The sequence below is a fragment of the Pandoraea apista genome (assembly GCF_001465595.2).
Taxonomy (GTDB): domain Bacteria; phylum Pseudomonadota; class Gammaproteobacteria; order Burkholderiales; family Burkholderiaceae; genus Pandoraea; species Pandoraea apista.
The window spans coordinates 115,343-346,028 of record NZ_CP013481.2; the positions used below are offsets into that span (position 1 = coordinate 115,343).

The 230,686-nt window shown below is 62.7% G+C and carries 196 protein-coding genes, 8 tRNA genes, 3 rRNA genes, 2 pseudogenes and 2 riboswitches (2 of these 211 cut by a window edge); of the genes and pseudogenes, 124 read left to right on the top strand and 85 right to left on the bottom strand.

The window, feature by feature from the left end; all coding sequences use genetic code 11:
• The 3 genes in view from flhF to AT395_RS00485 are tightly spaced (at most 37 nt apart) and all read left to right on the top strand, a layout consistent with a single transcriptional unit that may run on beyond the window.
• Window positions 1–460, top strand: partial view of a flagellar biosynthesis protein FlhF gene (flhF, locus tag AT395_RS00475; RefSeq protein ID WP_048628373.1) — the 3' portion only. The gene continues 803 nt to the left of window position 1, outside the view; only the last 460 of its 1,263 coding nucleotides appear in the window; the start codon falls outside the window, past its left edge; it ends in the stop codon at window positions 458–460.
• Window positions 453–1,307 (top strand): MinD/ParA family ATP-binding protein, encoded by an 855-nt coding sequence (locus AT395_RS00480; protein WP_048628372.1) that lies wholly within the window; start codon window positions 453–455, stop codon window positions 1,305–1,307. The genes flhF and AT395_RS00480 overlap by 8 nt, the downstream gene beginning before the upstream one ends.
• Before the next feature lie 37 nt (window positions 1,308–1,344).
• Window positions 1,345–2,073 (top strand): RNA polymerase sigma factor FliA, encoded by a 729-nt coding sequence (locus AT395_RS00485; RefSeq protein WP_042113599.1) that lies wholly within the window; start codon window positions 1,345–1,347, stop codon window positions 2,071–2,073.
• A gap of 120 nt (window positions 2,074–2,193) precedes the next feature.
• Here the strand turns inward: AT395_RS00485 and AT395_RS00490 are convergent, their stop codons facing one another.
• The 3 genes from AT395_RS00490 to flgA all read right to left on the bottom strand — a co-directional run bounded on the left by AT395_RS00490 (window position 2,194) and on the right by flgA (window position 4,148).
• Window positions 2,194–2,652 (bottom strand): flagella synthesis protein FlgN, encoded by a 459-nt coding sequence (locus AT395_RS00490; RefSeq protein ID WP_042113598.1) that lies wholly within the window; start codon window positions 2,650–2,652, stop codon window positions 2,194–2,196.
• A complete protein-coding gene (flgM, locus tag AT395_RS00495; RefSeq protein ID WP_053086337.1) occupies window positions 2,649–2,987 on the bottom strand; it encodes a flagellar biosynthesis anti-sigma factor FlgM in 339 nt (112 codons plus the stop codon). Before flgM ends, AT395_RS00490 begins: the two co-directional genes overlap by 4 nt.
• 126 nt (window positions 2,988–3,113) lie before the next feature.
• Window positions 3,114–4,148 carry a flagellar basal body P-ring formation chaperone FlgA gene (gene flgA / locus AT395_RS00500; RefSeq protein ID WP_072632731.1) on the bottom strand — a complete coding sequence of 345 codons (1,035 nt, stop codon included), beginning with the start codon at window positions 4,146–4,148 and terminating at the stop codon, window positions 3,114–3,116.
• A 408-nt stretch (window positions 4,149–4,556) separates the two neighbouring features.
• Between flgA and flgB the strand changes: the two genes are divergently transcribed.
• The 11 genes from flgB to flgL all read left to right on the top strand — a co-directional run bounded on the left by flgB (window position 4,557) and on the right by flgL (window position 15,378).
• Window positions 4,557–4,997 carry a flagellar basal body rod protein FlgB gene (flgB, locus tag AT395_RS00505; protein ID WP_042117565.1) on the top strand — a complete coding sequence of 147 codons (441 nt, stop codon included), beginning with the start codon at window positions 4,557–4,559 and terminating at the stop codon, window positions 4,995–4,997.
• Window positions 4,998–5,002: 5 nt separating this feature from the next.
• Window positions 5,003–5,407, top strand: coding sequence for a flagellar basal body rod protein FlgC (flgC, locus tag AT395_RS00510; protein WP_042113595.1), 405 nt, complete (start codon window positions 5,003–5,005; stop codon window positions 5,405–5,407).
• Between the two features lie 23 nt (window positions 5,408–5,430).
• Window positions 5,431–6,162 carry a flagellar hook assembly protein FlgD gene (gene flgD / locus AT395_RS00515; protein WP_048628371.1) on the top strand — a complete coding sequence of 244 codons (732 nt, stop codon included), beginning with the start codon at window positions 5,431–5,433 and terminating at the stop codon, window positions 6,160–6,162.
• A 74-nt stretch (window positions 6,163–6,236) separates the two neighbouring features.
• Window positions 6,237–7,493 carry a flagellar hook protein FlgE gene (gene flgE / locus AT395_RS00520; RefSeq protein ID WP_048628370.1) on the top strand — a complete coding sequence of 419 codons (1,257 nt, stop codon included), beginning with the start codon at window positions 6,237–6,239 and terminating at the stop codon, window positions 7,491–7,493.
• Between the two features lie 40 nt (window positions 7,494–7,533).
• A complete protein-coding gene (locus AT395_RS00525; protein ID WP_042113592.1) occupies window positions 7,534–8,277 on the top strand; it encodes a flagellar basal body rod protein FlgF in 744 nt (247 codons plus the stop codon).
• A 67-nt stretch (window positions 8,278–8,344) separates the two neighbouring features.
• Window positions 8,345–9,127 carry a flagellar basal-body rod protein FlgG gene (flgG, locus tag AT395_RS00530; RefSeq protein WP_042113591.1) on the top strand — a complete coding sequence of 261 codons (783 nt, stop codon included), beginning with the start codon at window positions 8,345–8,347 and terminating at the stop codon, window positions 9,125–9,127.
• Between the two features lie 42 nt (window positions 9,128–9,169).
• Entirely contained in the window at window positions 9,170–9,892 is a 723-nt protein-coding gene (locus AT395_RS00535; protein ID WP_042117563.1) for a flagellar basal body L-ring protein FlgH, read from the top strand.
• A gap of 8 nt (window positions 9,893–9,900) precedes the next feature.
• On the top strand, window positions 9,901–11,070 hold the full coding sequence (locus AT395_RS00540; RefSeq protein ID WP_042117561.1) for a flagellar basal body P-ring protein FlgI: 1,170 nt from the start codon (window positions 9,901–9,903) through the stop codon (window positions 11,068–11,070).
• A 1-nt stretch (window position 11,071) separates the two neighbouring features.
• Complete coding sequence (flgJ, locus tag AT395_RS00545) at window positions 11,072–11,959, top strand: flagellar assembly peptidoglycan hydrolase FlgJ (RefSeq protein ID WP_042113589.1); 888 nt, start codon at window positions 11,072–11,074, stop codon at window positions 11,957–11,959.
• 178 nt (window positions 11,960–12,137) lie between these two features.
• Entirely contained in the window at window positions 12,138–14,126 is a 1,989-nt protein-coding gene (gene flgK / locus AT395_RS00550) for a flagellar hook-associated protein FlgK (protein ID WP_058375266.1), read from the top strand.
• Window positions 14,127–14,139: 13 nt separating this feature from the next.
• Window positions 14,140–15,378, top strand: a complete 1,239-nt coding sequence (gene flgL, locus AT395_RS00555; RefSeq protein ID WP_048628368.1) for a flagellar hook-associated protein FlgL — start codon at window positions 14,140–14,142, stop codon at window positions 15,376–15,378.
• Window positions 15,379–15,501: 123 nt separating this feature from the next.
• Here flgL and fliR read toward each other — a convergent pair whose 3' ends face one another.
• The 13 genes from fliR to fliF form a co-directional block, all read right to left on the bottom strand.
• Window positions 15,502–16,293 (bottom strand): flagellar biosynthetic protein FliR, encoded by a 792-nt coding sequence (gene fliR, locus AT395_RS00560; RefSeq protein ID WP_042113586.1) that lies wholly within the window; start codon window positions 16,291–16,293, stop codon window positions 15,502–15,504.
• Between the two features lie 12 nt (window positions 16,294–16,305).
• The gene (gene fliQ, locus AT395_RS00565) at window positions 16,306–16,575 is read right to left on the bottom strand and encodes a flagellar biosynthesis protein FliQ (protein WP_010807718.1); all 270 of its coding nucleotides are present in this window, start codon (window positions 16,573–16,575) and stop codon (window positions 16,306–16,308) included.
• 16 nt (window positions 16,576–16,591) lie between these two features.
• Window positions 16,592–17,386, bottom strand: a complete 795-nt coding sequence (gene fliP, locus AT395_RS00570) for a flagellar type III secretion system pore protein FliP (RefSeq protein WP_094068034.1) — start codon at window positions 17,384–17,386, stop codon at window positions 16,592–16,594.
• Window positions 17,386–17,874: a flagellar biosynthetic protein FliO gene (gene fliO / locus AT395_RS00575; RefSeq protein ID WP_231606090.1), complete on the bottom strand. Its 489-nt coding sequence runs from the start codon at window positions 17,872–17,874 to the stop codon at window positions 17,386–17,388. Before fliO ends, fliP begins: the two co-directional genes overlap by 1 nt.
• Before the next feature lie 134 nt (window positions 17,875–18,008).
• The gene (gene fliN / locus AT395_RS00580) at window positions 18,009–18,449 is read right to left on the bottom strand and encodes a flagellar motor switch protein FliN (RefSeq protein WP_082164707.1); all 441 of its coding nucleotides are present in this window, start codon (window positions 18,447–18,449) and stop codon (window positions 18,009–18,011) included.
• Entirely contained in the window at window positions 18,449–19,447 is a 999-nt protein-coding gene (gene fliM / locus AT395_RS00585; protein ID WP_042113585.1) for a flagellar motor switch protein FliM, read from the bottom strand. The genes fliN and fliM overlap by 1 nt, the downstream gene beginning before the upstream one ends.
• 7 nt (window positions 19,448–19,454) lie before the next feature.
• The gene (gene fliL / locus AT395_RS00590; protein ID WP_048628367.1) at window positions 19,455–19,937 is read right to left on the bottom strand and encodes a flagellar basal body-associated protein FliL; all 483 of its coding nucleotides are present in this window, start codon (window positions 19,935–19,937) and stop codon (window positions 19,455–19,457) included.
• 211 nt (window positions 19,938–20,148) lie between these two features.
• Entirely contained in the window at window positions 20,149–21,600 is a 1,452-nt protein-coding gene (locus AT395_RS00595; protein ID WP_058375268.1) for a flagellar hook-length control protein FliK, read from the bottom strand.
• A gap of 17 nt (window positions 21,601–21,617) precedes the next feature.
• Entirely contained in the window at window positions 21,618–22,070 is a 453-nt protein-coding gene (gene fliJ, locus AT395_RS00600) for a flagellar export protein FliJ (RefSeq protein WP_042113581.1), read from the bottom strand.
• A gap of 12 nt (window positions 22,071–22,082) precedes the next feature.
• Window positions 22,083–23,741, bottom strand: coding sequence for a flagellar protein export ATPase FliI (gene fliI / locus AT395_RS00605; protein ID WP_058375327.1), 1,659 nt, complete (start codon window positions 23,739–23,741; stop codon window positions 22,083–22,085).
• Window positions 23,742–23,857: 116 nt separating this feature from the next.
• A complete protein-coding gene (fliH, locus tag AT395_RS00610) occupies window positions 23,858–24,517 on the bottom strand; it encodes a flagellar assembly protein FliH (RefSeq protein WP_042113580.1) in 660 nt (219 codons plus the stop codon).
• A 19-nt stretch (window positions 24,518–24,536) separates the two neighbouring features.
• Window positions 24,537–25,535, bottom strand: a complete 999-nt coding sequence (gene fliG, locus AT395_RS00615) for a flagellar motor switch protein FliG (protein ID WP_039366481.1) — start codon at window positions 25,533–25,535, stop codon at window positions 24,537–24,539.
• Entirely contained in the window at window positions 25,522–27,210 is a 1,689-nt protein-coding gene (fliF, locus tag AT395_RS00620) for a flagellar basal-body MS-ring/collar protein FliF (protein ID WP_042113578.1), read from the bottom strand. The genes fliG and fliF overlap by 14 nt, the downstream gene beginning before the upstream one ends.
• A 338-nt stretch (window positions 27,211–27,548) precedes the next feature.
• Here fliF and fliE point away from each other — a divergent pair, with 338 nt between their 5' ends.
• Window positions 27,549–27,884 carry a flagellar hook-basal body complex protein FliE gene (fliE, locus tag AT395_RS00625; RefSeq protein WP_048628365.1) on the top strand — a complete coding sequence of 112 codons (336 nt, stop codon included), beginning with the start codon at window positions 27,549–27,551 and terminating at the stop codon, window positions 27,882–27,884.
• Between the two features lie 189 nt (window positions 27,885–28,073).
• On the opposite strand, the gene AT395_RS00630 is transcribed toward fliE, so the two are convergent.
• The 10 genes from AT395_RS00630 to AT395_RS00675 form a co-directional block, all read right to left on the bottom strand.
• Complete coding sequence (locus AT395_RS00630; RefSeq protein ID WP_083577652.1) at window positions 28,074–28,439, bottom strand: EscU/YscU/HrcU family type III secretion system export apparatus switch protein; 366 nt, start codon at window positions 28,437–28,439, stop codon at window positions 28,074–28,076.
• Window positions 28,436–29,872, bottom strand: coding sequence for a flagellar hook-length control protein FliK (gene fliK / locus AT395_RS00635; protein WP_048628364.1), 1,437 nt, complete (start codon window positions 29,870–29,872; stop codon window positions 28,436–28,438). Before fliK ends, AT395_RS00630 begins: the two co-directional genes overlap by 4 nt.
• A gap of 24 nt (window positions 29,873–29,896) precedes the next feature.
• The gene (locus AT395_RS00640) at window positions 29,897–30,235 is read right to left on the bottom strand and encodes a flagellar protein FliT (protein WP_048628363.1); all 339 of its coding nucleotides are present in this window, start codon (window positions 30,233–30,235) and stop codon (window positions 29,897–29,899) included.
• Complete coding sequence (gene fliS / locus AT395_RS00645) at window positions 30,228–30,662, bottom strand: flagellar export chaperone FliS (protein ID WP_048628362.1); 435 nt, start codon at window positions 30,660–30,662, stop codon at window positions 30,228–30,230. Before fliS ends, AT395_RS00640 begins: the two co-directional genes overlap by 8 nt.
• A gap of 22 nt (window positions 30,663–30,684) precedes the next feature.
• Complete coding sequence (gene fliD / locus AT395_RS00650) at window positions 30,685–32,790, bottom strand: flagellar filament capping protein FliD (RefSeq protein WP_048628361.1); 2,106 nt, start codon at window positions 32,788–32,790, stop codon at window positions 30,685–30,687.
• Between the two features lie 155 nt (window positions 32,791–32,945).
• On the bottom strand, window positions 32,946–34,358 hold the full coding sequence (locus AT395_RS00655) for a flagellin N-terminal helical domain-containing protein (RefSeq protein WP_048628360.1): 1,413 nt from the start codon (window positions 34,356–34,358) through the stop codon (window positions 32,946–32,948).
• A gap of 474 nt (window positions 34,359–34,832) precedes the next feature.
• Complete coding sequence (locus tag AT395_RS00660) at window positions 34,833–35,492, bottom strand: response regulator (protein ID WP_039366508.1); 660 nt, start codon at window positions 35,490–35,492, stop codon at window positions 34,833–34,835.
• Window positions 35,489–36,376, bottom strand: a complete 888-nt coding sequence (locus tag AT395_RS00665; protein WP_048628359.1) for a sensor histidine kinase — start codon at window positions 36,374–36,376, stop codon at window positions 35,489–35,491. Before AT395_RS00665 ends, AT395_RS00660 begins: the two co-directional genes overlap by 4 nt.
• Window positions 36,377–36,746: 370 nt before the next feature.
• Entirely contained in the window at window positions 36,747–38,141 is a 1,395-nt protein-coding gene (locus AT395_RS00670) for a sensor histidine kinase (protein ID WP_048628358.1), read from the bottom strand.
• Entirely contained in the window at window positions 38,134–38,805 is a 672-nt protein-coding gene (locus tag AT395_RS00675; RefSeq protein ID WP_048628357.1) for a response regulator, read from the bottom strand. The genes AT395_RS00670 and AT395_RS00675 overlap by 8 nt, the downstream gene beginning before the upstream one ends.
• 300 nt (window positions 38,806–39,105) lie before the next feature.
• Between AT395_RS00675 and AT395_RS00680 the strand changes: the two genes are divergently transcribed.
• The 3 genes from AT395_RS00680 (at window position 39,106) to AT395_RS00690 (ending at window position 42,102) form a co-directional block, all read left to right on the top strand.
• Window positions 39,106–40,107, top strand: coding sequence for an ABC transporter substrate-binding protein (locus AT395_RS00680; RefSeq protein ID WP_048628434.1), 1,002 nt, complete (start codon window positions 39,106–39,108; stop codon window positions 40,105–40,107).
• Window positions 40,108–40,291: 184 nt separating this feature from the next.
• A complete protein-coding gene (locus tag AT395_RS00685; RefSeq protein ID WP_042113570.1) occupies window positions 40,292–41,125 on the top strand; it encodes an ABC transporter ATP-binding protein in 834 nt (277 codons plus the stop codon).
• A 107-nt stretch (window positions 41,126–41,232) separates the two neighbouring features.
• Complete coding sequence (locus AT395_RS00690) at window positions 41,233–42,102, top strand: ABC transporter permease (protein WP_042113569.1); 870 nt, start codon at window positions 41,233–41,235, stop codon at window positions 42,100–42,102.
• Window positions 42,103–42,215: 113 nt separating this feature from the next.
• Here AT395_RS00690 and AT395_RS00695 read toward each other — a convergent pair whose 3' ends face one another.
• The 4 genes from AT395_RS00695 to AT395_RS00710 form a co-directional block, all read right to left on the bottom strand.
• On the bottom strand, window positions 42,216–42,818 hold the full coding sequence (locus AT395_RS00695; RefSeq protein ID WP_042113567.1) for a BPSL1445 family SYLF domain-containing lipoprotein: 603 nt from the start codon (window positions 42,816–42,818) through the stop codon (window positions 42,216–42,218).
• A 322-nt stretch (window positions 42,819–43,140) separates the two neighbouring features.
• Window positions 43,141–43,602: a hypothetical protein gene (locus AT395_RS00700; protein WP_048628356.1), complete on the bottom strand. Its 462-nt coding sequence runs from the start codon at window positions 43,600–43,602 to the stop codon at window positions 43,141–43,143.
• Between the two features lie 41 nt (window positions 43,603–43,643).
• Window positions 43,644–44,426: a response regulator gene (locus AT395_RS00705; protein ID WP_042117545.1), complete on the bottom strand. Its 783-nt coding sequence runs from the start codon at window positions 44,424–44,426 to the stop codon at window positions 43,644–43,646.
• Window positions 44,427–44,497: 71 nt separating this feature from the next.
• On the bottom strand, window positions 44,498–45,607 hold the full coding sequence (locus tag AT395_RS00710) for an ATP-binding protein (RefSeq protein WP_053086335.1): 1,110 nt from the start codon (window positions 45,605–45,607) through the stop codon (window positions 44,498–44,500).
• A gap of 287 nt (window positions 45,608–45,894) precedes the next feature.
• Here AT395_RS00710 and AT395_RS00715 point away from each other — a divergent pair, with 287 nt between their 5' ends.
• Window positions 45,895–46,593 (top strand): flagellar basal body L-ring protein FlgH, encoded by a 699-nt coding sequence (locus AT395_RS00715; RefSeq protein WP_042113565.1) that lies wholly within the window; start codon window positions 45,895–45,897, stop codon window positions 46,591–46,593.
• Complete coding sequence (locus AT395_RS00720) at window positions 46,593–47,126, top strand: hypothetical protein (RefSeq protein WP_042113564.1); 534 nt, start codon at window positions 46,593–46,595, stop codon at window positions 47,124–47,126. Before AT395_RS00715 ends, AT395_RS00720 begins: the two co-directional genes overlap by 1 nt.
• 80 nt (window positions 47,127–47,206) lie before the next feature.
• On the opposite strand, the gene AT395_RS00725 is transcribed toward AT395_RS00720, so the two are convergent.
• Window positions 47,207–47,282: transfer RNA gene (locus AT395_RS00725), tRNA-Arg, on the bottom strand.
• 378 nt (window positions 47,283–47,660) lie between these two features.
• Here AT395_RS00725 and AT395_RS00730 point away from each other — a divergent pair.
• Window positions 47,661–48,557, top strand: coding sequence for a c-type cytochrome (locus tag AT395_RS00730; protein WP_042113563.1), 897 nt, complete (start codon window positions 47,661–47,663; stop codon window positions 48,555–48,557).
• 139 nt (window positions 48,558–48,696) lie between these two features.
• Here AT395_RS00730 and AT395_RS00735 read toward each other — a convergent pair whose 3' ends face one another.
• Window positions 48,697–49,473 (bottom strand): metallophosphoesterase, encoded by a 777-nt coding sequence (locus tag AT395_RS00735; protein ID WP_048628354.1) that lies wholly within the window; start codon window positions 49,471–49,473, stop codon window positions 48,697–48,699.
• Between the two features lie 486 nt (window positions 49,474–49,959).
• Window positions 49,960–52,065 carry a UvrD-helicase domain-containing protein gene (locus AT395_RS00740; RefSeq protein ID WP_042113561.1) on the bottom strand — a complete coding sequence of 702 codons (2,106 nt, stop codon included), beginning with the start codon at window positions 52,063–52,065 and terminating at the stop codon, window positions 49,960–49,962.
• A 455-nt stretch (window positions 52,066–52,520) separates the two neighbouring features.
• Between AT395_RS00740 and AT395_RS00745 the strand changes: the two genes are divergently transcribed.
• The 8 genes from AT395_RS00745 to AT395_RS00780 all read left to right on the top strand — a co-directional run bounded on the left by AT395_RS00745 (window position 52,521) and on the right by AT395_RS00780 (window position 65,847).
• Window positions 52,521–53,303, top strand: a complete 783-nt coding sequence (locus AT395_RS00745; protein ID WP_058375269.1) for a hypothetical protein — start codon at window positions 52,521–52,523, stop codon at window positions 53,301–53,303.
• Window positions 53,304–53,452: 149 nt separating this feature from the next.
• Window positions 53,453–53,549, top strand: a riboswitch (glycine riboswitch).
• Window positions 53,550–53,557: 8 nt separating this feature from the next.
• A riboswitch (glycine riboswitch) is annotated at window positions 53,558–53,693 on the top strand.
• A gap of 144 nt (window positions 53,694–53,837) precedes the next feature.
• A complete protein-coding gene (gene gcvT / locus AT395_RS00750) occupies window positions 53,838–54,944 on the top strand; it encodes a glycine cleavage system aminomethyltransferase GcvT (protein WP_048628352.1) in 1,107 nt (368 codons plus the stop codon).
• 69 nt (window positions 54,945–55,013) lie between these two features.
• On the top strand, window positions 55,014–55,397 hold the full coding sequence (gene gcvH / locus AT395_RS00755; protein WP_042113558.1) for a glycine cleavage system protein GcvH: 384 nt from the start codon (window positions 55,014–55,016) through the stop codon (window positions 55,395–55,397).
• Window positions 55,398–55,515: 118 nt separating this feature from the next.
• Window positions 55,516–58,443, top strand: coding sequence for an aminomethyl-transferring glycine dehydrogenase (gene gcvP / locus AT395_RS00760; protein WP_048628351.1), 2,928 nt, complete (start codon window positions 55,516–55,518; stop codon window positions 58,441–58,443).
• Between the two features lie 139 nt (window positions 58,444–58,582).
• Window positions 58,583–59,986, top strand: a complete 1,404-nt coding sequence (locus tag AT395_RS00765; RefSeq protein WP_048628350.1) for an L-serine ammonia-lyase — start codon at window positions 58,583–58,585, stop codon at window positions 59,984–59,986.
• Window positions 59,987–60,448: 462 nt separating this feature from the next.
• Entirely contained in the window at window positions 60,449–62,275 is a 1,827-nt protein-coding gene (locus AT395_RS00770) for a hypothetical protein (RefSeq protein ID WP_042113555.1), read from the top strand.
• Window positions 62,276–62,544: 269 nt separating this feature from the next.
• On the top strand, window positions 62,545–63,984 hold the full coding sequence (locus AT395_RS00775; RefSeq protein WP_042113554.1) for an alanine/glycine:cation symporter family protein: 1,440 nt from the start codon (window positions 62,545–62,547) through the stop codon (window positions 63,982–63,984).
• 285 nt (window positions 63,985–64,269) lie between these two features.
• Entirely contained in the window at window positions 64,270–65,847 is a 1,578-nt protein-coding gene (locus tag AT395_RS00780) for a hypothetical protein (RefSeq protein WP_048628349.1), read from the top strand.
• A 144-nt stretch (window positions 65,848–65,991) separates the two neighbouring features.
• Here the strand turns inward: AT395_RS00780 and AT395_RS00785 are convergent, their stop codons facing one another.
• The 7 genes from AT395_RS00785 to hemE all read right to left on the bottom strand — a co-directional run bounded on the left by AT395_RS00785 (window position 65,992) and on the right by hemE (window position 79,185).
• Window positions 65,992–67,134: a branched-chain amino acid ABC transporter substrate-binding protein gene (locus AT395_RS00785; RefSeq protein WP_042113552.1), complete on the bottom strand. Its 1,143-nt coding sequence runs from the start codon at window positions 67,132–67,134 to the stop codon at window positions 65,992–65,994.
• 209 nt (window positions 67,135–67,343) lie between these two features.
• Window positions 67,344–68,888, bottom strand: a complete 1,545-nt coding sequence (gene putP, locus AT395_RS00790) for a sodium/proline symporter PutP (RefSeq protein WP_042117543.1) — start codon at window positions 68,886–68,888, stop codon at window positions 67,344–67,346.
• A gap of 503 nt (window positions 68,889–69,391) precedes the next feature.
• Entirely contained in the window at window positions 69,392–73,315 is a 3,924-nt protein-coding gene (putA, locus tag AT395_RS00795) for a trifunctional transcriptional regulator/proline dehydrogenase/L-glutamate gamma-semialdehyde dehydrogenase (protein ID WP_048628348.1), read from the bottom strand.
• Between the two features lie 139 nt (window positions 73,316–73,454).
• Window positions 73,455–73,787, bottom strand: a complete 333-nt coding sequence (gene sorB / locus AT395_RS00800; protein ID WP_042113550.1) for a SorB family sulfite dehydrogenase c-type cytochrome subunit — start codon at window positions 73,785–73,787, stop codon at window positions 73,455–73,457.
• A 14-nt stretch (window positions 73,788–73,801) separates the two neighbouring features.
• A complete protein-coding gene (gene sorA, locus AT395_RS00805) occupies window positions 73,802–75,115 on the bottom strand; it encodes a SorA family sulfite dehydrogenase catalytic subunit (RefSeq protein ID WP_231606089.1) in 1,314 nt (437 codons plus the stop codon).
• A gap of 129 nt (window positions 75,116–75,244) precedes the next feature.
• Window positions 75,245–77,719, bottom strand: coding sequence for a primosomal protein N' (locus tag AT395_RS00810; protein WP_082164705.1), 2,475 nt, complete (start codon window positions 77,717–77,719; stop codon window positions 75,245–75,247).
• A gap of 395 nt (window positions 77,720–78,114) precedes the next feature.
• A complete protein-coding gene (hemE, locus tag AT395_RS00815; RefSeq protein WP_312024187.1) occupies window positions 78,115–79,185 on the bottom strand; it encodes a uroporphyrinogen decarboxylase in 1,071 nt (356 codons plus the stop codon).
• A 258-nt stretch (window positions 79,186–79,443) separates the two neighbouring features.
• Here hemE and AT395_RS00820 point away from each other — a divergent pair, with 258 nt between their 5' ends.
• Complete coding sequence (locus tag AT395_RS00820) at window positions 79,444–80,265, top strand: transporter substrate-binding domain-containing protein (RefSeq protein WP_094068017.1); 822 nt, start codon at window positions 79,444–79,446, stop codon at window positions 80,263–80,265.
• Window positions 80,266–80,276: 11 nt separating this feature from the next.
• On the opposite strand, the gene AT395_RS00825 is transcribed toward AT395_RS00820, so the two are convergent.
• From AT395_RS00825 to AT395_RS00845, 5 genes are all read right to left on the bottom strand, one after another.
• Window positions 80,277–81,224: an alpha/beta hydrolase gene (locus AT395_RS00825; protein ID WP_048628345.1), complete on the bottom strand. Its 948-nt coding sequence runs from the start codon at window positions 81,222–81,224 to the stop codon at window positions 80,277–80,279.
• An 84-nt stretch (window positions 81,225–81,308) separates the two neighbouring features.
• Complete coding sequence (locus tag AT395_RS00830) at window positions 81,309–81,782, bottom strand: CoA-binding protein (RefSeq protein ID WP_042117538.1); 474 nt, start codon at window positions 81,780–81,782, stop codon at window positions 81,309–81,311.
• Window positions 81,783–82,545: 763 nt separating this feature from the next.
• A complete protein-coding gene (gene otnI, locus AT395_RS00835; protein ID WP_048628344.1) occupies window positions 82,546–83,334 on the bottom strand; it encodes a 2-oxo-tetronate isomerase in 789 nt (262 codons plus the stop codon).
• Between the two features lie 56 nt (window positions 83,335–83,390).
• Window positions 83,391–83,897, bottom strand: coding sequence for an energy transducer TonB family protein (locus AT395_RS00840; protein WP_072632735.1), 507 nt, complete (start codon window positions 83,895–83,897; stop codon window positions 83,391–83,393).
• Between the two features lie 113 nt (window positions 83,898–84,010).
• Window positions 84,011–85,246 (bottom strand): dienelactone hydrolase family protein, encoded by a 1,236-nt coding sequence (locus tag AT395_RS00845; protein ID WP_042113545.1) that lies wholly within the window; start codon window positions 85,244–85,246, stop codon window positions 84,011–84,013.
• Between the two features lie 324 nt (window positions 85,247–85,570).
• On the opposite strand from AT395_RS00845, the gene arsC reads away from it, so the two are divergent.
• Window positions 85,571–85,927: an arsenate reductase (glutaredoxin) gene (arsC, locus tag AT395_RS00850; protein ID WP_042113544.1), complete on the top strand. Its 357-nt coding sequence runs from the start codon at window positions 85,571–85,573 to the stop codon at window positions 85,925–85,927.
• A gap of 114 nt (window positions 85,928–86,041) precedes the next feature.
• On the opposite strand, the gene AT395_RS00855 is transcribed toward arsC, so the two are convergent.
• Window positions 86,042–86,800 (bottom strand): 3'-5' exonuclease family protein, encoded by a 759-nt coding sequence (locus AT395_RS00855; RefSeq protein ID WP_048628342.1) that lies wholly within the window; start codon window positions 86,798–86,800, stop codon window positions 86,042–86,044.
• Window positions 86,797–87,453, bottom strand: a complete 657-nt coding sequence (locus AT395_RS00860) for an MBL fold metallo-hydrolase (protein WP_048628341.1) — start codon at window positions 87,451–87,453, stop codon at window positions 86,797–86,799. The genes AT395_RS00855 and AT395_RS00860 overlap by 4 nt, the downstream gene beginning before the upstream one ends.
• A gap of 249 nt (window positions 87,454–87,702) precedes the next feature.
• Between AT395_RS00860 and AT395_RS00865 the strand changes: the two genes are divergently transcribed.
• The 4 genes from AT395_RS00865 to AT395_RS00880 all read left to right on the top strand — a co-directional run bounded on the left by AT395_RS00865 (window position 87,703) and on the right by AT395_RS00880 (window position 91,669).
• Window positions 87,703–88,305 carry a septal ring lytic transglycosylase RlpA family protein gene (locus tag AT395_RS00865; RefSeq protein ID WP_058375270.1) on the top strand — a complete coding sequence of 201 codons (603 nt, stop codon included), beginning with the start codon at window positions 87,703–87,705 and terminating at the stop codon, window positions 88,303–88,305.
• Window positions 88,306–88,744: 439 nt separating this feature from the next.
• A complete protein-coding gene (locus AT395_RS00870) occupies window positions 88,745–89,731 on the top strand; it encodes an ABC transporter substrate-binding protein (RefSeq protein ID WP_039372934.1) in 987 nt (328 codons plus the stop codon).
• 232 nt (window positions 89,732–89,963) lie between these two features.
• On the top strand, window positions 89,964–90,872 hold the full coding sequence (locus AT395_RS00875) for an ABC transporter permease (protein ID WP_042113542.1): 909 nt from the start codon (window positions 89,964–89,966) through the stop codon (window positions 90,870–90,872).
• A 2-nt stretch (window positions 90,873–90,874) separates the two neighbouring features.
• On the top strand, window positions 90,875–91,669 hold the full coding sequence (locus AT395_RS00880; RefSeq protein WP_042113541.1) for an ABC transporter ATP-binding protein: 795 nt from the start codon (window positions 90,875–90,877) through the stop codon (window positions 91,667–91,669).
• 133 nt (window positions 91,670–91,802) lie between these two features.
• On the opposite strand, the gene rsmI is transcribed toward AT395_RS00880, so the two are convergent.
• Window positions 91,803–92,687, bottom strand: a complete 885-nt coding sequence (gene rsmI / locus AT395_RS00885; RefSeq protein WP_048628340.1) for a 16S rRNA (cytidine(1402)-2'-O)-methyltransferase — start codon at window positions 92,685–92,687, stop codon at window positions 91,803–91,805.
• A 95-nt stretch (window positions 92,688–92,782) separates the two neighbouring features.
• On the opposite strand from rsmI, the gene AT395_RS00890 reads away from it, so the two are divergent.
• The 25 genes from AT395_RS00890 to AT395_RS01010 all read left to right on the top strand — a co-directional run bounded on the left by AT395_RS00890 (window position 92,783) and on the right by AT395_RS01010 (window position 116,375).
• Window positions 92,783–93,136, top strand: coding sequence for a YraN family protein (locus AT395_RS00890; protein WP_042113539.1), 354 nt, complete (start codon window positions 92,783–92,785; stop codon window positions 93,134–93,136).
• 145 nt (window positions 93,137–93,281) lie between these two features.
• Window positions 93,282–93,869: a phosphoheptose isomerase gene (locus AT395_RS00895; protein ID WP_042113538.1), complete on the top strand. Its 588-nt coding sequence runs from the start codon at window positions 93,282–93,284 to the stop codon at window positions 93,867–93,869.
• A 118-nt stretch (window positions 93,870–93,987) separates the two neighbouring features.
• A complete protein-coding gene (locus tag AT395_RS00900) occupies window positions 93,988–94,761 on the top strand; it encodes a BON domain-containing protein (RefSeq protein WP_042113537.1) in 774 nt (257 codons plus the stop codon).
• A gap of 32 nt (window positions 94,762–94,793) precedes the next feature.
• Complete coding sequence (locus tag AT395_RS00905; protein WP_058375271.1) at window positions 94,794–95,282, top strand: c-type cytochrome; 489 nt, start codon at window positions 94,794–94,796, stop codon at window positions 95,280–95,282.
• 10 nt (window positions 95,283–95,292) lie between these two features.
• Entirely contained in the window at window positions 95,293–96,588 is a 1,296-nt protein-coding gene (locus AT395_RS00910; RefSeq protein WP_048628339.1) for an NAD(P)/FAD-dependent oxidoreductase, read from the top strand.
• A 198-nt stretch (window positions 96,589–96,786) separates the two neighbouring features.
• Entirely contained in the window at window positions 96,787–98,553 is a 1,767-nt protein-coding gene (locus tag AT395_RS00915; protein ID WP_048628338.1) for a ShlB/FhaC/HecB family hemolysin secretion/activation protein, read from the top strand.
• Window positions 98,554–98,945: 392 nt separating this feature from the next.
• Entirely contained in the window at window positions 98,946–99,293 is a 348-nt protein-coding gene (locus AT395_RS00920; protein ID WP_042113535.1) for an ArsR/SmtB family transcription factor, read from the top strand.
• A 157-nt stretch (window positions 99,294–99,450) separates the two neighbouring features.
• Entirely contained in the window at window positions 99,451–100,827 is a 1,377-nt protein-coding gene (soxC, locus tag AT395_RS00925) for a sulfite dehydrogenase (protein ID WP_042113534.1), read from the top strand.
• Window positions 100,811–102,076: a c-type cytochrome gene (locus AT395_RS00930; protein ID WP_048628337.1), complete on the top strand. Its 1,266-nt coding sequence runs from the start codon at window positions 100,811–100,813 to the stop codon at window positions 102,074–102,076. Before soxC ends, AT395_RS00930 begins: the two co-directional genes overlap by 17 nt.
• An 82-nt stretch (window positions 102,077–102,158) precedes the next feature.
• A complete protein-coding gene (locus AT395_RS00935) occupies window positions 102,159–102,488 on the top strand; it encodes a c-type cytochrome (protein ID WP_042113532.1) in 330 nt (109 codons plus the stop codon).
• Between the two features lie 136 nt (window positions 102,489–102,624).
• A complete protein-coding gene (gene soxY / locus AT395_RS00940) occupies window positions 102,625–103,092 on the top strand; it encodes a thiosulfate oxidation carrier protein SoxY (protein WP_039372958.1) in 468 nt (155 codons plus the stop codon).
• 34 nt (window positions 103,093–103,126) lie between these two features.
• Complete coding sequence (gene soxZ, locus AT395_RS00945) at window positions 103,127–103,438, top strand: thiosulfate oxidation carrier complex protein SoxZ (RefSeq protein ID WP_042113531.1); 312 nt, start codon at window positions 103,127–103,129, stop codon at window positions 103,436–103,438.
• 151 nt (window positions 103,439–103,589) lie between these two features.
• Complete coding sequence (gene soxA / locus AT395_RS00950) at window positions 103,590–104,396, top strand: sulfur oxidation c-type cytochrome SoxA (protein WP_156219691.1); 807 nt, start codon at window positions 103,590–103,592, stop codon at window positions 104,394–104,396.
• Window positions 104,397–104,415: 19 nt separating this feature from the next.
• A complete protein-coding gene (gene soxX, locus AT395_RS00955) occupies window positions 104,416–105,066 on the top strand; it encodes a sulfur oxidation c-type cytochrome SoxX (RefSeq protein ID WP_048628336.1) in 651 nt (216 codons plus the stop codon).
• Window positions 105,067–105,426: 360 nt separating this feature from the next.
• Window positions 105,427–105,882, top strand: a complete 456-nt coding sequence (locus AT395_RS00960; RefSeq protein WP_048628428.1) for a TlpA family protein disulfide reductase — start codon at window positions 105,427–105,429, stop codon at window positions 105,880–105,882.
• A gap of 198 nt (window positions 105,883–106,080) precedes the next feature.
• Window positions 106,081–107,790 (top strand): thiosulfohydrolase SoxB, encoded by a 1,710-nt coding sequence (gene soxB / locus AT395_RS00965; RefSeq protein ID WP_048628335.1) that lies wholly within the window; start codon window positions 106,081–106,083, stop codon window positions 107,788–107,790.
• A 129-nt stretch (window positions 107,791–107,919) separates the two neighbouring features.
• Window positions 107,920–107,995: transfer RNA gene (locus AT395_RS00970), tRNA-Ala, on the top strand.
• Between the two features lie 375 nt (window positions 107,996–108,370).
• Window positions 108,371–108,736, top strand: coding sequence for a MarR family EPS-associated transcriptional regulator (locus tag AT395_RS00975; protein ID WP_048628332.1), 366 nt, complete (start codon window positions 108,371–108,373; stop codon window positions 108,734–108,736).
• A gap of 145 nt (window positions 108,737–108,881) precedes the next feature.
• A complete protein-coding gene (locus tag AT395_RS00980) occupies window positions 108,882–109,880 on the top strand; it encodes an FAD-binding oxidoreductase (RefSeq protein WP_048628331.1) in 999 nt (332 codons plus the stop codon).
• A gap of 20 nt (window positions 109,881–109,900) precedes the next feature.
• The gene (gene rfbF, locus AT395_RS00985) at window positions 109,901–110,674 is read left to right on the top strand and encodes a glucose-1-phosphate cytidylyltransferase (RefSeq protein WP_048628330.1); all 774 of its coding nucleotides are present in this window, start codon (window positions 109,901–109,903) and stop codon (window positions 110,672–110,674) included.
• 1 nt (window position 110,675) lies between these two features.
• Window positions 110,676–111,737, top strand: a complete 1,062-nt coding sequence (rfbG, locus tag AT395_RS00990; RefSeq protein WP_048628329.1) for a CDP-glucose 4,6-dehydratase — start codon at window positions 110,676–110,678, stop codon at window positions 111,735–111,737.
• Between the two features lie 16 nt (window positions 111,738–111,753).
• A complete protein-coding gene (gene rfbH / locus AT395_RS00995) occupies window positions 111,754–113,100 on the top strand; it encodes a lipopolysaccharide biosynthesis protein RfbH (protein ID WP_048628328.1) in 1,347 nt (448 codons plus the stop codon).
• A 9-nt stretch (window positions 113,101–113,109) separates the two neighbouring features.
• A complete protein-coding gene (locus AT395_RS01000) occupies window positions 113,110–113,997 on the top strand; it encodes an NAD-dependent epimerase/dehydratase family protein (RefSeq protein WP_048628327.1) in 888 nt (295 codons plus the stop codon).
• A gap of 17 nt (window positions 113,998–114,014) precedes the next feature.
• Window positions 114,015–115,328, top strand: a complete 1,314-nt coding sequence (locus AT395_RS01005; RefSeq protein WP_156219686.1) for an MATE family efflux transporter — start codon at window positions 114,015–114,017, stop codon at window positions 115,326–115,328.
• A gap of 6 nt (window positions 115,329–115,334) precedes the next feature.
• Window positions 115,335–116,375, top strand: coding sequence for a glycosyltransferase family 2 protein (locus tag AT395_RS01010; RefSeq protein ID WP_072632736.1), 1,041 nt, complete (start codon window positions 115,335–115,337; stop codon window positions 116,373–116,375).
• On the opposite strand, the pseudogene AT395_RS26325 reads toward AT395_RS01010, so the two are convergent.
• From AT395_RS26325 to AT395_RS01055, 9 genes and pseudogenes are all read right to left on the bottom strand, one after another.
• A pseudogene (locus AT395_RS26325) lies at window positions 116,372–116,741 on the bottom strand (DUF1153 domain-containing protein). The gene AT395_RS01010 and the pseudogene AT395_RS26325 sit on opposite strands and share 4 nt — an antisense overlap.
• 60 nt (window positions 116,742–116,801) lie before the next feature.
• Window positions 116,802–117,362 carry a D-glycero-beta-D-manno-heptose 1,7-bisphosphate 7-phosphatase gene (gmhB, locus tag AT395_RS01020; protein WP_048628325.1) on the bottom strand — a complete coding sequence of 187 codons (561 nt, stop codon included), beginning with the start codon at window positions 117,360–117,362 and terminating at the stop codon, window positions 116,802–116,804.
• A 4-nt stretch (window positions 117,363–117,366) separates the two neighbouring features.
• Complete coding sequence (locus AT395_RS01025; protein WP_048628324.1) at window positions 117,367–118,002, bottom strand: sugar phosphate nucleotidyltransferase; 636 nt, start codon at window positions 118,000–118,002, stop codon at window positions 117,367–117,369.
• A gap of 59 nt (window positions 118,003–118,061) precedes the next feature.
• Entirely contained in the window at window positions 118,062–118,646 is a 585-nt protein-coding gene (locus tag AT395_RS01030) for a D-sedoheptulose-7-phosphate isomerase (RefSeq protein ID WP_414813077.1), read from the bottom strand.
• Entirely contained in the window at window positions 118,643–119,716 is a 1,074-nt protein-coding gene (locus tag AT395_RS01035; protein WP_048628322.1) for a GHMP family kinase ATP-binding protein, read from the bottom strand. Before AT395_RS01035 ends, AT395_RS01030 begins: the two co-directional genes overlap by 4 nt.
• Before the next feature lie 27 nt (window positions 119,717–119,743).
• On the bottom strand, window positions 119,744–120,496 hold the full coding sequence (locus AT395_RS01040) for a glycosyltransferase (protein WP_048628321.1): 753 nt from the start codon (window positions 120,494–120,496) through the stop codon (window positions 119,744–119,746).
• 13 nt (window positions 120,497–120,509) lie between these two features.
• Window positions 120,510–121,667, bottom strand: coding sequence for a glycosyltransferase (locus tag AT395_RS01045; RefSeq protein WP_048628320.1), 1,158 nt, complete (start codon window positions 121,665–121,667; stop codon window positions 120,510–120,512).
• Window positions 121,668–121,788: 121 nt separating this feature from the next.
• Complete coding sequence (locus AT395_RS01050; protein ID WP_156219684.1) at window positions 121,789–122,790, bottom strand: glycosyltransferase; 1,002 nt, start codon at window positions 122,788–122,790, stop codon at window positions 121,789–121,791.
• 129 nt (window positions 122,791–122,919) lie between these two features.
• Window positions 122,920–123,891, bottom strand: a complete 972-nt coding sequence (locus tag AT395_RS01055) for an EpsG family protein (protein WP_048628317.1) — start codon at window positions 123,889–123,891, stop codon at window positions 122,920–122,922.
• Window positions 123,892–124,262: 371 nt separating this feature from the next.
• Between AT395_RS01055 and AT395_RS01060 the strand changes: the two are divergent.
• From AT395_RS01060 to AT395_RS01080, 5 genes and pseudogenes are all read left to right on the top strand, one after another.
• A pseudogene (locus AT395_RS01060) lies at window positions 124,263–125,399 on the top strand (cytochrome c oxidase subunit II); the annotation flags it as partial.
• Window positions 125,400–126,008: 609 nt separating this feature from the next.
• A complete protein-coding gene (ctaD, locus tag AT395_RS01065; RefSeq protein WP_048628316.1) occupies window positions 126,009–127,868 on the top strand; it encodes a cytochrome c oxidase subunit I in 1,860 nt (619 codons plus the stop codon).
• A complete protein-coding gene (locus AT395_RS01070) occupies window positions 127,865–128,500 on the top strand; it encodes a cytochrome c oxidase subunit 3 (protein WP_082164702.1) in 636 nt (211 codons plus the stop codon). The genes ctaD and AT395_RS01070 overlap by 4 nt, the downstream gene beginning before the upstream one ends.
• A 35-nt stretch (window positions 128,501–128,535) precedes the next feature.
• On the top strand, window positions 128,536–129,255 hold the full coding sequence (locus AT395_RS01075) for a heme-copper oxidase subunit III family protein (RefSeq protein WP_048628314.1): 720 nt from the start codon (window positions 128,536–128,538) through the stop codon (window positions 129,253–129,255).
• 8 nt (window positions 129,256–129,263) lie between these two features.
• Entirely contained in the window at window positions 129,264–129,620 is a 357-nt protein-coding gene (locus tag AT395_RS01080) for a cytochrome C oxidase subunit IV family protein (protein WP_048628313.1), read from the top strand.
• Window positions 129,621–129,631: 11 nt separating this feature from the next.
• Here the strand turns inward: AT395_RS01080 and AT395_RS01085 are convergent, their stop codons facing one another.
• Complete coding sequence (locus AT395_RS01085) at window positions 129,632–130,564, bottom strand: LysR family transcriptional regulator (RefSeq protein ID WP_048628312.1); 933 nt, start codon at window positions 130,562–130,564, stop codon at window positions 129,632–129,634.
• A 288-nt stretch (window positions 130,565–130,852) separates the two neighbouring features.
• On the opposite strand from AT395_RS01085, the gene AT395_RS01090 reads away from it, so the two are divergent.
• The 11 genes from AT395_RS01090 to AT395_RS01140 all read left to right on the top strand — a co-directional run bounded on the left by AT395_RS01090 (window position 130,853) and on the right by AT395_RS01140 (window position 142,758).
• Entirely contained in the window at window positions 130,853–131,626 is a 774-nt protein-coding gene (locus AT395_RS01090; RefSeq protein WP_048628333.1) for a putative hydro-lyase, read from the top strand.
• A 206-nt stretch (window positions 131,627–131,832) separates the two neighbouring features.
• Window positions 131,833–133,155: an MFS transporter gene (locus AT395_RS01095; protein WP_048628311.1), complete on the top strand. Its 1,323-nt coding sequence runs from the start codon at window positions 131,833–131,835 to the stop codon at window positions 133,153–133,155.
• A gap of 243 nt (window positions 133,156–133,398) precedes the next feature.
• The gene (locus AT395_RS01100; RefSeq protein WP_048628310.1) at window positions 133,399–137,139 is read left to right on the top strand and encodes a hydantoinase B/oxoprolinase family protein; all 3,741 of its coding nucleotides are present in this window, start codon (window positions 133,399–133,401) and stop codon (window positions 137,137–137,139) included.
• Window positions 137,140–137,297: 158 nt separating this feature from the next.
• Entirely contained in the window at window positions 137,298–137,738 is a 441-nt protein-coding gene (locus AT395_RS01105) for a hypothetical protein (protein ID WP_072632739.1), read from the top strand.
• Between the two features lie 14 nt (window positions 137,739–137,752).
• A complete protein-coding gene (locus AT395_RS01110) occupies window positions 137,753–138,277 on the top strand; it encodes a hypothetical protein (protein ID WP_048628300.1) in 525 nt (174 codons plus the stop codon).
• Window positions 138,278–138,367: 90 nt separating this feature from the next.
• Entirely contained in the window at window positions 138,368–139,000 is a 633-nt protein-coding gene (locus AT395_RS01115; protein WP_082164699.1) for a hypothetical protein, read from the top strand.
• A gap of 2 nt (window positions 139,001–139,002) precedes the next feature.
• On the top strand, window positions 139,003–139,512 hold the full coding sequence (locus AT395_RS01120) for a tetratricopeptide repeat protein (RefSeq protein WP_048628298.1): 510 nt from the start codon (window positions 139,003–139,005) through the stop codon (window positions 139,510–139,512).
• Complete coding sequence (gene sctE, locus AT395_RS01125) at window positions 139,509–141,017, top strand: type III secretion system translocon subunit SseC family protein (RefSeq protein WP_048628297.1); 1,509 nt, start codon at window positions 139,509–139,511, stop codon at window positions 141,015–141,017. Before AT395_RS01120 ends, sctE begins: the two co-directional genes overlap by 4 nt.
• Before the next feature lie 59 nt (window positions 141,018–141,076).
• Window positions 141,077–141,751, top strand: a complete 675-nt coding sequence (locus tag AT395_RS01130) for a hypothetical protein (RefSeq protein ID WP_048628296.1) — start codon at window positions 141,077–141,079, stop codon at window positions 141,749–141,751.
• 4 nt (window positions 141,752–141,755) lie between these two features.
• Window positions 141,756–142,232, top strand: a complete 477-nt coding sequence (locus AT395_RS01135) for a hypothetical protein (protein WP_048628295.1) — start codon at window positions 141,756–141,758, stop codon at window positions 142,230–142,232.
• A 172-nt stretch (window positions 142,233–142,404) separates the two neighbouring features.
• Window positions 142,405–142,758: a GIY-YIG nuclease family protein gene (locus AT395_RS01140; protein WP_231606084.1), complete on the top strand. Its 354-nt coding sequence runs from the start codon at window positions 142,405–142,407 to the stop codon at window positions 142,756–142,758.
• On the opposite strand, the gene AT395_RS01145 is transcribed toward AT395_RS01140, so the two are convergent.
• Window positions 142,730–144,010 (bottom strand): serine hydrolase domain-containing protein, encoded by a 1,281-nt coding sequence (locus AT395_RS01145; protein WP_048628293.1) that lies wholly within the window; start codon window positions 144,008–144,010, stop codon window positions 142,730–142,732. The genes AT395_RS01140 and AT395_RS01145 overlap by 29 nt on opposite strands.
• 497 nt (window positions 144,011–144,507) lie before the next feature.
• Between AT395_RS01145 and mprF the strand changes: the two genes are divergently transcribed.
• From mprF to AT395_RS01160, 3 genes are all read left to right on the top strand, one after another.
• On the top strand, window positions 144,508–147,258 hold the full coding sequence (gene mprF, locus AT395_RS01150; RefSeq protein ID WP_072632740.1) for a bifunctional lysylphosphatidylglycerol flippase/synthetase MprF: 2,751 nt from the start codon (window positions 144,508–144,510) through the stop codon (window positions 147,256–147,258).
• The gene (locus AT395_RS01155; protein WP_053086331.1) at window positions 147,255–149,069 is read left to right on the top strand and encodes a virulence factor family protein; all 1,815 of its coding nucleotides are present in this window, start codon (window positions 147,255–147,257) and stop codon (window positions 149,067–149,069) included. Before mprF ends, AT395_RS01155 begins: the two co-directional genes overlap by 4 nt.
• 205 nt (window positions 149,070–149,274) lie before the next feature.
• On the top strand, window positions 149,275–150,582 hold the full coding sequence (locus AT395_RS01160) for a solute carrier family 23 protein (protein ID WP_048628292.1): 1,308 nt from the start codon (window positions 149,275–149,277) through the stop codon (window positions 150,580–150,582).
• Between the two features lie 53 nt (window positions 150,583–150,635).
• Here the strand turns inward: AT395_RS01160 and AT395_RS01165 are convergent, their stop codons facing one another.
• Window positions 150,636–151,547 (bottom strand): LysR substrate-binding domain-containing protein, encoded by a 912-nt coding sequence (locus AT395_RS01165; RefSeq protein ID WP_048628291.1) that lies wholly within the window; start codon window positions 151,545–151,547, stop codon window positions 150,636–150,638.
• A gap of 359 nt (window positions 151,548–151,906) precedes the next feature.
• Between AT395_RS01165 and AT395_RS01170 the strand changes: the two genes are divergently transcribed.
• The 4 genes from AT395_RS01170 (at window position 151,907) to AT395_RS01185 (ending at window position 156,044) form a co-directional block, all read left to right on the top strand.
• Window positions 151,907–153,619 (top strand): DEAD/DEAH box helicase, encoded by a 1,713-nt coding sequence (locus tag AT395_RS01170; protein ID WP_048628290.1) that lies wholly within the window; start codon window positions 151,907–151,909, stop codon window positions 153,617–153,619.
• 305 nt (window positions 153,620–153,924) lie between these two features.
• A complete protein-coding gene (gene panS, locus AT395_RS01175) occupies window positions 153,925–154,878 on the top strand; it encodes a ketopantoate/pantoate/pantothenate transporter PanS (RefSeq protein WP_048628289.1) in 954 nt (317 codons plus the stop codon).
• 158 nt (window positions 154,879–155,036) lie between these two features.
• Window positions 155,037–155,201 carry an LbetaH domain-containing protein gene (locus AT395_RS25425; protein WP_156219676.1) on the top strand — a complete coding sequence of 55 codons (165 nt, stop codon included), beginning with the start codon at window positions 155,037–155,039 and terminating at the stop codon, window positions 155,199–155,201.
• A gap of 81 nt (window positions 155,202–155,282) precedes the next feature.
• Window positions 155,283–156,044 (top strand): peptidylprolyl isomerase, encoded by a 762-nt coding sequence (locus AT395_RS01185; RefSeq protein ID WP_048628287.1) that lies wholly within the window; start codon window positions 155,283–155,285, stop codon window positions 156,042–156,044.
• Window positions 156,045–156,135: 91 nt separating this feature from the next.
• On the opposite strand, the gene AT395_RS01190 is transcribed toward AT395_RS01185, so the two are convergent.
• Entirely contained in the window at window positions 156,136–156,969 is an 834-nt protein-coding gene (locus AT395_RS01190) for a class I SAM-dependent methyltransferase (RefSeq protein ID WP_048628286.1), read from the bottom strand.
• Window positions 156,970–157,116: 147 nt separating this feature from the next.
• On the opposite strand from AT395_RS01190, the gene AT395_RS01195 reads away from it, so the two are divergent.
• Window positions 157,117–157,938 carry a helix-turn-helix transcriptional regulator gene (locus tag AT395_RS01195; RefSeq protein ID WP_048628285.1) on the top strand — a complete coding sequence of 274 codons (822 nt, stop codon included), beginning with the start codon at window positions 157,117–157,119 and terminating at the stop codon, window positions 157,936–157,938.
• A 28-nt stretch (window positions 157,939–157,966) separates the two neighbouring features.
• Here AT395_RS01195 and crcB read toward each other — a convergent pair whose 3' ends face one another.
• Together crcB and AT395_RS01205 are read right to left on the bottom strand one after the other, a co-directional pair.
• Window positions 157,967–158,365 carry a fluoride efflux transporter CrcB gene (gene crcB, locus AT395_RS01200; RefSeq protein WP_048628284.1) on the bottom strand — a complete coding sequence of 133 codons (399 nt, stop codon included), beginning with the start codon at window positions 158,363–158,365 and terminating at the stop codon, window positions 157,967–157,969.
• Window positions 158,366–158,464: 99 nt separating this feature from the next.
• Window positions 158,465–159,154: an orotate phosphoribosyltransferase gene (locus tag AT395_RS01205; protein ID WP_010806896.1), complete on the bottom strand. Its 690-nt coding sequence runs from the start codon at window positions 159,152–159,154 to the stop codon at window positions 158,465–158,467.
• 358 nt (window positions 159,155–159,512) lie between these two features.
• Between AT395_RS01205 and AT395_RS01210 the strand changes: the two genes are divergently transcribed.
• Window positions 159,513–160,751, top strand: a complete 1,239-nt coding sequence (locus tag AT395_RS01210) for an MFS transporter (protein WP_048628283.1) — start codon at window positions 159,513–159,515, stop codon at window positions 160,749–160,751.
• Window positions 160,752–161,072: 321 nt separating this feature from the next.
• Window positions 161,073–163,352, top strand: coding sequence for an NADP-dependent malic enzyme (locus AT395_RS01215; protein WP_048628282.1), 2,280 nt, complete (start codon window positions 161,073–161,075; stop codon window positions 163,350–163,352).
• Window positions 163,353–163,503: 151 nt separating this feature from the next.
• On the opposite strand, the gene AT395_RS01220 is transcribed toward AT395_RS01215, so the two are convergent.
• Window positions 163,504–167,079, bottom strand: a complete 3,576-nt coding sequence (locus AT395_RS01220) for an indolepyruvate ferredoxin oxidoreductase family protein (RefSeq protein WP_048628281.1) — start codon at window positions 167,077–167,079, stop codon at window positions 163,504–163,506.
• 594 nt (window positions 167,080–167,673) lie between these two features.
• Between AT395_RS01220 and AT395_RS01225 the strand changes: the two genes are divergently transcribed.
• Both AT395_RS01225 and AT395_RS01230 read left to right on the top strand, forming a co-directional pair.
• The gene (locus tag AT395_RS01225; protein WP_039373154.1) at window positions 167,674–167,889 is read left to right on the top strand and encodes a hypothetical protein; all 216 of its coding nucleotides are present in this window, start codon (window positions 167,674–167,676) and stop codon (window positions 167,887–167,889) included.
• 221 nt (window positions 167,890–168,110) lie between these two features.
• Window positions 168,111–168,599 (top strand): Lrp/AsnC family transcriptional regulator, encoded by a 489-nt coding sequence (locus AT395_RS01230; protein WP_039373152.1) that lies wholly within the window; start codon window positions 168,111–168,113, stop codon window positions 168,597–168,599.
• A gap of 86 nt (window positions 168,600–168,685) precedes the next feature.
• On the opposite strand, the gene AT395_RS01235 is transcribed toward AT395_RS01230, so the two are convergent.
• The 9 genes from AT395_RS01235 to AT395_RS01275 all read right to left on the bottom strand — a co-directional run bounded on the left by AT395_RS01235 (window position 168,686) and on the right by AT395_RS01275 (window position 176,468).
• Complete coding sequence (locus AT395_RS01235; protein ID WP_042113467.1) at window positions 168,686–169,342, bottom strand: GNAT family N-acetyltransferase; 657 nt, start codon at window positions 169,340–169,342, stop codon at window positions 168,686–168,688.
• A gap of 277 nt (window positions 169,343–169,619) precedes the next feature.
• Window positions 169,620–170,276, bottom strand: a complete 657-nt coding sequence (locus tag AT395_RS01240; protein WP_048628280.1) for a TetR/AcrR family transcriptional regulator — start codon at window positions 170,274–170,276, stop codon at window positions 169,620–169,622.
• A 9-nt stretch (window positions 170,277–170,285) separates the two neighbouring features.
• Window positions 170,286–171,074, bottom strand: a complete 789-nt coding sequence (locus AT395_RS01245) for a DUF1835 domain-containing protein (RefSeq protein WP_048628279.1) — start codon at window positions 171,072–171,074, stop codon at window positions 170,286–170,288.
• Between the two features lie 239 nt (window positions 171,075–171,313).
• Window positions 171,314–172,402, bottom strand: coding sequence for a 1,2-phenylacetyl-CoA epoxidase subunit PaaE (paaE, locus tag AT395_RS01250; RefSeq protein ID WP_048628278.1), 1,089 nt, complete (start codon window positions 172,400–172,402; stop codon window positions 171,314–171,316).
• Between the two features lie 85 nt (window positions 172,403–172,487).
• Window positions 172,488–173,099 (bottom strand): 1,2-phenylacetyl-CoA epoxidase subunit PaaD, encoded by a 612-nt coding sequence (gene paaD / locus AT395_RS01255; protein WP_156219674.1) that lies wholly within the window; start codon window positions 173,097–173,099, stop codon window positions 172,488–172,490.
• 8 nt (window positions 173,100–173,107) lie between these two features.
• Window positions 173,108–173,911 (bottom strand): 1,2-phenylacetyl-CoA epoxidase subunit PaaC, encoded by an 804-nt coding sequence (gene paaC / locus AT395_RS01260; protein ID WP_048628277.1) that lies wholly within the window; start codon window positions 173,909–173,911, stop codon window positions 173,108–173,110.
• Between the two features lie 80 nt (window positions 173,912–173,991).
• On the bottom strand, window positions 173,992–174,288 hold the full coding sequence (gene paaB / locus AT395_RS01265; RefSeq protein WP_048628276.1) for a 1,2-phenylacetyl-CoA epoxidase subunit PaaB: 297 nt from the start codon (window positions 174,286–174,288) through the stop codon (window positions 173,992–173,994).
• A 48-nt stretch (window positions 174,289–174,336) separates the two neighbouring features.
• Window positions 174,337–175,344 (bottom strand): 1,2-phenylacetyl-CoA epoxidase subunit PaaA, encoded by a 1,008-nt coding sequence (gene paaA / locus AT395_RS01270; protein ID WP_048628275.1) that lies wholly within the window; start codon window positions 175,342–175,344, stop codon window positions 174,337–174,339.
• A 158-nt stretch (window positions 175,345–175,502) separates the two neighbouring features.
• The gene (locus tag AT395_RS01275) at window positions 175,503–176,468 is read right to left on the bottom strand and encodes a GlxA family transcriptional regulator (protein WP_231606086.1); all 966 of its coding nucleotides are present in this window, start codon (window positions 176,466–176,468) and stop codon (window positions 175,503–175,505) included.
• 218 nt (window positions 176,469–176,686) lie between these two features.
• Here AT395_RS01275 and AT395_RS01280 point away from each other — a divergent pair, with 218 nt between their 5' ends.
• The 4 genes from AT395_RS01280 (at window position 176,687) to AT395_RS01295 (ending at window position 181,783) form a co-directional block, all read left to right on the top strand.
• Complete coding sequence (locus tag AT395_RS01280; RefSeq protein ID WP_048628273.1) at window positions 176,687–177,400, top strand: M24 family metallopeptidase; 714 nt, start codon at window positions 176,687–176,689, stop codon at window positions 177,398–177,400.
• A 182-nt stretch (window positions 177,401–177,582) separates the two neighbouring features.
• The gene (locus tag AT395_RS01285; RefSeq protein ID WP_048628272.1) at window positions 177,583–178,107 is read left to right on the top strand and encodes a sigma-70 family RNA polymerase sigma factor; all 525 of its coding nucleotides are present in this window, start codon (window positions 177,583–177,585) and stop codon (window positions 178,105–178,107) included.
• Window positions 178,104–179,144 (top strand): FecR domain-containing protein, encoded by a 1,041-nt coding sequence (locus AT395_RS01290; RefSeq protein ID WP_082164697.1) that lies wholly within the window; start codon window positions 178,104–178,106, stop codon window positions 179,142–179,144. The genes AT395_RS01285 and AT395_RS01290 overlap by 4 nt, the downstream gene beginning before the upstream one ends.
• Before the next feature lie 113 nt (window positions 179,145–179,257).
• Window positions 179,258–181,783: a TonB-dependent siderophore receptor gene (locus AT395_RS01295; protein WP_082164696.1), complete on the top strand. Its 2,526-nt coding sequence runs from the start codon at window positions 179,258–179,260 to the stop codon at window positions 181,781–181,783.
• A gap of 72 nt (window positions 181,784–181,855) precedes the next feature.
• Here AT395_RS01295 and argE read toward each other — a convergent pair whose 3' ends face one another.
• From argE to AT395_RS01325, 6 genes are all read right to left on the bottom strand, one after another.
• Window positions 181,856–183,103, bottom strand: a complete 1,248-nt coding sequence (gene argE / locus AT395_RS01300; RefSeq protein WP_053086330.1) for an acetylornithine deacetylase — start codon at window positions 183,101–183,103, stop codon at window positions 181,856–181,858.
• Window positions 183,104–183,128: 25 nt separating this feature from the next.
• A complete protein-coding gene (locus tag AT395_RS01305) occupies window positions 183,129–184,472 on the bottom strand; it encodes an MFS transporter (RefSeq protein ID WP_048628271.1) in 1,344 nt (447 codons plus the stop codon).
• A 129-nt stretch (window positions 184,473–184,601) separates the two neighbouring features.
• Window positions 184,602–185,792, bottom strand: coding sequence for a glycine C-acetyltransferase (locus tag AT395_RS01310; RefSeq protein WP_053086329.1), 1,191 nt, complete (start codon window positions 185,790–185,792; stop codon window positions 184,602–184,604).
• Window positions 185,782–186,729: an aminotransferase class IV gene (locus AT395_RS26005; RefSeq protein ID WP_231606083.1), complete on the bottom strand. Its 948-nt coding sequence runs from the start codon at window positions 186,727–186,729 to the stop codon at window positions 185,782–185,784. The genes AT395_RS01310 and AT395_RS26005 overlap by 11 nt, the downstream gene beginning before the upstream one ends.
• An 11-nt stretch (window positions 186,730–186,740) precedes the next feature.
• Window positions 186,741–187,283 (bottom strand): peptide deformylase, encoded by a 543-nt coding sequence (locus AT395_RS26010; RefSeq protein WP_048628269.1) that lies wholly within the window; start codon window positions 187,281–187,283, stop codon window positions 186,741–186,743.
• Window positions 187,280–188,407 (bottom strand): branched-chain amino acid ABC transporter substrate-binding protein, encoded by a 1,128-nt coding sequence (locus tag AT395_RS01325; RefSeq protein ID WP_082164694.1) that lies wholly within the window; start codon window positions 188,405–188,407, stop codon window positions 187,280–187,282. Before AT395_RS01325 ends, AT395_RS26010 begins: the two co-directional genes overlap by 4 nt.
• Before the next feature lie 177 nt (window positions 188,408–188,584).
• Here AT395_RS01325 and AT395_RS01330 point away from each other — a divergent pair, with 177 nt between their 5' ends.
• Both AT395_RS01330 and AT395_RS01335 read left to right on the top strand, forming a co-directional pair.
• Entirely contained in the window at window positions 188,585–189,013 is a 429-nt protein-coding gene (locus AT395_RS01330) for an Lrp/AsnC family transcriptional regulator (RefSeq protein WP_231606082.1), read from the top strand.
• 178 nt (window positions 189,014–189,191) lie between these two features.
• Window positions 189,192–189,962, top strand: coding sequence for a TonB-dependent receptor (locus AT395_RS01335; protein ID WP_231606081.1), 771 nt, complete (start codon window positions 189,192–189,194; stop codon window positions 189,960–189,962).
• A 105-nt stretch (window positions 189,963–190,067) separates the two neighbouring features.
• Here AT395_RS01335 and AT395_RS01340 read toward each other — a convergent pair whose 3' ends face one another.
• Complete coding sequence (locus AT395_RS01340; RefSeq protein ID WP_048628301.1) at window positions 190,068–191,705, bottom strand: phospholipase D family protein; 1,638 nt, start codon at window positions 191,703–191,705, stop codon at window positions 190,068–190,070.
• 691 nt (window positions 191,706–192,396) lie between these two features.
• On the opposite strand from AT395_RS01340, the gene AT395_RS01345 reads away from it, so the two are divergent.
• The 20 genes from AT395_RS01345 to AT395_RS01440 all read left to right on the top strand — a co-directional run bounded on the left by AT395_RS01345 (window position 192,397) and on the right by AT395_RS01440 (window position 214,739).
• Window positions 192,397–193,929: ribosomal RNA gene (locus AT395_RS01345) — 16S ribosomal RNA — on the top strand.
• A gap of 64 nt (window positions 193,930–193,993) precedes the next feature.
• Window positions 193,994–194,070: transfer RNA gene (locus tag AT395_RS01350), tRNA-Ile, on the top strand.
• A 45-nt stretch (window positions 194,071–194,115) separates the two neighbouring features.
• Window positions 194,116–194,191: transfer RNA gene (locus AT395_RS01355), tRNA-Ala, on the top strand.
• A gap of 296 nt (window positions 194,192–194,487) precedes the next feature.
• Window positions 194,488–197,365 (top strand): 23S ribosomal RNA (locus AT395_RS01360).
• 142 nt (window positions 197,366–197,507) lie between these two features.
• Window positions 197,508–197,620: ribosomal RNA gene (gene rrf / locus AT395_RS01365) — 5S ribosomal RNA — on the top strand.
• The 16S, 23S and 5S rRNA genes sit together here with 2 tRNA genes alongside, the layout of an rRNA operon.
• A gap of 439 nt (window positions 197,621–198,059) precedes the next feature.
• On the top strand, window positions 198,060–198,833 hold the full coding sequence (locus AT395_RS01370) for a glycosyltransferase family 25 protein (protein ID WP_048628234.1): 774 nt from the start codon (window positions 198,060–198,062) through the stop codon (window positions 198,831–198,833).
• A 154-nt stretch (window positions 198,834–198,987) separates the two neighbouring features.
• A tRNA-Tyr gene (locus AT395_RS01375) sits at window positions 198,988–199,073 on the top strand.
• Between the two features lie 74 nt (window positions 199,074–199,147).
• Window positions 199,148–199,221 (top strand) — tRNA-Gly (locus AT395_RS01380).
• 34 nt (window positions 199,222–199,255) lie between these two features.
• Window positions 199,256–199,330 (top strand) — tRNA-Thr (locus tag AT395_RS01385).
• A 72-nt stretch (window positions 199,331–199,402) separates the two neighbouring features.
• Window positions 199,403–200,593: an elongation factor Tu gene (gene tuf, locus AT395_RS01390; RefSeq protein WP_048628233.1), complete on the top strand. Its 1,191-nt coding sequence runs from the start codon at window positions 199,403–199,405 to the stop codon at window positions 200,591–200,593.
• Between the two features lie 64 nt (window positions 200,594–200,657).
• Window positions 200,658–200,733 (top strand) — tRNA-Trp (locus AT395_RS01395).
• 23 nt (window positions 200,734–200,756) lie between these two features.
• Window positions 200,757–201,137: a preprotein translocase subunit SecE gene (gene secE, locus AT395_RS01400; RefSeq protein ID WP_042113452.1), complete on the top strand. Its 381-nt coding sequence runs from the start codon at window positions 200,757–200,759 to the stop codon at window positions 201,135–201,137.
• A 1-nt stretch (window position 201,138) separates the two neighbouring features.
• Complete coding sequence (nusG, locus tag AT395_RS01405) at window positions 201,139–201,696, top strand: transcription termination/antitermination protein NusG (protein WP_039374983.1); 558 nt, start codon at window positions 201,139–201,141, stop codon at window positions 201,694–201,696.
• Between the two features lie 143 nt (window positions 201,697–201,839).
• The gene (gene rplK, locus AT395_RS01410; RefSeq protein ID WP_010804164.1) at window positions 201,840–202,271 is read left to right on the top strand and encodes a 50S ribosomal protein L11; all 432 of its coding nucleotides are present in this window, start codon (window positions 201,840–201,842) and stop codon (window positions 202,269–202,271) included.
• Window positions 202,271–202,966, top strand: coding sequence for a 50S ribosomal protein L1 (rplA, locus tag AT395_RS01415; protein ID WP_042113451.1), 696 nt, complete (start codon window positions 202,271–202,273; stop codon window positions 202,964–202,966). The genes rplK and rplA overlap by 1 nt, the downstream gene beginning before the upstream one ends.
• Before the next feature lie 331 nt (window positions 202,967–203,297).
• Window positions 203,298–203,795, top strand: a complete 498-nt coding sequence (gene rplJ / locus AT395_RS01420) for a 50S ribosomal protein L10 (RefSeq protein WP_010804162.1) — start codon at window positions 203,298–203,300, stop codon at window positions 203,793–203,795.
• 60 nt (window positions 203,796–203,855) lie between these two features.
• Window positions 203,856–204,233 (top strand): 50S ribosomal protein L7/L12, encoded by a 378-nt coding sequence (gene rplL / locus AT395_RS01425; RefSeq protein WP_042113450.1) that lies wholly within the window; start codon window positions 203,856–203,858, stop codon window positions 204,231–204,233.
• A gap of 495 nt (window positions 204,234–204,728) precedes the next feature.
• On the top strand, window positions 204,729–208,835 hold the full coding sequence (rpoB, locus tag AT395_RS01430; RefSeq protein ID WP_042113448.1) for a DNA-directed RNA polymerase subunit beta: 4,107 nt from the start codon (window positions 204,729–204,731) through the stop codon (window positions 208,833–208,835).
• Between the two features lie 26 nt (window positions 208,836–208,861).
• A complete protein-coding gene (gene rpoC, locus AT395_RS01435; protein ID WP_042113446.1) occupies window positions 208,862–213,073 on the top strand; it encodes a DNA-directed RNA polymerase subunit beta' in 4,212 nt (1,403 codons plus the stop codon).
• 241 nt (window positions 213,074–213,314) lie between these two features.
• Window positions 213,315–214,739 (top strand): mannose-1-phosphate guanylyltransferase/mannose-6-phosphate isomerase, encoded by a 1,425-nt coding sequence (locus tag AT395_RS01440; RefSeq protein ID WP_048628232.1) that lies wholly within the window; start codon window positions 213,315–213,317, stop codon window positions 214,737–214,739.
• A 156-nt stretch (window positions 214,740–214,895) separates the two neighbouring features.
• Here AT395_RS01440 and AT395_RS01445 read toward each other — a convergent pair whose 3' ends face one another.
• Entirely contained in the window at window positions 214,896–216,956 is a 2,061-nt protein-coding gene (locus AT395_RS01445; protein ID WP_048628265.1) for a TonB-dependent receptor family protein, read from the bottom strand.
• A gap of 721 nt (window positions 216,957–217,677) precedes the next feature.
• On the opposite strand from AT395_RS01445, the gene hpaH reads away from it, so the two are divergent.
• The 6 genes from hpaH to AT395_RS01475 all read left to right on the top strand — a co-directional run bounded on the left by hpaH (window position 217,678) and on the right by AT395_RS01475 (window position 223,763).
• Window positions 217,678–218,487 (top strand): 2-oxo-hept-4-ene-1,7-dioate hydratase, encoded by an 810-nt coding sequence (gene hpaH, locus AT395_RS01450; RefSeq protein WP_042113444.1) that lies wholly within the window; start codon window positions 217,678–217,680, stop codon window positions 218,485–218,487.
• A gap of 43 nt (window positions 218,488–218,530) precedes the next feature.
• Entirely contained in the window at window positions 218,531–219,316 is a 786-nt protein-coding gene (gene hpaI / locus AT395_RS01455; RefSeq protein WP_048628231.1) for a 4-hydroxy-2-oxoheptanedioate aldolase, read from the top strand.
• 103 nt (window positions 219,317–219,419) lie between these two features.
• Window positions 219,420–220,895: an aldehyde dehydrogenase family protein gene (locus AT395_RS01460; protein WP_042113442.1), complete on the top strand. Its 1,476-nt coding sequence runs from the start codon at window positions 219,420–219,422 to the stop codon at window positions 220,893–220,895.
• Between the two features lie 39 nt (window positions 220,896–220,934).
• Window positions 220,935–221,798 (top strand): DODA-type extradiol aromatic ring-opening family dioxygenase, encoded by an 864-nt coding sequence (locus tag AT395_RS01465; protein WP_048628230.1) that lies wholly within the window; start codon window positions 220,935–220,937, stop codon window positions 221,796–221,798.
• Between the two features lie 20 nt (window positions 221,799–221,818).
• Window positions 221,819–222,769: a fumarylacetoacetate hydrolase family protein gene (locus tag AT395_RS01470; protein WP_048628229.1), complete on the top strand. Its 951-nt coding sequence runs from the start codon at window positions 221,819–221,821 to the stop codon at window positions 222,767–222,769.
• A 4-nt stretch (window positions 222,770–222,773) separates the two neighbouring features.
• Entirely contained in the window at window positions 222,774–223,763 is a 990-nt protein-coding gene (locus AT395_RS01475; protein ID WP_042113439.1) for a 2-dehydropantoate 2-reductase, read from the top strand.
• Window positions 223,764–223,871: 108 nt separating this feature from the next.
• Here the strand turns inward: AT395_RS01475 and AT395_RS01480 are convergent, their stop codons facing one another.
• Together AT395_RS01480 and AT395_RS01485 are read right to left on the bottom strand one after the other, a co-directional pair.
• Window positions 223,872–225,158, bottom strand: coding sequence for an MFS transporter (locus AT395_RS01480; protein ID WP_042113438.1), 1,287 nt, complete (start codon window positions 225,156–225,158; stop codon window positions 223,872–223,874).
• Window positions 225,159–225,242: 84 nt separating this feature from the next.
• Window positions 225,243–226,442, bottom strand: coding sequence for an amino acid aminotransferase (locus AT395_RS01485; RefSeq protein WP_048628228.1), 1,200 nt, complete (start codon window positions 226,440–226,442; stop codon window positions 225,243–225,245).
• 134 nt (window positions 226,443–226,576) lie between these two features.
• On the opposite strand from AT395_RS01485, the gene AT395_RS01490 reads away from it, so the two are divergent.
• Window positions 226,577–227,509 (top strand): LysR family transcriptional regulator, encoded by a 933-nt coding sequence (locus tag AT395_RS01490; RefSeq protein WP_042113436.1) that lies wholly within the window; start codon window positions 226,577–226,579, stop codon window positions 227,507–227,509.
• A gap of 13 nt (window positions 227,510–227,522) precedes the next feature.
• On the opposite strand, the gene AT395_RS01495 is transcribed toward AT395_RS01490, so the two are convergent.
• A complete protein-coding gene (locus AT395_RS01495) occupies window positions 227,523–227,999 on the bottom strand; it encodes a hypothetical protein (RefSeq protein ID WP_048628227.1) in 477 nt (158 codons plus the stop codon).
• A gap of 192 nt (window positions 228,000–228,191) precedes the next feature.
• Here AT395_RS01495 and AT395_RS01500 point away from each other — a divergent pair, with 192 nt between their 5' ends.
• Window positions 228,192–228,611, top strand: a complete 420-nt coding sequence (locus AT395_RS01500) for a DUF302 domain-containing protein (protein WP_042113435.1) — start codon at window positions 228,192–228,194, stop codon at window positions 228,609–228,611.
• A 288-nt stretch (window positions 228,612–228,899) separates the two neighbouring features.
• Window positions 228,900–229,610 (top strand): dienelactone hydrolase family protein, encoded by a 711-nt coding sequence (locus AT395_RS01505; RefSeq protein ID WP_082117687.1) that lies wholly within the window; start codon window positions 228,900–228,902, stop codon window positions 229,608–229,610.
• 324 nt (window positions 229,611–229,934) lie between these two features.
• Here AT395_RS01505 and AT395_RS01510 read toward each other — a convergent pair whose 3' ends face one another.
• Window positions 229,935–230,243 (bottom strand): DUF4148 domain-containing protein, encoded by a 309-nt coding sequence (locus AT395_RS01510; protein WP_042113431.1) that lies wholly within the window; start codon window positions 230,241–230,243, stop codon window positions 229,935–229,937.
• 149 nt (window positions 230,244–230,392) lie between these two features.
• On the opposite strand from AT395_RS01510, the gene AT395_RS01515 reads away from it, so the two are divergent.
• On the top strand, window positions 230,393–230,686 hold the 5' portion of the coding sequence (locus AT395_RS01515) for a CopD family protein (protein WP_048628226.1). The gene runs 105 nt beyond the window's last position; only the first 294 of its 399 coding nucleotides appear in the window; the start codon lies at window positions 230,393–230,395; its stop codon lies beyond the right edge, outside the window.

Here is a 230,686-nt window from a genome sequence, read left to right on the forward strand (position 1 = left end):
CATGAGCCAGCGCGATCGTACGGTGCCCGAACAGGTGGCCATGCTGTGCGGTGCGCAAACGCCGGTGCAGCGTCTGCTGTTGCTTAATGCAACGAGTCACGGCGACACGCTCAACGAAGTGGTGCATGCCTATCGCAGCGCCAGCGAGGAGGGCGGCGGCGATCTCGCCGGGTGTATCCTGACGAAACTCGACGAGACGACCAATCTCGGCTCGGTGCTCGATACGGTGATACGTCACCGTTTGCCGGTGCATTACGTTTCCACGGGGCAGCGCGTGCCGGAGAATCTGCACGTTGCGGATCGGGAGTTCCTGATCGAAACGGCGCTCTCTGCGCCGGTGACGGGCTCGCCGTTCGTGCCGGCCGAGGAAGATTTGCTGGCGGTAGTGCGCGGGGTCGATCCCAACTACAGCGGGCTGTTCGCGCCTGCTCAACCTTCAGGCGAGGCCTGCTTTGGTTAAACTCGTAGTCGATCAGGCTGAGGGGCTGCGCCGGTTGGTGGCGCGCCATGCCACGCGTATCGTCGCGGTGGTGGGGAGTGCGCCTGAAGCGGGTCAGACGAGTGTTGCGCTGAATCTGGCCAGCGCCCTGGCCCATCACGGTCAGGATGTCGTGCTGGCCGACGAGAGCGGCCATGCCGCGCCGGCGCTGGGCTTGCCGCTGCGCGGCGACATTCACGACGTGCTCGCCGGGCGCGTGTCGCCCGAGGCGATCCGTGTTCACACGCGCGACAACGTGATCCTGGTGCCGGTGGCGCACCGTCATCCCGAACGTATCGATGCGTCGCGCGCGTTGCCGCTGCTCACGACGGGCGAGCCCGATATCGTGGTCATCGACTGCACGCATGCCGGCGCGGTGCTCAGCCCGTTGGCCGCGCACGCGCACGACGTCATGGTGGTGCTCGGCCGCGAGCCGGCATCGATTACGGGGGCGTATTCGTGGATCAAGCAGGCGCATTTCGAGTATGCGCTGGCGCAATTCCGGGTACTGGTGAACCGGGCAGAAGATGTGGAGGCACGTGTGGTGTGCCGCAATCTGGCAACGACGGCGAGCCGCTATCTGGCGGTGTCGCTGGAACTGGCCGGTCATGTGCCGACGGATCGGCAGGTCATGCGTGCGCGGCAACTGACGCGCACCGTGGTCGATGCGTTCCCGATGGCACCGGCGGCGGTCGCATATCGTCAGTTGGCGGCACAAGTGATGCATTGGCCGTTGGCGATGCGAGAGACGGGTCCGGCGGCGCTCGGCGCCGATCGTGGCAGCGAGCTGGCGCATGGTGTGGGTGCGCTCAGCGCCCACACGGTCTGAGCGTCACGGCACGCGTCGAGAGGAAGCGGAGGGAAACATGTATACCGCGCGCGGGAAGGTCGACACGAACGACACGCTGACCCAATACGCGCCATTGGTGCGCCGTCTGGCGCTGCAATTGATGGCGAAGCTGCCGGCGAGCGTGGAATTGGAAGACCTGATTCAGGCGGGCATGCTGGGGTTGCTCGATGCGTCGAACCGGTATCAGGAGACGCAGGGTGCACAGTTCGAAACGTACGCGAGCCAGCGCATTCGCGGGGCAATGCTCGACGAGTTGCGCGAGCTGGATTGGGCGTCGCGCGGCATTCGCAAGACGGCGCGTCAGATCGAACAGGCGGTGCAGCGGCTGGAGCAACGGCTGGGCCGGGGGCCGTCGGAGAGCGAGATTGCCGGCGAGATGTCGATCGGTCTGTCCGAGTATCAGCAGATGTTGCAGGACGTGCATGGCTGCCAGTTGATTTATTACGAAGATTTCGAAGCCGCGGACGAAGAGCCTTTCATCGACCGGATCTGTTCAGACCCGGGCGCCGATCCGTTGACGATGCTGCTCGACGAGGGGCTGCGCAGCGGCGTGGTCGATGCCATCGAGCACTTGCCCGAGCGCGAGAAGCTGCTGATGAGTTTGTACTATGAGCAGGGGCTGAACCTTCGCGAGATTGGTGCAGTGCTCGAAGTCAGCGAGTCTCGCGTTTGCCAGTTGCACAGCCAGGCAATCTCCCGCCTGCGCGCGACACTGCGTGAAAAGGCGTGGACGTCGGCGAACTGAGTGGCATCAGGTCACGGTTGCTCGACCGTTTGCGCATCTCGCCTCGGCGCCACTCAGGAATTTTTTAGGGATGAGCCTGAACCGGCTCGCGAGCACGAAGCTCTCGACGAACTAACCCTGTCAGGCCGTTACGCTGCCGCCGCTTGAGCGCGGCGTGGTGCGCCCGTCCGGGCCATACAACGGCGCGTTCTTCTCCGGGCCGTACAGCACGTTCAGGGCTTGCTGGGTGTAAGTCAGACGCGTGTGGATGAGCACGCCATTCGTATCGTTGGCGCGCTTGGCGTCCAACGCAGCGGCGAGCAGCGCCTGCCATGCGGATTCGATGCGGGCGTCGGCTGCGGCGGCGGCCGCGGCGCCAGCCTCGTCGGGCGAGTAGCCCAGGGCTTCCAGCTGTGCGTCGCGCTCGCGACCGAGTGTTGCGAGTTCCGCCACTGCGCGAGTCTTGCGTTCGGTCAGCTCTGGCAGCGCGTCGAGCGTGCCGCTGACCAATGCCTGCTGTTCTTCGCCAAGCAACGCCGAAAACGCGCCAATGGCGGTCGTCTCGGCAGACAGGGCGTTCAGCAGGGCATCAGTAGTCATGACTTCGATTGCGTCGAAAGCAGATCGCGCGCGGTCGCAATGAGACCGTCCGCAATCTTGGAAGGATCAATGGTGAGCTGGCCCTTGGCAATCGCGTCTTTGATCGCGGCTACCTTGGAAACGTCGATATCTGCCGAGCCCGTCTGAGCCAGCGCTGCCTGCAAGGCGCGCATTTCCGACGACAGCGCGCTCGTGCTCACGCTCGCGCCGCTGCCGGCGCTCGCCACAGGGGCGGCAGAGCCGTCGGCATTCACAGCGCCGGTGGCCGTCCGATCAGCCGTCGCCTTGTTCGCGCCGACGCCAGTCAACGGATTGGCGGGTGGTTCGATTTTCATGTGCTTTCCCCAGAAACCTGCCTGTGTAACGGCATTATCCGCCATAACTTTAGGCAAGTAACATACAGTTACCAGTCCAAGTGCCCGGGTATTTTCAGTGAATACTTAAGCGTAGTAAGCGCTTACTCAAAGTGCAACTTCGACCTCGATGTTGCCGCCTTTGCCTGTCTTGACCGTGCCGCTGACGACCTGTCCGGCGCGGGTTCGTACCTGAACCGGGTCGCCGGCGCTGGCGCGCGACAGCACCTGACCTTCGGTGCTGACTTCGAATCCCGAGCCGCGCGAGACCACGCGAACCGTCTGTCCCTGCTGGACCGCAATCGCACTGCGCAGCAGATCGGAGCGGATCGGCAGACCCGACGTAATGCGGTTCACCGCCACGGTGCCCACGATCTGACCGGCATCGGTGGCCACGGTGCGCGGCAGCAGCGTGAGATCGCCCTGGCGCGGCGAGAGATCGTTCGGGCCGATAGTCTCGCCCGGATTGATCTGGCGTGCGGCCACGAAGTACGTCGCATTGATGCTCACACGGGCTTGCAAATACAGCGTCCACGGGCGTTCGCCCGAGCAGCGCACACCCACTGTCGTCGATCCCCACAGGCGCGCGCCGGGCGGCAGGAACGGTTCGAGCACGGGGCAGGCGGGCATGCGATCCGAGACGGCGTCGCCGACCGTAATCGCGACGCGTCCCGGCAGCCCGGTCGTCTGTTCGCGCAGGAACCGTTCGGCGGTTTGACGAATGGCGTCGGTGTTCTGGAACTGAGAATTCTGAGGCGCAGCGGCCTGGGGTGCCTGCGCGTTCACGCTCGCAACGCCGGCGTTGCCGACGTTCGCACCATTCGGATTGGCGTTCGCGCTCGTGACAGGGCGAACCACGCTCGGTACGTTCGACGCGACACCGCCAGACACGGCATTGTTGCCGGGGATGACGATTGCGCCCGGGCCGAGCGTGCTGCCGAGGTTCTGTGCCGCGGGGTCGGTGGCGATGCCGGCGGCGGTGGGGGCGGCAGCTTGCGCGAAGCCCGGAACTGCCAAGCCGGCCAGACTCAGGCAGACCGTCAGCACACGCAGGCCGGAACCCACGGACGCGCACAGACCCTGCCGCTGCGCGTGGCGCGCGCGGGGGGCACTGGCAAGACCGCTGCCGAATTTGCCTGCCATCCTGACTCTCCTTGCTGCCGTCACCCGATGGTTGGGGTGCGCAACGCTCAACCTGCCCTGATACTCGTCGATTCGTGAAGCCGACGGCACCAGGCAGTGTCCCTGTGCCTGGGGGGCGAACCCCGCCCGGTGCCGTCAGGAAGCCATTCTAGAGATGTCCCCGTGCGGGGCATGGCCCGAAATGGCGGTCAATCTCCTTCCTATTCCTCCGATTGAATCCCGGGGGGTACGCATACGATGCGAAGCATGCCAAAAGGTCCGTACTTTTTCCGGACCCGGCAGGACACCCCGTCTGCGCATCGCGCGGCGTCCGCCAGATTCGTCTGCGCAGACCCGGCGCCGCTGGCGCACCACGGGCAGATTTCTTGTGCAGTACCCAGCATCAAGGCAAGCATCGGGCGAGACGAGATCATGGACAAACTGGACGCGGCATTGCGATTTTCCCAGCAGGCGCTGGCCATGCGCGCCTACCGTCAGGAGGTGATCTCGTCGAACATCGCCAACGCGGATACGCCGGGATACAAGGCTCGCGATGTCGACTTCAACAATGCATTGAGCCAGGCGGTCGAGCGCGGCGCACAGCAGCAGCTCGCCACCGAGTCGAGCGTGTCGCTCTCGCGCACGTCGTCGCGCCACATCGCCGCGCGCGGTGTGAGCACCGCGCCGCCGCTGGGTGGACCCGAGCTGCTGTATCGCGTGCCGTATCAGCAAAGCGTCGACGGCAACACCGTCGAACTCGATGCCGAGCGCGTGAACTTCGCCGATAACGCCGTGCATTACCAAACGGGCCTCACGGTCCTGTCCAGCCAGATCAAGACGATGCTGGCAGCCATCACGAGTCAAGGGTAAGCGCCATGCCACTCATGAGCATCTTCGACGTTGCCGGCTCGGCCATGACGGCCCAGTCGCAGCGCATGAACGTTACGGCCAGCAACCTGGCCAACGCCGAGTCGGTGACCGGCCCGGACGGTCAGCCTTATCGCGCCAAACAGGTGGTGTTTCAGGTCAACCCGGTGGCGGGCACCGATGTGGGTGGCGTGAAGGTGGCGGGCGTGGTCGACGATCCGTCGCCGCTCAAGACCGTGTACGACCCGAAGAATCCGGCAGCCAATGCCCAGGGCTACGTGACCATGCCCAACGTGAATCCGGTGGAGGAGATGGTCAACATGATCTCCGCTTCCCGTTCTTATCAGGCCAACGTCGAGGCGCTCAATACCGCCAAGACGCTGATGCTCAAAACCCTCACGGTCGGCCAGTAAGGGGCCGCGCGGAGACCAGAACAATGGCAAGTATCAATACGTCGAACGCTGCCAATTTCTCGCAGTCGTTCCTGGATTCGATCAACGGCACGGCGAGCAACAGCTCCAGTTCGAAGTCCTCGGCCGGTTCCGCAGACGATCTGCAGAACAGCTTCCTCAAGTTGCTCGTCGCGCAGATGAACAACCAGGACCCGCTCAACCCGATGGACAACTCGCAGGTGACCTCGCAGCTCGCGCAGATCAGCACGGTCTCGGGCATCACCCAGTTGAACACCACGCTCTCGTCGGTGACCTCGCAGCTCAACTCGACGCAGAGCCTGCAAGCCGCTGCGCTGGTCGGCAAGGGCGTGCTGATCCCGGGCACCAACATCGGTGTGGGCAGCACCACGGCCACCGACGGCACGGTCACCAAGACCGCCACGCCGTTCGGCTTCGAACTGCCGAGCGACGCCGACACCGTCACGATCCAGATCAAGGACAGCACCGGCAAGGTGGTGCGCACGGTCAACGCCGGCGCGCTCGATGCCGGTGTGCAGGCCCTTACGTGGGATGCGAAGGACGACGCCGGCACCGCAGTGGCGGACGGCAAGTACACGCTGACGGTGACTGCCACGGCCAACGGCAAGGCCGTGACGCCGACGCTGCTCTCCTATGCACAGGTGCAGAGCGTGGTGGCCAGCACAACGGGTTCGCCGCTGCTTAACGTCGGCACGGGCTCGAACATCAAGCTCTCCGACGTGCGCGAAATCCTGTAACCGATCTGACGTAAGCCCTCAACCGTTTTCATCGCGACAGACATCGTCGACAACCGAATTTCAGGAGTATCACCATGGCATTTTCGACCGGATTGAGCGGCCTGAACGCCGCCTCCAAGGACCTGGACGTCATCGGCAACAACGTGGCCAACGCGGCCACCGTCGGTTTCAAGCAGGGTCAGGCGCAGTTCGCCGACATCTACGCCAACTCGCTGTTCGGTGCCGGCAACAACACGGTCGGTATCGGTACGCGTGTGTCGACCGTCGCACAGCAGTTCACGCAAGGCGACATCACGGTCACGAACCGTCAGCTCGACCTCGCAATCTCGGGTAACGGCTTCTTCCGCGTGTCGAACAACGGCACGATCGCCTACACGCGTAACGGCCAGTTCTCGCTCGACAAGAACGGCTACATCGTCGACGCCAACGGGGATCACCTGACCGGCTACCTCGCCGGCCCGAACGGCATCATCAACAGCGTCTCGCCGGTCGATCTGCAGATTCCGACGGGCGACCTGGCGCCGACCGCGACCACGAAGATCACCGGCCAGTTCAATCTGGACTCGCGCAGCGCAGTCAACGCCACGCCGTTCTCGATCACCGATCCGAACTCCTACACTAACGCCACGTCGCTCAAGGTCTACGACTCGTTGGGGAATTCGCACGACGTCAATCTGTACTTCAAGAAGACGAGCATCGATCCGGTGACCAATAACGCCACGTGGACGGTGTACGCCTCGGTCGACGGCACGACGCAAGTCGGCGCCGGCCCGATCGGCACCATGACGTTCAACTCGGCCGGTAGTCTGGTTGCACAGACGGATTCGACCGGCGCGGCCGTGACCGGTCCGATCACGTTGCCGACGATCACCTACGGCAACGGCGCGTCGAACGCCAACCTGACACTGAACCTGTCGGGCACCACGCAGTACGGCAACACATACACGCCGAACACGCTCACGCAAGACGGTTACACGTCGGGTCGCCTGACGGGCTTCACGTTCAACGCCGACGGCACGATCGTGGGCACGTACTCGAACACGAAGTCGATCACGCTGGGTCAGGTCGCCCTCGCCAACTTCAACAACGTGCAGGGTCTGATTCCGCTGGGCAACAACCTCTGGGCGGAGTCGGCCGATTCGGGCATTCCGATCGTGGGCGTGCCGGGCGGCACCAACCTCGGCAAGCTGCAAGCCGGCGCCGTGGAAGCGTCGAACGTCGACCTGACGGCGGAACTGGTCCACATGATCACTGCGCAGCGTAACTATCAGGCCAACGCGCAGACGATCAAGACGGAAGACCAGTTGATGCAGACGATGGTGAACCTGTAAGGCGGACGGCGCGTATGCGTAACTTGGACGGAGGGTGTCGATGGATCGTCTGATCTATATCGCCATGACGGGCGCGAAGCAGGCGATGGAGCAGCAATCGACCACCGCCAACAATCTGGCGAACGTGTCGACGCCGGGCTTTCGCGCCCAGCTCGCAGCGTTTCGCCAGACCCCTGTGCGCGGCGCAGACGGCACGACGGGCACGCGTACGTTCGTGACCACGTCGACACCGGGCACCGACTTCACGCCGGGCGCCATGCAGCAGACCGGCCGCGCACTCGACGTCGCCATTCAGGGGCAGGGCTGGCTGGCCGTGCGCGATGCGCAAGGCCGCGAAGCCTACACCCGGGGCGGCAACCTCGAGATGACGGCCGACGGCCAGATCACGCTGCACGGATTGCCGGTGATGACCGACGCCGGGCCGGCCGCGGTGCCGCCGGGCGCGGCCGTGACCATCGGTTCCGACGGCACCCTCTCGGCACTGGGGCAGGGCGATCCGCCCAACTCCATCGCGGTCATGGGGCAGTTGAAGCTGGTGAATCCGCCGGAAGGCAATCTGGTGCGCGGCGACGACGGTCTGTTCCGCACGGCGAACAACGCACCGGCGCAGGTCGATCCGAATGTCGTGGTGGTCGGGGGCTCGATCGAGACCAGCAACGTCAATCCGGTCAGTGGTCTGGTGAACATGATTTCGCAGTCACGGGCTTTCGAGATGCAGATGAAGATGCTCTCGAGCGCCGATACCAACGAACAAACCGCCAACCAGTTGCTGAACTTCAGCTAACGCGAGGGCAGTGTGCCCAGGTCGCCCGCGACCTCGCACTGCCACCGCACACGGGGAGAATGACCCAATGATCCGTTCGCTCTACATCGCTGCTACCGGCATGAACGCCCAGCAGACGAACATGGACGTGATTTCGAACAACCTTGCCAACACCAGCACGAACGGCTTCAAGAAAGGCCGCGCGGTGTTCGAGGACCTGCTGTATCAGACGATCCGCCAGCCCGGCGCGCAGTCGTCGCAGCAGACGCTGCTGCCCTCGGGTCTGCAACTGGGCACCGGTGTGCGCCCGGCTGCGACCGAGCGCATCTTCACGCAGGGCAACCTGACCTCGACGAGCAATGCCAAGGACGTGGCCATCAACGGCGACGGTTTCTTCCAGGTGCTCATGCCGGACGGCACGACCTCTTATACGCGCGACGGCTCGTTTCAGGTCGACAACAACGGTCAGCTGGTGACGGCGTCGGGTTTCCCGATTCAGCCGGCAATCACGATTCCGGCGAACGCGCTGTCGCTGACCATTGCCCGCGACGGTACGGTCTCGGTTACGCAACCGGGCAGCACGGCCAACGTGCAGATCGGTACCTTCCAGCTCGCCACGTTCATCAACAACGCCGGCCTGCAAAGCCTGGGCGATAACCTGTACGCCGAGACGGCCGCCTCGGGCGCGCCGAACGTGGCGCAACCGGGTACCAACGGTGCGGGCGTGCTCAATCAGAACTACGTCGAAACGTCGAACGTGAACGTGGTGGAAGAACTGGTGAACATGATTTCCGCGCAGCGCGCCTATGAAATCAACTCGAAGGCGGTCACGGCATCCGACCAGATGCTGCAACGTCTGACCCAGATGTAAGCGGCGGTTCGCCGCTGAAAGTGCTTAGGAATGAACGTCGATATGTCCGCTCAAACGACTTCCCCGACTGCAACGCAACGCAGCGCCGGACACGCGCGGTATCTTGCGCTCGTGGCCGCCGCGGCGCTGAGCGGTCTGGCGGGCTGCGCCTACGTGCCGCAGGAACCGGTCGTAAACGGACCCACGACCACGCGCCCGCCGCCCCCGCCGATGGCGGCCGATCCGGAAGGCTCGATCTACCGTCCGCTGTACTCGAATCGCCCGCTGTTCGAAGACCGCCGCCCGCGTAACGTTGGCGACATTCTCACGATCGTCATCAACGAAAACACGGCGGCGAGCAAGAACTCGGCGGCCAACACGACCCGCGCGGGCAGTGGCACGCTGACGCTGAATCAGACGCCGGGCGTGATCGGTGGCGTGCTCAACAATCAGGGACTGGATGCGAGCGGCGCAAACAAGTTCGACGCCAAGGGCGCAGCCAACGCCAACAACGTGTTCTCCGGTCAGATCACCGTGACCGTGATGGAAGTGCTGTCCAACGGCAATCTGGCCGTGGCCGGCGAGAAACAGATCGCCATCAATCAGGGCACGGAGTACATCAAGTTTTCGGGCATTGTCGCCCCGCAGACCATTTCGGGCGCGAACACCGTGCCTTCGACGCAGGTGGCCGATGCGCGCATCGAATACCGTGGCAAGGGCTACATCAATGAAGCCGAAACCATGGGCTGGCTGCAACGCTTCTTCCTCAACGTTTCGCCCTTCTGATGTCGAACATGCCGTTCCTGCCGCGCCGCGCGCCCCAACACCGTCACCTTCGCCGGGCTGTCCGTCGCTTCGTTGCCACGCTTGCCGTGGCGGGCGCGGGCGCTGGCGTGCTGCTGGCGCCGGGGGCAGCCCACGCCGAGCGGCTCAAGGAGCTGGCGTCGATTCAGGGCGTGCGCGATAACCAGTTGATCGGCTACGGCCTCGTGGCCGGTCTCGACAACTCGGGCGACCAGACCACGCAAACGCCGTTCACCGTGCAGAGCATGACCAACATGCTCTCGCAGTTGGGCATTACCGTTGCGCCCGGCACCAACATGCAGTTGAAGAATGTGGCCGCCGTGATGGTGACGGCCACGCTGCCGGCATTCACGCGCCCCGGCCAGGCCATCGACGTGGTGGTGTCCTCGATGGGTAACGCCAAGAGTTTGCGCGGCGGCACGCTGCTCATGACCCCGCTCAAGGGGCCGGACGGTCAGGTCTACGCGCTCGCTCAGGGCAACCTGTTGATCGGCGGCGCCGGCGCGTCGGCGAACGGGTCGAGCGTGACCATCAACCAGTTGGCGTCGGGCCGGATTCCGAATGGCGCCATCGTCGAGCGCGCCGTACCGACGGCCATGGGCGGCCAGCCGGGCACCGTGCAGATGGAACTGAACGCCACGGACTTTTCGACCGCGCAGCGCGTGGTCGACGCCGTGAACCGGCGCTTCGGTTACAGCACCGCACAGGCGCTCGACGGCCGCGTGATTTTGCTGCGCACGCCGACAGACCCGGCCGCGCGCGTGCAGTTTCTGGCACAGCTCGAAAGTCTGGAAGTGAAGCCGGACAATACGGCCGCCCGCGTCATCATCAATGCGCGGACCGGTTCGGTCGTGATGAACCAGAACGTGACGATCCAGCAATGCGCGGTGGCCCACGGCAACCTGTCGGTGGTCATCGACACGCAGAACAACGTAAGTCAGCCGGCGCCGTTCTCGGGCGGGCAGACGGTGGTGGCCCCGAATTCGCAGATCTCCGTCCAACAGGAGAACAACGCGCTCAAGATGGTGAAAGCGGGCGCCAACCTCGCCGATGTCGTTAAGGCGCTGAACTCGCTGGGTGCGAGTCCGGCGGACCTGATGTCGATTCTGCAGGCCATGAAGGCCTCGGGCGCCCTGCGCGCCGATCTGGAGATCATCTGATATGGCCGACGGCAACCGACTTACTGGCGCAGCGGGCAAGAACCTGCCCGATCTGACGCAGCGCGCCACGTACGACATGCAGGGCCTCACCGCCTTGCGCGCCGCCGCGCACCAGCAAACGCCGCAAGCCACGCAACAGGCTGCCAAGCAGTTCGAGGCCGTCTTCACGCAGATGATGATGAAGAGCATGCGCGAGGCCACCATGTCCGGCGGCCTGCTCGGCAGCGATCAGGAGAAGATGTTCAACGGCATGCTCGACGATCAGCTTGCCCAGCAACTCGCGTCGCACAAGGGCATCGGTCTGGCGGATCTGATGCTCAAGCAGCTCGCCAACACCGGCACCACGTTGCCGCCTGCCGCTGTGGGGCGTCAGCAGTCGCTTCAGGGGCGTGCCTTCAATACGGCCGATGCCATCGGTGTAGCCGACGGGGCGCCGGCTGCTGCGGGCGAGTTCGTGGACCGCATGGCCACGGCCGCGCAGAACGCCAGCGCACAGAGCGGCATTCCGGCGCGGTTCATGCTGAGTCAGGCGGCGCTCGAATCCGGCTGGGGCAAGCGCGAAATCCGTCGTAGCGACGGTAGCACGAGTTTCAACGTGTTCGGCATCAAGGCGGGCAAGAACTGGACCGGCCCGACCGTCGAGGTCGCCACGACCGAGTACGTGAACGGCCAGCCGCGCAAGGTGATGGCCAAGTTCCGCGCCTATCGCTCGTATGACGAAGCGTTCAACGACTACGCGAATCTGATCTCGAACAACCCGCGTTACGCGTCGGTCGTGGCGAGCGCCAATGACGCGGCGAGCTTTGCCACCAACCTCCAGCGCGCGGGCTACGCGACCGATCCGCAATACGCCAGCAAGCTCATGAAGATCATGAAGCACTTCGCCTGAGCGCGAGGCGCACAGGGCGGCGGGCCGTTGCCCTGCCGGCGCGCAGTACGGAAAACGGGACGAAATCACCTGGCGCGGCGGCCTCAATATTGCCGCCGGACTGCCGTAAACACATCGGTAACGGTACGCGAGCGGGCCCTTGGCCGCGGGGCGTGCCTCCAACTCAAGCCGCGAGATCATGAGCCTAATCAATATTGGCATGAGCGGGCTGAACGCCGCCCAGTTCGCCCTGAATACCACCGGCAATAACATCTCCAATTCGGGGACTGCCGGTTATAACCGCCAGGTCGTCAATTACGCCCAGCAGAATAGCCAGTTCACCGGCATGGGTTACCTCGGGCAGGGCGTGCTTGTGACCGACGTGTCACGCGTGTACGACCAGTTCCTGTCGAACCAGGTCAATCAGGCGCAGACCCAGTACAGCCAGCTCAATACCTACTACCAGCAGATCTCGCAGATCAACAACGCGCTGGGCAGCTCGACGACCGGCCTGTCGGCCTCGATGTCGAACTTCTTCACGAACTTGCAGACCATCGTGACCGCGCCGAACAACTCGGCCACCCGCGCCACGGTGATCTCCTCGGCGCAAACGCTCACGAGCATGTTCCAGTCGCTCTCGGGCACGTTGTCGTCGCTGCGCGCCAGCGTGAACGGCACGCTGACCCAGTCGACGGATCAGATCAACACCTACGCCAAGCAGATCGCCTCGCTGAACGACGCGATTCAGCAGGCGCAGGCCAACGGTATCAACGCCACGCCGAACGATCTGCTTGACCAGCGCGATCTGGCGGTGGCGAACCTGAACGCCATTGTGCAGACGAACGTCGTCAAGGACAGCAGCGGCGCGTACAACGTCTTCATCGGCAACGGTCAGTCGCTGGTCACGGGCAACTCGGCATATCAGCTCACGACGGTGCCCTCGGCAAGCGATCCGTCGCAAATGACCATTGCGTACGTGAGTCCGAACGGAACGAAGGTCCCGATTCCGGAGTCGTCGATTACCGGCGGCTCGCTGGCAGGGCTGTTGTCATTCCGCAGCGGTGCACTCACGCAAGCGCAGAACTCGCTTGGCCAGATCGCACTGTCGCTTGCCGGCACGTTCAACGCTCAGAACCAGCTCGGTCTGGACCTGTACGGGAATTTGGGGGGTAACTTCTTCACGGTGCCCAACCCTACGGTCATCGCCAGCACCACCAACTCGAACGGCGCCACCCTCAACGCCACGATCACCGACGCCTCAAAGGTGACCGCGAGCGACTACAACGTGAGCTTCGACGGTACCACCTACACGCTGACGCGCCAGTCGGACGGCGCGAAGTGGACGGCCGGCGCGCCGGCGACGCCGGGGGCAGCGCTGAACTTCCAGGACAGCAGCGGCGCGGCCTTTGCCGATGGTTTCTCGGTCACCACCGGCGGCATGGTGGCGGGCGACAGCTTCACGATTCAGCCCACGCGCAACGCGGCACAGAACATTGGCGTCTCGATCACCGATCCGGGCAAGATCGCGCTGGCAGCACCGATCATCGCGTCGACCGGCAGTGGCAATGGCGGGTCGCTCAAGGTCGATCAGGGCAGCGTGGACAAGAGCTATCTGTCGAACGTGCTGACCGCCCCGGTGAGCTTCACTTTCAGCAAGAACGCCACGACCGGTGCGCTCACGCTGGTCGCGCCGTCGCCGATGACCGTCACGGTCAACGGGGTGACGACCTCGTACGCCGCCGGCGATACCGTGCCGTACGATGCCGCCAATGGTGCCAAGATCACCATGAACGGCATGACGGTCAATCTCAGTGGCACGCCGAACGATGGCGACAAGTTCACTATCGCACCGAACACGTCGGGTGCGGTGACCGACAACCGCAACGGCCTGGCGCTCTCGGCCCTGCAGAACGACAAGACCCAGGTGGGCGGCTCGCAAAGTTACGCGACGGCCTATGCCAATCTGGTGTCGTTTGTGGGTTCGACCACGAATACCTATAAGGCCACCAGCGCTGCTCAGGCCACCCTGCTGCAACAAGCGCAAACGGCACAGCAGTCCAATTCTGGGGTGAACCTCGATGAAGAGGCCGCCAACCTGATCAAGTATCAGCAGCTTTATCAGGCCAACTCGAAGGTGATTCAGACAGCTTCGTCGCTGTTCGACACCATTCTCCAGATGGTCAACTAAGCGCAGGGGCAAGATGATGCGTATCAGCACCAACATGATTTACGATCAGGGGCTGCGCTCGATGAGCCAGAACACCTCTGATTTGCTCAACACGCAAGCCCAGCTCTCGTCGGGCAAGCGCGTGACCACGCCGAGCGACGACCCGATCGCGGCTGCTCAGGCCGTTGCCGTCTCGCAAGACAACAGCATGAACACGCAGTACGCCGCGAACCGTGCTGCCGCGACGACCCAGCTTCAGCTCGAAGATTCGACTTTCGGCAGCATCATTAACTCGCTGCAACATGTGATGTCGCAAATCGCGTCGGCGGGCAACGCCACGCTCAACGACACCGACCGCGCGACCATTGCGACCGACCTGCAATCGAGCTTCCAGCAGTTGCTCTCGCTCGCGAACACGACCGATGCCAACGGGCAATACCTGTTTGCGGGCTACAAGGGCAACTCGGCCGCCTATGTAGCGTCGCCCACGGGCGCGTCGTATGCAGGCGATATGGGGGTGCGTTACGTGCAGGTGAGCCCCAATCGTCAGATCGCGATCAACGATCCTGGCGCGACCATCTTCGAAGGGATTCAGGCAAGTACCGCCAGCACGTTGATCAGCGGCAACTCGGCCAATCAGGGTACCGCGACATACTCTACCGTCTCGACGACCGACGTCACCAACGCGGGCGCGAACCATCAATACCAGATCAGCTTCGCGATCGACAACACCACCACGCCGCCCACGACCAATTACACGGTCAAGGACCAGACGGACACGACAGTGCCCGATGTGACGGGGACGTACACTGCCGGTCAGCCGATCAACTTCGGTGGCAAGTCGGTCACCTTCTCGGGCGCACCGGCGGCGGGCGACAACTACACAGTGCAGCCGGCGAACAAGGCCAGCACTAACTTGTTCGACAATTTGCAGGCGCTGATCAACACGCTCAAGACACCGATCAACGGCACGAACGGCACAGGGCAGGCAAACCTCAGCAACGCGTTGACGACGTTTACCCAGATGTTCAGCAACACTTACGATAACGTCACGACGGTCCGCACCACGACGGGCTCGCGAATGAACGAGCTGAGCGCGCTGAACAACATTGGCGATACGAACTCGCTCAACTACCAATCGCAACTCAGCGATCTGCTCGATGTGGACTGGAACTCGGCGGCGACCAAGTTCGCGCAGTTGCAGGCTGCCTTGCAGGCGTCGCAACAGAGTTTCCTGCAAACGCAGAAGCTCTCGCTGTTCGCGCTGCTCTGAGGCGTGACGCGCGGTTACTGAATCCGCGCGAGACGACGAAAAAGATAGCGGGCCACGCGGCATGACGCCGGGTGGCCCGCAGTCGTTTTGGCGGGGGCGCTATTGATGACCGCCAGGCCGGTCTCAGGTCTTCGGTACGAAGGCGGCGGTGGCCCGCACCATCATGTCGATGCCGATGGAGATGAAGTGATCCATGACCGGTGCAATACGCGGCATCATCATTTCCAACACCACCAGACCGACACCCAGCGTGAGCGGAAAGCCCACGGCGAAGATGTTGAGCTGCGGGGCGGCCCGGTTCAGGATACCCAGCGCGAGGTTACAGATCAGCAGCGCGGCCACGAGTGGCAGCGACAGCATGAGCGCGAGCGTGAAGAGCTGGCCGCCGAGCATGGCCAGGTAATGCCAGCCCGCCACCGAGATCGGCGCGCTCGATACCGGCAACACCGTGAAGCTTTGCACCAGCGTGGCGAACATCACCAAATGCCCGTTGGTGGCGAGGAACACTAGCATGGCCACGAGATTGAGCAGCATGCCGAGCACGGCTGTGCTGCCGTCGCTGTTGGGCGTGAGCAGGGTGGCGAACGAGAGGCCCATCTGCAACCCGACGAAGTCGCCCGCCATGCTGATGGCGGAGAACACGATCTGCATGCACCAGCCGAGCGCCGCGCCGATCATCACTTGTTGCACGAGAATCCAGAGGCCTTCCCACGAGAACGGCGAGACGGCGGGCATGGGGCCGAGGACCGGCGCCAGCGCCAGCGCGACAATGCCCGCCAGACCGATCTTGACCATGCCGGGTACCGAGGCGTCGCCGAACAACGGGGCGCTCATGGACAGCGCGAGCAGGCGCACGAACGGAAACAGGAACGTCGCAATGACGCCCAGGAGTTGTTCGTAAGTGAAGCTGATCAAAGCCGGCGCGGCTTACCCGACGAGGCCGGGAATGCCGGTGAGCAACTGACGCATGTAGTCGACCATCAGGTTGAGCATCCACGGGCCCGCGATCACCAGCGTGACGAACACCGCAAGCAGCTTGGGAATGAACGACAGCGTCATTTCGTTGATCTGCGTGGCCGCCTGAAACAGGCTCACGAGCAGACCGGAGACGAGGGCGACAAGCAGCAGCGGCGCGGCGAGCAGCAGGGTGACCTGCATTGCCTGATGGGCCAGCGCCATGACGGTTTCCGGAGTCATTTCGCGTTCCTCGCCGCTACATCGTGAAGCTCTGGGCGAGCGAGCCCAGCAGCAGTTGCCAGCCGTCGACCACCACGAACAGCATCAGCTTGAACGGCAGCGACACCGTGGAGGGCGAGACCATCATCATCCCCATCGACATCAGCACGCTCGCGACCACCAGATCGATGATCAGGAACGGAATGAAAATCGTGAAGCCGATCTGGAACGCCGTTTTCAACTCGCTCGTAGCGAAGGCCGGCACGAGAATGCGCATCGGTACGTCTTCCGGGCCGTTCATCGGCGGTGTCTTGGCCAGCTTGGCGAAGAGCGCCAGATCGGCTTCACGCGTTTGCTTGAGCATGAACGCGTGGAAGGGCTTGGCCCCGGTGTCGATCGCCTGCTCGAAGCTGATCTTGTTCGCGGCGAACGGCTGATAGGCGTTGGTGTACGCTTGATCGAAGACCGGCGACATGACGAAGAACGTCAGAAACAGCGCGAGGCCGATCAGGATCTGGTTCGGCGGCGAGGTCGTCACGCCAATGGCATGGCGCAGCAGCGAGAGCACGATGATGATGCGCGTGAAGGCGGTCATCATCAGCAACATCGCGGGCAGGAAGCCCAGCGACGTGAGCAGCAGCATTGTCTGCACGGACAGCGAATAGGTCTGTCCGCCACCGGGGGCCGGTGTCGTGGTCAGCGCGGGCAGCGTGGCCTGTGCGAGCGCCGTGCCCGGCAAGACGAGGCAGGCGAGTGCCAGCCCGAAGGCCAGCGCAAGCGTCGGACCCGCCGGACCCCGAGGCTTTCCGGCGCACAGCAAGCCACGCAACATCAGGAATCCTTTTTCATCGATTCGCGCAGTTTTTGCGCAAAAGCCTGCGCGGCGCGGTTGGCTTGTGCGCCCGGGTGGGCGACGCCGGGCGCGGCAGGCATGTCGGCGACGCGCTCGGCGTCGATCACATGCAGGCTGCGGACCTGCCCGGGTGCGACACCCAGCACGATCCAGTCGCCTGCGACTTCCACGACCACCACGCGTTCGCGCTGCCCCACAGCGGCACTGCCGACGATACGCACATTGCCGCCGCCCAGCGGGCGTTGCAGCCCGAAGCGCTTGGCGAGCCACGCGAGCCCGAACAGCAGGGCCAGCACGAGTACGAGGCCAAGGCCCGTTTGCACAATGCCCGCGCCGCCGAGACTGGGCACGGCGGCCGCCTGCGAGGCGCTGCCCTGCGCGTGCGCGCAGGAGATCGTCAGGAAGGTGAGGCCGAGAAAGCCGGAGATGCCACCGGAGACGGCGCGCGGGCGAGCCAGACCCGCCAAGGCCCGTGGGATGCGCCGCGCACCGGGGGACACACGAAGCGCGCGAAGGCCATGAAGGGCGCAAAGGGCGGTGCGAGAGGTCGTAGCGGTTGCCACGGCATGCCGCACGGGCTTGCCGTGGACTTGTATTGCCATCATCGATTGAGCTTACGGATGCGTTCGGATGGCGTGATGATATCAGTCAGGCGAATGCCGAACTTGTCGTTCACGACCACCACTTCGCCCTGAGCGATGAGGCACCCGTTGACCAGCACGTCCATCGGCTCGCCGGCCATGCCGTCGAGTTCCACCACCGAGCCCTGCGCCAGTTGCAGCAGGTTCTTGATGGCGATCTTCGTGCGGCCCAGCTCCACGGTCATCTGCACCGGGATATCGAGAATCAGATCGATATCGTTGTGCGTGGCCGTTGCGGGATTTCCGGCGGTGGCGGCCAGCGGCTGAAACACGGGGGCGGCGGCCGGCGGTGGCGCGCTCGCGGGCGCCGGCTCGGCAGCCGTCTGCTCCGCCATGGCACTGGCCCACTCGTCCGCCATGGCCTGGGCGTCGTCACCGGGCGTTTGAGGGGTATCGCTCATCACTCGTTGTCCTTCGTGTAATCGCTGTGCGAATGGTTGATCATCTGGTTCACGCGCAGCGCGTATTGACCATTGAAGACGCCGTAACTGCATTCCATCACGGGCACGCCGTCGACCTTGGCTTCCAGTACCTCGGGCACGTCGAGCGGAATCACGTCGCCTACGCGCATGTTGAGCAACTGCGAGAGCGTCATGTCGATCTGGGCGAGGTTGGTCACGATCTCGACATCGGCCGCCTGCACCTGCTGCGAGAGCAGGCGCACCCAGCGCTTGTCGACCTCGAGCGTTTCGCCTTGCAGCGGACTCGAGAGCTGATCGCGCATCGGCTCGATCATCGAGTACGGCATGCAGATGTGGAATTCGCCGCCGACCGACCCGAACTCGATGTCGAACGTGGTCGTGACCACTACCTCGTTCGGCGTGGCGACGTTGGCGAACTGCGTGTGCATTTCGGCGCGCACGTATTCGAATTCGACCGGATACACCGGCTTCCACGACGCACCGTAGTTCTCGAACACCAGATCGAGCAGGCGCCCGATGATGCGTTGCTCGGTCTGCGTGAAATCGCGTCCTTCGACACGGGTATGGAACCGGCCGTCGCCACCGAACAGGTTGTCCACCACCAGGAACACGAGGTTCGGATCGAACACGAACAGCGCGGTGCCGCGCAGCGGTTTGATGTGGACCAGGTTGAGGTTGGTCGGGACAGGCAGATTGCGAATGAACTCGCTGTACTTCTGCACACGCACCGGGCTCACCGAGATTTCGGCGCTGCGGCGCATGAAGTTGAACAACGCAATGCGGAACAGTCGCGAGAAGCGATCGTTGATGATCTCGAGCGTGGGCATGCGCCCGCGCACGATGCGCTCTTGCGTCGCGATGTTGTATGGTCTGATGCCGGAATGATCTTCCGACTCGGACCGGTCATCCTGTTCGCCGGTGACACCCTTCAGAAGGGCGTCGACTTCTTCCTGCGACAGGAACTCCTCATGCGCCATGAATCACTCACTGAATTACAAACGCGGTGAACAGCACTTCGCCCACGGCCTGCTGCGGCATGTTGGGCGCAAACGGTTGCGCGACCAGAGTGCGGATTTCGCTCGCCAGACGGCGCTTGCCGTCGATCGTGGCCAGATCCTGCGGCTGCTTTGACGACAGCAGCAGCAACACGCGGCTGCGCACTTCGGGCATGTGCTGCGTGATGCGGGCTTGCGTCTCGGCGTCTGCCACCTTGAGCGAGAGACCGATATGCAGGTAACGCTCACCGTCTTCGCCCGACAGGTTCACCGTGAACGGGTCCATGCCGACGAAAACGGGCGGCGGCGGGGGCGGCGGTGCTTTTGCCGCTTCGCTGCGTCCCGTCAGCAAATACACGGCCGTTGCCGCACCGGCGGCGGCCATGAGCGCAACCGCAACGATCAACAGAATCCATTTGCGCATGCTCCCTCCGGAGGGGGCCGCGGCTTGCGTCGGTGCGGGATTTGCCATGTGTTCGCCTGCTATTGGGTAATGATTGTCGGCTAACCCGCCAAGGGGTGATCGGCCGAAAAGAAGGGACAATCGCGTCTAACTCGCGTCTTTGTCTTAACGGCAGAAAAACCCGCTTGCTTTAGGGCGGTGCGGCGACCGGTCACGCCGGAGCGCGACGGATGGCGCCGCGTTTTACCGCCATCGATGCGTCGAAATCGGGGCCGGGAGATCAGGCAAACGTATCGACGAGACCGTTGCTCACGCGCACCGGAACGCTCACGGTTGTGGCAAGCGCTGCGTCGTCGGCCTGACCGAAGCCCGGCGTGCCGCGTCCGTTGCCCTGACCGTTCCCGCCTGCGCCGCCGTTCCCGTTCGCGCCTTGCTGCGCAAACGCCTGCTGCTGTGCGTTGTCGCTGCTCACGGTCGTGTTGCCCAGCGCAATGCCATTGTTGGCAAGGCTTTCGCGCAGTTGCGGCAGTGCGGCCTGTACGGCGTCGCGCACCGCCGCGTGCTGCGAGACGAACATCGCTTGCGCCGAGTCGTTCGTCACGTTCAGCACCACATGCAGCGGGCCGAGATCGGGTGGATTCAGGCTCAACTGCGCGGTCTGTGCGTGGGCGGACGAGAGCCACACCACTTGCTGCGAGAGCTGGTTGTTCCAGTCTTGCGTGCCGACACGGGCATTCAGGGCAAGGGCGGCCGGCAGATTGGCCTGTGCCTGCAATTGCGGCTGGGCGTCGACCGCAGGCGTAGCGGCTTGTGCCGCCTGAGCGGCCGCCTGTGTGGCGGCGGTGGTGGCTTGAGCAGCGGCGTCGCGATTGCCCTGTGCCTGCGCCATGGCGTCGGCCATGCGTTGCGCGGCCTGTGCATCGGCGCCCGTCGGCGGCGTGGCGGCCTTGGCATCGGTAGCGGCAGGCTGTGCAGCGGACGTTGCCGACGTTGTCGTGGCGTTCTTGGCCAGCGTGTCGAGCGAGACGCCGCCGGTATTGCTGGCGGTCGTGGCGGCGGCGGTGACCGTGCCATTGGCCGCTGCGCTGGCGTTCGAGGGAGCGGTCTTGGCATCGGCCGCAGCCCCCGCCGGCGGCTGGCCGGCCAATTGTGCGGCGCCGCTCGCTTGCAACGCGCCGCTCACCGCCGCAGCAATGGCCGCGCCAGTGCCGGGCTTGCCGTCCGTTGCGCTAGCGTCGGCGGCGGTCGGCGGTACCGGCGCTTGCGGGGGCAGCGGTGCATTGTTCATGGCGGCGAGCGCCACGGCAAGGGCGGCGGCGGGATCGCCGGGCGAAGCAACGGTCTGTGCCGCGTCGTCGGCGTTATCGTCCGTGTCGTCCTTGTCGCTATTGGCGGACGTCGTTTTCGACGGATTCTTCGAAGCGTTCGTTTGCCCAGTCTGTCCCGCCTGTGCGGACTGACCGGCCGATGCGCTGCCGTTCGCGCCGTTGTCGGTCGACCGGGTGCTGCTATTGCCGGACGTATTTGACGTATTGGTACTGGTCTGGCTCGCTTGCGGCGGGGTGTTGTTCACGCTGCTGGCGGGCTGCACGGTCTGGCGCGTCTGTTGCGAAAGCACAGTGGAGAAGGGCAACACGCCGCTGTCGTCGGTATTCGACGAGCCGGCGCGGTTGGCTTTCATGGCTTGCTGCGCGGCAGCGGCGGAATCGGTGAGGAAGCTCAGAATCGACATGTCGGTTTCCTTGTCCTTCAAATCGGGGATTCGGCACGGCGGCGCAGACTGCGCGCGGCGTACTCGTCGTTTTCCTTCTGCTCGCGACGCGCGACCCGCACCGCAGTACGGGCTTCTTCGCGCGAGGCGAGCGTGCCGAAGGAGTTCAGGCGGCGCTGCTGCGCCTGCCATTCGCGGCGCGCGGCCGCGAGACGCTCTTCGGCCTGTTCGAGCAGCATGGATTGCTGCCCGATGGCCGTGTCGAGCGTATCGATGAATTGCTGGAAGTTGCGCCAGTCGCAGCCGGCCATGCCCTGAATCGTGGCCGTCTGCATGCGCGTGCGGTACTCGTGACGGTACTCGCGCAGCGATTCGAGCTGACGCTCGACTTCGGCACGCTGCTTCTGGCGTTCGCCGAGCAGCCGTGCGGCTTCGTCCACGTCTTTCTGGGCGAGTTCGATGAGCAACTTGAGGGGCAGGTGGGAGTTCATGGCCGCCTCCGCTTAGTGGAACAGCCCGTGCAACTGGTGCACGGCGTCCGGATAACTGGCCCGCTCGCGCATTCCCTGTTGCAGGAAGCGCTCAAGGCGGGGATACAGCTCGATCGCCTGATCGAGCATCGGGTCGCTGCCCGGCGCGTAGGCACCCACGTTGATGAGGTCGCGATTGCGCTGGTAGCGGGAGAGCATCTGCTTGAAGCGTCGAACCTTGTCGAACTGGCCGTCGTCGATGAGCGCTGCCATCGCGCGGCTGATCGATTGCTCGATGTCGATGGCCGGGTAGTGCCCCGACTCCGCCAACTGACGCGATAGCACGATGTGGCCGTCGAGAATGGCGCGGGCCGAGTCGGCAATCGGGTCCTGCTGGTCGTCGCCTTCGGTGAGCACGGTGTAGAACGCCGTGATCGAGCCGCCACCATCGGGCCCGTTGCCGGCGCGCTCGACCAGGGCCGGCAACTTCGCGAACACAGATGGCGGATAGCCCTTCGTGGCGGGCGGTTCACCGATGGCCAGCGCAATTTCGCGTTGCGCCATGGCGTAACGGGTCAGCGAATCCATGATCAGCAGCACGTCTTTGCCCTGATCGCGGAAATACTCGGCCAATGTCGTGGCGTAGGCGGCGCCTTGCAGGCGCAGCAGCGGCGAGACATCGGCCGGCGCAGCCACGACGACCGAGCGCGCCAGACCGTCAGGTCCGAGAATGTTCTCGATGAAGTCTTTCACTTCGCGGCCGCGCTCGCCGATCAGACCGACGACGATGACCTCGGCCTGCGTGAAGCGGGCCATCATGCCGAGCAGCACGCTCTTGCCTACGCCGGAGCCTGCGAAGAGGCCCATGCGCTGGCCGCGTCCGACGGTGAGCAGCGAGTTGATGGCGCGCACGCCAACGTCGAGTACCGACTCGATGGGCGCACGACCCAGCGGGTTGATCGGCACCGACGCAAGCGAGGCACTCTCGGTCAGGCCGAGCGGGCCGAAGTCGTCGAGCGGCCGGCCGGCGGCGTCGACCACACGGCCAAGCAGCGCTTCGCCGACCGGCAGCCGTTTGCCGTTATGGCGTTGACTGGGCAGGGGGCCGTCGGCGGCGGGTTCCATCGGGAACACACGGGCGCCCGGCAACAGGCCGGCGACTTCCGTCTGCGGCATGAGAAACAGCCGATCGCCGCCAAAGCCGACGACTTCGGCTTCGGCCGTGGCCGGTTCCCGCGAAGGGTCGTGTACCGGCAGCTCGATCAGGCAGCCGGCACCGACCGGCAGACGCAGGCCCACGGCTTCGAGCACGAGACCGGCGGCGCGCGTGAGGCGGCCGCAACGCCGGGTGGGTTCGACGGCGTGCACGTGGGCGATGCGCTCGCGCAGCGTGTTTTGCCAGCGGCGAAGATGTGCGTCGCGTGCGATTTCGCGAGCGCCCAGGGCGACATGCGCGGTAGTTTTCGGTGCTGCGGACTCGGCTGCGGTTGCCGGATCGTTGGCCCCGTTGCCTTCGTTGGCTTCGTTGACCTCGGAGGTGCCGGTCGCTTCGGACTTGGCCGCCGTACTCGCGAGCGAGTCGTCCGCTACAGACGCCGAAGGGGCGTCTTCATGATCGTCGGGTTGCAGGGCGCCGGCCTGCACGGCGTGTTGGGTCGTGTCGATCTCGTCCCACAGGCGCACCGAAGGCATCGTGCCATCGTTCGCCGGGGAGGGCGTGGGCGATGTGTTCGACGTGGCTTCGTCATGCGTGTTCTCGGTGCTGGGCAGCACCGGCGCATGGGCGGCGAGCGGGGTGAGTTCGGCGTTCACCATGGCAGATCCTTGCCCAGCGCGGCCATCACGCGTTGCCAGCGAGTGGCGACGGTGGCGTCGACTTCTCCGCTGGCCGCTTCGGCTTTGCAGCCGCCGCGCTCGATGGTCGGGTCGGCACGCACGGTCCAGCCAGCGGTGCGCAGTTCCGCACCCACATGGGTTTCGACCAGCGCCACGTCTTCCGGATTGAGAAGCAGGCGCGGCGAACCGGTCAGCGGATCGTTGGAAAGCAGCTCGCGCACGATCGGCAGCAGCGTTTCCGGATGAATGGTGAGCGTCTGGCGCAAGGCCTGACGGGCGATGTCGAGCGCGAGACCGAGCAGGGGCTCGGAGACTTCGCGGTCGATGGCGTTCACCGCCGTGCCGAAACCATGCGCGATATCGGCGAGTTGTGCGGCGCGCGCGTCGACTTCTTGCTTGCCTGCGGCCTGTCCGGCGGCATAGCCTTCGGCGTGACCGGCAGCGTAGCCTTGTGCATGGCCTTCGGCGCGTGCTTCCTCACGCCAGGCGGCGATCTGCGCCACGAGCGCGGGATCGTCGAGTGGGCTGGGCGCCTTCGGTTGCGGGGGTGGCGGGGGCGGCGGCGGGTCGAACGACGCCATCTCCCAGCGTTGCCAGGCGGAGAGGCGTTCTTTCGGAATGATGGTCGACATGCGCGCGGGCCCCGTCCGGTTACACGTAAGCGTCGTCGCCGCGGCCGCCGATCATGATGGCGCCCTGATCGGCCAGGCGACGCACCACTTGCAGCACCTTCTTCTGTTCGGCTTCGACTTCCGAGACCCGCACCGGACCGCGCGATTCGAGGTCTTCGCGCAACAGTTCGGCCGCACGCGCCGACATGTTCTTGAAGAACTTCTCGCGCAATTCGACCGGCGCGCCCTTGAGCGCGATGATGAGCGATTCGGACTCGATTTCCTTGAGCAGCACCTGAATGCTGCGGTCTTCCACGTCGAGCAGGTTCTCGAACACGAACATCTCTTCGACGATCTTCGCCGCGAGGTCCGAGTCGTAGTTACGCACGGCTTCGATGACCGACTCTTCGTGCACACCGCCCAGATAGTTGAGGATTTCCGCCGCCGTGCGCACGCCGCCCATCGGGCTGCGCTTGATGTTCTCGCTGCCCGAGAGCAGTTTGGTGAGCACGTCGTTGAGTTCGCGCAACGCGGCCGGCTGAATACCGTCGAGCGTGGCGATACGCAGCACCACGTCGTTGCGCAGACGTTCCGTGAAGAGCGCCAGCACTTCCGACGCCTGATCCCGGTCGAGGTGAACGAGGATCGTGGCGATGATCTGCGGATGCTCGTGTCGGATCAGTTCGGCCACTGCCGTGGAGTCCATCCACTTCAGGCCTTCGATACCGCTGGTGTCGCCACCTTGCAGAATGCGCTCGATCAGGCCGGCGGCCTTGTCGTTACCCAGCGCCTTGTTGAGCACCGAGCGAATGTACTCGGACGAGTCGAGCGAAAGCGCCGAATGCTGTTCGGCTTCGAGCACGAAGTCCTGCAGCACGTCGGCGATCTGATCGCGCGTGACTTGCCGCAGCGAGGCCATGGCCGCACCGAGCTTCTGCACTTCACGTGGCGCGAGGTACTTGAAGACCTCCGCCGCTTCGTCTTCACCCAGCGACATCAGGAGGATGGCGCTGCGTTGGAGTCCCTCAGCCGCGCTCATCGCCACCACCCACCCATGATTTGACTACCGTTGCCACGATCTTCGGATCCTGTCGCGCGACTTGACGCGCGTACTGCAAGTTGCGCTCGTAAGCGCTGAGTTCATTGCTCTTGCCGGGCTCGCCGGCGGCACCCGTACCCTCGGCCCCTTCGGCACCCTCGGCGCCGACTGCCGCACCGGCGAGCGTCGGCTCGGCCGGCGGCGGCGGGCTCAGATGCTTGCGGATGGCCGGACGAATCACGCCGAACCAGAGATAAATGCCGATCAGCCCGATCAGCGCCCATTTGCCGACCTGCTTGGCCAGTTCGATGTTCTGACGCTGACGCCACCACGGCAGGTTAGCTTCCGGATCTTCTTCTACGGTGAACGGGCTGTTGACGATATTGAGCGTGTCGCCGCGCTGGCCCGAGAAGCCGATGGCTTCCTTCGCCAGATTCTGAATCTGGTCGAGCTGTGCTTGCGTGAGCGCCACCATCGCAGCCTTGCCCTTCGCGTCGGTGCCCGGACGATAATTCACGACGATGGCCGCCGACAGGCGCTTCAGCCCGCCCGTGGCCTGCTGGACGTGACGAATCGTGCGGTCGACCTCGTAGTTGACCGTGGCATCCTTGCGATCGCTGCGCGGGCCTTGCGGGGCACTGGCGGCGCTCGCCGGATTGGCACCGTTCTGCTGAGCGAACTGCTGTTGCTGCTGAGTGATCGGCGCGGTGGCCTGACCCGGCGGCTGGTTCGACAGTGCGCCCGGCACGCCGCCCGGCGGCGTAATGCCGATCTGTGTGGCTTCGCTGTTTTGCTGACTGCGCACGGCCTGCTCGCCCGAGTTCGGCTTGTAGTTCTCCGAGGTTTGCTCGACCTGATTGAAGTCGACATCCGCCGTGACCTGCGCGTGCACGTTGCCCGGCCCGACGATCGGGTTCAGGATCGCCTCGATGCGGCGCGCATACGATTGTTCGAGTTCGCGTACGTACTTGAGCTGGCTGGCGTCCAGACCCAGTGCGTTGCCGCTTTGCGCGGAGAGCAGGTTGCCGTTCTGGTCGAGCACCGTGACGTTCTTGACCGGCAGTTCCGGCACGCTGGAGGCCACCATATGAACGATGGCGCTCACTTGTGCGTCGTCCAGCACACGGCCCGGATACAGCGTGACGAGTACCGAAGCGCTCGGCTTTTGCTGCTCGCGCACGAACACCGACGGCTTGGGAATGGCCAGATGCACGCGGGCGGCCTGCACCGCCGAGAGCGATTCGACCGAGCGGGCGAGTTCACCTTCGAGCGCACGCTGGTAATTGACCTGTTCGGCGAACTGGCTGATACCGAACTTCTGGTTATCCATCAGTTCGAAGCCGACCAGACCGCCCTTGGGCAGACCTTGCGAGGCGAGGCGCAACCGCACATCGTGCACCTGCTCGGACGGCACCAGAATGGCACCGCCGCCCTCGGCGAACTTGTACGGCACGTTCATCTGTTGCAGCGACGTGATGATGGCGCCGCCGTCGCGATCGCTCAGGTTGCTGTACAGCACCTTATAGTCGGGGGCACGGCTCCACAGGAAAACCGCAATCAGCAACGCGACAAGGGCCGCGCCGCCGACGAGCAACGGCAGGCGCTCGCGCGAGCGCAACTGCGTCAGCAAGGGCGGCTTGGCGGCAACGTCCGCCGTCTGGGTGGCGGCGTTCATGCGCGGCTCCACGCCAGTGGCGTTAATGTGACGTTCATCGCGGTGGAAGTGCTCACTAACATGCGACAGAATTCTCCGGGTACGCATGGCATCGTGCTCGCGTCCCAGGGATGCTAAGGATTGGAAAGAATCCGGCGCCCGGTGCGCACGATGCCGATGGTCCTGATTATTCGTTGGCGAATATGGAATCGTTCTGTGGATTAGGCGGGTGTTTTGCCGCTAATTAAGGTATTGGGGGCTTGCCAGAGGGTGGTAATCTCCGACGTAACTGATAAAAGGCAAACCGGGCGAAGCGGCGTGATCTCGCGCGCAGCCGGCGCCCATTGAGGACAAGCAACATGGCCATTCCGGGGATCGAATCGGTATTGCAGAAGCTGGGCGGCGTCGCGTCGCAGGCGGCGGGCTCGATCATGGGCACGTCCAGCGCGGGTGCGGGCGCCGCGTCCGCCACGGGCGGGTTCGCGGCTGAACTGGAGGCGTCGCTCAAGCGCGTGTCGTCGGCACAGAGCGGTGCCGAAGCGCAGGCGCGTGCATTTGAAATGGGGGAGCCGGGCGTAGCGCTTAACGACGTCATGGTCGACCTGCAAAAAGCCAACATCGGCTTCCAGATGAGCCTGCAAGTGCGCAACAAGCTTGTTTCGGCCTACACAACTGTGATGAATATGCAGGTGTGAAGCCGGCCGACCGGCGGTCGCCTCACGGCGATGGTTCGCCGGAAGTCATCTGCACCGAAGAAGCCTCGTCTGTCGACGGGGCTTTTTTGTTGCTACCGGGTTAAAAGGACGGTCGTCGCGTCGAGCGCCGGTGGCGACGGTTGGCCCGTCACATTGTGAGGACGTACCTCGGCACTGGTGGCTGCGTCTTCAGGTGGACGGTGTGGATGAGGGCGGGGGGGCGGCAGCCGAAGCGTGCGCCTCACCCTCGGGAGGGACGACGCCCGGGGGGAGTGGCGGTGGCTTGCCGCCGCGGCCCGCTTCGAGTTTGTAGAGCCACGCCAGCAATTCCGCCACCGCCTGATAAAGCTGTGCGGGAATTCGCTGATCGAGGTCGACCTGTGTGAGCAGGCTCACCAGTTCCGGCGATTCGTGGACATAGAGCCCATGTTCGCGCGCGGTGCGCACGATGGTCTCGGCGAGCAGGCCGTAGCCCTTCGCCACTACGCGCGGTGCCGTATCTTTCGCGCCGTAGGCCAGCGCGACTGCTGCCCGGCGTTCCGGTGGCAAGGTCATGCGCCACCTCCCGGCGAAGCGCCGTCCCCGGAAGACAACTCAGGCTGACGGGCCGTGGCATCCGAGGCGGCCGAGGCAGCCGTGGCGGACACAGCCGCGTCGGTCCCCAAGGTGGCGGTATCGATACCCGCCGACCCGGCACTGCCGTCGTCACCCAACGCCCCGAACGACAACTGGCTCGCGACAAGACCGACCGCAGCCAATCGTTGACGCAGTTCCTCGCCTTCATGCGAGAGCAGATCGGCCGACGCTGCGGAGTCCGTCAGCAAACGCGCCTGCAATTGTTGCCCCGACAAGCCGAGATTGACGTCGACCGTGCCCAGCGAAGGCAGGGTCAGGCGCAGATGGGTGTGCCAAGTCGACGCGGCGGCTATCTCGCCCGGCGCGGGTTGCCCGGGGCGCTCCTCAACTTGCCACTCCATCGGTGCCCCCGGCCAGGCCGCGCCATTCCACTGAAACTGCGGATTGACCAGCATGTCGAGTTGTTGACGCACCAACGTCACGCTTTCCGCAGGCGTATTCGCCACGGCGGCGATGGCGCCGGCCGGTCCGTGCGGCGCGGCAGCGGCGGCATTTCCGTCACCCGTTGCCGAGAGCAACGCATCGCCTTCGCGGCCGCTCGGTAACACAGTGCTCGTCGTATGCGCCACGCTGGCGGCGTGGGCAAGCGCCGTCGCCGTGTTGGGTAAATTCGCGGTGGCATGCAGACCGCCATCGGCGGCATCGCCCGCGACGGGCTGAGCCGTCTGTCCCGGCAGCCCCGGTTGTGCGGACGATGCAACCGCCGTCGACACGGAAGGACCCGGCACCGGCCAGGCGGCGGCAAGCGACGCCTCGGCCGCCGCAGGGCCCAACAGGCGAGTGAGCGGGCCGGGGCCGGGCAGTGTGGCGTCGGCGCCTGCGGCGCGCAGTTGCGCTGCAAGGTTGGCAGACGCTGGCCAGCGCAACTGCGGCTCGGCCTGCAATTGTTCGAACGACCGGCTCCCGGACGCCCATTGCGCCAGATGCGATTCATAGAACAGCCCGCTCGTCGACAGCGCTTCTTTTAGCGCGGCGGCCAGCAGCGGTGCGAGCGCGGGCGCGCCGTTCCCGGGGGCGGCGGGCCAGACGGGCGTGCTTGCCTGCACGGGGCCGGGCGAATCGGGCGCGAGGCGCAGGATCGTATCGATGGTGCGTGCCGCGGCGGAAAGCGTGGCCTGCTGAACGGGCGTGGGCAGCCGCGCAGCGGTTTGCGTCGGCGTGTTGCCGAGACTGACGGCGGCGGGTGAGGTTCGGGTGGCAAGATCGCCGAGGGCGGACGTGGCGTCGCCCGTGGGTTGTGTGCCGGCAACAGCGCTCGGGGCGGTTGAGGACGACACACCCTGCCCGAGGCCGAGCAATGAATCGAGTCGCCGTGCAAGCGTCGTGGCCAGCACCGAGTCCAGACCGGCCATGCCTTACTCCGAAATGCGGGCGCCTCAGGTGCCCAGGTTCAGGCCGTAGACTTCGTGCAGGGCACGTTGACGGCGCGTGCTGTTGATCATGGCGTCGAGGTGCGCCAGATGCGGCACCGCGAGGTCGCGAATCGCGGCGTCGTCGGCCAGAATGCGGCGGATGATCTCGTGCTTGCGTGCGCGTTCGTCTTCGGTGAGCGGCTGGGCGGCGTCGAGTTGCTTGATCGAATCGACTTGCGCACGATACTGCGCCTCAAGGTCGATGAGAGCGTCCCAGTCGCCGTCGCGCGCGACACCAAGCATACGCTCCGTGAGACCGGCAATACTTTCGTAGCAGTTCAGCAAGGTCGTCGCTTCACTCATAACGCGCTCCGGTGCCCGCCTGTACGGCGGGGGCACCCGTGCCGGCAGCCGGAGCGATCTCTCGCCAGGCAGATGCAATCGTGTCGAGCAGGGTGTCGACTTCTCTGACTTTGGCGACGTCGTTCTCGAGATTGGCTTCGAGCAGACGGCGCCCCATGTAGTCGTACAGATCGCGAAGGTTGCGGGACAGTTCCCCCCCCACCTCCATATTCAATCCGTCGCGCAGGCCGCCGATGATGCCGATGGCTTTCGAGAGCGCCAGTCCGCGCTCCGCGATGCGGCCATCTTCAAAATGGATACGGGCCTTCGTGAGGGCCGCCTTGGCGCCGTCGAACAGCATCGTAATGAGTTGATGCGGACTCGCGGCGATGACACCCGTTTCGAGTCCGACCTTGCGATAGGCGTTGGCGGCGTTTTGACCGTACATGAGCGATCTCCGTGAGCCGGGCCTACTTCGACGACGAAGACGACGAAGACGAACCCCCCAGCACCTGCTTGAGGTAGTCGCTGGTGTTCTGAAGCTTCGACATGGTCGCATCGAGCGCGGTGAACTGCGCCAGATAGCGGTTCTGCATCTGTGTCATCTGGTCCTGCCAGTCGCTTTCCTGCTGCTGCACTTGCTTGATACTGGCGTTCAGATTCGACTGGGCCGTACTGATGGCGCCCTTCGCACTCAGGAAGTTGCTGACCTGGTTAGACAGCAGCGACGCATAGCCCTGCGAAAAATTGATGGTGCCACGGTTGCCAAGGTTGGTGCCCGTGACCTGAATCTTGAGACCGTCGGTCTGCGAACCCGCCGCACCGGTCAGATACTGACCGCTGCCCGTGGCGATCACACCGCCGATCGAGCCGCCGACATCGACTCCGTCGGTGCTGGGCGAAACGCCGGTGCCGAACAGGGCGGTCATGGCGTTACCCGACGTGACGCGCACGTTCGAGGCCGAGCCATAGCGGTTCGACGTAATCGACAGCACCCCATTGGTCTGCTTGACCGTTACGGTCGAGCCGTTCGCCACGAACTGCGAGTTGCCGTTGATCGCGGCCTGCAATGCGGCGGCCATCTTGTCGGGCGTATAGATGCCGTTCGGGATGGTGATGGTCGTGCTCTTGCCGTCGACCTGCACCGTCAACGTATTGTTGGTGCCGTCGATGACGGTGTTCGCCGGCAGGGTCGCGTTCGAGGTGAGCGTGCCTTGGGTCGCCAGACGCGTAATGACCACATCGTACTGACCCGGTTGCGTATTGCTCGTCGAGCCCTGATAGCTGATCAGACTGTCGGTGGTCGTGCCGTTCGTGGCGAGCAACGAAGCGAGCTGTGCGAAGCCGCCCGAGCTGATCGCCTTTTGCAATTTGGTCGTGTCGACGGCGAGCTGCCCCGACGTATCCGTGGCGCTGCCGGTGCCGTCACCCGCCTGGAACGTCACGCCGATATCCGCGAGCGATGTGAGCACCGATCCCGAGACCCCCGGCAGCTTGCCGTTCAGGATCTGCTGGATCTGGGTGGTGATCATCTGCGTGGTCGTATCGCCAATCAGCGGACCGTTGTTGTTCGAGGTACTGCCAGGCGTGGCGCTCGACTTATCGAAATACGTGAGCTTGCCGATGGCCGAGTGCAGCGTGTTGTAGGCGCTGACGAAGTCGTTGACGGCCTTGGTCACGCCGTCGCTGTTGTTGCTGACGTTGACGGTGGTCGTGCCGGTCTTGAGCAGGTTCATCGTCAGACCCTGCACGGCGCTCTTGACCGTGTTGGTCGGGCTCGACACGGCCAGACCGTTGATGGTCAGGTTCGCGTTCTGGCCCGCGGCCGTCTGCGTCAGGTTTTGAGTCCCCGTGGGGTCATACGCCAGCATGTTCGTAAGCGCGGCGTCGCCCCCGGCGGCGACATCCACTTTCATGCTCATCGTCTGACCGGTCTGTGTCGAGGTCAGGACCAGGCGGTTAGGCGTGGCGCTGCCGTCATTGACGATGGTGGCCGTCACCCCGCCGTTGGCGGCATTGATGGCGTCGCGAATGCCTTGCAGCGAGTTGTTCTTGTCCGTGATCGTGACGCTGAACGGCGCCTGTTGCGCGTTCGGTGCGAAGCTCGCGCCGGTGTACGTGCCGTTGGCGAGCGTGCCGCCCGAGATCGTGCCGAAGCTGAACGTGAGCTTGGTGGACGTGCCGCTGCCGATCGAGGCGGCGGGGTCCGACACGCCGATCGTCGACAGGCTTTGCGCCTGGGCCAACTGCGTCGTGTTGATGGTATAGCTGCCGGCTTTCGCCGTGGTGTCTGCCGACGCCGTCAGAAATGTCGCATCGCCCGGTGTGGCGGTCATCTGAAGGAATGACGATGCCGAGGACAGGTTCGATAAGGACGACTGAAACGAACTCAGCGCCGATTGCAGACTGCCGAGCGCCGAGACCTTGGTCTGATAGCTGGCCTCTTGCGACTTGAGCAAATTGAGCTTTTGCGTCGCCGGCTGCATCAGACTGGTGACGAGCGCGTTCACGTCCAGTCCCGAGCCAATGCCCGGTGACGAAATTGAGCCCGTAGTACTGCTGCCAGTGGTCGCCATAAATTGCTCGCTCTCAAAAATAGTTGCTCAACTCGCAAAACGCAGGCTTGAAAAAGCGGCCTTTGTAATGCTTGCGGCGACGCCCCCCGCGAAGGTGGCGCCGCCGGCGGCCCGGCAAAGTTGCCGCCGGGCGTTACCTCATGCCAAACAGGCGCTTACTGGAGAAGCTTCAGCACTTGTTGCGGCAGTTGGTTTGCCTGGGCCAGCATCGAGATACCGGCTTGTTGCAGGATCTGCGACTTGGTCAGGTTGGCCGTTTCAGCAGCGTAGTCCGTGTCTTGCACGCCCGAACGCGCCGAGGTCAGGTTCTGCGTCGTGGTCGACAGGCTCGAAATCGTCGACTGGAAGCGGTTTTGAATAGCGCCCAGGGTCGATTGCAGCGTGTCAACGGTGCTGATGGCCGAGTCGATCTGCGACAGCATCAGCGTGGCGCTGTTGACCGTCTTCACGTCGGCTTGTGCCAGGCTACCGCTCGTGGCGTAGGTCGTAGCTGCCGTCGGCAGGCCCAGCTTGGTCAGCGTTGCCGCCGTACCGCCGCTGATCTGGAATGCCTGACCCGAGCTGAGGTGCATCTTGCCCGTGGTGTCGACATACGCGTTCACGCCGCTGTTCGACGAGTTGATCGCGTTAGCCAGGTCGGTAGCGCTGTTCATCTTGCCGGTGATGTTCGTGGCCTTGCCGTTCACGGTCAGGACCAGGTCACCTGCAGCCAGCGTTTGCGAGAACGTCGATGCGACGGCGGTCGACGTGGTCGTCGAACCGGCGGCGGCACCGGCAACTGCCATGCCCAGCGTGGTGGCGTCGGCACCGGCGACCGTCAGCGTTTGGGCCGGGTCGGTGTTGGTGATCGCGATTTCGCCAGCCGAGTTGACCGAAGCGACGTTGCCCGTGAAGCCGGCGGTTTGCGCGGCGGTGTTGATCGCCGTTGCCAGGTCAGCCGAGCTGTTGTACGTGCCAGCCTTGACGTTGACGGCCGTGCCTGCGCCCAGCTGAACGGTCAGCGCGGCGACGGTGAAGCTCAGCGGGTTTGTGGCCGAGGACGTTTGAGCGACCGAACCGATGCTCGCGATCGTCATGCTTTGTTGCAGGTTGACCGAGATGGTCTGACCGGCGTTGGCGCCGACCTGGAAGTTCGCCGTGCCCATCGAGCCGTCGAGCACGTTCAGGCCGTTGAACGACGTTTGGGTGGCCAGACGGTTCACTTCAGCCAGACGCTGCTGAACTTCCTGGTCCAGTGCTGCGCGGTCCGAAGCCGAGTTCGTCGAGTTGGTCGACTGAACAGCCAGCGTACGGATACGTTGCAGGTTGTCGGTGATCGACGACAGGGCGCCCGCAGCGGTTTGCACCAGCGAGATACCGTCGTTGGCGTTGCGCTGAGCTTGCTGCGTGCCGTTGATCTGGGCCGACATACGGTCCGTGATCGCGAGGCCAGCGGCATCGTCAGCCGCGCTGTTGATGCGCATGCCCGACGACAGACGGGTGATCGAGGTCTGCAGGCCCGATTGCGACGTATTCAGGTTACGTTGTGCAACCAGCGAGAAGATATTGGTATTGATGACAGATGACATTTAGCCACTCCTTTCCCAAAATTTTTGGCTCCGGCTTAAGCGCCGTAACTTTGGCTCACCAGCCAATCGCCGAAAGCCGCCGTTGTAGGGGATATCGGACGGCCATTGGGAAAATTTAGGGTGATTTCACAAAATGCTCTCTCACCCCCCATCGACTGACCCCGTCGATGTCGGAAAAACGCTAGTGGGCCAGTCTACAAATTTCCTCCACGATTGATTCGTCAAGGAAAGGGGCAATGTGCCGCCTATTCATACCCTGTAAGGCTTAGAGAGGTGGCGACGTCTGGCGTCGCGCAAGTGGCGGGGAGGGCGATTCTCAACCGATGGCACGGTGCGGTGGGGGGAGAAAAATTTTTTTCCGCCGCCATGAGAATTCTTCGCGCAGAGGGTCTGCGGTGTCCGAAAAGGACATGGCCCGCTGTCGCGGGCCATGAAGTGAGTACTTAATTCGCAGAAAGTGTGAGGCCCGGAGCGCTATGCGCAGACCGGTCCCATCTCGGCGCTGACCAGGCCGTGTTGCATCACGTAGTACGTGAGTTCGGCGTTATTGTTCAGACGCATCTTCTCAAGCAGACGGGTGCGATACACGCTCACGGTCTTGACCGAGAGCGAGAGTGCGTTGGCAATATCGGTCAGACGCTTGCCCGAGCCGATCATGCAAAGCGTCTGGTACTCGCGGTCGGACAGGCGCTCGTGGGGCGGCTGGTCGGCGTCCGGGCCGAGGTAGTCGGCGAGTGTTTCCGCGACCATCGGGCTCACGTACTTACGGCCGGAGGCGACCTGACGCACGGCCGAGACCAGTTGCTGGGCGTTCGAGCGTTTGCTCAGGTAACCCGCGGCGCCGGCCTTGAGCGCGCGCAACGCGAACTGGCCTTCCCCATACATGCTGAAGATCATGATCGGCAAACGGGGATGTTTGCGTCGCAAGGTCTTGAGAATCTCAAGACCGTTCGTGTCGGGCAGGGAAATGTCGAGCAGGACAATGTCCCACTGGGCGGCGTCTGTCATCTCCAGCGCTTCCGCGCCGCAATCGGCCTCGCCGATGACGGCGATGCTCCCGCTATCGGAGAGCAATTGCCGGACGCCCTGGCGCACGATGGCGTGGTCGTCGACGATGAGCACTCTAAGCGTCATGATGCGTATCCGTGAAGAGCAAGCGATTCCGGGTCATGGAAGCCGGCCGGGGCCAGCAGGATTTGATGCCAGGGAAGCCGTGCACTTACGAGCGTTCCCGATCCTTGCGCACTACCAACACGCAGCGTGCCGCCGAGCGCCGTACAGCGCTCGCGCATGCCCACCAATCCGAAATGTCCCTGCTTGCGACGCGCGCCGCGGCCCAGGCCGCAACCGTCGTCGGAAATCGTGAGTTTGAGTGAACGATGGCCACCGTCGAGCGCCACGACAACGCGTGAGGCGCGTGCATGCCGGGCAACGTTGGTCAGCGCTTCCTGCGCGATACGGTACAAAGCCAGAACCGCGTCAGGGGAAAGATTGGCAACGCGCTCGCGCGTCACGTCGTCGCAGCGCCAGATGCACGTAAGACCGCTCTGCTCGCCGAAGCCGCGCAACCAGCCACGCAGCGCCGCAACGAGACCCGCGTCGAGCACGGGCGGACGGTTGCGGCCAACGAGTTCGTCAGCCGCGTCTTGTGCAGCGGTTGCCGCGTTCTGAATCTGGGCGCACAGGGATTGCCATTCGGCGGCGTCGGCCGGCGGGCGCGTGCCCAGACGCGCTACGACCAATTGCAATGCCGTGAGGTGTGCGCCAAGGCCGTCGTGAATTTCCTGTGCCAGACGGGTGCGCTCGGCTTCGCGAGCCGCATCGATCTTACGGGCGACAGATTGTGCCAACGGACGCGCCGATGCCCGCGCAGGGCGCGAGGCAGGCTCTGCCGGCAACGTCATGTCGCAGACGGCAGGCTGATCCGATACCGGCGTCGCGGCGCGCGCGTGCAACGTGTCGTTAAGCGACACGCGACGTCTCGCAGCCTGTGCGGCAGGATCGACGAGATACGGCATGGAGGCAAATCCCTGAGAGAAAAAGTCCCGTGCCGCAACCCACGCGGCGAGACCCACATTCAATTTAACAAACTTTACATTTCGTCACAATTACACGCAGCGGGCATCCGCGTGGTTGACAGCGAAGCGTAACTATTTGATTTGGATCAAGAAGTTTTAGCTTGCTTGAAGAGGATTCTGCGGAGGCCCCAAATATATCAGGGTTTGTCCTAGCATATCCAGTCGAGCGTATGTTTCAAACGACATTTTCGATCTAAACAATTGTAACGCCTTAATTTTTATCGTGACTTCATACAGTTGTGATTTTCTTTCAGGCGAGGGCGCGGGTATACCACGCGCATCATCGGTAAATTGACCTTGGTAACGTTCCCTATGGGGCGTTGTGTTCGGTCTCCGAATCTAGAGGGAGCGTGACGGTCACGATCAGGCCGCAGCCGTCATCGCCCGGCGCCAATGTCACCGTGCCGTGACTGGCCGCCACGATTTCCTTGACGATGGCCAGCCCCAGCCCGGTGCCGGGCTGACCCGGAGGGGCATTGCGGTAGAAACGCTCGAACACGCGCTGACGTGCCTCGGCGTGAATCCCGGGGCCATCGTCGATCACGCGCAGGCGGGCTGAATTGTCCCGGCGGTCGATAGCAACGGTCACACGTCCACCTTCGTGGATATAGCGGATCGCATTGTCGACAAGATTCATGACCATCGCGTGAAACAGCTCGCCATTGCCCGCCACCCACATGTGGGTCTCCGACGTTTCCAGCCCGAGATCGATGTTGCGCCGTTGCGCGAGCGCGACGAGTTCCTCGAGCACCCCCGCCGCCGCTGAGACCAGATCCACCCGCGAGCGCGAGAACGCCGGAGTGTCGGCCGCCTCGGCCTGCGAGAGCAGCAACAACTTGTTGGTCAGATCCGCCAGCCCGCGACTGCTCGTTTGCATGGCGGCGAGCACGTCGGCGAGCGCTGCACGATCGTCTAGCTGGGCGGCGAATTGCAATTGTGTGTCGAGCAGCGTGAGCGGCGTGCGCAACTGATGAGCCGCGTCGGCCACGAAGCGCCGCTGTTGCTGCGCCTGCGCCGAGAGGCGCTGGATGCAAAGATTGATGGCATCGACGATCGGGCGCAGTTCGGTTTGCAGTTGTCCCGCGCGGATTGGTACCAGTTCCTGCGGCGCGCGTCCGGCGACTTCGTCCTTGAGGCGGATGAGCGGATGCAATTCGACCGTCAGTCCGATGAGCACCAGCACGGCGGCGAGCGCGGCCATGGCGATTTGCCGGTGCAACGACGGCTCCCACAACTGCGCCAGCATCTCGTCGTGCGCGTGCATGGTTTCGGCCACCACCACCGCGACCTTGTGCGGCGTGCCCGAGTCGTACATCGTGCGCACGAAGCTGATGGCGCGCAGCGGCTCGCCGTTCACCTCGATGTTCGAGTAGGCCGGCACCGTCTTGGGAAAGAGCGCCGGATGCGGAAAGTCCGGCGGGCCGGCGAGCAGCCGGCCGTCTTGCGTGATGACCTGATAGAACACCCGGTCGCGCGCGGGAGACGCGAACAGCTCCAGCGCCGACGGCGGCACGCTCGCGCGCAAGGCCCCGTCAACCCACGTCAGTTCGCCAGCGATCACCTGTGCGGACGTGAGCAGCGCGCGGTCCTGCACGAGTTCCGCGGTGTCGCGCGCGCTCCGATGCGCCAGCCACGCGCTCGCCCCGATATAGAGCGAGAGCGGCAGCATCAGCCACATCAGCAGCCGCACGCGCAGACTAAGCATCTCTTTCGCGCAACAAATAGCCCAGACCACGCAGGGTCATGATGGCGGCACGGCTCGTTTCGAGCTTCTTGCGCAACCGGTGAATGTAGATCTCGATGGCGTCGGCGCTCGGTTCGTCGTCCAGACCGAACACGCCGTCGACCAAGGCACTCTTGGCGACCGTTTTGCCCTGCTTGCGCATGAGGATCTCGAGTACGGCATGTTCGCGCGACGGCAATGCGAGCGGCGCGCCCGCAATGGTGAACTGCCGTGTGCCCGTCTGATAGCTCAGATCGGCACACACGAGATCGGCGCTCTGCTCGGGCGAGTGGCGGCGCGCAAGCGCCTTCACGCGCGCGATCAACTCGCGCACCTCGAACGGCTTCACCAGATAATCGTCGGCCCCGGCGCCAAGACAGTCGACCTTTTCGTCGACCGACCCGCTGGCTGTGAGAATGATCACGGGCACGTTGTTGCGTCGCTCGCGCAGGCGTCGAAGCACGTGCTTGCCACCGAGTTTGGGCAACATGAGATCGAGCAGCACCACGTCGTACGTCTCGGTTTGCAGCAGACGGTCGGCCGCGTCGCCATCGCGTGCGGCGTCGACAGTGAAGTTGTCGTCGCGCAGCATGCGGGCGAGCCAGTGGGCCAGCGTGTCGTTGTCTTCGATCAGCAGCAGTTTCATAACGGCAAAAGCGGAATGCGACGGCGAGTGTGCCCGTGGAACCTGCGTAAGCCAACAGCGGGTAAACACCCATCCAATGAGAGTGAAAACCTGCATCGGGCGAAAGCTGGATGAAAGATTCGCTTCTCTACAATCGGGAGCATGGCAGAAGCGTCGACTGAGAAGACCGCTGCCCTGACCCTGCGGGCAACCACGCGAGGTCGGCCGGCGCCGCAATTGAAGGCTCGGGCCATTATCCCTAAAAACGATGGAGACACCACAATGCGAGCAAGCCTTGGCGTGCGTGCGCCGAAAGCCTTCATGAAACCTGTTCTGGCCGCCGTTCTCGGCGCCTCGCTGGCGTTGGCTGCCGTGCCCGGTTTCGCCGCCGATAGCGGCAAGATCACGATCATGGTCGGTGGCATCACGAAGATGGTCTATCTGCCGGCCAAGCTCGCCGAGCAGCTCGGGTACTTCAAGGAAGAGGGTCTGAACGTCGAGCTGCTGTCGCAGCCCGCCGGTGTCGACGCCGAAAACGAATTGCTTGCCGGCGCCGTGCAGGCGGTGGTCGGCTTCTACGATCACTCGATCGATTTGCAGAGCAAGGGCAAGGAAATCCAGGCCATCGTGATCTTCGGTCAGGTGCCGGGCGAAGTCGAGCTGGTCAACGCGAAGAGCAAGGACACCATCAAGAGCATGGCCGACGTGAAGGGCAAGACCCTTGGCGTGACCGGGCTGGGCTCGTCGACGAACTTCCTCACGCAATACCTCGCGGCCAAACATGGCCTGACCTCGGCACAGTATTCCGTGCTGCCGGTCGGTGCCGACAACACGTTCATTGCGGCGATCAAGCAAAACCGTATCGACGCGGGCATGACCACCGAGCCGACCGCCTCGCAGTTGCTCAAAACCGGCGACGCCGCCGTGCTGGTCGACATGCGCACGATGGAGGGCACGGTCGCCGCGCTGGGCGGCGCTTACCCGGCGTCGAGCCTTTACGTGCAACGCGCCTGGCTCGACAAGCACAAGCCCGAAGCGGCCAAGCTCGCGCGTGCGTTCGTGAAGACGCTCAAGTTCATCAATACGCACTCGGCCGCCGAGATTGCCGAGAAGATGCCGAAGGACTACTACGGCAACAACAAGGCGCTGTACGTGCAGGCGCTGCAGAACTCGCTGCCGATGTACTCGCCGGACGGGCGCATGCCCAAGGACGGTCCCGAGACCGTGCTCAAGGTGCTCTCCGCGTTCAATCCGAACGTCAAGGGCAAGCACATCGATCTGTCGAAGACGTACACCAACGAGTTCGTCGATCAGGTGAAGTAATCGCCGATCCGGCGCGATCCGTTCGCCACCCTTTGACCCTGTAATACCGGCGCGCGGTTTGTTCGACGCGCAGCCAACCGAGCCGTCCGCACCCGACAACCGTCCGGTGTGCGGGCGGGCTCACCCCCAAGAAACTGCAACGACACCGTCGGACCTTCGACGAAGCCACCGAGGAGCCGGGCACATGACCCAGACCATCACCCCCACGGCGCCGGCACGCGCTGCGAGCCCTGTCTCGCGTGACACGCCCGCCATTGAATTCGACAACGTGTCGTGCCGCTTCATCTCCCCGGATGGCAAGGCGACCGTCGCGCTGCGCAACTTCAGCATGTCGGTCGCACGCGGCGAGTTCGTCGCCATTGTCGGCCCTACCGGCTGCGGCAAATCGACCACGCTGTCGATGATTACCGGCCTGCTGCGCCCCACGGCGGGCAGCGTGCGTGTGATGGGCCAGCCCGTGAACGGTATCGATCCGCGCATCGGCTTCGTCTTCCAGAACGACGCCGTGTTCCCGTGGCGCAGCGTGCGCGATAACGTGGCTGCCGGTCCGCTGTTTCGCGGCCAGTCGAAAGACGCCGCTTACGCGCAAGCCGATGAGTGGATCAAGCGCGTAGGCCTCGACAAGTTCGGCAGCCATTACCCGCATCAACTCTCGGGCGGCATGCGCAAACGCGTGGCGCTCGCGCAGACGTTCATCAACAACCCCGAAATCCTGCTGATGGACGAACCGTTCTCGGCGCTCGACATGCAAACGCGCACGCTCATGCAAGACGAGCTGCTGCAACTGTGGTCGTCGACGTCGGGCTCGGTGGTGTTCGTCACCCACGATCTGGAAGAAGCGATTGCGCTGGCGGATCGCGTGTTCGTGCTCACGGCGCGCCCCGCCACGTTGAAGAACGTCTACACGATCGATTTGCCGCGTCCGCGCGTGATGTCGGAGATTCGTTACGAGCAGCGCTTTATCGATATCTCGCGCGAAATCTGGGCAGATCTGCGCGAAGAAGTGAAGATCGGTTGAGCGTGCGTGGCCCCGCCGGGGCTGCGTCAGTGAGTCAGCAGGTGAGTGATTAAGCGGGCCGTGTTGCCGTGAACTGCAACGTGTGCCTTTGCCGTCAGGAGGAGGGTATGAACATGAGTGAACAGGCCGTAATGGCAGGGTTCGGCGACGCCGATCTCGCGCGCGAGGAAGCCGTCGCGCAGCGCCGTATCAAACAACGTCGCGCGCTGGTGATTTTTCTGCGCGTGGCGATTCTGGTGGTCGGACTGGGCGGCTGGGAGTTGTCGGCGCGTCTGGGCTGGATCGATCCGTTCTTCTTCTCGCAGCCCAGTCTGATCGTCCAGCAAATTTATGACTGGTGCGTGGAGGGTACGTCGCAGGGGCCGCTCTGGACACAGGTGCTCGTCACGCTCGAAGAGACCGTGCTGGGCTTTCTCATCGGGGGTGTCGCCGGCGTGATCTGCGGCATTGTGCTCGGGCGCAACAAGCTGCTCTCGGACGTCTTCAGTCTCTATATTCAGATTGCCAACTCGATTCCGCGCGTGGTGCTCGGCTCGATTTTCGTGATCGCGTTCGGTCTGGGCATGGCGTCGAAGGTGGCGCTCGCCGTGGTGATGGTGTTCTTCGTGGTGTTCGCAAACGCTTTCCAGGGTGTGCGCGAAGCCGACCGCTACATGATCGCGAATGCGCAGATTCTGGGCGCGTCGCGCCGTCAGGTCACGATGTCGGTGGTGATTCCGTCGGCACTCTCGTGGATTCTCGCCAGCTTGCATGTGAGCTTCGGCTTTGCCCTCGTGGGCGCGGTGGTCGGTGAGTTCCTTGGCTCGAAGCAAGGCATCGGTCTGCTGATCTCGACCGCGCAAGGAGCGTTCAACGCGAGCGGCGTGTTTGCCGCGATGATCGTGCTGGCGGTCGTGGCGCTGGGCGCGGATTATTTGCTGACCTCGCTCGAGAAGCGTTTGCTGAAGTGGCGTCCGGCTGCGTTCAGCAACGAGTGAGTCCGCGAATCTGGCGCTAGCCGCCAGCGCATGAAAAAACGGCGCCATTCCTTGCGGATGGCGCCGTTGTCGTTTGACGGGGACGCGCGAGGCGTCCCGCTGTTTTACCGCGCTCAGATGTTGAGCTTCGTGACCTTCGTGCCTTCGATGTTCAGGTTCGCCATGAGACCGGCGTTGGTCATCACGATCACTTCCACCGGCGAGGTCGCGGTGTTCAGATCGACCGCACCGTTGGCACCGATCTTGACCAGTGCAACCGAGGCGTCGGCGCCGGCTGTCCACCCGTCGGTGCGCTGGAATTTGTCGAGCGCGTCCTGCGTCATGAACAGGAAGATGACGGCCTTGGACTGCGCACCGATCTGCAGACCGAACGACGCCGTCACCGTGTTGTAATAGCCCCTCGTTGCGCCGCCCACACGCAGTGCGCCTTCGCCGTACTCGCCGCCGACAACGAAACCGGCTTGCAGCACCGACGGGAATACGAGCACACCGCGCGCCTTGCTCACCAACTCGCGTGAGCCCTTCACGGAGGCATACATCTTGTCGAGCGCGCCGTTCACCGAAGCATCGATCTCGCGACGCTTATTGGCGTTTGCGCCGGCCGAGTTGTCGCTCTTGTCGGCCTGCGACGGCGTGGTCGTGGTACAGCCGGCGAGCGCGAACGCGGCGGCGGCGACTGCGACGGAAGTTTTCATCAGGAATTCGCGTTTTTGCATTTTCTCCCTCCAGGTAGCGCGTGTGCCGAGCGCGATGCGCGGCGGCATGGATGCGGATAAAACGTCTGGCCGATGCCGTGCCTCATGCGGGGTGCGGCGCTTCGGCATTGAAGCGGATGAAGAGATCGATCGTTCGGCATCCGATGGATGCGACCGTCGACTCGCGCGCGACGCCCGAAGGCCCGTTTCGCGATACCGCGAAAAGCGCGAACCGTGCGTCGGCTTGACGTCGATTATGCGGTCTCCATTGATATTGTCAAGAAAATAGCGCGACAAGTTCCGCTAACGTGCGGCTATCTTTGGTTAAGTTGTAGGTATCCGCCTACGTGCACTTGCGCACGTATTCTTCCTTAAGCGCTTTGCGCGGGTTAGTGCGTGTAGGAATGTCGACGCGATCGCCGGCGGGGGAGTCGACGCGCTTGTCCCGCGTATAAACCGGCTTGTCCGGCGTATTCGCGATCTTGTCGGCGAGCGCGCGGCATTCGTTGCGCAGTGACGGCGATCCGGCTCCGGAGGCGGCGGCCTGTTCGGCGGCCTGATCGCGCGCCGCCTTCGAGCATTGCTCGGGGGGAAGCGCGCGGCCGACGTTGTCGAAACACACGGGCGTTTGCGCGAAGGCGAAGCCGCTGAGGCTGAGCAGTGCAGCGGTGGTGGAGGCCTGCAAAAGGCGTTTGATCGGCGCGCACGCTTGCACAAATTCCGCAGTGCGAAGCATCTGAGACGTGAGCGTGCGTGATGCGGGTGCAGCGGACATCGGGGACAGCGTGGCGGTGCGGCGTGGCATCGTCGATCTCCTCAATGGGGCCCGCCGTGGCGCGGGTTCGCCTATTCTGGCACCGCCCCGGCCGTATTGTCGATAGCCGCGACGCCGTGCCGCGCCGCCAGGGTGCCCGGGCGGTCGGTGCGCAACTCCAGCCGGTAGCCCACGCCGTAGATCGAGCGCACGATTTCCTCGTCGGGCCGGATCGCCTGCAATTTACGACGCAGGTTCTTGATATGACTGTCGACTGTGCGGTCGGCCACTACGCGGTGATCATCGTACATCCGGTCGAGCAGGTGGGCGCGCGGGAACGTCTTGTCGGGGTGGCTGGCAAGCGTGGCGAGCAGGCGCAATTCGACCGGCGTGAGCGGAAGTTCGTGGCCGTCGAGTCGCGCGTGATGACGCACGGCGTCGATCACGAGGGCAGGCTGTTGCGGCGCGGCGGCGGCAGTGCCGCCATTGACGGAGGCAGCGCGGACCCGGCGCAGGATCGCCTTCACGCGTGCGACCACTTCGCGCGGGCTGAAGGGCTTGCAGATGTAGTCGTCGGCACCGAGTTCGAGTCCGAGCAACCGATCGGTCTCGGCGGCACGGGCCGTCAGCATCACGATCGGGACTTCGGAGATTTCGCGCACGGCGCGGCAGACTTCGAGACCATCCATGCCCGGGAGCATCAGATCGAGCAGCACCAGACGCGGCTCGGTCGCCCGCACGGCCGGGAGTACGTCGCGTCCGTCAGAGAGAATGCGGCACGGCATGCCGGCCACGCGCAGGTATTCCGCGAGCAACGCGGCGAGCTTGGGTTCGTCTTCAACGATCAGAATCGGGGCGGCGTCGGAGAGTGTCATCGCGTCGGTCGGTGATCGAAGGGCGGAATGAGGCGAGGCGGTCTGCGAAATCGAATGCATGGGAGACGGACTCAACACAAGGTCGTGAGGGCTTGGGTGGCAAAACCGGACGTGCTCGCACCGCACAACGATCCGGCGCACAGGCCGCTCGTACTGGCGGGCGCAGCGCGGTGACAGGGCAGTGTGATCGTCAGTGCGAGCCCGCCCAATGGAGAGTGCCGCGCAACGATCCCTCCGCCGTGCGCCTCCACGATGTGTTTGCACAGCGCGAGCCCCAGACCGGCGCCGCCGCTGCGCCGGCTGCGCGACGCTTCCACGCGGAACAGGCGCTCGAACAGACGTGGCAGGGCGTCGTCCGGCACACCCGGCGCCGAGTCTTCGATCTCGAGACGCAGTTGCGTGTCGGTCGATGACAGGTACACGCGCACCGCACCGCCACCGTCGGTGTAGCGCAACGAATTCTCAAACAGGTTGCCGAGCAACTGCGTGAGACGGTGCAGATCGCCGTTGACGAAGCGTGCATCGTCGGGGATATGGACGTTCAGCGAAATGCCCTTGGCCTCAAACCAGTCGCCGAACGCCGCCACCGACGTGGCCACGCGCTCGGTAATGTCGACGGGGGCAAAGTCGTAGGTCAGCGCGCCCACGTCGGAGAGCGACAGCTCATACAAGTCGTCGATCAGCTTCGAGAGCAGCGAAATTTCAACGCGCAGCGAGGCAAGCGCGTCCTGCGTGAGCGGACGTACGCCATCTTCCATTGCTTCGATTTCGCCGCGCAGCACCGAGAGCGGCGTGCGCAACTCGTGCGAGATGTCGGCGAGCAGGTCTCGGCGCAGACGGTCGTTGCGCGAAAGGGTGTCGGCGAGCCGGTTCAGGTCGACGGCGAGGCGCGCAAGTTCGTCGGTGCCGGCCGTGGGTGCGCGCGCGCTGTAGTCGCCCATCGCCATGCGGTGCGTGGCGTCCAGCAGCGGGGTGACGGGCACGAGCAGTCGCTGGGCGAGGCGCAATGCGACGGCGCCAAGAAGTGCTACGCCCAGCACCGTCAGGTACATGAGGTTGTCGCCGCGCAGCCAACTATGGCCGGTCATGGCGGCTCGCACCACGAGTGCCGTCGCCGTCATGGTGACCAGTCCTGTCGCGAAGATCGCGAGGAACAGCTTGCGAGTGATACCGGAGTTCATGCGCTGGATAACCGGGCTAAGGGTGGCGGCGGGTAATGGAACGAAAGCCTGACGGGGCGGGCCGGTGCGCGTGCCTGCCGACGATGGCGGGCCATTTTCTCAGCTTCGGGGAGGCGCGCGCCGGGCCTCCACAAATTTTCCTCTATTTGTGCTTAGTGGCTCCACGCCCACTTCTTACTATTCATCACGAAGCTGGCCGCCGTGCCATCTTCGCAATCTGCATACCGATCACACTTTTCGAACAAGACCGGATACGGCATCCGGGAACGGCGCGGGGGCGCCTCATCATGTCGAAGCTGTCGATGCTACCGCGCGCTGCGGCGGGCGGACTTATGGGGACGGTCGCGCTGCTCGCGACCGTGAGCGTCATGCTGGGCGCCTGTTCGAGCCCGCCGACCGTAGTGACGCCGATGTCGGTGATGCCCATGCCGCGCGTGGCCAACGTGCAGACGGAGGGGGCCATCTACCAGCCGACCTCCGCCACGAATTGGTTCGAGACGCCGGTGGCGCATCGCGTGGGCGATCTGCTCACGATTGCGGTCTCGGAAAGTTCGTCGGGCAGCAATAAGTCGCAGAGCGACCTTGGCCGTAACGCGAGCGTGACCGCCAAGAGCGCCAAGGCCGACGGGGCCGATTCGGTGCTGGAACGCTGGTTCAACATCGGCCAGACGGCGAGCAGCTTCAAGGGCAACGGCACGAACAGTTCGGCGACGGCGCTGACCGGCACCCTGGCCGTGGCGATCGTGGAGGTGCTGCCTAACGGGGCTTACGTGGTCGGCGGTGAAAAGCAGGTCATGCAAGGCCGGAACATGGAGACGTTCCGCTTCACCGGCGTGGTCAACAAGTTCGATATTTCGCCGGGTAACGTGGTGGCGTCGAGCAAGGTGGGGCAGGCCAAAGTGGCACGGGTAGAAGACGGGCAGATCGCCGACAGCGCCGCTGGCGGGTGGTTGCAGAACATCGTGCTCGGTGTGTCGCCTTTCTGATGAAGCGCCTTGCGATGGTGATGGCGCTGGCAGCGGCGGCCAGCGCGAGTCTGGGCGGGTGTCTGTTCACGACGCCGGTACCGGTGCTTGCGGCCCAGGTGGCGTCGAGCGTCGTGGCCACGGGGGTCGTGATGTCGGATCAGTTGCCATCGGTGGTGCCGCCGACGGAGCCGGCTGCGCCCGAGTTGCTCTCGAGCAACCTGTGTATCGAGCTGGCGCCGGACGGCATTTCCGACCTGCTTCCCGCGATTCAGGGCCGGCTGCGCGCCTATGGCATCGTGAGCATGATTTACAGTCCGGGGACTTCGCCCACGGGTTGCGTTGTACTCAACTACGCCGTTCGACGGGCATGGCGCAACGCGTTGTGGGGAAACTCGCCGACCGAATACCTCGCCTACGCCACACTGACGCTGAGCAAGAACGGCTCGGTGATCAATACGGTGTACTTCGACGGCAGGTCATCGACGGTACAGTCGTGGTCGGCATCGAACTCACGCATTGCGCAGTTGGTGGATCGGCTGGTGGTGTTTTGACGCCAAGGAACGGGGCTGAGGCAAGGGCATCGCTGCCCGGAATATGGCCGGAACGCCGGAAGCCGTTCGAACTGGCAATTTGGCGCGCCCGACTGGAATCGAACCAGTGACCCTCGGCTTCGGAGGCCGATACTCTATCCCCTGAGCTACGGGCGCTATGCTGACCACCGGTGAAGAGGGCGCGAACGCGCTACCGGCAGGCAAAGAGGTAGAAGCATAGCGGTTTTGCCGCTCGCCGTCCATGCCCCGTGCATACGCATGCCCCACAATGCGGCAATTCATTGCCGTGCGCCCCGCTCGCGCGGATTTGCTGTGACTGCAGCCCCTCCGTAATTTGCGCACGAAGTATGCGGAACATGGCTTTGGGTTTCGCGTAAGTTAGGGAAAATACGGGACTTTTGCGGCGTCTGCGCACCGCCTTGACGTGTCATCGGCCGAGGGTTTGTTGCTACAATGGCTCGTTATTTGACTGGATGGCGCCGACTGTCCAGTGTGATGCACTCGGTTTCCACAAAAACTATTGAGAGATCCCGCATGAGTGAAGCACATAACGAGCATGAGTCTCTGATCAAAACACCCAAGCAGCTCATCGCCGCAGTCATCGCCGGTTTTCTCGTCCCGATCGTCATCATCGTCTTGCTGGTCAATTACGTGGGCAATAACGCCCTGACCGGCGCCGGCAGTTCCGCCATGACCGAACAAGCCATTGCCGAGCGTATTGCGCCGGTGGCCAAGGTCGAAGTCAAGGATGCCAGCGCCCCGCGCGTCTATCAGACCGGCGAGCAACTCTACAAAGCGGTTTGCGCCGCCTGCCACGCGGCCGGTACCGCCGGCGCGCCCAAGGTGGGCTCCGCCGACTGGGCCCCGCGTATCGCGCAGGGCTACGACGAAATGCTCAAGATTGCGCTCGCCGGCAAAGGCGCAATGCCTCCGCGTGGCGGCACCAGCCCCGACGACGTAACGGACTATGAGATCGGCCGGGCCATCGTCTATATGGCTAACGCCTCGGGCGGCAAATTGCAGGAACCGGCCGAGCCGGCCCAGCCGGCCTCGGGCGCCGCTGCGGCACCGGCATCGGGCGCGCCTGCCGCGGCGTCGGGAGCCGACGCTGGCTCCGCAGCGGCGGCTGCGGCCGCCATGGCCTCACTCAAGACCGCTGCCCCGACCGCTGCCGGTGCGGGCAGCAACCTCGACGCCGGTAAGAAACTTTACGACACGGTTTGTATGGCCTGCCATGCCAGTGGCGTGATGAACGCTCCGAAGTTCGGCGACAAGGCCGCCTGGGCGCCGCGCATTGCCACCGGCATCGACACGCTGCACAACGCCGCCATCAAGGGGTTGAACGCCATGCCGCCGAAGGGCGGCGCTGCCAACGCGTCGGACGACGATGTCAAGGCCGCCGTCGACTACATGGTGAACGCAGCCAAATGAGCCGCGTCGTGCCGTGAGCCGTTCCTGCGGTTCGGCAGCGCAGGTCGCATGACGCTCGCTGGCGCCATTCCCATAAAAAATCCCCGCTTCGGCGGGGATTTTTGTTTCCGGCGTTGCGCCGCAGCAAAACAAGGCCGGGTCACACTCTCACGACCATCTGCGGGTCGAATGCGGCGTTCTCTACACGCCCCTCGAAGCAATAACCACGAGGATTGCACAGCACCCGGGTGCGACCCACCCGATAGTCGAACGAATCGTGCGTATGGCCGTGCACCCACAGGGCGGCGTCGGATTGATCGACGAATGAAGTTAAATCCGAAATGAAGGCCGGATTGACGAGCGATCCGGCAAAGCGCGGATGAATGCTCTGCGGCGTCGGGGCGTGATGCGTGACCACGACCGTCGGGCCGTCGTGCGGGGTGACGAGAGCGCGCGAGAGCCACGCGACGTTCTCACGGCATAGCGCAGCACAGTCGTCCGGTGAGAAGAACGGCAGGTCGGACCACGGCGCGGCCTGGTCGCCAATACGAATGCGCGTGAAGTCGCGCACGAATTTTTGGGACTCCTCGACCACGGCATCGTGCTTGCCTTCGGCGTCGTACAGCGCAAAGTCGGTCCACAGCGTGGTGCCGACGAAGCGTACACCGTCGATCACGACCGCGTTGCGTTCGAGCATATGGACGTTGGTGTTGGCAGTGAGGCGCCGCAGCTCGGCCAGCGTGCCCGCGAGCGTTGCGCCGTAGAACTCGTGATTGCCGGGAACATAAATGACGGGGCGCGGCAATTGCCTCGCCCACTCGATGGCTTGCGCCGGCCGGCTGATATCGCCGGCAAGAATCGTGACGTCCGCCTCGACGTCGGGAATGGCCAACGGCGCTACGGACAAATGCAGGTCGGACAGGATATGCAGTCTCACGCACCACGCTCCACAAAGGCTTGAGGATCGGTGCCGCACACTCGTTGGCGTTGTGCGTGCCAGGCGCATCGCATGCGCGCCGCTGAGGTGGGCATTGGACCGAAATCAACGCAATTCGCGCATCATTTGGCCCGTTTTTCACCGACTATCGCCCGGCCCGCACCGATGGTCAAGATGTCTTTGTCATCGAAAGAATGCGCCTCTATAGTGAAACCTCACCTGACGAGTGGAGGCGAGCCTATGCGCAAACTGTTGGTTGCTGTTCTGCTTTGTTTGACCGGTCTGGCGGGTGTGGTAGTGGCGTCGAGCCCGGCAGCCGCTTGCGATCAGACATCTTCGGGTAGTGGCAAATAGCAGCAAGCATTGACTTCACGGTGCGCCCTACCGCCGCCGACAGCCCCGGTCGGATGTCGCCGTTCCTCAAGCCAGCCCCCGTACGCGGGGGCTATTCGTTTGTCGTTTGCCGACAGCGACTGCCCGGCGGCCTTATGCGCCCGACGATGACGGGGTCTTGTTCGCCCCGCCGGCGAGCATGGCTTTGAGGCTCGCGAGCCGGTCCTTCGGCGACATGGGCGCGTCTTCGGGCGGCGGGGGCGGCGCTTCGTCGAGTTGCATCTCCGACACGAAGCGCGACACTTCGCAAGAGAAGGTTTCCCGCGCCCGTTTGCGCTTCTTGCACCACGACAATTGCAGCGTGCGTTGCGCGCGCGTGATGCCCACGTACATCAGGCGGCGCTCTTCCTCGATCTTCTCGGCGGTGACTTCCTCATCCTCGCGGATGTGAGGAAGAATGCCTTCCTCCACGCCGACGAGAAACACATGCGGATACTCCAGCCCTTTCGATGCGTGCAGCGTCGACAGGCGCACCGCGTCGGGATCGTCGCCGTCGCGGCCTTCGAGCATCGACATCAGCGCAATGGTCTGGGTGAGTTCCATCAGGCTCTTGGCGTCGTCGTCCAGATCGTCGGGATTGTCCAGGCCGGTGGCCTCGGCTGCGCTTGCGCGTGTGCCTTTGCGCTTCATCCATTCGAGGAATTCGAGTACGGTCGTCCAGCGCGACTGCGCCTGACGCTCATCGAATGTGTCGTACAGATACGCCTCGTAGTGAATGCCTTCCATCAGGTCGTCGATGACCTCGTTGGCCGGGTCGCGCGAGGCCCGCGCCGCGATGCGCTGAATGAAGTCGCAGAACGCACGCAGCGGTTCGAGCTGACGGGGTTGCAAGCGCGCTTCGACGGCTCCCATATAGACAGCTTCGAACAGCGAGACCTTCGCCTGTCCCGCAAAACTGCCGAGCACTTCGAGCGTGGTGCTGCCCACACCCCGGCGCGGCGTGGTCACTGCGCGGATGAAGGCGGGATCGTCGTCGGGATTGGCCAGCAACCGCAGGTACGCGCACAGATCCTTGATTTCCGCCTTGTCGAAGAACGACTGACCGCCCGAGAGCACATAGGGAATGCGTTCGCGCCGCAGCACCTGTTCGAAGATGCGCGCCTGGTGATTGCCGCGATAGAGGATGGCGTAGTCCCGGAACTCCGCACGCCGCTCGAACTTGTGCGCCGACAGACGAAACACCACCGACTCCGCCTCATGCTCTTCGTCGTTCATCGCCGTCACGGTGATCGGATCGCCCAGCCCGTGTTCACTCCACAGCTTCTTCTCGAAGATTTTCGGATTCTTCGCGATGACGTTGTTCGCCGCCGTCAGAATGCGCGACGTCGAACGGTAGTTCTGTTCCAGCTTGATGACCTTGAGCGTCGGAAAGTCCACCTGCAACTGCTTGAGGTTTTCCAGCGTGGCGCCGCGCCAGCCGTAGATCGCCTGATCGTCGTCGCCCACGGCGGTAAACGCCGCACGCGGGCCCGCGAGCAACTTGAGCAGCAGGTACTGGCAGGTGTTGGTGTCCTGATACTCGTCGATGAGCAGGTAGCGCAACTTGTTCTGCCAGCGATCGCGCACTTCCTCGTCGCGGGCGAAGAGTTCGGCGGGCAGGCGGATAAGGTCGTCGAAATCGACCGCCTGATAGGCCTGTAGCGTGGCCATGTAATTGCGATACACGAGCGCGGCCTGATGCTCGTCGGCGGTCTCGGCGGCGGCCAGTGCCGTTTCGGGCGTGACCAGTCCGTTCTTCCAGAGCGAGATCGCCGTCTGCACGCCGCGAATCATCGCCTTGTCTGTCGTGCCGAGTTGCTCCTGAATCAGTCCGAAGCAGTCGTCCGAGTCGAGGATCGAGAACTGCGGTTTCAGCCCGACGTTCGCTGCCTCGCGGCGCAGAATCTGCACGCCCAGCGAGTGGAACGTACAGATCGTGAGCTGATTGACCGGCACCTTGCGGCCTTCCTTGCCGGGCGTGCTGAGTGTCTTGCCTTCGAGCTGCTTGGCGACGCGTTCGCGCATTTCGGCGGCGGCCTTGTTCGTGAAGGTCACGGCGGCGATGTGCTTCGGCTCGAAACCCTTCGTTTCGATCAGCCACGCAATCTTTTGCGTGATGACACGTGTCTTGCCGCTCCCCGCGCCGGCCAGCACGAGGCATGGGCCGTCGAAATAATGCGTGGCTTCGTTCTGAGCAGGATTGAGCGGAAAAGACGACATGGTGTGAAGCGATGGGGGTGAGTGCGATGACCGCCGGGTATCGGCGAGCCGCGGTGGGCGCGTGTCGCCATGGGCATCGAAGCTGGCAAGCGCCAAGGGGTGGGCAAGTCTATCACGCGGGCCAGGCGCAGCCGTGACACCGGTGCGCTCGCGCGCGTGCGCACTGTGGGGCTGGCGCGACGCATCGCCGTCGGGTTCGCCCGGCATGCTGGCGTCGACGTTGGCGGGGTGCCTATAATAAAAAACGTTGCCATCGTGGTGGGGTCGCCGTGCAATGTCCAGCCTGTGGGACGAACAATGCGCCGCGTGCGCCGTACTGTGAGAAGTGCGGCGCGAAACTCGCGGATGCCGAACCCGGTTTTCGGGATGACCGTCTGGTGGCGGGCGCCGCCGGCGTCGGTGCGCTCGACAAGATAAGGGCGCCTATGGCCGATACACGTGACGAAACAGCGCAAATGGCTTCCGCCGTGGAGAATGCCCCCGCGCGCCGCGTCAAACGCGAGCGTGGCGAGTCGCCCGGCTGGATCAACGGCGCGCTGGTGTTCGGTACGGCGATTTTCGCCGCCGTGGCGTTGCTTGGCATCTGGTGGAATCTGCGGGCTCCTTATGTCGATCCGGTACCGAAAGCGCCCGGGGGGCTGGCCGTCACGCCCTTCGGTACTCCCATAGACGCACCGCCTGCCGTCGCTTCTGGCGGCGCGGCGCTCGAAGCCGGTAACGTGCCGAGCGAAGCGTCTGCCGCACTGGCGCGGGCACAGGCGCTGGCCGCTGTCGACGCGGCAGCGTCCGGCGCAGCGGCCGACGTGGCCTCTGCCAGTCAACCGGCGCCGCTGACGGCGTCTGCCGCCACGGCCGCGCTGACCGCCGCGGCAACGGCAATGCCCCCGGCGTCCGCCAATAGCAGCGCCCCGGACGACATGATGCAACTGCTAAGCCGTCGCGGCACCGGTAGCAGCACATCGCGCCCGGCGGCGAACGCGGATCTGCCTGCCCATTACGATAACAACGACATCGGCCCGATCGCTGCCGAAGCCCAGCGCTCGGCGGCGCCTGCGTCGGCGCCATCGGCCGCGTCGGCAGCGTCGGCACCTGCCGCGATCGCGGCGGCGCTCGCGCAATGCGATCGCTATCGGTGGTACGAAGTGATACCGAAGCAGCGTTGTATCTGGGCGGTCTGCAATGGCCGCTGGGGCAAAGACGGGTGTCCGGCGGGCACGAACCCCGGCGACTCGCACTGAGCACGTTCTCACGGGGCGTGATCAAAATCACGAACGTTTCCGGGACTTGAGGGCAGACGGGAAAGGCACGACTGACGGCGCACAGCGCCGATTCCCGCTCAGGTATCCTGCGTCAAATTGACAGCCTCCGGCTTTCGCCGTAAAGTGCGCGAGCGTGGTCGGGAGAGCGCACCGGGAAGCACATGCCGGCGCCGCCGAAGGGGTAATACCCACAAACTCTCAGGCATCAAGGACCGTCCGCGCCGAAGGCTTTGCCTTCGATCTCTGGAGAGCGGTTGCGGCGTGCCAGCCACGCGAACAACCCACCGAAGGGGCCGGTAGCGTGGCATCGCGCACAGCGCGTCACCCGCACCGGGCAATCTCTCAGGTACCAAGGACAGAGGGGTCATCTCGCCAACTGGCATTGCGCCGGCTACGTGCGTCAGCACGCGCCGGACGTGAAAAGTGCCGGTCGTCGAGATGACCCCTTTTGCGTTTTCGGACGGTGTTTTCCGAAATCCCTGAACCTTGTGCCTCCGAGGCCCCGACGCTCCGATGACCGAACTCAAACGTACCCCGCTCAACGATACGCACCGCGCCGCAGGCGCCCGCATGGTCGACTTCGGCGGCTGGGACATGCCGGTGAACTACGGCTCCCAGATCGAAGAGCACAATGCCGTGCGCACCGATGCCGGCATGTTCGACGTCTCGCACATGTGCGTGGTCGATCTGCACGGCCCGAGCTGCCGCGAATTCCTGCGCTATGCCGTTGCCAACAATGTCGACAAGCTGCAAACCCCGGGCAAGGCGCTCTACACCTGCATGCTCAACCCGAGCGGCGGCGTGATCGACGACCTCATCATCTATTTCATCGCCGAAGACTGGTTCCGCGTCGTAGTGAACGCGGGCACGGCCGACAAGGATCTTGCCTGGCTCGGTCAGCTCAACGCCCACGGCGACTACAGCCTGACGATCACCCCGCGCCGCGATCTGTCGATCGTTGCCGTGCAAGGCCCGAATGCGCGTGCCAAGGTTTGGCAAGCCGTGCCGGGCAGCCAGGCCGCGAGCGAAGCGCTCAAGCCGTTCAATGCCGCCTTTGCCAAGGACACCGCCTTCGGCGAATTGATGATCGCGCGCACCGGATACACGGGCGAAGACGGCTTCGAAGTCATCGTGAACGCCGACCACGTGGTGGCCCTGTGGAACGCGCTGGTTGCGGCGGGTGTGCGTCCGGCAGGGTTAGGCGCGCGCGATACGCTGCGCCTGGAAGCCGGCATGAATCTGTACGGTCAGGACATGGACGACGACGTATCGCCGCTCGACGCCGGCCTGGGCTGGACGGTCGAGAAGGAGAGCGAGCGCACGTTCGTCGGAAAGGATTCGCTGCTCGCACGCGGCCAGACGTGGCGCTTCGCGGGCCTCGTACTCGACGGAAAGGGCGGCGTGTTGCGCGCGCATCAGGTCGTGGCGACCGAGGCGGGCGACGGCGAAATCACCAGCGGCACGTTCAGCCCGAGCCTTCAACAATCGATTGCGTTCGCCCGTCTGCCGAAGGGCGTGCCGGATGGCGCCACCGTCCATGTGCAAATTCGTGACAAGCAATTGCCCGCACGTGTGGTCAAATTACCTTTCGTGCGTCACGGCAAGGCCGTGGTGGCGTAAGTGCCACGGTGCGGCGACACGAAGTACCGATAACCGAATACCCCAAACACTGAATCCCGGAGCGTCAACATGGCGAATATCCCCGATAACCTGAAGTACACCGAGTCCGACGAATGGGCCCGCCTCGAAGCCGACGGCACCGTGACCGTGGGCATCACCGATTTCGCGCAGGAATCCCTGGGCGACATCGTGTTCGTCGAGCTGCCGGATACCGGCCGTACCGTGGCTGCCGACGAGGCATCGACCGTGATCGAATCGGTCAAGGCCGCGGCCGACGTTCACTCGCCGGTGAGCGGCGAAATCATCGAGACCAACGAGGAAGTGTCGGGCTCGCCGGATCTGGTCAATGCCGATGCTTACGGCAACTGGCTGTTCCGCGTGAAGCCGTCGAACGCTGCCGAGCTGGACAAGCTGCTCAACGCCGAGCAGTACGCCAAGAAAATCGGCGGCTGATGCCCACAAACGATGCCGCGAGCGCCTCGGCTCTCCCGGCATCGTTTGCGCCGACTTTGCGTTTGCCGTTCGCAATACCCCGCCGTCACTTGCCGTGATCGAACGAGAGATTTGACCCATGAATGCTTTGACTGACCTGCAAGCCCCGCGCCGCTCGCTCGCCGAGCTTGAGCAGCGCGACAACTTCTCCGCGCGCCACATCGGCCCGGATACCCCCGAACAACAGGCGATGCTTACCGAACTGGGTTATGCATCGCGTGCCGCACTGATCGACGCCGTCGTGCCTGCATCGATTCGCCGCGACGGCGGCCAGTTCGCCAAGTCGCTCGGTCAGTTCGCCGCACCGAAAACCGAGTCGCAGGCGCTGGCGCAATTGCGCGCGCTTGCCGACCAGAATCAGGTCTTCAAGTCGTTCATCGGTCAGGGCTACTTCAACACGTTCACGCCGGGCGTGATTCTGCGCAACGTGCTCGAAAATCCCGCCTGGTACACGGCCTACACGCCGTATCAGCCGGAGATTTCGCAAGGCCGCCTCGAAGCGCTGCTCAATTACCAGCAGATGATCATCGACATGACGGGGCTGGCGATCGCCAACGCGTCGATGCTCGACGAAGCAACCGCCGCCGCTGAGGCGATGACGCTGGTCAAGCGCACGGGCAAGTCGAAGTCGAACACGTTCTTCGTGGCCGACGACGTGCTGCCGCAAACCATTGAAGTGGTGCAAACGCGCGCCCGACCGCTGGGCATCGAAGTGCAGGTCGGCCCCGTGGCCGCCGCGACCGAAATCGATGCGTTCGGCGTGCTCGTCCAATACCCGGGCGTGGGCGGCGACGTGCGCGATTACCGCGCGCTGGCCGATGCCATCCACGCCAAGGGCGGCATGCTGATTGCCGCCGCCGACCTGCTCTCGCTCACGCTGCTCACGCCGCCGGGCGAGTGGGGCGCGGATGTGGCTGTGGGCAACAGCCAGCGCTTTGGTGTGCCGATGGGCTTTGGCGGCCCGCATGCGGCGTATCTGGCCACGCGCGACGAACTCAAGCGTTCGATGCCGGGCCGTCTGGTCGGCGTGTCGGTCGACTCGCAGGGCAAGCCTGCGCTGCGTCTGGCACTGCAAACGCGCGAGCAGCACATTCGCCGCGAGAAGGCCACGTCGAATATCTGTACCGCGCAGGCGCTGCTCGCCATCATGGCCAGCATGTACGCCGCGTATCACGGCCCGCAGGGGCTGCGCGTCATCGCCGAGCGCGTGCACCGTCTCACGGCCGTGCTGGCCGCCGGCCTCACCGCCCTCGGCGCCGCGCCGCGCAACGCCACGTTCTTCGACACGCTGACGGTGCCGGTGGCCGGCCGCGCCGATACCGTGCATACGGTAGCCGCCGCGCGCCGCTTCAACCTGCGCCGCGAAGACGCCAACACCGTGGGTATCTCGCTCGACGAGACGAGCACCCGCGACGACGTGATCGCGCTGTGGGAAGTGGTGGCCGAGGGCCTGGGCAAGAGCGCGGTTTCGCTGGACTTCGACGCCATCGAGCGCACGGTGTCGAACGGCTATCCGGTGGCGCTGGCGCGTCAAAGCCAGTACCTGACACACCCGGTCTTCAACCGCTATCACTCCGAACACGAAATGCTGCGCTATCTGCGCAGCCTGTCGGACAAGGATCTGGCGCTCGACCGCACGATGATCCCGCTGGGCTCGTGCACGATGAAACTCAACGCCACGTCGGAAATGCTGCCGGTGACGTGGCCGGAATTCGGTCAGATTCACCCGTTTGCACCGGCGGAACAAACGGTCGGCTATCGCGCGATGATCGACCAGCTCGAGCAGATGCTGGTGGCGGCCACTGGCTACGCGGCCGTGTCGCTGCAACCGAATGCCGGCTCGCAGGGCGAGTACGCCGGTTTGCTCATCATTCAGGCGTATCACGCGTCGCGCGGCGAAGCGCATCGCGACATCTGCCTGATTCCCGCTTCGGCGCACGGCACGAACCCGGCGTCGGCCCAGATGGCCGGCATGCAGGTCGTGGTGGTCGCGTGCGACGCCAACGGTAACGTCGATCTGGCCGATCTGAAGGCGAAGGCCGAGCAGCATCGAGACCGTCTGGCCGCGATCATGATGACCTATCCGTCCACGCACGGCGTATTCGAGGCAGGTGCGCGTCAGATCTGCGAGATCGTGCACGCGAACGGCGGTCAGGTGTATGTCGACGGCGCGAACATGAACGCGATGGTCGGCCTGTGCGCACCGGGCGAGTTCGGGGGCGATGTCTCGCACCTGAACCTGCACAAGACGTTCTGCATTCCGCACGGCGGTGGCGGCCCGGGCGTGGGGCCGGTGGCGGTAGGCGCGCATCTGGCGCAGTTCCTGCCGAATCAGCGCTCGACGGGCTATTCGCGTGACGCCGACGGTATTGGCGCAGTGTCGGCCGCGCCGTACGGTTCGGCGTCGATTTTGCCGATCTCGTGGATGTACGTTGCCATGATGGGCGCGCAGGGGCTGACGGCTGCGACGGAAACGGCCATCCTCAACGCGAATTACCTCGCGAAGAAGCTCGCGCCGCACTACCCGGTGCTGTATTCGGGCCCGGGCGGCCTCGTCGCGCACGAGTGCATTCTGGACCTGCGTCCGCTCAAGGACACCAGCGGTATCACCGTGGACGACGTTGCGAAGCGCCTGATGGACTTCGGTTTCCACGCCCCGACGATGAGCTTCCCGGTGCCGGGCACGCTGATGGTCGAGCCGACCGAGTCGGAATCGAAGCACGAACTCGATCGCTTTATCGAAGCGATGGTCGCGATCCGTGAGGAAATCCGTGCAGTGGAAGAGGGTCGTGCCGATCGCGAGGACAATCCGCTCAAGCACGCCCCGCACACGGCCGATGTCGTGACGGCGGACGAATGGCCGCACGCTTACGCCCGCAGTCAGGCGGCGTACCCGGTGAAGGCACTGCGCGAGCGCAAGTACTGGCCGCCGGTGGGACGTGCCGATAACGTCTATGGCGACCGGAACCTGTTCTGCGCCTGCGTACCGATGAGCGACTACGAATAAATCGTCGCAAAATCTCGACAAACGGGGGCTGGCAGAAACATTGCCGGCCCTTTTTTGTCTCTATGGATGTAACCCGGATACGTCAGCCTGACGGTATTCGTTGCGTCACAAATATGTTTTAGAACTTCAGGAAAGCCCCATGGCCGTTTCAGTTTTCGATTTGTTCAAGATCGGTATCGGACCGTCGAGTTCGCATACCGTGGGGCCAATGCGCGCGGCGCTGATGTTTGTACAGGGATTGGAGCGCGACGGCCTGTTGCCGCAGGTGGCGGCGGTGCGTGCCGAGTTGTACGGCTCGCTTGGCGCTACGGGCAAGGGGCACGGTACCGACAAGGGCGTGCTGCTCGGTTTCATGGGAGAAGCCCCCGATACGGTCGATCCGTCGACGATTGCGGAGCGTCTGGCGGCGTTGCGTCGCACGAAGGTGCTGTCGATTCTCGGCAAGCACGAGGTGCCGTTCGTCGAGAAGGAGCACATGGTGTTTTACCGTCGCGAGGCGATGGCCGAACACCCGAACGGCATGAAGTTCCATGCGTTCGACGGCGCGGGCAACAAGCTGCGCGAAGGGCGCTACCTGTCGGTCGGTGGCGGGTTCGTGGTAACAGCGGGGGCGTCGAACGCGCAGGTGCTCGCCGCGCACGATCAATTGCCGTATCCGTTCCGCACGGGCAAGGAACTGCTGGAGATGTGCCGTGCGAGCGGCAAGAGCATCGCCCAGTTGATGTGGGAGAACGAGAAGGTCTGGCATCACGGCGAGACGGCGGAAGAGGATATTCGTCGCGGCTTGCTCAATATCTGGCACGTGATGCAGTCGTGTGTGACGCGCGGTTGCGGGATCGGTAACGACGAGGCCGATGGCGAACTGCCGGGGCCGCTGCATGTGCGGCGTCGCGCGCCGGAACTGTACCGTCAACTGACGCAACGCGCCGAGCGTACGTTATCCGATCCGCTGTCGGTCATGGACTGGGTGAACCTGTACGCCATTGCCGTGAATGAAGAGAACGCAGCAGGCGGACGCGTGGTGACGGCGCCGACGAACGGTGCCGCCGGCATCATCCCGTCGGTGCTGCATTATTACGACCGCTTCGTACATGGCGCCAACGAGCAGGGCGTGATCGACTTCCTGCTGACTGCGGGTGCGATCGGTATTCTCTACAAGCTCAACGCGTCGATCTCAGGCGCCGAAGTGGGTTGCCAGGGCGAAGTCGGCGTGGCGTGTTCGATGGCTGCCGGGGCGCTTGCTGCGGTGCAGGGGGGGACGGTCGAGCAAGTCGAGAATGCGGCGGAAATCGGCATGGAGCATAACCTTGGCCTGACGTGTGACCCCGTCGGCGGACTGGTGCAGATTCCGTGCATCGAGCGTAATGCCATGGCGTCGGTGAAGGCAGTGAACGCGGCGCGCATGGCGTTGCGCGGCGACGGTGCGCACTATGTGTCGCTCGATTCCGTCATCAAGACGATGCGTGAGACCGGTGCCGACATGAAGACGAAATACAAGGAAACGGCACGCGGCGGGCTGGCGGTGAATATCGTGGAGTGCTGATAGTTTCATTGTGGTAGATGGAAAAAGCCGTGTGGTGAGAGCCACACGGCTTTTTCATTTTGCAGCGACAACGATGAATACGGCCCCGGCGCTTTGAAGTGGAGACATGCAACGACGGCGTATAGGCCAGTTACGCGCCCCCCGTTCTACAACCATATTCGGGCAAACGTGCTGCTTCGATTCCGTACAGATGTTCGCGACGCCGGATTTGACGAAGTGTCGTAAGGGGCAGGGCTGGCGATTTACCAACGATCAACGGCGTTGAGAAGGTGCTGCAGTTTTTCACAACGCGCCTTTCTCATTTCGAGACGCGGCTTCGGTATTTGAGCTCACCCAAAAAATTAATCGGTCAAATCCTAACCCTAAAGCCAGCCGTTCAACCCAGAATGTCCACTTTCCATGTTGCTGCAACCGCCGACGCCCCGTGCAACGCGCTTGCAAGCCGTTCCGAGGGGCATGTCAATGCAAAGCAAGCAGTCCGGCATTTTTCTGATCTCTGCCGCCATCGCCGTGGGTGTGGCTGGCATGCTGATTACGTTCTGGGGCGTCAACTACACGCGTCAATTACGTGTAGAGCGTGCGGAGCGAGTCGGTGAGTCGCTGAAGGTCATGGGTGATGCGACGCAGAGCTTCGCCGTGATGTATCACGATCGTCTGAGCAGGCTGTTCGAGAAGGACGAATCGTTCGCCATCGGTGACGTGAAGTTCTCGGTCGAAGCTGACGACTCATCACGCGTACTGCGAAACTTGTCTGCGGAGAATCTGATCAAGGTCATGAATATTCGGGGCGTTGCAAGCCGGCCCCCGAACGGCATGGGTGATTACGCCATTCGCGTGTATCAGGACTGTGTCAAAAGCCGGTGTGATATCAAAACGCTGGTGTATCTCACTGAGCCCATCAAGCGCACCTATTCGAACGCTCCCGATTACGATGCCGCCGTCACCGCGATGCGAAAGATCGGCACGTTGGGCGGTATGTCACGGCAAGACGCGCCGGATCAATTCCGTTTTCTCGATAATGACGGTGCAGAACGCACGGTGGTAAATCCGGCTGCGAAACCCGGTCTGATCGCTGTGCGCGGCGGACACCAGACAAGTGCAATGGACACCCTGCTCAGTCTCGATGGACGTAAGTCGATGACGGGGAATCTGAATCTGGAAGATAAAAACAGCGGCAACACAGGGGCCGTGACCAATCACGATATTGTCGGTGCCGGCAATATCATGGGGGAAGGAAAGATCCGAATGGGCAGTCTCGACGTGGGGAGTGCGTCGATCAAGGGCACGCTGAATCTGGGGTCGAAACAGAACGATAAGGTGGTCAATAACAATATCGTCAATGCGGGAGACATCGAAGGTTCGGGTCAATTGACAATGGCTGGCCTTCAGGTGGGCAGCGCAACGGTCGGTGCCCTCACTGCCACAAAGGGGGCGACGATTAGTGGCAAGCTGGACCTGCGGAACAATGACATCGACGGCGCCAATGCTGTGGAAGCGAAGTCGGTTCGAGCGGGAAATGTCGAGTCGCGATCATTGAAGTCGACGTCGGGTGTGGTTGAACTCGGCCAGGCTGTTGCGGAAGGGTCGGAATGTGACGTCTTGGGAATCGGTCGCGACGGCACCGGAAGAATCTTGTCCTGCCAGCAAGAAAGTGGCAACAAGTGGAAGTGGAAGCTCTCGACGCTATCCGCCCCGGTTACGAAAGATGTGGTGCCTCAGCCCGTGATTAAACAGATCATTGAAGACAATCGCGGTGACGGATTGTATATCTCAAGCTTCACCATTCCAGGTCCCAAGCGGGACAAAGACGCCGTTGGGTTTCCGCTTCTTCTCGGTAGCAAGGGGGGCGTTTGCAAAGCTGAGAGCGGTGCTTTTGTCATGCTCTATGACTACTGGGACACGGGGCGTCGAGACACTTGGGGTTACGAACATGTTGGCTTTCAAGTCCAGCACGGCGAAGGACCGGGGAGGATGATGTGTCTCACCAAGGGGCGGATTGCGTACATGCAACTCGGTGGCTATGAGATTGCGAAGGGCAGCACCGTGAGGACCCGTGTGGGCGGTCAGTTCTTCATCGGCCATTGGACGCGCGGTAAAAATAAGGACGACGGGTCGAGCGGCTATTCGGGTGAACTAGGTTCTTACTTTTACTTGCCCCAGGGGCACGCGGACTTCGATGCCGAGTTGCGGAAATTTCTTGTGATGCCCACTTCGGGATCGCAGGGGATATATGCAGGGTCCGTGTCCATGGTGCAATCCAACGACGGCTATTGGCGATCGCTGTTCTGATTAGGCACATGATGTATATGGCGATCGCTTCGCGAGCGTCATATGACAGACACATTTCCTGGTTAATCTACGTGCCGATGTCTCCTTGCCTTGTCTTTAAGCCGCGCGGCGTTTGCCGGGCGGCTTTTTTCTTGTTCCGCAGTTGCGTATAGGACTTGACGGAAAAATCTTCTGCTTTTTATCGTGCTGGGCCAAATCTTGAGATTCTTCGTCGCCTGCCTTTTGTATTTGAGAGGGCTAAAGCGTTATAGCGATCGGAGACACATGACATGGAAAGCTGGCTCAAGCCGTTGGTCGATATCGTCGGTGGGGTGCTGTCGGGATACCCTCTTGTAGTCGCTTTGCTGGGGGCGGGGCTGTACTTCACCGCCCGGTTCGGCGGGATTCAGATTCGGGCGCTCTGGCATAGCGCCTGCCTGTTACGCACTTCCGGGACTACGTCGGGGATATCGCCATTTCAGGCGTTTGCCACGGGGCTGGCGAGTCGTGTCGGCACCGGCAATATTGCCGGCGTAGCGGTCGCCCTGACAATTGGCGGACCGGGTGCCATTTTCTGGATGTGGACGACCGCGCTGCTCGGTATGGCGTCGGCATTCGTCGAATCGACATTAGCGCAAATTTTCAAGGTTCCACACCCCGACAATACCTTTCGAGGCGGTCCGGCGTATTACATTCAGATGGGCCTCGGCTCGCGCAAATTCGGCATTATTTTTGCGCTGGCGCTACTCTTCACTTTCGGTTTCGCCCTGAACTCCGTGCAGTCGCACTCGATTGCCGAGGCGCTCGAAGCGTCGTTCGGCTGGGAGCGCACATGGATCGGCATTGCGCTGGTGTTGATGACGGCGCCGATCGTTTATGGCGGTGTGCGACGCGTGGCACGTTTTGCGCAGTGGATCGTGCCGGTGATGGCGATCGCCTATGTCGGGCTTGCCGTGTACATTTGCATCGTCAATATCGAGCAGATCCCCGGCATGATTTCGATGATCCTGCGGCACGCCTTCGGGCTTGAGCCCGCTGCGGGCGGTATTGCCGGCTATGCGGTGAGTCAGGCGGTGTTGATGGGGGTCAAGCGCGGTCTCTTCTCCAATGAAGCGGGCATGGGCAGCGCGCCCAATGCCGCAGCGGTGGCGACAACCCGGCATCCGGTACAGCAAGGGCTGATGCAAATGCTCGGTGTGTTCTTCGACACGATGGTGGTGTGCTCGGCAACGGCATTCATGATTCTGCTCTCGGGTGAGTTCATGCCGGGCGCCGCGCCCGAAGGCGCCGTACTCACACAACGCGCGCTGGCGGCTCACGTGGGCAACTGGGCGGTTGTCTTCACCGGGATCACCGTGTTCTTCCTCGCGTACTCGAGCGTACTCGGCAACTACGCCTATGCCGAAGTGAACATGGACTACCTGACACAACGTCCCTGGATTCTCAATATCTTTCGTGCACTGGTGCTCCTGGCGGTGATGCTCGGCGCAGTCGCCAGCCTGCCATTGGTATGGAGCTTGGCGGACGTTGGCACGGCTTTGATGGCGTTTATCAATCTCGTCGCCATCGGCATGCTGATGAAGTATGCATTGATCGCATGGCGAGACTATCAGGCGCAGCGCAAGGCGGGTGTTGCTGAACCGGTCTTTACGCACGACGTGTTGCCCCCGGAAATGCGAGAGCGTCTGTCAAAAGATGTTTGGCGTGCCGAGCGGAGCGATGAGCGTTGATAACGGCTTCATCCAACTTGGGCATTTGACATTCCGTCGGCAGCCGAACGATGAGAAAGGTCGCGTGGCCTTTCATCTTTTGGTTTTCACTTCTGTAATCGACCTCATTGATGAAAGGTTAACGGGCATTTCCCGATCCTCGAACGAGTCATTTCCCTGACAATGCCAAATTTCAACGATCTGGCAATCTCCGGCACGCGATGCCGCGCTCGTTTGCCGGGCCACTCAAATAAGAGCACGTCAATGCGACGAAACCAATCCGGGATCTTTCTCATCTCCGCCGCAATGGCGATTGCGCTGGTCGGCATGCTGATTACGTTCTGGGGGGTAAATCAGATTCGGCAGATTCAGGTTGAGCGAGCCGAGCGCGTTGGGCATGGGCTCAAGATCATTGGCAACGCAGCAGACACGTTCGTTGCGAAGTACTACAAAGAGATCGAAGCGACGTTATCGGCACCCCAAGGGAGCTTTATCGTCAAAGGGTACAAGTTCACTCACGTACCACCGTCTTCGTCATTCGATTACTCGTACATTGGAAACCTGGATGCGTTATCGCTCGTCAAGGTGCTGGATCTTTCCGGTGCGGGAACCAAACCGCCGCACGGCCTGGGCGACTACGAGATCCGTGTGTATCGGAAGTGTGACGGCGAAAAACCGCCAAATTGCCAGATCAATTCGCTCACTTATCTCACTGAGCCGGCAAAGCGCGCCTATTCGTCTTCGCCCGACTACGCCTTCGCTGCGATTGTCGCGAAGACGGTCGGTGTCTTTGGCGGCACGTCGACAATCGACCGGCCGCAGGAATTTCGATTCGTCGATGAGAATATGCAGCCGATTCCCGATGCTGTCCCGAATCCGTCGGGCAAGCCCGGATTGGTCGCCATGCGCGGCGGCTTCCTGACACACAGTTTGGATGTCAATGTCAGGCGAGACGGATCGCGCAATATCACGGGCGATCTGGATTTTCAGAGCGGTAGTACGAATCAGAGCATCAAAGGCATCAAGGACATCGTTGGTGTAGGAAAGCTCGACATGACGGAGTTGGAGATCCGAGGTAAGGCGACCATCAAAGGCCCGTTGCATCTAAGTGACGAAAAGGGGCAGAACAGGCAGAACATCATTGGGGCGCGCAATATCGAAGGCGATGGCACGCTGAAGATGAGCGGCCTTGATGTATCGGATGCGAAGGTGACAGGCGACGCGACGATCGTCGGTCAACTGACGGCGAACAGCGGAGCAACCGTCGGCGGAGCACTGAAAATGCAACGCAACGATATCGAGGGTGCGGGGCAGGTGAAGGCCGACCGGTTCCATTCGGACTCGGGCATCATTCGGCTGGATAAATCGCACAGCGAGAACAACGCTTGCCAGGAAGGCGCAATCGGACGGGATCACAACGGCAAGATGCTCTCGTGCCAGAGGTCCGGTGGCAAATGGACATGGCAACTCGCTCGTACCACGGAGTACATCGAGAAAGTTGTGGTAACGGAGGTCGAACGGGTTGTCGAGAAAGAGAAACCCGTGGTCATGGCGAAATGGACGCAGACGTACAAGGGGTGCAACGGCTATAGAAGGCCAGTCGGGAGCAGTTGGCGCTGGAGTGGCTACTTTGGGAAAATCGATAACGCACAGTTTTGCATCATCGTCGCGAAAGGATGGTGTGACGCCAGCGCGTTCGGATACTGGGACAACGCCGGCGTGTATAACGTTGACGAAAGGGGATACCCGGACAGTTCCGGTACCCCCTACGTGTTCTTCGGAAACACCTATGGCGAGTTGATGTGCGGCTTCAGGTCAAGCGAAGAGGCGCTCGCGGGGGGCTTCACGATTTGCAAGGCAAACAACTGCGAGTCGCAATATTGAGGCCATATGATGATTCCTTTGAATTGCTATGCTGACCCGCCAGGGGGCTTCTTTTCGGCCGCGGTGGCACACTTCAAACACAAGGGCCGGTGAGTCATCCTCACCGGCCCTTGTTGATGGTGCTGCTATCGAAGCGTCGTCAGCTTACTTGCCGCCGACGGTCTCCAGCACGGTCCACTTGCCGTCGACCACCTTGTAGACGGTGATCGAACCGTACTTCAGATCGCCGACGTTGTCGTAAGCCAGCTCACGCGTGGTCACGCCCGGCATGCTCGTCTTGGCGAGCACCGGCAGGTACTTTGCCGGCTCGGTCGAGTTGGCCTTCTTCATGGCCGACATCATGGCCATTGCGCCGTCGTAGGCATACGGCGAGTAGGTTTCCGGGCCGCTGCCGAACTTGGCCTTGTAGCGAGCCTCATACGCGGCACCGCCCGGCATCTTGTCGAGCGGCAGGCCGGCCAGCGAGACGACCGATCCATTGGCGGCGTCGCCGGCGATCTTCAGGAAGGCGTCCGACTTGACCATCTCCCCGGCCATCAGCGTGCTCTTCATACCCAGTTCGCGCATTTGCTTGGCGAGCGGGCCGGCTTGTGCGTCGGCACCGCCGTAGAAGATCACATCCGGATTGGCGCGCTTCAGGTTGGTCAGAATGGCGCGGAAATCGACCGCCTTGTCGTTGGCGAACTCGCGACGCACGATCTTGCCGCCGGCTGCCTTGGCCGCCTTCTCGAACTCGTCGGCCAGCCCCTGACCGTAAGCGGTACGGTCGTCGACGATGGCGATGTTCTTGAAGCCCAGCTTCTTGACGGCGAAATTACCAACGACCGACCCTTGCTGGATGTCCGAGGTCATCATGCGGAAGGTCGTCTTGAAACCCTGCTTGGTGTATTCCGGGGCCGTCGCCATGGCGATTTCGGGGATACCGGCTTGCGCGTAAATACGCGACGCCGGGATCGTGGTGCCGGAGTTGAAGTGGCCGAGCATGCCCTTGACGCCCGTGTCGACCAGCTTCTGCGCGACCAGCGAACCCTGACGCGGGTCGGCCTGATCGTCTTCGGCCTGCAACACGAACTTCACCGGCTTGCCATCGATGGTCGGCTTCGTGGCGTTGTACTCGTCAATGGCGAGCTGAATGCCGTTTTGCATGTCCTTGCCGTAGTGCGCCTGGGCGCCCGTGAGCGGTGCGGCAAAGCCCAGCTTCACTTCCTGCGCCTGTTGCGCACCCGCGGTGCCGAACGCGAGCAGACCCGCGAGCGCGACTGCGCTGAGCGTAAGCTTCGATTGCATCAACCCTCTCCTTGCATGTGTATGTCGTTGAGTCGCCCACCTGCGGGATCGCCGCGGTGCGCCTTTATTGGAATGCCGTCGAGACAAGGCCGGTCGGGCCCGGAACGGCATCAATCGCAATCAAACGCAGAATGCGTCCGACGCGGCAGTATTGGATGGCTGCGCGCGCCGGTCAAGAGGGAGATATTCCGATAGATGGTGCTACCGGCTTATGGCGACGGTTGCGCCGCCGGTGTGCCGGTGCTACCCGTGCCGTCTGCCGCGCCTTGCCGGATCTCGCGCAGGGTGGTTTCGGCGGCGGCAAAGCGGGCGAGCACGGCTGCCCCGGGTGTCCGGTCGAGGCGGCTCACCACGAACAGGGCCAGACTGCCCAGTACAAAGCCCGGCAGGATTTCGTACAGGTCCCACCAACCGAATTGCTTCCAGATCAGTACGGTCGCCGCGCCGGTGACAATGCCCGCCAACGCCCCGTTACGGGTGACGCGGGGCCACAACAGCGTGGCGAGCACCAGCGGGCCGAAGGCCGCGCCGAAGCCTGCCCAGGCATAGCTCACCATGCCGAGCACGCGGCTTTCCGGATCGAGCGCCAGCAACACGGCGACAACCGCCACGGCCAGCACCATGGCCCGGCCGATCCAGACCAGACGGCGCTGGCTGACCGGCCCGCGCGCGAAGGTCTTATAGAGGTCCTCCGTCAATGCGCTGGCGCATACCAGCAACTGGCACGACAGCGTGCTCATGACGGCGGCCAGAATCGCGGCAAGCAGAATACCCGCGAGCCACGGCGCGAAGAGCTGCGTCGTCAGCGCCATGAATATCGTTTCCGGGTTCGCTGCCACGCCCGCGCCGAGATCCGGTCGTGCGCTGTAGAAGGCCAGCCCGAAGAACCCCACCGCGATCGCACCGGTCAGGCACAGCACCATCCACGTCATGCAGATACGGCGTGCCTGCGGAATCGCGGCGGCCGAGCGGGTCGCCATGAAGCGCACGAGAATGTGCGGTTGACCAAAGTAGCCAAGCCCCCAGGCGAGCATCGAGATGACGCCCACGGGCGCGAGATCGCCGAACCAGTCGGTATGCGAGGGGTGCACGGCGGTCACGGCATCGACCGCTGCCGCCGGGCTGCCGTCGAGCGCAATCACGGCAATGGGGGTAACGACCAGCGCGGCGAACATCAGCGATGCCTGCACCGTATCTGTCCAGCTCACCGCGAGAAAGCCACCGATGAACACATACGCAATGGTCGCTACGGCGCCGATCCACAGCGCTGTACGGTACTCGAGGCCGAACATCGTCTCGAACAGACGTGCACCCGCCACCACGCCCGAGGCGCAATAGATCGTGAAGAAGATCAGGATCACCAGCGCCGTGACGATACGCAGCACATGGCTGCGGTCGTCGAAGCGCTGCGTGAGGAATTCGGGCAGGGTCAGCGCATTGCCGCACACCTCCGTGTGCACGCGCAGGCGCGCCGCCACGAGACGCCAGTTCGCCCACGCACCGGCTGCGAGACCGATGGCGATCCACACGCCGGACAGGCCGCCCACATAAATGGCGCCTGGCAAGCCGAGCAGCAGCCAGCCGCTCATATCGGAAGCACCGGCCGAGAGCGCGGTGACGAAGCTGCCGAGACGGCGTCCACCAAGAATGTAGTCGGAGAGATTGTTGGTGGAGCGAAAGCCGAGCCACCCGATCACCAGCATCAGCAACAGGTAGACGGTAAACGACACCGCAGTGGGATTCCAAAGGGACATGTAGCCTCCTTGAGCGTCGGTGTCACGCACGTCGGGCACCTCTCGCGGCATGACGAAAGCGGCGCAAACGCGGGACGACGACCGCAGTGGCCGGCGATACGTGTCGCCGGCACGGGTTAACGGTGTAACGGTGCAAACCGCGCGTTGACGGTAAGACACGTGAGGTGTCGGGGGCGGGCGCGACGATACCGCGAATACGCGTGATGCGCGTGACTACGGTAGATGCGGAGGGGGCGTAGAGAGCGTTGGATGGGCGGGGAGGCAACCTCGCCGTCAACGACTCGCGGCCGCCAGTGCCCCTGGAATGCAGGGCGCAGGCGGCCGCGCGTGATTGCGTGACGTAGCTGACGGGGCGTCCGGTCATCGAGGTCGACCGTCAGATTTAGGACGAATCCAATAAGATTCGTCGCAAGATCCGACGGTGTAGCTCGATACGCCCGCCCCGAATCGGCCGAAGGTTTCGCCGGCGTCCGGGCTTGTTCCGAACGATTTCAGCCGGTGATTCAGCCGATGGTCATGAGGTTGGCATTACCTCCGGCTGCGGCCGTGTTGACGGACACCGAGCGCTCGCACAGCAGGCGCTCCAGCGCATAGTCGTCGCCCGCCGCCAACGCCTCGGGGGCGAGGCCTTGCATCGACAGGATCGGACCGTTACGGGTAGCGATCCGGCGGTTCAGTGCGCGCAGCTCGTCGCTGTCGCCTTCGAACAGCACGGCGGCGAGCGAGGGTTCCGCAGCGGCGTCCGCACCGGCAGCCAATACCGAGGCACGGCCCTTGAGCGTGGCGGGCAGCGCGCCGACCAGTTCGCGGGCGGCGGCGCTGTCGGTGAAGACCGCGTTGTTACCCGTCGCCAGCACGGCGGCCAGTTGCGTACGCGCACCGAGCGGCGTGGCCGCTACGCAAAGCACCGGGCCACGCGGTTCCAGACCGTAGGTGTTGCGCTCGCCGGTCGGTCCCGGAAGAACGGCCGTGGCGTCGAGCGCCGATGTCGCCAGATAACGGTCGACGCGATCGATTGCGGCGGCGCTGTCGGCGGTGTTGCCCTTCGCATGCAGCCAGTCGCGGTAGGTCACCAGCGGTGCGAGCGCCGCTTCGTTGCGATGGAGTTCCGGGGCCAGAGCGGCCGGCCGGGTCGCCAGCAGACGCGGCAGATACATCGGCCCCCCCGCCTTCGGTCCCGTACCGGACAGACCTTCGCCGCCGAACGGTTGCACCCCGACCACTGCGCCGATCACGTTCCGGTTCACGTAGACATTGCCGACATGGGCGCGCTCGGTCACATAGGCGATGGTTTCGTCGATACGCGTGTGCACGCCGAACGTCAGGCCGTAGCCGGTGCCGTTGATCTGGTCGAGCAACTTGTCGAGTTGTGCGCGCTTGAAGCGGATGACGTGCAGCACCGGGCCGAAGACTTCGCGTTGCAGCGCCTTCAGATCGGTCAGCTCGATGAGCGTGGGCGGCACGAACGTACCGTGGCGGGTGGCCTCCGGCAGCGTCAGTTGCTCGACCGGGAAGCCCTTGCTGCGCATTTGTTCGATGTGACGGTTGATACCGCTTTGCGCTTCGGCGTCGATCACCGGGCCCACGTCGATCGCCAGACGATCCGGGTTGCCGATGGCCAGTTCCTGCATTGCGCCCTTGAGCATGTGCAAGGTCTTGTCGGCGATATCGTCCTGCAAGCACAGCACGCGCAGCGCCGAGCAGCGTTGACCGGCCGAGTCGAAGGCCGATGCGAGCACGTCGTACACGACTTGTTCGGGCAACGCCGACGAGTCGACGATCATTGCGTTCTGGCCACCGGTCTCGGCGATCAGCGGAATCGGCCGGCCGTTGGCGTCGAGACGGTCGGCCAGCGTGCGCGCGATGATGCGGGCCACTTCGGTCGAGCCGGTGAACATGACGGCCTTGGTGCGAGCGTCCGCTACGAGCGCGGCGCCCACGGTCTCGCCCGTGCCCGGCAGCAGTTGCAGCGCGCCGGCGGGTACGCCGGCAGCCTGCATCAGGCGAACGGCTTCGGCGGCGATGAGCGGCGTTTGCTCGGCGGGTTTGGCGATGACCGGGTTGCCGGCGGCGAGGGCGGCGGCGACCTGACCCACGAAGATCGCGAGCGGGAAGTTCCACGGGCTGATGCACAGCACCGGGCCCAGCGGGCGATGCGTATCGTTGGAGAAGCCCTGCCGGATCTGCGCGGCGTAGTAGCGCAGGAAGTCGACGGCTTCGCGCACTTCGGCCACCGCGTTGGGCAGCGACTTGCCCGCTTCGCGCACGCACAGTCCCATGAGTGTGGGCATATGGGCTTCGAGCAGATCGGCCGAGCGCATCAGGCAGTCGGCGCGCGCCTCGACCGGCGTGGCCTGCCAGATCGGGGCGGCGGCCACGGCGTTCGCGAGCGCGGCTTCCACGTCTGCCGCAGTGGCTTCGATGACCTGACCGACGACATCGCGCAGATCGGCCGGGTTGCGCACGGCACGCGGCGTGCCCGTCGTGCGTTCGCCGTCGGCGAGCAGCGGCGCAGCACGCCACGGCGTACCGGCGCTGGCGAGCAGTGCCGACGACAGCGAGGCGAGACGATGCTCGTTCGACAGATCGAAGCCCGACGAGTTGGCGCGCGACGCGCCATACAGATCTCGCGGCAGCGGAATCTTGGCGTGTGGTGCGCCGAGCGGTTGCACCTTTTCGGCTTCGGAGATCGGATCGGCGATCAGTTCGTCGACGCTGATCGTTTCGTCGGCAATGCGATTCACGAACGACGTGTTCGCACCGTTCTCGAGCAAACGGCGCACGAGGTAGGCGAGCAGTGTTTCGTGCGTGCCAACCGGGGCGTACACGCGGCATGGCCGTGCCAGTTTGCCCGAGGCAATGGGGCCGACGACTTCTTCGTAGAGCGGCTCGCCCATGCCGTGCAGGCATTGAAATTCGTACTGGCCGGGGTAGTAGTTGTTGCCCGCGAGGTGATAGATCGCCGAGAGCGTGTAGGCGTTGTGCGTGGCGAATTGCGGGTAGATCGCGTCCGGCACCGCGAGCAGCTTCTTCGCGCAGGCGAGGTACGACACGTCGGTGTAGATCTTGCGCGTGTAGACCGGATAGCCTTCCAGGCCATCGACCTGCGCACGTTTGATTTCCGTATCCCAGTAAGCGCCCTTGACCAGACGCACCATGATGCGGTGGCGGCTGCGGCGTGCCAGATCAATGATGAAGTCGATCACGAACGGGCAGCGCTTCTGATACGCCTGCACCACGAAACCGATCCCGTTCCAGCCGGCCAGTTCCGGGTCGAAGCACAGCGCTTCGAGCAGATCGAGCGAGATTTCGAGGCGGTCGGCTTCTTCGGCGTCGATATTCAGGCCGATGTCATAGGAGCGGGCCAGCTTGGCGAGCGCCTGCACGCGCGGCAGCAGCTCCGTGATGGTGCGCTCGTGCTGGCTGCGCGAATAGCGCGGATGCAAGGCCGAGAGCTTGATCGAGATACCCGGGCCCTCGTAGATGCCACGCCCGGCCGAGGCCTTGCCGATGGCATGAATGGCCTGCTCGTAGCTTGCGTAGTAGCGCTGGGCATCTTCTTCGGTCGTCGCCGCTTCGCCGAGCATGTCGTAGGAGTAGCGGAAGCCCTGGGCTTCGTACTTGCGGCTGTTGGCGAGGGCCTCGGAGATGGTCTCGCCCGTCACGAACTGCTCGCCCATCAGGCGCATGGCCATGTCGACACCCTTGCGGATGAGCGGCTCGCCGCCACGGCCGATCAGGCGTGTGAGGGCCTTGGTGAGGCCGGCTTCGCTGGTCGTGGTCACGAGCTTGCCGGTGATCATCAGACCCCAGGTAGCGGCGTTGACGAACATCGACGGCGAGTTGCCCATGTGAGCGTGCCAGTCGCCTTTGCTGATCTTGTCGCGAATCAGGGCGTCGCGCGTGGCTTTGTCGGGAATGCGCAGCAGCGCTTCGGCGAGGCACATGAGCGCCACACCTTCCTGGCTGGACAACGAGAACTCGTGAATCAGACCTTCCACGCCACCGCCCGTGCTCTTGCCGCGCAGGGCGACGACGAGCTTGCGGGCGAGGTCGGACGCCGACGCGGCGGTCGCCGGGGCCAGCTTGGCCTGACCGACGAGCACCGGCACGCACTCCGGCTCGGGACGGCGATAGGCCGCCGTAATCGCCGCACGCAACACCGACTGCGGTTGCACGTTTTGCGCGAACTCGAGGAAGGGATGCGGCACGGTGTCGTCGCCCGCATGGCCGTCGATTACCTCGGTGCCGGACTGGGTTGCGCCGCTCAGCTCAGGCGGCAGGGCGCCGCTTTCAATGCGCTCCAGATAGGCGAAGATGGCCTGTTTGATGAGCCAGTGCGGCGTGCGCTCGATTTGTTGGGCGGCCGTTTTCAGCCGGGTGCGCAAGACGTCGTCGACCTTGACGCCAAGAGTGGTGTTAGCCATGGAGCGGTTACCTGATGACGCGAAAACGTGACACCCATAGCGGGTGAATTGCGGCATCGTAACCGGGTTTTATGGGAGGTGCAACCAGAGTCAATATTCGGGTTGCACCTTATGCCGTGGGAGGCCCGCCTGACGGGACTTACTTTGAATTGCTGCCGTACGCAGTTCCCAGATACTCCGAGATCAGCTTGACCTGATCTTCGGGAATCGGCGCGCCATACACCTTCACCATCTTCGTGACTTCCGCACTCCAGAAGGCCGCGGGCATGGGCGGCTGGCTGTTGATGTAATCGACCGAGTGACACATCACACACCATGCACTGGCCGACTGATAGCCGGCGAGGGTCGACGCCTTGAGTTGCGAGGTTTCCTGCGGCAGCTTGATGTCGAGCGCATGGGCGGGGGCGACGGCGAGTGCAGCCGCCAGACCGAGCAGTGCGGCCGTGCGATTCGCGAGCTTTGAAACGTTCATGATCGTCCCCCGTCTCATGCCGCGATCACGCGCACGGTTTCCACCCCGTTGCGCAGATAGCCGGCCGGATTCCACAACGATTGCAGCGGTTGCGAAACCCCTGCGCGATTCGTCGCCCTGACTTTCAACGCGTATTCGCCGGGCTGCGGCGGTGTGAACGACACCGTCCACTCGCGGAACGAATACTTCGACAGCTCGCTGCCCAGCTGAGCGGCCTGCCATGTCTGGCCGCCGTCGGCCGAGAATTGCACGTCGCGAATGCCTTCGCCGCCGTCGAACGCAATGCCGCGCACGCGCGCCGCCTTGCCCGTCGCTACGCGCTGACCGTCGGTGTGGCTGGTAACGAACGAGCGCACGGTGAAGCGTCCGATCGGCCTGGTTTTTTCGGGGGCCTTGCCGGGGGCCACGCAGTTGCAGTCGTTATCGGGAATGCGGTAGGCCGTGGCCATCCAGAAGCCGTCGAACACGTTGTCGACGACGTTGATGTCCGCCAGGTGCTTCACCCAGTAGGTGCCGTAGTAGCCCGGCACGACCAGCCGCACCGGAAAGCCGTTGAGCATTGGCAGATCCTCGCCGTTCATGGCGAATGCGATCATCACTTCGCCATCCATGGCGTGATCGAGGTCGAGCGCTTTGACGAACTCGGGCGTTGCCGGAACGATCGGCCGGTCGAGGCCTTCAAAGGTCACTTGCTTTGCGCTGGACGACACCCCGGCACGCTCGAGAATCCGCTTGAGCGGAATGCCGCGCCAGCGCGCGTTGCCCATCGCGCCGTTGGCGATCTGCCCGCCGCCGACGCGCGGTTCGAAGAAGCCGCGGCTGTTGCCCGAACACTGATGCACCGCCACGATTTCGACCGGCGCGCCAAAGTCCTTCTTGAGTGACGCGAGCGAGATGTCGAGCGGTTTGGCGACACTGCCGCCCACGCGAATCCGGTGCTTCGCCGGATCGATGTCGGTCGGAATGCCCGCGAGGTGATAGCGCACGAAGAACGCGTCGTTCGGGGTGATCAGCCCCTCGTTGAAGACTTCGAAGGGTGTTTCCAATTGCGGCGGGCGCGCCGTCAGCCGGATCAGCGGGCGCTTCTGCGGATACGCAACGAGTTCGCGCTCGCCGTTGGCAAACGGCAGCACGACCGTCTGCGGGGCGGCGGTGGCGGCGAGCACGTCGAGTGCGCGTCCGGCGAGACTGGCGCCAACGCCCAGCGCACCGGCGCGTCGCAGGAAGCGGCGGCGCGAGGCTTCGGCCAGTGGGGATTCGGCAAGGGGATGGGACGGGGTGGCGAGATGCGGCGCCGTGGGTGCGGCGCTCCGGTCGTGCGACTTCATCGTGTGTCTCCTGTAGAACTTCTTATCGGGCGGATGACGGGAATCGTGCGACGTGCGGCGTTCGACTAATGGCCGCATCGTCGGAGATTCTGACGATGTTGTCAAATTTCCGGAACGCTATATACCGATTTATATTTCGAGAGGGTCGACTTCGAGATGCCAGCGCACGGGCGCCTTGAGGGCGCGCAACTCGCCCATCCAGTCGGTGAGAAAGCGTTGCAGGGCGCCGCGATGCGGACTCTCGATCACGAGCTGCGCGCGCTCGGTGCCCGCGATCCGCACCATGGTCATCGGCACCGGGTCCCAGAGGGAAATGCGTGGGTCGTGCAATGCGGGCGTGGCGGCAATCTCGCGGGCCTGCTTCAGGAACGTCATGGCGTCGTCGAGGCGCCGCGCTTCGGCGCGCAGCAACGCCTGATGCGTGTACGGGGGCAACGCGGCGACGCGACGTTCTTCCAATTGCTGTGCCGCGAAGCCCGCGTAGTCGTGGCGCATGAGCGAGGCGAACAACGGGTGCGACGCGTAGCGGGTCTGGATCAGCACGTCGCCGGGGCCGTCGGCCCGGGCGGCGCGACCGGCGCGTCCCGCCACCTGCATCAGTTGCGCGAAGAGACGCTCGGCTGCCCGGAAGTCGTGCGAGAACAGCGCGCTGTCGGCGTTGACCACCCCCACGAGTGTGACGTTACGGAAGTCATGCCCCTTGGCCACCATTTGGGTGCCGATCAGGATGTCGACTTCGCCGGCATGCACTTGTGCGAACAGTGCCTGCGCGCTGCCTTTGCGGCGTGTGCTGTCGGCGTCGATGCGGGCGAGACGCGCGTCGGGGAAATGCTCGGCCAGCGCTTCTTCAATACGTTGTGTGCCGCGTCCCAGCGGGGCGAGATCCTGATTGCCGCAGTCGGGGCACGCATGCGGAATACGCGACTCGGCGCCGCAGTGGTGGCAGCGCAGCCGGCGCTCGGGCTTGTGCAGCACCATGTGCGCGCTGCACCGGCGGCAATCGCTGATCCAGCCGCAGGCGTCGCAGTTGAGCACCGGGGCGTAGCCGCGGCGATTCAGAAACAACAGACTCTGCTCGCCCGCGTCGAACCGCGCGCGAATGGCCGCGAGCAAGGGTTGCGACAAGCCCTCGTGCACTGTGCGCTGGCGCTTGCGTTCGATCTCCATGTCGATGAGCGAGACACGCGGCAGCACGGCGTCGGGCGTGGCGCGTTCAGGCATCGCGAGGCGCACGTAGCGGCCCTGTTCGGCGCGTCGCCAGCTATCGAGCGAGGGCGTGGCAGAGCCCAGCACGACGGGAATGCGCAGCCGATTCGCCCGCCAGATCGCGAGATCGCGCGCCGAGTAGCGCAACCCTTCCTGTTGCTTGTAGGACGGATCGTGCTCTTCGTCGACAACGATCAGACGCAGATGCGGCAGCGACGCCATGACGGCGAGCCGGGTGCCAAGCACGATACGCGCCTCGCCGCGGTGCGCCGCCAGCCAATGCCGGGCGCGTTCGCCCTCGGCCAGACCGCTGTGCAGGGTGACGAGCGTTTCGTCAGGGAATCGTTTGCGGAAGACGCCTTCGAGCTGTGGCGTCAGATTGATTTCCGGCACGAGGACGAGCACCTGCGAGTCGGGTTGACGAAGCGCCTCGGCGACCACGCGCAGATAGACCTCCGTTTTGCCGCTGCCGGTCACGCCATAGAGCAGGAAGGGGGCGCAGGCGGGGGTGTCGCCCGCGTCGTCGGTCGACGGCGCGCGATCGAGACGCTGTGCCCCTGCCGCTTCGAGGGCGTCATGGATGGCCGCGACGGCATCCGCCTGTCCGGCGGTGAGCGTTTTGGCGACGCCGCGCGCATCTTCGGGCAGGATTGCGGCGGCGCCAGACACTTCATCTTGCACGGAGGCGTTGCTCGCGTCGTCTGCGTCGTTCCGATTGTTGGCGTCGCTCGCTTCGGCGTCGCGCATCGCTTCATGGAACGGCACGGTTTCCACGACGACCCAGCCGGCGGCGGCCCATTGTTTGAGCACGTCGGCCGCTTTCGAGCAGAGCGCTTTCGCCTCGTCGGCGTCGAGTGTGCCGGCTTGCGCAAGACCGTCGGCCAGCCGGCGCTGCGCGCGCAGCCGGGCGGGCACGTTGTCCATGAGCGTTGTCAGCGCCCCCTCGGCAATCCGGTAACGCTGCACGCCGCGTTGGGCGAGGAGCCGCGGCCAGCGCATCGGCGTGCGCAGATGGCCCGGTATGGCCGGCAGCGCCACTTCGCCGACACCGCGCTGGTAATAGCGCGATGCGAACTGCATCAGGTCGCGCCAGTCGTCCCCGAGCGGTGGCAATTCGTGCCAGACGGCGGTCACGTCGCGCAGCTTTGCCGGGTCGACTTCGCTGCGCTGCGTCAATTCCCAGACAATCCCCACGACCTGTCGTCGCCCGAACGGCACCTGTACCAACTGACCGAGGCTTGCCGCCTGATCGAGCCGGTAGTCGAAGAGGGTCAACAAGGGCGTATCGAGCGCTACGCGGGCGATCACGGGCGTGCCGGTGCGTCCGGCGGCAACCGGAGACAGCGCATCATCGGTCGATGCAGGAGACGGTTCGGACAGTTCGTCGGCGCGAGTCAAACTTAAAGTGAATCCTGAGAAGTTTCGCTAAACCCCGGATTTGAGTCGGCTTTCCGGTAGACGCAAAACGCTTGTGGATAACTATGTTGAGAACTGTGGGGATTATCGCTCGTCTGCCACGCGGCGCGGCCCTCACGCCGCGTAACACCACGACTTCGCCAGAATCAAAAATGCTTTTTGATCAATAGCTTATGAATAACATCGACGGGGCGTCCCCGCCGACTCTCACTTGCGGCGGCGCAGCGAGAATTTGTGCATAAGTCTTCGGGACAACTCCGCAAATTGGAGGGGTTATTCCACGCCCTTTCCCTTGACATTCTCCGCGTGAAACGGCGGTTGGGATTGCGGGGAGAAACGCCCCGCGAACCCGCACCACCGCTCGCGGGTGTGGCCGATTATGCCGTCTGGCGCAGCTTTCGGCTGTAGCTGTGCACTTCGTCGACGAGCGCCGCGACATGTTCGGGCGGGGTGAACTGCGAAATCCCGTGGCCCAGATTGAAGACGTGGCCCGGCGCATTGCCGTACGCATCAAGCAGTCGCCGCGCTTCGGCGCGTATGGCGTCGGGCGATGCGAAGAGAGCGGTCGGGTCGAAATTGCCTTGCAGTGCACAACGCTCGCCCACCCGGCGGCGCGCGGCGGCAAGATCGACTGTCCAGTCGAGGCCGATCGCGTCGGGGCCGGTGTCGGCAATGGCTTCGAGCCACTGACCGCCACCCTTGGTAAAGACGATGTGTGGGATCCGCACGCCGTTCCATTCGCGGTGCACCCCTGCCAGCGCCTTCCGCATGTAAGCGAGCGAGAAACGCTGGTAGAGGCCGTCGGCCAGTGCGCCACCCCAGGTGTCGAACACCATGATGGCCTGTGCGCCCGCTTCGATCTGTGCGTTCAGATAAGCGGCGACTGCACGCGCGTTGGTCTCGAGAATATGCGTCATCAGATCGGGACGCTCATACATCATCGTCTTGACGGTCCGGAAGTCGGCCGACCCGCCGCCCTCGACCATGTAGCAAGCGAGTGTCCACGGACTGCCCGAGAAGCCGATCAGCGGCACGCGTCCGTTCAGGGCGCGACGGATCTCGGTCACGGCGTCGAACACATACCGCAGGCTGTCGAGGTCCGGCGCCCGCAGGCGGCGCACGTCGTCTTCGGTGCGCAGCGGATGCGCGAAGCGCGGCCCTTCGCCGGCTTCGAACGACAGGCCGAGGCCCATGGCGTCGGGAATGGTGAGGATGTCCGAGAACAGAATGGCGGCATCGAGCGGGAAGCGCTCGAGCGGCTGCAATGTGACCTCGGTGGCGTAAGCCGGGTTCTTGGCAAGCGCCAGGAAGCTACCGGCCTTGGCGCGCGTGGCGTTGTATTCGGGCAGGTACCGGCCCGCCTGGCGCATCAGCCAGATCGGCGTGTACTCGGTCGGCTGGCGCAGCAGGGCGCGCAGGAAAGTATCGTTTTGCAGAGCTTGGGACACGTCGCGGCGGTGGGTAGGATGATTTGAGCAAGCGGCCATTTTACTCGGGTATCCCGAGGCCGGTCGTTTTGCGGGCTGTTATGCCGCACATAAGCGGTGGATGGCGTCGCGGCATGAGAGCAGCGATGGGAGGCATCTTGCGTCATGCCGGTTGGCGTTGGGCAGGCGAGTCATTAGTATTGAGCCCCACGAGCTGCATCGGACAGTTCGCGAAACTCGTGCCTCATAACGCCAATATTCAGCATTCAGGAGACAAGCATGAAAGTCACGACGACAGCCGCCCGCGCGGTTCTCATGGCGGGAGCGGCATTCGCCGCGCTCACCGCTGCCACGGTTCATGCGCAATCGGCCGCCGCCGGCAGCCCCGCCGCCATGCACTCCCGGCTCGACGACATTGTGAAGTCGGGTACCTTGCGCGCCTGCGCGACCGGCGACTACAAGCCGTACACGTATCGCCGCCCGGACGGTCAGTTCGAGGGGATCGACGTGGATCTGGTCGCTTCGCTGGCGAAATCGCTCGGCGTGAAGCCTGTGATTGTCCCCACGACGTGGAAAGGGCTGATGGACGACTTCACCGCCGGGAAGTGCGATATCGCAGTCGGGGGCATCTCCGTCACGCTCGATCGTGCGGCCCGTGCCTATTACAGCAGCGTGGTGATGGTCGACGGCAAATCGCCGATCGTGCGTTGTGCCGACGTTGCGAAGTACCAGACGCTCGCCGATCTGAACCAGCCCAGCACGCGCGCCATCGCGAATCCTGGCGGTACGAACGAGCGCTTTGCCCGTCAGTACCTGCCCAAGGCCACGCTCACGATCTATCCGGATAACGTCACGATCTTCCAGCAGATCGCCGAGGGTCGCGCCGACGTGATGGTGACGGATACGTCCGAAACGCTGTTGCAGCACAAACTTATCCCGTCGCTCTGCCCGGTCAACCCCGACAAGCCGCTTCAGTTCGGCGAGAAGGCCTACCTGATCCCGCGTGGCGACGACATCCTCAAGCAATACGTCGATCAATGGCTCAACCTTGCCCAGAAGACCGGCGAGTATCAGGCCGTCGTGGACAAGTGGCTCAAGTAATCGGGCGGGGGTCAGCTCAGCCAGTCGCGCAAACGCTGCGCGGCGTCGTGCATGACCAGTCTTGCTTGCGGGACGAACGGCTGTAACCGGGCAAAGCTGTGTGTGAGGCCGGGCGCTTCGACAATTTCCGCCCGGCCGCCCGACTGCGCCACGAATTGCGCATAGGACACGGCTTCGTCATGCAACGGATCGTATTCGGCGGCAATCACCAACGCATTCGGCAGCGGGTGACGCGGGGCTTGCGCCGTCAGATTGACGCGCACATCGTCTGCCGCCGGCTCCACGCCGTTGAGGAACTCGCGCCAATACCAGCGCATTTCGTCGCGCGTCAGGCCCACGCCGTGCGCCAGACGCTCGTAACTCGGAGTGTCGAACCGATACTGCACGACCGGGTAGATCAGCAATTGGGCGTTCACGATCCCCGGGTGCTGATCGTTGAACCAGGCGGCTGCCTGCGCCGCCAGATGGCCTCCCGCGCTGTCGCCGGCGACGGCCAGACGATCGACCTGCACACCCAGCCGGGCGCGTTGCTCTGCCGCCCATGCCAACGCTTCGCGTGCGTCGTCGACCGGGGCGGGAAACGGATGCTCGGGCGCCAGCCGGTAATCGACGCTCAGCACCGCCACATCTCCATCTTGCGCGAGGAACGCGGCCAGTGTGCCATGCGTGTCGACGTCCCCCACGACCCACCCGCCGCCGTGGAAATACACGACGAGCGGCACTTCGCGGCCGATCGGACGATACAACCGTGCGCGCAGATTGCGGCCCGGCAGCGGAATTTCGAAGGTCTCGCTTTTCAATCCCGCCGGTAGCGGACGCAACGCCTCGACAGCGACAGCGGCGAACTTGGCGCGCACGTCTTGCGCACTGGGCGCGCCTGCGTCGGCGGCGTTGGCGGCGTTGGGGTACTTGCGCGCCATTTGGTCGTAGTAAGCGAGTAGATCGGCGTCGATAGTCATGTCAGCAGGCAATTGGCGTAAAGGCGGTTGGAGAAGAAAGCGGTTTTGCTATTTTTTCCGAAGCGGCGGATGGGCGCGCCGGACTCAGCGGCGGTTCGCCTGTGCAGACACGTTGCCTCCCATCATCTGCCAGCGCTGGTGCTCGATCTTGACGCAGCGATCCATCACGACGTCGAGCCCCGCAGCCAGGGCGGCGGCCGCCGCTTCATCGTTCTCGATGCCCAACTGCATCCATAAACTGTTGGCGCCAATGGCGATCGCCTCTTCCGCGATCGGCGGAATGTCGCCGCTGCGGCGAAAGCAGTCGACCATCTGAATCTGCACGCCTTGCGCACGCAGCGCCTCGGCGGCGTCGGTCAGGCTCGCGTAGACGGTCTCGCCCAGAATCTTCTCGCCGGAGTCGGCTGCCTGCGGGTTGACCGGCACAATCCGGTACCCCTGCTGCTGCATATAGCGAGATGTGGTGTAACTGGGCCGGTCGGGCCGCGGCGACAGGCCCACGACCCCGATGACACGGTCGCGCGCCAGTATTTTCCCCAGACGTTCCATGGTTTCCATGCGGGTACGGCCTCGTTCGGGCCGATGCAGTCGTTGGACGAAATTCTTGCTCCCGGTGCGCCGCAGATCCTCGACGAGAGGGTGGACGCTCACTTTGTTGCCACGCACAAAGAATGAAGTTAGCACATTGAGGACGTGGGCGTGAAATGCGGTTGCGCCACGGGCACCGGTGAATCGATGTGTGCGCATGTCACTCGTCTTCAATGCTTCGGCAGGCGAGTTATTCAGGATGGCGAACTAAGTCGCACTTTCGAAATCACTCATGAAGTCCTTGCCGGGAAAGGAGTGGCGAGGGTTTGCGAAAGGAATGGTGCGCCTGAGGTGTTACAACCTGAAACACTTTGTTACCCCTCACGCCATACGTTTCCACCACAATGCATCTCAACGCTGACGTGCTTATCCCCCGGTAACACAGCAGCGCGACTGTATCGGCAGACGGCGTCCCCCGGCGCAATCCGCAAGGTAATTCGATGCAGTGCTCCGAATCTGGTCTCCTCGCGCTAACCCCGTAGCGTGTGGTTTTGGCGGGCCCGTGTGTCCCGCCATTTTTTTTGCCTGCGACGACCTACATCTTTCCTAACCCTTTCTCCGACATCTCTCCGGATGCTTCGCTATCCGACGCATTTTCGGAAATCGATTCACGCCTGCGTAAATTGATCCCCGCCTGATGTCTGCCCGATGTCCGCAATGCCGGTCATCTGTCGGGATTGGAAATGGCCTGTGAAGTGACTCGATTCCTGTCGGGTCTTCCCTCCGAATCCGCTCACCGGGTGGCCCGGAGCCAGGGTTTGAGCCAGCCGAGGCCGTCGCGCGTTGCGCCTTGCGGCCGGTATTCGCACCCGATCCATCCCGCGTAACCCAGTTCGTCGAGCAGACGGAACAGGAAGGGATAGTTGACTTCTCCGGTGTCGGGCTCATGGCGCGCGGGCACGCCAGCGACCTGCACATGCCCGATGTGAGCAATGGACTGTCGCAGCTTCATTGCCAGATCGCCTTCCACGATCTGACAGTGATACGCATCGAACTGGACCTTGAGATTGCCCGCACCGACTTCCTGACGAATGGCGTGGGCCTGATCCTGACGCGTAAGGAAGTAGCGGGGGAAGTCGCGCGGATTGATCGGCTCGATCAGGACAGTGACACCGTGCGCGGCGGCTTGCCCGGCCGCGTAAGCGAGGTTTTCGAGATAGACCGCCCGGCAGCGCTCGGGCGACGCTGCCGCGTCGGGGCATCCGGCCATGACATGCAACTGACGGCAGCCAAGCGCGTCGGCGTAGTCGAGCGCGATTTCAACGCCATCTCGAAATTGCGCCTCACGCCCTGGCAGCGCGGCTAGCCCGCGTTCGCCGCTCGCCCAGTCGCCGGCGGGGGTGTTGAACAGCACCTGCGTCAGCCCGGCGTCGTCCAGACGCGTGCGTATCTCATGGGCGGGATGCTCGTAAGGGAACAGGAATTCGACACCTCGGAAGCCGTCGCTCGCCGCCTCCCGGAAGCGATCCAGAAATGGGAATTCCTGATAAAGCAGCGTCAGATTCGCGGCAAATCGCGGCATGAGAATCTCCGTCGCCCGGCATGGACGGGCAGGGTGGGCCTATGCCCGTCACAATATCATTGCCCGTCGATCTGAGGCGCCGCTACGCTGCGCAACTGGAACCGTCCGTCGTTATTGAAGAGCCAGGTTTCGACCGCCCGAACGCGCCCGCTACTGTCGACCAACGCCCGGCTGGGCGCGGGTAAGGGGCTGGCTCGTCGCAGACTCGCCATTGCAATGCGCTCAGCTTCGCGATCGCCGTTGCTGCGGTAGAGCGCCACACTCGTCACGTTCCCGTTGCGGTCCACCCAATACTCGAGCGACACCACCGAGCGCAGCATCGGCTGCGGGTTGCCCGGTGTGATTTCCTTCGCGTTGACTTCCGTTACACGCTGCGCCGCCGCGATCTTGTACTGGTCGAGCGCCGAGATCGGTGCCTGTCCGGGCGTCAGGTTGAGGATGAGCGGCTTTTTGGGTTCGAAATCCGGATTGGCGCAACCGGCAAGTGCCAAAACACAGGCGCCGAGGGTGAGCCATGCAGCGGTATAGGGTGCCTGCCGGCACCGGGAAGGTTGCGTATTCATGTGCTATCTCCCGCAACGTTCGCGACACTTTTCTTGTTGTTCACTTCCTTGCACCCGTCACGCGACGGGAACTGCCGCGTGACGGGTAAAACACGGGTCGAACACCGTCGCGGCTAGTGCGGCCGGGTTCCGAACGACCAGTTCGGCATCAGGGTGTTGGACGACAGATTCTCGTCCTGCAACTTGCGCGCCGTCTCCACGCCTGCCACTGGCAGGCCCGTCGGATCAAGCAGCCCGATCTGCACCAGCACGCTCGCCTGATCCCAATAGATATGCTCGTGTTCGAGCTTGTCGCCCCGGAATCTCACGATGGCGACCAACGGAATCTCGACGCGGCGGCCGGTCGGTTCCACGCCCGGCAGCATCCAGTCGACCGGCGTGGTATGCGTAAAGCAGAACAGCAACTCGTCGACGAGCTGTGTCGCGCCGATCGTGCGCGAAATCGGAATCAGCTTGGTGTCGGGCGGATTGCTGTTGACGAAGTGGTTCCGGTAGAAGTGCGCCAGTTGCTGATGGCCCACGCCGCCCGTCATCGTCGGAATGTGATTGACATACGGTTCGGCCACCATCGTCTTCATTAGCGGATCGATTTCGCGAATGGCAAATTCGTACGCGCAATGGGTCTCCCACAGCGCCGCGAAGTCATAGTGCGGGCCGAGTACCCGACGCACGGCGCCGATGGTGCGCTGGTGCGCCAGTTGCGTGGCCGCCCGGTTGAAGTGATCGCCGGGACGGGCGAAGGCGTGGTCGGCGTCCGGATAGTCGTAGAGCGTGATGTTGGCGTGTCCGCCGAGGCGGGCGGCAAGTGTTTCACGTACTTCCGGCGGGGCATATTTGTCGCGTTCGGCAATATGCAGCACGAGCGGCGGGTGCTCGCCGGCGAGTTCGTCGACGTGTTGCTCGATCCCCACGCCGTAGTAGCCAACGGCGACATCAGCGCTGGTGCGCGTGACCGACAGCGCGGCCAGCTTGCCGCCGAGGCAGTAGCCGACGACGCCCACGCCGCCGGCGCATTCGGGCAACGCGCGCAGGGCGTCGACGCTCGCGCCGACATCTTCCATGCCGAGATCGACATCGAAACTCTGGAACAAGGCAAACGCCCGCTGCCAGTCGCCGGACGAATAGCCCAGCTCAATGCCCGGCTCGATACGCCAGAACAGATCGGGCGCCAGAACGACGTAGCCCTCTTCGGCGTATCGGTCGGCTAGCTCGCGAATGTAGGCGTTCACGCCGAAGATCTCCTGACACAGCACCAGTCCCGGGCCTTTGCCTCCCCCTTCGGGCAGCGCCAGATACGCCTGAAAGGTCTTGCCGTCGCGCGACTTAATGCTGATGAAGCGTCCTGCCATGTCACTGTCTCCTGAAACACCGGATCGTGCGACGTACAGTGCGCTCTCTCCCTATCTTAGGTGGCCCGTGTGTGACGCGCAGCGCGGTTAACACGTAGGACGCGACACGTAGGGCGCGGCCTGTAGCCCGTTAGGGCGCTCGGCGGAGCGTACGTCGGACGATGCGTGAAGTTAAGGGGGGGGAAGCCGGGAAGATGCGGCCATTGCCACCTTCGAGGTCCGCGGGTAGCGGCATCCGACGATACCATGCATACTCGGAACGCATGTTCCCGGCGTGAATGAAGATTTCGCGCGGGACGCTTTTTTGTACGCAATGGAGTGACCATGATTACCGTGTATCACAACCCGCGCTGCTCGAAGTCGCGCGAAGCGCTGGCCCTCGTGGAGGGCTCCCCGGCGGTGGGGGGGAGCGACCTGCAAATCATCGAGTATCTGAAGACGCCGCCAACGCTCGCCGAACTCAAGCGTCTGCATAAGCTGCTCGGTGTGCCCGTGCGCGAGATGATTCGCAGCAACGAGACCGAGTACGCCGAACTGGGGCTGGCCGATGCGACGCTGACCGACGACGCGCTGCTTGCTGCCGTGGCAAAGCACCCGAAGCTGTTGCAGCGTCCTATTGTGGTCAACGGCGACAAGGCCGTGATTGCGCGTCCGCCGGAGTTGGCGAACAACGTTCTGTAAGCGGGCTGCCCCGGGTGGCGGGAGTGCGCGCGACGCGTGATACGCCGCGCGTCTGCCGTTACGGCCCGGGCGGAGGCCATGGCGGTTTGCCGCCTGGCAGCGGCATGCAGCAGTTCAGCCGTGGGCTGTGCTGTCTTTGCCGGGGCCGGTCTCCGGCGATTCGGCGTCTGCCTCGGCGGCAGACGCTCGCGCCGCTGCCGATCCGAACACCGGCGCGTCGGCGTTGGCCGTGAGCCCGGCGCCGCGCCAGCCCGGCAGTTCAGACAGCGTCTTTTGCTGCTCGCGCAGTTCGGCGAGCATGTTGCAGAAGAGCGCGCCTTGTTCCAGCGCGTCGTCGAGCGCCACGTGCGTATGCGGCAGCGGGTCGAGCCAGACCTGCGGCAGACGCGGCTTGATGCACTTGCGGTACGGCATGCCGGTCATCGCGAACGCGAGCGTCTTGATATCGAGTGCCGACCACGAGAACGGGCAACGTCCGACGAAACGCATCATGTACCAGAACATGAACGTGAAATCGAACCCCGCCGGGTAGGCGACGAACACCGGCTTGCCCGGCAGTTTTTCCACCCACTTCACGTATGCCTTGAGCGCTTTGGCCGGGTCTTCCGGATCAACGCGGCAGGCGGCCCACGCTTCGGGCTCGGTTTTCCACCATTTCATCGTTAGCGGATGTCCCTTCGCGTCCGGCAGACACTCGAGGTTGGCGCTGAAGGTGCCGATCAGTTCCTTGTCCGCCGTATAGGCCGCCGACGCAAAGCTGAGCATCGAATGCGGTCCGGGGATCGGGCCATCGGCCTCGACATCGGTGCTAACGAAAATCTCCTCGTCCACGGGAATGATGCGCGACGGCGTGCGGGACATGGCCTCACTCATACGGCGCTCCGGGCGAGCACGGCGTCGGCGACGTACGGGTTGGTTTCGCGCTCCTGACCGAACGTGGAGACGGGGCCGTGCCCCGGAATGAACGTCACGTCGTTGCCGAGCGGCCAGAGCTTGTCGCGGATCGAGGCGATCAGGTCGGCATGGTTGCCGCGCGGGAAGTCGGTGCGCCCGATGGAGCCGGCGAACAGCACGTCGCCAACGCTGGCAAGACGTTCGTCGGCCGAGAAGAACACCACGTGACCCGGCGTATGGCCAGGGCAATGAAACACGTCGAGCGTGACATCGCCGAACTGGACGGTGTCGCCGTCACCCAGCCAGCGGTCGGGCGTGAACGGCTCGGGCTCGGGAAAGCCGAACCGCGCGCTTTGCGCTTCCAACTGGTCGATCCAGAAGGCGTCGTCCGGATGGGGACCTTCGATCGGCACGCCGTACTTCGCAGCGAGCGCACCCGCGCCGCCGCAATGATCCAGATGGCCGTGCGTCAGGAAGATCTTCTCGAGCGTCACCCCCTGACGTTCGATTTCGCCCGCGATCCGGTCGATATCGCCGCCGGGGTCCACCACGGCGGCGCGCTTCGTCGCATCGCAGACGAGCAGGGTGCAGTTTTGCTGGAATGGCGTGACAGGAATCAGGGTGACGTTCATGAGTTATCGGGGACGCGGTTTTCGCCTATTGTAATTCGGGCCGGGGGGCTACCGCCCGGCGTTCTGCCGAAGCCCGATGCGCCGGGCGTTTGTCGCAGGGGCAGGCCGGGCTTTTCCAAAAGCGTTGCGGTGGCGCGAGCCGTCGAGTCGGGTAACGCTTTGTAAACAGGTCTCGGCATGTAAGTGAACACTCGCTGATGGGTTGACTTTGACGGCGTGTTAAACTTGCGGGCTATGCGAACACGCGACATGCTCACACGGTTCGCGGTTGGTTGCGTCCTCGCCCTGACGTTGACAGCCTGCACAACGCCGCTCGAACCCCCCAGCCAAACGGCTGCCGCCACCCCGGCGACAGGCGAGCGTACCCGTGCGCGCGAAGCCAACGCACCGGTCGGCTCGAGCTTCGATCTGCATTGGCCGGGCCGGTCCTATCGCAATGAAGGCCTCAATCCCGGCGATCCCGATGCGCCGGAGCGCGACGGCGAAGCGCGTCTGCGCGCCGATGCCGGGACCTTCTATCAGAGCGGCATGGCGTCGTGGTACGGCAAGAAGTTTCATGGACGGCGCACGGCGACTGGCGAAGCGTTCGACATGAACGAGCCGACAGCCGCACATCCGACTTTGCCGCTGGGTAGCTTCGCGCTGGTCCGCAACGTGGCCAATAACAAGACCGTCGTCGTTAAAATCAACGATCGCGGGCCCTATACCCGAAATCGCATCATCGATCTGTCGTTCGGCGCAGCCAAGCAACTCGACTTTGTTCGGGCTGGGCACGCCAAAGTCGAAATCCGCCGCCTCTCCCGCAGCGAAGTCGCCGCCCTCGGTCTGGACGACACCAACAACACCCCCTGACGCGCACCAATATGCGGCCTGCTGCCGCGCCTCAACCCGATTCCCATTCCGAATTCGCATCGGAATCCTCTTAAAAAATGGGACGCGGTTCGCGCGTTTATTGTGCGAAAGTCATCATTCCAATTAAAAAATCACGCATTGTTTCATTTTTCGGCGCATTTCATTGGTTGAACGCATCGCATGAACGTGCGTACTTCCGATCCTGAGCGACCGAATCGTCTATTTTTTTTCCGATTGCCGCATCAATCTGCCGTCGTTTGGGCGCAACCCGATGTTCCACGGGCCTCCGGGGACGTTGCGTTGGCAACCGTTGTTCGCTGCCGGGGATGTGGGTAGACTGTGCCCCACGCGCAGGTGCACGCTTTGCGTGCATCCGAAAGAGGCCCGCAGAGACCCGGGCACGGCGCACCTATCAAAGCGTATTCCTGGAGGAGTTTTAATGTCGACAATGGGCAAACACGCCAAGCGCACCCTGCTGTGCGCCGTGGCCGCAGCGTTGTTGGGGACGACCGGCGCGGCATTCGCGCAAACGACAAAGTCGGTGGCCGTGCTCGCCATCGTGGAGCACCCGGCGCTCGACGCCATCCGTGATGGCGCACGCGACGAACTCAAGGCGGAAGGCTACGAGGTCGGCAAGAACCTCAAGTGGGAATACCAGAGCGCCCAGGGCAATGTCGGTACGGCCGCTCAGATCGCCCGCAAGTTCGTCGGTGACAAGCCGGACGCGATCATCGGTATCGCCACGCCGACGGCGCAGGCCGTTGCGGCAGCGACCAAGTCGGTGCCTCTGGTGTTCTCCGGGGTGACCGATCCGGTCGCCGCGCAACTGGTCAAGAGCTGGGAGCCGTCGGGCACCAACGTGACCGGCGTGTCGGACAAGCTGCCGCTGGACAAGCAGGTCGCACTGATCAAGCGCGTGGTGCCGAACGCCAAGCGTGTGGGCATGGTGTACAACCCGGGTGAAGCCAACTCGGTCGTGGTCGTCAACGAGTTGAAGAAGCTGTTGCCTGCCGCCGGCCTGACGCTGGTGGAAGCCGCCGCGCCGCGCACGGTGGACATCAGCTCGGCTGCCAGCAGCCTGGCCGGCAAGGTCGACGTGATCTACACCAACACGGACAACAACGTCGTGTCGGCTTACGAATCGCTGGTGAAGGTGGCCAACGATCGCAAGATCCCGCTGGTGGCGTCGGATACGGACAGTGTGAAGCGCGGCGCCATTGCGGCACTCGGCATCAACTACTACGACCTCGGCCGTCAGACCGGCAAGGTGGTGGGCCGTATCCTGAAGGGCGAGAAGCCGGGGGCAATCGCTTCGCAGACCAGCTCGAATCTGGAACTGTTCGTGAACACGGCGGCCGCTGCCAAGCAAGGCGTGACGCTGTCGGACGATCTGGTGAAGGAAGCCAAGACGGTCATCAAGCAGTAAAGCGCGCGTGACACCGGTGACGCGGGCGAGTGCCTGCGGCACCGGCGAGCGACAGGGCGGCGTCCGGACACGATCTGTCCCCGCCGCTCTTTTCCTATCGAATGGGTGGGACGGCTCCCCCCCGAACGCGGTCGCACAACGACCGGCTATGACCCGAACTGGCCTATGTCGGCCGTGCGAGCGCTGATGCCGAGACCCGGCATGGGCCGTCTTGCGCAGTGGAATTACGAAAATGTCCCTTTTTTCTATGATGGGCGCACTGGAGATCGGTCTGATCTTCAGCCTCGTGGCGCTCGGGGTGCTGATTTCTTTCCGCATCCTCAATTTTCCCGATCTGACCGTTGACGGCAGCTTCGCGCTTGGCGGCGCGGTGGCGGCCACGCTGATCGCCGGCGGCACCAATCCGTTTGCGGCGACCGTCGCGGCGATGGCGGCCGGTGCGCTGGCGGGTTTCATCACCGGCTGGCTCAACGTACGCCTGAAGATCATGGATCTGCTCGCCAGTATCCTGATGATGATCGCGCTCTACTCGGTGAACTTGCGTGTGATGGGCGCACCGAACGTGCCGCTGATCACGTCACCCACGGTCTTCACGATGATCCTGCCGGAGAATGCACCCGACTGGCTGCCGGACTTCGTGCTGCGTCCGCTTCTTCTGCTGGCGGTGGTGGTCGTGGCGAAGCTTGGCCTCGATTACTTCTTCTCGTCGCAGCAGGGTCTCGCCATGCGCTCGACGGGCGCGAATCCGCGTATGGCCCGCGCCCAGGGCGTGAACACCGGTCGCGAGATTCTGGCGGGCATGGCGCTGTCGAATGCGCTGGTGGCGCTTGCCGGCGCGTTGTTCGCGCAGTCTCAGGGCGGAGCCGACATTTCGATGGGGATCGGTACCATCGTGATCGGTCTGGCGGCGGTGATCATCGGCGAGACGATTCTGCCGGCCCGACGTCTCATCCTGACGACGCTGGCGGTGGTTGTCGGGGCGGTGCTGTACCGCTTCTTCATTGCGCTCGCCCTCAATAGCGATTTCATCGGTCTGAAGGCGCAGGACCTCAACTTGGTGACGGCTTTGCTCGTGGCCGTGGCGCTGGTGCTGCCGGCCACGCGCCGTAAGCTGTTCGCCCGTAAGAACGGAGGTGCCTGATCATGTTGAGCGCAAAAGACCTCAAAATCACTTTCAATCCCGGCACGCCCATCGAGAACCGCGCGTTGCGCGGCATGTCGCTGGAGATTCCGACGGGCCAGTTCGTCACGGTGATCGGTTCGAACGGTGCGGGCAAGTCCACCTTCCTGAATGCGATCAGCGGCGATTTGTCGGTGGATTCGGGCACGATTTCCATCGATGGCAACGACGTCACGAAGAAGACGGCATGGCAGCGCGCGAGTCAGGTGGCGCGCGTGTTTCAGGACCCGATGGCAGGAACGTGCGAGGCGTTGACCATTGAGGAAAACATGGCGTTGGCGGTCAAGCGCGGCGAGCGCCGGGGTTTCCGCTTCGCGCTGAACCGGGATCTGCGCGAGCGGTTCCGCGAGAAGCTGAGCCTGCTCAATCTCGGTCTGGAAAACCGGCTCTCTGATCGCATCGGGCTCCTCTCGGGGGGGCAGCGTCAGGCGGTGAGTCTGTTGATGGCGTCGTTGCAGCCGTCGCGGATTCTGTTGCTCGATGAGCACACGGCGGCGCTGGACCCGAAGACAGCCTCGTTTGTGCTGGAGCTGACGGCGCGCATCGTGCAGGAAAGTCAGCTGACCGCGATGATGGTCACGCACAGCATGCGGCAGGCGCTCGATTACGGCGACCGCACCGTGATGTTGCATCAGGGCAAGGTAGTGCTGGACGTTGCAGGCGAGGCGCGTAAGGGGCTGGATGTCCCCGATCTGCTGCAAATGTTCGAACGCACGCGTGGCGAACAACTCGACGACGATGCACTGTTGCTGAGCTGATTGCGGCGATGTCATGAAAAAGCCCGCTTCGGCGGGCTTTTTCTATTGGGCGGTGCTTGGGGAAATGGCGAGATCGTGGTCGGAATCTTCCGGTTTCCGGTGCTTATGGACACCGTTTTCCGCGCCCGGCAAATCAGCCGTTTTTCAGCGCGAGCGCACGGTCATAAAGCGCATTCTTGGGTGCGCCGGTAATCGCCGCTGCAAGCTTGGCGGCGCTCTTCGTCGGCAGTTCCGCGACCAGCAGCGCGAGGATACGCTGCGCTTCGGCGTCCACGCCGTCTTCGCTACCGCTCGCCGTTGCGCCGGAGACCGCCAGCACGAATTCGCCGCGCTGACGGTTCGCGTCGGCTTTGAGCCACGCCACGCCCTCGCGCAAAGCGCACTCGTGAATATCCTCGAAGCGTTTGGTCAATTCGCGCCCGATCAGCAGGCGTCGCTCGCCGCTCAGTCCTTCGGCCAGTGCGGCGACCGTCTCTACGATCCGATGCGGGGCCTCGTAGAAGACCTGCGCCGATGTCGACCCCGCGAGGGCGGCAATTGCCTGAGCCCGTTGCTGCGCTTTCGAGGGCAGAAATCCCACAAACGTGAACGACTCCACCCAGGCGCCGGCCGCCGAGAGCAGCGTGATGACGGCGCTCGCGCCCGGTACCGGCACCACCGTGAGGCCCGCAGCACGCACCGCGTCGACCAGTCGCGCACCGGGGTCCGAGATCCCGGGCGTGCCGGCATCCGAAATGTAGGCGATCCGCTCACCGCCGCGCAGGCGTTCCACGAGTCGCGTCGCCGCTTCGTTCTCGTTGTGCTGATGGGCCGCAATCAGCGGCTTGTCGATGCCGTACCGCTGCAACAACTGCGCGCTGTTGCGCGTATCTTCACAGGCAATGGCGTCGACCATGCCGAGGATGTGAAGCGCTCGCACGGTGATGTCGGCGGTGTTGCCCAGCGGCGTGGCCACAACATAAAGCGTGCTCGCCGGGTAATGCTGGCCTTCGGCCAGCGCCATCAGGCGCTCATCCATGGCAATGGGCTCCCGCAAACGAAAGGACTGCCACGCGGGGTTGGCGGGCGTGGGTAACACCGGCATCGCCGGGCTCGGTAAACATTGGAACAACCATGTCGAATCAGCTTGGAGAATCGTTCGAGGGCCGCGCACAGACGCTGTTGGAGCGACGCGGATGGCGGCTGGTCGCACGCAACTATCGGTGTCGCGGCGGCGAAATCGACCTCATTATGCGGGATCGCACCGGCGTGCTGGTATTCGTCGAGGTGCGTGCACGCTCGCGTAGCGACTTTGGCGGAGCCGCCGAGAGCATTACGCATGCCAAGCGACGCCGTCTTACGCTCGCCGCGCGTCACTACCTGCTGCGGCGTCCCGCAGGGCGTTGCCGCTTCGACGTCGTGGCGTTCGACGGCCATCCGCCGGTAGCGCGCTGGCTACCCGACGCCTTTCGCACCGACGAGGGCTGACGAAACCCGCGTCCCCCGGCCCTGTTACACTTGCGAAAGTGCCGTTTTCAAGACTGACGGCGTATGAACGCCGGTCAACGCAAGTGAACGCCCAAGGGGCTTCGAGGCAAGGCCGGCAGCTTTTGCGACACCCTGGCAAACGACCATGTCGATCGAACGAATTCAGCAACACTTTACGGATAGCGTCGAGACCAAACTGGCGGCGCGCGACGCGCTCCCGGAGTACATCGCCGCCGCAGCGGACGTCATGTTCGAAGCGCTGTCCAACGGCAACAAGATCCTCGCATGCGGCAACGGCGGCTCGGCGGCCGATTGTCAGCACTTCGCAGCCGAACTCGTCGGCCGCTTCGAGCGTGAACGTCCCGAACTGCCGGCCATCGCGCTGACCACGGACTCGTCGATCCTCACGGCCGTCGGCAACGATTACAACTTCGACGCCATCTTCTCGAAGCAAGTGCGCGCGCTTGGTCAGGAGGGCGACGTACTGCTTGCCATCACCACGTCGGGCAATTCCAGCAACGTGCTCGCCGCCATTGAAGCCGCGCACGAACGCGGCATGCATGTGATCGCGCTTACCGGCAAAAACGGCGGCAAGGTCAACGACGTGCTGGGCGAACTGGACGTGCATATCTGCGTGCCAGCCGATCGCACCGCGCGAATTCAGGAAGTTCACCTGCTGACGATTCACTGCCTGTGCGACCTGGTCGACGCAATGCTGTTCGGCGAAGCGTGAACCTATTGTCGTCGTAAGGCGTCAAGATCATCACGGGCACCGGGTCGCGGGGGCGGGCGGTGCCGGCTGAGTGCGGCGGGGGCCGCCCCGTTCGACCATCCCATAAGGAGAAAGCCCGATGAGTTTCCAACGCGTGGTTAAGCCGCTTGCCGCGGCAGCGTTGATTGTTGCAACCCTGGGCGGCTGCGCCCCCATCATTCTCGGCGGGGCTGCGACTGGCGCCCTGGTCGCTACCGACCGCCGTTCGGTCGGCGCGCAAACGGAAGACCGCGAAATTCAGGTCAAGGCCGAAGCCAATATCGCCAACACCCTGACCGACGACGCCGTGCATGTGAACGTGACCGTGTTCAATCGTCGCGTATTGCTGACCGGCGAAGTGCCCGACGACAAGAGCAAGCAGCGTGCGGTAGACATCGTCAGACAGATCAGCAATGTGCGCGGTATCGTCGACGAAATTGCCATCGGGCCGAAGAGTTCCTTTGGCTCTCGTTCGAATGACGCCTGGATCACCAGCAAGGTGAAGGCCAATCTGATCAATACGAAGGAAATTTCGGCCAACGTCTTCAAGGTGGTCACCGAGCGCGGCGACGTTTATCTGATGGGCCTCGTTTCCGAAGAGGAGGGCCGTATCGCCGCCAATGTGGCGAGCCGGATCGACGGCGTGCAGAAGGTGATCAAGCTTTACGAGTACGTGAAGCCGGAAGAGGCGCAGCGCCTGTCGACCGAAGCTCAGAAGAACCCGGCACCGGCACAGGCAGACGACGCGAACGCCGCAACGGTCACCACCACGCCGATTGGCAACGACACGGTGACGGCGAAGCCACTGTCCTCACCGGCACCGATCAGCGAAGGGCCCGTCAAGCCGGGTCCGTCGACCAAGACAGGTAACTGACGCACGCACGGCTCACGCCCCGGACACCCGCCTTGCGCAAGCGTGCCGAGATCTGCATAGCATCGAACCGCCGCTATCGCCTTCGTCGCCCGATGACGAACCGGCCGATAGCGGCGGCGTTCGTTTTGACGGGCGCCGTGTGGCTCGCCGCCGCAGGCGCAGCGTTCGCCGCGCCCGCCTCCGGTGTGCGCGCGGCGTCGCCGGTGTACGTCGATCAGCGAACCTCGCCGGGAGCGCAACCTGACTGGCAGGCCCGCGACTGGGCGATGGCGTGCATGAGTTGTCACAACGCGTCGGCGCCGGTGAGTGCCGGCAGGGCGGTGCTGCCAGCGCTGGAGGGCCGCCCGGTCGCAGAACTCATGACGATATTGCAGGCCATGCGCGACGGCCAGCGGCCCGCAACGCTGATGCCGCAGCTTCTCAAGGGCTACCGCGACGACGAGTTGCAGCGTATTGCCGCATATTTTGCGGCGCAACCGCCGGCCAAAGCGCCGTCGGCGTCTGTTCGTCAATCTCAATAAGGCAGACACGATGCGTCGCCGCGACTGGCTTCTCGGATTGGGCTCGATGGCCGCATTGGCCGGTGCAACCGCCACACGGGCGGCCTCGCTCTGGCCGACGCCAGTGAAAGGGCGTGCCCGTGTGGTGGTCATCGGCGGCGGGTTCGGTGGCGCCACGGCGGCGAAAGCGCTGCGTGTTCTCTCGGGCAACACTATCGATGTCACGCTCGTCGAGCCGAATGCGGCATTCGTCTCGTCGCCGTTATCGAATCTCGTGGTTGGCGGAAACTTGCGGGTAAGCGACCTGACGGTGCCTTACGACACGCTCGTCGCACGACATGGCGTGGTCTGGCGCCGCACGCGCGCCGTCGCGATCGATGCTGCCAACAAGCGGGTGCAACTCGCCGACGGCGGCCGTCTGTCTTACGACAAGCTGATCGTTGCCCCCGGTGTGTCGTTGCGTCGAGACGCCATCGCCGGGTTCTCCGAACCGGCGATCCGCGACGCCTTGCCGGTGGCGTGGATCGATGCGCGTGAAAGCACCGCCCTGCATACCCGCCTGCAAGCCATGCCGGAAGGTGGCGTATTCGCGATCACCATTCCCGAGGCGCCGTTTCGCTGCCCGCCCGCGCCGTACGAGCGGGCGTGTCAGGCCGCCGCGTGGCTCAAACAGCATAAGCCACGCGCCAAGGTGCTTGTCTTCGACGCCAACGATCAGGTGCTCGCCGAAGCGGAGCAGTTTCAAGAGGTCTGGCGCACGCAGTTCGCCGGCATCGTCGAGTATCACCCGCAATTCAATTGCACCGAAGTGGCCCTCGATGGCGCAACGCAGATCGCACGCTTCGAACTGGGCGAGGAGATTCGGGCCGATGTGCTCAACGTGATCCCGCCGATGCGGGCGGGCGATATTGCGGTAGAGAGCGGACTGGCAACGGCCAACGGCCGCTGGTGCGACGTCGATTTCCTGACGTTCGCTTCCAGGGCGCACGCCGACATTCACATTCTCGGCGACGCCATCCAGATTGCGCCGCAAATGCCGAAGTCCGGCCACATGGCGAACCAGCACGGCAAGGTCTGTGCGGCCGCCATCGTGGCGACCCTGTCCGGCCGCCTGGTCAACCCCGAGCCGCTCTATAGCAACACTTGCTACACGTTCGTGTCGGCCACCGAAGCGATGCACGTGGCGAGCGTTCACCGATATGACGCGGCACAGCACACCATGCTCCCGGTGCCGGGCACAGGCGGTGCCTCGCCGCGCGCCACGCGAGACGAATTCGCGCTGGGACTCGCATGGGCACAAGGCATCTGGGCGGACATGCTGGCTTGATGCGGATTCCGGCGGCATGCGCGGGCGTCGAAGCGCGTTTGGAGGAGAGTCTCTAAGCTACGCAACGTACGTTCTACCGACGCGCGCGAACCGGTTGTTGTGTCGGTGACGAATCTCCCCGAAATCCCCCGTTGACGGGGCCTCACGCCTCTCGGTTACACTGGCCGCACGAAAAAATAAGCGTTGGGGGGCATAGGGATGGCGTATCGCCAGGGAGAGTCCCGTCTAGCGTCACGCATCGCGCGTGGGGGCTCGGGCAAGTCTGTTCGCAACTACAACGTCGTCGTTCAGATCATTGCCGCATCGCTCACCGCCATCGGCCTGCTGGGGGCGCAACAAGTCTGGGCCGATGCCAGTCCTGTCCGTGGCGATCCGCTTCAGAGTCTTCCAAAGATTGACGTCCCCAAAGCCGCAGCCCCAACGCTGCATATTCAGGCGCCGACGCAGGAAGACGCCCTCAAGTCGCTGCTCGCCCGCAAGATCACCCCGCGGCGTTTCGGTATCGAAGGGGTCAAGTCCTTGCCTTTCGAATCGGTGGCTGGACTGTTTGCCCCGATGGCGGGCAAGGAAGTGACCATCGGCGATCTGGTCGAGAAAGCCAATCAGGTCACGAAGATGTATCAGGACGCGGGCTACCTGCTGTCCTTCGCCTTCGTTCCGGCGCAGGATTTCAACGACGGCTTCGTGCGCGTGACCGTAGTCGAAGGCTATATCTCGAGTACGAAAATTACTGGCAAGCCGGGGCCGTCCGAGCAGCGCCTGCGCGACATTGCGGCGCACATTGAGGCGGAGCGTCCCCTCAAGCGAGCGACATTCGAGCGCTATCTGAATCTGCTCACGCTCGTGCCCGGCATGAAGATCAAGGCCGACGTGCAGCCGCCCACGCAGACCGACGGCGCGACCGAGCTCTCGCTGGATGTGTCGCGTCAGCCTGTGGCGCTGGGCACGTCGCTCTCGTATAACAATCCGGGCATTCGCGGTGTATTTACCGTGTCGAGCAACGCGCTCACGCCGCTTGGCGAACAGATTCAGCTCACGGCCATCGCCCCGAAAGGGCACAACGACGAAGAGTTCTACGCGGCGTCGTATATCCAGCCGCTGGGTTCGGACGGATTGCAGGCTCGTGTCGATGCGTCGCACTATCGCGGCCAGCCGGACGATCAGGCGCTCGCGGGGCTCACGCGACATCTCGATACCAAACGTGTGGCTGTCGGGCTGTCGTACCCGATCCTGCTGAACAACCAGCGCAGCCTCACGGTCAGTGGCGGCATGTACGGCGTGAATTCACGCGACCGCTACGAAGTGCCGAATTCGCCGAACTATATTAATTCGCAGACGAACGTGCGCGCGGGGCAGGTGCAACTCGCCTATAACGAAGTCACCGACAAACAGACCCGCAGCGCCACGCTGGGTGTGTTCAAGGGTTTCAACGGCATGGGCGCGAGCCAGTCCTACACCACGCAGCCGGCGGGCGTGGCGCAAATTCTCGGCCCTTACGACCTGGCTTTCTGGCGCTTCACTCTCGATGGCAAACAGGGGGTAGTGCTGCCGTGGGACTTCGGCGTCATCGTCTCGGCCGGCGCGCAGTACAGCGGCAACACGCTGCCGACGTCCGAGCAGGCGACGTTCGGCGGCCAGCGCTTCGGTCTCGGATATCCGGCGGGTGAAATCGCCGGCGACAAGGGCTGGGGCGCGTCGATCGAATTGAACCGCATGTTCCGTACCGATTTCCGTTACCTCAAGACGATCCAGCCGTATCTGATGCTCGATACCGCTCGCGTTTATCTGAATTACGGGCAGTTGTTCCACAATCAACTCGCTTCGGTCGGGCTGGGCGTACGAATTTCGGACAGCAAGTACTACTCGCTCGACCTGTCGATCGCCAAACCGATGGCCGATGCGCCGACCAACTCGCCGAACCGGCCGCTGCGTTTCAATGCGAATTGGTCATATCAGTTCGAGTGAAGCGCGGCAGCTTTCGCAGATCGTCGCGCCCTTCAAGGGACGCCGTACGCCGAAGATGCGGCTGCGGCCGCGCCATCGCTTGTCACTTTTCTTATCGGGTTTTTCCCTGATGCCTCAATTCGCCGTGTCATTGCGCGTGTCGCTGCCCTTGCCAGCGGACATGACATCGCGTGTCGCGCAAACGCACGGAGCTGGCTGCGCTATATCCCGCTGTATACATGGGAAATTGTTTGCCGGACCCAAAATGCGCGCCGTTTCGCGAGATGCATCGGGGTCCGATATGTTGCAGTGCAGCTTGCTTCTCTCGCTCGTTATTTTGATTATCCGTATATGCGTATGTAGGCATATACGGAATTTACTGTGCCTTCACACGAACTTGAAGACTGACCGTCATGGAAGAACTCGATCGCGTATTCGAAAAGGTGTCGCACTACTTCAGCCTGCTCTCCGAGCCGACCCGGTTGCGAATTCTGCACGCGCTGTGCGGTGGCGAGCGCTCGGTGAACGAGGTGGTGACGCAGGTGGGTTCGTCGCAGACGAACGTCTCGCGACATCTCGGAGCGATGTATCAGGCCGGGGTACTGTCACGCCGTCGCGACGGGAATCAGGTGTATTACACGATTGCCGATACCGGGGTGGTCGAGATCTGTCGCGCCGTATGCGTGCAGGTCGCCGGCCGAATCGAAGAGGAGGCGTTGCCGGAGCGCGCGGTCGATGGCTTCATGCCACGCGTGAACTGACGTGCGGCGCAGGCCGTTGTGAAACCGTAGCACCGAAGCATTGCAAGGCCCGTAAGACAGCGCGGCATCGAGACCGCGTTCATAAGCCCGAACAAAAGCGGTAATCCGCCGGTGTCCTCGCGACGCTGGCGGCCGCCACAAAACGCGAGGAGACAGGGTGAGCAAGACCAGCGATAGCGCATCGCGAGCCGGCCGTTTGCGCCGCGCTCCGGAGAATTTCGTCGACGGCAATCTGGCCGCCGACATCGTTCGCGACGGGTTGAACCCGACACGACGCAGTTTTCTGCAACGCAGCTTTCTGGCGGCAGGGGCCGCGCTGGCGGGTGGCGCCGCCTTCGCCGCCGACGCCCCGGCCAGTGCGGGCGCCGCCGGCGACCCGATGATTCTCGAGCCGCGCCCATGGGCCACCTCGCTGGGTCAGGCGGTCGCGGCACGTCCCTACGGCATGCCGTCGAAGTACGAAGCGAACCTGCAACGCCGCCAGTCGCCAGGACTCACGCAGACGACACAAGCCTCGGTCGCCTTCACACCGTTGCAAGGCCTGTTCGGCATCATCACGCCGAGCGGTCTGCACTTCGAACGTCACCATCAGGGCTGGCAGGAGATCGATCCGACGCAACACCGCCTGATGGTGCACGGTCTCGTGCGCGAGGCGAAGGTGTACACGATGGACGACATCATGCGTTTGCCGTCGGTGTCGCGCATGCACTTCATCGAATGCGGCGCGAATACCGGTATGGAGTGGGGCAATGCGGCGGTGCCGACGGTTCAGTACACGCATGGCATGCTGTCGTGCTGCGAATTCACAGGCGTGCCGTTGTCCGTGCTGCTCGACGATGTTGGCGCGGACACCAAGCGCGGCCAGTTCGTGCTGGCCGAAGGCGGCGACGGTTCCGGCATGACCCGCACGATCTCGATGGAGGCGGCGCTCTCAGATGTGCTCGTCGCGTGGGGCATGAACGGCGAAATGCTGCGCCCCGAGAACGGCTACCCGCTGCGCCTGGTCGTGCCCGGCGTGCAGGGCGTGTCGTGGGTGAAATGGCTGCGCCGTATCAAGGTTGGCGATGCGCCGTGGAATACCAAGGATGAAACCAGCCACTACGTCGACCTGATGCCGGACGGCCAGCATCGCCAGTACACCTCGATTCAGGAGTGCAAGTCGGTGATCACGTCGCCCTCAGGAGGGCAGGCGTTGCTCGATCGCGGCTATTTCAACGTGACGGGCCTTGCATGGTCGGGCCGCGGCCGCATCAAACGGGTTGACGTATCGACCGACGGCGGCAAGTCGTGGCGCGCGGCACGAATCGAATCGCCCGTGCTGCCGAAGTGTCTCACGCGCTTCAACTTCGACTGGCAATGGGACGGCTCGCCGGCATTGCTGCAAAGCCGCGCGGTGGACGAGACAGGTTTCGTACAGCCGCGTTACCGGCAACTGCGCGAGGTGCGCGGCACCAAGTCCATCTATCACAACAACGCTATCCAGACTTGGCAAGTGGCAGCAAACGGGGAGGTGACCAATGTTCACGTCGATTGAACGCAAGTCACCTCGCAACGCCATGCGGCGTGTGCATGCACTGATCGTCGCCGGACTCTGGGCGAGCGCGCTGGCGCTCATCGCACTGACGGTCGTGGCGTGGCTTTCGGCACCGGCCAAGGCGGCGCCGGTCAACGCCGCTCAGACCGCTCAGACCGCTCAGACCGCTCAGACCGCGCAGGCGGCATCGCAGGCATCGTCATCACCCGTCAGGATCAAGGCGCCCACGGGGATCGGGCGCGACGCCACGCCGGCCGAAGTCAGCGCATGGGACATCGATGTGCGTCCCGACTTCAAGGGGTTGCCGAAGGGGCAAGGTTCGGTGGCAGACGGACAGAAGCTGTTCGATGCGCGATGCGCGTCGTGTCACGGCACATTCGGCGAAAGTAACGAGGTGTTCAACCCGCTGGTGGGCGGCACCACGGCGGAAGACATCAAGACGGGGCACGTGGCGTCGCTGCGAGCGAACAACCAGCCGGTGCGCACCACGCTCATGAAGGTCGACACGGTCTCGACGATCTGGGATTACATCCGTCGCGCCATGCCGTGGAATGCACCGCGCTCGCTCACACCGGACGAGGTGTACGCAGTCACGGCCTACATTCTGAATCTTGGCGAGATCGTGCCGTCGGACTTCGTGCTATCGGACAAGAACATCGCCGATGTGCAGAAACTCATGCCGAATCGCAACGGGATGACGCGTGCGCACGGCATGTGGCGCGTGGGCGACAAACCGGATACCCATAACAAGGCGTGTATGCAGGATTGTCCCGAGGCTGGTATCGTGACGTCCGCACTCCCTGCGTACGCCCGCGACGCACATGGGGATCTGGCCGCGCAGAACCGGGTCATCGGACCGGTGCGCGGTGTCGATACGAAGCTGCCGCCGCTGTCGGGCACCGCCGCGCAAAATGCGTCGGTGCGCAAGACCGCGGCCCTCGCCACGCTTGGCATGGCGAGTCCGGACGCGCCGGCCCAAACCGCCACAGCGACGTCACCGGCAGCAACGCTTGCGGACAAGAACGGTTGTCTGGCCTGTCACGGCGTGACCGACAAGAAGATCGGGCCCGCCTTCTCGGAGGTCGCCACCAAGTACCATGGGCAGTCGGATGCGACTGAAAAACTGGTGGCGAAGATACGTGCCGGAGGTGCCGGTAACTGGGGCAGCATGCCAATGCCGCCTCAGGCACAGGTCGCCGAAACCGACGTCCGCACGATGGTCGACTGGATTCTCCGTGGTGCACATTGAGCGGGCAGGGTGTCCGACGGATGCGCCAGGGTTTTCCGGCCGCCGCAGGACCCCGTCCCCTACACAAATCGAAGGAGAAACGATGAAGAAGATGCTTATCGCTGCGGCCATGCTGGCTGGCACCTCGCTGGCGCACGCCGGTGTCGACGTTGCCGCGGCGACCAAGCTCGCGGGTGCCAACGCCTGTATGGGTTGCCACGCCGTCGACAAGAAGCTCGTGGGCCCGTCTTATCAGGAAGTCGCTGCCAAGTACAAGGGCGACAAGGATGCCGTGGCCAAGCTGGTGAAGAAGGTGAAGGGCGGCGGTTCGGGCGTCTGGGGTCCGATCCCGATGCCGGCGCACCCGAACCTGTCGGATGCTGACGCCAAGATCCTCGTCGAGTGGGTCCTGGCTGGCGCCCCGGCGAAGTAAGGCCGGGGCAGGGGGCTCGCCGGCACACCGTCAAGCACGATCGGACGGCAGGCCGGGCGAGCGAACGGCGGCCGGTGCGTTGGGTGTCTTCGACACATGACGCATCGGCGGCCTTCAGAGAAGGAAATACACAGAGATGAACCAACAGCGACGCGACATGCTGCGGTTTTCCGCGGTAATGGGACTGGCGGTGGCCGCCGGGCTGATCAAGCCCGAAGAGGCTCGCGCGGCACAGGTGGAATGGAACAAGGCGGCATTTGCGACCAAGAGCGTGGCCGATACGGTCAAGGCGCTGGGTGGCACGAGCGCGAGCCCCAGCGACCTGGTCGTGCTGACCGCACCCGACATTGCCGAGAACGGTGCGGTCGTGCCGGTGGCGGTGACGAGCAAGGCACCGAATACGCAATCGATCGCGATTCTGATTGAGAAGAATCCGAATACGCTCGCCGCGTCGTTCGACATTCCGGAAGGCACCGAGCCGTCGGTGACCACGCGCGTGAAGATGGGGCAGACCTCGAAGGTCTACGCCCTCGTCAAAGCGGATAACAAGTACCTCGTGGCCGAGAAGGAAATCAAGGTCACGCTGGGCGGTTGCGGCGGTTAAGCGGCGCATCGTAGAACTCTAGAGGAGCCACAACATGGGTAATCCGATGCGCATTCGCGCAACCGAGGCCGGCGGTGTCGTCGAGGTCAAGGCGCTGATGAGCCACATCATGGAAACCGGCCAGCGCAAAGACGCTTCCGGTAACATCGTCCCCGCACACTTCATCCAGACGGTCACGGTCACCTGCAATGGCAAGACGGTGCTGACGGCCGAATGGGGTCCGGCGGTATCGAAAGACCCGTTCATGTCGTTCAAGTTCAAGGGCGGCAAGAAGGGCGACAAGGTCACGGTGACGTGGACCGATAACAAGGGCGACTCGCGTACCGACGAGGCGACCGTCGCCTGACGGGGTAAGTGCCGGGAAGTGCGCGGTGGTGCTGGCGGGGAGCCTCCCTGCCATGCGCCGAACAACCCACACAGAGGAGAGTCAGATGCTTGAGGCGCAACATAGCGCACGGGTGAGCACCCCACGTCACGCAGCATGGCTGCGTCGGACGATGCTTGGCGGCGTGCTCGCCATCGCGGGTGCCAGCGCCCCCGTAGCCCCCGTATTCGCTGCCGACAGCTCGACGGCCGACGCCATCGCGCAGTACCGCGAGATGCTCGCCGACGGCAACCCGGCCGAACTGATCGAAATGCGGGGCGAAGAACTCTGGAAAACGCCGCGCGGCCCGAACAACGTGTCGCTTGCCCAATGCGATCTGGGGCTGGGGGCTGGCGTTGTGAAAGATGTCTACGCACAACTGCCGCGCTACTTCCCCGATACGAAACGTGTGCTCGACGCCGAGTCGCGCATCGTCGAGTGCATGGTGAATCTGCAAGGCTTCAAGCGTGCAGACGTCATCAAGCAACCGTTCTCGAAGGAAGGTCAGGACCCGACCGATCTCGAAGCGCTCACCGCCTATGTGGCCGGTCAGTCGCGCGGCGCGATCATTCACGTGCCGCAGTCGCGCAAGGAAGAGAAGGAAGCCTACGCGCGTGGCCAGAAGATCTTCTATTACCGTGCCGGTCCGTACGATTTCTCGTGCGCGTCGTGCCACGGCGCAGACGACAAGCGCATTCGCCTTCAGGATCTGCCGAACCTGACCAAACCGGCGGCCGCACGTCAGGCGTTTGCCACGTGGCCGGGCTATCGTGTCTCGCAGGGCGCGCTGCGCACGCTGCAATGGCGGATGTACGACTGCTTCCGTCAACAGCGTCTGCCCGAGCTGAATTACGGCTCGCAGGCGTCCGTCGATCTGATTACCTTCCTCGGTGTGATGGCCAACGGCGGCAAGATGGACGCCCCCGGCCTGAAGCGCTGACCGATCACGAGGCACACCCATGAAATCATTCGCATTGCGCGCGACGAGCGTTGCGCTGGCAGCGGCCGGGGCACTCGTCGTCGGCATGGCGTTCGCACAGGGCGACGGCGCGAAGCTCGTCACCGGCACGACCGATGCCGCCGTGGTGCAGGAACTGCGCGACTCGTTCCGTCCTTCGGGCATCGCCCAGCTCGATCGCATCGATCAGAGTGAATTGCAGAAGCTGTGCACGCAGTATGCGGTCAAGCCGATGCCGGCGAAGATTGCCGAGCGTCTGCAAAAGGCCGAGTTGGCGAACGTCAAGGCACCGGCCGACGGCAAGTATCTCGGCGACTGGAAGGAAGGCGAGAAGGTCGCGCAGAACGGCCGCGGCATGCAGTTCACCGACAAGGCCGACACCGTCAACGGCGGCAACTGCTATGCATGCCACCAGCTGACCAAGAGCGAGATCTCGTTCGGCAACATCGGTCCGTCGCTATACCACTACGGCAAGCTGCGTGGCGATTCGCCCGAGGTGGTCAAGTACACGTGGGCGAAGGTCTACGACTCGCACAGCTACATGGCCTGCTCGAACATGCCGCGTTTTGGGGCTGCGGGCATTCTGACCGAACAGCAGTTGAAGGACGTCATGGCGCTGCTGCTCGATCCGGCTTCGCCTGTGAACCAGTAAGTCATCGCCGTTGCGGCGCGCGACCCGGGTCTGTCCGATCAGGGTCGCCGCCGACTTCCGGAGTGCTGCATGACATCCCTGAAATTTCCGAGCCGGGCCGCTGAGCGTCGCGGTTCTTCGCAATGTGCCCGCTCGCGTGAGTGGTGGCGAGGTGCGCGTGTGCAGGCTTCTGATGTTAAGACGCCTTTCGCGCGTACGAACTTCTGGCAAATGGGCGTGCCATCGATGCGTTCAGTGCGCGCTGTTGTCGACGTCGGCGTCGCCTTCGGCGCGGTGCTTCTTCCAATACGCAAGATTGCGCGACTAGCGGGTATTGATGTGCGCAGACGTATCCGGGCGGTGACAGCCGCGGCGTTAGCCATGGGGGCGATGCTTCTCGGCACACCGGCGCATGCGATCGAGGTTGGCGACACCGTCACCTTGCCGTCGCTCACGTTGCTCGACGGCAAGACGCTGCCCGCCAGCGCGTTCAAGGACCGTACGGTGATCGTCGAGTACTGGGCGTCGTGGTGCCCGTTCTGCGCGCAGCAGAATCCGCATGTGCAGAAGCTCTTCGAGGCCACGCGCGGCAAGCCAATCCAGATCGTCACGCTCTCCATCGACAAGAAGCTGCAGGAAGCCGTCGACTATATGAAGGCGCATGGCTATACGTTCCCGGCGGGCATGGAGAACGACGCGTGGCAGGCGGCGCTGGGTAAGCGTCGCGGATTGCCGGAGTTGTACGTGATCGGCCGTAACGGCAAGGTGCTGCGCAAGGAAGTGGGCGAGATGTTCGGCGAGGACGTGGCGGCGCTCGCGGATTACGCGGGGAAATAACGACATGACTCGGACGGGCGACTCAACGACTTGAGCCAGTGAGGCGGACGTGGCAGAGTCGCCGCGGAATTTCCCTTGGAACGATCGCCGCGCAATGGCGGTGACGACCGGGTGACGCGATCCGATCCGGCCCGGACGGATCTCATCGAATAACGAGAAAGCAGGCGCGCCGCACGACGTGTGCGCTACGGAGACGAAATGAATCGACGCGAGTTCATGCAGGTGTTGGCGGTGGCAGCGGCCGGGGGGATGGCGCTGTCGCATCACGAGACGGCGGCCGCGCAGGCGGCTGCGGCGTTTTACGATCTGCCGAAGTTCGGCAACGTGCACCTGCTGCACTTCACCGACTGCCACGCGCAGTTGTTGCCGATCTACTTCCGCGAGCCGAGCGTCAATCTTGGGATTGGCGGGCAGGCGAACAAGCCGCCGCATCTGGTGGGCGAGGCGTTCCTCAAAGCGTATGGCCTGCGTCCCGGCACGCCCGACGCCTATGCGTTCACCTATCTCGACTTCGCTGCCGCGTCCCGCACGTACGGCAAGGTCGGCGGGTTTGCGCATCTGGCCACGCTGGTCAAGCGCATGAAGGCGTCGCGCCCGGGCGCGCTTTTGCTCGATGGCGGCGACACGTGGCAGGGTTCCGGCACGGCCATGTGGACGAAGGGCCAGGACATGGTCGACGCCACGCTCGCGCTGGGCGTCGATGTCATGACGGCGCACTGGGAGTTCACGTATGGTGCCGATCGCGTGAAGTCTGTCGTCGAGGAGCAGCTCAAGGGCAAGATCGACTTTGTCGCGCAAAACGTGCAGACGAACGACTTCGGCGACCCGGTCTTCGCGCCTTACACGATCAGGACGATGAACGGTGTGCCCGTGGCGATCATCGGGCAGGCCTTTCCGTACACGCCGATTGCGAACCCGCGCTACTTTGTCCCGGACTGGACGTTCGGGATTCAGGAGGAGCGCTTGCAGTCAATGGTCGACGAGGTGCGTGGCAAGGGCGCGCAGGTTGTGGTCGTGCTGTCGCACAACGGCATGGACGTGGACCTGAAGCTGGCGTCGCGCGTGCGCGGCATCGACGCGATCATGGGCGGTCATACGCACGATGGCGTGCCGAAGCCCGTCGTCGTGGAAAACGGGGGCGGCAAGACACTCGTGACCAATGCCGGGTCGAACGGCAAGTTCCTCGCCGTGCTCGACTTCGACGTGAAGGGTGGCAAGCCGGTGGACTTCCGCTACAAGCTGCTGCCGGTCTTCTCCAATCTGCTGCCGGCCGACGCGCCGATGCAAGCCCTCATCGAGCGCGTACGTGCGCCGTTTGCCGCAAAGCTGGCTGAGCCGCTGGCAGTGACGGAGGGCGTGCTGTATCGCCGGGGCAACTTCAACGGCACCTTCGACCAGTTGCTGCTCGACGCGGTGATGGCCGAGAAGGACGCCGAAATCGGCTTCTCGCCGGGTTTCCGCTGGGGTACATCGCTGCTGCCGGGCGCGACGATCACGATGGAGCAACTGCTCGACCAGACGGCCGTCACGTATCCGTACACAACGCTCACGCCGATGACGGGCGAGACGATCAAGACGGTGCTCGAGGATGTGGCCGACAACCTGTTCAATCCCGACCCGTACTATCAGCAGGGCGGGGACATGGTGCGCGTGGGCGGCATGGACTACACGATCGACCCGATGGCGCCGATGGGGCAGCGCATCACTGAGATGCGCCTGAACGGCAAGCTGATCGAGGCGGGCAAGACGTACAAGGTGGCAGGCTGGGCGCCGGTGGCCGAGGGCGCCCAGGGCGAACCGGTCTGGGACGTGGTGGCCCGCTACCTCCGGGCCCAGAAAACGGTGGTCGCGAAAGCGCCGAAAGTCCCGTCCATCAAGGGGATGAAGGGGAATTTGGGGGCGGCTTGAGTCGGGGGTGGTCGTCGGGCGGCGGCGAGGCCCGGCCGCCGGGGTTTTTGCCGGGAAAACGCAAATCCCGACCAATTTTGTCGGCTGCTCGCCGTGCCCAAAAAAATCGCTATAATCGTTGCTTCGTGTGGGGCGGTAGCTCAGCTGGGAGAGCGTCGCGTTCGCAATGCGAAGGTCGGGAGTTCGATCCTCCTCCGCTCCACCAATCGACTCGCAGACGGCTTGTCAGGTCCGCGAGCGTCAATCAAGCGCCTATTTTGCGCTCACATCCCTTCTGACAGCGATTCTGTTGCCGTAACACGCAATTTCTCTACAGATTCCGCTGAACTGCGTCGTCGGATGGCTCAATTCACATCGGCTGCGTAGGCATAAAGCAACGTCTTCGCTTTAAGTAACAGGTGGTTGTATTCGTAACGGACTGTTAGAATCGTTCGATTTCGTACAGAAGTGCGATAGCGTATGCATTTGGCCTGCGGGTTGACGTGTGTGTATCGGTCCTGAAAAGGGGCGATTATTCTCGCCCTGTGTCACACCACTTAGGACTATTTTTGACATCGCCCTTTGGGATCGCGTGAATTCAATGTCAAGTCGACAGACGCTTATTCAACGGGACACCGATTTTCGAGTGTTACGCATTCTGCAGGAAACGCCGGACATCACGCAGCGAGAGCTCGCTCAAAAGTTGGGCGTTAGTGTGAGTGGATTGAATTACTGCATGAAAGCATTGATCGCCAAAGGCTGGGTCAAGGTGCAGAACTTTAGTCACTCAAAAAACAAGTTTGGGTATGTTTATGTTTTGACTCCGCGGGGCATTGCGCAAAAAGCGGCATTGGCAAGTGAGTTTCTGATCCGGAAAATGCAGGAATACGAAGCGCTTCGGATCGAAATCGAATCGTTGCAATTCGAGGTCGAAGATCAACAGAGAGAAAGACCGAGGAGTGCATGATTTCAGACGATGACGCTGAGACTTGAGCGACGACCCCCCCACTCGACGTTCGAGGTATCGGAGTAACGACGCGTCGCATGGCGACGCTGCACGGGCCATAGCAATTAAGCGGCAACAGGCCGATGCATTTGCTGGACATCTACGTATGAGCTACACGATTACCCTGACGGACGGTAAGACATTCGATTGCGCCGAGGACGAATCCATTCTCGACGCCGCCGCGAGGGCCCATATCCCGTTGGCATACAGTTGCAAAACGGGACGTTGCAGCACCTGCAAGACCAGCGTCGTGAGCGGAACGTCGCGAGCGCGGGTCCACGAGCAGGGCATTTCCGAAGCGCTAGTAGCGGCGGGCTGGATTCTCAGTTGCGTGCGAGTTCCGAGCTCCGACATGACCCTTGAAGTCGATGATCTCGGCGGTGTGGTTCTGCCGGAGGCGCGCACTTTGCCTTGCAAGATTCATGCGCTGGAGCGATTGTCCGTAGACGTAATGAAAGTCGTTCTGCGCTTGCCGCCGACGGCAAAACTGCAGTTCTTCGCCGGACAATATATCGACGTCATTGGGCCTGGCGGCGTTCGTCGTAGCTATTCTCTGGCATCGTCGCCGACGAACGACGACTTGCTCGAACTGCATGTTCGCGAAGTCCCCGGAGGCGCAATGAGCGCCTATTGGTTCGAACGTGCAAAGCCTGGCGATCTTATGCGACTGGTCGGCCCGCTTGGCACATTCTTCCTTCGTCCGTGTGTTGGCAAACACGTTGTGTTTCTCGCGACCGGGACAGGCATTGCACCTGTGCGCGCCATTCTGCAATCGATGCAGACGCTGGCTCCGGAAGCGTTGCCGGAGTCGATCTCCGTGTATTGGGGCGGTCGTCTGCCCGGCGATCTATATATTGACCCGATGCCTGCCGGCCTCGCGGTGAAATTCATTCCGGTGCTGTCGCGCGCGCCGCAAGCGTGGGATGGTGCAAGCGGTTATGTCCAGAACGCCTTAATCGCCGATGCGCCTGAACTCAAAAATTCAGTTGTTTACGCATGCGGGTCTAACGAGATGATCGAGAGTGCGCGGAGCCTGTTGATCGCACACGGTCTTGGTGAACGAGATTTTTACTCGGACGCCTTTGTTTGCTCTGCGGCTTTGTAAATCGAAAAGAAGGGGAAACGATGAAAGCGGTTATTTTAGCCGGCGGTCTGGGCACTCGTCTGAGTGAGGAAACCTCAACGCGACCCAAGCCGATGGTCGAGATCGGCGGCAAGCCGATTCTCTGGCACATCATGAAGATGTATTCCTATCACGGCATCCACGATTTCGTGATCTGCTGCGGGTACAAAGGGTACGTGATCAAGGAGTATTTCGCGAACTACTTCCTGCATATGTCGGACGTGACTTTCGACATGAAGAACAATTCGATGCGAGTTCACGAGCGCCGAGCAGAACCCTGGACCGTTACATTGGTGGATACTGGCGACGACTCCATGACAGGCGGGCGACTGGCTCGCGTTGCCGACTACGTGAAAGATGAAGAGGCATTTTGCTTTACGTACGGTGATGGTGTCGGCGATATCGACATCACGGCCACGATCGATTTTCACCGCAAGCACGGGAAAGCGGCCACACTCACAGCGACGTTTCCGCCCGGGCGTTTCGGTGCTCTCGACATTGAAAAACGCCAGGTTCGCAGCTTCAAGGAAAAGCCCAAGGGTGATGGTGCCATGATCAACGGCGGCTTCTTTGTGCTTTCGCCGAAGGTGCTGTCTTATCTGGACGGCGACGCAACGGTGTGGGAGCAGGAGCCGCTGATGCGTCTGGCCAACGATGGCGAGTTGATGGCTTACGAGCATCAGGGCTTTTGGCAACCGATGGACACGTTGCGAGACAAGCATCTGCTTGAGGAACTGTGGGGCAATGGCAAAGCACCCTGGAAGAAGTGGGACTGATATGTCGATCCGTCCTGAGTTCTGGCGCGACAAACGCGTCTTTCTTACCGGGCACACCGGCTTCAAGGGAAGCTGGATGAGCCTTTGGCTCCAGTCGATGGGTGCCAACGTGCATGGCTATGCACTTCCGCCGCCCACTAACCCCAGCCTCTTTGTGGCGGCGAACGTGGCCGACGGCATGGCGAGCACTATCGCCGACGTGCGCGACCTGGATGCCATAAGCAGAGCGATGGCCGGTTTTCAACCGGAAATCGTGATTCACATGGCAGCTCAGCCGTTGGTCCGATTGTCTTACAGCGAGCCTGTTGAGACATATGCGACGAACGTCATGGGCACAGTGCATGTGCTCGAAGCCGCACGCCGCACCGCGAGCGTTCGCGCAATTGTCAACGTCACCACTGACAAGTGCTACGAGAATAACGAATGGGTATGGGGCTATCGCGAAAACGAACCCATGGGCGGACACGATCCTTACAGCAATAGTAAGGGATGCTCCGAACTGGTGACGAGCGCGTATCGCCGATCGTTCTTCTCAGCCGATGGCACGCCTGCGCTAGCCTCTGCGCGTGCGGGCAATGTGATTGGCGGCGGTGATTGGGCGGCTGACCGTCTGATTCCCGATATACTGCGCGCGTTCGAGAGAGGTGAGCCGGTCGTGATCCGAAATCCGTTCTCGATTCGTCCCTGGCAGCATGTTCTCGAGCCGATTTCCGGCTATCTGATGTTGGCCGAGAAACTCTATTCGGAGGGCCATCGTTGGGCCGAGGCGTGGAACTTCGGACCCGATGAGCAAGACGCCCGGCCGGTTCAGTGGATCGTCGAGGAATTGATCGGCACGTGGGGCAATGGGGCCTCATGGCGGCTCGACGGTGGCGAACATCCGCACGAGGCCAACTATCTGAAGCTCGATATCGCGAAAGCGAGATCGGTGCTTGGCTGGCGCCCTCGCTGGAACCTCGCGACCGCATTGGCGAAAATCACGGCCTGGCAACAGGCTCAGTTGCGCAACGAGGATGTACGTGCACTCTGCATTGCGCAAATTGCAGAGTACAGCGCTAGTTAACTTTGGATTTACCCGTATGAATACTCGAGACAACCCGCAAGCAAACGCCAGAACTCCGGAAGCCATTCGCAAGGAAATCGCTGCGTTGGTGCAAGAGTTTGCCGATATCACTTATGCGCCGAAGGCGTTCGTTCCTGGGGAGAGCCAGGTGCCTGTTTCGGGCAAAGTCATCGGTGCAACAGAGCTCAAGTACATGGTGGAGGCCAGCCTTGACGGGTGGCTGACGACCGGTCGCTTCAACGCGGAGTTCGAAGCGCGCTTGGCGAAATATCTCGGTGTGAAGCATCTGATTACCGTCAACTCGGGATCCTCTGCGAATCTCGTGGCGTTTTCGACGCTGACCTCCCCCCGCCTTGGCGATCGTGCGATCAAGCAAGGGGACGAAGTGATCGGTGTGGCCGCTGGTTTCCCGACCACGGTGAACCCGATCCTGCAATTCGGTGCGGTGCCGGTGTTTGTCGACGTCGATCTTGAGACGCACAACATCAACGCGGACCTGATTGAAGCTGCGATCAGCCCGAAAACCAAAGCCATTATGTTGGCTCACTCGCTGGGCAATCCCTTCAACCTGGAGGTGGTTACAGCGTTGTGCAAGAAGTACAACTTGTGGTTGGTCGAAGATTGCTGTGATGCGCTCGGCGCCACGTACAACGGCCAGTTGGTGGGCACGTTCGGCGACATCGCTACGCTGAGTTTTTACCCGGCTCATCACATCACGATGGGGGAAGGCGGCGCCGTATTCACCAATAACTCGGAGCTCAAGCTGATTGCCGAATCGTTCCGCGATTGGGGACGCGATTGCTACTGCCCCCCCGGCAAGGACAACACGTGCAACAAGCGCTTCTGCTGGAAGCTTGGTGATCTGCCGGAAGGGTATGACCACAAGTACACGTACAGTCACCTTGGCTACAACCTTAAGATTTCGGATATGCAAGCCGCATGCGCGCTTGCTCAGCTCGACCGTGTCGACGAGTTCATCGCGACGCGACGCAAGAACTTCGATTATCTGAAAAACCGTCTCAAGAGCTGCGAGGATTTCCTGCATTTGCCTGAGGCAACGCCGAATTCGGAGCCATCGTGGTTTGGATTCCCGGTGATTCTGAAGGAAACGTCGGGGGTGAAACGCGTCGACCTGCTGAACTACCTTGATCAGAACAAGATTGCCACGCGTCTCCTTTTCGCCGGCAACCTGACTCGTCAACCGTACATGATTGGCCGTAATTTCCGCGTGAGCGGTGACCTGACGAACACCGATATCGTGATGAACCAGACGTTCTGGTTGGGCGTTTTCCCGGCATTGACGGAAGCCCATCTGGACTATATCGCGGAGAAGCTTGAAGAGTTTTTTGGGCTTGGGTTCTAAGGGTTCACTATGCGGGTCTTAGTCACCGGCGCGACCGGATTTATTGGCAGGCATTTGCTTCGTGCGTTAGCAGCTCGCGGAGATGAAGTCATCGCTCTTTCTCGTCAAGTGCGTGTAGTGGAGCGTGATGCTGCCGGAATTCGATGGCTGGCGGTCGATGACGAACTTGAGAACAAGCTCAGCAGCTTAAAGAACATTGATGTGGTGTTTCACCTCGCGACAGCATACGGGAGGCAAGGTGAAACCTACTTCGATATTGAACAGGCAAACGTGGCGTTTCCCCTCGTTGTGCTTCAGTGGGCCGCCAACGGGGGGTGCGACACATTTATCAATACCGATAGCTTCTTCAGCCGCCCCGAGTATCGCTATGGATACATGAAGGAGTATTCACTTACTAAACGCACGTTTGCAGAATGGGGGGCGTTGACGGCGGACGACCACTCGCATTTCCATTTTGTTAATGCGCGACTGGAGCATGTGTACGGTACCGGTGACGATGCACGGAAATTCTTCCCAATGATTTTGAGAGAGCTTTTGGGCAATGTTCCTCAAATTGATCTCACTGCGTGCAATCAAAAGCGAGATTTCGTATTCGTTGAGGATGTTGTCCGCGCATATATCGCAATCGCTCGGAATACGGCGGCATTGCCATCATATGTGGAGGTAGGCGTCGGTACTTCGATTAGCACCTCGTTACGTAGTGTTGTTGAACGGTTGCACTCGCTTTCGAAATCAACGTCGGAACTACGATTCGGTGCCTTGAAGCATCGACCTGGCGAAATAATGAATTCCCATGCGGACATCTCCTTTCTATCAAGCCTAGGATGGAGTCCAGAAGTGCAATTGGACGAAGGTCTGTGCCGCCTAGTTGCTGAGCAGATGCGAGAAGAGCGATGACCGGAGTACGGTATTCGTTGAATTTCGCGAATAGGATTCCCAAGCATATATGGGTAGCGGCGACGGGGTGGTTCAGTCGGATCGCCAGTGCGTCCATCAACCTCTTGAGTATCCGCTATCTTTTGCGCGAACTAGGCGTGGAAGGCTATTCCGCGTTCGCGCTGCTTGGGGCACTTTTGGCTTGGTCCGTGCTCGCCGATTTTGGCGTCGGCTACAGTTTGCAGAATCATTGGTCGGAACGGCGCGCCGCCGGGCGCGGCAGTGGCGATCTGTTGCTAGCTTCTGCGCTATTGTTGATTCCCGCTGCGGCTATTTGCATGTTTGCGCTGTATTGGCTGTCACCATTACTCGCAAACCAATATCTCCAGGGAGTAACAATAACACTCACGGATGCTGAGCGTGCTCGAGTGTTTTTTCTCGCCGGTAGTCTATTTATTGCCACCTCGGTCGGTGGTGTTGCATACAAGCTGTTGTTCGCGGAGCAATTAGGGTGGGTTGCGCATCTTATGCCAACAATCGGCACACTCATTGGCTTTGCCCTAATTCTTGTGGTAGACGTCTCGAAGCAGCCATTTCCGCTCTATTCAGCAGTTGGACTATTCTACGGTCCGCCCGCGCTGGTCGCGATGGTGACATTTGTCTACTGTATGAAGCATTACGCCCGTCCTGATGCGCGTCGTGGAGGGGAAGATATATCGCGAGCAGGGAAGATTATCGCGCGGCGCGCCGTTGGATTTTTTGCGTTCGCGGCAGTATCCGCGGTTGTCCTTCAGGCGGACTACATGGTGATGTCCCAACGATTGGGGTCCTACGACGTTGTGGTCTACACGCTTCTTACTAGGGCGTTTGGTCCCGCCTGGTTCATATATATGGCATTGCTACAGGCGATATGGCCCGTGTGTGCGGAGCTACGGGTAAAAGGCGAGTGGGACTCACTGCGCACATTGCCTTATCGTTACATAGGCATTGGTGTTGTCGGCGTAATCGTTTTTTGTGCGGCACTTGCGATTTTCCGTGAAACACTGGTGCATATGGCATCTGCTGATGTAACCGTGCCACTTTCGACGATCGCACTGTTCGGCGTCTACTTCATAATGCGTGTTTGGACGGACACATATGGGGTCATGCTACAAAGCATGAATGTGCTTCGCCCTTTTTGGATTCTTGTGCCTATTCAGGCATGTTTAAGTTTTGGCCTCCAATGGTATCTTTCCGGAATATTTGGCATTAATGGTCTTCTCATGGGATTGATGCTTTCTTTTTTGATGACGGTAACTTTTGGGCTGCCAGCCGTTTTTTATCGAACCGTGCAGAAATTATCATCTGCTTGATCGCATATGAGTGAGACAAAAAGAAAGATCATTTCAATCTGCATTCCGACTTACAACAGAGCAAGCCTGTTGATTGATCTGTTGGATTCCATTGCGCGTGCAGCTCAAAAGGTTGATTCGACCGTAGTCGAAATTTGCATATCAGATAATGCTTCGGATGATGGCACGGATAGTGCTGTTCACGAGTGGAAATGTCGGAATGCCGTTGATGTCGTCTATCACAGATGGCCCCAAAATATGGGCGCTGGTAATAACTTCGTGAATGCAGCGGGTCTTGCCGGTGGGAAGTACATATGGCTCATGGGGAGCGATGATGCCGTACAAGAAGATGCACTCGAAGTCGTTTTAGACGCTATTGGTTCACAGGCAGCCATATATCTTACCGGGCGCGTAGAAATGGACTCGTCGATGCGAACCGCGCTGGGCGAAACTCATTTCATTCGTAGTGAGGGCCGATACGATTTTTCAGATGAAAATTCGATCAAAGCATACCTTGGCGCTTGTTGTGGAGTCGCCGGCCTTTTTAGCTACCTGAGTTCTCTTATCGTGAATGCGGGTGTGTGGCAGAGAGGGTTGCCCGGTGTCGAACAATACACTGCAGGAGCTTATCCCCATGTTTACGTCCTGTTGAATGCATTGCAAAGTGGCGGACAAGTGCAAGTCATTCGGACGCCCATTGTGAAAAACAGAAATGGGAACGATTCATTTCTTGCGGGCGGGAACTGTAACCGAGTTCTGATAGATATTGAAGACTATCTTGCCATTTTTGACGGAATACCACCGATTTCTGATAACCCCGAGTTGCTTCCGGAATTTCATCGGGTAATTTTGAGGGAGCGGCCTCTTATCCGAACCCTGCTCTATTTGCGTCATTATGGGAGCGAGGATGAATGGGCGCGTTCGCGGCTTGCGTTTCAGCGCTTGGGGGTGTCGAATACACTACTCGGCATTGTTGCGAACATGAAATGGGTTTTGACGTTATTCTATCGGCCAGTAATTCGTAAGATTGCTCAAAAAGTTGCGCCGTACAGGCGGCCAGGACATTAATGTAATTTTTCTTTGTCGCCTGACGTCGGATTCGATTGGTCGCGCCGTTCTGCTGTGGGCAATGTGGGGGAATGAATTCGTGGCGCAGCCCATAACTGCGACTGGTAAAGACCAATCCGTTGTCGCTGCGTAACAGGAAGAGGAAGAGCGCTGGCACGTGGGCCAATAATGGACCGAAGCGAGCAATCGGCGTTTTCCATGCCCCGCTTGCCGTCTTCGACCCACGATTCCAGTTCCGAGGGGGGCGAGATCAAACGACCGGCTTGCCTCAGATACCGTCGCTTTGCCTTGAATAATGTCGAGCACCAACGCGCTCTTGCGCTTGGCCGTCCAGTGCTTGATCTCGTCTTCCATCTTCATGCGCATGTGTTTGTCGTCGGAGGACAACACTTGAGCATGTTTTCAGTGGGTCACTACATCTATCATTTAGATTGAATGTCCAACGACCCACTCGGCAGCATCGGCTAAATCATTGCAATAGGCATCAGCAAGATTACGCTCCGATGACTCGGTGTCACACCCGGAGGCAACGAGCACGCAATGTCGCACGCCTGCCGCCCTCCCTGCTTGTATATCGCTGATCTTGTCACCGATCATTACGCTGCGTTCCAGATCGAGATTCAGGGCCTGGGCTGCATACAACAGCATGCCCGGCTCGGGTTTGCGACACGCGCAGCTTTGCCCCGGGTTGCCGCCAGCCGGCTTCGGATGATGGGGGCAGTGATAAACCCCAGCCAGTCCGACGCCGTAGCGTGCGAGAAGCGTTTCGAGGTGCTCCGTGAGCACCACGTAATCTTCCTGCGAGTAGTATCCGTGGGCGATGCCGGCTTGATTGGTCACGACGACCAGCTCAAAGCCCGCATCACGAAGGCGAATCAAACCGTCAATTACGTCCGGAAGGAGTGCAAAGTCCTCGATACGATGGACGTAGTTTCGCTCCTCGTTAATGACGCCATCACGATCAATGAAGGCAGCTCGCTTTTTCATAGCTTCAGGCATTCAGGTCGCAGAAGCGGCGGTAATCGTCAGGAATACCGATGTCGATGAACATTCCGTCGAGACTTGCGGCTGTCAACGCGCCTTTTTCGACAAGCTGTGGCATCAAGTCGGCTTCCAGTGAGAAGGCTTGGCCCGGAACGAAATTATTGAAGGCGTTCCGATGGATTCGGTAGAGGCCGCTATTGATGAGTCCTGCGCCTGGCAACCCCTTGGGGCTGAACCCGGTCACTTTGCCGGCGGAAAGTTCCAACCCGCCGTATCGTCCACGGTCGGGGACGTGTGTAGCTGCGAGGCGCATTAATTCTCCGTCGGCCAATTGCAGGTGATTCAGCATGGGCGTCAACGGCGCATCGGTCCAAGTGTCGCCGTTCGCAATCAGGACTTCGTCTTCACCGGTCTCGTTAAGCGCAAATAGCGCCGCGCCTCCCGTTCCCAACTGCTCCTTCTCGATGACGTACTCGATGTCATGCGCTATGCGGAACGCAGAAATGGCTTCGACGACCGCCTCAGCCATGTACCCAAGGGACAGGACGAAACGATCCACCCCGCGCTCTGCGAGGGAGTCGATCTGAAGCTCCAGAAATGGCCGTTGGTGAACCGGTGCGAGGCACTTGGGCAGATCCGGCACTGCGGAACGCAGTCGTGTTCCCAGGCCTCCGGCCAGGATCACGCAAGTCGTGGAAGAGGTCATTGCGGGCGAAGGTGGGAAAAGAGGGCGAGTTCGACCTGAGCGCAGAGCATGTGTCCGATGAGAATGTGACACTCCTGGATTCGGGGCGTGTGCGCGGACGGGACACGAAGAGCGTAGTCGACCATCTCGTCGAGTTCGCCGCCGCTGCCGCATAGCGCGACCGACTTCACTCCGAGCGAGGCGCAGACTTCAAAGGCGGACAGCACGTTCTTGGAGCGTCCGGAGGTGGTGATACCGACGAACACGTCACCATCGCGCGCTTGTGCCTCCAACTGACGGCGGAAAAGCTTGTCGTATCCGTAATCGTTCCCAATCGCGGTAATCATCGACGTGTCCGTCGACAGGGAGATAGACGGCAAGCCCGGGCGATCGAATTCGAAACGGCTGACGAATTCGGCGGCCAGATGCTGGGCGTCGGCAGCGCTGCCCCCATTGCCTGCAAAAATGACGCGGTTGCCCTTGCGGAACGCGTCAATCATTAAATCGCCGACTTCCACGATCTGGCACAACAGTTTTTCGTCCGACGCCAGGAGCTGCTTCACTGCGATTGAATCGGCGATGCCTTGCTTCAAGAAATTCAGTTGGTTTTCCACGATTGCACACCTTCTTCGACAAAAGTAAACGAGAACACACGGCCGCCGTGAGGTTCCAGCGCACGAGCGACCGAATGGCGCTGGTACGGATCGACAGCGATCATCATGAAGCCTCCACCGCCAGCCCCGGAAACCTTCAGGCCTCGGGCACCCGCAGCCATGGCATCACGTGCGATGTCGTCGATGTGGCTATTCGTGATGCCCGTGGCGGCACGTTTCTTGGCGTGCCAGGAAGACCCCAAAATGTCGAGTACATCCGAAATCTGGCCGCGCAACAATGCCTCTTTCATTTTGCCGGCGCCCTCGCGAATCTCGTGCATGGCTTCGACGGCGTTGGAATTGGCGTCTTTCGTGGCGGCGATCTGGGACTCGATGATTCGAGCAGACTCACGCGAGCGACCGGTGAAATAGAGTAGAAGGCGGGACTCGAGCTCGTGCTTGTATTCCCTTTTCAGCCGCAGCGGGTTGACGATCACCCGGTCGCCAGCCTCGAACTCCATGAAATTGAATCCGCCGAAGGACGCGGCGTACTGGTCCTGCTTACCGCCGGACATGCCGCAATCGATGCGCTCGATCTCGTACGCGAGCCGCGCCACGTCATACTCGCCCAAGGGCAATTGCAGTAGCTCGGCGTAAGCCTGGACCATCGCGACGACCAACGCAGACGACGACCCGACACCGCTCCCCGGAGGCGCGTCCGAATATGTGGTGACTTTCAACGGTACGATTTTCCCGTCCGTGAACTGAGAGACGATGCGCTTATAAACCGCTTTATGCAGCAGCAAGGCTCCGGACAGCTCGATAGATTCCTCGGCTTCAAGGCGAACCCGCTCGTCGAAGTCGGCAGCGTAAAAGTGCACCGCGCTGTCTTCGGACGGCTCGATATGGCAATGGGTGTACAGGCTGATCGTCGCATTCAAAACGCGCCCGCCAAACATATCGCTGTACGGGGCGACATCGGTGCCCCCTCCTGCGAGTCCGAGTCGAAGAGGGGCTTTGGAATGAATCGCGCGAAAGCGATCGAAATCCGGGATACCGTATTTAGTGACTGAATCCATCGGTTTGCAACCTCAAGTAGAACGCATTTATCGCTGATAGAGAAAACGGGCCAGGCTTGTCAAGTGCCATTTGAGATGTTTCAGGTTCCGGCTACTTGCCCGACGCGCATCATGAATTGCACTGACTGTCGGAACACAGACGGTCGACAGTCCGCGTTCGCCGAGCCGCCGGCAGATGTCGGCGTCTTCCAGATACATGAAATACCGTCCGTCAAATCCATTGACGCTCGAGTAGGCGCTCGACGAAAAAAGCATGAACATCCCGCCCGCCCAATCTACGGTAAACGAATTCTCGACCTCGACGTCATAATCGGGCCCCAGTCGGCGGCGCAGGAGTCGTGCCAGAACCCGCTTCAAGATGCGAAGCGTTGACGGAAACCGTCTGACGCTGTCTTCATGTTGGCCTTGCGGGCTCACAATTTTCGGAACCGATACCCCAACGCCGGGGGCGTCGAAGGCCTTCATGAGTGGCAGGAAGATCGCGGGATCGAATCGGATATCCGGATTGAGCACGGCAAACCAGGGCCGGTCCGCATGGGAAAAGGCACCGTTGTGGTTGCTGCCGAAACCCTTTGGCCGGGGGTTCCGGATGATCTTCGGCGTATAGCCCAGGTCCTGCAAGAAGGACTCATCCTCGGGCGTGTTTACCGTCACCAAAATTTTCGCGCCGGCAAGCGCGACCTGACGCAGGTCGAGCAAAAGCGGCCTTACCAGTGCACCTTGCCCGTGGCTGACAATGGAAATCGCCAATGAATGCGCGTCAAAAGAGAGATTCGACATAGATACTCGACGGTTACGGGGAGACTGGCGCGCTTGTTTTAGCGCTTCGCTCAATCGCATCCTGGTATAGCTGAAAGGCGGTCAGCGGGCTTAGTTGCTGGCAAGCCTGTTTCAGCGCGTCGGGCGCAAGGCAAAGTCTCGCGATGTCCGCTGGCGTCTCCAGCAGAACACCGCCTCGTGACCAAATGGACCGTGGCAGCCCGGTGAAAGCCTGTCTGGTTCCCACAACCGGAATGTTTCTGGACCATGCCTCAATCGTTTTCAGTTTGATGCCCGCCCCCCTGAGCAATGGCGCCAGCATCACGCCTTCGTCGAACTGACAAATATCCTCATACCGTCCGGTGACCTGAATGTCCAACTCACGCAGATCAGGCATTGACCCTTTGAGGTGGCTAACGTATTCGACAGACCCATGCCCGGCGATGTGGAAACGCATGGAGTGATCGGTGTTCGCGCCAGAAACCTTGGCATCCAAGTAAGCGCGCAAGAACGCCGTTGCCCCTTCGACGTTTTCGATGCGGGTCCAATTGCCGATGAGCAGCGCCGACCTGTCGTTGACAGCGCCGCTCCTGACCCGAATCTGATTGGGAACGACCGGAATCACATACGAGTTGCGCCTATGCAGACGCAGCAGCATCCGCTGATCGTCGAACGAAAATGTCACGTTGCCGAACGTCGATCTGATGAAACACCGTTCGAGGGCCGCACTGCAACGTTTTTGCTTGCCTCGAGCGCGTGTGGCGTCGAACTTCAGGCTTGGAACATCGTGCCAAATCAGAATCTTCTTGCAGCCAAATGCCGCTTGATAGCAAAAAGACGCGTGATGATTGAAGATGACGAACTCCGGTCGATAGCGCACTCTGAGCCAGAGGCACCAGAGAAAGTAAAACGGAGAGATTCGCAGAAAAAACTCAAACCAAACAAGGCCGGTTCGTCTGGACAGCAAGACGAAAACCGGCGCGGGTGCCATGATGAACATGACAAGGATGCGCCACAGAAAGCTACGCTCCCCGCCAAGTTTCGGATTCAGAGAAAAATCTATCAGATCACAGTGGTCTTTTAATTTTTTGATCAACAATTGTGTCGATGTGTTTCCGCCGGAGGGAACATCCGAGCGGATTGCATTGATAAAAAGTACGCGTCGACCTGCCAGAATCTTTTCTAATTCCATATGGCTTGAAAACTCTTTAATCCTCGGCGAATTGATCGCATTTGGGTTCCGTATGGCCCGCTGACATGAATTGCCTCGGGGATGTCCCCAGGTCCGCCTGCGATCAAATCTCGTTGACGACTTAATTATGAAGTCCGAGCCTTGAAAGTTCGGTGCGCAGGCAAGTTGCCTGCCTTTCCACTTCAAGGTTGAGACTATTTAGTAATTCGTCGAATTGCAGCGGGCGCGGTGAGCGCCAAAAATCTTCGGCGACAGGCCTGTTGAAATTCACTTCTTCGAGAAAACCGGAATGCTTCGCGAATTCGAAGCCGTTCATGGCTTCCGGGCTCGCCAGGACGCGGCATTTGTTGGCTAGCGCGTCCAAAATTTTCACTTTGACGCCACTGCCCAACGCCATCGGGCAAAGCATAACAGTTGCCCGCTGCAGCAAGGCGTCGAGCGAGTCGACGTAGCCCAGAACATCGACCCCCCGGCTCGCCAACAGCGTCGCGCTGTATTTTTGGTTCACCCAGTGGCCAACGCTGCCCACGATTTTCAACCGGGGATTATCCGGCGTCCAGTGCTCGATAAGCCGGTCACAGGCGAGGCGATTCTGGTAACCCGCCGACCCGAGGAATACCGCCTCGTCGCGCTTCTCTTCTGTCTGCGTGCTGCCATCGGCGGCGGACAGTTTTGAATAAAGCTTGCGAAGGTGAGGATTCGAGACGACAACCGGGCAGCTCGGATCGTAAAGGTAGCGAAGGCGATGGCTGTCGTATTCAGACAGGGCGATGACCAGATCTGCGTTATTCAGACCCGCCTGCTCCGAGTTGTATCCCGCACGCAGCATCTCGGCGCTAAGACCGCCTTGGAGCGCAACTTGGCCCGCGAAAAAATCGAACTCGCAATTATGCGTCTGTATCACGACTTTGCAGCCATGGCGGCGCGCAATGGGCGCGAGGGGGCCGAAGAGCGACGAGTCGAGGATGACAAATTCCGGCTTTTCCGAATTCAGCCGTGCTTCAAATTTCTGGCAGACGTCTTCGTTGAGTCCGGAAATGAATCCCTTTCTGAGATTCAGAAAAGTAGCTGCCTTTCTCTGGAATTCTCGACCTTTAGGTAAACCTATAGTGAAATGGCTCACCTTATGACCTTTGAGCAGGTCTTCGTAAAACCGGGTGGAAACGCCATGTCCGACCCCTCCGCCCGTTTGGCCAGCTCCACTGCGTGTAACGAACAGTACTGAGTTTTGATAATTCACAATATTAAGAAATTAAAGCTTCGGTATCGAATTCAGATTGACGAAATATCGCGCCGTGTAGAGCAATGCGACCATCAGATACCAGGCCGTTCCCATTCTTCTCATTCGAGGACTCATCTGCGAACCGATGAGAAATATCTCGAACTGTTCAAAGTAAGCGCCGAGACGAAGGGCGATCTCGGGAATATAGAATTCAAATGTTGCGATGGCGAGACCGATGAGGTAAAGCAGCCAGTAGATGGGGAGCGTGGAGATCATCAATGGCGAAACGAAGGTGATGATGGCCCGCTTGAACCAGCTCGCATAAATTTGTGTTTCGCTTCGGAATCCTTCGAGCCCAACGTAGTAATTGATTTTTTCAGTCAGCTCTGGAGTTACGATAAAGTAAGTCGCTCCAGCGAGAAGAATCAGTAGGCAAATCTTGGGCACCAACCTCGAGTTCATCCATTTGATGACGGCTGTTGGAACAATAGCCGACAAATGAATGAGTGGAGCAGTAAGTATCAGATTCTTTATGGCGAATGACCGATAGGGGCGAAGCATTAGTATCACCGAGATGACAGCAATCTTCATGGCTAGCGCTTGCCGGATCGCGCCCATCTCCAGGACAGGCAAGTAAATCAGATCATGGAGCGCTGCAATACGCCAGCCCGCTAGTCTCGCCATCACCAAAAATAGCAGGCTATCGATAATCCCGATCCAGAGAAACGGAAAGGGAACAATGTCGGACGTAATGGAAGAGGGGATGCAGGCGACGAGCCAAAATACTTCCGAGCGATTGATGGACGTCAGATCGCACTTCTGCAGTACCGCCAGATAATTCTCGATGTCGTGGCCTACATCGTGCCGGAAGCACAAGGCAAAAAGTCGAAGTGCCAACGCAAGAACAATGACGATCTTCCAATTAGCTGCTCTTTTGCTCGAAACCAGGACGAACAAGAACGCCCCGTAGACATACAGGGCGGGAATAATGAGTGAATCCATGCGATTGGCTTATTAGGTTCGGTCCCGTCGAGGTCCGCTGCTTATGCGAGACTTTCGGATTTTTCCGCTTGCCGCCATTTTACTTGATGAGGTCGGACTCAACGTCCGTCAATGCACGATGGACGTCGCCTGTGGACGTGCGACAACGCAACGTCAACCTTACGAGCCTGTAGACCGCCAAAGCCGCGTGTTGACAGGGCAGGGCGAGCGCGGGGGGACTACGCGATCGGGGAACCTTAGCAGGCCCTCATGTCAGAAGTGCTCCTTGACACTTTCGGAATGCCGTCTAGCCTAAAGTGCAGGGTATTCATGTCCAAGTACTGCCTTCTAAGGCCGGTCGTAGGAGGCGACATCTTAGGGCGGGCATTTTCATGTCCATTCCCATCGTTCTATTGCTGCTCGTCGCCGCCGCGCTCGCCTTCCACTTCTGGAGTCCGTGGTGGCTGACGCCGCTGGCGTCGAACTGGCGTCAGATGGACGACACGCTCACCATTACGCTGGTCATCACCGGCGTAACCTTCGTTGTCATCAACCTTTTCGTTGCCTGGGCGATCTTCCGCTATCGCCATCGCGATGGCCATCGGGCGGCCTACGAGCCACATAACCGTCGTCTCGAAGGCTGGTTGATCGGGATTACGACTGTCGGCATCGCAGCCATGCTTGCGCCCGGCCTGTTCGTCTACGCCAAGCTCATCAACCCGCCCGAGAACGCCCGCGTCGTCGAAGTCGTCGGCCAGCAGTGGCAATGGCGCTTCCGCCTGCCCGGCCCGGACGGTCGTCTCGGCACTTCCGACCCGAGCTACGTCACCGCTGACAACCCGTTGGGCCTCAATCCCAAAGACCCCGCGAATCAGGACAACCGGATCGTCGACGCCCCCGAACTGCATCTGCTCGTCGGCGCGCCAGTGAAATTGCTGCTGCGCGCCAAAGATGTCCTGCACGATTTCTATGTCCCGCCGTTTCGCACGCGCATGAACATGGTGCCGGGCATGGTCACGCAAATGTGGCTCACGCCCACGCGCACCGGGCGCTTCGACATCCTCTGCGCGCAACTCTGCGGCGTGGGTCACGCGAACATGCGCGGTGTGGTGGTCGTTGACGACAAGCCCGCCTACGACGCCTGGGTGGCGAAGCTCCCCACATTTGCTGCACTGCAAGCACAACATGCAGGGGCAGCGACGCTCGATCCACTCGCCGCCAAGGGGAAATTGCTGGCGCAGGCCAAGGGATGCGCCAGTTGTCATACCGTCGACGGCTCGCCCGGCGTCGGGCCCACGTGGCACGGTCTGTACGGCAAGACGGAGACGTTTCAGGACGGCAGTTCGGCGTACGTCGACGATGCTTACCTCACCGCCTTCATCCGCAATCCGACCGCACGTGTGCCAAAAGGCTTCGCGCCGATCATGCCGAAGCTCGATCTGACCGACGACGAACTCAAGGCGCTCATCGCCTACATCCGCACATTGGGCGCCGCGCCTGCTGCCCCCGGGACCACCGCGGCCGAGCCGGCGGCACCGCCGTCTGTGCCATCTACGACCCCTGCGACATCTACGTCACCTACGACCTCTGCGACCTCTACGACCCCTGCGATCGCCGTACCCCTCGCGCCGCAGCCCGCCGCAACATCTGTTCATCGAGTCACTATGCCCATACGCTCTCACCATGCCGCCGCCATCGCTTTTGCCGTCGTGTCGACGTCCGCGCAGCCTGCTGCGCCTCAGACGTCCGAACCCGTCGTGCAGTTGGCACAGAACTCGCTCATGACGCCCAACCCGCCCGCGCAGTACGCGCCGTTGACGCCATCCGCCACGCCGAATTCAGGGACACAGCAATCGTCGCAACCCGCACGCCGGCAAGGGGGGACATCGGGCCTGCCGTTGCAGAACAACCCGAACACCACGGCGCCGCCGCTAGCTATCCCGCCGTCGCCATCGGGGGGCTCGTCGGGCCCGGCGCAGCCGGCCGTGCCGATGATTCGACCCGCGCCGTAGGCCGCACCCGCGTCACCACCGATTCACAACCGGCTCGTAACTCACTCATAACTCACTCGCAAGTGGCTTCACCGAACCGACATCGAGAGACGACAACACACCAAAAACAACGTACGGAGACAAGTCATGACGGGAGAACCCGAAAGTTCTGACGGCGCAGCGCACGGCGGTGCGCACGCTGGCGGCTCTTACGACTTCTGGACGAAATACGTCTGGAGCCAGGACCACAAAGTGATCGCCGTGCAATACACGTGCACGGCCATCGCGGTCGGCCTCGTGGGGCTCGTGCTCTCGAACCTCATGCGCATGCAACTCGGCTTCCCCGGCAAGTTCTCGTTCATCGACGCCAACCACTACTACCAGTACGTCACCATGCACGGCATGATCATGGTGATCTACCTGCTAACAGCGCTTTTCCTCGGCGGCTTCGGCAACTACCTCATTCCGCTGATGGTCGGTGCGCGCGACATGGTCTTCCCGTTCCTGAACATGCTCAGCTACTGGGTCTACCTGCTCGCGGTCATCGTGCTGCTGGCAAGCTTCTTCGTGCCCGGCGGCCCGACAGGCGCGGGCTGGACGCTCTATCCCCCGCAAGCAATCCTGCCGGGCACGCCGGGTACCGAGTGGGGCATCGTGCTGATGCTCGTCTCGCTGGCCATCTTCATCGTGGCGGCGACGATGGGCGGCCTGAATTACGTGACGACGGTGCTTCAGTCGCGCACTGAGGGCATGACGCTGCTACGCATGCCGCTCACCGTCTGGGGCATCGTGATGGCCACCGTGCTCGCCTTGCTGGCGTTCCCCGCGCTGTTCGTCTCCGCCGTGATGATGTTGCTCGACAAGACCCTGCACACGAGCTTCTTCATGCCCGCACTGGTGTCGATGGGACAACCGCTCGACTATCGCGGCGGCAGTCCGCTGCTGTTCCAGCACCTGTTCTGGTTCTTCGGCCATCCGGAGGTGTACATCGTGGCGTTGCCCGCGTTCGGCATCGTCTCGGATCTCATCAGCGTGCATGCGCGCAAGAACATCTTCGGCTACCGCATGATGGTCTGGGCGATTCTCGCCATTGGTGTGTTGTCGTTCGTCGTGTGGGCGCACCACATGTTCATCAGCGGCATGAATCCGTATTTCGGATTTTTCTTCGCGACGACCACACTCATCATCGCCATCCCCACCGCCATCAAGGTCTACAACTGGGTGCTGACGCTCTGGCGTGGCGATATTCATCTGACGGTGCCGATGCTGTTCGCCATCGGCTTCATCAGCACGTTTGTCATCGGCGGACTGACGGGACTGTTCCTCGGCAACGTGAGCGTGGACATGCCGCTGTCCAACACTTATTTCGTGGTCGCGCACTTCCATATGGTGATGGGCGTCGCCCCGCTGCTGGTGATCTTCGGCGGCATCTATCACTGGTATCCGCTTGTGAGCGGCAGACGTCTGAACGACCGCCTCGGACAGTGGCATTTCTGGATCACGTTCGTCGGCACGTACGCCATCTTCTTCCCGATGCATTACCTAGGCGTGCTCGGCATGCCGCGCCGCTATTACGAGTTTCAGGGCTACAGCTTCATTCCGCAGTCTGCGCACACGATGAACGCTTACATCTCGGTGGCGGCATTCATCGTCGCGGCCGGTCAGATGCTGTTCCTGTTTAATCTGGTGTGGAGTCTGCGGCACGGCAAACCGGCGGGCGCGAATCCGTGGCGCGCGGCCTCGCTCGAATGGCAGACGCCCGACGTGCCGCCCGTTCACGGCAACTGGGGGCCGGTGCTGCCGGTGGCCTATCGCTGGCCGTACGAGTACAGCGTGCCGGGCGATATCGACGACTTCGTGCCACAGAATCTTGCGCCCGATCCGCGACGTCCGGCCACGCTTGTGGATGGCGATTCGGCGGCGCTGCATCGGCGTGGATCACCACCAACTCAGTCGCCGTCCAAGTCATCCGACTCGCCCGAATCACCCAAGGGAGCCACACCATGAGACCTGTTCCGTCCTGGCCGCCGATGCCACCGGGGGGCGCGCCGATTGCGCTTCCGCGTCGTCGTGCGGCGTCGCAGATCGCGCTCTGGTGGTTGATGGGCGTGATCGGCGTGTTGTTCGCGTTGATGCTCGTCGCTTACGTGATGCGCATGAGTCTCGGCGACTGGCGTCCCCTGCCGCCCGTCAATGCGTTGTGGGTCAACACAGGTGTGCTGGCCGCCGCATGCATCGTGATGCAGTCGTCGGCTTCGCAGGCCAGACGCGGGGAGTTGCGACGCTCGCGGCGCGACTGGGACCTCGCCGGCGCGCTCGCGCTCGCCTTTGTCGTCGGCCAACTGTGGGTCTGGCGCGATCTGTTTGCGCGTCACTACGGGGTCTCCGGCAATCCGGCGAATAGTTTCTTTTTCCTGCTGACCGGACTGCACGCCTTGCACCTGATCGGGGGCCTGGTGGCGTGGGCGTGCCTGATGCCGCGCCGTCTCACGCATGCCACGCGCGCGCGACGCCTGTCGCTCACGGCACAGTACTGGCACTTTCTGTTTGTGGTGTGGGTGGTGTTGTTCGCGGCGATCGTCAACCTCACGCCGGAGATCGCACAGCGGCTGTGCGGTACCGGCGGGGTGAGCCCGTGATGTGACGCGTCTGCCATGGCCCGAGGAGCTGCATCGTGAATACGCCATCGTCCGCGCTTTCTTCAGCGTCTCCCGCTTCGCCTGCGTCCCCTGCCGGGCAGACGCCTGACGGCTGGCGCGGCCTCGTCACCGACTGGTCGGGAGATCGCGCCGCGTTCCACGTGCCGTGGGGCAAGGCGATGATGTGGATCTTCCTGCTCTCGGACACGTTCGTGTTCAGCAGCTTCCTCATCGGCTACATGACGGTGCGCATCTCGACCACCGCCGCATGGCCGAATCCGGCGGAGATCTTCGCGCTCAATGTGAACGGTCATCCGGTGCCGTTGCTGCTCATCGCCATCATGACGTTCGTGCTCATCAGCAGCAGCGGCAGCATGGCGATGGCGGTGAACTTTGCCTACCGGCGCGATCGCGACAAGACGGCGGCCTGCATTCTCGCCACGGCCTATCTCGGCATGGCGTTCGTCGGCATGCAGGCGTTCGAGTGGACGAACCTGATCGTGCACGAAGGCATTCGCCCGTGGGGCAATTCGATGGGCGCAGCGCAGTTCGGCGCGTGCTTCTTCATGATTACCGGCTTTCACGGGCTGCATGTGAGCGCGGGGGTGATCTATCTGCTAACCGTGATGCGCAAGGTGCTCAACGGCACACTGGAGCGACGCGACAACTATCAGTTGGTCGAGATCGCCGGCCTTTACTGGCACTTCGTCGATCTCGTGTGGGTGTTCATCTTTGCGCTGTTCTATCTCTGGTAGGAGGAGCGATGGAATCCTCTGCGACACCTGCTGCGCACACGGCCCTCGCCGGTGGCAAGCCCAAGGGCCAACAACATTCGGTCGGTATCTACCTCAAGGTGTGGGCGCTGCTGTTCGTGCTCTCGACGCTGTCGTACCTCGTCGACTATGCGAACTTGCATGGCTATTTGCGATGGGGACTGATTCTCGCGCTGATGGTGGCCAAGGCCGGACTCATCGTGGCGGTGTTCATGCACATGCGCTGGGAGCGTCTCGCGCTCGTCTACGCGATTCTGATTCCGCCGCTCGCACTGCTGGTGTTGATGGCATTAATGGCCACCGAGGCCGACTACACCTTCCTCACGCGGCTCGCGCATTTCCACTGAAACGCCGGGCATTACAACAATTCCACCAACCGCCGGTCGCTCTTGCGGCAGTACTCGGTGCAGGCGGCGCGCGCGGCGGTCGCGGCACCGTGAACGAAGAGCGGCGCGTCGGCGCGGCGTGACATCGAGACGACGATGGACGGCGGCGCCGGTTGCAATGGCAACTCCGCGACTTCCCCGCTCGCAATCAGATCGTCGACGAACAGACGCGGGATCGCCGCAACACCGAAACCGTCTCTGACCAACTGCACGATCACGGCGATCGACGGGGAGCCCGTGATGCGTGTCTCCGAGAGCGGCACGCCGTGCACACCCGCCAGCTTCGCCACGATGTCCTCGAGCGCACGATGCGGCGCGGTGCCGCGTCCGTAAGTGAGGATCGGATGTTGCAGCACCTGCTTCGCCAGCCCGCTGCGTGTATTCGGAAACATGCCCGTGCGCGCGATCCAGTGCACCGGGTAATTGGCGAGCGCGTCGCACACCACGCTGCTGTCGTCGCTGCCCTCCACACGGATGATGAGATCGAGTTCGTCGGCGATCAGGCGACGCTGCAACTGCACCGAGACGTCGACCGTCAGCTCGACTTCCAGCGTCGGATAGTCGGCCGCGAGTCGTCGCAGATAGTGCGGCAGCCAGCTATGCACGACCGTCTCGATCACGCCGAGGCGCAAGCGTCCGCGCAGGGTGCTCTCGCCCGACGCCGCCGCTTGCAGACGCCGCGCCGCCTCCACCACCGCCTTCGCATAACCCAACAGGTATTCACCGTTCGGGGTGAGCCGGAACTCGCGGCTGTCGCGATCGACGAGCTCGGTCTTCAACTCCTCTTCCAGTGTCTTGATGCGTTGCGAAATCGCCGCCGGGGTGGCGTGCAGCGCTGCGGCCGTCGCACGAAAGTTGCGCAGCTTGGCCAGCGTGACGAAGGTTTCGAGAAATCGCGTGTTCATATGGCGCGGCGTGATTAGCACTAGACGGAAGCGCAGGACGGAAGTGCAAGACGGGAGCGTGCCCAAAAAGCACAACAGTGCGATGAAAAGAAATGCAACAAACCCCGGGAAAACCCGCGAGGTTGTTAAGAAATTCTATACGGCGACTCGCAGAAAAACTCGTTAGCGACAACTTTTTTTTCTTTCTATGCTTCATCCATCGATGCCGCCAAAGCATCTTCCCGCCACGCAGGATTTGCCATGAACCACCGAGCCATGCCGAACGACTTCACTTCGCAACGCGACACGATCACGCCTTTCGAATTCCGTCAGGCCGTTCGCAGCGGCCAGTTCCGCGGGCCGACCGCCGGCTACTGCGGCGACTTTGCGCAGGCCAATCTGGCTATTCTGCCGTTGGCACATGCGCACGATTTCCTGCGCTTCTGCCAGAGCAATCCGAAGGCGTGCCCGCTGCTGGGCGTGGGCGAGCCGGGGCAGTGGCACGTGCCCGCGCTGGGCCGTGAAGTCGATATCCGCACCGACGTGCCGGGCTACAACGTCTACCGCGACGGCAAGCTCGCCGAGCAGGTCGATAACCTGGCCGAGTACTGGCAAAGCGATTTCGTGGTCTTCGCCATCGGTTGCTCGTTCTCGTTCGAAGACATGCTGGCCAAGGCGGGCATTCCGTTGCGTCACGTGGATGAGGGCCGCAACGTGCCGATGTACCGCACCAAGATCGAGAATCAACGCGCCGGAAAGTTTGGCGGCCAGCTGGTGGTGTCGATGCGTCCGATGAAGGGCGCCGACGCCATTCGCGCCGTGCAGATCACGAGCCGCTTCCCCGGCGTGCATGGCGCCCCGATCCATATCGGCGACCCGTCGGCGCTGGGCATTGAAGATTTGAGCAAGCCGGAGTTCGGCGACGCCGTCACCATTCACGACGGCGAGTTACCCGTGTATTGGGCGTGCGGTGTGACCCCGCAGACGGCGCTCATGGGCGCGAAGCTGCCGCTCGCGATCGCGCACCGTCCGGGCTACATGCTGATGACGGATATCCCGAACGCGTCGCTCGCGGTGTTCTGAACGCGCGACCTATCCGCCTGACGGCACGACACGCAACACTGAGGCGTCACCGAGGCGCCACCAGGTATCGAGCAACACAAAAGCACCGCGCCATGACGGGAGGCGGCAGGGGAACTATTACCTGCCGGTGACCGCATACGCCCATCGGAGAGCGCGGCCCGAGGGCATCACACGGCAAGACAGGACATCACCGGAGTCTTTTTCTCATGGAAAGCAAAACCCCTCTCGCGTCTCCCGCCGCGCCGACACCCGCTGCCTCTACCGAGGCGGGTGGCAGCCTGTTCGGCTGGTATGGCGACGCCACGCCGCGCGAAAAACGCGCGTTCTGGAGCTGCAAGGTCGGCTACATGCTCGACGGCATGGACACGCAGATGCTGAGCTTCGTCATCCCGACGCTGGTCGCCACGTGGGGCATCAGCCTCGCGGACGCCGGCTTCATCGGCACGCTCACGCTGCTCGCCTCGGCGCTCGGCGGCTGGGTCGCCGGCATCCTCTCGGATCGCATCGGCCGCGTGCGCACGCTGCAACTCACCGTACTTTGGTTCGCCGTCTTCACCGGGCTTTGCGGCCTCGCGCAGAACTACCACCAACTGCTCGCCGCACGTGCGCTCATGGGCTTCGGCTTCGGCGGCGAGTGGACGGCAGGCGCCGTGCTCATCGGCGAAGTCATCCGCGCTCGCGATCGCGGCAAAGCGGTCGGCCTTGTGCAATCGGGCTGGGCCATCGGCTGGGGCCTGACGGCGATTCTCTACTCGGCGCTGTTCTCACTGCTGCCCGCCGAAATCGCGTGGCGCGCGCTGTTCCTGATCGGCCTGTTGCCCGCGCTGCTCGTGCTCTTCATCCGTCGCTATGTGCAGGAGCCCGAGGTGTACCAGAAGGAGAAGGCCAAGCAGTCGCCGGAAGACGCCCCGGGGCTGGCCGCCATTTTCAGCCCGGCCCTGCTCTCGACGACGATTCGCGCCGCGCTGCTGACCACCGGTGCACAAGGGGGCTACTACGCCATCACGACTTGGCTGCCCACGTTCCTGAAGACGGAGCGCCATCTCACGGTGATGGGCACCGGCGGCTATCTCGCGATGATTATCTTCGGGTCGTGGGTCGGCTATCTGGCCAGCTCGTATCTGACCGACCGCCTGGGCCGCAAGCCGAACTTCATCCTGTTCGCCGTGGGGTCGATGGTGATCGCGTTCTCGTACACGTCGCTGCCGCTCACCGACAGCGCGATGTTCTGGCTCGGCTTCCCGCTCGGCTTCTTCGCGTCGGGCATTTTCAGCGGCATGGGGGCGTTCCTGACCGAACTGTTCCCGACACGAGTGCGCGGCTCCGGCCAAGGCTTTTGCTACAACGTCGGCCGTGCCGTCGGTGCGTTGTTCCCGTTCCTGATCGGCATGCTCTCGAAGCAATACGGTCTGGGTACGACCATCGGCATCTTCGCCGCCGTGGCCTACGGCGTATTGATCCTCGCGGCGCTTACCCTGCCCGAGACACGCGGCCGCGAACTCGACTCGCTTGAGACGAGTGCGTCGTGACACCCTGCGGCCTGTGCCGATGAACTACCGCGGCAGCCGTCGCTGCCGCGTCCGATGACTGTCTCTTAACGCTTCCACAAATCGCTCCCGGAAATCGAAGTATCGAATGTGCGGCCCCGCCCGACGATGTCGGGCAGGTCCGCGCCGGGAGACGTGCGCCTTGCGCCAACAGGAATCACCGACGGTGCGCCGCACCGTGATTGCCCCCAATTCTCGTTTGACCATTGCTTTGCGAGTGACCCCATGACGAACGCTCTCACGCCTGCCGACCAAAACCGCGCGCCTGCGCATCACACGCCTTCGCGCTGGCAGTTCTGGATTGACCGCGGCGGTACCTTCACCGACATCGTGGCGCGCCGCCCGGACGGCACGCTCGTCACCCACAAGCTGCTCTCCGAAAACCCCGAGCAGTATCGCGACGCTGCCGTCGCAGGCATCCGCCATCTGCTGGATCTGGCGCCGGGCGAGTCGATTACGCCGGCGCAGGTCGACATGGTGAAGATGGGCACGACCGTGGCGACCAACGCGTTGCTAGAACGCAAGGGCGAGCCGCTCGCGCTGGTGACGACACACGGCTTTCGCGACGCATTGCGCATCGCGTATCAGAATCGCCCGCGTTTGTTCGATCTCGACATCGTGCTGCCCGAAGCGCTGTATGCGGAAGTCGTGGAAGTCGACGAGCGCGTCGGTGCGCACGGTGAAGTGGTGCGTGAGCTGGATCTCGATGCGGCGCGCAGCGCGCTGGAAGCTGTCTACGCAAAGGGCATCCGTGCGCTCGCCATCGTGCTGATGCACGGCTATCGCTATCAGGCGCACGAAAAGGCGCTGGCGAGCATGGCGCGGGCGCTGGGCTTCACGCAGGTCTCCGTCTCGCACGAAGTCTCGCCGCTCATGAAGCTCGTCTCGCGCGGCGACACCACCGTCGTCGACGCCTATCTGTCGCCGATTCTGCGTCGCTATGTCGAGCAGGTCGCGCAGGAGATGCCGGGCGTCAATCTGCAATTCATGCAGAGCAGCGGGGGACTCACGCGTGCCGACAACTTCCAGGGCAAGGACGCCATTCTGTCCGGCCCGGCCGGGGGCATTGTCGGGATGGTGCGCGCGTCGAGTGCGGCGGGTTTCGATCGCGTGATCGGCTTCGACATGGGCGGCACGTCGACCGATGTGTCGCACTACCACGGCGAGTTCGAGCGCGTGTTCGAGACACAGGTGGCCGGCGTGCGCATGCGCGCACCGATGATGAGCATTCACACGGTGGCGGCGGGGGGCGGATCGGTGTTGTCGTTCGACGGCACGCGTCTGCGCGTGGGGCCGGATTCGGCCGGCGCGAACCCGGGGCCGGCGGCGTATCGTCGCGGTGGTCCGCTCACGGTCACCGACTGCAACGTCATGCTCGGCAAGATTCAGCCCGCGCACTTCCCGAAGGTCTTCGGCCCGCACGCCAACGAACCGCTGGATCGCGATGTCGTGGTCGCGAAGTTCACGGCACTTGCCAAGGAGATCGAAGCCGCGACGGGACGACGTCAGACGCCGGAAGCACTCGCCGAAGGCTATCTGGAAATTGCGATCGGCAGCATGGCTAACGCCATCAAGAAGATCTCGGTGCAGCGCGGCCACGATGTGAGCCGTTATGTGCTGACGACGTTCGGCGGCGCGGGCGGTCAACACGCGTGTGGCGTGGCCGACGCGCTCGGCATGACGAAGGTCTTCGCGCATCCGCTGGCCGGGGTGCTGTCGGCGTACGGCATGGGGCTCGCGGATCAGACGGCGATGCGCGAGCGCATGATCGAGGCGCCGCTGTCCGAGGACGGACTGAGCGCGCTGGACGACGCCCTCGGTGCGTTGGCCGATGAGGCCGTGAACGCGTTGCTGTCACAAGGCGTGCCGGCGTCGCGCATCGAGACCGTGCGTCGCGTGCACGTGCGCTACGCCGGGACCGATTCGGCGCTTGCCGTGCCGTTCGGTGACGTCGCCCAAATGCGCGCTGCTTTTGAGGCGGCCTATCGTCAGCGCTACTCGTTTCTGATGGACGGCGCGGCGTTGATCGTCGAAGTGGCATCGGTCGAAGCCATCGGTCACTCGGACGCCCCGGTCGACATCGCGCCGCTGGCGAGCCGCACGTCCGGTGCGCCGCAGGCCGTCGATCATGTGAAGCTCTACGCGGGCGGCGCGTGGCACGAGGCGGCGCTGTTCGCACGCGACACGCTGCTCGCCGGCGATACCCTCGACGGGCCCGCCATCGTCGCGGAGAAGAGCGGCACAACCGTGGTCGAGCCGGGCTGGCAGGCGCAGATGAGCGCACAGGGCAATCTCGTGCTCACGCGCGTGGTGCCGAGACGAACGCAACGTGAGACACAACATGAGGCACAACATGAGGCACAACATGAGGCACAACATGAGGGGCAACGCGATGCCGGCGAACGCGGCACGCAGGCCGATCCGGTGCGGCTCGAAATCTTCAACAATCTGTTCATGTCGATTGCCGAGCAGATGGGGCTGCGTTTGCAGAACACGGCGTACTCGGTGAACATCAAGGAGCGTCTGGACTTCTCCTGTGCATTGTTCGATCGCGAGGGCAACCTCATCGCCAACGCGCCGCACATGCCGGTGCATCTGGGCTCGATGGGCGAGAGCATCAAGACGGTGATCGAACGCAATCGCGGCGCGATGCGCGAGGGCGACGTCTTCATGCTCAACGATCCGTATCACGGCGGCACGCACTTGCCGGACGTCACGGTGATTACGCCGGTGTTCGTGACCGGGGAGGGCGGCAATGCGGATGATGCGGCCGAGCCGCTTTTCTACGTCGGCTCGCGCGGCCATCACGCAGATATCGGCGGCATCACGCCGGGATCGATGCCGCCCGACTCGACGCACGTCGAAGAGGAGGGCGTGCTGATCGACAACTGGCAACTGGTCGCGGCGGGCGAACTGCGCGAGCGCGAGACGCGCGCGCTGCTGGCCGGGGCTCGCTATCCGGCGCGCAACATCGACCAGAACATGGCCGATCTGCGCGCGCAGGTGGCGGCGAATCAGAAGGGCGTGGACGAGCTGCGCCGCATGGTGAGCGACTTCGGGCGCGACGTCGTGCTCGCCTACATGCGGCACGTGCAAGACAACGCCGAAGCCGCCGTGCGGCGTGTGATCGGTGCGCTGTCCGATGGTCACTATCGCTATGCGCTGGATAACGGCGCGGTGATCGAGGTCGCGATTCGCGTGGACCCCGCAACACACGGCGCGACCATCGACTTCACGGGAACGTCCGCACAGTTGCCCAACAACTTCAACGCACCGCGCGCGGTGTGCATGGCTGCCGTGCTGTACGTCTTCCGCACGCTGGTCGACGACGACATCCCGCTCAATGCGGGTTGCCTGAAACCGCTGACGGTGATCGTGCCGCAGGGGTCGATGCTCAACCCCGTGTTCCCGGCAGCGGTGGTGTCGGGCAATGTGGAGACATCGTCTGCCATTACCAATGCGCTTTACGGTGCGCTGGGACGCGTGGCGTCGAGTCAGGGCACGATGAACAACTTCACGTTCGGCAACGAGACGTATCAGTACTACGAGACCATCGCGGGCGGCAGCGGCGCAGGCGACGGTTTCCACGGCGCCGACGCCGTGCAGACGCATATGACGAACTCGCGTCTGACCGACCCGGAAGTGCTGGAGTGGCGCTATCCGGTTCGGCTGGAGAGTCATCGGATTCGGGCCGGATCGGGCGGTGCGGGGCGTTGGCACGGTGGTAACGGCGCCGTACGCCGCATTCGTTTCCTCACGCCGATGACGGCGTCGATTCTTTCCAACAACCGCATTCACGCGCCGTTCGGTGCGCAGGGCGGTGGGGCCGGGGCGCTGGGGGCGAACTATGTCGAACGCGTAGACGGCACGCGTGACGCACTGGCGCACATCGGAAGTACGCAGATGCAGCCGGGCGATATCTTCGTCGTCGAAACGCCGGGAGGCGGAGGTTTCGGCGTGGCCTGAGCGATCCGCTGTGGGTAGACACCCCGCGCCGATGGGAATTGGCGCAAGCGTGGTGTGATACCGGAAGGGAATGCCGCCTTTGCAAAGGCGGCATTCGTGCGTCTTCGTACGATGCGTCATGTCTTGATTGACTGACCGCAACATACGGAGGCGCTCTTATGTCTGACCCGTTGCAACACCCCACGCCCACGTCCGCCGCATCTGAGGCATCTGTAGCATCTGTCGATTCGGAGCAAAGTGCGGCGGACGAGCTTCTCGTTCAGTACGAACGGGCGTGTGCCGAAATGCAGTTGGCGGGGCGCAAGCTGCACCGCCAGATGCAGGAATATCAGGCGGTGCTCGACGAAGTCGCGCGTCTCGAAGCGTCGGGCACGCCAGACGCCCGTGAAAAGCTCAAGCGTCTCGAAGCCCTCGTAGAGAGCGAGGCCTTTCAGCGCGACGAGCGCGACATCCGCCGCATGACCGCCGCGCTCAAGCACACCATCGAGCAGATGCGCGCCGACGCACCCGTGCCGCTCGTGGACATCCCCCCCGCCAGCCCCTCCACCGCCACCGCTCCCGCGAAACGTGCGCCGACCTTGCGTCGCGCGTGCGCCTGAGACGAGGTTTGCCCATGATCGATCGAATCTCAGGCGCGTCGTCGCCCACTCACACCTACGGCGTGTCGGAAATCGGCGCGATTGCCGCGGCTTCTCAGAACCCGCTGCTCACGACGATGGCTGTCGCCCAAGAGCGATTGCGCCAATTGCAGTCGATGGCGGACACCTGGGTCGGGGCGGCGCACACGCGCATGAACGTGGCTCGCGACGCGAGCGATTTCGCGACGTTAGCCGGTGCCATGGCGCAGCGCGCTGCAACCGGGGCGAAGCGGGAGTCGCTGCCGCAAGCGCTGCGCGACTTTGCCGTTCAGCACGAGATCCTGTCTTCGCAGGCCGCCGCTGAGCCGTTCGACGCCGCAAGTCTGCAAAACCTCGAATCGCGGCTTCGGTCGCTGGCATTGACGGATGGCGCGTCAAGTACCAGAGATCAAATCCAGCTAAAAAGTCTGGTCAGCCGCTACGACAACACGCTCACGCTCTACAACGCAGTGATCGCCCGGCTTGGCGAAGTCACGAAGAAGATTGTGAACAGCATGTAACCGAGTGCACGCATTGGCTAGCGAGTGCTGTTTCCAGTGCTCCTTACCTTGCCTCTCACCTCGAATTCACTTACTCCAGGATCCATTCTCATGATGTCTTTTTCGGGCTTCCCGTCCATCCCGCAAACCTTTCGTGTCTCCACTGCCCAAGGGGCCGCTTCTCCGAGTAACGCCGCGCTAAATCGCGTGTCGAAGATGCCGGACTTTCACGGAACGATCGCGCAATACGCGATGTTGATGATGGAGATGAACAACGGCGAAGCGCAGAACATGATTCACGAAATGCAGCGGCGCCAAAAGGAAGGGCAAGAGGCGCGCGAGGCAGCGAATCAGATCGAATCGCTGATCAACGAAATCGGTTCGAGCTCGTCGAAGAAGCAAGTCGGCGATGGCGTTCGGCGCTTCTTCGATAAGCACAGCATCGAAATCACCGTGAGCGCAGACGGGACCAAGAAGACGATGATGGCCTGGGAGGGCCGCACAACGCCGCTTGGGGCGTCGGGATCCTCGGGCTACACGGGCCAATACTCCGCCGCCGAACTGCGCTCGCTCAAGGCCGCCGCCGAGGGGTTCACCGAACAGGCGTCGGACAGCCGCACCGTCGATCAGATCAAGATCAACAAGAAGCTTCAGGAATACAACGGTGCCTCGACGCTGGTGAACACCATCTACAGCTCGCAAGGCTCGCAGCTCAACCAGATCAACGGATCCATGCGCACGTGAGCATGCCAACGTTCCCGGAAGCCTCGCCGACAGAACTCGATGCGCAAGACATGCAGGAAGTCCTCTCGCGATTCTTCGAAAGCGGCGGCGCGCTGCGCATGCTGGCCGATCTCGACGAGGACGACCTCGCACGCGTGCGTGCGCACGCAGGTCAGCGTTTCGCGCAGGGGCAGGTCGCCGCAGCGCAGCGCGTGTACTTCGTGCTCGCCACGCTCGACCAATGGTCGTTCGACGACTGGTACGGACTCGGGCTTTGCTACCAGCGACTCGGGCAGCACGAGCAGGCACTGCCATGCTTCGCGAAGGCGGGCGTGATCCGCGCCTCGGACCCGCGTCCGCCGTATCTCGCGGGAATGAGCTACGAGCAAATGGGCAACCGGGAATTTGCACGCAAGTCATATGACGCAACGTTGCGCGTATGCGCCCAGCAGCCTCAGCACGACACGCTGGCGCGCTCGGCCCGCGCGCGACGCGACGCGCTGAATGTCTCTTCGGAACCTAAAACAACATGACAGTCATCCATTCCACGAGCGCCGGCTATATGCCGCTTTGGACCGACAGCGTCGCCGACGCGTCCGCAGCCGCTTCCGCTGACGAGGCGGTCGATTCGGGCAATGCCGCTCGCAAACGACGCCAGCGCACCGATTGGCTGCGCCCCGAAGACTTCGCGCCCGACAAGTCGACCCATGTCGATTGGCAGGACGCCGAGGGCGCGTTCTCCCGCTTGCTGAATCGTCTCTTTTCTGTCGGCTCCGGAATGGCGGCCGAGGCATTGCGCTCGCCCAACGCGCAGGGCGCAACCAACCTGTCGGCACTCGAAGACGTGGATCCGTCCACGCTGGCGATGATGGCGTCGATGATCGCGATGGACGCGTTGGGTGACACCGCAAAATCCACGCAGCGCGCCCTGGAGTTGTTGGGCGCACGGCAAGAGAAGCTGCGTCAGGATGACATCCAGAAGTTCCGCGAACAAATGGACAAGAACACCGAAGACGCGAACAAGGCGCGCAAGGGCGGCATCTTCGGTGTGGTGTTCGACTGGCTCATTGCGGCGGTCGACGTGGTGGTCGGCGCGGTCAAGGTTGTGACGGGCGTTCTCACCATGAACCCGCTGATGATCGCCGGTGGCGTGGCCGATGTCGGCTCAGGCATTGCAGGGCTTGGCGCGGCGTTCCACAAGACGATGGCGCTCGTCGACCCGAAGAACGCGGCGTATCACGAGAAGGAAGCGACCAAGTGGGGGCACGCGCAGTTGGCGTTCCAGATGCTCGGCATGGTCATCGGCTTCGGCACGTCGATCAAGGGATTTCTCGCCAAGCGAGCGACGACCAAAGCGGCGAGTCGCGTGTTCAAGGCGGGCGCAGGGGAAGCGCTGGAGCAAGCGCTCAAGTCAGGCGACAAAGCCGCCGTCAATGCGGTCAAGACGCGCGTGGTCTCGGAGATCGGCTTCGTGGTCGGCAACGAGGTGGGTAAGCGGGTAGGCCAATCGCTGCTGCAAAGCGGCACGCAAGGCGCGCGCAGGCTCGCGAAAGCCGGCTTCAATCGCATGGCCGAGCAGTTCACGCAACAGATGGTCGAGCAGATGGCCTCGCGAGCCTTCGACAAGGTGGTGAAGAACGCTGCGAAGCAGGTTGCGCGGGGTAAGGCCGTGACCGCCAAGGGGCTGACGAAGTCGTTCACATCGGGCATGAACACGCAAGGCTACTTCGCGCTGGCGCGCGGGACGTGGTCGCTCTCCACGGCCGTGCGTGGTGTGTTCTCCGGGGCAAACGCCATGGGGCAGGGGATTATCGGCGTGCAACGCTCGAAACTGCAACTGGACGCCCGTGACCTCGCCGTCGACATGATGTGGTTGCAGATGCTCATGCAAATGAACGCAGACGACAAGAAGCGCGCGGCGAAGTCCATGGAATCGCTCGTGGGCCAGCAGAGCGACATCGCGGTATCGGCAGGCGAGCAAGTGCAGAAAACCGGCGAGATGCGCATTCGGATGGCCGCCTCGGCGGCCCGCGCATGATCTGCCATTGAGTCCTCAGGCGCGGTACTCACCGCGTCTTCGCTAATCGGAGTAAAGACATGACGACCGCATTGAATTCCACGTATCCGGCTTACCGTCAGACGGACATCGCGGCATCGGAAGCACAGCAACGTGCCGAGTCCGGCAGCGAAGGTTCGCAAGTGCTGCCACGCATCCGCGAAAAGGCCGATGGACTTCAGTCCGCACAAACGCTCATCACACTGTTTCTCGCCATGCGAGTCGCGGAGCGCAACACCGATCAATCGTATCGCACGCGTCACGATGCCATGGTCTTCGAGCGGGGTGTGACGGCGCGCGCCGAAAAGTACAAGGCCAACCAGTCGCACTACAACGCGGGCCTGCTCTCGGCCGTTGGTAGCATCGTTTCGGGAAGCTTTTCGTTCGTCGGGGGCGTGGGGTCCGGGGCCGCAGGTTTCGGCGGCGAACTGGGCAAGCTCAGAGTCGTTGGCACCGCGGTCGGTGAAACGACGAAGGGCTTCGGCCAGTTTGTAAAGTCGCCCTTCGATGTCGTGTCGAACGACAAATCGCTCGATGGGCGTGACAACGACGTGCTGGGCGAATTCGAAATGTCGCTCACCGACGAGACGCGTCGCACCAACGATCGGCTGCGTCAGCGAATCGATGCGACGAGCGCCGATATTCGTGACGTGTCGCGCTCGATGTACGGCATGATCGGACAGCAGGTCACGAAGATGTACGACACCATCCGATAAGCCCATGACAGTCTGCGAGCGCGCCGTTGCGGCATTTTTCAGGACTCACCGTTTTACGGCGCGCGTCGAAGTCTGCGAACGCACCGGCATCGAACTGGGACAGCGTGTCGAGAACGGCGAGCTGTCCCTGTGCCATCGTCTCGATAAAGTCGCGGCGGGCGCCGTGCTGACGATCACCGATTTCCGGCTCGACGCCGAAGCGAACGCGAGCGAGCACGCCGTGCGACGCTTCTGTCAGTTGATCCGCACCTTGCTGCGCACCGTCCCGCACCTGAGCTACGTCCGGGGGATGATTCTGCCCGGCGTGAGCGATGCGCGCGTTCGCAGCGTGAGGTTGCGGCTCGCGGCCATCCTCGAGCGCGAGGGCGCATTCTGGCGCGACGAAGACGGCGACCGCTGGCTCGTGTTCAGTCGCGAGCACGATCGGCTCGCGTCCCGTCACACCGCACGACCGGCAATGCCAAGCCTGGCGACACGTTGAGCTTGCCCCGATTCGGGCTTTTGTAGACGGCCTGAGTGTCCGCCTGCGGAGGTCGCGGGAATTTTCGATGCTTTCCCGGTCCCCGGCGACAGAATTACAATAGGCGTCGGTCCCGCAGGGCCGTCAATGGATCGATGCAGGAAGCAATCGCGCGTCTGGAATGAACAACCTCATGACCGCCACAGCACCCAAGCCGTGGTTCCTCTATTTGCTGGAATGTGCGGGCGGACGCATCTACACCGGCATCACCGTCGATGTGGACGCGCGTTATGCCGCGCACGTTGCGGGCAAGGGCGCGCGCTTCACGCGTGCCTATCCCCCGTCGCGCGTGCTGCTCTCGCTCACGTTCGCCGATCGGGCAGCAGCCTCGCGCGCCGAATACCGTATCAAGCAGTTGAGCGCGTCGCAGAAGCGCGCGCTCGTCGCCGGCACGTTCGTGTGCGATTTCGGCGACGTCGCTGTCGATGTCGCCGGTGACGCCGAGCGTGCCGCCGCCGTTAAGGCACCAGCCGCGCCTGTCGAATGATCCGGCGCACGTCGCGCTGAATCGCCCCGAACTGGCCGCGCGACGGAATGGGCGACACCACGAGCGCCCAGCTATCGCCGGGCACGGTCTTTTCCACCACGGTGTAATAGGTCGACTGCGTGCGGAAGAAGTCGGCAATGCCGTCGTGACTGATCCGATAGCTGCGATCATTCGCGCCGGCCAGCAAGAACACGCCGAGCGTGTAATACACGTCGCGATCGGCATTGATCGGCCCCGACTGCTTGTCGAGCAGCAGCGTGCGCAGCGTCTTCTCGGTGAGCAGACTCGGATGGCGAATGTCGAATACGTTCCACACCTTGAGCAGTGCCCCCGTCGACATCTGCCACCCTGCGAACGGCGCCAGCAACCGCCAGCTATCGGGCAGCTTGGCATCCGTCACGCCGAGTGGCGCGAAGATGTGCTGCTCGCAGAAGTCCTTGTACGCTTCGCCGGAAACGGCTTCGATCACCATGCCGAGCAGCAGATACGAGACGTTGGAGTAGACGAAGTCGGATTTGCCGCTGGAATGCCCCGCGTCGCCCGCGTCCAGATAGTTGAAGAAGTCGGCGCTCCCGCCCACCCGCCGGATCGCGAGCCCGCTGAACAAGCCGTTGACGGGATCGTTGAAGCCGTTCGTGGCGAGGCCCGCGCGATGCGCGAGCAGGCGTCGTACGGTCAGGTCCCGCAGCGACGGATCGAGCGGCTTGCCGTGCTGCTTCGCGTAAGTGTCGAGCAAATCGGCGAGTTTGGCGTCGAGCGAGAGCTTGCCCTGTTGCACGAGCAGCGCGATGCCGATGGCCGTCACCGACTTCGACAGACTGGCGACGGGCAGCAACTGCTGGACCTCGTCACCGGACGTGGCCGCTTCGAGCACGCTACCGGCATCCGATTCGGTGCGCAGCCATACGTGCGACAGGTTGTATCGCTCCTTGATCTGCTCCACCCCCTGCGAAATGGTCGACTGGCCGATCGGGACGGCTGGTCTGATCGGCGTGGCCGCGCCGGCCGAGGGCAGCGCGACGACTGCATTGCCCGCGCTCGCGGCGTCGGCCTGCGAGGCGGTTTGGGTTTGTGCGAGCGCCTGGCTCGTCATCATCAGTGTGGCAGTGCCCAGCAGGACACCCAGGATCGCACGGCGCACAGACGCACCGCATCGACCTGTAGTACGCACGACGACCTGCGAATTCCATCGCAATGCCAACCGCGTGTTCAAACGTGCCCCTGCCGGACGGCGATGCCGTTCGACATTCATTTCAACTTCCCCCCGCGCACGATGCTTCGAACCGCGAATCGACTCTCTTCGGAGTCAGAATGGTTCGGTGTGCGCACGTGCCGCATTGCGGCGATCTTGGAGATCGAAGTTTAGGAGAAACTTCGCCCAAGTACCTAGTAAAAAGCTCGCATTTTACATTAAGTTGCCTGTATCGCGAATTCGCACCCATAGTCATGCGCAATCGTCGTGCTCCCATCCCGTGCGACGGGGACGGCGCGCGGGCTGTCGCCGATATGGCACCGCCGACACCCTCTCGCGTCACGGGAAATCGGGCGCGATTGCCCGTCCCACGGGCCTCGCGGGGCATGACGGCCGCGTTGTGGGCAGCGTTGCCGGTGGTTTTGTCAGCCGTCACCGACAAGACCTGTCACGCATCGCGGTGTAAGCTATCGGCCAGACAGGCTCCGACTCGCCCGTAGGCTTTAGGGGCGGCGTCCCGTAGATGGCGTCGTGCCGGCCGAAGGCTCGACCGATACATGACAGAACCCTCCCGTGCGCGCCCGAGCCGGCCCGCCGACGTCTCTTCCCCCGTGCCGCTGCCGATGGCTGCCGGTGGGCCCAGCGCTGCGGCATCTGCCGCCGGCGGGGCCGGTGGCAACCCGCCCGGGCCGCCGCCACCTCCGTCCCCTCCACCCGTCGAAGCCGCCTGGCTCGCGTTACCCGCGCCCTTGCGCTGGCTCCGGCGCTTTCCCTGGAGTGCATCCCGGCCCTGGCTGATCGTGGCCGGCGTTGCCCTGCTCGGCCTCTTCGTCTTCGACGCGCTGCATCACATGCTGCGTCACGTGCATTACGACAACATCGTCGCCGCGATTCACGACACGCCTGTGACGCGTCTGGTGCTTGCCATGTTGGCAACCCTCGCGAGCTACGCGGCCCTCACCGGCTACGACATCTCCGGGCTTCGCTTTGCCGGGGCGACGGTGAAACGCTCGACGGTCGTGCTCACGTCGTTCATCGCCTACGCGTTGGGTAATTCCGTCGGGCTCGGCGTGCTCACCGGCGGCACCGTGCGCATGCGCATGTACGCCGCCGCCGGGATCGACGCCTCGAAGGTCGCGCACGCCGTGGCGTTCAACGCCGGGGCGTTCGGGCTGGGCATGACGGTGTTCGGCTCGCTCGGCATGTTGTGGGGCGCGTCGCGCGTCTCGGCGCTGGTGCCGATTCCGGCGTGGCTGTTGCAGGGCCTCGCCGTGTTGCTGCTCGCGGGGGCTGCCGCCTTCCTCGTGCTGTGCACCCGCAAGCGCTCGGTGTCGCTGTTCGGCCGCTGGGCGATTCCCCTGCCGCCGCTTCGTCTCGCGTTGCGCCAGTTGCTGATCTCTGCCGCCGATCTGGGCATGGCCGCCGCTGCGCTGTGGTGCCTGCTGCCGGCGGGCGTGGTGGATCTGCCGACCTTCGTCGTCTTCTATGCCATTGCCATGGCGCTCGGCGTGCTCAGTCATGTGCCGGGTGGCGTGGGCGTGTTCGAGGCCGTGATTCTGCTCGCAACGAACGGCCACGCGCCCATCAGTCAGGTGGCGGGGGCGCTGGTGCTCTATCGCGGGATCTATTACCTGTTGCCGCTGATGCTCGCGGCGTGCCTGCTCGCCGGGTTCGAGCTGCGCCAGGGGCCGGCGGCGCCGATCGGGCGCGCCGCCGTGCGGCTCTTCCCCGGGCTGCTGGCGGCGCTCACGCTGGTCGCCGGGGTGATGCTCCTGATCTCGGGGGTGACGCCCGCCACGCGCGACGCCGAAGACTTCCTGCGCAATCACGTGCCGCTGTTCCTGGTGGAGGTATCGCACTTGCTCGGCAGCGTGGCCGGGTTGGCGATGCTGTTCCTTGCGCGCGGGTTGTTGCACCGGCTCGATGCGGCGTGGTGGGGGTCGCTCGCGCTGACGATCGTTGCGGCGGTGCTGGCGATTCCGAAGGGCATCGCGTTGTCGGAGTGCTTTGTTCTGGCCGTGCTTGCCACGTTGCTGCTCGTCTCGCGCAAGCAGTTCGACCGGCGCTCGTCGCTCTTCACGCAGAAATTCGAGCCGGGCTGGATCATTGCGGTGCTCTCGGTGCTGGGCGCGTGTACGTGGCTGATGTTCATGTCGTACCGGCGCGTGGGCTACGCGAATCAGCTCTGGTGGCAGTTCACGTTCGACGGCGATGCGCCGCGCTCGATGCGCGCGCTGATGGTCGTGGCCGTGATCGGGCTGGGTCTCTCGTTGTGGCAACTGCTGCGTCAGTCGCCCGGCGCGATGGTGCCGGCGAGCGAAGAGGAACTGGCGCGGGCGAAGGCGATTATCCGCAAGCAACCGGCCGCCGACGCCTGCCTTGCGCTCATGGGCGACAAGAGCTTTCTGTTCTCGCCGTCGGGCAACGCTTTCATCATGTACGCGAAGCATCGTCGCTCGTGGGTGTCGCTCTCGGACCCGGTTGGCGATCAGAAGGAGTGGCCCGAACTGATCTGGCGGTTCATCGAACTGGCCGACGCGCATGGCGGGCGCGCCGCGTTCTACAAGACGCGTCCGCAGGCGTTGCCGTTGTATATCGACGCCGGATTGCGCGCCTACAAGCTCGGCGAGGAGGCGTTCGTCTCGCTGCCGGACTTCAGTCTGCAAGGCGCGCGTCGGGCGAATCTGCGGCATGGCGCCGCACGCGGCGAGCGCGAAGGACTGACGCTGGAGATCGTGCCGCCCGAGGCCGTTGCACCGCATCTCGCCGAAATGCGACGGGTCTCGGACGCGTGGCTCGCGCGTCAGCACACGCGCGAGAAGGGTTTCTCGCTTGGCGCATTCGACGATGCCTACGTTGTGCGGCAGCCGGTGGCGCTCGTGCGCCGTGAGGAGCGCCTCGTGGCTTTCGCCACGCTCATGTGTCCTGACGTGCAGCGCATCGAGGCGAGCGTCGACCTGATGCGGCAGGTGCCCGACGCGCCGCCGGGCACGATGGACTTCCTGTTCGCCAGGCTGATGCTGCATTTCAAGGCGCAGGGCTACCAACGTTTCGGCCTCGGTATGGCGCCGATGTCGGGGATGGAGACGCACCAGTTGGCGCCTCGCTGGCATCGCTTTGGCCGCATGATGTTTGCGCACGGGGCGCGCTTCTACAACTTCCGCGGGCTGCGCAGCTTCAAGGACAAATTCGATCCGCAGTGGGAGGCGCGTTATCTGATGACGCCGGGCGGCATCGCGCCGATGCTCACGCTCGCCGATGTGGCCGCGCTCGTGGGCGGTGGCTGGAAAGGGATGATTACGAAATGACAGGGCAGACGATGGTGACGCGCGGCGGGTCGAACGAAGCGCGCGTGGGATCGCGCAATCTCAAGCACGTCGGCGACACGCGGCGCTGGGGGCGTCGCGTCGCGGTGAGTGCGGCGGTGTGGGCCGTGACGATGACGCCGGTCGCCGTGCTGGCCCAGACGGCGACTTCGGCCCAACCGACGGAAGCCACGCCGGCAGCAGAAGCGACGCCGGCAGCGAAGGCAGCGGGGAATCGCCCCAACGTACTCAGGCCCGCTCCCAAGGCGGGTCCGGTTGCGCAGTCGCCCGCTGCGGCGTCGAGCGTGGCTTCCCCCGTGATGCCTCAGGCGGCGGCGGCTGCCGCCGGCGCGGCCGCGTTTAGAAGCGCGGGCGGCGCTGCGCCGGAGATCATGACGCATGGCCGCTTCGAGAACGTGCCCATCTTCCGGCCGCAGGGCGAGGCGAATGCGACGGTACTCTTCTTCTCGGACGACGATGGCTGGACACCGCGTGCGGAGCGCATGGCCCGCGCGCTTGCGGATACCGGCGCGCTGGTGGCCGGCATCGACACCGCGAGGTTGATGGCCAACTACACCAAGGACGACATTGCCTGCGTCTACGCCGCGGGCGATCTCGACAACTTCGGCAGATGGGTCGAGGCGGCGGTGAAGCTGCCGGGCTACACGCCGCCGATTCTCGTGGGCGACGGCGTGGGCGGCACGTTCGCCTACGCCATGCTCGCGCAGGCGGGCAACGACACGTTCTCGGGGGCGCTGTCGGTCGACTTCTGCCCGGTGTTGCCGATGTCCCGGCCGTTGTGCCAGGGCGAGGGCGTGCACTTCGGACGCGGCATCACGCACACGGCCGGCGGCGCGCCGATGCGGTTGCTGCCTGCTCCGGTCATGAGCGCACCGTGGATGACGATGGGGGGGCCGGTCAGTAGCCCGGTCGGTAGCGCTGCCGCGCGTGCGCCGCGTTGCTCCGATCGCGTTGCGCAGGAGTTCGCCGCGCGCACGCCGAATTCGACCTGGCTCGTCGGCGGGCTCGCGGGCAGTCTTGGCGCCGTGGATACCTCCGGCACGCCGACCGCCACGGGGGCACCGTCCACGCCTGTGCTGGCCGACTGGATGACGCAGTACAAGAACGCTTTCCGCCGCCTGAACGCCCATCACGTGGCGGGCACGGCCCGTCCGCCTGCCGCCGTGGCCGATCTGCCGGTCATCGAGGTGCCGGCCACGGGCAAGCCTGCCGCGAACCTGGCCGATACCTTCGCGATCCTGATGTCGGGCGATGGCGGCTGGGCCGGACTCGACCGCGACGTTGCCGGGGCGCTCTCCGCGCACGGCATCCCGGTGGTCGGCGTCGATTCGCTGCGTTACTTCTGGTCGGCGCGCACCCCGGCGTCCGGCGCGCTCGACATCGACCGTCTCATGCGCTTCTATCAGACCCGGTGGAGCAAGAAACGCGTGATTCTCATCGGCTATTCCCAGGGCGCCGACGTGCTGCCGTTCATGGTCAATCGTCTGCCTCCCATGGCGCGCGAGCGCGTCGGGTTGCTCGTGCTGATGGGACTTGGCCAAAAAGCGGATTTCGAATTCCGCATGACCAACTGGGTGATGTCGAGCCAGAACGGCTTGCCGATTCGTCCGGAAGTGGAGCGTCTGCCCGATGGCATGGCGATGTGCGTCTACGGGGCCGATGAAGACGACAGCAACTGCCCGGGGCTCGATCCCAGGCGTGTTCAGGTCGTGAAGATGCCGGGCGGCCACCATTTCGACGGCAACTACACCGGGTTGGCCGACGTGATTCTCCAGGGGCTCGCCAAGCGTTAGTCAAGCTTTGGTCACGCGTTGGTCACGCGTTGGTGCCGATCAGTCGTGCCGGGTCAACGTAGCGGGGATATCAGCGATATCGGGGACCCGCTTTTTCTCGCCTTGCCTTCCGTGCAGGCGCTCCGTACACTGCCGCCAGTTTTCCCATCGACCCAGGTTCCGCGCGTGCCGTTAGATACGGCACGGCACACAGGAGAAGATCGACATGGCTGAGGGTTATTTCCCGAAGTGGCAGCAACAGGACACGGGCTCCGGCCGCGTGATCGCCCCCGATGAGCGTTTGGCCTGGCCGCAGACCATCGCAATGGGGGTGCAACACGTGGTCGCCATGTTCGGCTCGACCGTGCTCGCACCGTTGCTCATGGGCTTCGACCCGAACCTCGCGATCTTCATGTCGGGCATCGGCACGTTGCTCTTCTTCGTGCTCGTTGGCGGGCGCGTGCCCAGCTATCTCGGCTCGAGCTTCGCCTTCATCGGCCTCGTCATTTCGGTAACGGGCTATGCAGGCAGCGGTCCGAACCTGAATATCCCCGTGGCGCTTGGCGGCATCATCGCCTGCGGCGTGCTCTACGCCATCATCGGCCTGATCGTGATGGCCGTCGGCACGCGCTGGATTGAGGCGCTCATGCCGCCGGTGGTCACGGGCGCCGTGGTGGCGGTCATCGGCCTGAATCTGGCGCCGGTCGCCGTGAAGGGTGTCTCGGCCACGAGCTTCGACACGTGGATGGCGCTCGCGACGGTGCTGTGCGTGGGCCTCGTGGCGGTGTTCGCACGCGGCATGGTGCAGCGTCTGCTGATTCTCGTGGGCCTGTTGCTTGCCTACGTGCTGTACGCCGTGCTGACCAACGGCATGGGGCTGGGCAAGCCGATCGACTTCGCTATCGTGGCCAACGCGGCGTGGTTCGGTCTGCCGCATTTCGCCGCGCCGGTGTTCAAGCCGGAAGCCATGGTGCTGCTTGCCCCCATCGCCATCATTCTGGTGGCGGAAAACCTCGGGCACATCAAGGCGGTGAGCGCCATGACCGGACAGAACCTCGACCGCTACATGGGCCGCGCCTTCCTCGGCGACGGGTTGGCGACGATTGTCTCGGGCAGCGTCGGCGGCACGGGGGTGACCACGTATGCCGAGAACATCGGTGTGATGGCCGTCACGAAGATCTACTCGACGGTGGTGTTCGCGGTGGCGGCGGTGATCGCGCTGGTGCTCGGCTTCTCGCCGAAGTTCGGCGCCGTCATCCAGACGATTCCCGGCCCGGTGCTCGGCGGCGTGTCGATCGTGGTGTTCGGTCTGATCACGGTGGCCGGCGCGCGCATCTGGGTGCAGAACAAGGTCGACTTCTCGGATAACCGCAATCTGATCGTCGCGGCGGTCACGCTGGTGCTCGGCGCAGGCGACTTCACCCTGAAGTTCGGCAGCTTCTCGCTGGGCGGCATCGGCTGCGCCACGTTCGGCGCGATCATCCTGTACGCGCTGCTGCGCGGGCGCGGGGCATCGAGGCCGGCAGCGATGTAATTCGCCTCGCCCTTCCGCGAAAGGGATGGCGAGATGGCATAACGGCACGACGCTTATGTCGTGCCGTTTTCGTTGGTGGCGACGGGAGCGGCCAGCCGTTCGAGCAGTTGCCGTGCGTAGACGGGCAGGGCGTCGCGCTCGCGCACGCACAACACCAGCGTTCGCAGTGCCCACGGGTCGGAGAGCGGCACGATGCCGATGCCAAGCGTCGCCGCCGATCGACGGGCCGCGCTCAGGGGCACGATCCCCAGCGCAGCCCCCGCCGCCACGGCGCGGCACAGGCTGTCGAAGTCGCGCAGACGCAGACGGTAGCGCAGGGGCCGTCCGGCCCGTCTGGCGTGACCGTCCAGATGCTCGGCCAGCGCGCTTTGTTCTGGCAGGCCGATGAATTCGGTATCGAGTATGTCGATGAGCGCCACCGCGTGCTGCCCGGCCAGCGCATGAGCCGGTGGCGTGACGACCACCAGCCGGTCTTGCCGGAACGGCACCGTCTCCAGTCCCGTCAGTTCGATCCAGTCGGAGACGACGCCAATGTCCGCCGCGCCTTCGAGCACCGCTTGCACGACCGCCGGACTCGTCTGCTCACGCAGCGAGATCTCGACGTTCGGATGCTCGGCAAGGAACGCTCCCAGCAGATCGGGCAGGAACTCGGACATCGCAACGGTGTTGGAGGCAATGCGTACGTTGCCCTTGAGTCCGGCCGCGTATTCGCCCAATTCGCCGCGCATCTGTTCGATCTGGGCGAGCACGCGTCGGGCGTGAGCGAGGAGGGCGCGTCCGGCGGGCGTGGGAATCACGCCCTGGCGGTGGCGCATGAAGAGCGCAACACCTAGCGTTTCCTCGAGACCGCGAATGCGCGCACTGGCGGAGGCCAGTGTCAGGTGGGCGCGCTCGGCGCCGCCGGTGATGCTGCCCGCTTCGGCAACCAGCAGGCAAAGACGCAGATCGGTCAGGTCGAATCGCACGATGCAGGCGGCAGGGTGTTGGGGCAATGGCGTCAGTGTAGCGGCTTGGCCGGGGTGCCCGCACGCGTTGTGCAACGTCCGGATATCGAACCTCGCGGGACCGCGAACATCGATCTCGACTGACTTGGGAAAGGGCACATGGTAAACTACGCCCTTTCAAGACACGGCCGTACCCGCGACGGCCTCGCCCGCCAAGCCGCTGATTTCATCGCCGGCGGGTCGTCTTGCCGGCGTCTTCCGGCGCGTCGCCCAAATGAGCGCGATGCCCGTCTCACGCCCGACGCGGGCATTCCACCAAAAATAAACAACATCGATACGCGCGGGGACACTCATCGTGGAGTCCGCGCATTGGTCTTTATATGTCTTTTGAAACGCTCGGCCTATCGGCCGACATCCTGCGTGCGGTTGCCGACCTCGGCTATACCCACCCGACTCCGATTCAACTGCAAGCGATCCCGGCCGTTCTGCAAGGCGGGGATCTTCTCGCCGGCGCCCAGACCGGGACCGGCAAAACGGCGGGCTTCACGCTGCCGATCCTGCAAATGCTCGCTTCGCGCGCGCGTCCTGCGTCGGCCAACGGCAAGCGCTCCGTGCGCGCGCTCGTTCTGACGCCCACGCGCGAACTTGCGGCACAGGTCGAGGAAAGCGTCACGCAATACGGCAAGTACCTGAACCTCACGTCCATGACCGTGTTCGGTGGTGTGTCGATGGTGCCGCAGGTCAAGCAATTGGCGCGTGGCGTGGATATTCTCGTCGCCACGCCGGGCCGTCTGCTCGATCACATGCAGCAAAAGACGGTCGACCTGTCCGGCGTCGAGATTCTCGTGCTCGACGAAGCCGACCGCATGCTCGACATGGGCTTCATCCGCGATATTCGCCGTGTGCTCGCGGTGCTGCCTGCGAAACGTCAGAACCTGCTGTTCTCGGCCACCTTCTCCGACGAGATCAAGCAACTGGCCGACGGTTTGCTCAAGTCGCCCGCGCTGATCGAAGTCGCGCGTCGCAACACGACCGCCGAGACCATTGCGCAAAAGATTCACCCGGTCGATCGCGACCGCAAGCGCGAACTGCTCGAACACCTCGTGCGCGAGCACAACTGGTTCCAGGTGCTCGTGTTCACGCGCACCAAGCACGGCGCGAACCGTCTGGCCGAACAGTTGACGAAGGGCGGCATTCCCGCACTCGCCATCCACGGCAACAAGAGTCAGGGCGCTCGTACGCGTGCGCTCGCCGAATTCAAGAGCGGCACGCTGCAAGTGCTGGTCGCGACCGATATCGCCGCGCGCGGCATCGACATCGACCAACTGCCGCATGTGGTCAACTTCGATCTGCCGGAAGTGGCGGAAGACTACGTGCACCGCATTGGCCGCACGGGTCGCGCAGGCGCAAACGGTGAAGCCGTGTCGCTCGTGTGCGTGGACGAGCATCTGCTGCTCACGCAGATCGAACGTCTCATCAAGCGCACCATCGACCGTGAGGTGATTCCGGGCTTCGAGCCGGACCCGCACGCCGTGGCGCAACCGATTCGCAAGACGCCGCAAGGCCGTGGCGCCGGTGGTCGCGGCGCTCGCAGCGGCGGTGACGACGCGCGTCAACCCGCACGCGCACCGCGTGAAGCCCGTGAGCCGCGTCAGGGCGGTGAGCCGAAGCCGCGTCGCGAAGGCGAGCGTGGCGGTCGTCAGGGCGGCAATGGGGGTAATGGCGGCAATGGTGTCAAAGGTGTGAACACCGGTAGCGGTGGTCGCGGCGGCAGTGGCGGCAGTGGCGGCAGGGCCGGCACCGGTGTCAATGCCGGAGCCGCCGGAACCGTGGGGAGCGCAGGTCAAGGCGCCCAGCGTCAGCCGGCGCCGAAGCGTCAGGGCGATGCCCAACGCGCGCCCGCGCGTGCCGCACAGAATGCTGCTGCGCCGCGTCAAGGTCACGATGGACGTAATGCACAGAATGCACAGAACGCCACGCGTGGTCAGGGCGGGGGTAGCGAGCGCGGTGACTTCGCTCAGCGGGGTTCGCGCCCGGCGCGCCGCGACGGGGCCGGTGGTGCCCTGCTCATGGGCAAATCCAAGCGCGACTAAGCGCTCGCCGAGGTAGCGACGACGCGTGCGCAACTCAACATTCCGATGAACTTGAGTTGCGCATCCGGCATTCGTGCGTCGTCACGCGATCTCGCGCGCAAGGCTCGCGATTCTCATCTGTGAGCACCGGTCAGCGCCATCCGGACTCTCCCGGAAGGGCGGGCTGCGCAAAATAAGTAAAATATTAACTTTTTGCGCCCGGCGGCCCGGGCATGGCAGAAGCGGCGAGGCTGGGGGTATTTCCATCACCCCAACCGCACCGGCTCGCCAGCGCAAGCGCCGCTTTCCCGTTCTTCGAGGATTTCATGATCGCCCGTGTCACCCGGCTGTTCCCGTTGTGGGCCCTGCTGCTGTCCGTTTTCGCCTTTCTTTCGCCCGGCAGCTTCTCCGGCATTACGCCGCACGTCACGGCGCTCCTGACCGTTGTGATGTTCGCGATGGGCGTGACGCTGACCTTCGACGACTTCAAGCGCGTCTTCACGCGTCCCGCGCCGATCGTCGCGGGCGTGGTGCTGCACTATCTCGTCATGCCGCTGGCCGCCTGGGTCATCGCACGCGTGCTGCACATGCCGCCCGACCTGACGGCGGGCATGGTGCTCGTCGGTAGCGTGGCAAGCGGCACGGCATCGAACGTCATGATCTATCTCGCCCGTGGCGACGTGGCCCTGTCGGTCACGATCAGCGCCATGTCCACGCTCGTCGGCGTCTTCGCCACGCCGTTGCTCACGCGCTTGTACGTCGATGCATCGATTGCGGTGGACGTCGAGGGCATGCTGCTGTCGATTCTTCAGATCGTGGCGTTGCCGATCGGTGCGGGCCTGCTCATCAACCGCTATCTCGGTCGTGCGGTGCGTGCGGTCGAAGGCTATCTGCCGCTGGTCTCGATGGTGGCGATCGTGCTCATCATCGGCGCGGTGGTCGGCGCGAATCAGGGCAACATTGCCACGGTGGGGCCGTTGGTGATGGTCGGCGTGATACTGCACAACGGACTGGGGCTGCTCGGCGGTTATTGGGGCGGACGCCTGCTGGGCTTCGACGAATCGATCTGCCGCACGCTGGCCATCGAAGTCGGCATGCAGAACTCGGGGCTGGCCGCCACGCTCGGCAAGATCTACTTCACGCCGCTCGCCGCACTGCCGGGCGCGCTCTTCTCCGTTTGGCATAACCTCTCGGGGTCGCTGCTCGCGGGCTACTGGCGCGGTCGTCCGACCGGCACCGCCAACGATGCGCAGGCAACGGCCACGCGTGCGCTTCATTGAGTCTTGCTTGCGCCGCACACGGGTGTGTGCGGCGCGCAACGGGTTCGCGCACCGTCATCGCGCGATTTGCCTTTCTGGCGCGCATCGCCTACAACTCAACTGCGTTGTGCATGACGGCGCGAGGGTGCGGCACAACAGCGTGTGCCGACGGGCGCGACATGCTTGAGAAATTCAATATCCCCTCGGCCACACACATCCGCCGCGAGACCGATCTCGCGACCCTTCCGAACGTCACCGTCGATGCGCGTGAGTTCTCCGGATCGGTGAGCCGCAAGCCTGTGCAACTCGCACGCGCCTGCCGTCGTCTTCAGAACGCGTTCTGACGGCGGGACGATCGGCGCGCCGAAAGAATGCCGGGTAACGCGCGTGAGCGGTGGCAGTGAACGTTTTGTTGGGAGTCCGTCATGTCTTTGCGTGTCAACGGGATTGTCATCGACGCACGCCGTGTTGCCGATGAGATCGATCTGCATCGAGATGCGGCCGATCCGGAAGTCGCCGCTCAGCGCGCGCTCGTGAGCCGTGAGTTGCTGCGTCAACGTGCGCGAGACTTGCGGCTGCTGGCCGATACCGATGAGGCGGGGGTGAGCGACGACGCGGTTGTCGACGCGCTCTTCTCGCGCGACGTGCAGGTGCGTCGTCCGACCGAGGCCGAATGCCGGGCCTACTTCCACGAACATGCAGGGCAGTTCCGCGTTGGCGACAAGGTGCAGGCGAGCCACATTCTGTTTGCGCTGTCGGCGGCCGTGCCGCTATCGAGCACGCTGAGCCGGGCGCAGGCGGCGCTGGACGCGGTGCTCGCCGAGCCGGCTTCGTTCGAGTCGGTCGCGCGAACGATGTCGGATTGTCCGTCAGGCCGCGCAGGCGGCAGCCTGGGCATGCTCGCGCGTGGCAGCGGTGCGCCGGAGTTTGAACTGGTGCTGTTCTGCGGCGACCGCCTGGGCGTGTTGCCTAGGTTGGTGAACACGCGCTACGGCTTTCACATCGTGCGCATCGAACGGCGAGTCAAAGGACGCATGCCGCCTTTCGAGCGCGTGGCCGAACGCATTGCCGCACAGTTGTACGAACAAGCCCGTGCGCGGGCGCTGCGTCACTACGTGGCGCTGCTCGCCGGGGCCGCCGAGATCAGCGGCGCCAACGATAGTGCAGGGCCGACACGCGTGCAGTGACCGAGGCCGGTCGATAGCAAAGGGCGCGCCTGAACGTGATTGAGGCGCGCCCTTTCTGCATGATGGACGTCGATCGACCCTCCGCTTCCGATCAGCCGACGACCAACTCGAGCGTGAGCGTGTCGAGCGTGAACGAGCCGTCGTCCTGAATCTTGAAATGACGGCGTACGTCGTCCGCCATCGCGGTTTGCAACGCGCGAATGGCCACCTGCATCGGCTCTGGCGTGCGCATGCGCGTCGTCCACGTCTTGAAGTCGAGTTCGAGCGTGCGCGGCGTGAGCGATGCCACCGAAAATCCCGCCCCTGCCGCCATCATCATCCATTCGCTCGCGGCGTAGTCGCGCACGTGCGACGTGTCGCGCAGCACTTCGACCGCTTGCAGATACGTGTCGAACAGCGGCTGTCCGGTTGAGGCGACGTCGCAGATCACGACACGGCCGCCGGGCTTGAGCACGCGGCGCATCTCGCGCAGCGCGGCGCCCACATCCGCCCAGTGATGCGCACTGTAGCGGCTGAAGACGAGATCGAAGCTGGCGTCGCTGAAGGGCAGCGATTCGGCCGCGCCGAGTTGCGTGTCGACGTTCGTCAGCCCGCGCTTCGCGGCCTCACCGGCGACCACGCCGAGCATGTCGGCCGACAAGTCGTAGGCCACGACACGCGCGACGTGAGGCGCGGTGAAGAAGCTCACGTGACCCGCACCACAGCCCAGATCCAGCACCTGAGCCCCCGGATGGGCGCGCGCAATCGCGGCGAGTTGCTCCAGATCGGCGCCCTTCGCGTGATTGGCGCTCGTCAGATAGGCGGACGCCTGCGGGCCGAACTGACCGGTGACGACGGCGTTGTGCGCGTTGTGCGCATTCGGGCTGTCAGGGGCAGGGGCATCATGCGCCGCAGCGGCGGTGGTGGATTGCGGGGTATCGCTCACGGCGAGTCTCCTTGGTCTGTGGGGTAGGGCGCGTTGCATTCGACGACGTTGTGCGCAGGGGCTTGCGCGACACCGATGGGTCTCACGATAATGGCTCGTCGATACCGGTACAAGTTACCTATTTATCCTGGTATGAAAACTACCCCCATGGCATCGCCCAACGCTTCGTCGGGAGAACCGGCTCCGCATGCCGATGATGCGCGCCAGCGTCGAGCGCTGGGAGACTTTCTGCGCGCGCATCGCGAGCGGCTTACGCCGGCGGCGGTCGGACTGCCCCTGCTCGGGCGGCGTCGCACGCCGGGGTTGCGGCGCGAGGAAGTGGCGCAGTTATGTGGTCTGTCGTCGACCTGGTACACGTGGATCGAGCAGGCGCGGGAGGTGTCGATTTCCGCAGGCGCGCTGGCAGCCGTCGCCGGTGCGTTGCGGCTCTCGCGTGCCGAACGGGCGTATCTCTTCGATCTGGCGGGCAAGCGCGACCCGGAGCGCGGCGCCGAGCCGTTGCCGCACCACGCCGCTGCGCAGGTGCAGGCGGCGGTCGCTGCGGTGGCCGCGCCCGCCTACGCGCTCGACCGGTGTTGGGATGTCCTCGCATGGAACGCCGCCGCCGCCGACCTCTTCCGGGGCTGGCTCGACGTGCCCGGCGCGAAGAATCTGCTGCGCTACATCTTTCTCGACGCCGGGGCGCAGACCTTGATTCAGGATTGGGAGCGCCGCGCGCAACGCGTCGTTGCCGAGTTTCGCGCGGAATGCAGCGCCTACCTCGACGACACGCCCGTGCGTGCGCTGACCGACGTGCTGCAACGCGAGAGCAGCGTGTTCGCGGCGCTCTGGTCGCAGCAGGACGTCGTCGAGCGTGAAGGCGGCCGGCGCGGCTTCCATCATCCGGTGCGCGGGGATATCGACTTTGCGCAGGTCACGTTTCGTCTGTCGGGGCATGACGACGTCAAGCTCGTGATGTTGCTGGCGTAGTGCGGCGCTGTCGTGGCTGGCGCAAGTGTCAGCCGGCGGGGCGCAGCCACTGCACGAGCAGCGTGGCGCTGGCCATGCCGAGCAACGTCATGATGAGCGACCCGCCTACGTGAACGATCACGATGAGCGAGGCCCAGCCCATTTCCCCCTGGCGCAGCAGCGTGGTGACTTCGGCCGAGAAGGTGGAGAACGTGGTGAGGCCGCCGAGAAACCCGGTGACGATCAGCAGACGCCATTCGACCGGAATCGACGGAAAGTGGCTGAACAGCGCGACGGCGACCCCGATCAGATAGCCGCCCACGAGATTGGCCGCGAGGGTGCCGAGCGGGAGCGTCGGCAAGATCGCATTGAATTGCACGCTCAACACCCAGCGCAGTAGCGCGCCGAGGGCAGCCCCGATGCTGATGGCGAAGACCGAAGCAAACATGGGTGACTCCTGAGCCGATCGGATGAAAAAAAACGGCCAGTCCTTTCGGACCGGCCGCTCTCGCCTCTCAAGCGAATACTACGGGCATTGCCACAGGACTTAGTCCTTCGGGAACGACGTGGCGCCGCCGTGCGCGCCCGACCATTCGGCCGGCGCGTGCAGGAATTTCTCGACTTCGTCGAGCGTCTTCGTGTCGAAGTGGTTCTGCTGCTTGGCAACGCGCAGCACATCCCACCACGTAGCGAGCGAGTGCAGCTGGACGTCGATGTCCTTGAGCACCTGACGGCTCTCCGGGAAGATGTCGTAGTGGAAGATCACGAACACGTGATTCACGCTCGCACCGGCTTCGCGCAGCGCCTTGCAGAAGTTGATCTTGCTGCGACCGTCGGTCGTCAGATCTTCCACGAGCAGCACGCGCGAGCCTTCCGGCAGATCGCCTTCGATCTGCGCATTACGGCCGAAACCCTTCGGTTTTTTGCGAACGTACTGCATCGGCAGCATCAGCTTGTCGGCGATCCAGGCCGCAAACGGAATGCCCGCGGTCTCACCGCCGGCGACCGTGTCGAACTGCTCGCAGCCGACGTCCTGAATGATGACGGCCTCGGCGAAGTCCATCAGCGTACGGCGCACACGCGGGTACGAGATCAGCTTGCGGCAGTCGGTGTAGACCGGGCTGGCCCAGCCCGAGGTGAAGATGTACGGCTTCTCGGCGTTGAAATGCACCGCGCCCACTTCGAGCAGGATCTTGGCGGTGATGTCGGAAATCGCCTGGCGGTCGATGCCAATCATGATGCGGTTCCTTAGCGTAGCTGCCCGCCGTGGGGCGTGCAGCCAGGAGTCATGGGTAAGTCAGCGGGGTGCCGCAGCGCGTAGGGCGCGTTAGCAGGAACGCCGTCTCAGGCGGCGGATCTGCACGTCTTGCGACGACCGACCGGCGCTTAAACGCGAATTATGCCACAAGTTTCAGCAGACGCGAGGGCAATTATGCACTGAGCGTATATTTTAGACGCAAGGCATACGCGCAGTGTGCCCGCACGGCGCATATGAAAAACCCGTTCCGACAGATGAGTCCAAAAAAAGAGACAGTTGCCGAGCCTTTATGACAGGCATACACTCTCGCCGAAATTCAGACCCGCCGGACACGCTCATGCCTAACGATTCCTCGCCCTCGCTTGCGGCTACTGCCGTGCCGCAAGACAACGCCTACGCGAAGCGTGCCCTCTGGGCCTCGGCCATCGGCTACGCCATGGACGGCTTCGATCTGCTGATTCTCGGCTTCATCCTGCCGGCCATCGCGGCCGACCTCGCGCTGACCAGCACACAGTCCGGGTCGCTCGTCACGTGGACCCTCGTTGGCGCGGTCGTTGGCGGCATCGTCTTCGGCATGCTGTCCGATCGCTATGGCCGCGTACGGGTGCTGTCGTGGACGATCCTGGTCTTCGCCGTGTTCACCGGCCTGTGCGCGCTCGCACAAGGCTATTGGGACTTGCTGGCGTACCGGACGATTGCCGGTATCGGTCTGGGCGGCGAGTTCGGCATCGGCATGGCGCTCGCGGCGGAAGCGTGTGCGCCGGAGCGTCGTGCGCGGGCGTCGTCGTTCGTGGGACTGGGATGGCAGGCCGGGGTGCTGGCCGCCGCGCTGCTCACGCCGCTGCTGCTGCCGGTCATCGGCTGGCGCGGCATGTTCGCCGTTGGCCTGCTGCCGGCGGTCGTGTCGTTCGTCATGCGCCGCACGCTCGGTGAGCCCGAGATGTTCCTCGCGCAACAAAAGCAGCCGCGCGAACACGCGCCGCTCAAGTTGCTGGTCAAGGACGGCGCCACCACGCGCGCGAGCCTTGGCGTGGCGATCCTGTGCTCGGTGCAGAACTTCGGTTACTACGGCCTGATGATCTGGATGCCGTCGTACCTGTCGAAGACGTTCGGCTACTCGCTCACCAAATCGGCCATGTGGACGGCGGTGACGGTACTCGGCATGGCGTTCGGCATCTGGCTGTTCGGCCGTCTGGCCGATCGCTTCGGCCGCCGCCCGACGTTCATCGGCTATCAGATCGGCGCGGTCGTAATGGTGTTCGTCTACGCGCAGTTGCAGTCGCAATTCGCGCTGCTGATCGGCGGTGCGGTGATGGGGCTGTTCGTGAACGGCATGATCGGTGGCTACGGCGCACTGATTTCCGAGCTTTATCCGACGGCCGCGCGTGCAACGGCGCAAAACGTGCTGTTCAACATCGGCCGCGCCGTGGGCGGTTTCGGACCGCTCACGGTCGGTGCCCTGGCGGCTGCCTATTCGTTCAAGATGGCGCTCGTCTTCCTCGCCAGCATTTACGTGCTCGACATTCTCGCCACGCTGTTCCTGATTCCGGAGCGTCGCGGCGAAGCGCTGGAATAAGGCGCATCGACTGTCCCAACGCACGCGCGGCAGGCGCCGCGTGCAGCATCAAGCTTTCGGCGCAAGGTGTACACTTTGCGTCCTGCGGTGCGTCCGGCGCACCGTCAGTCCCGCGATCCGGCGCGCGCAAGCGCGGCATGCCGGGTCGGGGAAGCGGCGGTCATCACGCTGCCGCGCACAGAAGAAAACCGTCGACGACACAATCGCCGAATCCCTCCGGTTGGCTCTTCCCCGCCGTGATCCGTTAAAAGACGACCGAGCCCAGACGCTGCCCGCATGCGGCACGGGCCCGGCCGTCGCCCTGTCCTTAGGTATCGAGATATGGATGAACAACTGAAACAAAGCGCCCTGGCGTACCACGAGAATCCGCGTCCGGGCAAAATCTCGGTGACGCCGACCAAGCCGCTGTCGAACCAGATCGATCTGTCGCTGGCCTACTCCCCCGGCGTGGCCTACGCCTGCGAAGCCATCGCGGAAGACCCGCTGGCAGCCAACCGCTACACGTCGCGCAGCAACCTCGTCGGTGTGATTACCAACGGGACCGCCGTGCTCGGTCTGGGCAACATTGGCCCGCTCGCCGCCAAGCCGGTGATGGAAGGCAAGGGCTGCCTGTTCAAGAAGTTCGCCGGCATCGACGTGTTCGACATCGAACTCGCCGAGCACGACCCGGACAAGCTCGTCGAAGCCATCGCCATGCTCGAGCCCACGCTCGGCGGCATCAACCTCGAAGACATCAAGGCGCCCGAGTGCTTCTACATCGAGAAGAAGCTGCGCGAGCGCATGAAGATTCCGGTCTTCCACGACGACCAGCACGGCACCGCCATCATCGCCTCGGCCGCAATCCTCAACGGCCTGAAGGTCGTTGGCAAGGACATCGGCCAGGTCAAGCTGGTCTGCTCGGGCGCCGGCGCTGCCGCCATCGCCTGTCTGGATCTGCTGGTGAACCTCGGCCTGAAGAAAGAGAACATTCTCGTTCTCGACTCGAAGGGCGTGATTCACACCGGCCGCGACAAGCTCGACGAGAGCAAGGCGCGCTACGCCGTGGCGACCGAAGCTCGTACGCTGGCCGACGCGAGCAACGGCGCCGACGTGTTCCTCGGCTGTTCGACCGCCGGCGTGCTGACCGCCGACATGGTCAAGACGATGGGCACGAAGCCGCTGATTCTGGCGCTTGCCAATCCGGAGCCGGAAATCCGTCCGGAAATCGCGAAGGCTGCGCGTCCGGACTGCATCATCGCGACCGGCCGTTCGGACTACCCGAACCAGGTCAACAACGTGCTGTGCTTCCCGTTCATCTTCCGTGGCGCGCTCGACGTTGGTGCGACCACCATCACGGAAGAAATGAAGCTCGCCACCGTGCGCGCCATTGCCGAACTGGCACAGGAAGAAGAGCAGAGCGAAGAAGTCGCGCGCGCCTATGAAGGCCAGTCGCTCGAATTCGGCCCGGAATACATCATTCCGAAGCCGTTCGATCCGCGTCTGATCATCAAGATTGCCCCGGCCGTGGCGCAAGCCGCGATGGATTCGGGCGTGGCCACGCGTCCGATCAAGGACATGGACGCCTACCGCGAACAACTCGGCACGACCGTGTATCGCACCGGCTTCATCATGCGCCCGGTGTTCGCCGCCGCCCGTGCCCGCTTCGGCAACGACGCTGCCCGCATCGTGTTCGCGGAAGGCGAAGACGAGCGCGTGCTGCGCGCCGCCCAGTTCGTGCTGGCCGAGCGCATCGCCAAGCCGATCATCATCGGTCGTCCGGCCGTGGTGGAAATGCGTCTGCAAAAGATCGGCTCGAAGCTCAAGCCGGGCGTCGATTTCGAGATCGTGAATCCGGAAGACGACACGCGCTATCAGCGTTGCTGGCAGGAGTATCACAACCTTGGCGCGCGTCACGGTGTGACGCCGGAAGTCGCCAAGGCGGCCATGCGCAAGGACAACACGCTGATCGGCGCGATCCTCGTGCGTCTGGGCGAAGCCGACGGCATGATCTGCGGCATGATCGATACGTACCATCGCCATCTGGATGTGGTCGATCAGGTGCTCGGCCGCGCCGCCGGTGTCGAGAACTACGCGGCGATGAACCTGTTGATGCTCGAGAATCGCAACCTGTTCATCAGCGATACGTACGTCAACGAAGTGCCGACCTCGGAGCAACTCGCCGAGATGACGGTTCTTGCGTCGAAGGAAATCGAGCGCTTCGGCATCGCCCCGAAGGTGGCGCTGCTCTCGAACTCGAACTTCGGCAGCGTGAAGTCGGCATCGGCCCAGCGCATGGCCGACGCCGCGGCGCTTCTTGCCAAGCGTGCGCCGGAGCTGGAAGTCGACGGCGAAATGCACGGCGACGCCGCCCTGTCGGAGACGATCCGTCGCGCGGCTTACCCCGCGTCGCGTCTGTCGGGCGAAGCGAACCTGCTCGTCATGCCGAACGTGGAAGCGGCGAACATCACGTACAACCTGCTCAAGATGACGGGCGGTGAAGGCGTGACGGTCGGCCCGTTCCTGCTCGGCTGCGCCAAGCCGGTTCACATCCTGACGCCGGCCGCTACGGTGCGCCGCATCATCAACATGACGGCTGTCGCTGCGGCTAACGTCAACCGTTGAGGATGAGGGCGGACATGTCGTCGGGAGAGACCCCGGCGTGCATGTCCGCCAACTTGCCCACCGGGCGAGAGCGCATAAAAAAATCCCGCCAGCGCGTGAGCGTCTGGCGGGATTTTTATTGGACTGACTTATTGGACTGACGTCTTGGGGCTCAGGCCGCCGCGCGATGCGAACCGCCATCACGGAATTGCGCGAGCAACTTCGTCCACTTGATGCGCGTGGCCGCGAGGTTCTGCTCCTTGACATGACCGTAGCCGCGAATGTCCTGCGGCAACTCCGCCAGTTGCACGGCCAGCGACACGTTTTGCTCGTTCAGACCCGTGACCAGTTCGTTGACCAGCGCTTCGTACTCGCCGATCAGCGCGCGTTCCGTGCGACGCTCCTGCGTGCGGCCGAAGATGTCGAACGCCCCGCCGCGCAGCCCCTTGAGCTTCGCCAGCACGCCGAACGCCTTCATCATCCACGCGCCATAGGCTTTCTTCACGAGATGCCCCTTGTCGTCGTGCTTGGCCAGCGACGGCGGTGCCAGATGGAAGCGCAGCGTGAAGTCGCCTTCGAACTGCTCGTTCAACTTCTTCATGAACGCCGGATCGGTGTAGAGACGCGCGACCTCGTACTCGTCCTTGTAGGCCATGAGCTTGTACAGCGCACGCGCGACGGCTTCGGTCAGCGGCATTTGCATGGTGTCGCTCGCCAGGGCCGATTCCGCGGTGCGCACGCGGTCCACCGTTTGCTTGAAGCGTTCGGCGTAAGCGCGATCCTGATAGGCCACGAGCTGATCGTAACGACGTTGGATCAACGTATCGAGCGCGCGCGGCGAGTGCAGCGTAATCAACTTACCGCCAGCGGCCGACGATTCCGCAGACTCCGCAGACGCGTTCTGCTGCGCGAGCCGGTGCACGGTGGCCAGATCGTGGGCGGCGCGACGTCCCCATTCGAACGCCTGCTTGTTCTTCTCGATCGCCACGCCGTTCAGTTCGATGGCACGCGTGAGCGCCGCATACGACAGCGGTACCCAACCCTTCTGCCATGCGTAGCCCAGCACGAACGGGTTCGTGTAGATGGTGTCGCCGAGCAGTCGCAGCGAGAGGTGATTGGCATCGACGAAGTCGACGTTGTCACCGGCCGCCGCGCGGATGTCGCTCTCCGTGCTCGCGCCCGGGAAGCGCCAGTTCGGGTTGCGGATGAAATCGGCCGTCGGCGTGTGCGCGCTGTTGACTACGACGTTCGTCACGCCGTGCTGCACGCGCGAGAGCGTGTCGTCGCTGGCCGTCGTGATGGCGTCGCAACCGATCACGACACGGGCGTCGCCCATGGCGATACGCGTGGCGTGAATGTCTTCCGGTTGCAGTGCGATCTGCACGTGGCTCGTCACCGCGCCGCCTTTCTGCGCGAGGCCGGTGACGTCGAGCGTCGTGACGCCCTTGTTTTCCAGATGCGCTGCCATGCCGAGCAACCCGCCGATAGTCACCACGCCCGTGCCGCCCACGCCCGTCACGAGAATGCCGTACGGACGCGTGATGGCCGGCAACGCCGGTTCGGGCAGGGGCGGCAGCCCGCTGCTGTCGATCTGCGCCGTCTTCGGCTTGCGCAACTGACCGCCTTCCACCGTCACGAAGCTCGGGCAGAAGCCGTTCAGGCACGAGAAATCCTTGTTGCACGTCGACTGGTTGATCTGACGCTTCGTGCCGAATTCCGTTTCCAGTGGCTCGACCGACAGGCAGTTCGACTTCACGGAGCAGTCGCCGCAACCTTCGCAGACCGCTTCGTTGATGACCACGCGCTTGGCCGGATCGGGATACGCACCGCGTTTGCGGCGGCGGCGCTTCTCGGTGGCACACGTCTGGTCGTAGATCAGGATCGACGTGCCCTTGACCAGCCGCAGTTCGCGCTGCACGCGATCCAGTTCGCTGCGGTGGTAGATGGGAACGTCGCCGACGAGCTTCACGCCGTCGTACTTCTCGGGCTCGTCCGTCACGATGACGATCTTCGTCGCGCCCTCGGCATCGACCTGCGCCACGATCTGCGGCACGCTGAGCGTGCCGTCGACCGGTTGGCCGCCGGTCATCGCGACCGCATCGTTGTACAGAATCTTGTAGGTGATGTTGACCTTCGACGAGATCGCCGCGCGAATCGCGAGCAGACCCGAGTGGAAGTACGTGCCGTCGCCGAGGTTGGCGAAGATGTGTTCATCGCACGAGAACGGCGCCTGCCCGATCCAGGGCACGCCTTCGCCGCCCATCTGCGAGAAGGTGTCGGTCTTGCGGTCCATCCACACGGTCATGTAGTGGCAACCGATACCGGCGATAGCGCGCGAGCCTTCGGGTACATTGGTCGACGTATTATGCGGGCACCCCGAGCAGAACCACGGCTTGCGCTCGACCGCGACGCGCGGCTTGGCGAGGGCTTGCTCCTTTGCCTCGATCACGCGCAGACGCGCGGCAATACGCTCGCGCACGTCGCTCGGCAGCTCGAACTTCTCCAGGCGCGTGGCAATCGCCTTGGCGATCAGGGCCGGCGAGAGTTCGTAGTGCGCGGGCAGCAGCCAGTTGGCCATTGGCACCGACCATTCGCCGCCGGCGCCGTCCTTCTCGTCGAACTTGCCATACACGCGCGGCCGCACGTCGTCGCGCCAGTTGTACAACTCTTCCTTGATCGCGTATTCGAGGATCTGACGTTTCTCCTCGACCACCAGAATCTCTTGCAGTCCCTGTGCGAACGCGCGCGCACCCTGCGCTTCGAGCGGCCACACACAGCCCACTTTGTACAGACGGATGCCGATGCGCTGGCATGTCGCTTCGTCCAGCCCCAGATCGGCGAGGGCCTGACATACATCGAGATACGCCTTGCCGCCGGTCATGATGCCGAAGCGCGCGTGGGGCGAATCGATCATCACGCGGTCGAGTTTGTTGGCGCGCACGTAAGCGAGCCCGGCGTACCACTTGTAGTCGAGCAGACGTGCTTCCTGCACCAGCGGCGGATCGGGCCAGCGGATGTTCAGGCCATCGGGCGGCATGATGAAGTCATCCGGCAGTCGGATCTCGACGTTGTGAGGATCGATCATCACCGAGGCGGACGACTCGACCACATCCGTCACGCACTTCATGGCGACCCACAGGCCGGAGTAACGGCTCATCGCCCAGCCATGCAGGCCGTAGTCGAGATACTCCTGAACGTTCGAGGGATACAGCACGGGAATGCCGGCTGCCTTGAAGACGTGTTCGGATTGATGGGCGAGGGTGGAGGATTTGGCGGCGTGGTCGTCGCCTGCGAGCACCAGCACGCCGCCGTGCTTCGACGAGCCGGCCGAGTTGCCGTGCTTGAGCACGTCCATGGAGCGGTCGACGCCGGGGCCCTTGCCGTACCACATGGAGAACACGCCGTCGAACTTGGCGGGGTACAGATTGACCTGCTGCGAGCCCCACACGGCGGTGGCCGCGAGGTCTTCGTTCAGGCCGGGCTGGAAGACGATGTTATGGCTGGCGAGGTGCTGTTTGGCTTTCCATAGCGACAGATCCAGACCGCCTAGCGGCGAACCGCGATAGCCCGATATGTAGCCGGCGGTGTTGAGTCCGGCGGCAGCATCGCGCGCCTGCTGCAACATCGGTAGCCGAACCAAGGCCTGGATGCCGCTCATGTATGCGCGACCGCGCTCGAGCGTGTATTTGTCGTCGAGCGTGACCGATTCTAGTGCGGCCAGCAAGCTCGGATTGACAGGGGCGTTCATGGGGTGTGCTCCTCACTCTCACTGATTTTGGGATCGCCAAAACTTCCTGCCCCTCCCGCTCTCGTGAAGCAGGACGGCAGTGGTGAATGCCGGCCTCTGACTATTGCTTGCCCGGGTGCTCACTTGCGTGACGTCACCCGTCGAGCGGGGCCTTTTATCGTGATACTGATGCCAGTCGGACTTATGTTAGCACCGGTGTCAGAGCATTGCCTGACGCCGACGCTCACGTCTCATAGGTGCCGATCGGGGGCAGTATAACGAGGATTATGACGTTTACGTAAACGTCAGATGGCTGGCGTAAACCCTCGTCTGGTGTTTCCGCCTTACCCCCTCACATAACCCACAGGTGCGGCATCGGGACGCACTGCTACTTTCGGATTTCGCCTCAAAATGTCGGCATTGTGTCGCGAATATGTCGGCAACCGTACGTTTGTCGGTGTTATCTGACACATGGGTAACAACGTGTAACGATTCGCGGCGCATGGGAACAGACCGGGCAAAATGCCTACTAATGCCTTACCCGACACGTTGGGTACGTACTTAGCGCACAGTCAGTGCGCGTAGCAATAAAGCGATACGCAAGAAGGAGTCACTGTGAATCAACGAAACATCGCCAAATTCCTGCTGGTTTCCGCTTCGTTTCTGACCCTGGAAGTGAGCGTCGCTCGCGCCGACGAAATGGCGCGCGACAAGACGGCCGAACCTACCCCCATTACGCAGACGCAGCAGCGAACCACGCAACAGCCGCAGCGTTATGAAGGCCCGCTCGACCAGCGCACGATCGATCCGCGAGAATTCCAGCGCCGCTAATGCGGCCCGAACCCTGCTGAGCGCGTTGCCCTATCGGCGACACGCTTCTACCCACCCAGGCGCCACCCCTCCAGGCTGGCGCTTTTTCTTTGCCCGGCGGCATGCCAACATTCAGCCCTGCGCTGTAATCTGCCGTAATCGTCTTGTCGAGGCGATGTCTTCCTGAAAATAAAAATATTGCGCAATAATGTTGCGCATATATACCAATAACGGGGAGATAAATGTCAAAACTGGAGCTGGACAAGATCGATCGCCGGATTCTCGCCTTGTTGCAAAGCAATGGCCGGTTGTCCAATCTCGAAATCGCCGAGCAGGTCCGCCTGTCCCCGAGTCCCTGCTTGCGGCGTATCCGGCGTCTTGAGGAGGCGGGGGTCATTCGCGGCTACGTTGCGCTGCTGGAGCCAACCCGGCTCGGGCTCGGTCTGCTCGCCTACGTCAACGTGCGGCTCGACAAACGGCATCCTGGCGACGGGGAGGGCGGCTCGGTCATCGAGCATTTCCGCAGCGTGGTCGATACCTGGACGGAAGTCGTCGGCTGCTATGCGATGGCAGGTGACATGGACTACCTGCTGCGCGTGCATGTGCGCGACATGGCGCACTTCTCGCGATTCATGCAGACGCAACTGATCGTGCATCCGAGCGTCGTGGACGTCAAAACGAGTTTCGTGCTCGATCAGCTCAAAGAGACGACGGCGCTTCCGTTACCGTAAATTGAGCGGCACCGCCATTGTGACGAAGACAAAAAACCCGGCCAATCGGCCGGGTTTTCTTTTTTGCGGAATCGCTGAAGCGTGGGTCAGGCGGCGCGTTGATTCGGCAGGAGCGCACCGAACAGGCGGCGGGCGTTGCGAAGCTGACGCTTGACCGCGTAATCGAAGGCGGCGACCTGATCCTGCATCATTTCCGAGAGCATCGACTGCGTGTCGGCCGGGGGCAGGCTCAGATAGGCGTCGGCTTCGCCGTAAGCGAAGTTGATCTCCATGCCGGCCTTCTTCGCAATGCGCATCATGCGCGCATTACGCGAGAGGCAGTGCATGTAGAGGGTGTCGACACGCTTGTTGCGGCAATGGATGGCGGCACGCTCGAACAAACGCGAACCGATGCCACGGCCGCGGGCCGATTCGAGCACCGAGACACCGAACTCTGCGACACGGCCGTTCTTGCCTTCCGGCAGTTGCGCGACGTGAGCCACGGCGATCAGCGCGAGGTTATCGTCGTAGACGCCAAACACGCTGTCGCGCGAGAAGTCGAGACTGGCGACGTAGCGGGTGATCACGTCGTCGGTGACGGCCTGACCAAAGCGCAGCAGGCGGTCTTCTTCGCCGAGCGCCAGGAAATGGCGCTGGAGTCGGTGGACGTCGCCCGACGTCAGCTCACGAATCATCACGCTCGACCGCTCGTTGGCGGCAACCGTCGCGCGGGCGACGTCAGGCGTGTGGTTCGGGGCAGTCATGGCGTAATCCTTAGGTATTCTTTAGTGCGTGTACTGAATTGTGCGACGCAAAAGAATTATACCCGATTGAGTAGGTAAAAACCCTAGGAAATAAATGCCTGCCGTGGAGGGAAATGTCTAAGTGGCTGAAGAATGGCGTCTTTTCTCGATCTGGCCCTCGATGGCGCTCGCCGGAGGGTTGCTGCGAGGCAACAAAAAAGGGCGACGAATCGCCCTTTTATGTGAGTGGTCACTCGCTTCGTCAGGTGCCTCAGGTGCCTTAGGTGCCTCAGGTGAGTCAGGTACGTGAGGGCGTGGCGGCGGCCGGGATGGCGGCTTCGATGCCGCCCGGCAGCGGTGCCGCGAGTCCGTGTTCGAGCACGGCGATGACTTCGTTGGCGAAATCGCGGTAGCGCATGCGGCCACCGGGTTTGAGCCAAGTGAAGGTCCAGTTGATCATGCCGAACAGCATCATCGTGAGCGCCGTCTGGTTGTGCTTGGCGACCCGATCGGGGAAGGCGCGCGAGAGTTGGCGGGCAAACGCGGCCACCACGTCACGCTGCCGGTTGAGCACGATCTCGCGTTGCTCGTCGTTGAGGAACTTCACGTCGTTGAGCAGCGCGATATGGCGCGTCTGCGACGTTTCGTACTCATCGAGAAACGCGCGGATCAGCTCATGGAACGTGTCGCGCTCGGACAGCCCGCGGCGTTGGCCAAGCGCCTCGACCTCGGTGACGATCAGCATCAGGCGCTTGGTGTAGCGCTCGAGCAGATCGAACAGGATGGCGTCCTTGCTCGCGTAGTAGTGATACAGCCGGGCTTTGGACGTGCCGCATGCGGCGGCCAGCTCGGACATCGACGTGCTCGGGTAGCTCGCGCGGGCGAAGGCCTCGGCGGCGACGTCGAGAATCTGTTCGCGCTGCGATTCGTGATCGGGCGCTTTGGTACGTGCCATAAACGGGGGTTACTCCAGTCGTAGATCGCACGCGGCGGGCGCCGTAGTGTCGCCGCGCAACGCGAGCCGGCCTGCCGCACCGAGTTCGCGGCAGCGCCACAACAGAAAACTGTCGGTCGCAAAAAAACCTTCGACGCGAGGCATCATCTCGCCGAGAAAGGCGGCCATCGGCGTCCAGGCGACGGGCGCCTGCGTCAGGATCTGGTCGTCGATCTCGGCGAACGTCGCCCCTTCGAAGGTGTTTTGCACCCAGCGTCGCACCTGCGTGTTGACTTGCTTGAGCGCGCGCCATTCCAGCGACAGACGGCCGATACGCAGCAGCGAGATCGGCGCGATGCGCCCGAATCGCCCGGCCAGCACTTCCGGCGCATACATGCCGACGCTGGTATGTCGTTCCGGGACTTGCGGCGCGCCGGGTGTTGCCAGGTCGCTCCCGCGCAATATGATCTCGTTCAGACGGGCGGGCGTATTGCGCAGCATGAAAGCCACGCGCCGCAGCGTGAGTTGATCCGAGGCGCTGTCGCCATGCCAGCAGACCACGGCGTTCTCGCCTTCGATCAGACGTTGCAGCGACGCCAGTTCTTCGCGCAACTCGCCGGCGTAGTCCCGACCGGCGGAGGGCACCACGCGTTGCCAGAAAGCGGCCCGCTGCCGCTCGTTCTCGTCGATCTCGCGCAATGGGCCAATGGCCAGATCGTCACGCAGGACAAGTACGGGGTCGGCGCGAAGCGCTTGCGCCATCGCCGCACGCAACTGCTGCGCGCCGATATCGCCACAAACGACATGGATGGTATTCATGCCCGGTAGTTTACGGTATTCCCGCACCCTCGGGTTGACGCTCCCGTAATGCCCGAAATAATCAGCGCATTGGTGGGATTTCGCGCATGTTTCGGCCGCGATGACCCGCGATGAGATGGCGTTCGCACGGCGTGGCAAACAGGCGTTCGACGTGCCGGGGCGCCTAACGCCCCCTCCGGCCTGTTACCCCGCGCCGCCCCGTCGGGGCGGCGCGGGTCCGACGCAAGTTCAGCGCAGGCTCAACGCTCGTCGTAGCTCACCACGACGCGCTCCGTGAGCGGACGCGCCTGACACGTCAGCACGAACCCCTGTTCGACCTCGTAGTCTTCCAGCGTGTAGTTCTTGTCCATTGCCACTTCGCCCTCGAGCACCTTCGCGCGGCAGGTGCAGCACACGCCTCCCTTGCAGGCGTACGGCAGCGACAGACCGGCCGCCAGCCCGGTGTCCAGAATGCTCTGGCCTTCGTACGGCTGACGCAGGCGACGTTCCTTGCCGTCCATCACGACGACCAGTTCGGCCATCGGCGTATCGTCGGTAATCACGACCGGCTTCGCCGCGGCTTGCGACGTGGGCACGCCGAACCGCTCTACATGAATCTTTTCCTTGGCAACCCCGGCGGCGGCGAGCGCGGCCTCGGCGGCGTCCATCATCGGGCCCGGGCCGCAGATGAAGGCTTCGTCGATGCTCGACGCCGGAATCAGCGTCTCGAGGAAGGCCGTGCACTTGTCCTGATCGAGCAGGCCGTTGAACAGCTCGACTTCCTGCGCTTCGTCCGAGAGCACGTGATACAGGCGCAGCCGGCCCAGATACGTGTTCTTCAGGTCTTCGAGCGCTTCGGCAAACATGATCGCGGGCACCGAGCGGTTGCCGTAGACCAGCGTGAACTGGCTGGCAGGCTCGGCGGCCAGCGTCGTCTTGATGAGCGCGAGCATGGGCGTGATGCCCGAGCCGCCGGCGAAGCCGACGTAATGCTTGGCGTTGTCCGGTGCCAGACGCGTGAAGAAGCGGCCATCCGGCGTCATCACGTCGATCTGCTGCCCCGGCTTCAGTTGGTCGTTCGCGAAGTTCGAGAACTTGCCGCCCGGCACGCGCTTGATGCCCACGCGCAGTTCGCCCGTGGCTTCGTACTCGGGCACGCCAACACAGATCGAATAGGAGCGGCGCGCTTCCTCGCCGTCGATCTCGGTCTTGAGCGTGAGGAACTGGCCTTGCGTGAAACGATAGGCGTCGCGCAACGCATCCGGCACCGTGAAGGCGATGGAGATGGCGTCGGCGGTCTCGGGCCGGATTTCGCGAATGGTCAGCGAGTGGAATTGCGGGGTCGTCATCGTGGGCTTCCTTGCCGCCCGGGTGCGGGTGCCGACGGGCGGAGTGTCGGCATCGCTACGCGCGAAGCGGGATCAGTCGGATCAATCAATAGGGCTTGAAGTAGTCGAACGGCTCACTGCACGTGCGGCAACGGTAATGCGCTTTGCAGGCGGTCGAGCCGAAGGCCGATACGACTTCGGTGTCGGCCGAGCCGCAATGCGGGCACGGCACACCGTCCTTCGGCCGGCCGTAGAACGTGATCTTGCGCGGGGCATCGGCAGACACGGCATGCGCGCCCGTGGGCGGGGCAATGCCATAGCTGCGCAGCTTCTCGCGGGCTTCGGGGCTGATCCAGTCCGTCGTCCACGCGGGTGCCAGCACGGTCTTGACGTGCCATGGGCCGAGGCCCGCGCGCGTCATGGCCGCAGCGATGTCCTCGGCGATCTGCTGCATCGCCGGACAGCCCGAGTACGTGGGCGTAATCACGATTTCGAAGGCCGTCTCGCCGCGATCGTTCGTGACCACGCGCACGTCGCGCAGAATGCCGAGCTCCCGAATCGATACGACCGGGATCTCCGGATCCGGCACCGCTTCGAGCGTCTGCCACGCGAGCGGCAGCGACGCGGCCGAGGCTGGCGTGAGCACCTCGGGCGCAACAGCCGGCGTGAGCGGAAGGTTCATGGTCGGATCGGCGTCGGGCGCGGCGAACGAATGCATCGCGAGGCTTACCAGGTCGCGCCGGGATGCTGGCGTGCCAGCCCCTGCATCTCGCCGAGCAGAAAGCTCATGTGCTCGGAGTGACGACCGAACTTGCCCGCGCTTTCGAACCCGCCGCCCACCGGGGCGTCGAGCGTGGCTTCCGCGAGCGCATCGTTGACCGTGGCTTGCCAGGCGTCCTTCAGCTCGGCCATCGCGACGCCCGTGCCGGCAGCGGCCACGGTGTCTTCGAGCGGGTCGCGCTTGAAGATTTCGTTCATGTACGGCATCAGATAGTCGAGCGCAGCCTGCGCGCGGCGGTGCGATTCCTCGGTACCGTCGCCAAAGCGCACCAGCCAATCGCGCGCGTGGTGCAGGTGGTAATGCGCTTCCTTGACCGATTTGGCGGCGATGGCGGCAAGCTCCGTGTCGGCCGACTGCGCGAGGGCTTGCCACACTTCGACCATCAGGGCCGAGTAGAGGAAGTTGCGCACGATGGTCACGGCGTAGTCGCGCTCGGCGGCGGTCGTGCCGGCCGTCGGGCCGTAGTGGGGCAGCTCGACGAGCGTCCAGTTACGGAACGCGGATTCGTCGCGCCAGAAGGCGTAGTCGTCTTCCTGTTTGGTAATGCCGGTGAGATCGGTTTCCACCTTGGCGGCGTGCTGATAGAGCATGCGCGCCTGACCGATGAGATCGAGGCTCAGGTTGGTGAGGGCGATGTCTTCTTCCAGCACGGGGCCGTGACCACACCATTCCGCGTTGCGCTGACCGAGGATCAGCGCGTTGTCGGCGAGGCGCAGCAGATAGGACAGATGTTCCTGCGTCGGTTTCATGTTCTGAGGTCTCGCATGGGGCGCGCCGCTCGCAGGCATCGCATGGGGATTCGCATGGACTTGCATGGGCGCGCCGCCGCTTACATGTGGTTCACTTCTTCCGGCAACTGGTAGAAGGTCGGATGGCGGTAGATCTTGTCGGCGGCCGGATCGAACAGCTCGGCCTTGTCTTCCGGTGCCGACGCCGTGATGGCGATCGACGGCACGACCCAGATGCTCACGCCTTCCTGGCGGCGCGTGTAGACGTCGCGCGCCATGCGCAGCGCCATCTCGGCGTCGGCGGCGTGCAGGCTGCCGCTGTGCTTGTGTTCGAGGCCCATCTTGCTGCGCACGAACACTTCCCAGAGGGGCCATTCCTTGTTGCTTGCTTGCGTCATGATCGTTCCTGATGTCTTGTGAGGGGCTGGCCTGATGCCTGATGTGGCTCAGGCGGCCTGCTTCTCGGCGCGCTGGCGCTGCTTGGCGGCGTGCGCCAGCGCGGCGTCGCGCACCCAGGCGCCTTTCTCGTGGGCGGCCACACGCGTGCCGAGACGTTCCTTGTTGCACGGGCCTTCACCGCCGACCACGCGCCAGAATTCGCTCCAGTCGATTTCGCCGTAGTCGTGGGCCTTGCGCGCTTCGTTCCACTTCAGATCCGGGTCGGGGAAGGTCACGCCGAGCACCTTGGCCTGTTCGACGGCGGCGTCGACGAACTTCTGACGCAGGTCGTCGTTCGAGATGCGCTTGATGCCCCACTTCATGGTTTGCGTGCTGTGGATCGATTCCTTGTCGCTCGGGCCGAACATCATCAGCACCGGCCACCACCAGCGGTTCACGGCTTCCTGCACCATGTCGCGCTGGGCTTGCGTGCCGCGCATCATCGCGAGCAGGGCGTCGAAGCCCTGACGCTGGTGGAACGACTCTTCCTTGCACACGCGAATCATGGCGCGCGCGTAGGGGCCGTACGAGCAGCGGCACAGCGGCACCTGGTTCATGATGGCGGCGCCATCGACGAGCCAGCCGATCACGCCGACATCGGCCCACGTGAGCGTCGGGTAATTGAAGATGCTGGAGTACTTGGCGCGGCCGGTGTGCAGGGCGTCGAGCATCTGGTCGCGCGACGTGCCGAGCGTTTCGGCCGCCGAGTACAGATAGAGGCCGTGACCGGCTTCGTCCTGCACCTTGGCGAGCAGGATCGCCTTGCGCTTGAGGCTGGGCGCGCGCGAGATCCAGTTACCTTCCGGCAGCATGCCGACGACTTCCGAGTGCGCGTGCTGCGAGATCTGGCGCACGAGCGTCTTGCGATACTCGGCGGGCATGTAGTCCTGCGGCTCGATCTTCTGATCGGCGGCAACGCGCGCGTCGAAGCGGGCTTGTTGCTCCTGCTCCGCTTCGCTCAGGGCGCGCACGCCCTTGGGGCTGTTGCCGGCCAGATCGATGGCTTGCGTATACATAGAGGAAGGCCTCCGCGGCATATGTGGGGATATGAAACGCATTATAAGCCGACCGGCCGGTCGGTCAATAAATGTTTTCCATGATATGGCGGCGGCGATTGTGCGCACGGTGATCCCGTGCGGGTGAGGGCGGTGAAGCCTTCACGCGATGGGAGTGCTCAGCGCGGTGGTCGCCCGAAGTGCTCGCGATATTGCTGCGGCGACACGCCGAAGCGGCGCTGGAAGACTTTGCGCATATTGTGCGGATCGCCGAAACCGCACTCCCACGCCACGGTCTTGAGCGGTGCGTTGCCGTTCTCGAGCATCACCCGGGCGGCATCGACCCGGGCGGCGCTCACGAAATCGGCGGGCGTGACGCCCGCATCGCGCGCAAACACCCGGGAGAAGTTGCGCACGCTCATCTTTGCCACCGCCGCCAGATCGCCGACCGACAGCGGATCGGCCAGATGCGCGAGCACGTACTGCTGCACCTGTGCGACGGGGGAATCCGGCTCGACATACGGCGTGAGGTAAGGGCTGAACTGCGACTGCCCGCCCGAGCGCTGCGTGAAGACGACCAGACGCTTCGCGACATTGAGCGCGACGCCCTGTCCGTGATCCTGTGCGAGCAAATGCAGCGACAGGTCGATCCCGGCCGTCACCCCGGCCGACGTGAAGAGACGCTCGTCCTGCACGAACAACCGATCCGCTTCGATGTGCGCGCCCGGCGCGCGCTCGGCGAGCACGCCCACGTCGTTCCAGTGCGTGGTCACGCGTTTGCCGTCGAGCAGGCCGGCGGCGGCCAGCACGAGGGCGCCGTTGCAGATCGAGCCGTAGCGACGCGCGCGCGGCACCATGTCGTTCAGCCAACGGTACACGTTGGGGCCTAGCGCATCCGTGAGCAGCGACGGGCCGCCCGCCACCAGCAGCAGATCGAGATGGCCGCCCACGTCCTGATAGTGACGGCGCGGCATCAGCGTCATGCCGTTCGAGCAGGCGATGGGGCCGTGCTGCGTGCCGACGACTTCCGTCTGATAGTGATCGCCGGGGAGCAGGAAACGGTTGGCTTCGGCGAAGACGTCCAGCGGCCCGCTCACGTCGAGCGATTGCACACCGGGAAAGACCAGCAAGGCGACGTGACGGATCATGGGGGACGGATGAGCGCTGGCAGTAATGCGCCGCATTTTGGCAGAAAGCGGCGCATCGGGACGTGTCCGGCCGCGTGCTGGCGCGAAGATGCCGCTGATTGGCCCGATCGGGCCGCGCCTGTCGGGGCCGACGGGGAGGTTTCGCTTCCACAATCGGTCCTGTCAGTGACGGCACGGGCCGTCGCGATATCTGTCTCCCCACTGAGAGGTTACGTATGTCGAATCAAGCGACTTCATCTGCCATCCGCTACCCGGACGACGCCTCGCTGGCCGAGCGCGTCGGCCCGGCGTTCTCCGTCGACGGCATGCTCGCGGCGCGTCGCAAGACCCGCGCGGCCATTCGCGATATCGCGGCGAAGGTGCATCCGGGCATGGTGGAGGAAGACGCCGTGACCATGGCCAAGGGCGTGCTCACAGCCGCCGGGCTCGAGTTGAGCTGGCATCCGACGCGCGTGCGCTTCGGCAAAAACACGCTCAAGCCGATGCGTCAGGCGTCCGAGCCGGGCGTGGTGCTCGGCGAGAACGACCTGTTCTTCATCGACATCGCACCGCGCTTCGAGGCGTGGGAGGGAGACGGCGGCGCCAGCTTCGTCGTGGGCGAGCACGCTGAGTACGCCCGTTGCGCCCACGATGCGGAAGCCCTGTTCCACGACGTGCGCGCCAGGTGGCAGCGCGAGGGGGCGACGGGGCAAGCGCTCTACGCCTATGCCGATGCGCTCGCCACGCGCATGGGCTGGACGCTGAACTTCGATCTGCCCGGACACCGTGTGTCGGACTTCCCGCATGCGGCCATCCACACCGGTTCGCTCGCCGATTTCGACACGACGCCCTCGGCCATGCGCTGGATTCTGGAAATCCACCTGCGTGATCCGCAACAACGCTTCGGGGCGTTCTTCGAAGACATGTTGCTCGACGACGCGGACTACTGATTCCGGCGTGATGTCCATGCGTGACGTCCAGACCGTTGTCGCATACGCACCACGCGTAGCGACGACGGTGCGAGCGGTGTGCCGTCCCCGGAGACTTGTTTGCTATACTGCGAACGATTCTCATTTGCAACGCGGGTGCCTGAGCCTTTCGGCCACACCTGGCCCGGGGACAGGAGGGGCGCATGCCCGCCGACGACACGTTGCCCACGCTGCCGTGCGACACCACGCTGCGGGCGCTCTACACCGACCATCACGGCTGGCTGCATGGCTGGCTGCACCGCAAGACCGGCTGCTCGCACCGCGCGGCCGATCTCGCGCACGACACGTTCGTGCGTCTGCTCGAGCGCGATCCGCCGCGCATGCTGGTGTCGCCACGCGCTTTCCTGACAACCGTCGCGCAACGCGTTCTCTATAACGACTGGCGTCGCCAGCAGATCGAGCGCGCTTATCTCGACGCCCTCGCGCAACAGCCGGAGGCGCTCGCGCCGTCTGCCGAAGAACGCGCCATCGTGCTCGAGACGCTGCTCGAAATCGACCGCTGTCTCGATGGCCTGCCCGCGCTCGTCAAACGCGCCTTCCTGCTGGCACAGCTCGACGGGCTGACGCACCTCGAGATCGCCGCCGAACTCGGCATTTCGCTCGCGACGGTGAAGCGCCATCTCGTGCGCGCCGGCACACAGTGCTTCTTCGCGATGGGCGCCGCATGACGCGCACGTCCGCATCCTCCTCCTCCTCGTCCTCGTCCCCTTCGCCCGTCGGCGGTTTCGACGCGGCTATCGCGCAGCAGGCCGTCGAATGGTGGGTGTCGCTGGGCAGCGGCAACGCCACCGACACGCTGCGCGCTGCCTGCGTCCGCTGGCGCGAAGCCCATCCAGAACATGAACGCGCGTGGCGGCACATTGAAAAGGCTGACGAGCGCATGCGGCATGTGTCCGGCACGCTCGGTGCGGCGCTCGCGCAGGCGGCGCTTCAGGCACCGCGTTCGCGCGGGCGTCGCATGGCGGTGAAGGCCATCGCCGGGGCGCTGTTCATGGGCACCGGCGCTTGGGTGGCGAGCGATCCGCTGGCTGTCCAATGGCTGCGGGCCGATGCGCGCACCGGGGTGGGGGAGCGTCGTACGCTGCGTCTGGCAGACGGCACGACGCTCGTGCTCAACACCCGCAGCGCCGTGCGCCTGTCAATGCAGGGGAATGTGCGACGCATCGCGCTCATCGACGGCGAAATCATGGTCACGACCGGCAAGGACGCCGGGCACGTGCCCCCCCGACCGCTGATCGTGGCCACGTCGCAGGCGACGCTGCAACCGATGGGCACGCGCTTCGTGGTGCGTCAGGCCGCGCAGGGAAGCGATGGCGGATCGGTGCAGGTATTCGAAGGCGCGGTGCGTGTGACGCCCAACGCGACGGGGCGTGACGCGGAAGGCGCGCGGATCGTCCATGCCGGGGAGCAGACGCAGTTCACGTCGCGGGATGTCGCGCCTGTGACACCGCTTGCGGAGGGGGACGGGGCGTGGGCCGACGGTATGTTCGTCGCCGTCGACATGCGCCTCGACGCGTTTCTGGCCGAGCTGTCGCGCTATCGGCGCGGTTACGTGCGTTGCGACCCGGCCGTGGCGGCGTTACGGGTGTCCGGCACGTATCCGCTGGGCGATACGGACGCGATTCTCGCCGTGTTGCCGCACGCGCTGCCGGTCTCGGTGGCGTCGGTCACGCGCTACTGGGTGACGATCGGCCCGCGCGGCTGAAGCGTCTTTCGCCATCTCATCAAATTTTTGTCCGGTCAGTGAGCTGTTTCGTCGGTCTCGCGTGACAAGGGAAGTGAAACCTTCTCTCCATTGCCTGAACGAGATCTCACATCATGGCCGTTGCTTCACCCGATTTCCCGCGCGCCGCGCGCCGTCATGGCTTGCACGCCGGCTCCGCTTTGCATCGCCGCAGCGTCTGCGTTGCCGTGGCGGTCACGTTCGCGTCAACGCTGTACGCCAACGCCGCACACGCGCAGACGGCCAGCCCGCCGGACGCGTCCGCGAACACCAGTTCCGCTGCCATCACCCGCATCTACGCCATTCCCGCCGGGTCGCTCGACAGCGTGCTCACGCGCTTCGGCCGTGAAGCCGGCATTCTCCTGACGTACACACCCGCGCTCACGGCAGGGCGTCAAAGCCCCGGCGTGCAGGGCCGCTTCGACGTGCCGGGTGCCTTCGGTCAATTGCTGGCGGGCACCGGGTTGAACGTATCGCCGCAAGGGGCCGGTTACACGCTGCTGCCGCAGGGAGCGCCGGTCGCTGCCGCGCTCGCTTCGGGGACTGGCGCGGGCGATGTGGCATTGCCGGCGACACATGTGCAGGCGCAGGCGTGGTCCGACGCGTATCGCCAGCCGGTAGACGCCAACGTGTCGCGCTCGGACGCCCCCATCCTCGACATTCCGCAGGTCATCAATGTGGTGCCGCATCAGGTGCTGGCCGATCAGCGTGCCCGCACGCTCGATGACGCGCTGATCAACGTGAGCGGCATCGTGCAGGGCAATACGCTGGCGGGCACGCAGGACACGCTGCTCAAACGTGGCTTTGGCGGCAACCGCGACGGCTCGATCATGCACAACGGCATGCCGCTCGTGCAGGGGCGCGGGTTCAATGCGAACGCCGATTCCGTCGAGGTGCTCAAAGGGCCGACGTCGCTGCTCTACGGGATCATGGATCCGGGCGGCGTCATCAACGTGGTGAGCAAGCGCCCGCTGCTCAAGCCCTACACGGCTGTGAGCGTGGCCGGCACGACCTACGGGCACGGCAAGAACGGTGCGGAAGAAACGCTCGACACGACCGGTCCCATCGGCGACAGCGCTCTGGCGTACCGCCTGGTCGTCGACCAGAACAACCAGCAGTACTGGCGCAACTTCGGCGCGCAGCGCGAGACGCTGGTCGCGCCGACGCTGGCGTATTACGGACGCGACACGCAGGTCGTGCTCTCGTACGAGTACCGCAATTTCCTGACGCCGTTCGATCGTGGCACCGTCATCGATCCGAGCACGAACAAGCCGCTGGCCATCTCGGCGCGCGAACGTCTGGATGACGTGCACAACGAGATGACGGGGCAATCGCATCTGGCGCAGATCACCGTCGATCATCAGTTCAATCCCGACTGGAAGGCGCACTTCGGCTACAGCTACAACACCGAGACCTATGACGCCGGGCAACTGCGCGTGAACGGCATCAACACCCAGACCGGAGTCATCTCGCGAAGCAACGACGGCACGCGCGGTTCGGATAGCACGGACAGTTACGGCATTGCCTATCTCGACGGCAAGGTGCATCTGGCGGGCATGCGCCACGATCTGCAATTCGGGGGCGACTGGGAGTACCGGCGCATCTATCGTCGCGATCTGATCCGGCAGACGGCGAAGTGCACGTTTAGCTATCTGAATCCGGTGTACGGCTGCGAGGTGATCCCGACGACCGTCTCGGCCAGCGACAGCGATCAGACCGATACGCTGCACGATGCGTCGCTGTTCTTCCAGGACGCCATCCACGTCACCGATCGCTGGATTGTCGTGGCGGGTGTGCGTCTGCTGACCTACAGTCAGTTGGCGGGCAAGGGGCGGCCGTTCCAGGTCAATACGAACATCAGCGATTCGAAGTGGCTGCCGCGCGCGGGCGTCGTCTACAAGGCGACGGATTATCTGTCGCTGTACGGCAGCTATTCGGAGTCGCTCAAACCAACGTCGACGATCGCGCCGCTGTCGTCCGGCGTGGTGATCGGCTCGAACATCGCGCCGGAGCATGCCAAGTCGTATGAAGTCGGTGCGAAGCTCGATATGCCGAACGGGCTGAGCGGCACGCTGGCGCTTTTCAACATCGACAAGCGCAATGTGCTGGTGTCGCAGTTCAACGACGCCACCAAGGCGATCGACTGGCGGACCTCGGGCGCGGCGCGCTCGCGTGGCGTCGAGCTGGATGTGTCGGGCCGTATCGGGCAGCGCTGGAACGTGATCGCAAGCTACGCGTTCATCGACGCGAAGACCACCGACGATCCGCTCTACACCGGGAATACGCTGGCGAACGTGGCGCGTCACACGGCGTCGCTGGCCGGTGTGTATGACTGGGGCCCCGTGCTGGGTGACGGCAGCGGCAACCTGCGCCTCGGCGCGGTCGGGCGCTATATCGGGTCACGTCCGGGGGACTCGGCCAACAGCTTCACGCTGCCGGCGTACTTCGTTGCCGACGTGTTCGCCGCGTACGACACGAAGATCGGCCGTCACCCGGTGCACTATCAGTTGAACGTCAAGAACGTGTTCAACAAGACCTACTACCCGTCGAGCGCGAGCCAGTACTTCGTCTCGATTGGCGATGCGCGTTCCGCCACGCTGTCGGCAACGTTCGAGTTCTGAGCGGCGGTTGCCGTCATCCGGCCGGGTGACGTCGAGGTTGTCGCGTCACGCAGCGCTTTCCATTCCAGACGGTCATAAGAACGGGCCGTGTATCCCGTCCGCCGCAGCCGTCAGTTTCGACAGGAAGCGCTCGCACCGGGCGATTTCGGCAAGTGCGACGAACTCGTCCGGCTGGTGGGCCTGAGCGATGCTCCCGGGGCCGCAAACGATCGTCGGAATGCCCGCGCGCTGGAAGAAACCGGCTTCGGTCCCATACGACACCTTGCGCGCGGGCGTGTCCGGGACCAGCGCGCGCATCAGGCGTATCAGGGGCTGGGTTTCGTCGGCCTGCATCGACGGTGGCGCCGCGATTTTCGTGAACCGGATCGTTGCCTGGGGATGCACGCGTTGCATTTCCGGAACGAGCGTCTGGGCGGCGTAAGCCTCGATCCGGGCGAAGATCGCGTCTGCATGCTCACCCGGAAGGTTACGGTACTCGAAGACGAACTCGCAGTCGGCCGGCACAGTGTTCAGGGCGATGCCGCCTTTTATCGTGCCGGTCTGTGCGGTACTGAACGGTACGTCGAAGCCCTCATCATAGGGGCCGTGCGCGGCAAAGGCGTTTGCCAGGTCGCGAATGTGGCAGATCACACGCGCGGCGTACTCGATGGCATTGACGCCCGAGGGTGCGAGCGACGAGTGCACGGCATGCCCTTGCACGCAGCAGCGGTAGATGTTGATGCCCTTGTGCGCAACGATCACCTGCATGCCGGTCGGTTCACCGACGATACAGCCTTGCGGACGAATGCCGCGACGGGCCATGGCCGCGAGCATCGGGGAAATGCCGAGGCATCCGACCTCCTCGTCGTAGGTGAACGCGAGATGGATCGGCGCCCCCGGCGGCGCATCGCACCACGCGGGCACCCGACTCATGACCGTGCCGATGAAGCCTTTCATGTCGCAAGCCCCGCGGCCATACAGCCGGCCGTCACGCAATTCAGGCGAGAAAGGCGGACTCTGCCAATGCTGAGCATCGACCGGTACGACATCGGTATGCCCGGAGAGCACGACGCCGCCCTGTGTATTGCCATCGCGCCCGGGCAATGTGGCGAAAAGATTGGCTTTCGCGCCGCTGCCGTCGTAGTCGAGCCACGCATCGATGCCGTGTGCGTGCAGGGTGTCGCGTAGAAGTTCGATCAGCCCGAGATTGGATTGGCGGCTTGTCGTGTCGATGGCGATAAGTCGTGAAATCCAGTCGATGGCGGCCGTCGAGGCCACCGGCGTCTCTTCGTCTGTCTCGGGTGTGAGCGCAGACGCCAAATGGGGGAGGTGCGTATGCATGAGGGGTCCTCGCACACTAGTTAAATCAGGACAGCGCGGCACGGGCCGTTTCGCGTGATAGCCGGGTCGCAACGAGACTCGCAACCGCGCCAGCCGCGATGTACCACGTGGGCGAGAGCGGATTGCCCGTCATTCCGATCAGCCAGGTCGCGACGAAGGGGGCGAAACCGCCGAAAATCGTGACTGAGACGTTGTAACTGAGCGAGATGCATGTGGTGCGCACCGCGCCGGGGTATAGCTCGGCCTGCCAGGCGGGCGCCGGGCCGGTCATCATCGCCATGAAGGCGGCGAGCAGGCACAACGCGCCGATGACCGGCAGGAGATGTGCGTGTGCGGATATGAAGGCGAAGAGCGGGTAAGTGCCGAACAGCACGCACAGCGCGCCTGCACTCATCAACGGGCGCCGGCCCCATCGGTCGGACAGGTGCCCCATAACGGGCGAGAGCATCATGAAGCACGCGATCTGGAGACTGGCGGCGATCAGTGCCTCGCTGGCGGGCAGGCCCAGCGTGCGGGTCAGATAGATCGGCATGTACACGAGGTAGAGATAGTTCGTGACCGTCCAGCCGATGGTGAACAGACTCCCGATGCCGAGGTTGCGGCGGTGCTTGCGAAGTGCTGTGCCGATCGGGGACGTCGAGACGGCGGGCCGACTCGGCCGGACATTTGCCGGGAGCGAGGTGCGTGGCGACTCGTCGATATTTCTCCGCAGCCAGAAGCCGAAGACGCCAATGACGAACGCTCCCAGCACGAAGGGAACGCGCCAGCCCCAGTCGTTCAGAGACTGGGCCGGCATGAGCCAGGTCATGGCCCCGGCGCTGAGCGAACCGAGCAGCAGGGCCACAGCGAGGCTGGCCTGTTGCCAACTGCCGTACAGGCCACGCCGGTGGCGCGGTGCATATTCGACGATGAAGCTGGTAGCCCCGCCCCATTCGCCGCCCGAAGCGAAGCCTTGCAGGATACGCGCGATCACGATCGTCAAAGACGCGGCCACCCCGGCGGTGTCGAAGCCGGGTGTCAGTCCGATCATCGCTGTGCCGATTGCCATGAGCAGAATCACGACGAGCAGCGAGGCCTTGCGTCCGGCACGATCCCCATAAACGCCCAGAATGGCCGCGCCCAGCGGACGCGCCACGAAGCCGACGCCGAATGTGGCGGTCGCGACCAGGAACGAGGTGGCTTCACTCGCCGCCGGAAAGAAGTGATGGGCGATCTGCGGGGAGAAGTAGGCGTACAACACGAAGTCGTACCACTCCAGGATATTGCCGAGCGACGCGGCGACAACGGCGCGTCTGGCCTGCGTGGGCGCGACGGTCGTCGTGGCGCTGTTAGCCCGGTAGTCATGCGTTTGCAACGGGTTCGAGTTCATGAGCAACCTAGGAAAGAGAAGGGAACATGCGCGCCGGGGCACCCGCCATCCGGCGTTCGCCATGTTCGCCATGTTCGCCACGTTCGGGGCGGCGCTATCGGTAACGCGTAAGGAGCTAAGCGCGAACGCTTAGCGGCGCATTGCGCGGAAGGCGTCGATGACGCGATCGAGATCGGCGTCCGTGAGTGCAAGCGACACTTGAAGTCGCAGTCTCGCGGTGCCTTCGGGAACGACGGGGTAAGAGAACGCCTGCGCCAGAACGCCGCGCTCTGCGAGTGCGGCAGAGGCGGTCCTTGCAAGCGCCGCGTCGCCGAAGATCACGGGCACGATCGGATGATCGCCGGGAAGCACGTCGAAGCCCGCCTGCGTCAGGCCTCGACGCAGGTACGCGCTCATGGCGCCCAGTCGCGCGAAGTCGATCTCGCCGCCTTCGATCAGGTCGAGCGCCCGGACGGCGGCTGCCGCAATCGCAGGCATCAGCGCATTGGAAAACAGATAGGGTCGGCCGGCCTGACGCAAGGTATCGACGATGGCGCTGGGTGCCGCGACAAATCCACCGGCCGCCCCGCCCAGCGCTTTCCCCAATGTGCCCACGTGTACGTCGACGGCCGACATTTGTCCCTGTACCTCGGCGGTGCCACGGCCGGAGGCGCCGATCACGCCGATGCCATGCGAGTCGTCCACAATGAGCAACGCCTTTCGTTCGCGGCACAACACGCCGAGGGCGCCTAGCGGGGCCTGCGTGCCGTCCATGGAAAACACGCCATCGGTGACCAGCAGCCGTGTCGCTGCTTCACCGGCTTCGTCAAAGGCGCGGGCGGCGGCGCTTGCGTCGCGGTGGGCATAGCGGAACCGGGCGGCTTTGCTCAGCCGTATGCCATCGATGATGCTTGCGTGGTTCAGTGTGTCGGACAGCACGGCGTCGTTTTCATCCAGCAACGCCTCGAACAGGGCGCCATTGGCATCGAAAGCCGAGGGGAACAGGGCGCAGGCCTCGGCCCCGAGAAACGCGGCGAGCCGGCGCTCCAGTTCCCAGTGCAGGGCATGTGTGCCGCTGATGAAGCGAACCGAGGCCATGCCGAGCCCATAGCGGTCGATGGCCTCGCGTGCGGCGTCGACAATGCGCGGATCGTTAGCGAGTCCGAGGTAGTTGTTGGCGCACAGGTTGAGATAGGCGCGCGTTGCACCCCCCGGTGCGGCGCGCGCCGTGACATGGCCGCCCTGTGCGGATTCGATCGCGACTTCGTGCTTGATCGCATGTCGCGCCGCCAGCGCGTGGCAACGTGCATCGAGCCGCGACCGGAGGGTCTCACTGAGCATGATTCGCCTCGTCGTAGTCGACCGTCAAGGTCCAGGCCGGATCTTCGTGCCACTCCCAATACGTGCGGAAGATCGTTTGCGTCAGGTCGCCTGGCGCACCGTTGCCGACGCGCACGCCGTTCAGGCGCGTGACCGGCATGATGCCCCCGGCGGTGGAGGTGATGAAAATCTCATCGGCGTGCCGCAACTGGTCTTCGCTGACGTTGCCCGAATGCACGGCAATGCCGAGCCGCTCGGCGATGTCGAACACGGTGCGGCGCGTAATGCCATGCAGCACGCCGTGCTCCGGGGTGTACAGCGCGCCGTGACGCACGACGAAGATATTGAAGCCGGGGCCTTCGGCGACGTTGCCGTTCATGTCTTTGATGACGACGGTTTCCGCCCCGGCATCGAACCCCTGGAACTGGGCCGTAACAAGATCGAGCCAGTGGTAGTTCTTGACCTGCGGATCGACCGACTCGGGGGGGATGCGGCGCACGGTATCGATCAGATGCAGGTGAAGGCCTTCCTTAAGCTGGCGGGCATTGGCGACCGATCCGTAGGGCACGGCGAACGCGACGAATTGGTTCGCTGCGTCGCGCGGGTCGCGGCTGAAGGTAGGCGAGAGGCCGCGCGTGCAGAGCATCTCGACGTACGCGTTACGCAGTCCCGCGCGTCTGACGCACTCGACGAGAATATGGCGAAGTTCATCGTCGCTGTACTTAACGGACAGGCGCAGCCTTTCCAGCGAGCGCCGGAAGCGCGCGATATGCAGATCCAGCCGGAAGAACTTGCCATTCCATACGTGAACGGTGTCGTAGGTGACGTCGGAGTGCAGCAGTCCCCAGTCGAGGACGGAGATGCGGGCTTCCGACATGGGCAGGTACTGGCCGGCCATGTAGGCGGTGCCGGTGGGGTAGGTCAGGCCGTCGATGCGGCCGACGTCGGGTTGGGTCATCGTGTCGCTCATTACGATTGGGGGAAGTATTCGACCTGAGCGGCAAATGCCGATCGGTTCGTTTCAAAAACACTACGGTGGACGAAGGCGTTCTCACCCACGGCGCGGTCGAACGACAGCTTGCCGTCGAGATGGTCGATTTCGTGCTGCATCAGTTCGGCTTCCGCGCGACTCAGCGCTTCCTTCAGGTGCGTTTTGCCGGCCATGTCGGTAAAGCGCACCGAGATCGAGGCGAAGCGCTCCACCCGAACCAGCATCTCGGGGAAGCACATGCAGTCGTCCCACAGTGTCATGCGTTCGTGGCTGGCCCATACGATTTCGGGGTTGACGATCACGTCGGGCCAACCCGGCATGGCCAGGCCGATCATGCGTTTGGCAATGCCGATCTGGGGCGCTGCAATGGCGCGTCCGAAGCCATGTTCCGCACGAAAGGCGTGTATCGCGGCGCCGAGGGCTGCGGCCTCGCGCACAACGACGGGGTCGTTGACATTGGCGACTGGTGCGGCCACCTCGCGCAGCGCAGGCGATCCGACGCGCAATATGCCGACGGTCATTTCGATACCTCGGTCAAAGCCATTTTTTTGCCTCCTTTATAAGTGGATATGGTGGCGGCCGGCTCACGCAGGTCGCCGTGTTCGTCAAACGCAATCTGCCCCGTGACGCCGCCGAACGACACGCGATGCAGGGCGTCGGAAATCTTTGCGGCGTCTGTGGATTGTGCGGCGAGGGCAGCACGATAGATCGCCATCATGGCGTCGTAGGCGTAGGGCGCATATAACTGCACGGGCTCGCCGTATTTCGCCTTGAATTTGGCGGCGAATGCTTCTCCGCCCGGCATCTTTGCGAGGCTGCGTCCGCCATCCGCGCAGAACAGGTTGCCGTCGAGCGCGGCACCGGCTAGCCGGATCATTTCGGCGGTGCATAAACCGTCGCCGCCGACCAGCGGCGCGCGAATCGAGTACTGCCGCATTTGCTTGAGCATCGGCCCGCCCTGGGCGTCCATCCCGCCGAAGAAGATGGCGTCGGGGTTTTCGCGCTTGATCCGCGTGAGAACGGCGGTGAAATCGAACGCCTTGTCGGTGGAAAACTCGCGCGCGACGATCGTGGCGCCAGCCTTTTCCGCCTGGCGTGCAAATACTTCGGCAATGCCCTGGCCGTAGGCGGTGCGGTCGTCGATGACGGCAATGCGCCGTGCGTGCAACTGACTGGAGGCATATTGCGACAGTGCGACACCGAGGAAGTCGTCGTTGGCGAGCATGCGAAACGTGGTGTCGAAGCCCAGGCGCGTGAATTCGGGGTTGGTGGCCGACGGCGTGAGTTCCGCGATGTGCTGTTGTGCGTAGATGCGCGCCACGGCGATGGAGGTGCCGGAGTTCTGGTGACCGATCACGGCACTGACGTGGTTGTCTGCAAAACGCTGGGCAACGGTCGTGGCGGTGCGCGGATCGGCGGCGTCGTCTTGGGCGTCGAGCGCGAACTGTACGGGTTTGCCGGCAATGACGGGGCGTTGGGCGTTGATCTCGTCCATGGCCAGGCGAATGCCGCGTTCGCTGTCTTTGCCGAAATGCGCCTGTGCGCCGGTCAGCGCTCCGGCATAGCCAATGGTCACGATGGTTTGCGCATGCGCAGCCAGCGCGCAGAGTGCGACGGCGGTAGCGGTTAAGTGCTTCAGGGGCATGGTTTTCTCCATGGAATCGATCGGGGGCTGATGCTACGATTCTAGGGAGGTCGCACGAAATCCAATATTCGCGTGGGCTATGTTTGCTTAACTGGATTTCTTTTTCGGGGGGATTTGCGAAATATGGGTCAAGTTCATGCCGAACCGCTTGACGATTTCGATCTGCGAATTCTGGCAATGCTGCAAGTCGACAACCAGATCAGTAACCAGTCGTTGGCCGCTGCCGTCAACCTGAGTCCGCCGGCCTGTCTCAGAAGGGTGAGACGACTGCGCGAAGAGAAATACATCCAGAAGGACATCTCGGTTGTCGATCCGAACAAGGTGGGGCTACCCATCATGATGTGGGTGCTTGTTCAGGTCGAGCGGGAGCGGCTCGATCTGCTCGATGAATTCAAGCAGTTCTTGCAGAGCGTTCCAGAAGTGATGCAATGCTATGTGGTCACTGGACGCGCCGATTTCGCGATGATGATCGCGGTGCGCGACATCGATCACTATGAAGAATTCGCAACGCGCGTATTTCGGCAAAATCCAAACATTCGTCACTTTGAAACGATGGTTGTGATGTCGCGGGTGAAATTCGGAATGTCGTTGCCGATCGGGGTGTGAGGATCGACGTCTTGATCTCCCTGATGCCTGCCTTGCTCGTTTGGGTGGCATCCGTCTCGCTTTCTCTGTGCAGATGGCAGTGAAAAAGTTCGAATGACCTCGCCTGCCGGCGATCAACGACTGACAGGTTGCGACGAAGCGGGCACGCAATACTTCTGCGCGATGGGTGTCGCATGACGTGCACTTCCGCACCCGTTTCTCCGATGTTTCCCCGATCGGTCGGCTCGACGCAGGTATTGCGCAGCAGGCCCGTCTCGTCGGAGTGGTCAGATCAAGCGTGTATTACCGGGCACATCCGGTGAGCCGAGCGGATCAGTTGCTGACGCGACGGATCGACGAATTGCATATGGCGTTTCCGTTTGCCAGCGCGCGGATGCTGGCGCGCCAGTTACGCCGAGACGGCCATGAAGTCGCCCGGCGGCGCGTGTGCACCCTGATGAAGGGCATCGATGCGTCGCGCTTCGTCCAGGGCGCCGTCCACGTGACCGATCGCAGGATCGTCGTGGGTGGGCTGCGTTTGCTGATGTACAGCCAATTGGCGGGAAAGGGGCACCCGTTCCAGCTCAATACGAACCGTAGCGACTCGAAGTGGCTGCCGCGCGCGGGCGTCATCGATAAGGCGACGGATTGTCTGTCGCAGCACGGCAGCTATTCGGCGTCGCTCAAGCCGATGTCGACCATCGCGCCGATGTCGTCCGGCGTCGTGATCGACTCGAATGTCGAGCCGGAGCACGCCAAGTCGTACGAAGTCGGGGCGAAGTTCGACACGCGCTTCAAGCTGCTGGCGTATTTCGTTGCGAGTGTGTTTGCCACGTACGACACGAAGACCGGCCGTCACCCGGTGCACTATCCGTTGAACGTCAAGAACGTGTTCAACAAGACGTATTACCCGTCGAGCGCGAGTCAGCATTTCGTCGCTATTGGCGATGCGCGTTCGGCTACGCTCTGATCGACGCTTGTCCTTGCTGGAACGGGGGAGGTTGCGGTGCGGTGTTGAAAAGCCGCCGCGCCGCCGGTTTTCAGTTTGGACGAGGTATGCGGGGCGGTGCTCGGCTCAGAGCAGATCGTCGCTCGGCAGCAACGTGAACGCGCCCGCCACCGAATTGCGCCAGAAAGACGCGTAGGGTTCGACGTCGAACGTACGCGGCTGGCCGTTTTCCTCCCCGACCCAACGCAGCGCGGGCATGGTCGGCGGTGTGGGGGTTGGCGGCGTTGTGCCGGGCGGCACCAACTCGACCCGGAAGCTCACGCGGGGTAACGTTGCCCGGTCGAAGATCGCGGCCATACGCTCGGCAAACTCAGGGCTGTGGACCACGATCGCCAACTCGGTGTTCAGACGCACGGAGCGCGGGTCCAGATTGAACGAACCGAGGATCACGTCGCGGCGGTCGATCACGTACACCTTGCCGTGCAGGCTCGCGCGTGAGGAACCATTGAACGCGGCGCGCCTGGACGAGGGCTGGCCGGTGTCGGCGCGGATCGGTTTGAATTCGTACAGCGCGATGCCCGCCTGCAACAGCGCCGGGCGGTAGCGAGCGTAGCCGGCGTGAACCGGGACGACGTCGGTCGCGGCGAGCGAGTTCGTCAGCACGCGCACCTTCACGCCTCGCTGGGTGAGCGTCGAGAGGAACCGGACGCCGCCGTCGAGCGGCACGAAGTACGGCGAGATGATCAGCACTTCGCGCTGCGCGTTCGCCGCCAGTTGCCGCAATTGGGTCCCCGGCGCGCTTTTGGTCTGCTCCGAGGGAGTGTCCAGCTTGTCGGGCGAGTCGGCGGCCAGCTCGGCGGCGGCCCAGAAGAGCGGCCGCTTGCCGCTGCGCAGGCTGTCGGCGAGCGATGGCTGGTGAAGCGCCTGATGCCCGGCGGGCATCCCGTCGGCGTCGCGCCAGTGACGTACCAGTGCCTCGCGTGTGTCGTCCAGCGTCTGCTTGTCGATCTCCGACTGGACTTGTCTGAGCGGATAGGATTGCGGGCTCGTCCAGAAGTGGTCGAAGCTGCGGGAAACGGCGTCGACGACCGGCCCGGCACAGAGCAGATCGAAATCGCGGAAGGACAGATCCGGATCGGCGTCGAAATATTCGTCTCCCAGATTGCGTCCGCCGACGATGGCCAACTGGTTGTCGGCGATCAACGCCTTGTTATGCATGCGACGGTTGAGTTGGTCGAACTGGGTGAGCAGATTGCCGGCGCGCTCGAAAAGCGTGGTGTCTAACGTGGCGAACGGATTGAAGACACGGATCTCGATGTTGGGCGTCTGGTCGAGTACCGCGAAGGTGGGGTCGGTGTGGCGGCGATTGATGTCGTCGACCAGCATGCGAACGCGCACACCGCGGCCGGCCGCGTCTATCAGCGACTGGAGCAGCAGGCGCCCGGTGATGTCCTCTCCGGCGCTGTAGTACTGCACGTCCAGGCTATGCTGCGCGGCTTGAACGAGCGCGAGACGGGTAGTGAAGGCGTCCGCGCCTGTCGCGAGCAATTCAAAACCGGATTGCCCCGGATGCGCGAGGACTGCGGGGGCCAGCGCGTCGGCGAGTGCGCCGGGGGTGGCGGCCGACGTGTGGACTGTCCAGGGGGATGGCTCCGGGAGCGGTCGCACCGAGCTGCACGCCGCCACGATGAGCGCGAGCGGAAGCAGCGCGATTGGGCGCCACGAGAGGTAACGAGAGAGCGCCCGGGAGACGCGCGAAAGCATCATCTCGAACGCTCTATATAGAGAGGATGGGAGAGACATCGACGCTGGCACCGCCTTTCCATATAGGTAAGGTTTCGAGAAGCATATGCGATTTCGTTGGTTGCGTCGCTTGGGTGTGCCCGGATACATTGGATCCGTCTCCTCCATGTGTCCTGTCCCATGGATCTTGGCCCGCTCACGACGCGGGCCTTTTTTTGCCCTTTTCAAATTATTTTCACAAAGGGCTTGCCATGGTTCGGGGTTTTTACTAATATCTCGTCTCTCGCAACGACAGCGACGCAGCGAAAGCGGCGAAGCGGTTGAGGCGACGGGCTGGAAAGCCCGGTGGTTGGTGGTTTTGGAGCTTGCGAGTCGCTACGGCGATGAGTAAAGAAAGCGAAAAAAACTGTTGACGACGACGAGAAGCTGGTAGATAATCTCGCTTCTCTGCTGCTGATGCAGCGACGCAGAAAACGAAGCGACGGCGCGGTAAGTGTGCGACGAAGCGAAGTCAGATGCGATTGATCTTTAAAAATTGAACAACCGATAAGTGTGGGCACTCGATGAATAGTGCGTCTGCTTCGGCAGATTAGCTTTAAATTTATTGAGGCTCACATAGTAATAGGTAAGTTAAGTAATTAACTTGTCAGCATACTTTGAGAGCGACCGGTTCAAGTGATTTATCACGAAAACCGAAAACAGTAACAGGTTTAAACTGAAGAGTTTGATCCTGGCTCAGATTGAACGCTGGCGGCATGCCTTACACATGCAAGTCGAACGGCAGCACGGGTGCTTGCACCTGGTGGCGAGTGGCGAACGGGTGAGTAATACATCGGAATGTACCTTGTAGTGGGGGATAGCTCGGCGAAAGCCGGATTAATACCGCATACGCTCTGAGGAGGAAAGCGGGGGACCTTCGGGCCTCGTGCTACAAGAGCAGCCGATGTCAGATTAGCTAGTTGGTGAGGTAAAAGCTCACCAAGGCGACGATCTGTAGCTGGTCTGAGAGGACGACCAGCCACACTGGGACTGAGACACGGCCCAGACTCCTACGGGAGGCAGCAGTGGGGAATTTTGGACAATGGGCGCAAGCCTGATCCAGCAATGCCGCGTGTGTGAAGAAGGCCTTCGGGTTGTAAAGCACTTTTGTCCGGAAAGAAATCCTCTGGGTTAATACCTCGGGGGGATGACGGTACCGGAAGAATAAGCACCGGCTAACTACGTGCCAGCAGCCGCGGTAATACGTAGGGTGCAAGCGTTAATCGGAATTACTGGGCGTAAAGCGTGCGCAGGCGGTTTTGTAAGACGGATGTGAAATCCCCGGGCTTAACCTGGGAACTGCATTCGTGACTGCAAGGCTAGAGTATGGCAGAGGGGGGTAGAATTCCACGTGTAGCAGTGAAATGCGTAGAGATGTGGAGGAATACCGATGGCGAAGGCAGCCCCCTGGGCCAATACTGACGCTCATGCACGAAAGCGTGGGGAGCAAACAGGATTAGATACCCTGGTAGTCCACGCCCTAAACGATGTCAACTAGTTGTTGGGGATTCATTTCCTTAGTAACGAAGCTAACGCGTGAAGTTGACCGCCTGGGGAGTACGGTCGCAAGATTAAAACTCAAAGGAATTGACGGGGACCCGCACAAGCGGTGGATGATGTGGATTAATTCGATGCAACGCGAAAAACCTTACCTACCCTTGACATGTACGGAATCCTGCTGAGAGGTGGGAGTGCTCGAAAGAGAACCGTAACACAGGTGCTGCATGGCTGTCGTCAGCTCGTGTCGTGAGATGTTGGGTTAAGTCCCGCAACGAGCGCAACCCTTGTCCTTAGTTGCTACGCAAGAGCACTCTAAGGAGACTGCCGGTGACAAACCGGAGGAAGGTGGGGATGACGTCAAGTCCTCATGGCCCTTATGGGTAGGGCTTCACACGTCATACAATGGTCGGTACAGAGGGCTGCCAAACCGCGAGGTGGAGCTAACCCCAGAAAACCGATCGTAGTCCGGATCGCAGTCTGCAACTCGACTGCGTGAAGCTGGAATCGCTAGTAATCGCGGATCAGCATGTCGCGGTGAATACGTTCCCGGGTCTTGTACACACCGCCCGTCACACCATGGGAGTGGGTTTTGCCAGAAGTAGGTAGCCTAACCGCAAGGAGGGCGCTTACCACGGCAGGATTCATGACTGGGGTGAAGTCGTAACAAGGTAGCCGTAGGGGAACCTGCGGCTGGATCACCTCCTTTCTAGAGCATGCACTGGAAGTTGAGTGTTCACGCTTATCGGTTGTTGACTGCGTAGATCTAAGTCGGGTCTGTAGCTCAGGTGGTTAGAGCACCGTCTTGATAAGGCGGGGGTCGAAGGTTCAAGTCCTTCCAGACCCACCAAGCTAACCACCGCCTGACCAAGTCGGATGGTAACTGGCTTGATTTGGGGGCATAGCTCAGCTGGGAGAGCACCTGCTTTGCAAGCAGGGGGTCGTCGGTTCGATCCCGTCTGCCTCCACCAATTCCTTAGATCACACATCGATGTCAGTCAAAAGCTTTTACGTTAGTACGTCTGCAGTATTTCTGTAGTGAATCCACGTGAACGTTTTTGAATGACAGCAATGTCATGCAGTATTTGTTCTTTAACAATTTAGAAGAAGTAGTAGTACAACGGAAGCGCGTTAGAGATGGCGCGTGGAAATTGTACGGGTTGTGATTGTATCAACCAGTATTTAAAGTGATCGAAAGATGACTTGGAATACGGCACAACGCGATAACTCAACCTGTAGCGAATGTTGAAAGACACACTCGTTATAGGGTCAAGCGAATAAGTGCATGTGGTGGATGCCTTGGCGATTACAGGCGATGAAGGACGCGATAGCCTGCGAAAAGTTGTGGGGAGCTGGCAAATAAGCATTGATCCACAAATGTCCGAATGGGGAAACCCGGCCTTTTAGGTCATCCTAGACTGAATACATAGGTCTAGCGAAGCGAACGCGGCGAACTGAAACATCTAAGTAGCTGCAGGAAAAAAAATCAACCGAGATTCCCAAAGTAGTGGCGAGCGAAATGGGACCAGCCTTCAAGATTTAGCACCGGTGTTATCAAAACGGAATGGAAAGTCCGGCCATAGTGGGTGATAGCCCCGTATGAGAAAACCCTGGTGTGGAACTAAGCTTGAGATAAGTAGGGCGGGACACGTGAAATCCTGTCTGAAGATGGGGGGACCATCCTCCAAGGCTAAATACTCGTAATCGACCGATAGTGAACCAGTACCGTGAGGGAAAGGCGAAAAGAACCCCGGGAGGGGAGTGAAATAGATCCTGAAACCGCATGCATACAAACAGTCGGAGCCTCGAAAGGGGTGACGGCGTACCTTTTGTATAATGGGTCAGCGACTTACATTCAGTGGCAAGCTTAACCGAATAGGGAAGGCGTAGCGAAAGCGAGTCCGAATAGGGCGTTCAGTCGCTGGGTGTAGACCCGAAACCAAGTGATCTATCCATGGCCAGGATGAAGGTGCGGTAACACGTACTGGAGGTCCGAACCCACTAATGTTGAAAAATTAGGGGATGAGCTGTGGATAGGGGTGAAAGGCTAAACAAACTTGGAAATAGCTGGTTCTCTCCGAAAACTATTTAGGTAGTGCCTCGTGTATCACCTTCGGGGGTAGAGCACTGTCATGGTTGAAGGGTCCATTGCGGATTACTTCGCCATAGCAAACTCCGAATACCGAAGAGTGCAATCACGGGAGACAGACATCGGGTGCTAACGTCCGGTGTCAAGAGGGAAACAACCCAGACCGCCAGCTAAGGTCCCTAAATATTGCTAAGTGGGAAACGAAGTGGGAAGGCTAAAACAGTCAGGAGGTTGGCTTAGAAGCAGCCACCCTTTAAAGAAAGCGTAATAGCTCACTGATCGAGTCGTCCTGCGCGGAAGATGTAACGGGGCTAAGCAATATACCGAAGCTGCGGATGCGAGCTTGCTCGCATGGTAGGAGAGCGTTCTGTAAGCCTGTGAAGGTGTCTTGTAAAGGATGCTGGAGGTATCAGAAGTGCGAATGCTGACATGAGTAGCGATAAAGGGGGTGAAAGGCCCCCTCGCCGTAAGCCCAAGGTTTCCTACGCAACGTTCATCGGCGTAGGGTGAGTCGGCCCCTAAGGCGAGGCAGAGATGCGTAGCTGATGGGAAGCAGGTTAATATTCCTGCACCGTCGTATGATGCGATGGGGGGACGGATCGCGGAAGGTTGTCCGGGTGTTGGAAGTCCCGGTCCCTGCAGTGGAGAAGGCGCTTAGGCAAATCCGGGCGCGTAATTCAAGGCTGTGGGGCGAGCGAACTTGTTCGCGAAGCAATTGGAAGTGGTTCCAAGAAAAGCCTCTAAGCTTCAGTCATACGAGACCGTACCGCAAACCGACACAGGTGGGCGAGATGAGTATTCTAAGGCGCTTGAGAGAACTCGGGAGAAGGAACTCGGCAAATTGGTACCGTAACTTCGGGATAAGGTACGCCCTTGTAGCTTGACTGGCCTGCGCCAGGAGGGTGAAGGGGTTGCAATAAACTGGTGGCTGCGACTGTTTAATAAAAACACAGCACTCTGCAAACACGAAAGTGGACGTATAGGGTGTGACGCCTGCCCGGTGCCGGAAGATTAAATGATGGGGTGCAAGCTCTTGATTGAAGTCCCGGTAAACGGCGGCCGTAACTATAACGGTCCTAAGGTAGCGAAATTCCTTGTCGGGTAAGTTCCGACCTGCACGAATGGCGTAACGATGGCCACACTGTCTCCTCCCGAGACTCAGCGAAGTTGAAGTGTTTGTGATGATGCAATCTACCCGCGGCTAGACGGAAAGACCCCATGAACCTTTACTGTAGCTTTGCATTGGACTTTGAACCGGTCTGTGTAGGATAGGTGGGAGGCTTTGAAGCAGGAACGCTAGTTTCTGTGGAGCCGTCCTTGAAATACCACCCTGGCTTGTTTGAGGTTCTAACCTAGGTCCGTAATCCGGATCGGGGACAGTGCATGGTAGGCAGTTTGACTGGGGCGGTCTCCTCCCAAAGTGTAACGGAGGAGTACGAAGGTACGCTAGGTACGGTCGGAAATCGTGCTGATAGTGCAATGGCAAAAGCGTGCTTAACTGCGAGACTGACAAGTCGAGCAGGTGCGAAAGCAGGTCATAGTGATCCGGTGGTTCTGTATGGAAGGGCCATCGCTCAACGGATAAAAGGTACTCTGGGGATAACAGGCTGATACCGCCCAAGAGTTCATATCGACGGCGGTGTTTGGCACCTCGATGTCGGCTCATCTCATCCTGGGGCTGTAGCCGGTCCCAAGGGTATGGCTGTTCGCCATTTAAAGAGGTACGTGAGCTGGGTTTAAAACGTCGTGAGACAGTTTGGTCCCTATCTGCCGTGGGCGTTGGAAGTTTGAAGGGGGCTGCTCCTAGTACGAGAGGACCGGAGTGGACGAACCTCTGGTGTACCGGTTGTCACGCCAGTGGCATCGCCGGGTAGCTATGTTCGGAAGAGATAACCGCTGAAAGCATCTAAGCGGGAAACTCGCCTTAAGATGAGACTTCCCTAGGAACTCGATTCCTTTGAAGGGTCGTTCGAGACCAGGACGTTGATAGGTCAGGTGTGGAAGCGCAGTAATGCGTTAAGCTAACTGATACTAATTGCCCGTAAGGCTTGATCCTATAACCAGTGTGTTTTTCCTGGTGTGAGGCGCGTGTGCCCTGTATGGCGCTGATACGCTCACAACCCAAACTACACGTAGTACTACGCTTCTTCTGAATTGGTTTTGTTGCACACCGAGTGCAGCAGAACATACAAGTTATGCCTGATGACCATAGCGAGTTGGAACCACCCCTTCCCATCCCGAACAGGACCGTGAAACGACTCCACGCCGATGATAGTGCGGATACCCGTGTGAAAGTAGGTAATCGTCAGGCTCCCCTAAAGACCCCTTGCTACAACGCGTAGCAAGGGGTTTTTGCTTTGTGCGCGTCCAATGGCTCGCGGGATTCTTCCTTTGAAATTCCCCGCGCGATTCATTGGCTTGGGGACCCTCGGCAGTTACAGGATCTCGTTGGATTCATCAGGAATAGAATCGGGCTTCGACTATGGCGCTCATTTTTATTCATTCAGAGTCATTAGAGGCTCCGATTCCTACGTCAAGAACAAGTCATTTTGTATCCCCCTCGGTTGTGGGCGACATGATGGGGCGGGGCTTCTGGTGAGAAGCGCGATGCGCATTTCCAATCGACCTCTGAAAATGGATTGGTGGGCATCAACATTTGACATTTTCTGTCGTTATCGTATTGCCAGTTTCATTCGGTAATACGAGCACAACCCGGCTATCACAGCGGGTTCGAATCAGTGACAGAAAAAATGAACCAGATATTTGTTCCGAAGCGAGAGCTTCCGCCTGTAGTCGTCATTTCCCTAGTGGATAGCGATGTCCGTCGCACCCACATTACCGCGCAACTGACGGGGGCCGGCGTTCCCTTTCGCTTCTTCGATGCGAAGCGTATCCAGGCCTACCCGCCCGAGTACGACGCTGCTACGCGTCTGCAGATGTACGCCAACCATCTGACGCTCGGCGAAGTGGGGTGTTACGACAGTCATTACCGGATTTGGCAGGATCTGGCGCGCTCTAATGACGACATCTGGTGCGTCTTGGAGGACGATATCGAGCTGGCGCCGGATTTCTCCCAGCGGCTGGCCGCAGCGATGGACGTTTCGGTACCGTGGGGGCTCATGCGGCTGAAAGACGCTGGCTCCGCGGGGCGTTGGCAGGTCGCCGAATTGCCTGACGGCGGGGCACTGAATGATCATCGCAAGCAACCTGGCGGCACCCAGGCTTACCTCATTCGTCGCGATGCGGCATTGACGCTTCTGGAGTACGGCAAACGCATGATTCATCCCGTTGACGACATGCTGAATCGCAACTGGGAGCATGGCGTTCGGATGATCTCCATGGCACCGGATATTGTGCTCGACCGGGGGGATGACCTAGGTACGACTATCGTGGGCCGCCAGAAGGCTAAGCGAAGCATTTCTCAGAAGCTCAGGCGCGAATTCCATATGGGGCGCGATAGTCTGAACCGGTACATCGACGCCTGGCGCCGTCGCTTGCTGACGCCAGCACGACGCTGGGAATGAGCGTGATCCGGACGAATTTCACATATCCAAGCAAATCAACGACTTGCCGCATATAGTGAAAATCCGCAGAGCATCAGGCACAAAAACTGCGTATTTAATGCATGGAAGGTGTTGACAAGGCTGAGGGACATCTCCATAATTGCAAATTCTCTGCGGAGGGGTGCCCGAGTGGCTAAAGGGGGCAGACTGTAAATCTGTTGGCTTACGCCTACGTTGGTTCGAATCCAACCTCCTCCACCAGAATGCGGAAGTAACAAGCGTCGGAAACCTTGGTCTCCGGCGCTTGTTATCAAGAGGCGAGAGTCGGAATCCAAGCGGGTGTAGCTCAATGGTAGAGCAGAAGCCTTCCAAGCTTATGACGAGGGTTCGATTCCCTTCACCCGCTCCAGGTGACGCGCAGACGCAGTAGTAGTTAAGGATTCGCCCATGTGGCTCAGTGGTAGAGCACTCCCTTGGTAAGGGAGAGGTCGGCAGTTCGATCCTGCCCATGGGCACCAAAAGATAGTGTGAAGCGCGGCAGTCAACATGCCGAGCAATCTCGGCAATAGATAACCCGTTAGGAGTCGGAAATGGCAAAGGAAAAATTCGAGCGGACTAAGCCGCACGTGAACGTCGGCACCATCGGTCACGTTGACCATGGCAAGACCACCCTGACGGCTGCTATCGCAACGGTTCTGTCGTCGAAGTTCGGCGGTCAGGCCAAGAAGTACGACGAAATCGACGCAGCACCGGAAGAAAAGGCACGCGGTATTACCATCAACACCGCGCACATCGAGTACGAAACGGCTAACCGCCACTACGCACACGTTGACTGCCCGGGCCACGCCGACTACGTCAAGAACATGATTACCGGTGCTGCCCAGATGGACGGCGCTATCCTGGTTTGCTCGGCCGCCGACGGCCCGATGCCGCAAACGCGTGAGCACATCCTGTTGGCCCGTCAGGTTGGCGTGCCGTACATCATCGTGTTCCTGAACAAGTGCGACATGGTCGACGACGCCGAGCTGCTCGAGCTGGTCGAAATGGAAGTTCGCGAACTTCTGTCGAAGTATGACTTCCCGGGCGACGACCTGCCGATCATCAAGGGTTCCGCCAAGCTGGCGCTGGAAGGCGACAAGGGCGAACTCGGCGAAGAAGCCATCATGAAGCTGGCTGAAGCCCTCGACACGTACATCCCGACGCCGGAGCGCGCTATCGACAAGGCATTCCTGATGCCGGTGGAAGACGTGTTCTCGATCTCGGGTCGCGGTACCGTTGTGACCGGTCGTGTTGAGTCGGGCGTGATCAAGGTCGGCGAAGAAATCGAAATCGTCGGTATCGTGCCGACGGTCAAGACGATTTGCACGGGCGTTGAAATGTTCCGCAAGCTGCTCGACCAAGGTCAGGCTGGCGACAACGTCGGTATTCTGCTGCGCGGCACGAAGCGTGAAGATGTTCAGCGTGGTCAGGTTCTGGCCAAGCCGGGTTCGATCACGCCGCACACGGACTTCACGGGCGAAGTGTACGTTCTGTCGAAGGATGAAGGTGGTCGTCACACTCCGTTCTTCAACAACTACCGTCCGCAGTTCTACTTCCGCACGACGGACGTGACTGGCTCGATCACCCTGCCGGAAGGCAAGGAAATGGTCATGCCGGGCGACAACGTGTCGATCAGCGTCAAGCTGATTGCCCCGATCGCCATGACTGAAGGTCTGCGTTTCGCAATTCGCGAAGGTGGCCGTACTGTCGGCGCCGGCGTGGTAGCAAAGATCGTAGCTTAAGCCGGTACCTTAACGGTCCGCGCTTACGGGGTCAGCTTTTGGCGGCTGGCCCCTCTGCTGTTTTAGGGGTATAGCTCAACTGGCAGAGCGTCGGTCTCCAAAACCGAAGGTTGGGGGTTCGATTCCCTCTGCCCCTGCCAAAACAACTGTCTGCAAGCTGGAAATGGCGAATTCTCCCGTAGAAACTGTGCGTACGACTGGCGACAAGCTGCTGCTGGCACTGGCCGGGCTGCTGGTGATTGCTGGCGTCGTGGCGTTCTACGCGTTGGAGCAACAGGCACTTTATGTGCGCGTTGCTGCCATCGTCGTCGTTCTGGCCATCGCAGCAGGTGTTGCATTGGCATCGCAAACCGGCAAAGGCTTCCTGGCTTTTGCCAAGGATGCGTATCGGGAAGTGGGTAAGGTCGTTTGGCCGACCCGTAAAGAGGCCGCTCAAACGACCGCGATTGTCTTCGCGTTCGTCATCGTCATGGCGCTGTATCTGTGGATCAGCGACAAGACGATTGAATGGGCAGTGTTCTCTTTGATTCTTGGCTGGAAATGATATGTCTGATACCGGGGCTGCACCGAGTAAGAAGCGCTGGTACGTCGTTCATGCTTATTCCGGCATGGAAAAGAGCGTAGCCAAAGCGCTTCGTGAGCGCATTGCGCGCGCTGGCATGGAAGACTACTTCGGCGAGATTCTCGTTCCGACCGAAGAAGTTGTTGAAACAAAGGGTGGCCACAAGTCGGTCACCGAACGTCGTTTCTTCCCCGGCTATGTGCTGTGTGAGATGGAAATGACGGACGACACGTGGCACTTGGTCAAGAACACCGCCAAGGTCACCGGTTTTGTCGGCGGTACGGGTAATCGCCCGATTCCGATTCGGCAGGCTGAGGTCGACAAGATCATGTCGCAAATCAAGGACGGGGTGGAAAAGCCGCGTCCCAAGACGTTGTTCGAGGTGGGCGAGCTGGTTCGAGTCAAGGATGGTCCTTTCACGGACTTCAACGGCTCGGTGGAAGAAGTGAATTACGAAAAATCTCGCCTCCGTGTTTCCGTCACCATTTTCGGACGGGCGACTCCGGTAGAACTGGAGTTCGGACAGGTCGAAAAGATCTAAGAATAAAATGCGCCGGCGCGACGTCCGGCGCGTTTTTGCGTTGGTGACAGCCGTCGCCGAGGAGCGCCAGTAGCCGATTTCCGGTGAAAACGCGCTATGACTCAACCCCGAATATGCGCCACATATTCGTTCCGGAGTAAACCATGGCAAAGAAAATCATCGGCTTTATCAAGCTGCAGATTCCTGCAGGTAAAGCCAATCCGTCGCCCCCCGTGGGCCCGGCACTGGGTCAACGCGGCCTGAACATCATGGAGTTCTGCAAGGCGTTCAACGCGCAAACGCAGAGCCTCGAACCGGGTCTGCCGATTCCGGTGGTGATCACCGCATTTGCGGACAAGAGCTTCACGTTCGTCCTGAAGACCCCGCCGGCAACGGTGCTGATCAAGAAGGCTGCCAACCTGCAAAAGGGTTCGAGCAAGCCGCACACCGACAAGGTGGGCAAGATCACCCGCGCACAAGCGGAAGAAATCGCGAAGACCAAGATGCCTGACCTTACCGCCTCCGATCTGGACGCTGCGGTTCGCACCATCGCTGGCAGCGCACGTTCGATGGGCATCACGGTGGAGGGTCTGTAATGGCTAAGATCTCGAAGCGTCAACAAGCACTGGCCGCCAAGGTCGATCGCAACAAGCTGTACCCGGTCGGCGACGCCCTGGCACTGGTCAAGGAATGCGCAAGCGCCAAGTTCGACGAGTCGATCGACGTCGCCGTGCAACTGGGCGTGGATGCGAAGAAGTCGGACCAAGTGGTTCGTGGCTCGGTCGTTCTGCCGGCAGGTACCGGTAAGTCGGTTCGTGTGGCCGTGTTCGCCCAAGGCGACAAGGCTGAGCAAGCCAAGGCTGCCGGCGCCGAAATCGTCGGTATGGAAGACCTGGCCGAGCAGATCAAGGCCGGCAACATGGACTTCGACATCGTGATCGCTTCGCCGGACACGATGCGTATCGTCGGTACGCTGGGTCAGATCCTTGGCCCGCGCGGCCTGATGCCGAACCCGAAGGTTGGCACGGTGACCCCGGACGTTGCTACGGCTGTGAAGAACGCCAAGGCGGGTCAGGTGCAGTTCCGCGTCGACAAGGGCGGCATCATTCACGCCACCATCGGTCGCGCTTCGTTCGAACCGGCAGCGTTGCAACAGAACCTTTCGGCGCTGTTGGAAGCCCTGACGAAGGCCAAGCCGGCCTCGAGCAAGGGTGTCTACCTGCGCAAGATCGCTCTGTCGAGCACGATGGGCGTTGGCGTGCGTGTGGACCAGGCTAGCCTGGCTGCCTAAGTCAGCGTAAGCCACAGTATCGCAATCGCAGGGTGATGGCGTCCCCTGCGACGGCTGAGATCCCAGAGATCGAAAGCCAGTAGCAAAAGACTTTGGGCGGAAGCGAGTTCTTCGGAATGCGCTTCCGGTTATCAAAGACCGTTGGCGGGAATGGGCATTGACTGACGCTCCCTTAATACGCCAGCCAACGCAGATGGCGAACCCGAACAAGTTATGCAGTCGCACCCTCGCACACGGGCAACCGGGCGCGAAGGTTGAAACTCCAGACATGTCGGTAAGCCGTTAGTGGAACGGCGTCACCATGAGGTGATGTCAATTTTGGAGGTTAACCGTGGCACTTAATCTTGATGATAAGAAAGCCGTCGTGGCTGAAGTATCGGCGCAAGTCGCCGGCGCTTCGACCATCGTTGTGGCTGAATATCGCGGAATCACGGTTGGCGATCTGACGAAGCTTCGCGCCAATGCGCGTCAGCAAGGCGTCTACCTGCGCGTTCTGAAGAACACGCTGGCACGCCGCGCGGTGGAAAACACCCCGTTTGCTGACCTGGCTGAGCAGATGACCGGTCCTCTGATCTACGGTATCTCGACGGATCCCGTAGCCGCTGCGAAAGTCTTGAACGACTTTTCGAAGGGCAACGACAAGTTGATCTTGAAGGCCGGCTCGTACGACGGCAAGGTGATGGACAAGGCAGGCGTGCAAGCGCTGGCCTCGATCCCGAGCCGCGACGAACTGCTCGCGAAGTTGCTGGGTGTCATGCAAGCGCCGGTTTCCGGCTTTGCTCGCGTCCTGGCTGCCGTGGCCGAGAAGAAGCAAGCGGAAGCTGCTTAATTCTCGACCCGGTTACACGATCGCTGACTTCGGTCCGAACACAATCTAGGAGTTTTACAAATGGCAATCACGAAAGACGAAATCATCGAAGCCGTAGGCGCGATGTCGGTTATGGAACTGAACGACCTGGTCAAGGCGTTCGAAGAGAAGTTCGGCGTGTCGGCTGCTGCCCTGGCAGTTGCTGGCCCGGCTGGTGCTGGCGGCGGTGCTGCTGCTGCTGAAGAGCAAACCGAATTCAACGTCATCCTGGCAGAAGTCGGTGCAAACAAGGTCGGCGTCATTAAGGCCGTCCGCGAAATCACCGGCCTGGGCCTGAAGGAAGCCAAGGATCTGGTTGATGGCGCTCCGAAGGCTGTCAAGGAAGGCGTCGACAAGGCTGCTGCTGAAGAAGCCAAGAAGAAGCTGGAAGAAGCCGGCGCCAAGGTCGAAGTCAAGTAATTCGGCTCTGCGCGTAGGGAAGGCTGGCGACGAAAAGTCGTCAGCCTTTTTGTGCTTTCAGGAGATGCAAATCCCACAAAGGATGTGCGGATTTCGAAAGCTGGCGTGAAGCAACGCCAAGTGATTGAAAGTAAAACGATTTCGCCGAAGCCCATGCAAGTCACGCTGTTTCAAACGCGCGTCTCATCGGCAAACTGAGCGAAAGGCAGTATCAGAGAAGTAGCGAAGGCGTATCGAAGAGGCCAAAGAAAAAATCGTGCGGCACTGAGTCGGCAGCGGTTTTCTCTTTGTCTTCTGAAGCGACTGCAGAAGGCAAGTTTGGTCGGGCGACGGGCAACACAGGCATCCGTCGCCGTCAGCCAGCGGTTGGTAGCGGCCAACCACCAAGCTCGTTGCTCCATGGCAAGCCCGCCGTGGAGGACGTCTGGTCTCAGTCGATGAACACCCGTTGGCGATGCCTGCCGTCGTCGTCAGCGTAGTGATTCGGAGATCGTAATGCACTATTCCTTCACCGAGAAGAAACGCATTCGCAAGAGTTTTGCGAAGCGTCCGACCGTGCACAAGGTGCCGTTTTTGCTGGCCACCCAGCTCGCCTCGTACACATCGTTCTTGCAAGCCGATACGCTTGCATCGGAGCGGAAGCCGGAGGGTCTGCAAGCAGCCTTCTCCTCCATTTTCCCGATCGTTTCTCACAACGGGTTCGCACGCCTGGAGTTTGTCAGCTATTTGCTTGGTACTCCCGCGTTCGATGTCAAGGAATGTCAACAGCGCGGCCTGACCTTTTGCTCGGCTCTGCGCGCCAAGGTTCGTCTGGTGATTCTCGACAAGGAATCGCCCAACAAGCCGGTAGTCAAGGAAGTGAAGGAACAGGAAGTGTACATGGGCGAAATTCCGCTCATGACCTCGACGGGTTCCTTCGTTATCAATGGCACGGAACGTGTCATCGTCTCGCAGCTGCACCGTTCGCCGGGCGTGTTCTTCGAACACGACAAGGGCAAGACGCACAGCTCGGGTAAGCTGCTTTTCTCCGCGCGTATCATCCCCTACCGCGGCTCGTGGCTGGACTTCGAATTCGACCCGAAGGACATCCTGTACTTCCGCGTCGACCGCCGTCGCAAGATGCCGGTCACGATCCTGCTCAAGGCGATTGGCCTGACGCCGGAACAGATCCTCGCCAACTTCTTCGTGTTCGACAACTTCAAGCTGATGCCGGAAGGCGCACAGATGGAGTTCGTGCCGGAGCGTCTGCGCGGTGAAGTTGCGCGTTTCGACATTACGGATCGCGAAGGCAAGGTCATCGTCCAGAAGGACAAGCGCGTCAACGCCAAGCACATCCGTGATCTGGAGAACGCCAACACCAAGTTCATCTCGGTGCCGGAAGACTACCTGCTCGGCCGTGTGCTCGCGAAGAACGTGATCGATGGCGATACCGGCGAAGTGATCGCCAACGCCAACGACGAAATCACCGAAAGCGTGCTGGTCAAGCTGCGCGAGTCGGGCGTGTCGGACATCCAGACGCTGTACACGAACGATCTGGATCAGGGTTCGTACATCTCGGCCACGCTGCGTATCGACGAAACCGCCGACCAGACGGCCGCGCGTATCGCGATCTATCGCATGATGCGCCCGGGCGAGCCGCCGACCGAAGATGCGGTCGAGGCCCTGTTCAACCGTCTGTTCTACAGCGAAGAAGCGTACGACCTGTCGAAGGTGGGTCGTATGAAGTTCAACCGTCGTGTTGGCCGTGACGAAGTGCTCGGACCGATGACGCTGGAAGACGACGACATTCTCGCGACGATCAAGATCCTGGTGGATCTGCGTAACGGCCGCGGCGAAGTCGACGATATCGACCACTTGGGTAACCGTCGTGTGCGTTGCGTCGGCGAACTGGCCGAGAACCAGTTCCGCGCCGGTCTGGTGCGTGTCGAGCGCGCTGTGAAGGAACGTCTGGGTCAGGCCGAGTCGGAAAACCTGATGCCGCACGACCTGATCAACAGCAAGCCGATCTCGTCTGCCATTCGCGAGTTCTTCGGTTCGTCGCAGTTGTCGCAGTTCATGGACCAGACCAACCCGCTGTCGGAAATCACGCACAAGCGTCGCGTTTCCGCACTGGGCCCGGGCGGTCTGACGCGCGAGCGTGCAGGCTTTGAAGTTCGCGACGTGCATCCGACTCACTACGGTCGCGTGTGCCCGATTGAAACGCCGGAAGGTCCGAACATCGGTCTGATCAACTCGCTGGCGCTGTATGCCCGCCTGAACGAGTACGGCTTCCTCGAGACGCCGTATCGCAAGGTGGTGGACGGCAAGGTCACCGACCAGATCGACTACCTGTCGGCCATTGAAGAAGGTCGTTACGTGATCGCTCAGGCGAACGCGTCGATCGGCGAAAACGGCGAACTGACCGACGAACTGGTCTCGTCGCGTGAAGCTGGCGAAACGCTGATGGTCACGCCGGACCGCATCCAGTACATGGACGTGGCGCCGTCGCAGATCGTGTCAGTGGCAGCCTCGCTGATTCCGTTCCTCGAGCACGATGACGCGAACCGTGCATTGATGGGTTCGAACATGCAGCGCCAGGCCGTGCCTTGCCTGCGTCCGGAAAAAGCGGTGGTCGGTACGGGTATCGAACGTACGGTGGCCGTTGACTCGGGTACGACCGTGCAGGCGTTCCGTGGCGGTGTGGTCGACTACGTCGATGCCGGCCGTGTGGTGATTCGCGTGAACGATGACGAAGCCGTTGCCGGTGAAGTCGGCGTGGACATCTACAACCTGATCAAGTACACGCGTTCGAACCAGAACACCAACATCAACCAGCGCCCGATCGTGGAAGTGGGCGACAAGGTGGCGCGCGGCGATGTGATTGCCGACGGCGCGTCGACCGATCTGGGTGAGCTGGCGCTGGGTCAGAACATGCTGATCGCGTTCATGCCGTGGAACGGCTACAACTTCGAGGATTCGATCCTGATCTCGGAGCGCGTCGTTGCGGAAGACCGTTACACGTCGATTCACATCGAAGAGCTGAACGTGGTCGCTCGCGACACGAAGCTTGGACCTGAAGAAATCACGCGCGACATCTCGAACCTGGCGGAAGTGCAACTGAGCCGTCTGGACGAGTCGGGCATCGTGTACATCGGCGCGGAAGTCGAAGCCGGTGACGTGATGGTGGGCAAGGTCACGCCGAAGGGCGAAACCCAGCTTACGCCGGAAGAAAAGCTGCTGCGTGCGATCTTCGGCGAGAAGGCGTCGGACGTGAAGGACACCTCGCTGCGCGTGCCGTCCGGCATGAGCGGTACGGTGATCGACGTGCAAGTGTTCACGCGTGAAGGTATCCAGCGCGACAAGCGCGCTCAACAGATCATCGACGATGAACTGAAGGGCTACCGCCTGGACCTGAACGACCAGCTGCGTATCGTGGAAGGCGATGCATTCCAGCGTCTGGAGCGCTTCCTGGTGGGCAAGACGGCCAATGGCGGTCCGAAGAAGCTCGCCAAGGGCACCAAGCTCACGAAGGAATACCTGGCCGATCTGGATCGCTACCACTGGTTCGATATTCGTCTGGCCGACGACGAAGCTGCGCAACAGCTCGAGCAGATCAAGGAATCGATCGAGCAGAAGCGTCACCAGTTCGATCTGGCTTTCGAAGAGAAGCGCAAGAAGCTCACGCAAGGCGACGAACTGCCGCCGGGCGTGCTGAAGATGGTCAAGGTGTACCTGGCGGTCAAGCGTCGTCTGCAGCCTGGCGACAAGATGGCCGGCCGTCACGGTAACAAGGGCGTGGTCTCGAAGATCGTGCCGATCGAGGATATGCCGTACATGGCCGATGGCCGTCCGGCCGACATCGTGCTCAACCCGCTCGGCGTGCCGTCGCGGATGAACGTGGGTCAGATTCTCGAGTCGCACCTCGGCTGGGCAGCGAAGGGTCTGGGCTGGCGTATCGGCGAAATGCTGCAAGCGCACACCAAGGTCCAGGAAGTTCGCAAGTTCCTGACGAAGATCTACAACGAGAGCGGTCAGCAAGAAGATATCGACAGCCTGTCGGACGACGAAATCATGTCGCTGGCGCGCAACCTGCAGAACGGTGTGCCGTTCGCTACGCCGGTGTTCGATGGTGCGCATGAAGAGGAAATCCGTCGCATGCTGGATCTGGCGTTCCCGGATCACATTGCGAAGGAACTCGGCATGACGCCGTCGAAGAACCAGGTCACGCTGTTCGACGGCCGTACGGGTGAAGCATTTGAGCGTCCGGTCACGTGCGGCTTCATGCACATGCTCAAGCTGCACCACTTGGTCGACGACAAGATGCACGCGCGTTCGACCGGTCCGTACTCGCTGGTGACGCAACAGCCGTTGGGCGGTAAGGCTCAGTTCGGTGGTCAGCGCTTCGGTGAAATGGAAGTGTGGGCACTGGAAGCCTATGGCGCATCGTATGTGCTGCAGGAAATGCTGACCGTGAAGTCGGATGACGTGACGGGTCGTACGAAGGTGTACGAGAACCTCGTCAAGGGCGATCACGTGATCGATGCCGGCATGCCGGAATCGTTCAACGTGCTGGTCAAGGAAATCCGTTCGCTCGGTATCGATATCGACCTGGAGCGCGGTTAATCGCGTTCAGGCAACAGGAGAAAGCAATGAAAGCTTTGCTCGATCTATTCAAGCAAGTCCAGCAGGACGAACAGTTCGACGCGATCAAGATCGGTCTGGCTTCGCCGGACAAGATCCGTTCGTGGTCGTTCGGCGAAGTGAAGAAGCCGGAAACGATCAACTACCGGACTTTCAAGCCCGAGCGTGACGGTCTGTTCTGCGCAAAGATTTTCGGTCCGATCAAGGACTACGAATGCCTTTGCGGCAAGTACAAGCGCCTGAAGCACCGTGGCGTGATCTGCGAGAAGTGCGGCGTGGAAGTCACGCTGGCGAAGGTGCGTCGCGAACGCATGGGCCACATTGAGCTGGCCTCGCCGGTCGCGCACATCTGGTTCCTGAAGTCGCTGCCGTCGCGTCTGGGCATGGTGCTCGACATGACGCTGCGCGACATCGAACGCGTGCTGTACTTCGAAGCCTATGTGGTCCTCGAACCTGGCATGACGCCGCTCAAGCGTTGCCAGATCATGACGGAAGAGGATTACTACAACAAGGTCGAGGAATACGGCGACGAATTCCGTGCCGAAATGGGTGCGGAAGGCGTGCGCGAACTGCTGCGCTCGATCGACATCGACCAGCAGGTCGAGCATCTGCGCGCCGAGCTGCAAGCCACGGGCTCGGAAGCCAAGATCAAGAAGTACGCCAAGCGCCTGAAGGTGCTCGAGGCTTTCCAACGCTCGGGCATCAAGCCCGAGTGGATGGTGCTCGAAGTGCTGCCGGTGCTCCCGCCTGAGCTGCGCCCGCTGGTGCCGCTCGACGGTGGCCGCTTCGCGACCTCGGATCTGAACGATCTGTATCGCCGCGTTATCAACCGTAACAACCGTCTGAAGCGTCTGCTCGAGCTGAAGGCCCCGGACATCATCGTGCGCAACGAAAAGCGCATGCTGCAAGAGTCCGTGGACTCGCTGCTCGACAACGGCCGTCGCGGTAAGGCGATGACCGGTGCGAACAAGCGTCCGCTCAAGTCGCTGGCCGACATGATCAAGGGTAAGAGCGGTCGTTTCCGTCAGAACCTGCTGGGTAAGCGCGTTGACTACTCGGGCCGTTCGGTGATTACCGTGGGCCCGACGCTCAAGCTGCATCAGTGCGGTCTGCCGAAGCTGATGGCGCTCGAACTCTTCAAGCCGTTCATCTTCCACAAGCTGGAAGTGATGGGCGTGGCGACGACCATCAAGGCCGCGAAGAAGGAAGTCGAGAACCAGACGGCGGTGGTGTGGGACATCCTCGAAGAGGTGATCCGCGAGCACCCGATCATGCTGAACCGCGCACCGACGCTGCACCGTCTGGGTATCCAGGCGTTTGAGCCGGTGCTGATCGAAGGCAAGGCAATTCAGCTTCACCCGCTGGTTTGCGCGGCGTTCAACGCCGACTTCGACGGTGACCAGATGGCCGTTCACGTGCCGCTGTCGCTCGAAGCGCAGATGGAAGCGCGTACCCTGATGCTGGCCTCGAACAACGTGTTGTTCCCGGCTAACGGCGATCCGTCGATCGTGCCGTCGCAGGATATCGTGCTGGGTCTGTACTACGCGACGCGTGACAAGATCAACGGCCGTGGCGAAGGCCTGTCGTTCATCGACGTCTCGGAAGTGCTGCGTGCGTACGACAACAAGGAAGTCGAACTGGCTTCGCGTGTGAACGTGCGTATCACGGAGTACACGGTCGATCCGGAAACGGGCGAAAAGACGCCGAAGATCACGCTGTACCCGACGACTGTCGGCCGCGCGATCCTGTCGGAAATTCTGCCGCCGGGCCTGCCGTTCTCGGTCCTGAACAAGTCGCTCAAGAAGAAGGAAATCTCGAAGCTGATCAACACGGCGTTCCGCCGCTGCGGTCTGCGCGAGACGGTGATCTTCGTCGACAAGCTGATGCAGTCGGGCTTCCGCCTGGCAACGCGTGCCGGTATCTCGATCTGCGTCGACGACATGCTCGTGCCGACGAAGAAGGAAGAGCTGATCGGCGAAGCGTCGAAGAAGGTCAAGGAATATGACCGTCAGTACATGTCGGGTCTGGTCACGGCGCAAGAGCGTTACAACAACGTCGTGGACATTTGGGGTGCTACCGGTGACGCCGTGGGTAAGGCGATGATGGAGCAGCTCTCGAAGGAAAAGACGATCGATCGCGACGGCAACTCCGTGGATCAGGAGTCGTTCAACTCGATTTACATGATGGCCGACTCCGGTGCTCGCGGTTCGAGCGCCCAGATTCGCCAGCTCGCCGGTATGCGTGGCCTGATGGCCAAGCCGGACGGCTCGATTATCGAGACGCCGATTACCGCGAACTTCCGCGAAGGCCTGAACGTGTTGCAGTACTTCATCTCGACCCACGGTGCACGTAAGGGTCTGGCCGATACGGCACTGAAGACGGCAAACTCGGGTTACCTGACGCGTCGTCTGGTTGACGTGACGCAGGATCTGGTCGTGGTCGAAGACGATTGCGGCACGACCAACGGCGTGGCGATGAAGGCGCTGGTCGAGGGCGGTGAAGTGGTCGAAGCCCTGCGTGACCGTATTCTGGGTCGCGTGGCAGTGGCTGACGTCGTGAATCCGGAAACGCAGGAAACGGTGTACGAAGCGGGCACGCTGCTGGACGAAGACGCCGTCGAAATGATCGAAACGCTGGGTATCGACGAAGTGCGCGTGCGCACGCCGTTGACCTGCGATACGCGCTACGGTCTGTGCGCAGCCTGCTATGGCCGCGATCTGGGTCGTGGTTCGCGCGTGAACGTCGGCGAAGCCGTCGGCGTGATCGCAGCGCAGTCGATCGGCGAACCGGGCACGCAGCTCACGATGCGTACGTTCCACATCGGTGGTGCGGCATCGCGTGCGGCAGTGGCCTCGTCGATTGAAGCCAAGTCGAACGGTACGGTTCGCTTCACGGCGACCATGCGTTACGTGACGAATGGCCGTGGCGAGCAGATCGCGATCTCGCGTTCGGGCGAAATCCTGATCACGGACGATCATGGCCGTGAGCGCGAGCGTCACAAGGTGCCGTACGGCGCCACGCTGCTGCAACTGGACGGTGCACAGGTCAAGGCCGGTGCCCAACTGGGTACGTGGGATCCGCTGACGCGCCCGATCATTACCGAACACGGCGGTATCGCCAAGTTCGAGAACGTCGAGGAAGGGGTCACGGTTGCCAAGCAGATCGACGATGTGACGGGTCTGTCCACGCTGGTCGTGATCGATCCGAAGCGTCGTGGTCCGGCGTCGAAGAACGTGCGTCCGCAGGTCAAGCTGCTCGACGAAAACGGTCAGGAAGTGAAGATCCCGGGTACCGATCACGCTGTGACGATCGGCTTCCAGGTCGGTGCACTGATTACCGTCAAGGACGGTCAGCATGTGCCGGTGGGTGAAGTGCTTGCACGTATCCCGACCGAATCGCAGAAGACCCGCGACATTACCGGGGGTCTGCCGCGTGTGGCCGAACTGTTCGAAGCGCGTGCACCGAAGGACGCCGGCATTCTGGCCGAAGTCACGGGCACCACGTCGTTCGGTAAGGACACGAAGGGCAAGCAGCGTCTGGTCATTACCGATCTGGACGGCAACCAGCACGAATTCCTGATTCCGAAGGAAAAGCAGGTGCTGGTGCACGACGGTCAGGTGGTGAACAAGGGCGAAATGATCGTGGACGGCCCGGCCGACCCGCACGACATCCTGCGTTTGCAGGGTATCGAAGCGCTGGCGCGTTACATCGTCGACGAAGTTCAGGACGTGTACCGCTTGCAGGGTGTGAAGATCAACGACAAGCACATCGAGGTGATCGTTCGCCAGATGCTGCGTCGTGTGCAGATCGTCGATTCGGGCGATACGCGCTTCATCACCGGCGAACAGGTCGAACGTTCGGACATGCTCGACGAGAACGACGCCATGAACGCGCAAGACAAGCGTCCGGCGCAGTACGAGAACGTGTTGCTGGGTATTACGAAGGCGTCGCTCTCGACGGACTCGTTCATCTCGGCCGCATCGTTCCAGGAAACGACGCGCGTGTTGACCGAAGCCGCCATCATGGGCAAGAAGGACGACCTGCGTGGCCTGAAGGAAAACGTCATCGTCGGCCGTCTGATCCCGGCAGGTACGGGTCTGGCGTATCACAAGGCTCGCAAGGCCCGCGAGACGTCGGATCGCGAGCGTCACGACCAGATCGCTCTGGAAGAGGCGTTTGCTCCGATGCCGAGTTCGGTGGAAGAGCCCACGGCAGAGTAAATCGGACTGGCGGCGCCGGCGAAAGCGGGCGCTGCCAATCCGGAAACAACGTCGTTACAGAAACGGCACCCTTTGCGGGGTGCCGTTTTTTTTTCGGTAAATATTGTCGTTCGCCGTGTCCCCCGGTATTTTGCGCTCAGCCGGCAAGTGATTTTGTCGTACGGGGTTAAGTGCTTGAAATGACGATATAATTTTCGCTCCTTTAAAGCGATATCGCTCGTCGCGTCCTACGATCCGGAATATGTCGATAACTCCTGTAATTCTGTGTGGTGGCAGCGGTACTCGTTTGTGGCCCCTTTCGCGCGCCAGCTATCCGAAGCAGTATCTCTCGCTAGCCGGTTCCGACACGTTGCTTCAGCAGACGGTGAAGCGCATCGGAACCCTTGAAGGCGCCACCGCGCCACTGATCATCTCCAACAACGAGCAGCGGTTTCTCGTCGCCGAGCAACTGCGCGCCATCGATACGAAGCCGAGCGCCATTGTGCTCGAGCCCGTTGCGCGCAATACCGCCCCCGCAGTCGCCGCCGCGGCGCTGATCGCACTGCGCCAGGATGCCAACGCCATGTTGCTGGTGCTCCCCTCGGATCACGTCATTGCGAACGAGGCGAAATTCCTCGAAGCGGTGCGTGCCGGCCGAACGCTCGCCAACGACGACTTCCTCGTGACGTTCGGCATTCCCCCGGCCTCGCCGCATACCGGCTACGGCTACATTCGTCGTGGCAAGGCGACCGAGGTGTGCGCCAGTGGTTTCCACGTCGATCAGTATGTCGAGAAGCCCGATGCAAAGACTGCGGAGTCGCTGATCGCAGCCGGTCATTGCTATTGGAACAGCGGCATGTTTCTGTTCAAGGCAAAGACCTATCTGGATGAGCTCGAGCGTCTCGCGCCCGAGATGTTCCGGCAGGTGAATGCCGCCGTCGAACATGGCGCCGTCGATATCGACTTCTTCCGTCTGGATCAAGCAAGTCTTGAGGCATGTCCGTCGGATTCGATCGACTATGCCGTCATGGAGAAGGCGCACCGTGCGGCAGTGGTCGACGCCGACGGTCTCGGGTGGAACGACATTGGCTCATGGTCGGCGGTCGCCGAGATCGCCGAACGCGACGGGGATGGCAACAGCCTTCTGGGCGACGTTGTGGCGCGCGGCGTCAAGAACAGTTACGTGCGCAGCGAGAGCCGCATGGTCGCAGCGATCGGTGTCGACGACCTTGTGATCGTGGAGACGCCGGACGTTGTGCTGGTCGCGTCGAAGGACCGTGTGCAGGAGGTGAAATCCGTCGTCGAAAAGCTGATCGCCGAAGGCCGCTCCGAATCGGTCTTCCACCAGCGGGTCTTTCGGCCGTGGGGCAGCTACGAAGGGATCTGTGTCGGTGAACGCTTTCAGGTGAAGAAGATTGTCGTGAAGCCGGGGGCGTCGTTGAGCCTGCAGATGCATTTCCACCGCTCGGAGCACTGGGTCGTAGTCAGGGGCACGGCACGTGTGACGAACGGCGAGAACACGATCCTTCTCACCGAGAATCAATCCACGTACATTCCCGTCGGCACGACACACCGGCTTGAGAATCCGGGCAAGGTGCCGCTCGAACTCATTGAAGTGCAATCGGGGGCGTATCTGGGCGAAGACGACATCGTCCGCTTCGAGGACAACTACGGGCGCTCCAAGTAGGTCACGACCTCAGCGTCGATTTCATGAACCGCGGGCAAGGTGCCGCGGTTCATGAAAAACGGCTCTCGCAATGTGAGTCGTTGATGGCGCAGATACGTCAGGCGAATCGGGCGCGAACCTTTCGGCATCGCGCACCGAACCCCGACGTTTTCTCAATCAGAACCCGAAGTGACCCTGAACGTAGACCATGCGCGGTGCGCCGACCATGATGCCGCCGTTCTGGTCGGTGTTACGCGTGTAGAACCGCTTGTCGAACACGTTGTTCACGCCCACGGTGACATCGGCGTTCTTGTAGAACGGCAGCTTGTACATCGCTTGCAGATTCCACACACGGTAGCCGGGCACCTTGCCGTTGGTGCCGTCGGCCGACGGCGCTTCTGTGTTCGCCAGATCCGAGTACTGCGAACTCTGGTGCGTGGTCGAGACGTTGAAGGTCCATTGGCTGATCGTATAACGCGCGCCGAGCGTGTCGGTAAAGCGTGAGTAGAACGGCACGTCGAGACCGGCCGTGGTGCCCGACTTCTGAATTGCGCGAACGTACGTGAAGTTGGCGTACAGGTTCAGGCCGCGCAGCACGCTGTCGCGATCAAAGGTGTAATCGAGCGCCGTTTCGATACCATCGTGGTTCGTCGCGCCGATGTTCTGAAAGGTCGCCGGGCTGACATTCGGCACCTGCAGAATCTGGTTGTCGAACTTCATCTTGAACGCCGTCAACTCGGCCTTCCAGCGGTTATCCGTCCAACGTGTGCCGATTTCATACGTGCGAGCCACTTCCGGCTGGAGCGGGTTCGACGCGGACATCGAATTCAACTGTGTGTTCTGCACCGGGCCGAACGACGTGCTGTAGTCCGCGAAGATCGTCCACGCACTGTTCACCAGATACGACAAGTTGACCGACGGCAGCGGCTTGTTATTGTCGGTGCGGTAGGTGCTGCCCGATGCTTTGTCGACACGTTGCGAGGCGATCATTTCGTAGCGCACGCCCGGCGTGAGGCGCCAGTTGCCCCATGCCATGCGGTCGTCGATGTAGAACGCATTCGCCGACGTGTAGTTATAGAACGTGGTCGTGGCCGACGTGGCGCCGCTGGCAACGTTCACGTTGAAATTGTTGTCGTCGCCGCGCTCGCGGATAAAACGATATCCGACGGTCACGTCGTGCACTGTCGGTCCGAAGCGCAGGCGTTGCGTGTACCGTGGTTCGATACCGAACGTTTGATAGTTGCGCGGCTGGTGAACGCTCACGAGCGGCAACACCGACAGATTGGTCAGCGTGCTTTGACGGTAGCTCTCGTTGTAGAACGTGCGGATCTCGAACTCCTGCGTTTCCGAGATCGTATTCAGATAGCCGAAGTCGAGACCGGTGCGGTTGCCGCTCCAGTAGTCGTTCGGGCGCGTGTTCTGGAACGGATCGGCGTTGTATTGCGCGGCGGTGAGGCCGCCGGGTGTCTTCGACTTGGCGTCGTAGTACGAGATCTTGCCGTAGACCTGCTGGCTCGGCGTCATGTCGTAGCGCCACTTCAACGCGAGATCGTTCACGTTTTCGTCGCTGCCCTTGCGCCAGTCGCGGCCGACCATGCCCGAGTACAGCAGCGCGAGGCCCAGGCCGTTGTCCAGCTGCGTGCCAAGGAACAAGCCGTATTGCGTGTTCGTGCCGCCACCCGTGGTGTAAATGTTCTGACGCACGGTCGCGTCGCCCGTCAGACCCGGCGTACTCGGAATCGAACGCGTCTTGAAGTTGATCACGCCGCCCACGTTCTGCGGCCCGTAGCGCACTGCGCCGCCGCTGCGCACCACGTCGATGCTCTCGATGTTGAAGAGGCTGACCGGCGCGAACGACAACTGGGGCTGGCCATATGGCGCCACCGCCAGCGGAATACCGTCGAGCAGCACCGTCGAGCGCGGGCTGAAACGGCCTGCGAGACCGCGCACACCAATGTTCAGAGAGATGGCGCTGCCGGCGCTGCTGGAGTTGTCGGTGGCCTGCACACCCGGCACCCGGCGTAACACGTCGCCGATGCTGGCGGCGCCGGACGCGTCGATCTGATCCTTCTTGACCACCGTGCGTGCGCCCGGGAATGTCTTCGCGCTGTTGTCCAGCCCCGTGCCGAGCCAGTCGCCCGAGACATTGACGGCGCCGAGTTCGACGTCGGCCCGGGCTTCGGCGGACGTGGCGACCGAGCCCGCTTGCTGCGCGTGCGCGCTGCCGAGTGCTGCCATGAACAACGCGGCGGCGCAGGCCGTGGCGCGGGGCAGTCGACGGTGGGTGGCGAAGCGAGCGACAGGATCGACAGGATCGACAGAATCGACGTGACGGAGAGAGGCGAGGCGGGCGGCGCTGACCATGCCGGGGGTGTCGGCTGCCGCATTTGCACGGCGACTTACGGACATCTTCATCTTGGCGGACCTTCGTGACGGCGAGAGTGTGGCGAGCTTGGCCGCTGGCAGTACCGGAGGTGGCGGTGGCCGCGGCGTTCGGATCGTTATGCGCAACGCGTAAGACGTAATGCGCTGTAATAAAGCGATGCGAAGTATAAATGCAAATCAATCTCATTTTTGATGACGGCTGCCGAGTGCGAGCCGATCGTGGGTATCGGAGGCAACCGTGGACGACGAAAATCAGAGGGAAAGCCGACGTTCCCAACCAAAGTCGAGGGATAGCGTGAAGAAAGGCGTGCGATCGCTTTTACCGAACGTCATTCAACGGACGGTTGAAGGTGTGGCGGTCTTGCGACAGCGGGAGGACGAGCGCGGTATGCCGCGTAATAGACACGCTGGGGTGCGTTGGCGTGCGTTGGGGTGGGACGTCGGATTATCCAGTTTTACTTATCAATCGCCCAAAATCGATTGATTGTTCGCGGCGCGGAGGGCCGCAAGAATAGCGGCTATCGACAGACAAAGACACGTCGCCTGCGCCGGGCGGCGCTATGGAGACAACGCGATGCCGAAGCTCGACGCCCCGACCCATCAGGCCCTTGCCCGCGAGCTGCACGACGCGGAGCGAAATCGCACACCGGTCACGCAGTTTTCCCGTCGCTATCCCGACATGACGATCGCTGATAGTTACGCGATTTCGCAGGCATGGCTGGCGTTGAAATACGCGGAAGGCCGTCGCATGATCGGACACAAGATCGGCCTGACGTCGCGCGCTATGCAAGTTGCTGCGCAGATCACCGAGCCGGATCACGGCACGCTGCTCGACGACATGCTCGTTGCAGACGGCGCGACGCTTGAGGCCTCGCGCTTCATCGTGCCACGGCTCGAAGTGGAGTTGGCATTCATTCTGGCCAAGCCGCTCAAGGGGCCCGGTGTCACGCTGTTTGATGTGCTCGACGCCACGGCCTGGGTGACACCGGCGCTCGAACTGATCGACGGGCGTATCGAGTTGTTCGACCGCGACACGAAGGCGCCGCGCAAGGTCTTCGACACGATTGCCGATAACGCGGCGAACGCGGCGGTGATTCTTGGCGGGCGTCCCGTGAAGCCGGATGCCGTCGATCTTCGCTGGACAGGTGCGCTGCTCTACCGCAACGGCGTGATCGAAGAGTCGGGCCTGAGTGCAGCCGTGCTCAACCATCCGGGCAATGGCATTGCTTGGCTGGCCAACAAACTCGGTGCGTTCGACGAAGGGTTGCAGGCAGGCGAAATTGTGCTGGCCGGGTCGTTCACGCGACCTGTGGCTTGTGCGGCCGGCGATGTCTTCCACGCCGACTATGGCCCGCTCGGCGCCATTGGCGTTCGCTTTGTCTGAGGGGCCTCGCCCCGTTCGTTTGCCCTTCATGGGAGCCGATGTCATGAAAACACCCCCGAATCTCTTCAAGCAGGCACTCGCGCGCGGCGAGCGTCAGATCGGTCTTTGGATGGGGCTGGCGACGCCGTATGCCGCCGAGTTGTGTGCCGGTAGCGGCTTCGACTGGCTGGTGATCGACGCCGAGCACGCCCCGAACGACTTACGCACGATGCTGGCAACGTTGCAGGCGGTCGCGCCGTACCCGACACACCCGGTGGTGCGGCTGCCGCACGGCGACGCTGCGCTCATCAAACAGGTGCTGGAAATCGGTGCAAGCACGTTGCTCGTGCCGATGGTCGAGTCTGCCGCGATGGCCCGGGCCCTCGTTAGCGCGACGCGCTATCCGCCGCAGGGCATACGAGGTGTTGGCAGCGGGTTGGCGCGCTCGTCGCGCTGGAATCGCTACGAAGACTATCTGCACGCGGCGAACGAGACGACCAGTCTGCTCGTGCAAGTGGAGACCGCCGACGCGTTGGCTCAGGTCGACGACATTGCCGCCGTCGACGGTGTCGACGGTGTGTTCATCGGTCCGGCCGATCTTGCCGCGTCGATGGGCCATCTCGGTCAGGCAACGCATCCCGACGTGCGCAAGGCCATCGAAGACGGCATCGTGCGCATTCGCCGCGCAGGCAAGGCTGCCGGGATTCTGTGCGTCGACGAGACACTTGCCCGTCACTACCTCGACCTGGGCGTGACTTTCATGGCCGTAGGCATCGACACCGCGTTGCTCGCGAGCGCGAGCCGTTCGCTGGCCGCGAAGTTCGCTGCCGGTAGCGAACCGACGCGCTGAATTCGCGTTGCGCTCAGCCCCACCCGGCGTTGAAGCCGCGTTGAACACTGCGGATGACGCTGCGCGCCACGCCTTCCCCCAAACATTTCCCAAGAGACACGGCATGAGTGCTAACCGTTTTGACGTCGCCGGTGTATCGGTTTCACCGGACCACTATATCGATGGCCGCCGAGTGGCGTCCGACGATACCTTCGAGTGTGTCTCGCCCATCGACCAGACCCGCCTTGGCGACATCGCCAGTGCAAATCCGGCCCATGTCGACGCGGCGGTAACGTCGGCAGCACAGGCATTTCCCGCCTGGGCGGCGCTGGGCGCGGCAGGGCGTCAGCCGTATCTCCAGCGGTTCGCCGAGGCGATCGGCCGCCGCGCCGATGCCTTCGCCACGTTGGAGAGTTCCGACGCCGGTGTCTTGCGCTCGCGCATGGCGCATGGTGTGGTGCCACGCGCGATGCAGAACATCACGTGGTTCGCCGAACATGCATTGACGCTGCAGGACCGTGTGATCGAGACACCGCAGGCGCGCCACCTCGTACGTCACGATCCGGCGGGTGTGGTGGCGGTGATCACACCGTGGAATTCCCCCTTGATGCTCGCGACATGGAAGATCGGCCCGGCGCTCGCGTCCGGGAACACGGTGGTGCTGAAGGCGCCGGAGTGGGCGCCGCTTACGTCCTCGCTGCTCGCCGACTGCGCGCACGAGGCGGACCTGCCGCCGGGGGTGTTCAATCTGTTGCAGGGCTCGGGTGCGGTGACGGGAGCGACGCTCGTGAGCGACGCACGGCTCGCGCGCATCTCGTTCACGGGTTCGGTGGCAACGGCCAAGTGGATTGCGAAGACGGCGGCGTCGAATCTCGTGCCTTGCAGTCTGGAACTGGGCGGCAAGTCGGCGTTCATCGTGCTGGCAGATGCCGACCTCGACGCCGCTGCCGCGACCGCTGCGCTGATGTATCGCAATGCCGGACAGGTGTGTCTGGCGGGCACGCGTTTGCTCGTGCACGCCGATGTCGCAGCGACATTCACCGAGGCGCTGCGTGCGCAAGTCGAACGGCTGGTGGTGGGCGATCCCCGCGACGGGGCCACCGAAGTCGGTCCGATCATCCACATGCGCCAGCTCGAACGCGTGCAGGGCTTTGTCGAGCGCGCCGTTGCGGGGGGCGCGCGGGTGTTGTGGGGCGGCACGCGCCATCCGTTCGGTGCGCAGTACTTTGCGCCAACGCTGCTGACCGACCTGCGTCAGCGCGACGAGATCGTGCAGCAGGAAGTCTTCGGTCCCGTACTCACGTTGCAAACGTTCAGAAGCGACGACGAGGTTGTCGACATGGCCAACGGCACGGACTACGGCCTGGGTGGCGTTTGCTACGGCGACGAGACGCATGCCGTGGCGGTGGCCGAGCGCGTTCGCACGGGCTTCATCTGGATCAACAGTTTCGGCATTCGCGATCTGGCCGCACCCTTCGGCGGCATCAAGCGCTCGGGCATCGGGCGAGAAGGCGGTGACTGGAGTTTCGAATTTTTCTGCGACGTGAAAGATGTCGTCGTGCCCAAACAGCCGTTCAAGGCGAGCTTCAGCCATCGCTGACGCGCAAGCGCGGCGACATGACAATGAGAGGAGAGCAACATGGGACAGATCGTCGGCGCGGCACTGGTGTCGCACCACCCGGGCCTGATGCAGTGTGAGGAGTTTCGCGTGTTGCAGGGCGCGGGCGCGGATTCGGACCTGATCCCCGGCTACGCCCGGGTGCGTGAGCGCATCGTGGCGGCGCGACCGGACGTCATCGTGATTTTCGATTCGCACTGGTTTACCACGGGCTATCACCTGATCGATGGCGGGGCGCATTACTCGGGCATGTACATCTCGGACGAAATGCCGTGGTATCTGCACGGCGTGCCGTACGACTACCGGGGGCATCCCGAGTTGGCGCTGGGTGTCGAGGCCGTGGCGCGCGAGCGAGGCGTGCGCGCCCGCGCGGTGCAGCATCCCGATCTGCCGCGCCATTACCCGACGATCAATGTCATCAAGCAGATGCGGCTCGATGTCTGGCCGATCGTCACCGTGAGTTCCTGCCAGAACTGCGAAACGCAGCACTTCCTGCAATCGGGCGACGCGATCGGTGAAGCGATTCGCCGCAGCGGTCTGCGTGTGGTGATGCTGGCGTCAGGGGCACTGAGTCACCGGTTCAACGGCATCGACTGGAAGCCGAATCATCCGCGCATTTTTCACGAGAGCAACGTGTCGCGCCCGGAGAATATCGAGAGCGACAAGCGGGCGATCGAGGCGTTTCGCGAAGGGCGGCACGACCGGATTCTTGCCGACTGGGACGACGATTACCGCAAGCGTCCGTGGGAAGCGCACGGGGCGCATTATTTGCAGATGGTCGGCGCACTGGGCGGCGCAGCGTGCCGCAACGCGGGCACGGTGCTCTCCGAGTACGAGAACGCACGCGGCACTGGCAACGTGCATATCTGGTTCGACACCCTCTAACCCTCCGACGAGGCAAGACCATGGACTTCGAATTTCCGTTGCGCGAATTGCCTGCCGTGATGTGCGGGCCGCGCGTCGAACGCCGTCGCATCCTGTTAGGGGGGAGTGCGTTCTGGGGCACGATCGTCGAAGAAGGCAACGAGCGCGGATTGCTGCGGCTCGACGATGGCCGTACGGTCGACCCGCAGACGGTCGCGCATTTGCCGCCGGTCGATCCGTCGAAGATCGTCGCCGTGCATATCTCTTATCGCTCGCGTAGCATGGAGACGCGCAACAAACCGAAACCGACGGATACGCCAACGTACTTCACCAAGCCTCCCACGTCGCTGAACGGTCATGGGGGACAGATTCTCAAGCCGGCGGACTGCCGCTATCTGAATTACGAGGGCGAGTATGCCGTGGTGATCGGGCGCACGTGCCGCAATGTGCTGCCGGACGAGGCGTGGGATTACATCGAAGGTTTCTGTCCGGCGCTGGACATGGGGCTGCAAGACTTTCGCGACACGGATCAGGGATCGATGCTGCGCGTAAAGGGAGCGGATACGCTGTTGCCCATCGGGCCCGGTATCGTGCGCGGCGTGAATCTGTTCGAGCAGACGTTGCGCACGTACCGCAACGGGCGCGTTGTGCAGGAAGCGCACATCGGTGACGAAACGATCTGGGGCCCTCATTACGTGATTGCGGATATTGCGCGTCACATTACGCTGGTGCCGGGCGACGTGATCCTGATGGGCACGCCATGCCATTCGCGCTCCGTGGACGCCGGCGATCTGGTGGAGTGCGAGATCACCGGCCTTGGACGCCTTTCGGGCATGGTTGTGCGCGTTGACGCTCCGCGTGCTGCGGCGCTCGGGGTGGGGCATTCGCCGGGCGACAGTCCCGAAGTGCGCCGCGTGGCGCTGGGTTTTGACGAACGTGTCCCGGAGCGATTCAAGGAAAACTATCGCCTCGCGGCACATCGACAGGAGTGAAGGGATGAAGGTAACGATCATTGGCGCGGGCGCCATCGGCGGCTTGCTCGGTTTGAAGCTCGCGGCAACGGGCGAGGCGCAGGTCAGTGCGCTGGCGCGTGGTGCAACGCTGGCGGCGCTGCGTGAGCGCGGCTGGCGGGTGAAGCAGGGCGAGACGTTGACGGCGGCGCCGGTCGCTGCGGCGCATCCGCTGGAGGACGCCGCGAAGCTCGGCGTTCAGGATCTGGTCGTGATCGCGGTAAAGGGGCCGGCGCTCACGCAGGTCGCAGCATCCGTCGCCCCATTGCTCGGGCCGCAGACGCTGGTGCTGCCCGCCATGAACGGCGTGCCCTGGTGGTTCTGCAAAGGCGTGGCGCCTTTTGGCGACGATTCGCTAACGAGCGTCGATCCGGAGGGCGCGATCGGCGCGGCGATCCCACTGACGAACGTCATCGGTTGTGTGGTGCATGCGAGCGCAGCGACGCCCGAGCCGGGGTTGGTCGATCACAAGATGGGGCGTGGTCTCATCATCGGCGAGCCGGGCGGCGGAACGAGTGCACGGGTGCAGCACCTTGCGGGATTGCTCGAGCGTGCGGGCTTCGAGGCGAAGGCATCGGATAACGTGCGTCTCGACATCTGGTACAAGCTATGGGGCAATCTGACGATGAATCCCGTGTCGGCCATTACCGGTGCGACGATCGACCGGTTGCTGGACGATCCGCTCGTGCGCGCGTTCTGCTCGGCAGCAATGCGCGAGGCGGCGGCGATCGGTGCGAAGATCGGCTGCGCCATCGAGCAGTCGCCGGAAGACCGGCACGAGGTAACGGCGAAGCTGGGGGCGTTCAAGACGTCGATGCTGCAAGACGTGGAAGCGCAACGCCCCATCGAACTCGATGCGCTGGTAGGCGTCGTGAGAGAGATTGGCCAGCGTGTCGGTGTACCGACACCCAACATCGATGCGCTGCTCGGCCTGACGCGACTCTTCGGGCGGGTGCACGGGTTATATCCGCAATAAGCCGTCCGTCTGACGAACGTAAATTACGGGCAGCAGGGGCACCTCGGGTGCCCCTTTTCAATGATCGCGCCGGTACCGCGCTATCACCCTGTCTTCAGCGGCGTTGCATTACCGCACGCCGGTGTGCCGGTACACCTGACTCAGCGCCGCGAGACCCACGGCGGCCGCAGCCATCATGTAGAAACTCGGCGCCAGTTTGCTGCCCGTGGCGTTGATCAGCCACGTCAGGATGAACGGCGCGAAGCCGCCGAAGAACGTGACCGACAGGTTGTACGAGAGCGACAGGCCCGTTGTGCGTGTCTTCACCGGGAAGATCTCCGAGGCAAGTGCGGGCAGCGGTGCGAAGTACACTGTCATCAGCACCCCGAGCAGCGTTTGCAACGCGAGCATCATGCCGAAACTCGGGTAAGTGGAGAGCAGCCAGAACATCGGCCAGATCAGTACCAGCAGCGCTGCCGCCGCGATCATCATCGGCTTTGCGCGACCCACGCGATCCGACCAGGCACCCACGACCGGCGACAGGAACATCTGCACGATCCCGGTGGCGACCGTTGCCGCAAACGCTACCGATGCCGGCAGCCCGAGTTGCTTGATCGCATACGTCGGCATGTACAGCACGAGATAGGTCGAGACCGTGGCAACGACCACCGCGCCCACGGCCAGCAGCAGTCGTACTTTCTGATGCTCGAACGTGTCGCGCAGTGGCGTTTGGGTCGGCTCGGCTTCGAGGAACTCGGGCGTCTCGCTGACATGACGACGGATGTAATACGCCACCGGCCCGATCAGCAAACCGAACAGGAACGGCACGCGCCAGCCCCAGCTTTGCATCTGTTCGGGCGAGAGCGTGCTCGTGAGGACCGCGCCGAAGCCGGCAGCGAGCAACGTCGTGAGCCCCTGACTCGCCACCTGAAAGCTCGCGAAAAAGCCGCGCCGCTGCGGCGCGTGCTCGGCGAGAAAGGCCGTTGCGCTGCCGAATTCACCGCCTGCCGAGAAGCCCTGAATCATGCGCGCGAGCACGATGCCCATTGGTGCGAGCACGCCAATCGTCTCGTAAGTCGGCATGAAGGCAATGATCGCGGTGCCCGCCATCATCAACAGAATGGTCAGTGTCAGCGCTTCGCGACGCCCCCGGCGATCGGCGTACACACCGATCACGATGGCGCCCAGCGGACGCATGAAAAACGACACGCCGAACGTGCCGAGCGTGAGCAGCAGCGAGGTCGTGTCATCGTGCGCAGGAAAGAAGAGTTTTGCGATGGTGACGGCGAAAAAGCCGTACACGACAAGATCGAACCATTCAAGCGCGTTACCGATGGACGCGGATACCACCGCGCGCCAGGTGTGTGAGGAAGTGTCGCGGCCGATGCGGGCACCGGCGGCAGTGGCAGTGGTCATGTTGTCTCCAGTCGTTGTTATGTGTCGAGCATGCGTTCGTCGGAGGCATGCACCCCGTGTCCGTATTGACTTCCCGCCGCGGTGTCAGCCCTGCGCCAGCACCTGCGCGATGGCGTGCGCCACGGTGTCGACGTTGCGCGTGTTCAGGCCGGCCACGCACATGCGCCCGGAGCGCAGCAAATAGACGCCATGCGTCTCGCGCAGCGCATCGGCCTGTGCCGCTGAGAGCCCCGTGTACGTGAACATGCCGCGCTGCGCGAGGTAACGGGAGAGTTTCTCTGCGCTGACGTGCGCCGCCAGCCGCGCATGAATCTGCGCGCGCATCGTGGCGATGCGCGTGCGCATGCCGTCAAGTTCGTCTTCCCACGCGCGCCGCAAGGCGGGGGTCGTCAATACTTGCGCAACGAGCCGCGCACCGTGCGTCGGCGGATTGCTGTAGTTCGCCCGTACCGTGCCGGTCAGCTGCCCGAAGACGCGAGACGCTTCGTCTGCCGAGGCACACACAACCGAGAGCGCACCGCATCGCTCGCCATACAGCGAGAAGTTCTTCGAGAACGAATTGGCCACGACGGTCGGCACGCCCGCATCGGTCAGGGCGCGCACTGCGAAGGCGTCGGCGTCGAGACCGTCGCCGAAACCCTGATAGGCCATGTCGACGAACGCGATGAGGCCGCGCTCGTGCAGCACTGGTATGAGCGTTTGCCATTGCGCCGGGGTCAGATCCACACCGGTCGGGTTGTGACAGCAGGCGTGCAACAACACGATGCTGCGCGGTGGCAGCGACGAGAGTGTCTCGAGCATGGCGTCGAAGCGCAGTCCGCCGGTGGCGTCGTCGTAATACGGATACGACTGCACGGGAAAGCCCGCGCTCTCGAACACCACGCGATGGTTGTCCCAGCTCGGATCGCTGATCCAGACGGTGCTCTCCGGGAAATAGCGCTTGAGGAAGTCAGCCCCCACGCGCAGTGCACCGCCGCCGCCCAGTGTTTGCAAGGTGGCGATGCGTTGTTCGCGCCGCGCGGCATTGGCTTCGCCGAACACGAGTGCCTGCACGGCATCGCGATAGGTCTGCGTGCCGGCCATCGGCAGGTAGGGGCGGGGGCCGATGTCGGTAAGTACGGCCGATTCGGCGTCGCGCACCGCCTGCATTACGGGCAGACGCCCGTCGTCGTCGAAGTAGATACCGATCGACAGATTGACCTTGCGCTGACGGGGATCGCGTCCGAAGGCTTCGTTCAGACCGAGGATGGGGTCGCCGGGATAGGCGTCGACGTGGGAAAACATGAGGGGGCTCGCTCCTTGCCGATTCGAAGGGGATCGGCGGTGAATTTTGAAAATCGATTGTGGGCGACGCCCCTTTACGGAACAATCAATCGATTTTGGTCCATTCGTAAGCGAAACTTGATAATCGAAGCGCCATGCCCCTGACCCGTGTCACGCTCCGCCAGTTCGAAGCCCTGGTGGCTATTGCCGAATTGCATAGCTTCGCCGAGGCCGGCAACCGGCTGGGGCTCACGTCGTCTGCCGTGAGCCAACTGGTGGCCGAACTCGAATCGGTACTGGGGTTTCGCATCTTCGACCGCACGACCCGCCGGGTGGCGTTGTCCAGTGCGGGACGTGATTTCCTCGCCTCGGCCGAATCGGTGCTGCGTCACGTGCAGGCCGCCGAGAAGACCGCCGACGATCTGCGCAATCGCGCCGCCGGTATCGTGCGCGTGGGCGCGCCGCTGGTCCTCGCGAGCATGGCGCTGCCCGCGGCGATTCGCGCTTACGCCGCCACCCGCCCCAAGGTCGTGGTGCGCGTGGTCGACACGCCCGTCGACGCGCTCATCGATCATGTCGCCAATGGCGACCTCGATCTGGCCATCGGCCCCAACCGCGCCACCGGGGCACACGTGGCGGGCGAGCCGGCGTTCGACAGCCCGTGGGTGTTGTGGTGCACGCCGGAACATCCGCTCGCGCAACATCGCCGCGTGCGCTGGTCGGATTTGCGCGATACGCCGCTCGTTGCCGCAGGCCGCGATCACGAACGTAGCGTCGCGCAGATGCGGTTATCCGCGCCGGACGATGCGCGCATTACGCCCATCGACGTGGTCGATAACGTGACGACCGCACTCGGGGTCGCGGCGCAAGGACTGGCGGCGACACTCACGCCCGGTTACGTCGCGGCGCTCGCGCATCCGTTCGGTCTGGTGATGCGGCGTGTCGTGTCGCCCGAGACGATTCGTCAGGTGTGTGTCTATCGTCCGCTGTCTCGTGCGGCGTCACCTGCGGCGGAGGGCTTCGCGCAGTTCTTGCTGGAATGGCTGCCAGCGTGGAACGAACGAATCATGGCAACGCCTCAGGCGTGAGCTGCGCGCGCCGTCAGCGGCGTTTAGCATCGGACGAAGGCGGCGGCAACGCCGCAAGATCTTCGCTCAGCTGCGCACGCAACGTCGAGATGGCGGCTGTCGTGTCGGCCGGTTTCAACTCCTCACGCGCGATGGCTTCGCGAAGATGGTGACGCAGTATCGGGTCACGCGTTTGCGAGAGCGTTTCGCGATAGAACGGCAAGACGTTCTCGGGGTGACCGCCAACGCGATAGAGGTGCGCGATCTCTTCAATCGTGCGAACGGCGGCAAAGGCGGGACCGCCGGAGGCGGCGGGGCCACGTGGGCCCGGCCCGCCGAAGTGCGGGCCGATGCCCGGCGGCGGCGGCATTTCGCGGACTTCGCCGGCGGGTTGCGCGCTCTGCACGCGCGCGGCGGGAGGGAGTGCGTCGGCGGTGGCAACGCCGGTGGCCGTCATGGCCAGCAGGAACGCAAGTGCGCCGGCCGTGTGGCGCATGCTGATCTTCATCATATGGACTCCGTATTAAATGCGCTCGCAGGAGTATCGAACGCTCTGGGGCAAGCGTAACGCGCATCCGATGCTCGGCCGGGGGGCGGTAACGACATGTAAGGCGAGTCGTGCGGCGTTACACTGGTGCGCTCGCCGCACCAACTTTGCGCGGGCTTTGCTGTCGACTCCCGCCCAGCGTTCGAGGAGACCCTTATGGCATCCGGTACGACAACCGAATTCGTTCACCCCGCCTCCGTTACGTCGTGGCGAAGCCCGGTGGATTTCTACGCCACCCTCACGCGCGTGATCGATGCGCTGAAGCAGCATGGCATGACGATTTTCGCCGACATCGATCAGAGCGCGGCGGCTGCGGCTGCCGGACTGGAATTGCGCCCGACACGTCTGCTGCTTTTCGGTAACCCGAAGGGTGGCACACCGGTCATGGTGCTCAATCCGCATGCCGGACTGGAGTTGCCGCTCAGGGTGATGGTGTGGGCAGCCTCTGCCGACGACGTTCGTGTGGACTTTCTGAATCCCGGCCCGTCGTTAAGCGCGCTGTACGGCATTGGCTCGGCGCAGGCGTCGGGGTTCGGTGGCGTGGCGAAGCTGCTCGACGCGGCCCTCGCAGGGTGACGGGACGTTTCGATTTTCGGTTCCGGGTTCGGCCGCCGAAACGATGTGCAGTGCGATGCGAGCGACGTGACGCCCGGCGACGGCGCGAGGCGACGTCGCGCACTTGCCCGATCGGCGCTCAGCCTTGTCAGGTGGGCTTCGCCGCGCACTGTGCGTCGGCGTAAAAGTGCCTATACTGATCCGGCCTGACTGCGCACGGACGCCCCTGCCTGTCGCGCCCCTCTCCCGCGGGCGCTCAGTCATTGCCGTGCGCAGGCATTTCCCCCCTTCTTTGATGGAGCAATTTCCGTGTCGAACAGTCAATGGATCCGTGTCGAAACCGTGGATGGCGCCTTCGATGCCTATCTGGCATTGCCGCCGTCGGGTAAAACCGCAAACGCGCCAGGCATCGTTCTGGTGCAGGAAATCTTCGGCGTGAACGAACACATTCGTGGCGTGGCCGATCAATACGCGATGGACGGCTACGTGGTGCTCGCGCCGGACATCTTCTGGCGTGCTGCCCCGCGCATTGAGCTGGGCTATGCCGGCGACGACATGACCCGCGCCTTGGCGTTGCGCAAGTCGGTCGATGTCGAGAAAGCGGTGAAGGATATCGAGGCGACGGTCAAGGCGCTGCGCGCGAGGATCGATGGCGGCGCCAAGGTCGCAGCCGTCGGCTATTGCTTCGGCGGTCTGCTGTCGTATCTGAGCGCAGCGCGCGGGCTGGTCGACGCCGCCGTGCCGTACTACGGCGGCGGTATTCACAACTATCTGGCCGAAGCCGCCAACCTGAACGTGCCGGTGCAGTTCCACTACGGTGCCCTCGACAGCCACATCACACCGGATATCGTGACGTCGGTGAGCGACACCGTGAAGTCGCGTCCGAACACCGAAGTGTTCGTGTACCCGGGCGCCGATCACGGCTTCAACTGCTGGGCGCGCGGCTCGTATCATCAGCCGTCGGCGGCGCTGGCGCATGGCCGTGCGCTGGAATTCCTCGCGAAGTCGCTGACGACGTAAGTTCTGATGCGGCGCGAGGGACATCGCGACGTTCCCAACCCGTAGACGGCAAGAAGCCCGCTTTGGCGGGCTTCGTCGTTTCTGGCGTCTGGTGCATGACGCTGTCCGGCGGACCTCCTGACTACTGGGGGAGTCCGCTAAAAAAGCCCGTCGCCGGAGCGACGGGCAAAGTCCTGTGCGTTGAACCACCACGCACAGCGACAGGAGTCTTGGGTCGGGGAGGACCGGAGATCACACTGGACGCCGGCGGATGCCGACGCGTCGTTATGCGCAGAACGACGCGCCGCGGCCTCTGGTGAGAGGCTCGCGGCGCGGCGAGTTACATTACGAACCGAAGTAGGTCGTGCCGGCGCGTTGCAAGCCACCGACCGAACCCATCGTGACCGGGGCGCCGGCCGATACCGGCTGTGCGCTCGGGGCGGCCTTCGGGTACACGGCGTCGTGTTGCACCACGAGGCCTGCTTGTTGGGCCTGGATGAGTTCCTCGCGGACCTGAGCGCGGCTCAGCGCGCTGGTTTGCGGCACCCACGAGAATTCCGAGGGGCCGTCGAAGGCATCGCTGGCGAAAGCCGAACCGGCCGAGAGGGCCAGCATTGCGGAAACCAGAGCCGAGGTGATAAGGGTGCGTTGCATGATGTTTTCTCCTGTCTTTTGAAAGGGGCGATGTGATATTCATCGTCGACAGTTGAAGTCTATTAATGCAGACGCCGGTGATAAAGACGACTTCGGACAAGCAACTCTTGTTCAAATAGAAATAATCGACAGCAACCGAGGAGACACCGATGCTTTATCTGTGGATCAAGGCCGTACACCTGATTGCAGTGATCACGTTAATTGCCGGGATGGTGACGATGGCACTGGGCGGCCGTCTCACGCAGCCGGAATGGCGAGGCATCGCGCGACAGGCGGACTACCGGCTGGCGTCGCCCGCGTTGATCGTGGTGTGGCTGACCGGTCCCACGCTGGCGATCATGGCGAATTGGTGGAGTGCGCCGTGGCTCATGGTCAAACTCGTTCTGGTCTTGGTGATTTCAGGGTTGCACGGCCGTTTGTCTGCCACGCTCCGACGGTTGGAG

What these genes read in the sequence shown, in the direction of transcription:
- AT395_RS00740 (WP_042113561.1), bottom strand. Translation starts at nt 52,065, where the DNA reads ATGTCGTCTTTTCCGCTCAATCCTGCTCAGAACGAAGCCACGCATTAT.
- soxB (WP_048628335.1), top strand. Translation starts at nt 106,081, where the DNA reads ATGAATCGACGCGAGTTCATGCAGGTGTTGGCGGTGGCAGCGGCCGGG.
- AT395_RS01215 (WP_048628282.1), top strand. Translation starts at nt 161,073, where the DNA reads ATGGATGAACAACTGAAACAAAGCGCCCTGGCGTACCACGAGAATCCG.
- AT395_RS00860 (WP_048628341.1), bottom strand. Translation starts at nt 87,453, where the DNA reads ATGAACGTCACCCTGATTCCTGTCACGCCATTCCAGCAAAACTGCACC.
- fliM (WP_042113585.1), bottom strand. Translation starts at nt 19,447, where the DNA reads ATGGCGCATGAGGAGTTCCTGTCGCAGGAAGAAGTCGACGCCCTTCTG.
- AT395_RS00665 (WP_048628359.1), bottom strand. Translation starts at nt 36,376, where the DNA reads ATGCCGTATCTCGTCGATCCTGCCGCACAGGCTGCGAGACGTCGCGTG.
- rplK (WP_010804164.1), top strand. Translation starts at nt 201,840, where the DNA reads ATGGCAAAGAAAATCATCGGCTTTATCAAGCTGCAGATTCCTGCAGGT.
- rpoC (WP_042113446.1), top strand. Translation starts at nt 208,862, where the DNA reads ATGAAAGCTTTGCTCGATCTATTCAAGCAAGTCCAGCAGGACGAACAG.
- AT395_RS00930 (WP_048628337.1), top strand. Translation starts at nt 100,811, where the DNA reads ATGTTCACGTCGATTGAACGCAAGTCACCTCGCAACGCCATGCGGCGT.
- AT395_RS01235 (WP_042113467.1), bottom strand. Translation starts at nt 169,342, where the DNA reads ATGACTGCCCCGAACCACACGCCTGACGTCGCCCGCGCGACGGTTGCC.
- AT395_RS00880 (WP_042113541.1), top strand. Translation starts at nt 90,875, where the DNA reads ATGTTGAGCGCAAAAGACCTCAAAATCACTTTCAATCCCGGCACGCCC.
- gmhB (WP_048628325.1), bottom strand. Translation starts at nt 117,362, where the DNA reads ATGAAAAAGCGAGCTGCCTTCATTGATCGTGATGGCGTCATTAACGAG.
- paaE (WP_048628278.1), bottom strand. Translation starts at nt 172,402, where the DNA reads ATGACGACCCCGCAATTCCACTCGCTGACCATTCGCGAAATCCGGCCC.
- AT395_RS00675 (WP_048628357.1), bottom strand. Translation starts at nt 38,805, where the DNA reads ATGAAACTGCTGCTGATCGAAGACAACGACACGCTGGCCCACTGGCTC.
- AT395_RS01490 (WP_042113436.1), top strand. Translation starts at nt 226,577, where the DNA reads ATGCCCCTGACCCGTGTCACGCTCCGCCAGTTCGAAGCCCTGGTGGCT.
- fliE (WP_048628365.1), top strand. Translation starts at nt 27,549, where the DNA reads ATGGCCATTCCGGGGATCGAATCGGTATTGCAGAAGCTGGGCGGCGTC.
- sctE (WP_048628297.1), top strand. Translation starts at nt 139,509, where the DNA reads ATGACAGTCATCCATTCCACGAGCGCCGGCTATATGCCGCTTTGGACC.
- AT395_RS01470 (WP_048628229.1), top strand. Translation starts at nt 221,819, where the DNA reads ATGGACTTCGAATTTCCGTTGCGCGAATTGCCTGCCGTGATGTGCGGG.
- AT395_RS00855 (WP_048628342.1), bottom strand. Translation starts at nt 86,800, where the DNA reads ATGAGTGAGGCCATGTCCCGCACGCCGTCGCGCATCATTCCCGTGGAC.
- AT395_RS01230 (WP_039373152.1), top strand. Translation starts at nt 168,111, where the DNA reads ATGTCAAAACTGGAGCTGGACAAGATCGATCGCCGGATTCTCGCCTTG.
- AT395_RS01480 (WP_042113438.1), bottom strand. Translation starts at nt 225,158, where the DNA reads ATGACCACTGCCACTGCCGCCGGTGCCCGCATCGGCCGCGACACTTCC.
- AT395_RS00705 (WP_042117545.1), bottom strand. Translation starts at nt 44,426, where the DNA reads ATGACACTCTCCGACGCCGCCCCGATTCTGATCGTTGAAGACGAACCC.
- AT395_RS01310 (WP_053086329.1), bottom strand. Translation starts at nt 185,792, where the DNA reads ATGCTCAGTGAGACCCTCCGGTCGCGGCTCGATGCACGTTGCCACGCG.
- AT395_RS01120 (WP_048628298.1), top strand. Translation starts at nt 139,003, where the DNA reads ATGCCAACGTTCCCGGAAGCCTCGCCGACAGAACTCGATGCGCAAGAC.
- AT395_RS00700 (WP_048628356.1), bottom strand. Translation starts at nt 43,602, where the DNA reads ATGCCACGCCGCACCGCCACGCTGTCCCCGATGTCCGCTGCACCCGCA.
- AT395_RS00660 (WP_039366508.1), bottom strand. Translation starts at nt 35,492, where the DNA reads ATGACGCTTAGAGTGCTCATCGTCGACGACCACGCCATCGTGCGCCAG.
- rplL (WP_042113450.1), top strand. Translation starts at nt 203,856, where the DNA reads ATGGCAATCACGAAAGACGAAATCATCGAAGCCGTAGGCGCGATGTCG.
- AT395_RS00895 (WP_042113538.1), top strand. Translation starts at nt 93,282, where the DNA reads ATGTCGATCGAACGAATTCAGCAACACTTTACGGATAGCGTCGAGACC.
- AT395_RS01245 (WP_048628279.1), bottom strand. Translation starts at nt 171,074, where the DNA reads ATGAATACCATCCATGTCGTTTGTGGCGATATCGGCGCGCAGCAGTTG.
- fliG (WP_039366481.1), bottom strand. Translation starts at nt 25,535, where the DNA reads ATGAGCGCGGCTGAGGGACTCCAACGCAGCGCCATCCTCCTGATGTCG.
- AT395_RS00720 (WP_042113564.1), top strand. Translation starts at nt 46,593, where the DNA reads ATGAAGCGCCTTGCGATGGTGATGGCGCTGGCAGCGGCGGCCAGCGCG.
- AT395_RS00525 (WP_042113592.1), top strand. Translation starts at nt 7,534, where the DNA reads ATGGATCGTCTGATCTATATCGCCATGACGGGCGCGAAGCAGGCGATG.
- AT395_RS01285 (WP_048628272.1), top strand. Translation starts at nt 177,583, where the DNA reads ATGCCCGCCGACGACACGTTGCCCACGCTGCCGTGCGACACCACGCTG.
- AT395_RS00685 (WP_042113570.1), top strand. Translation starts at nt 40,292, where the DNA reads ATGACCCAGACCATCACCCCCACGGCGCCGGCACGCGCTGCGAGCCCT.
- AT395_RS01290 (WP_082164697.1), top strand. Translation starts at nt 178,104, where the DNA reads ATGACGCGCACGTCCGCATCCTCCTCCTCCTCGTCCTCGTCCCCTTCG.
- AT395_RS00890 (WP_042113539.1), top strand. Translation starts at nt 92,783, where the DNA reads ATGTCGAATCAGCTTGGAGAATCGTTCGAGGGCCGCGCACAGACGCTG.
- paaB (WP_048628276.1), bottom strand. Translation starts at nt 174,288, where the DNA reads ATGACGCAAGCAAGCAACAAGGAATGGCCCCTCTGGGAAGTGTTCGTG.
- AT395_RS01115 (WP_082164699.1), top strand. Translation starts at nt 138,368, where the DNA reads ATGATGTCTTTTTCGGGCTTCCCGTCCATCCCGCAAACCTTTCGTGTC.
- rsmI (WP_048628340.1), bottom strand. Translation starts at nt 92,687, where the DNA reads ATGGATGAGCGCCTGATGGCGCTGGCCGAAGGCCAGCATTACCCGGCG.
- AT395_RS00690 (WP_042113569.1), top strand. Translation starts at nt 41,233, where the DNA reads ATGAACATGAGTGAACAGGCCGTAATGGCAGGGTTCGGCGACGCCGAT.
- AT395_RS01210 (WP_048628283.1), top strand. Translation starts at nt 159,513, where the DNA reads ATGCCTAACGATTCCTCGCCCTCGCTTGCGGCTACTGCCGTGCCGCAA.
- AT395_RS00780 (WP_048628349.1), top strand. Translation starts at nt 64,270, where the DNA reads ATGGCGATTGCGCTGGTCGGCATGCTGATTACGTTCTGGGGGGTAAAT.
- AT395_RS01130 (WP_048628296.1), top strand. Translation starts at nt 141,077, where the DNA reads ATGACGACCGCATTGAATTCCACGTATCCGGCTTACCGTCAGACGGAC.
- AT395_RS01510 (WP_042113431.1), bottom strand. Translation starts at nt 230,243, where the DNA reads ATGCAACGCACCCTTATCACCTCGGCTCTGGTTTCCGCAATGCTGGCC.
- AT395_RS01055 (WP_048628317.1), bottom strand. Translation starts at nt 123,891, where the DNA reads ATGGATTCACTCATTATTCCCGCCCTGTATGTCTACGGGGCGTTCTTG.
- AT395_RS00630 (WP_083577652.1), bottom strand. Translation starts at nt 28,439, where the DNA reads ATGACCTTGCCACCGGAACGCCGGGCAGCAGTCGCGCTGGCCTACGGC.
- AT395_RS00765 (WP_048628350.1), top strand. Translation starts at nt 58,583, where the DNA reads ATGGCCGTTTCAGTTTTCGATTTGTTCAAGATCGGTATCGGACCGTCG.
- AT395_RS01460 (WP_042113442.1), top strand. Translation starts at nt 219,420, where the DNA reads ATGAGTGCTAACCGTTTTGACGTCGCCGGTGTATCGGTTTCACCGGAC.
- flgK (WP_058375266.1), top strand. Translation starts at nt 12,138, where the DNA reads ATGAGCCTAATCAATATTGGCATGAGCGGGCTGAACGCCGCCCAGTTC.
- AT395_RS01340 (WP_048628301.1), bottom strand. Translation starts at nt 191,705, where the DNA reads ATGCTTTCGCGCGTCTCCCGGGCGCTCTCTCGTTACCTCTCGTGGCGC.
- flgA (WP_072632731.1), bottom strand. Translation starts at nt 4,148, where the DNA reads ATGGCAGGCAAATTCGGCAGCGGTCTTGCCAGTGCCCCCCGCGCGCGC.
- AT395_RS25425 (WP_156219676.1), top strand. Translation starts at nt 155,037, where the DNA reads ATGCTTGAGAAATTCAATATCCCCTCGGCCACACACATCCGCCGCGAG.
- AT395_RS00695 (WP_042113567.1), bottom strand. Translation starts at nt 42,818, where the DNA reads ATGCAAAAACGCGAATTCCTGATGAAAACTTCCGTCGCAGTCGCCGCC.
- AT395_RS00960 (WP_048628428.1), top strand. Translation starts at nt 105,427, where the DNA reads ATGGGGGCGATGCTTCTCGGCACACCGGCGCATGCGATCGAGGTTGGC.
- AT395_RS01500 (WP_042113435.1), top strand. Translation starts at nt 228,192, where the DNA reads ATGGCATCCGGTACGACAACCGAATTCGTTCACCCCGCCTCCGTTACG.
- AT395_RS01100 (WP_048628310.1), top strand. Translation starts at nt 133,399, where the DNA reads ATGACGAACGCTCTCACGCCTGCCGACCAAAACCGCGCGCCTGCGCAT.
- AT395_RS00830 (WP_042117538.1), bottom strand. Translation starts at nt 81,782, where the DNA reads ATGGAAACCATGGAACGTCTGGGGAAAATACTGGCGCGCGACCGTGTC.
- gcvP (WP_048628351.1), top strand. Translation starts at nt 55,516, where the DNA reads ATGAATGCTTTGACTGACCTGCAAGCCCCGCGCCGCTCGCTCGCCGAG.
- AT395_RS01325 (WP_082164694.1), bottom strand. Translation starts at nt 188,407, where the DNA reads ATGCCCCTGAAGCACTTAACCGCTACCGCCGTCGCACTCTGCGCGCTG.
- flgC (WP_042113595.1), top strand. Translation starts at nt 5,003, where the DNA reads ATGCCACTCATGAGCATCTTCGACGTTGCCGGCTCGGCCATGACGGCC.
- AT395_RS00980 (WP_048628331.1), top strand. Translation starts at nt 108,882, where the DNA reads ATGAGCTACACGATTACCCTGACGGACGGTAAGACATTCGATTGCGCC.
- nusG (WP_039374983.1), top strand. Translation starts at nt 201,139, where the DNA reads ATGTCTGATACCGGGGCTGCACCGAGTAAGAAGCGCTGGTACGTCGTT.
- AT395_RS00730 (WP_042113563.1), top strand. Translation starts at nt 47,661, where the DNA reads ATGAGTGAAGCACATAACGAGCATGAGTCTCTGATCAAAACACCCAAG.
- AT395_RS00540 (WP_042117561.1), top strand. Translation starts at nt 9,901, where the DNA reads ATGCCGTTCCTGCCGCGCCGCGCGCCCCAACACCGTCACCTTCGCCGG.
- AT395_RS00640 (WP_048628363.1), bottom strand. Translation starts at nt 30,235, where the DNA reads ATGAGTGAAGCGACGACCTTGCTGAACTGCTACGAAAGTATTGCCGGT.
- sorA (WP_231606089.1), bottom strand. Translation starts at nt 75,115, where the DNA reads ATGAAGTCGCACGACCGGAGCGCCGCACCCACGGCGCCGCATCTCGCC.
- otnI (WP_048628344.1), bottom strand. Translation starts at nt 83,334, where the DNA reads ATGCCGCGATTTGCCGCGAATCTGACGCTGCTTTATCAGGAATTCCCA.
- putA (WP_048628348.1), bottom strand. Translation starts at nt 73,315, where the DNA reads ATGGCTAACACCACTCTTGGCGTCAAGGTCGACGACGTCTTGCGCACC.
- arsC (WP_042113544.1), top strand. Translation starts at nt 85,571, where the DNA reads ATGATTACCGTGTATCACAACCCGCGCTGCTCGAAGTCGCGCGAAGCG.
- AT395_RS01440 (WP_048628232.1), top strand. Translation starts at nt 213,315, where the DNA reads ATGTCGATAACTCCTGTAATTCTGTGTGGTGGCAGCGGTACTCGTTTG.
- AT395_RS01280 (WP_048628273.1), top strand. Translation starts at nt 176,687, where the DNA reads ATGTCGAATCAAGCGACTTCATCTGCCATCCGCTACCCGGACGACGCC.
- AT395_RS00745 (WP_058375269.1), top strand. Translation starts at nt 52,521, where the DNA reads ATGGCTTCCGCCGTGGAGAATGCCCCCGCGCGCCGCGTCAAACGCGAG.
- AT395_RS01330 (WP_231606082.1), top strand. Translation starts at nt 188,585, where the DNA reads ATGCTGCAAGTCGACAACCAGATCAGTAACCAGTCGTTGGCCGCTGCC.
- AT395_RS00920 (WP_042113535.1), top strand. Translation starts at nt 98,946, where the DNA reads ATGGAAGAACTCGATCGCGTATTCGAAAAGGTGTCGCACTACTTCAGC.
- flgG (WP_042113591.1), top strand. Translation starts at nt 8,345, where the DNA reads ATGATCCGTTCGCTCTACATCGCTGCTACCGGCATGAACGCCCAGCAG.
- AT395_RS00670 (WP_048628358.1), bottom strand. Translation starts at nt 38,141, where the DNA reads ATGCTTAGTCTGCGCGTGCGGCTGCTGATGTGGCTGATGCTGCCGCTC.
- AT395_RS00710 (WP_053086335.1), bottom strand. Translation starts at nt 45,607, where the DNA reads ATGAACTCCGGTATCACTCGCAAGCTGTTCCTCGCGATCTTCGCGACA.
- paaC (WP_048628277.1), bottom strand. Translation starts at nt 173,911, where the DNA reads ATGAAACCGACGCAGGAACATCTGTCCTATCTGCTGCGCCTCGCCGAC.
- AT395_RS01370 (WP_048628234.1), top strand. Translation starts at nt 198,060, where the DNA reads ATGAACCAGATATTTGTTCCGAAGCGAGAGCTTCCGCCTGTAGTCGTC.
- fliS (WP_048628362.1), bottom strand. Translation starts at nt 30,662, where the DNA reads ATGTACGGTCAAAACGCCGCCAACGCCTATCGCAAGGTCGGACTCGAA.
- fliJ (WP_042113581.1), bottom strand. Translation starts at nt 22,070, where the DNA reads ATGAACTCCCACCTGCCCCTCAAGTTGCTCATCGAACTCGCCCAGAAA.
- AT395_RS01170 (WP_048628290.1), top strand. Translation starts at nt 151,907, where the DNA reads ATGTCTTTTGAAACGCTCGGCCTATCGGCCGACATCCTGCGTGCGGTT.
- tuf (WP_048628233.1), top strand. Translation starts at nt 199,403, where the DNA reads ATGGCAAAGGAAAAATTCGAGCGGACTAAGCCGCACGTGAACGTCGGC.
- AT395_RS01095 (WP_048628311.1), top strand. Translation starts at nt 131,833, where the DNA reads ATGGAAAGCAAAACCCCTCTCGCGTCTCCCGCCGCGCCGACACCCGCT.
- AT395_RS01220 (WP_048628281.1), bottom strand. Translation starts at nt 167,079, where the DNA reads ATGAACGCCCCTGTCAATCCGAGCTTGCTGGCCGCACTAGAATCGGTC.
- flgJ (WP_042113589.1), top strand. Translation starts at nt 11,072, where the DNA reads ATGGCCGACGGCAACCGACTTACTGGCGCAGCGGGCAAGAACCTGCCC.
- rfbG (WP_048628329.1), top strand. Translation starts at nt 110,676, where the DNA reads ATGTCGATCCGTCCTGAGTTCTGGCGCGACAAACGCGTCTTTCTTACC.
- rpoB (WP_042113448.1), top strand. Translation starts at nt 204,729, where the DNA reads ATGCACTATTCCTTCACCGAGAAGAAACGCATTCGCAAGAGTTTTGCG.
- AT395_RS01040 (WP_048628321.1), bottom strand. Translation starts at nt 120,496, where the DNA reads ATGTCGAATCTCTCTTTTGACGCGCATTCATTGGCGATTTCCATTGTC.
- AT395_RS01495 (WP_048628227.1), bottom strand. Translation starts at nt 227,999, where the DNA reads ATGATGAAGATCAGCATGCGCCACACGGCCGGCGCACTTGCGTTCCTG.
- AT395_RS01035 (WP_048628322.1), bottom strand. Translation starts at nt 119,716, where the DNA reads ATGGATTCAGTCACTAAATACGGTATCCCGGATTTCGATCGCTTTCGC.
- fliF (WP_042113578.1), bottom strand. Translation starts at nt 27,210, where the DNA reads ATGAACGCCGCCACCCAGACGGCGGACGTTGCCGCCAAGCCGCCCTTG.
- fliD (WP_048628361.1), bottom strand. Translation starts at nt 32,790, where the DNA reads ATGGCGACCACTGGCAGCAGTACTACGGGCTCAATTTCGTCACCGGGC.
- AT395_RS00975 (WP_048628332.1), top strand. Translation starts at nt 108,371, where the DNA reads ATGTCAAGTCGACAGACGCTTATTCAACGGGACACCGATTTTCGAGTG.
- AT395_RS01445 (WP_048628265.1), bottom strand. Translation starts at nt 216,956, where the DNA reads ATGGCAGCACTCGGCAGCGCGCACGCGCAGCAAGCGGGCTCGGTCGCC.
- AT395_RS01485 (WP_048628228.1), bottom strand. Translation starts at nt 226,442, where the DNA reads ATGTTTTCCCACGTCGACGCCTATCCCGGCGACCCCATCCTCGGTCTG.
- AT395_RS01475 (WP_042113439.1), top strand. Translation starts at nt 222,774, where the DNA reads ATGAAGGTAACGATCATTGGCGCGGGCGCCATCGGCGGCTTGCTCGGT.
- AT395_RS00845 (WP_042113545.1), bottom strand. Translation starts at nt 85,246, where the DNA reads ATGGCAGGACGCTTCATCAGCATTAAGTCGCGCGACGGCAAGACCTTT.
- AT395_RS00490 (WP_042113598.1), bottom strand. Translation starts at nt 2,652, where the DNA reads ATGACTACTGATGCCCTGCTGAACGCCCTGTCTGCCGAGACGACCGCC.
- hpaI (WP_048628231.1), top strand. Translation starts at nt 218,531, where the DNA reads ATGAAAACACCCCCGAATCTCTTCAAGCAGGCACTCGCGCGCGGCGAG.
- AT395_RS00935 (WP_042113532.1), top strand. Translation starts at nt 102,159, where the DNA reads ATGAAGAAGATGCTTATCGCTGCGGCCATGCTGGCTGGCACCTCGCTG.
- AT395_RS01135 (WP_048628295.1), top strand. Translation starts at nt 141,756, where the DNA reads ATGACAGTCTGCGAGCGCGCCGTTGCGGCATTTTTCAGGACTCACCGT.
- fliP (WP_094068034.1), bottom strand. Translation starts at nt 17,386, where the DNA reads ATGTTGCGTGGCTTGCTGTGCGCCGGAAAGCCTCGGGGTCCGGCGGGT.
- AT395_RS00825 (WP_048628345.1), bottom strand. Translation starts at nt 81,224, where the DNA reads ATGACTATCGACGCCGATCTACTCGCTTACTACGACCAAATGGCGCGC.
- AT395_RS01105 (WP_072632739.1), top strand. Translation starts at nt 137,298, where the DNA reads ATGTCTGACCCGTTGCAACACCCCACGCCCACGTCCGCCGCATCTGAG.
- fliI (WP_058375327.1), bottom strand. Translation starts at nt 23,741, where the DNA reads ATGCCTTCGGTGCGCCTGTGGGACGAGATCGACACGACCCAACACGCC.
- AT395_RS01185 (WP_048628287.1), top strand. Translation starts at nt 155,283, where the DNA reads ATGTCTTTGCGTGTCAACGGGATTGTCATCGACGCACGCCGTGTTGCC.
- fliK (WP_048628364.1), bottom strand. Translation starts at nt 29,872, where the DNA reads ATGGCCGGTCTGGACTCGGTGCTGGCCACGACGCTTGCACGGCGACTC.
- flgD (WP_048628371.1), top strand. Translation starts at nt 5,431, where the DNA reads ATGGCAAGTATCAATACGTCGAACGCTGCCAATTTCTCGCAGTCGTTC.
- hpaH (WP_042113444.1), top strand. Translation starts at nt 217,678, where the DNA reads ATGCCGAAGCTCGACGCCCCGACCCATCAGGCCCTTGCCCGCGAGCTG.
- AT395_RS01205 (WP_010806896.1), bottom strand. Translation starts at nt 159,154, where the DNA reads ATGATTGGCATCGACCGCCAGGCGATTTCCGACATCACCGCCAAGATC.
- rfbH (WP_048628328.1), top strand. Translation starts at nt 111,754, where the DNA reads ATGAATACTCGAGACAACCCGCAAGCAAACGCCAGAACTCCGGAAGCC.
- AT395_RS01045 (WP_048628320.1), bottom strand. Translation starts at nt 121,667, where the DNA reads ATGGAATTAGAAAAGATTCTGGCAGGTCGACGCGTACTTTTTATCAAT.
- AT395_RS00820 (WP_094068017.1), top strand. Translation starts at nt 79,444, where the DNA reads ATGAAAGTCACGACGACAGCCGCCCGCGCGGTTCTCATGGCGGGAGCG.
- AT395_RS01070 (WP_082164702.1), top strand. Translation starts at nt 127,865, where the DNA reads ATGAGACCTGTTCCGTCCTGGCCGCCGATGCCACCGGGGGGCGCGCCG.
- AT395_RS00655 (WP_048628360.1), bottom strand. Translation starts at nt 34,358, where the DNA reads ATGTCATCTGTCATCAATACCAATATCTTCTCGCTGGTTGCACAACGT.
- AT395_RS00900 (WP_042113537.1), top strand. Translation starts at nt 93,988, where the DNA reads ATGAGTTTCCAACGCGTGGTTAAGCCGCTTGCCGCGGCAGCGTTGATT.
- AT395_RS01010 (WP_072632736.1), top strand. Translation starts at nt 115,335, where the DNA reads ATGAGTGAGACAAAAAGAAAGATCATTTCAATCTGCATTCCGACTTAC.
- gcvH (WP_042113558.1), top strand. Translation starts at nt 55,014, where the DNA reads ATGGCGAATATCCCCGATAACCTGAAGTACACCGAGTCCGACGAATGG.
- sorB (WP_042113550.1), bottom strand. Translation starts at nt 73,787, where the DNA reads ATGAACGTTTCAAAGCTCGCGAATCGCACGGCCGCACTGCTCGGTCTG.
- AT395_RS01160 (WP_048628292.1), top strand. Translation starts at nt 149,275, where the DNA reads ATGGCTGAGGGTTATTTCCCGAAGTGGCAGCAACAGGACACGGGCTCC.
- ctaD (WP_048628316.1), top strand. Translation starts at nt 126,009, where the DNA reads ATGACGGGAGAACCCGAAAGTTCTGACGGCGCAGCGCACGGCGGTGCG.
- rfbF (WP_048628330.1), top strand. Translation starts at nt 109,901, where the DNA reads ATGAAAGCGGTTATTTTAGCCGGCGGTCTGGGCACTCGTCTGAGTGAG.
- AT395_RS00840 (WP_072632735.1), bottom strand. Translation starts at nt 83,897, where the DNA reads ATGAATACGCAACCTTCCCGGTGCCGGCAGGCACCCTATACCGCTGCA.
- AT395_RS01295 (WP_082164696.1), top strand. Translation starts at nt 179,258, where the DNA reads ATGGCCGTTGCTTCACCCGATTTCCCGCGCGCCGCGCGCCGTCATGGC.
- rplA (WP_042113451.1), top strand. Translation starts at nt 202,271, where the DNA reads ATGGCTAAGATCTCGAAGCGTCAACAAGCACTGGCCGCCAAGGTCGAT.
- AT395_RS00680 (WP_048628434.1), top strand. Translation starts at nt 39,106, where the DNA reads ATGAAACCTGTTCTGGCCGCCGTTCTCGGCGCCTCGCTGGCGTTGGCT.
- fliH (WP_042113580.1), bottom strand. Translation starts at nt 24,517, where the DNA reads ATGTCGACCATCATTCCGAAAGAACGCCTCTCCGCCTGGCAACGCTGG.
- panS (WP_048628289.1), top strand. Translation starts at nt 153,925, where the DNA reads ATGATCGCCCGTGTCACCCGGCTGTTCCCGTTGTGGGCCCTGCTGCTG.
- mprF (WP_072632740.1), top strand. Translation starts at nt 144,508, where the DNA reads ATGACAGAACCCTCCCGTGCGCGCCCGAGCCGGCCCGCCGACGTCTCT.
- AT395_RS00775 (WP_042113554.1), top strand. Translation starts at nt 62,545, where the DNA reads ATGGAAAGCTGGCTCAAGCCGTTGGTCGATATCGTCGGTGGGGTGCTG.
- gcvT (WP_048628352.1), top strand. Translation starts at nt 53,838, where the DNA reads ATGACCGAACTCAAACGTACCCCGCTCAACGATACGCACCGCGCCGCA.
- soxA (WP_156219691.1), top strand. Translation starts at nt 103,590, where the DNA reads ATGCTTGGCGGCGTGCTCGCCATCGCGGGTGCCAGCGCCCCCGTAGCC.
- fliL (WP_048628367.1), bottom strand. Translation starts at nt 19,937, where the DNA reads ATGGCAAATCCCGCACCGACGCAAGCCGCGGCCCCCTCCGGAGGGAGC.
- AT395_RS00485 (WP_042113599.1), top strand. Translation starts at nt 1,345, where the DNA reads ATGTATACCGCGCGCGGGAAGGTCGACACGAACGACACGCTGACCCAA.
- AT395_RS00715 (WP_042113565.1), top strand. Translation starts at nt 45,895, where the DNA reads ATGTCGAAGCTGTCGATGCTACCGCGCGCTGCGGCGGGCGGACTTATG.
- AT395_RS00875 (WP_042113542.1), top strand. Translation starts at nt 89,964, where the DNA reads ATGTCCCTTTTTTCTATGATGGGCGCACTGGAGATCGGTCTGATCTTC.
- crcB (WP_048628284.1), bottom strand. Translation starts at nt 158,365, where the DNA reads ATGTTTGCTTCGGTCTTCGCCATCAGCATCGGGGCTGCCCTCGGCGCG.
- AT395_RS01305 (WP_048628271.1), bottom strand. Translation starts at nt 184,472, where the DNA reads ATGAACTCGAACCCGTTGCAAACGCATGACTACCGGGCTAACAGCGCC.
- flgE (WP_048628370.1), top strand. Translation starts at nt 6,237, where the DNA reads ATGGCATTTTCGACCGGATTGAGCGGCCTGAACGCCGCCTCCAAGGAC.
- AT395_RS01085 (WP_048628312.1), bottom strand. Translation starts at nt 130,564, where the DNA reads ATGAACACGCGATTTCTCGAAACCTTCGTCACGCTGGCCAAGCTGCGC.
- paaD (WP_156219674.1), bottom strand. Translation starts at nt 173,099, where the DNA reads ATGCATTCGTTCGCCGCGCCCGACGCCGATCCGACCATGAACCTTCCG.
- AT395_RS01240 (WP_048628280.1), bottom strand. Translation starts at nt 170,276, where the DNA reads ATGGCACGTACCAAAGCGCCCGATCACGAATCGCAGCGCGAACAGATT.
- AT395_RS00910 (WP_048628339.1), top strand. Translation starts at nt 95,293, where the DNA reads ATGCGTCGCCGCGACTGGCTTCTCGGATTGGGCTCGATGGCCGCATTG.
- AT395_RS01080 (WP_048628313.1), top strand. Translation starts at nt 129,264, where the DNA reads ATGGAATCCTCTGCGACACCTGCTGCGCACACGGCCCTCGCCGGTGGC.
- AT395_RS01155 (WP_053086331.1), top strand. Translation starts at nt 147,255, where the DNA reads ATGACAGGGCAGACGATGGTGACGCGCGGCGGGTCGAACGAAGCGCGC.
- AT395_RS00785 (WP_042113552.1), bottom strand. Translation starts at nt 67,134, where the DNA reads ATGCAATCGAAGCTTACGCTCAGCGCAGTCGCGCTCGCGGGTCTGCTC.
- AT395_RS01145 (WP_048628293.1), bottom strand. Translation starts at nt 144,010, where the DNA reads ATGAATGTCGAACGGCATCGCCGTCCGGCAGGGGCACGTTTGAACACG.
- AT395_RS00870 (WP_039372934.1), top strand. Translation starts at nt 88,745, where the DNA reads ATGTCGACAATGGGCAAACACGCCAAGCGCACCCTGCTGTGCGCCGTG.
- AT395_RS01195 (WP_048628285.1), top strand. Translation starts at nt 157,117, where the DNA reads ATGGCATCGCCCAACGCTTCGTCGGGAGAACCGGCTCCGCATGCCGAT.
- flgL (WP_048628368.1), top strand. Translation starts at nt 14,140, where the DNA reads ATGATGCGTATCAGCACCAACATGATTTACGATCAGGGGCTGCGCTCG.
- AT395_RS01110 (WP_048628300.1), top strand. Translation starts at nt 137,753, where the DNA reads ATGATCGATCGAATCTCAGGCGCGTCGTCGCCCACTCACACCTACGGC.
- AT395_RS00770 (WP_042113555.1), top strand. Translation starts at nt 60,449, where the DNA reads ATGCAAAGCAAGCAGTCCGGCATTTTTCTGATCTCTGCCGCCATCGCC.
- fliQ (WP_010807718.1), bottom strand. Translation starts at nt 16,575, where the DNA reads ATGACTCCGGAAACCGTCATGGCGCTGGCCCATCAGGCAATGCAGGTC.
- putP (WP_042117543.1), bottom strand. Translation starts at nt 68,888, where the DNA reads ATGTCCCTTTGGAATCCCACTGCGGTGTCGTTTACCGTCTACCTGTTG.
- soxZ (WP_042113531.1), top strand. Translation starts at nt 103,127, where the DNA reads ATGGGTAATCCGATGCGCATTCGCGCAACCGAGGCCGGCGGTGTCGTC.
- secE (WP_042113452.1), top strand. Translation starts at nt 200,757, where the DNA reads ATGGCGAATTCTCCCGTAGAAACTGTGCGTACGACTGGCGACAAGCTG.
- AT395_RS00595 (WP_058375268.1), bottom strand. Translation starts at nt 21,600, where the DNA reads ATGTCGATTCTGAGCTTCCTCACCGATTCCGCCGCTGCCGCGCAGCAA.
- argE (WP_053086330.1), bottom strand. Translation starts at nt 183,103, where the DNA reads ATGCATACGCACCTCCCCCATTTGGCGTCTGCGCTCACACCCGAGACA.
- AT395_RS01000 (WP_048628327.1), top strand. Translation starts at nt 113,110, where the DNA reads ATGCGGGTCTTAGTCACCGGCGCGACCGGATTTATTGGCAGGCATTTG.
- AT395_RS01140 (WP_231606084.1), top strand. Translation starts at nt 142,405, where the DNA reads ATGACCGCCACAGCACCCAAGCCGTGGTTCCTCTATTTGCTGGAATGT.
- AT395_RS00535 (WP_042117563.1), top strand. Translation starts at nt 9,170, where the DNA reads ATGTCCGCTCAAACGACTTCCCCGACTGCAACGCAACGCAGCGCCGGA.
- soxY (WP_039372958.1), top strand. Translation starts at nt 102,625, where the DNA reads ATGAACCAACAGCGACGCGACATGCTGCGGTTTTCCGCGGTAATGGGA.
- AT395_RS00865 (WP_058375270.1), top strand. Translation starts at nt 87,703, where the DNA reads ATGCTCACACGGTTCGCGGTTGGTTGCGTCCTCGCCCTGACGTTGACA.
- paaA (WP_048628275.1), bottom strand. Translation starts at nt 175,344, where the DNA reads ATGTATACGCAAGCCATCGATCTGGCCGGCAACAGCCCCAAGGGCGTG.
- soxX (WP_048628336.1), top strand. Translation starts at nt 104,416, where the DNA reads ATGAAATCATTCGCATTGCGCGCGACGAGCGTTGCGCTGGCAGCGGCC.
- AT395_RS26005 (WP_231606083.1), bottom strand. Translation starts at nt 186,729, where the DNA reads ATGACCCAACCCGACGTCGGCCGCATCGACGGCCTGACCTACCCCACC.
- AT395_RS01465 (WP_048628230.1), top strand. Translation starts at nt 220,935, where the DNA reads ATGGGACAGATCGTCGGCGCGGCACTGGTGTCGCACCACCCGGGCCTG.
- flgM (WP_053086337.1), bottom strand. Translation starts at nt 2,987, where the DNA reads ATGAAAATCGAACCACCCGCCAATCCGTTGACTGGCGTCGGCGCGAAC.
- AT395_RS00915 (WP_048628338.1), top strand. Translation starts at nt 96,787, where the DNA reads ATGGCGTATCGCCAGGGAGAGTCCCGTCTAGCGTCACGCATCGCGCGT.
- AT395_RS26010 (WP_048628269.1), bottom strand. Translation starts at nt 187,283, where the DNA reads ATGACCGTCGGCATATTGCGCGTCGGATCGCCTGCGCTGCGCGAGGTG.
- fliN (WP_082164707.1), bottom strand. Translation starts at nt 18,449, where the DNA reads ATGAGCGATACCCCTCAAACGCCCGGTGACGACGCCCAGGCCATGGCG.